Origin of the sequence: Vibrio sp. 10N.239.311.G01 (assembly GCF_041465805.1) — a bacterium.
Lineage (GTDB): Bacteria > Pseudomonadota > Gammaproteobacteria > Enterobacterales > Vibrionaceae > Vibrio > Vibrio crassostreae_C.
Genome location: NZ_JBFSRM010000006.1, coordinates 1 through 230,686 on the forward strand (window position 1 = coordinate 1; position 230,686 = coordinate 230,686).

Annotated in this window: 201 protein-coding genes, 6 tRNA genes and 2 pseudogenes (1 of these 209 cut by a window edge); 91 read left to right on the forward strand and 118 right to left on the reverse strand. The window is 43.5% G+C overall.

What is annotated here, in order from left to right; all coding sequences use genetic code 11:
• Nucleotides 1–105 precede the first annotated feature (105 nt).
• Nucleotides 106–181, reverse strand: a tRNA-Gly gene (locus tag AB6D06_RS06350).
• 180 nt (nucleotides 182–361) lie between these two features.
• Nucleotides 362–907, reverse strand: coding sequence for an oligoribonuclease (gene orn, locus AB6D06_RS06355; RefSeq protein WP_010434065.1), 546 nt, complete (start codon nucleotides 905–907; stop codon nucleotides 362–364).
• A 150-nt stretch (nucleotides 908–1,057) separates the two neighbouring features.
• On the opposite strand from orn, the gene rsgA reads away from it, so the two are divergent.
• The 4 genes from rsgA to AB6D06_RS06375 all read left to right on the forward strand — a co-directional run bounded on the left by rsgA (nucleotide 1,058) and on the right by AB6D06_RS06375 (nucleotide 5,884).
• On the forward strand, nucleotides 1,058–2,113 hold the full coding sequence (rsgA, locus tag AB6D06_RS06360; RefSeq protein ID WP_017061306.1) for a small ribosomal subunit biogenesis GTPase RsgA: 1,056 nt from the start codon (nucleotides 1,058–1,060) through the stop codon (nucleotides 2,111–2,113).
• 125 nt (nucleotides 2,114–2,238) lie between these two features.
• Nucleotides 2,239–3,159 (forward strand): archaetidylserine decarboxylase, encoded by a 921-nt coding sequence (gene asd, locus AB6D06_RS06365; RefSeq protein ID WP_017063172.1) that lies wholly within the window; start codon nucleotides 2,239–2,241, stop codon nucleotides 3,157–3,159.
• Between the two features lie 308 nt (nucleotides 3,160–3,467).
• Nucleotides 3,468–4,883 carry a DASS family sodium-coupled anion symporter gene (locus AB6D06_RS06370; protein WP_017061303.1) on the forward strand — a complete coding sequence of 472 codons (1,416 nt, stop codon included), beginning with the start codon at nucleotides 3,468–3,470 and terminating at the stop codon, nucleotides 4,881–4,883.
• A gap of 113 nt (nucleotides 4,884–4,996) precedes the next feature.
• Nucleotides 4,997–5,884 (forward strand): DMT family transporter, encoded by an 888-nt coding sequence (locus AB6D06_RS06375; protein WP_017071213.1) that lies wholly within the window; start codon nucleotides 4,997–4,999, stop codon nucleotides 5,882–5,884.
• Nucleotides 5,885–5,969: 85 nt separating this feature from the next.
• Here AB6D06_RS06375 and epmA read toward each other — a convergent pair whose 3' ends face one another.
• Nucleotides 5,970–6,941 carry an elongation factor P--(R)-beta-lysine ligase gene (epmA, locus tag AB6D06_RS06380; protein WP_017071212.1) on the reverse strand — a complete coding sequence of 324 codons (972 nt, stop codon included), beginning with the start codon at nucleotides 6,939–6,941 and terminating at the stop codon, nucleotides 5,970–5,972.
• Between the two features lie 450 nt (nucleotides 6,942–7,391).
• Here epmA and frdA point away from each other — a divergent pair, with 450 nt between their 5' ends.
• Genes frdA through frdD form a run of 4 tightly spaced genes read left to right on the forward strand, consistent with a single transcriptional unit; the run spans nucleotide 7,392 to nucleotide 10,781 of the window.
• Nucleotides 7,392–9,215 (forward strand): fumarate reductase (quinol) flavoprotein subunit, encoded by a 1,824-nt coding sequence (gene frdA / locus AB6D06_RS06385; RefSeq protein ID WP_372101459.1) that lies wholly within the window; start codon nucleotides 7,392–7,394, stop codon nucleotides 9,213–9,215.
• Nucleotides 9,215–9,979, forward strand: coding sequence for a succinate dehydrogenase/fumarate reductase iron-sulfur subunit (locus AB6D06_RS06390; protein ID WP_009847917.1), 765 nt, complete (start codon nucleotides 9,215–9,217; stop codon nucleotides 9,977–9,979). Before frdA ends, AB6D06_RS06390 begins: the two co-directional genes overlap by 1 nt.
• Before the next feature lies 1 nt (nucleotide 9,980).
• Nucleotides 9,981–10,364 (forward strand): fumarate reductase subunit FrdC, encoded by a 384-nt coding sequence (gene frdC / locus AB6D06_RS06395; RefSeq protein ID WP_136977161.1) that lies wholly within the window; start codon nucleotides 9,981–9,983, stop codon nucleotides 10,362–10,364.
• Between the two features lie 12 nt (nucleotides 10,365–10,376).
• The gene (gene frdD / locus AB6D06_RS06400) at nucleotides 10,377–10,781 is read left to right on the forward strand and encodes a fumarate reductase subunit FrdD (RefSeq protein ID WP_372101461.1); all 405 of its coding nucleotides are present in this window, start codon (nucleotides 10,377–10,379) and stop codon (nucleotides 10,779–10,781) included.
• A 281-nt stretch (nucleotides 10,782–11,062) separates the two neighbouring features.
• Here the strand turns inward: frdD and efp are convergent, their stop codons facing one another.
• Complete coding sequence (efp, locus tag AB6D06_RS06405) at nucleotides 11,063–11,629, reverse strand: elongation factor P (protein ID WP_017067165.1); 567 nt, start codon at nucleotides 11,627–11,629, stop codon at nucleotides 11,063–11,065.
• Nucleotides 11,630–11,662: 33 nt separating this feature from the next.
• Between efp and epmB the strand changes: the two genes are divergently transcribed.
• The gene (epmB, locus tag AB6D06_RS06410; RefSeq protein ID WP_372101463.1) at nucleotides 11,663–12,685 is read left to right on the forward strand and encodes an EF-P beta-lysylation protein EpmB; all 1,023 of its coding nucleotides are present in this window, start codon (nucleotides 11,663–11,665) and stop codon (nucleotides 12,683–12,685) included.
• A gap of 203 nt (nucleotides 12,686–12,888) precedes the next feature.
• The gene (locus AB6D06_RS06415; protein WP_004733333.1) at nucleotides 12,889–13,377 is read left to right on the forward strand and encodes an MgtC/SapB family protein; all 489 of its coding nucleotides are present in this window, start codon (nucleotides 12,889–12,891) and stop codon (nucleotides 13,375–13,377) included.
• An 86-nt stretch (nucleotides 13,378–13,463) separates the two neighbouring features.
• On the opposite strand, the gene AB6D06_RS06420 is transcribed toward AB6D06_RS06415, so the two are convergent.
• Together AB6D06_RS06420 and AB6D06_RS06425 are read right to left on the reverse strand one after the other, a co-directional pair.
• The gene (locus AB6D06_RS06420; protein WP_017071094.1) at nucleotides 13,464–14,942 is read right to left on the reverse strand and encodes a diguanylate cyclase; all 1,479 of its coding nucleotides are present in this window, start codon (nucleotides 14,940–14,942) and stop codon (nucleotides 13,464–13,466) included.
• Between the two features lie 192 nt (nucleotides 14,943–15,134).
• Nucleotides 15,135–15,692, reverse strand: a complete 558-nt coding sequence (locus AB6D06_RS06425) for a VC2662 family protein (protein ID WP_017061293.1) — start codon at nucleotides 15,690–15,692, stop codon at nucleotides 15,135–15,137.
• Between the two features lie 441 nt (nucleotides 15,693–16,133).
• On the opposite strand from AB6D06_RS06425, the gene AB6D06_RS06430 reads away from it, so the two are divergent.
• A complete protein-coding gene (locus tag AB6D06_RS06430; protein ID WP_372110041.1) occupies nucleotides 16,134–18,554 on the forward strand; it encodes an ATP-binding protein in 2,421 nt (806 codons plus the stop codon).
• 152 nt (nucleotides 18,555–18,706) lie between these two features.
• On the opposite strand, the gene groL is transcribed toward AB6D06_RS06430, so the two are convergent.
• Nucleotides 18,707–20,353, reverse strand: coding sequence for a chaperonin GroEL (gene groL, locus AB6D06_RS06435; protein WP_017061290.1), 1,647 nt, complete (start codon nucleotides 20,351–20,353; stop codon nucleotides 18,707–18,709).
• A gap of 206 nt (nucleotides 20,354–20,559) precedes the next feature.
• On the reverse strand, nucleotides 20,560–20,850 hold the full coding sequence (locus tag AB6D06_RS06440; RefSeq protein WP_010433998.1) for a co-chaperone GroES: 291 nt from the start codon (nucleotides 20,848–20,850) through the stop codon (nucleotides 20,560–20,562).
• Nucleotides 20,851–21,068: 218 nt separating this feature from the next.
• Between AB6D06_RS06440 and AB6D06_RS06445 the strand changes: the two genes are divergently transcribed.
• From AB6D06_RS06445 to AB6D06_RS06455, 3 genes are all read left to right on the forward strand, one after another.
• Nucleotides 21,069–22,418 (forward strand): MATE family efflux transporter, encoded by a 1,350-nt coding sequence (locus AB6D06_RS06445; RefSeq protein WP_065584506.1) that lies wholly within the window; start codon nucleotides 21,069–21,071, stop codon nucleotides 22,416–22,418.
• Nucleotides 22,419–22,559: 141 nt separating this feature from the next.
• Complete coding sequence (locus AB6D06_RS06450) at nucleotides 22,560–23,045, forward strand: methylated-DNA--[protein]-cysteine S-methyltransferase (protein WP_017063159.1); 486 nt, start codon at nucleotides 22,560–22,562, stop codon at nucleotides 23,043–23,045.
• Between the two features lie 171 nt (nucleotides 23,046–23,216).
• On the forward strand, nucleotides 23,217–23,342 hold the full coding sequence (locus AB6D06_RS06455) for a hypothetical protein (protein WP_260302023.1): 126 nt from the start codon (nucleotides 23,217–23,219) through the stop codon (nucleotides 23,340–23,342).
• Between the two features lie 15 nt (nucleotides 23,343–23,357).
• On the opposite strand, the gene AB6D06_RS06460 is transcribed toward AB6D06_RS06455, so the two are convergent.
• The 3 genes from AB6D06_RS06460 to gpmM form a co-directional block, all read right to left on the reverse strand.
• On the reverse strand, nucleotides 23,358–23,681 hold the full coding sequence (locus tag AB6D06_RS06460; RefSeq protein ID WP_017067158.1) for a nucleotidyltransferase family protein: 324 nt from the start codon (nucleotides 23,679–23,681) through the stop codon (nucleotides 23,358–23,360).
• Nucleotides 23,671–24,117 carry an HI0074 family nucleotidyltransferase substrate-binding subunit gene (locus tag AB6D06_RS06465; RefSeq protein ID WP_017093683.1) on the reverse strand — a complete coding sequence of 149 codons (447 nt, stop codon included), beginning with the start codon at nucleotides 24,115–24,117 and terminating at the stop codon, nucleotides 23,671–23,673. The genes AB6D06_RS06460 and AB6D06_RS06465 overlap by 11 nt, the downstream gene beginning before the upstream one ends.
• A 343-nt stretch (nucleotides 24,118–24,460) precedes the next feature.
• The gene (gene gpmM, locus AB6D06_RS06470) at nucleotides 24,461–25,993 is read right to left on the reverse strand and encodes a 2,3-bisphosphoglycerate-independent phosphoglycerate mutase (protein WP_017063155.1); all 1,533 of its coding nucleotides are present in this window, start codon (nucleotides 25,991–25,993) and stop codon (nucleotides 24,461–24,463) included.
• An 882-nt stretch (nucleotides 25,994–26,875) separates the two neighbouring features.
• On the opposite strand from gpmM, the gene AB6D06_RS06475 reads away from it, so the two are divergent.
• From AB6D06_RS06475 to AB6D06_RS06485, 3 genes are read left to right on the forward strand one after another with little or no spacing between them, the layout of a single operon-like run.
• Nucleotides 26,876–27,976 carry a sugar transferase gene (locus tag AB6D06_RS06475; protein WP_157939980.1) on the forward strand — a complete coding sequence of 367 codons (1,101 nt, stop codon included), beginning with the start codon at nucleotides 26,876–26,878 and terminating at the stop codon, nucleotides 27,974–27,976.
• Entirely contained in the window at nucleotides 27,976–29,082 is a 1,107-nt protein-coding gene (locus AB6D06_RS06480; protein ID WP_102428025.1) for a hypothetical protein, read from the forward strand. The genes AB6D06_RS06475 and AB6D06_RS06480 overlap by 1 nt, the downstream gene beginning before the upstream one ends.
• A 15-nt stretch (nucleotides 29,083–29,097) precedes the next feature.
• Entirely contained in the window at nucleotides 29,098–29,811 is a 714-nt protein-coding gene (locus AB6D06_RS06485) for a class I SAM-dependent methyltransferase (RefSeq protein WP_372110042.1), read from the forward strand.
• Here AB6D06_RS06485 and AB6D06_RS06490 read toward each other — a convergent pair.
• The 3 genes from AB6D06_RS06490 to AB6D06_RS06500 form a co-directional block, all read right to left on the reverse strand.
• Nucleotides 29,808–31,043: a hypothetical protein gene (locus tag AB6D06_RS06490; protein ID WP_372101299.1), complete on the reverse strand. Its 1,236-nt coding sequence runs from the start codon at nucleotides 31,041–31,043 to the stop codon at nucleotides 29,808–29,810. The genes AB6D06_RS06485 and AB6D06_RS06490 overlap by 4 nt on opposite strands.
• Entirely contained in the window at nucleotides 31,043–31,591 is a 549-nt protein-coding gene (locus AB6D06_RS06495; RefSeq protein ID WP_029235868.1) for a sugar transferase, read from the reverse strand. Before AB6D06_RS06495 ends, AB6D06_RS06490 begins: the two co-directional genes overlap by 1 nt.
• Nucleotides 31,592–31,705: 114 nt before the next feature.
• Nucleotides 31,706–32,650 carry a UDP-glucose 4-epimerase family protein gene (locus tag AB6D06_RS06500; RefSeq protein WP_372101298.1) on the reverse strand — a complete coding sequence of 315 codons (945 nt, stop codon included), beginning with the start codon at nucleotides 32,648–32,650 and terminating at the stop codon, nucleotides 31,706–31,708.
• Nucleotides 32,651–32,831: 181 nt separating this feature from the next.
• On the opposite strand from AB6D06_RS06500, the gene AB6D06_RS06505 reads away from it, so the two are divergent.
• Nucleotides 32,832–34,694: a nucleoside-diphosphate sugar epimerase/dehydratase gene (locus tag AB6D06_RS06505; RefSeq protein WP_102428026.1), complete on the forward strand. Its 1,863-nt coding sequence runs from the start codon at nucleotides 32,832–32,834 to the stop codon at nucleotides 34,692–34,694.
• Nucleotides 34,695–34,704: 10 nt separating this feature from the next.
• Nucleotides 34,705–35,448, forward strand: a complete 744-nt coding sequence (locus AB6D06_RS06510; protein ID WP_017067664.1) for a glycosyltransferase family 2 protein — start codon at nucleotides 34,705–34,707, stop codon at nucleotides 35,446–35,448.
• 43 nt (nucleotides 35,449–35,491) lie between these two features.
• On the opposite strand, the gene AB6D06_RS06515 is transcribed toward AB6D06_RS06510, so the two are convergent.
• From AB6D06_RS06515 to rfbB, 13 genes are read right to left on the reverse strand one after another with little or no spacing between them, the layout of a single operon-like run.
• Nucleotides 35,492–36,376: a glycosyltransferase gene (locus tag AB6D06_RS06515; RefSeq protein WP_372101297.1), complete on the reverse strand. Its 885-nt coding sequence runs from the start codon at nucleotides 36,374–36,376 to the stop codon at nucleotides 35,492–35,494.
• A complete protein-coding gene (locus tag AB6D06_RS06520) occupies nucleotides 36,376–37,917 on the reverse strand; it encodes an N-acetylneuraminate synthase family protein (RefSeq protein ID WP_017067578.1) in 1,542 nt (513 codons plus the stop codon). Before AB6D06_RS06520 ends, AB6D06_RS06515 begins: the two co-directional genes overlap by 1 nt.
• 2 nt (nucleotides 37,918–37,919) lie before the next feature.
• The gene (locus AB6D06_RS06525; protein WP_017067579.1) at nucleotides 37,920–38,603 is read right to left on the reverse strand and encodes an inositol monophosphatase family protein; all 684 of its coding nucleotides are present in this window, start codon (nucleotides 38,601–38,603) and stop codon (nucleotides 37,920–37,922) included.
• Between the two features lie 8 nt (nucleotides 38,604–38,611).
• Nucleotides 38,612–39,259, reverse strand: coding sequence for a cytidylyltransferase domain-containing protein (locus AB6D06_RS06530; protein ID WP_017067580.1), 648 nt, complete (start codon nucleotides 39,257–39,259; stop codon nucleotides 38,612–38,614).
• Nucleotides 39,256–40,872: a polysialyltransferase family glycosyltransferase gene (locus tag AB6D06_RS06535; protein ID WP_372101294.1), complete on the reverse strand. Its 1,617-nt coding sequence runs from the start codon at nucleotides 40,870–40,872 to the stop codon at nucleotides 39,256–39,258. The genes AB6D06_RS06530 and AB6D06_RS06535 overlap by 4 nt, the downstream gene beginning before the upstream one ends.
• A 7-nt stretch (nucleotides 40,873–40,879) precedes the next feature.
• Entirely contained in the window at nucleotides 40,880–42,949 is a 2,070-nt protein-coding gene (locus AB6D06_RS06540; RefSeq protein ID WP_102428029.1) for a hypothetical protein, read from the reverse strand.
• Nucleotides 42,939–44,897: an HAD family hydrolase gene (locus AB6D06_RS06545; protein WP_372110043.1), complete on the reverse strand. Its 1,959-nt coding sequence runs from the start codon at nucleotides 44,895–44,897 to the stop codon at nucleotides 42,939–42,941. Before AB6D06_RS06545 ends, AB6D06_RS06540 begins: the two co-directional genes overlap by 11 nt.
• Nucleotides 44,887–45,936, reverse strand: a complete 1,050-nt coding sequence (locus AB6D06_RS06550; RefSeq protein WP_017065819.1) for an ABC transporter ATP-binding protein — start codon at nucleotides 45,934–45,936, stop codon at nucleotides 44,887–44,889. The genes AB6D06_RS06545 and AB6D06_RS06550 overlap by 11 nt, the downstream gene beginning before the upstream one ends.
• Nucleotides 45,933–46,709: an ABC transporter permease gene (locus AB6D06_RS06555; protein ID WP_372100186.1), complete on the reverse strand. Its 777-nt coding sequence runs from the start codon at nucleotides 46,707–46,709 to the stop codon at nucleotides 45,933–45,935. Before AB6D06_RS06555 ends, AB6D06_RS06550 begins: the two co-directional genes overlap by 4 nt.
• A gap of 13 nt (nucleotides 46,710–46,722) precedes the next feature.
• Complete coding sequence (rfbC, locus tag AB6D06_RS06560) at nucleotides 46,723–47,280, reverse strand: dTDP-4-dehydrorhamnose 3,5-epimerase (protein WP_102428030.1); 558 nt, start codon at nucleotides 47,278–47,280, stop codon at nucleotides 46,723–46,725.
• A 5-nt stretch (nucleotides 47,281–47,285) separates the two neighbouring features.
• Nucleotides 47,286–48,167, reverse strand: coding sequence for a dTDP-4-dehydrorhamnose reductase (gene rfbD, locus AB6D06_RS06565; protein ID WP_102428031.1), 882 nt, complete (start codon nucleotides 48,165–48,167; stop codon nucleotides 47,286–47,288).
• Entirely contained in the window at nucleotides 48,167–49,051 is an 885-nt protein-coding gene (gene rfbA / locus AB6D06_RS06570) for a glucose-1-phosphate thymidylyltransferase RfbA (protein ID WP_017066279.1), read from the reverse strand. The genes rfbD and rfbA overlap by 1 nt, the downstream gene beginning before the upstream one ends.
• Nucleotides 49,051–50,139: a dTDP-glucose 4,6-dehydratase gene (gene rfbB, locus AB6D06_RS06575; protein ID WP_102428041.1), complete on the reverse strand. Its 1,089-nt coding sequence runs from the start codon at nucleotides 50,137–50,139 to the stop codon at nucleotides 49,051–49,053. The genes rfbA and rfbB overlap by 1 nt, the downstream gene beginning before the upstream one ends.
• A 286-nt stretch (nucleotides 50,140–50,425) precedes the next feature.
• On the opposite strand from rfbB, the gene AB6D06_RS06580 reads away from it, so the two are divergent.
• From AB6D06_RS06580 to AB6D06_RS06600, 5 genes are all read left to right on the forward strand, one after another.
• Entirely contained in the window at nucleotides 50,426–50,860 is a 435-nt protein-coding gene (locus AB6D06_RS06580; protein ID WP_017061445.1) for a rhodanese-like domain-containing protein, read from the forward strand.
• A gap of 106 nt (nucleotides 50,861–50,966) precedes the next feature.
• Nucleotides 50,967–51,434 carry a protein-export chaperone SecB gene (gene secB, locus AB6D06_RS06585; protein WP_009847959.1) on the forward strand — a complete coding sequence of 156 codons (468 nt, stop codon included), beginning with the start codon at nucleotides 50,967–50,969 and terminating at the stop codon, nucleotides 51,432–51,434.
• A gap of 178 nt (nucleotides 51,435–51,612) precedes the next feature.
• Entirely contained in the window at nucleotides 51,613–52,677 is a 1,065-nt protein-coding gene (gene gpsA / locus AB6D06_RS06590) for an NAD(P)H-dependent glycerol-3-phosphate dehydrogenase (RefSeq protein ID WP_372110044.1), read from the forward strand.
• Between the two features lie 47 nt (nucleotides 52,678–52,724).
• Nucleotides 52,725–53,546 (forward strand): serine O-acetyltransferase, encoded by an 822-nt coding sequence (gene cysE / locus AB6D06_RS06595; protein ID WP_009847961.1) that lies wholly within the window; start codon nucleotides 52,725–52,727, stop codon nucleotides 53,544–53,546.
• Nucleotides 53,547–53,624: 78 nt separating this feature from the next.
• Nucleotides 53,625–54,776, forward strand: a complete 1,152-nt coding sequence (locus AB6D06_RS06600) for a murein hydrolase activator EnvC (protein WP_229648002.1) — start codon at nucleotides 53,625–53,627, stop codon at nucleotides 54,774–54,776.
• Between the two features lie 307 nt (nucleotides 54,777–55,083).
• On the opposite strand, the gene AB6D06_RS06605 is transcribed toward AB6D06_RS06600, so the two are convergent.
• Both AB6D06_RS06605 and AB6D06_RS06610 read right to left on the reverse strand, forming a co-directional pair.
• Complete coding sequence (locus AB6D06_RS06605; protein WP_372100177.1) at nucleotides 55,084–55,722, reverse strand: TetR/AcrR family transcriptional regulator; 639 nt, start codon at nucleotides 55,720–55,722, stop codon at nucleotides 55,084–55,086.
• A 125-nt stretch (nucleotides 55,723–55,847) separates the two neighbouring features.
• Nucleotides 55,848–57,003: pseudogene (locus tag AB6D06_RS06610) on the reverse strand (nucleotide sugar dehydrogenase).
• Between the two features lie 152 nt (nucleotides 57,004–57,155).
• On the opposite strand from AB6D06_RS06610, the gene rfaD reads away from it, so the two are divergent.
• A complete protein-coding gene (rfaD, locus tag AB6D06_RS06615; protein ID WP_102428034.1) occupies nucleotides 57,156–58,097 on the forward strand; it encodes an ADP-glyceromanno-heptose 6-epimerase in 942 nt (313 codons plus the stop codon).
• Between the two features lie 82 nt (nucleotides 58,098–58,179).
• Here the strand turns inward: rfaD and AB6D06_RS06620 are convergent, their stop codons facing one another.
• Together AB6D06_RS06620 and AB6D06_RS06625 are read right to left on the reverse strand one after the other, a co-directional pair.
• Nucleotides 58,180–58,887, reverse strand: a complete 708-nt coding sequence (locus AB6D06_RS06620; RefSeq protein ID WP_017066285.1) for a 3-deoxy-D-manno-octulosonic acid kinase — start codon at nucleotides 58,885–58,887, stop codon at nucleotides 58,180–58,182.
• Between the two features lie 12 nt (nucleotides 58,888–58,899).
• On the reverse strand, nucleotides 58,900–59,277 hold the full coding sequence (locus AB6D06_RS06625; protein ID WP_372100174.1) for a diacylglycerol kinase: 378 nt from the start codon (nucleotides 59,275–59,277) through the stop codon (nucleotides 58,900–58,902).
• 162 nt (nucleotides 59,278–59,439) lie between these two features.
• Here AB6D06_RS06625 and coaD point away from each other — a divergent pair, with 162 nt between their 5' ends.
• The 6 genes from coaD (at nucleotide 59,440) to AB6D06_RS06655 (ending at nucleotide 65,898) form a co-directional block, all read left to right on the forward strand.
• Nucleotides 59,440–59,922, forward strand: coding sequence for a pantetheine-phosphate adenylyltransferase (gene coaD / locus AB6D06_RS06630; protein ID WP_017066287.1), 483 nt, complete (start codon nucleotides 59,440–59,442; stop codon nucleotides 59,920–59,922).
• A gap of 367 nt (nucleotides 59,923–60,289) precedes the next feature.
• The gene (gene lpxM / locus AB6D06_RS06635) at nucleotides 60,290–61,270 is read left to right on the forward strand and encodes a lauroyl-Kdo(2)-lipid IV(A) myristoyltransferase (RefSeq protein WP_372100172.1); all 981 of its coding nucleotides are present in this window, start codon (nucleotides 60,290–60,292) and stop codon (nucleotides 61,268–61,270) included.
• Nucleotides 61,254–62,576 carry an O-antigen ligase family protein gene (locus tag AB6D06_RS06640; RefSeq protein WP_372100171.1) on the forward strand — a complete coding sequence of 441 codons (1,323 nt, stop codon included), beginning with the start codon at nucleotides 61,254–61,256 and terminating at the stop codon, nucleotides 62,574–62,576. The genes lpxM and AB6D06_RS06640 overlap by 17 nt, the downstream gene beginning before the upstream one ends.
• A gap of 4 nt (nucleotides 62,577–62,580) precedes the next feature.
• Complete coding sequence (gene waaF / locus AB6D06_RS06645; protein WP_017066290.1) at nucleotides 62,581–63,630, forward strand: lipopolysaccharide heptosyltransferase II; 1,050 nt, start codon at nucleotides 62,581–62,583, stop codon at nucleotides 63,628–63,630.
• A gap of 3 nt (nucleotides 63,631–63,633) precedes the next feature.
• Nucleotides 63,634–64,902: a lipid IV(A) 3-deoxy-D-manno-octulosonic acid transferase gene (gene waaA / locus AB6D06_RS06650; protein ID WP_017066291.1), complete on the forward strand. Its 1,269-nt coding sequence runs from the start codon at nucleotides 63,634–63,636 to the stop codon at nucleotides 64,900–64,902.
• Nucleotides 64,903–65,898: a glycosyltransferase 52 family protein gene (locus tag AB6D06_RS06655; RefSeq protein WP_372100169.1), complete on the forward strand. Its 996-nt coding sequence runs from the start codon at nucleotides 64,903–64,905 to the stop codon at nucleotides 65,896–65,898.
• Nucleotides 65,899–65,904: 6 nt separating this feature from the next.
• Here the strand turns inward: AB6D06_RS06655 and AB6D06_RS06660 are convergent, their stop codons facing one another.
• The 7 genes from AB6D06_RS06660 to AB6D06_RS06690 are packed head-to-tail and all read right to left on the reverse strand — an operon-like array spanning nucleotide 65,905 to nucleotide 72,996.
• Nucleotides 65,905–66,597 (reverse strand): cytidylyltransferase domain-containing protein, encoded by a 693-nt coding sequence (locus AB6D06_RS06660; protein WP_017066293.1) that lies wholly within the window; start codon nucleotides 66,595–66,597, stop codon nucleotides 65,905–65,907.
• Nucleotides 66,597–67,658, reverse strand: a complete 1,062-nt coding sequence (locus tag AB6D06_RS06665) for a nucleotidyltransferase family protein (RefSeq protein WP_017066294.1) — start codon at nucleotides 67,656–67,658, stop codon at nucleotides 66,597–66,599. Before AB6D06_RS06665 ends, AB6D06_RS06660 begins: the two co-directional genes overlap by 1 nt.
• A gap of 47 nt (nucleotides 67,659–67,705) precedes the next feature.
• Nucleotides 67,706–68,359 (reverse strand): acetyltransferase, encoded by a 654-nt coding sequence (locus AB6D06_RS06670; RefSeq protein ID WP_017066295.1) that lies wholly within the window; start codon nucleotides 68,357–68,359, stop codon nucleotides 67,706–67,708.
• A complete protein-coding gene (gene neuB / locus AB6D06_RS06675; RefSeq protein ID WP_372100167.1) occupies nucleotides 68,352–69,425 on the reverse strand; it encodes an N-acetylneuraminate synthase in 1,074 nt (357 codons plus the stop codon). Before neuB ends, AB6D06_RS06670 begins: the two co-directional genes overlap by 8 nt.
• Before the next feature lie 48 nt (nucleotides 69,426–69,473).
• Nucleotides 69,474–70,640, reverse strand: coding sequence for a UDP-N-acetylglucosamine 2-epimerase (gene neuC / locus AB6D06_RS06680; RefSeq protein ID WP_069597296.1), 1,167 nt, complete (start codon nucleotides 70,638–70,640; stop codon nucleotides 69,474–69,476).
• Nucleotides 70,640–71,797, reverse strand: coding sequence for a LegC family aminotransferase (locus AB6D06_RS06685; protein ID WP_102428039.1), 1,158 nt, complete (start codon nucleotides 71,795–71,797; stop codon nucleotides 70,640–70,642). Before AB6D06_RS06685 ends, neuC begins: the two co-directional genes overlap by 1 nt.
• Before the next feature lie 8 nt (nucleotides 71,798–71,805).
• Entirely contained in the window at nucleotides 71,806–72,996 is a 1,191-nt protein-coding gene (locus AB6D06_RS06690; RefSeq protein ID WP_102428040.1) for a UDP-N-acetylglucosamine 4,6-dehydratase, read from the reverse strand.
• Between the two features lie 389 nt (nucleotides 72,997–73,385).
• Between AB6D06_RS06690 and AB6D06_RS06695 the strand changes: the two genes are divergently transcribed.
• On the forward strand, nucleotides 73,386–74,444 hold the full coding sequence (locus AB6D06_RS06695; protein ID WP_017066300.1) for a glycosyltransferase family 9 protein: 1,059 nt from the start codon (nucleotides 73,386–73,388) through the stop codon (nucleotides 74,442–74,444).
• 19 nt (nucleotides 74,445–74,463) lie between these two features.
• Nucleotides 74,464–75,258 carry a glycosyltransferase family 2 protein gene (locus AB6D06_RS06700; protein ID WP_372110045.1) on the forward strand — a complete coding sequence of 265 codons (795 nt, stop codon included), beginning with the start codon at nucleotides 74,464–74,466 and terminating at the stop codon, nucleotides 75,256–75,258.
• Here the strand turns inward: AB6D06_RS06700 and AB6D06_RS06705 are convergent, their stop codons facing one another.
• From AB6D06_RS06705 to radC, 9 genes are all read right to left on the reverse strand, one after another.
• Nucleotides 75,259–76,308 (reverse strand): glycosyltransferase family 9 protein, encoded by a 1,050-nt coding sequence (locus AB6D06_RS06705; RefSeq protein WP_017066302.1) that lies wholly within the window; start codon nucleotides 76,306–76,308, stop codon nucleotides 75,259–75,261.
• A 20-nt stretch (nucleotides 76,309–76,328) separates the two neighbouring features.
• Nucleotides 76,329–76,889, reverse strand: a complete 561-nt coding sequence (locus tag AB6D06_RS06710) for a YrbL family protein (RefSeq protein ID WP_017066303.1) — start codon at nucleotides 76,887–76,889, stop codon at nucleotides 76,329–76,331.
• A gap of 30 nt (nucleotides 76,890–76,919) precedes the next feature.
• Nucleotides 76,920–78,023, reverse strand: coding sequence for a hypothetical protein (locus AB6D06_RS06715; RefSeq protein WP_102463690.1), 1,104 nt, complete (start codon nucleotides 78,021–78,023; stop codon nucleotides 76,920–76,922).
• Between the two features lie 33 nt (nucleotides 78,024–78,056).
• The gene (locus AB6D06_RS06720) at nucleotides 78,057–80,078 is read right to left on the reverse strand and encodes an LTA synthase family protein (RefSeq protein WP_017066305.1); all 2,022 of its coding nucleotides are present in this window, start codon (nucleotides 80,076–80,078) and stop codon (nucleotides 78,057–78,059) included.
• Between the two features lie 46 nt (nucleotides 80,079–80,124).
• Nucleotides 80,125–80,934, reverse strand: coding sequence for a bifunctional DNA-formamidopyrimidine glycosylase/DNA-(apurinic or apyrimidinic site) lyase (gene mutM / locus AB6D06_RS06725; RefSeq protein WP_372110046.1), 810 nt, complete (start codon nucleotides 80,932–80,934; stop codon nucleotides 80,125–80,127).
• A 2-nt stretch (nucleotides 80,935–80,936) separates the two neighbouring features.
• Nucleotides 80,937–81,461 carry a hypothetical protein gene (locus AB6D06_RS06730; RefSeq protein ID WP_372110047.1) on the reverse strand — a complete coding sequence of 175 codons (525 nt, stop codon included), beginning with the start codon at nucleotides 81,459–81,461 and terminating at the stop codon, nucleotides 80,937–80,939.
• A gap of 203 nt (nucleotides 81,462–81,664) precedes the next feature.
• Entirely contained in the window at nucleotides 81,665–81,832 is a 168-nt protein-coding gene (gene rpmG, locus AB6D06_RS06735; protein WP_002535344.1) for a 50S ribosomal protein L33, read from the reverse strand.
• Between the two features lie 13 nt (nucleotides 81,833–81,845).
• Nucleotides 81,846–82,082 carry a 50S ribosomal protein L28 gene (gene rpmB / locus AB6D06_RS06740; protein WP_004728407.1) on the reverse strand — a complete coding sequence of 79 codons (237 nt, stop codon included), beginning with the start codon at nucleotides 82,080–82,082 and terminating at the stop codon, nucleotides 81,846–81,848.
• A gap of 291 nt (nucleotides 82,083–82,373) precedes the next feature.
• Nucleotides 82,374–83,048 (reverse strand): DNA repair protein RadC, encoded by a 675-nt coding sequence (gene radC / locus AB6D06_RS06745; protein WP_017071069.1) that lies wholly within the window; start codon nucleotides 83,046–83,048, stop codon nucleotides 82,374–82,376.
• A gap of 223 nt (nucleotides 83,049–83,271) precedes the next feature.
• Between radC and coaBC the strand changes: the two genes are divergently transcribed.
• The 3 genes from coaBC to lpxL all read left to right on the forward strand — a co-directional run bounded on the left by coaBC (nucleotide 83,272) and on the right by lpxL (nucleotide 86,263).
• Nucleotides 83,272–84,513: a bifunctional phosphopantothenoylcysteine decarboxylase/phosphopantothenate--cysteine ligase CoaBC gene (gene coaBC / locus AB6D06_RS06750; RefSeq protein ID WP_065584549.1), complete on the forward strand. Its 1,242-nt coding sequence runs from the start codon at nucleotides 83,272–83,274 to the stop codon at nucleotides 84,511–84,513.
• A gap of 139 nt (nucleotides 84,514–84,652) precedes the next feature.
• The gene (slmA, locus tag AB6D06_RS06755; protein WP_004741428.1) at nucleotides 84,653–85,243 is read left to right on the forward strand and encodes a nucleoid occlusion factor SlmA; all 591 of its coding nucleotides are present in this window, start codon (nucleotides 84,653–84,655) and stop codon (nucleotides 85,241–85,243) included.
• Nucleotides 85,244–85,282: 39 nt separating this feature from the next.
• A complete protein-coding gene (lpxL, locus tag AB6D06_RS06760; RefSeq protein ID WP_017059266.1) occupies nucleotides 85,283–86,263 on the forward strand; it encodes an LpxL/LpxP family Kdo(2)-lipid IV(A) lauroyl/palmitoleoyl acyltransferase in 981 nt (326 codons plus the stop codon).
• A gap of 75 nt (nucleotides 86,264–86,338) precedes the next feature.
• Here lpxL and pyrE read toward each other — a convergent pair whose 3' ends face one another.
• Both pyrE and rph read right to left on the reverse strand, forming a co-directional pair.
• Entirely contained in the window at nucleotides 86,339–86,980 is a 642-nt protein-coding gene (gene pyrE / locus AB6D06_RS06765; protein WP_017059267.1) for an orotate phosphoribosyltransferase, read from the reverse strand.
• Between the two features lie 232 nt (nucleotides 86,981–87,212).
• On the reverse strand, nucleotides 87,213–87,929 hold the full coding sequence (gene rph, locus AB6D06_RS06770) for a ribonuclease PH (protein WP_019826449.1): 717 nt from the start codon (nucleotides 87,927–87,929) through the stop codon (nucleotides 87,213–87,215).
• 248 nt (nucleotides 87,930–88,177) lie between these two features.
• Between rph and AB6D06_RS06775 the strand changes: the two genes are divergently transcribed.
• The 9 genes from AB6D06_RS06775 to AB6D06_RS06815 all read left to right on the forward strand — a co-directional run bounded on the left by AB6D06_RS06775 (nucleotide 88,178) and on the right by AB6D06_RS06815 (nucleotide 95,239).
• A complete protein-coding gene (locus tag AB6D06_RS06775; protein ID WP_017063084.1) occupies nucleotides 88,178–89,044 on the forward strand; it encodes a YicC/YloC family endoribonuclease in 867 nt (288 codons plus the stop codon).
• 193 nt (nucleotides 89,045–89,237) lie between these two features.
• Nucleotides 89,238–90,467, forward strand: coding sequence for a tyrosine-type recombinase/integrase (locus tag AB6D06_RS06780; protein ID WP_372110048.1), 1,230 nt, complete (start codon nucleotides 89,238–89,240; stop codon nucleotides 90,465–90,467).
• A 7-nt stretch (nucleotides 90,468–90,474) separates the two neighbouring features.
• Nucleotides 90,475–91,410 carry a DUF6387 family protein gene (locus tag AB6D06_RS06785; RefSeq protein ID WP_372110049.1) on the forward strand — a complete coding sequence of 312 codons (936 nt, stop codon included), beginning with the start codon at nucleotides 90,475–90,477 and terminating at the stop codon, nucleotides 91,408–91,410.
• A gap of 108 nt (nucleotides 91,411–91,518) precedes the next feature.
• Nucleotides 91,519–91,728 (forward strand): helix-turn-helix transcriptional regulator, encoded by a 210-nt coding sequence (locus AB6D06_RS06790; RefSeq protein ID WP_372110050.1) that lies wholly within the window; start codon nucleotides 91,519–91,521, stop codon nucleotides 91,726–91,728.
• A complete protein-coding gene (locus tag AB6D06_RS06795) occupies nucleotides 91,721–91,945 on the forward strand; it encodes a helix-turn-helix transcriptional regulator (RefSeq protein WP_372110051.1) in 225 nt (74 codons plus the stop codon). Before AB6D06_RS06790 ends, AB6D06_RS06795 begins: the two co-directional genes overlap by 8 nt.
• Before the next feature lie 173 nt (nucleotides 91,946–92,118).
• Nucleotides 92,119–92,718, forward strand: coding sequence for an inovirus-type Gp2 protein (locus AB6D06_RS06800; protein WP_372110052.1), 600 nt, complete (start codon nucleotides 92,119–92,121; stop codon nucleotides 92,716–92,718).
• A gap of 80 nt (nucleotides 92,719–92,798) precedes the next feature.
• On the forward strand, nucleotides 92,799–93,401 hold the full coding sequence (locus AB6D06_RS06805) for an HGGxSTG domain-containing protein (RefSeq protein ID WP_372110053.1): 603 nt from the start codon (nucleotides 92,799–92,801) through the stop codon (nucleotides 93,399–93,401).
• A 210-nt stretch (nucleotides 93,402–93,611) separates the two neighbouring features.
• Nucleotides 93,612–94,706, forward strand: coding sequence for an XRE family transcriptional regulator (locus AB6D06_RS06810; RefSeq protein WP_372110054.1), 1,095 nt, complete (start codon nucleotides 93,612–93,614; stop codon nucleotides 94,704–94,706).
• 11 nt (nucleotides 94,707–94,717) lie between these two features.
• Entirely contained in the window at nucleotides 94,718–95,239 is a 522-nt protein-coding gene (locus AB6D06_RS06815; RefSeq protein WP_372110055.1) for a hypothetical protein, read from the forward strand.
• Nucleotides 95,240–95,468: 229 nt separating this feature from the next.
• On the opposite strand, the gene AB6D06_RS06820 is transcribed toward AB6D06_RS06815, so the two are convergent.
• From AB6D06_RS06820 to AB6D06_RS06840, 5 genes are all read right to left on the reverse strand, one after another.
• Complete coding sequence (locus AB6D06_RS06820; protein WP_372110056.1) at nucleotides 95,469–97,313, reverse strand: UvrD-helicase domain-containing protein; 1,845 nt, start codon at nucleotides 97,311–97,313, stop codon at nucleotides 95,469–95,471.
• Nucleotides 97,314–99,380, reverse strand: a complete 2,067-nt coding sequence (locus AB6D06_RS06825) for an ATP-dependent endonuclease (RefSeq protein ID WP_372110057.1) — start codon at nucleotides 99,378–99,380, stop codon at nucleotides 97,314–97,316. It lies immediately after the preceding gene.
• Nucleotides 99,381–100,088: 708 nt separating this feature from the next.
• Entirely contained in the window at nucleotides 100,089–100,301 is a 213-nt protein-coding gene (locus AB6D06_RS06830) for a cold-shock protein (protein WP_004735656.1), read from the reverse strand.
• A gap of 310 nt (nucleotides 100,302–100,611) precedes the next feature.
• Nucleotides 100,612–101,037 (reverse strand): phosphate-starvation-inducible protein PsiE, encoded by a 426-nt coding sequence (locus AB6D06_RS06835; protein WP_017062464.1) that lies wholly within the window; start codon nucleotides 101,035–101,037, stop codon nucleotides 100,612–100,614.
• A 221-nt stretch (nucleotides 101,038–101,258) separates the two neighbouring features.
• Nucleotides 101,259–102,629: an NCS2 family permease gene (locus AB6D06_RS06840; protein ID WP_017062465.1), complete on the reverse strand. Its 1,371-nt coding sequence runs from the start codon at nucleotides 102,627–102,629 to the stop codon at nucleotides 101,259–101,261.
• Between the two features lie 766 nt (nucleotides 102,630–103,395).
• On the opposite strand from AB6D06_RS06840, the gene gmk reads away from it, so the two are divergent.
• The 4 genes from gmk to recG all read left to right on the forward strand — a co-directional run bounded on the left by gmk (nucleotide 103,396) and on the right by recG (nucleotide 108,833).
• Nucleotides 103,396–104,019 carry a guanylate kinase gene (gene gmk / locus AB6D06_RS06845; protein WP_017062466.1) on the forward strand — a complete coding sequence of 208 codons (624 nt, stop codon included), beginning with the start codon at nucleotides 103,396–103,398 and terminating at the stop codon, nucleotides 104,017–104,019.
• 119 nt (nucleotides 104,020–104,138) lie between these two features.
• The gene (rpoZ, locus tag AB6D06_RS06850) at nucleotides 104,139–104,411 is read left to right on the forward strand and encodes a DNA-directed RNA polymerase subunit omega (RefSeq protein WP_009848003.1); all 273 of its coding nucleotides are present in this window, start codon (nucleotides 104,139–104,141) and stop codon (nucleotides 104,409–104,411) included.
• Nucleotides 104,412–104,450: 39 nt separating this feature from the next.
• Entirely contained in the window at nucleotides 104,451–106,577 is a 2,127-nt protein-coding gene (spoT, locus tag AB6D06_RS06855; protein ID WP_019826453.1) for a bifunctional GTP diphosphokinase/guanosine-3',5'-bis pyrophosphate 3'-pyrophosphohydrolase, read from the forward strand.
• 177 nt (nucleotides 106,578–106,754) lie between these two features.
• The gene (gene recG, locus AB6D06_RS06860; protein ID WP_017066313.1) at nucleotides 106,755–108,833 is read left to right on the forward strand and encodes an ATP-dependent DNA helicase RecG; all 2,079 of its coding nucleotides are present in this window, start codon (nucleotides 106,755–106,757) and stop codon (nucleotides 108,831–108,833) included.
• 276 nt (nucleotides 108,834–109,109) lie between these two features.
• Here the strand turns inward: recG and envZ are convergent, their stop codons facing one another.
• Together envZ and ompR are read right to left on the reverse strand one after the other, a co-directional pair.
• The gene (gene envZ, locus AB6D06_RS06865) at nucleotides 109,110–110,405 is read right to left on the reverse strand and encodes a two-component system sensor histidine kinase EnvZ (RefSeq protein WP_102428472.1); all 1,296 of its coding nucleotides are present in this window, start codon (nucleotides 110,403–110,405) and stop codon (nucleotides 109,110–109,112) included.
• 153 nt (nucleotides 110,406–110,558) lie between these two features.
• A complete protein-coding gene (gene ompR, locus AB6D06_RS06870) occupies nucleotides 110,559–111,278 on the reverse strand; it encodes a two-component system response regulator OmpR (protein ID WP_008218409.1) in 720 nt (239 codons plus the stop codon).
• Between the two features lie 178 nt (nucleotides 111,279–111,456).
• On the opposite strand from ompR, the gene greB reads away from it, so the two are divergent.
• Nucleotides 111,457–111,939, forward strand: coding sequence for a transcription elongation factor GreB (greB, locus tag AB6D06_RS06875; RefSeq protein ID WP_017062470.1), 483 nt, complete (start codon nucleotides 111,457–111,459; stop codon nucleotides 111,937–111,939).
• 663 nt (nucleotides 111,940–112,602) lie between these two features.
• Nucleotides 112,603–114,933: a Tex family protein gene (locus AB6D06_RS06880; RefSeq protein ID WP_372110058.1), complete on the forward strand. Its 2,331-nt coding sequence runs from the start codon at nucleotides 112,603–112,605 to the stop codon at nucleotides 114,931–114,933.
• Between the two features lie 126 nt (nucleotides 114,934–115,059).
• On the opposite strand, the gene AB6D06_RS06885 is transcribed toward AB6D06_RS06880, so the two are convergent.
• Nucleotides 115,060–115,533, reverse strand: coding sequence for a hypothetical protein (locus tag AB6D06_RS06885; protein ID WP_017063078.1), 474 nt, complete (start codon nucleotides 115,531–115,533; stop codon nucleotides 115,060–115,062).
• 353 nt (nucleotides 115,534–115,886) lie between these two features.
• A complete protein-coding gene (bioH, locus tag AB6D06_RS06890) occupies nucleotides 115,887–116,663 on the reverse strand; it encodes a pimeloyl-ACP methyl ester esterase BioH (RefSeq protein WP_017063077.1) in 777 nt (258 codons plus the stop codon).
• A gap of 93 nt (nucleotides 116,664–116,756) precedes the next feature.
• Here bioH and AB6D06_RS06895 point away from each other — a divergent pair, with 93 nt between their 5' ends.
• The 4 genes from AB6D06_RS06895 (at nucleotide 116,757) to cysQ (ending at nucleotide 119,869) form a co-directional block, all read left to right on the forward strand.
• A complete protein-coding gene (locus AB6D06_RS06895) occupies nucleotides 116,757–117,470 on the forward strand; it encodes a ComF family protein (RefSeq protein ID WP_372110059.1) in 714 nt (237 codons plus the stop codon).
• Nucleotides 117,471–117,579: 109 nt separating this feature from the next.
• Nucleotides 117,580–118,164, forward strand: a complete 585-nt coding sequence (gene nfuA, locus AB6D06_RS06900; RefSeq protein WP_029235103.1) for a Fe-S biogenesis protein NfuA — start codon at nucleotides 117,580–117,582, stop codon at nucleotides 118,162–118,164.
• 289 nt (nucleotides 118,165–118,453) lie between these two features.
• A complete protein-coding gene (nudE, locus tag AB6D06_RS06905; RefSeq protein ID WP_017062476.1) occupies nucleotides 118,454–119,005 on the forward strand; it encodes an ADP compounds hydrolase NudE in 552 nt (183 codons plus the stop codon).
• 36 nt (nucleotides 119,006–119,041) lie between these two features.
• On the forward strand, nucleotides 119,042–119,869 hold the full coding sequence (gene cysQ / locus AB6D06_RS06910; protein ID WP_017062477.1) for a 3'(2'),5'-bisphosphate nucleotidase CysQ: 828 nt from the start codon (nucleotides 119,042–119,044) through the stop codon (nucleotides 119,867–119,869).
• Between the two features lie 118 nt (nucleotides 119,870–119,987).
• Here cysQ and AB6D06_RS06915 read toward each other — a convergent pair whose 3' ends face one another.
• The 12 genes from AB6D06_RS06915 to gspC form a co-directional block, all read right to left on the reverse strand.
• A complete protein-coding gene (locus AB6D06_RS06915; protein ID WP_372110060.1) occupies nucleotides 119,988–120,767 on the reverse strand; it encodes a type II secretion system protein N in 780 nt (259 codons plus the stop codon).
• Nucleotide 120,768: 1 nt separating this feature from the next.
• Nucleotides 120,769–121,257 (reverse strand): type II secretion system protein M, encoded by a 489-nt coding sequence (locus tag AB6D06_RS06920; protein WP_171732293.1) that lies wholly within the window; start codon nucleotides 121,255–121,257, stop codon nucleotides 120,769–120,771.
• Nucleotides 121,258–121,277: 20 nt separating this feature from the next.
• Nucleotides 121,278–122,507 carry a type II secretion system protein GspL gene (gene gspL / locus AB6D06_RS06925; RefSeq protein WP_372110061.1) on the reverse strand — a complete coding sequence of 410 codons (1,230 nt, stop codon included), beginning with the start codon at nucleotides 122,505–122,507 and terminating at the stop codon, nucleotides 121,278–121,280.
• Complete coding sequence (gene gspK, locus AB6D06_RS06930) at nucleotides 122,476–123,525, reverse strand: type II secretion system minor pseudopilin GspK (protein ID WP_372110062.1); 1,050 nt, start codon at nucleotides 123,523–123,525, stop codon at nucleotides 122,476–122,478. The genes gspL and gspK overlap by 32 nt, the downstream gene beginning before the upstream one ends.
• Complete coding sequence (gene gspJ, locus AB6D06_RS06935) at nucleotides 123,509–124,288, reverse strand: type II secretion system minor pseudopilin GspJ (RefSeq protein WP_372110063.1); 780 nt, start codon at nucleotides 124,286–124,288, stop codon at nucleotides 123,509–123,511. The genes gspK and gspJ overlap by 17 nt, the downstream gene beginning before the upstream one ends.
• On the reverse strand, nucleotides 124,275–124,670 hold the full coding sequence (gene gspI, locus AB6D06_RS06940; protein ID WP_010433567.1) for a type II secretion system minor pseudopilin GspI: 396 nt from the start codon (nucleotides 124,668–124,670) through the stop codon (nucleotides 124,275–124,277). The genes gspJ and gspI overlap by 14 nt, the downstream gene beginning before the upstream one ends.
• Entirely contained in the window at nucleotides 124,657–125,250 is a 594-nt protein-coding gene (gspH, locus tag AB6D06_RS06945; protein WP_017062484.1) for a type II secretion system minor pseudopilin GspH, read from the reverse strand. The genes gspI and gspH overlap by 14 nt, the downstream gene beginning before the upstream one ends.
• A gap of 78 nt (nucleotides 125,251–125,328) precedes the next feature.
• Complete coding sequence (gspG, locus tag AB6D06_RS06950; protein ID WP_017062485.1) at nucleotides 125,329–125,772, reverse strand: type II secretion system major pseudopilin GspG; 444 nt, start codon at nucleotides 125,770–125,772, stop codon at nucleotides 125,329–125,331.
• Nucleotides 125,773–125,860: 88 nt separating this feature from the next.
• A complete protein-coding gene (gene gspF, locus AB6D06_RS06955; RefSeq protein ID WP_048661299.1) occupies nucleotides 125,861–127,081 on the reverse strand; it encodes a type II secretion system inner membrane protein GspF in 1,221 nt (406 codons plus the stop codon).
• A 1-nt stretch (nucleotide 127,082) separates the two neighbouring features.
• Entirely contained in the window at nucleotides 127,083–128,585 is a 1,503-nt protein-coding gene (gspE, locus tag AB6D06_RS06960) for a type II secretion system ATPase GspE (RefSeq protein WP_372110064.1), read from the reverse strand.
• Nucleotides 128,585–130,609 carry a type II secretion system secretin GspD gene (gene gspD, locus AB6D06_RS06965; RefSeq protein ID WP_372110065.1) on the reverse strand — a complete coding sequence of 675 codons (2,025 nt, stop codon included), beginning with the start codon at nucleotides 130,607–130,609 and terminating at the stop codon, nucleotides 128,585–128,587. Before gspD ends, gspE begins: the two co-directional genes overlap by 1 nt.
• Before the next feature lie 41 nt (nucleotides 130,610–130,650).
• Entirely contained in the window at nucleotides 130,651–131,532 is an 882-nt protein-coding gene (gene gspC / locus AB6D06_RS06970; RefSeq protein ID WP_372110066.1) for a type II secretion system protein GspC, read from the reverse strand.
• 331 nt (nucleotides 131,533–131,863) lie between these two features.
• Here gspC and hslR point away from each other — a divergent pair, with 331 nt between their 5' ends.
• From hslR to AB6D06_RS06990, 4 genes and pseudogenes are all read left to right on the forward strand, one after another.
• Nucleotides 131,864–132,250 (forward strand): ribosome-associated heat shock protein Hsp15, encoded by a 387-nt coding sequence (hslR, locus tag AB6D06_RS06975; protein WP_017062490.1) that lies wholly within the window; start codon nucleotides 131,864–131,866, stop codon nucleotides 132,248–132,250.
• An 18-nt stretch (nucleotides 132,251–132,268) separates the two neighbouring features.
• Nucleotides 132,269–133,162: an Hsp33 family molecular chaperone HslO gene (gene hslO, locus AB6D06_RS06980; protein ID WP_017063067.1), complete on the forward strand. Its 894-nt coding sequence runs from the start codon at nucleotides 132,269–132,271 to the stop codon at nucleotides 133,160–133,162.
• Nucleotides 133,163–133,499: 337 nt separating this feature from the next.
• Nucleotides 133,500–135,125 (forward strand): phosphoenolpyruvate carboxykinase (ATP), encoded by a 1,626-nt coding sequence (pckA, locus tag AB6D06_RS06985; protein WP_372110067.1) that lies wholly within the window; start codon nucleotides 133,500–133,502, stop codon nucleotides 135,123–135,125.
• Between the two features lie 154 nt (nucleotides 135,126–135,279).
• Nucleotides 135,280–137,249 (forward strand): annotated as a pseudogene (locus AB6D06_RS06990) (AsmA family protein).
• A gap of 44 nt (nucleotides 137,250–137,293) precedes the next feature.
• Here AB6D06_RS06990 and AB6D06_RS06995 read toward each other — a convergent pair.
• The 3 genes from AB6D06_RS06995 to AB6D06_RS07005 are packed head-to-tail and all read right to left on the reverse strand — an operon-like array spanning nucleotide 137,294 to nucleotide 139,593.
• A complete protein-coding gene (locus AB6D06_RS06995) occupies nucleotides 137,294–138,229 on the reverse strand; it encodes a bifunctional GNAT family N-acetyltransferase/hotdog fold thioesterase (RefSeq protein WP_102332597.1) in 936 nt (311 codons plus the stop codon).
• A gap of 16 nt (nucleotides 138,230–138,245) precedes the next feature.
• On the reverse strand, nucleotides 138,246–138,680 hold the full coding sequence (gene dtd, locus AB6D06_RS07000; protein ID WP_004735590.1) for a D-aminoacyl-tRNA deacylase: 435 nt from the start codon (nucleotides 138,678–138,680) through the stop codon (nucleotides 138,246–138,248).
• A complete protein-coding gene (locus tag AB6D06_RS07005) occupies nucleotides 138,652–139,593 on the reverse strand; it encodes a virulence factor BrkB family protein (protein WP_032546762.1) in 942 nt (313 codons plus the stop codon). The genes dtd and AB6D06_RS07005 overlap by 29 nt, the downstream gene beginning before the upstream one ends.
• Before the next feature lie 204 nt (nucleotides 139,594–139,797).
• On the opposite strand from AB6D06_RS07005, the gene AB6D06_RS07010 reads away from it, so the two are divergent.
• Nucleotides 139,798–140,439: a DUF2959 domain-containing protein gene (locus AB6D06_RS07010; RefSeq protein WP_029235101.1), complete on the forward strand. Its 642-nt coding sequence runs from the start codon at nucleotides 139,798–139,800 to the stop codon at nucleotides 140,437–140,439.
• Between the two features lie 31 nt (nucleotides 140,440–140,470).
• Nucleotides 140,471–141,001, forward strand: a complete 531-nt coding sequence (locus AB6D06_RS07015; RefSeq protein WP_372110068.1) for an AAA family ATPase — start codon at nucleotides 140,471–140,473, stop codon at nucleotides 140,999–141,001.
• A 162-nt stretch (nucleotides 141,002–141,163) separates the two neighbouring features.
• Here the strand turns inward: AB6D06_RS07015 and typA are convergent, their stop codons facing one another.
• Nucleotides 141,164–142,999, reverse strand: coding sequence for a translational GTPase TypA (gene typA / locus AB6D06_RS07020; protein ID WP_017059220.1), 1,836 nt, complete (start codon nucleotides 142,997–142,999; stop codon nucleotides 141,164–141,166).
• A gap of 562 nt (nucleotides 143,000–143,561) precedes the next feature.
• Between typA and glnA the strand changes: the two genes are divergently transcribed.
• The 5 genes from glnA to AB6D06_RS07045 all read left to right on the forward strand — a co-directional run bounded on the left by glnA (nucleotide 143,562) and on the right by AB6D06_RS07045 (nucleotide 151,198).
• Nucleotides 143,562–144,971, forward strand: a complete 1,410-nt coding sequence (glnA, locus tag AB6D06_RS07025; RefSeq protein ID WP_017059221.1) for a glutamate--ammonia ligase — start codon at nucleotides 143,562–143,564, stop codon at nucleotides 144,969–144,971.
• Between the two features lie 214 nt (nucleotides 144,972–145,185).
• Entirely contained in the window at nucleotides 145,186–145,755 is a 570-nt protein-coding gene (locus tag AB6D06_RS07030; RefSeq protein WP_137002243.1) for a DUF4124 domain-containing protein, read from the forward strand.
• 168 nt (nucleotides 145,756–145,923) lie between these two features.
• Nucleotides 145,924–147,000, forward strand: a complete 1,077-nt coding sequence (glnL, locus tag AB6D06_RS07035; protein WP_019826501.1) for a nitrogen regulation protein NR(II) — start codon at nucleotides 145,924–145,926, stop codon at nucleotides 146,998–147,000.
• A gap of 122 nt (nucleotides 147,001–147,122) precedes the next feature.
• Nucleotides 147,123–148,526: a nitrogen regulation protein NR(I) gene (glnG, locus tag AB6D06_RS07040; RefSeq protein ID WP_004735581.1), complete on the forward strand. Its 1,404-nt coding sequence runs from the start codon at nucleotides 147,123–147,125 to the stop codon at nucleotides 148,524–148,526.
• Between the two features lie 107 nt (nucleotides 148,527–148,633).
• Nucleotides 148,634–151,198, forward strand: coding sequence for an EAL domain-containing protein (locus tag AB6D06_RS07045; protein WP_372110069.1), 2,565 nt, complete (start codon nucleotides 148,634–148,636; stop codon nucleotides 151,196–151,198).
• A gap of 91 nt (nucleotides 151,199–151,289) precedes the next feature.
• Here the strand turns inward: AB6D06_RS07045 and hemN are convergent, their stop codons facing one another.
• The 5 genes from hemN to AB6D06_RS07070 all read right to left on the reverse strand — a co-directional run bounded on the left by hemN (nucleotide 151,290) and on the right by AB6D06_RS07070 (nucleotide 155,831).
• Nucleotides 151,290–152,681: an oxygen-independent coproporphyrinogen III oxidase gene (gene hemN / locus AB6D06_RS07050; protein ID WP_017060165.1), complete on the reverse strand. Its 1,392-nt coding sequence runs from the start codon at nucleotides 152,679–152,681 to the stop codon at nucleotides 151,290–151,292.
• Between the two features lie 284 nt (nucleotides 152,682–152,965).
• Nucleotides 152,966–153,454, reverse strand: coding sequence for a DUF2489 domain-containing protein (locus AB6D06_RS07055; RefSeq protein ID WP_017060164.1), 489 nt, complete (start codon nucleotides 153,452–153,454; stop codon nucleotides 152,966–152,968).
• Between the two features lie 6 nt (nucleotides 153,455–153,460).
• Complete coding sequence (gene yihI / locus AB6D06_RS07060; protein ID WP_017060163.1) at nucleotides 153,461–154,018, reverse strand: Der GTPase-activating protein YihI; 558 nt, start codon at nucleotides 154,016–154,018, stop codon at nucleotides 153,461–153,463.
• Entirely contained in the window at nucleotides 154,018–154,656 is a 639-nt protein-coding gene (locus AB6D06_RS07065) for a class I SAM-dependent methyltransferase (RefSeq protein ID WP_010433503.1), read from the reverse strand. The genes yihI and AB6D06_RS07065 overlap by 1 nt, the downstream gene beginning before the upstream one ends.
• A gap of 557 nt (nucleotides 154,657–155,213) precedes the next feature.
• Nucleotides 155,214–155,831: a cytochrome c gene (locus AB6D06_RS07070; RefSeq protein WP_012602993.1), complete on the reverse strand. Its 618-nt coding sequence runs from the start codon at nucleotides 155,829–155,831 to the stop codon at nucleotides 155,214–155,216.
• A 148-nt stretch (nucleotides 155,832–155,979) separates the two neighbouring features.
• Between AB6D06_RS07070 and yihA the strand changes: the two genes are divergently transcribed.
• Both yihA and AB6D06_RS07080 read left to right on the forward strand, forming a co-directional pair.
• Nucleotides 155,980–156,639 (forward strand): ribosome biogenesis GTP-binding protein YihA/YsxC, encoded by a 660-nt coding sequence (gene yihA / locus AB6D06_RS07075; protein WP_017060162.1) that lies wholly within the window; start codon nucleotides 155,980–155,982, stop codon nucleotides 156,637–156,639.
• A gap of 218 nt (nucleotides 156,640–156,857) precedes the next feature.
• Nucleotides 156,858–157,457, forward strand: coding sequence for a GTP-binding protein (locus tag AB6D06_RS07080; protein WP_017060161.1), 600 nt, complete (start codon nucleotides 156,858–156,860; stop codon nucleotides 157,455–157,457).
• A 506-nt stretch (nucleotides 157,458–157,963) separates the two neighbouring features.
• On the opposite strand, the gene polA is transcribed toward AB6D06_RS07080, so the two are convergent.
• The 3 genes from polA to hemB form a co-directional block, all read right to left on the reverse strand.
• The gene (polA, locus tag AB6D06_RS07085; protein ID WP_017063055.1) at nucleotides 157,964–160,762 is read right to left on the reverse strand and encodes a DNA polymerase I; all 2,799 of its coding nucleotides are present in this window, start codon (nucleotides 160,760–160,762) and stop codon (nucleotides 157,964–157,966) included.
• A gap of 678 nt (nucleotides 160,763–161,440) precedes the next feature.
• Nucleotides 161,441–161,875 (reverse strand): GNAT family N-acetyltransferase, encoded by a 435-nt coding sequence (locus AB6D06_RS07090; RefSeq protein ID WP_372058872.1) that lies wholly within the window; start codon nucleotides 161,873–161,875, stop codon nucleotides 161,441–161,443.
• A gap of 76 nt (nucleotides 161,876–161,951) precedes the next feature.
• Nucleotides 161,952–162,995, reverse strand: coding sequence for a porphobilinogen synthase (gene hemB, locus AB6D06_RS07095; protein ID WP_017060158.1), 1,044 nt, complete (start codon nucleotides 162,993–162,995; stop codon nucleotides 161,952–161,954).
• 208 nt (nucleotides 162,996–163,203) lie between these two features.
• Here hemB and AB6D06_RS07100 point away from each other — a divergent pair, with 208 nt between their 5' ends.
• On the forward strand, nucleotides 163,204–163,965 hold the full coding sequence (locus AB6D06_RS07100) for a TatD family hydrolase (protein WP_372058874.1): 762 nt from the start codon (nucleotides 163,204–163,206) through the stop codon (nucleotides 163,963–163,965).
• 288 nt (nucleotides 163,966–164,253) lie between these two features.
• Here AB6D06_RS07100 and tatC read toward each other — a convergent pair whose 3' ends face one another.
• The 7 genes from tatC to rmuC form a co-directional block, all read right to left on the reverse strand.
• Nucleotides 164,254–165,009: a twin-arginine translocase subunit TatC gene (gene tatC / locus AB6D06_RS07105; RefSeq protein ID WP_017060156.1), complete on the reverse strand. Its 756-nt coding sequence runs from the start codon at nucleotides 165,007–165,009 to the stop codon at nucleotides 164,254–164,256.
• Nucleotides 165,010–165,157: 148 nt separating this feature from the next.
• Complete coding sequence (gene tatB, locus AB6D06_RS07110) at nucleotides 165,158–165,565, reverse strand: Sec-independent protein translocase protein TatB (protein WP_048612432.1); 408 nt, start codon at nucleotides 165,563–165,565, stop codon at nucleotides 165,158–165,160.
• A gap of 3 nt (nucleotides 165,566–165,568) precedes the next feature.
• Entirely contained in the window at nucleotides 165,569–165,823 is a 255-nt protein-coding gene (tatA, locus tag AB6D06_RS07115; RefSeq protein ID WP_017060154.1) for a Sec-independent protein translocase subunit TatA, read from the reverse strand.
• Between the two features lie 53 nt (nucleotides 165,824–165,876).
• Complete coding sequence (gene ubiB, locus AB6D06_RS07120) at nucleotides 165,877–167,511, reverse strand: ubiquinone biosynthesis regulatory protein kinase UbiB (RefSeq protein WP_017065813.1); 1,635 nt, start codon at nucleotides 167,509–167,511, stop codon at nucleotides 165,877–165,879.
• Nucleotides 167,508–168,113, reverse strand: a complete 606-nt coding sequence (locus AB6D06_RS07125; RefSeq protein ID WP_017063051.1) for an SCP2 domain-containing protein — start codon at nucleotides 168,111–168,113, stop codon at nucleotides 167,508–167,510. Before AB6D06_RS07125 ends, ubiB begins: the two co-directional genes overlap by 4 nt.
• Nucleotides 168,114–168,211: 98 nt before the next feature.
• Entirely contained in the window at nucleotides 168,212–168,991 is a 780-nt protein-coding gene (gene ubiE / locus AB6D06_RS07130; RefSeq protein WP_026012235.1) for a bifunctional demethylmenaquinone methyltransferase/2-methoxy-6-polyprenyl-1,4-benzoquinol methylase UbiE, read from the reverse strand.
• 65 nt (nucleotides 168,992–169,056) lie between these two features.
• Complete coding sequence (gene rmuC / locus AB6D06_RS07135; RefSeq protein ID WP_017063049.1) at nucleotides 169,057–170,589, reverse strand: DNA recombination protein RmuC; 1,533 nt, start codon at nucleotides 170,587–170,589, stop codon at nucleotides 169,057–169,059.
• 138 nt (nucleotides 170,590–170,727) lie between these two features.
• Here rmuC and AB6D06_RS07140 point away from each other — a divergent pair, with 138 nt between their 5' ends.
• The 3 genes from AB6D06_RS07140 to AB6D06_RS07150 all read left to right on the forward strand — a co-directional run bounded on the left by AB6D06_RS07140 (nucleotide 170,728) and on the right by AB6D06_RS07150 (nucleotide 174,726).
• Nucleotides 170,728–171,636 (forward strand): DMT family transporter, encoded by a 909-nt coding sequence (locus tag AB6D06_RS07140; RefSeq protein ID WP_372110070.1) that lies wholly within the window; start codon nucleotides 170,728–170,730, stop codon nucleotides 171,634–171,636.
• 328 nt (nucleotides 171,637–171,964) lie between these two features.
• Nucleotides 171,965–173,137 (forward strand): amidohydrolase, encoded by a 1,173-nt coding sequence (locus AB6D06_RS07145; RefSeq protein WP_017079350.1) that lies wholly within the window; start codon nucleotides 171,965–171,967, stop codon nucleotides 173,135–173,137.
• Between the two features lie 56 nt (nucleotides 173,138–173,193).
• Nucleotides 173,194–174,726, forward strand: a complete 1,533-nt coding sequence (locus tag AB6D06_RS07150) for an AbgT family transporter (RefSeq protein ID WP_102332585.1) — start codon at nucleotides 173,194–173,196, stop codon at nucleotides 174,724–174,726.
• A 10-nt stretch (nucleotides 174,727–174,736) separates the two neighbouring features.
• On the opposite strand, the gene AB6D06_RS07155 is transcribed toward AB6D06_RS07150, so the two are convergent.
• The 4 genes from AB6D06_RS07155 to ftnA form a co-directional block, all read right to left on the reverse strand.
• A complete protein-coding gene (locus AB6D06_RS07155) occupies nucleotides 174,737–175,627 on the reverse strand; it encodes a LysR family transcriptional regulator (protein WP_017079352.1) in 891 nt (296 codons plus the stop codon).
• A 526-nt stretch (nucleotides 175,628–176,153) separates the two neighbouring features.
• Nucleotides 176,154–177,347, reverse strand: a complete 1,194-nt coding sequence (locus tag AB6D06_RS07160) for an NAD(P)/FAD-dependent oxidoreductase (protein ID WP_372110071.1) — start codon at nucleotides 177,345–177,347, stop codon at nucleotides 176,154–176,156.
• A 250-nt stretch (nucleotides 177,348–177,597) separates the two neighbouring features.
• On the reverse strand, nucleotides 177,598–177,921 hold the full coding sequence (gene uspB / locus AB6D06_RS07165; protein ID WP_004735557.1) for a universal stress protein UspB: 324 nt from the start codon (nucleotides 177,919–177,921) through the stop codon (nucleotides 177,598–177,600).
• A 68-nt stretch (nucleotides 177,922–177,989) separates the two neighbouring features.
• Nucleotides 177,990–178,517, reverse strand: coding sequence for a non-heme ferritin (gene ftnA / locus AB6D06_RS07170; protein WP_004735556.1), 528 nt, complete (start codon nucleotides 178,515–178,517; stop codon nucleotides 177,990–177,992).
• A 189-nt stretch (nucleotides 178,518–178,706) separates the two neighbouring features.
• Between ftnA and uspA the strand changes: the two genes are divergently transcribed.
• Together uspA and AB6D06_RS07180 are read left to right on the forward strand one after the other, a co-directional pair.
• Nucleotides 178,707–179,141 carry a universal stress protein UspA gene (gene uspA / locus AB6D06_RS07175; RefSeq protein ID WP_004735555.1) on the forward strand — a complete coding sequence of 145 codons (435 nt, stop codon included), beginning with the start codon at nucleotides 178,707–178,709 and terminating at the stop codon, nucleotides 179,139–179,141.
• Nucleotides 179,142–179,193: 52 nt separating this feature from the next.
• Nucleotides 179,194–180,072 (forward strand): carboxylate/amino acid/amine transporter, encoded by an 879-nt coding sequence (locus tag AB6D06_RS07180; RefSeq protein WP_017060148.1) that lies wholly within the window; start codon nucleotides 179,194–179,196, stop codon nucleotides 180,070–180,072.
• Between the two features lie 112 nt (nucleotides 180,073–180,184).
• Here the strand turns inward: AB6D06_RS07180 and AB6D06_RS07185 are convergent, their stop codons facing one another.
• From AB6D06_RS07185 to AB6D06_RS07195, 3 genes are all read right to left on the reverse strand, one after another.
• Complete coding sequence (locus AB6D06_RS07185) at nucleotides 180,185–180,775, reverse strand: hypothetical protein (RefSeq protein ID WP_372110072.1); 591 nt, start codon at nucleotides 180,773–180,775, stop codon at nucleotides 180,185–180,187.
• A gap of 141 nt (nucleotides 180,776–180,916) precedes the next feature.
• Nucleotides 180,917–181,696 (reverse strand): class I SAM-dependent methyltransferase, encoded by a 780-nt coding sequence (locus AB6D06_RS07190; RefSeq protein ID WP_017060146.1) that lies wholly within the window; start codon nucleotides 181,694–181,696, stop codon nucleotides 180,917–180,919.
• 112 nt (nucleotides 181,697–181,808) lie between these two features.
• Entirely contained in the window at nucleotides 181,809–184,931 is a 3,123-nt protein-coding gene (locus AB6D06_RS07195) for an EAL domain-containing protein (RefSeq protein WP_372051201.1), read from the reverse strand.
• A 126-nt stretch (nucleotides 184,932–185,057) separates the two neighbouring features.
• Between AB6D06_RS07195 and asnC the strand changes: the two genes are divergently transcribed.
• On the forward strand, nucleotides 185,058–185,522 hold the full coding sequence (gene asnC / locus AB6D06_RS07200; protein WP_008218581.1) for a transcriptional regulator AsnC: 465 nt from the start codon (nucleotides 185,058–185,060) through the stop codon (nucleotides 185,520–185,522).
• A 103-nt stretch (nucleotides 185,523–185,625) separates the two neighbouring features.
• On the opposite strand, the gene prlC is transcribed toward asnC, so the two are convergent.
• Nucleotides 185,626–187,668, reverse strand: a complete 2,043-nt coding sequence (gene prlC / locus AB6D06_RS07205; protein ID WP_016789461.1) for an oligopeptidase A — start codon at nucleotides 187,666–187,668, stop codon at nucleotides 185,626–185,628.
• Between the two features lie 279 nt (nucleotides 187,669–187,947).
• Between prlC and AB6D06_RS07210 the strand changes: the two genes are divergently transcribed.
• From AB6D06_RS07210 to AB6D06_RS07235, 6 genes are all read left to right on the forward strand, one after another.
• Entirely contained in the window at nucleotides 187,948–188,787 is an 840-nt protein-coding gene (locus tag AB6D06_RS07210) for a 23S rRNA (adenine(2030)-N(6))-methyltransferase RlmJ (RefSeq protein ID WP_010433428.1), read from the forward strand.
• Between the two features lie 188 nt (nucleotides 188,788–188,975).
• Nucleotides 188,976–190,334 (forward strand): glutathione-disulfide reductase, encoded by a 1,359-nt coding sequence (gorA, locus tag AB6D06_RS07215; RefSeq protein ID WP_372110073.1) that lies wholly within the window; start codon nucleotides 188,976–188,978, stop codon nucleotides 190,332–190,334.
• A gap of 95 nt (nucleotides 190,335–190,429) precedes the next feature.
• Nucleotides 190,430–191,749, forward strand: coding sequence for a tyrosine-type recombinase/integrase (locus AB6D06_RS07220; RefSeq protein ID WP_372110074.1), 1,320 nt, complete (start codon nucleotides 190,430–190,432; stop codon nucleotides 191,747–191,749).
• Nucleotides 191,742–193,481 carry a hypothetical protein gene (locus AB6D06_RS07225; RefSeq protein WP_372110075.1) on the forward strand — a complete coding sequence of 580 codons (1,740 nt, stop codon included), beginning with the start codon at nucleotides 191,742–191,744 and terminating at the stop codon, nucleotides 193,479–193,481. Before AB6D06_RS07220 ends, AB6D06_RS07225 begins: the two co-directional genes overlap by 8 nt.
• Before the next feature lie 2 nt (nucleotides 193,482–193,483).
• Entirely contained in the window at nucleotides 193,484–195,532 is a 2,049-nt protein-coding gene (locus tag AB6D06_RS07230) for a hypothetical protein (protein ID WP_372110076.1), read from the forward strand.
• Entirely contained in the window at nucleotides 195,529–195,987 is a 459-nt protein-coding gene (locus AB6D06_RS07235; RefSeq protein WP_372110077.1) for a hypothetical protein, read from the forward strand. Before AB6D06_RS07230 ends, AB6D06_RS07235 begins: the two co-directional genes overlap by 4 nt.
• A gap of 20 nt (nucleotides 195,988–196,007) precedes the next feature.
• Here the strand turns inward: AB6D06_RS07235 and AB6D06_RS07240 are convergent, their stop codons facing one another.
• From AB6D06_RS07240 to AB6D06_RS07275, 8 genes are all read right to left on the reverse strand, one after another.
• On the reverse strand, nucleotides 196,008–196,139 hold the full coding sequence (locus AB6D06_RS07240) for a transcriptional regulator (protein WP_372110078.1): 132 nt from the start codon (nucleotides 196,137–196,139) through the stop codon (nucleotides 196,008–196,010).
• Nucleotides 196,140–196,190: 51 nt separating this feature from the next.
• Nucleotides 196,191–197,582 carry a cell envelope integrity protein TolA gene (locus AB6D06_RS07245; protein WP_372110079.1) on the reverse strand — a complete coding sequence of 464 codons (1,392 nt, stop codon included), beginning with the start codon at nucleotides 197,580–197,582 and terminating at the stop codon, nucleotides 196,191–196,193.
• A 2-nt stretch (nucleotides 197,583–197,584) separates the two neighbouring features.
• On the reverse strand, nucleotides 197,585–200,473 hold the full coding sequence (locus tag AB6D06_RS07250; protein ID WP_372110080.1) for a type I restriction endonuclease subunit R: 2,889 nt from the start codon (nucleotides 200,471–200,473) through the stop codon (nucleotides 197,585–197,587).
• A 64-nt stretch (nucleotides 200,474–200,537) separates the two neighbouring features.
• Nucleotides 200,538–201,755 (reverse strand): restriction endonuclease subunit S, encoded by a 1,218-nt coding sequence (locus tag AB6D06_RS07255; RefSeq protein ID WP_372110081.1) that lies wholly within the window; start codon nucleotides 201,753–201,755, stop codon nucleotides 200,538–200,540.
• Entirely contained in the window at nucleotides 201,752–203,323 is a 1,572-nt protein-coding gene (locus tag AB6D06_RS07260) for a type I restriction-modification system subunit M (protein ID WP_372110082.1), read from the reverse strand. The genes AB6D06_RS07255 and AB6D06_RS07260 overlap by 4 nt, the downstream gene beginning before the upstream one ends.
• A gap of 13 nt (nucleotides 203,324–203,336) precedes the next feature.
• Entirely contained in the window at nucleotides 203,337–205,442 is a 2,106-nt protein-coding gene (locus AB6D06_RS07265; RefSeq protein ID WP_372110083.1) for a type I restriction-modification system subunit M, read from the reverse strand.
• Between the two features lie 82 nt (nucleotides 205,443–205,524).
• Nucleotides 205,525–206,907, reverse strand: coding sequence for a DEAD/DEAH box helicase (locus AB6D06_RS07270; protein ID WP_372110084.1), 1,383 nt, complete (start codon nucleotides 206,905–206,907; stop codon nucleotides 205,525–205,527).
• Nucleotides 206,901–207,431 carry a hypothetical protein gene (locus AB6D06_RS07275; protein WP_372110085.1) on the reverse strand — a complete coding sequence of 177 codons (531 nt, stop codon included), beginning with the start codon at nucleotides 207,429–207,431 and terminating at the stop codon, nucleotides 206,901–206,903. Before AB6D06_RS07275 ends, AB6D06_RS07270 begins: the two co-directional genes overlap by 7 nt.
• Nucleotides 207,432–207,534: 103 nt before the next feature.
• Between AB6D06_RS07275 and AB6D06_RS07280 the strand changes: the two genes are divergently transcribed.
• From AB6D06_RS07280 to AB6D06_RS07295, 4 genes are all read left to right on the forward strand, one after another.
• The gene (locus AB6D06_RS07280; RefSeq protein ID WP_372110086.1) at nucleotides 207,535–207,864 is read left to right on the forward strand and encodes a helix-turn-helix domain-containing protein; all 330 of its coding nucleotides are present in this window, start codon (nucleotides 207,535–207,537) and stop codon (nucleotides 207,862–207,864) included.
• A gap of 6 nt (nucleotides 207,865–207,870) precedes the next feature.
• Nucleotides 207,871–208,068 carry a hypothetical protein gene (locus tag AB6D06_RS07285; protein ID WP_216605595.1) on the forward strand — a complete coding sequence of 66 codons (198 nt, stop codon included), beginning with the start codon at nucleotides 207,871–207,873 and terminating at the stop codon, nucleotides 208,066–208,068.
• A gap of 433 nt (nucleotides 208,069–208,501) precedes the next feature.
• Entirely contained in the window at nucleotides 208,502–210,229 is a 1,728-nt protein-coding gene (locus AB6D06_RS07290) for a hypothetical protein (protein WP_372101182.1), read from the forward strand.
• Nucleotides 210,230–210,270: 41 nt separating this feature from the next.
• On the forward strand, nucleotides 210,271–210,624 hold the full coding sequence (locus tag AB6D06_RS07295) for a DUF6482 family protein (RefSeq protein WP_372101180.1): 354 nt from the start codon (nucleotides 210,271–210,273) through the stop codon (nucleotides 210,622–210,624).
• A gap of 92 nt (nucleotides 210,625–210,716) precedes the next feature.
• Here the strand turns inward: AB6D06_RS07295 and AB6D06_RS07300 are convergent, their stop codons facing one another.
• The 11 genes from AB6D06_RS07300 to AB6D06_RS07350 form a co-directional block, all read right to left on the reverse strand.
• Entirely contained in the window at nucleotides 210,717–211,958 is a 1,242-nt protein-coding gene (locus AB6D06_RS07300) for an NADH:ubiquinone reductase (Na(+)-transporting) subunit B (RefSeq protein WP_372101179.1), read from the reverse strand.
• A gap of 207 nt (nucleotides 211,959–212,165) precedes the next feature.
• Nucleotides 212,166–213,122: an SPOR domain-containing protein gene (locus AB6D06_RS07305; RefSeq protein WP_102573478.1), complete on the reverse strand. Its 957-nt coding sequence runs from the start codon at nucleotides 213,120–213,122 to the stop codon at nucleotides 212,166–212,168.
• Between the two features lie 187 nt (nucleotides 213,123–213,309).
• On the reverse strand, nucleotides 213,310–214,248 hold the full coding sequence (locus AB6D06_RS07310) for an ABC transporter permease (RefSeq protein ID WP_017060135.1): 939 nt from the start codon (nucleotides 214,246–214,248) through the stop codon (nucleotides 213,310–213,312).
• Nucleotides 214,249–214,250: 2 nt separating this feature from the next.
• Nucleotides 214,251–215,228, reverse strand: coding sequence for an ABC transporter permease (locus AB6D06_RS07315; protein WP_017060134.1), 978 nt, complete (start codon nucleotides 215,226–215,228; stop codon nucleotides 214,251–214,253).
• 178 nt (nucleotides 215,229–215,406) lie between these two features.
• Nucleotides 215,407–216,960 carry an ABC transporter substrate-binding protein gene (locus AB6D06_RS07320; RefSeq protein WP_017060133.1) on the reverse strand — a complete coding sequence of 518 codons (1,554 nt, stop codon included), beginning with the start codon at nucleotides 216,958–216,960 and terminating at the stop codon, nucleotides 215,407–215,409.
• Between the two features lie 94 nt (nucleotides 216,961–217,054).
• Nucleotides 217,055–218,782 carry an ABC transporter ATP-binding protein gene (locus AB6D06_RS07325; protein ID WP_017060132.1) on the reverse strand — a complete coding sequence of 576 codons (1,728 nt, stop codon included), beginning with the start codon at nucleotides 218,780–218,782 and terminating at the stop codon, nucleotides 217,055–217,057.
• An 890-nt stretch (nucleotides 218,783–219,672) separates the two neighbouring features.
• Nucleotides 219,673–219,749 (reverse strand) — tRNA-Pro (locus AB6D06_RS07330).
• 55 nt (nucleotides 219,750–219,804) lie between these two features.
• A tRNA-His gene (locus tag AB6D06_RS07335) sits at nucleotides 219,805–219,880 on the reverse strand.
• Between the two features lie 44 nt (nucleotides 219,881–219,924).
• A tRNA-Pro gene (locus tag AB6D06_RS07340) sits at nucleotides 219,925–220,001 on the reverse strand.
• 77 nt (nucleotides 220,002–220,078) lie between these two features.
• Nucleotides 220,079–220,154, reverse strand: a tRNA-His gene (locus tag AB6D06_RS07345).
• Nucleotides 220,155–220,202: 48 nt separating this feature from the next.
• A tRNA-Arg gene (locus AB6D06_RS07350) sits at nucleotides 220,203–220,279 on the reverse strand.
• 298 nt (nucleotides 220,280–220,577) lie between these two features.
• Here AB6D06_RS07350 and AB6D06_RS07355 point away from each other — a divergent pair.
• Entirely contained in the window at nucleotides 220,578–220,991 is a 414-nt protein-coding gene (locus AB6D06_RS07355; protein WP_017063036.1) for a cytochrome c5 family protein, read from the forward strand.
• Nucleotides 220,992–221,072: 81 nt separating this feature from the next.
• On the opposite strand, the gene rep is transcribed toward AB6D06_RS07355, so the two are convergent.
• A complete protein-coding gene (rep, locus tag AB6D06_RS07360) occupies nucleotides 221,073–223,091 on the reverse strand; it encodes a DNA helicase Rep (protein WP_372101177.1) in 2,019 nt (672 codons plus the stop codon).
• A 180-nt stretch (nucleotides 223,092–223,271) separates the two neighbouring features.
• On the opposite strand from rep, the gene AB6D06_RS07365 reads away from it, so the two are divergent.
• The 4 genes from AB6D06_RS07365 to ubiK all read left to right on the forward strand — a co-directional run bounded on the left by AB6D06_RS07365 (nucleotide 223,272) and on the right by ubiK (nucleotide 228,489).
• Entirely contained in the window at nucleotides 223,272–223,853 is a 582-nt protein-coding gene (locus AB6D06_RS07365) for a TetR/AcrR family transcriptional regulator (protein ID WP_198137852.1), read from the forward strand.
• 18 nt (nucleotides 223,854–223,871) lie between these two features.
• A complete protein-coding gene (locus AB6D06_RS07370) occupies nucleotides 223,872–224,978 on the forward strand; it encodes an efflux RND transporter periplasmic adaptor subunit (RefSeq protein ID WP_102428492.1) in 1,107 nt (368 codons plus the stop codon).
• Between the two features lie 11 nt (nucleotides 224,979–224,989).
• Complete coding sequence (locus AB6D06_RS07375) at nucleotides 224,990–228,118, forward strand: multidrug efflux RND transporter permease subunit (protein ID WP_017061963.1); 3,129 nt, start codon at nucleotides 224,990–224,992, stop codon at nucleotides 228,116–228,118.
• A 119-nt stretch (nucleotides 228,119–228,237) separates the two neighbouring features.
• On the forward strand, nucleotides 228,238–228,489 hold the full coding sequence (ubiK, locus tag AB6D06_RS07380; protein ID WP_017061964.1) for a ubiquinone biosynthesis accessory factor UbiK: 252 nt from the start codon (nucleotides 228,238–228,240) through the stop codon (nucleotides 228,487–228,489).
• A gap of 162 nt (nucleotides 228,490–228,651) precedes the next feature.
• On the opposite strand, the gene ilvC is transcribed toward ubiK, so the two are convergent.
• On the reverse strand, nucleotides 228,652–230,136 hold the full coding sequence (gene ilvC, locus AB6D06_RS07385) for a ketol-acid reductoisomerase (RefSeq protein ID WP_017061965.1): 1,485 nt from the start codon (nucleotides 230,134–230,136) through the stop codon (nucleotides 228,652–228,654).
• A gap of 146 nt (nucleotides 230,137–230,282) precedes the next feature.
• Between ilvC and ilvY the strand changes: the two genes are divergently transcribed.
• Nucleotides 230,283–230,686: the beginning of an HTH-type transcriptional activator IlvY gene (ilvY, locus tag AB6D06_RS07390; protein WP_372101176.1), read on the forward strand. 487 nt of this gene lie beyond the right edge of the window; only the first 404 of its 891 coding nucleotides appear in the window; the start codon lies at nucleotides 230,283–230,285; its stop codon lies beyond the right edge, outside the window.

Below are 230,686 nucleotides of genomic sequence, written 5' to 3' on the forward strand. Positions count from 1 at the left end.
CGATGACCTCAACCTTGGCAAGGTTGCGCTCTACCAACTGAGCTAGTATCGCATTATAAAAGGTCTTTCACCTTTCGATTACCGCTTTCGCCGTAACCTACAAATTGGAGCGATACATCGGGTTCGAACCGATGACCTCAACCTTGGCAAGGTTGCGCTCTACCAACTGAGCTAGTATCGCAATCTGAAAACGTCTTTCTCCGTTCAGGGCTGCGAATTATAAGAGCATTTTTTTGTGATGCAAGTCCTTAATGCAAAATTACGAAACTTTTTACTCAACTGCTGTAAAAGCACACAGATTTACAAAAAAAACGGCTCTTATGTCCCTGAAAAGTTAGATAAACGTGATCATTTTATTCGACTAGATGTTAATAATCGTTTTTCGGTAGTACTGCAGCTCGGCGATCGACTCTCGAATATCGTCTAACGCAAGGTGACTTCCCGACTTAGAAAAACCATCTAACACTTCAGGTTTCCAACGACGAGTCAGCTCTTTCAGAGTGCTTACGTCAACATAGCGGTAGTGGAAGTACTCTTCTAACTCTGGCATGTGCTTGTATAGGAAACGACGGTCTTGACCAATGCTGTTGCCACAAATTGGTGACTTACCTTTTGGTACCCATTTTTCAAGAAACTCAATGGTTTGTTGGATGGCATCTTGCTCTGAAACCGTGCTTTCTTGAATTCGCTTCACGAGGCCGCTGCCAGTGTGAGTCGTTGTACACCACTCGTCCATCTTGTCCAATTCACTCTGAGGTTGGTGAATAGCCAAAACAGGTCCTTCAGCCAGGATGTTAAGCTCACTATCAGTAACGATAGTAGCAATTTCAATGATTTTATGAGTTTCAGGATCAAGTCCTGTCATCTCTAGATCAACCCAAATAAGGTTCTGATCGCTAAAGGACATAAGGCGTCGCCTATTTGTTTATGTGTAAAAGAGGTACTATACCCAAATAACTATACTCAAACTAGCTTTAGGACCATCGAAATCACGTGGTACCAGCAACATCCTGTTTGAGTCCCCAATCATCAAGTTAGATGTGTTAAGTGAAAAATTGTGGCTAAAAAAAAGAAGTTAACCAAAGGTCAAGTACGTCGTGTACGTAGCAACCAGAACAAGCGACTCAAGAAAGAAGATTCTATCCAATGGGATGAGAACATGCTTGGCGGAACCAAAAGCGGACTCGTGATTACGCGCTTTGGCCAACATGCTGATATCGAAGATCTTGAAACTAACGAAGTTCATCGTTGTAACTTACGCCGTAGTATCGAGACTTTAGTTTCTGGTGACCGAGTGACTTGGCGCGCAGGCTTAGAATCAATGGCCGGTATTTCTGGCGTTGTGGAAGCGGTTGAGCCGAGAACTTCAATGCTGACTCGCCCTGATTACTACGATGGCCTAAAGCCAGTAGCTGCGAACGTCGACCAAATGGTTATCGTATCGGCTGTGCTACCAGAGCTATCACTTAATATTATCGACCGTTACCTAATTGCTTCAGAAACGGTAAACATCGCGCCGCTTGTTGTACTGAACAAGGTCGATCTACTGACTGATGAGCAGATTGCTGAATACCGTGAAACACTTAAAGAGTACGAGAAGATCGGCTATAAAGTGATGTTCGTGAGTAAAGAGTCTGGCTACGGCATCAAAGAGCTGGAAGCTGAGCTCAAAGACCGTATCAACATCTTTGTTGGTCAATCGGGTGTGGGTAAATCAAGCCTAGTGAATGCATTAATGCCTACGCTAGACATTGAAGAAGGCGAAGTCTCTGAGAACTCAGGTCTTGGTCAGCACACAACCACGGCAGCTCGTTTATACCACTTCCCTTCTGGTGGTGATCTGATTGATTCACCAGGAGTGCGTGAATTCGGCCTATGGCACCTAGAGGCCGACGAAATCACTGAAGCCTTTATCGAGTTCAAGCCTTACCTTGGCGGTTGTAAGTTCCGTGACTGTAAACACATTGATGACCCAGGCTGCATCCTGCGCGAAGCGGTAGAAAACGGAAAGATCAGTCGATTACGTTTCGACAACTACCACCGCATCATTGAAAGCATGGCGAGTAACAAAGATAACCGTCAGTATTCACGCAACAAAAAAGCCGATCTCTAATCGCGTTTTTGTGAACAAATGTGTGCATTTACTGACAATTGGCGCGAATTTAAGTAACATCTCGCGCCCTAAACCGTCATCGACAGATTTAATTGAAAAACAATTAGCATTGGAAAATTAATACAATGGATAAGATTAAAGTTGGATTGCAGTACTGGATTCCACAACATGGATTAACTCGCCTAGTCGGCAAACTTGCGTCTGCTAAAGCGGGCGGCTTAACGACAGCGATCATCAACTGGTTCATCAAGCAATACAAAGTGAACATGGATGAAGCTCTGCATAGCGATCCAAAACACTTTAAAACATTCAATGAATTCTTCGTGCGTGAATTGAAAGAAGGCATGCGTCCTATCGCTGAAGGTGAGTCTGTTATTGTTCACCCTGCAGATGCACGTGTGAGCCAATTTGGCCCAATTACTGACGGTCAACTGATTCAAGCGAAAGGCCATAACTACTCAGCTCGCGAGCTATTGGGTGGTGATGCTGCGCTAGCGGATGAATTTAAAGACGGTGAATTCGCAACGCTTTACCTGTCTCCAAGTGATTACCACCGCGTGCACATGCCATGCGACGGCACACTGCGCCAGATGATCTACGTTCCAGGTGACCTTTTCTCAGTTAACCCGTTAACGGCAGAAAACGTTCCAAACCTATTCGCACGTAATGAGCGTGTCGTTTGTATCTTCGATACGGAATTTGGCCCAATGGCACAAGTGCTGGTTGGCGCAACGATCGTAGGTAGCATCGAGCAAGTATGGGCAGGTACCATCACCCCACCTCGTGGTAACTCGGTTTACAAATGGGATTACCCTGCACAAGGTGACAAAGCGATCATCTTGAAGAAAGGCGAAGAGATGGGCCGCTTTAAGCTTGGTTCAACCGTTATCAACCTGTTCGCTAAAGATGCGATCAAGTTTGACGACACTATGCAAAATGGCGAGAAAACGGTTCTTGGTACACCTTTCGCGCACATTGCTGGCAAAGAAGCGCAAGCAAATGACGATGTTGTTACCGATTCTGCTGAGAACACTGACCAAGCTTAACAATTTGAGTTAACTCATTTAAGCTTTCAAGGCGCGTTACTTTTTCTATTTCAGAGAAGAACGCGCCTTTTTCTTAACTCTACCGATTCATTTGCTACTCAAGCTCTAACAACTCAATCTTTCAAACCCTGCCCAGCCACCTGCTGCTTCTCACTCTTGTCTCTAATTGCCCAGATAAAAGATTGACCAAAAACAAAACAACTGTCGAAACCTTAAACAACTTTTTGATTTTCCAACCCGTCTCCAAGTACCAGAAATCCAGATAACTTACTCTATTTGAAGATATTTTATTTATAGGGTCTTTGTACATGCCTAAACTCAATGTTGGCGTTCTGGTCAAGCTGTTGATTTGTTTTGCGATTCCCTTAGGCGTGTTATTCATGCCGATAGATTCAATACCAATCGATGATCTCACGCTGATTCAACACCGCCTGTTGGCGATATTCTTATTAGCAGCCCTGCTGTGGGTGCTTGAACCTGTACCGGTATTCGCCACTTCCATTTTGATCATTGCGCTTGAACTGGTGATGATATCTGACAAAGGTTTACACCTATTTAGAAATCCACCAGCGGGGCACGATCTCGGTGAGTTAATCAAATATACCGACATCTTCGGTGCATTTTCGTCACCGATCATCATCCTTTTCATGGGTGGTTTTGCTCTTGCGATATCCGCATCCAAGTATGAACTCGATAACAACCTAGCTCGAGTGCTTCTCAAACCATTTGGTACAGAGCCGCGCTTCATTATGCTCGGCTTAATGCTGATCACCGCCGTGTTCTCAATGTTCATGTCAAATACCGCAACGACGGTAATGATGCTTGCGCTGCTCGGCCCTATCGTGGCATCTGCACCAAAAGGCGATATGGGTATCAAAGCGCTCGTGTTGTGTATTCCAATTGCTGCCAATACTGGCGGTATCGCAACCCCAATCGGTACACCGCCCAATGCCATCGCGCTGCAATACCTAACGGGTGAAAATACCATCGACTTCCTCAGCTGGATGATGATGGGCTTACCCTTTGTGATCATCCAACTCACCATCGCTTGGTTTCTTCTACAAAAACTCTTCCCTTCTAAAGAAAGAAACATGGTGCTCAAGCTTGATGGACAATTTAGAAAGAGCTGGCGAGCGATTGTGGTTTACATCACCTTCGCTGCGACAATCTTATTGTGGATGACCACCAAACTGCACGGCATGAACACCTATGTCGTGTCTATCATTCCACTGGCTGTGTTTACGCTCACTGGCATCATGGGCAAAGAAGAACTCAAGCTGATTAACTGGGATGTGTTGTGGCTGGTCGCAGGTGGTATTGCGATTGGTATTGGCTTAGATAAAACAGGCTTAGCCGCTGCACTCGCACACGCAATTGACTATGAATCGCTGTCACCTGCAGCTGTGGTACTGACATTGTCTATCGTGTGTTGGTTAATGGCGAACTTCATGTCAAACACTGCGACGGCCAACTTGCTGATGCCGATAGCCGCTGCAATTGGTGCTTCCATGGAAAGCCTAGTTGCGATTGGTGGTCTGCAAGGCTTGCTGGTTGTGGTCGCCTTCTCTGCGTCACTTGGCATGATTCTGCCCGTATCGACACCACCAAACTCACTGGCCTACTCGACCGGGCTTATCGAAAGCAAAGACATGGCGAAGATGGGCATCATCTTAGGTATTGTGGGCTTGCTGATGGTTTACCTCGCCCTGTTTATCATCACCTAGCACGTTAATCCCTACTAATGCCCTTCCAGATAGTAATCACGTCTTTGCTATCTGGAAGGTTTAGTGCATATTGAATCCCCCACTTCTACATTTTGACACGGACGTACACTTCAATGGGATTCGAATGGTTGGCTCTTGCTGCCGCTTTTCTTTGGGCTATCGCGAGCCTGATGTCAGTAAAGCCTGCTCAACACTTAGGTTCTTTCGCCTATAGCCGTTGGCGCATGGGTTGCACTGCTATCATCTTATCGAGCATGGCTTGGTTTACTGGTGGCTGGTCAACGGTCGAAGCAGACCTCGTCACGCCGATGATGCTGTCTGGGCTAATTGGCATCTTCATTGGTGATACCGCCCTATTTGCTTGTTTGAACAGAATGGGACCGCGCCAAGCAGGTTTGCTGTTCTCTTGTCACGCCGTGTTCTCGGCAATTCTTGGTTACTTCCTATTTAGCGAAAGCATGACTTCGGTGGAGCTGATTGGCTCGGCTTTGGTGTTTAGCGGCGTTTTAACCGCGATATTCTTTGGTCGTCGAGGACAAGCCAACAACCAACTCGAAACCATCAAGGGCACCGTGTGGATTGGTGTAGCTCTCGGAATCACTGCCGCTATTTGCCAAGCCTTGGGCGGTATTATTGCAAAACCCGTGATGCAAACCAGCATAGACCCTGTTGCCGCTTCAGCGATTCGTATGATTACCGCTTTTGTTGCTCACTCCGCATTTCGTCTAACTGGCGCTAAGCTCTCACGCGCAATCAACCCGATGAATGGTCAAATATTTGCGATTACCGCAGTGAACGGATTTTTAGCGATGGCGGTGGGAATGACGCTGATCTTGTATGCACTGCAAGAAGGAAATGTCGGCATGGTTGCTCTGTTGTCTTCAACCACACCTATCATGTTGTTACCAATACTTTGGCTGTACACCAAACAGAGACCAAATGCCTACGCTTGGATCGGTGCCATTGTTGCCGTAGTAGGTACTGGTATTCTAGTCAGCTAGCTAGTGAAGTTAATTGGCAGCTGATTGGAAACTGAGAGTGAATAGCTAATGACTATTCACTCTCAGTAAAAACAAAAGCAAAAAGTTAAGAACGTGGGAAAGGAAAAGCCGTCACGTCATCGATGTGGTCATAACCTAACGCCAGCATGATCAGACGATCAATACCTAAAGCAACACCCGCACAGTCTGGTAAGCCCGCTTTTAATGCCTCAATCAAGTGATGGTCAATCGGTTGAGGCGATAAGCCCATCTCAATACGTTTGGCATTGTCATCTTCAAAGCGCTTGAGCTGCTCTTGTGGCTTATCTAATTCATGGAAGCCGTTTGCTAACTCGATGCCTTTGAAATACACCTCAAAGCGATCCGCCACTCGCGAATCCTCAGGATTAATCTTAGCCAATGCCGCTTGTGAAGCCGGAAAGTCATAAACAAACGCAGGGACTTGTTGGCCTATTTTGGCTTCAACCCCAATACTAAACAGCAACTGCAGCAAGGTATCACGATCTTCTTCAGGGTCAGCTATATCGCTGAGCCCAAGTTTTGCTGCGGCTTGCTTTAGCGTAGCCATCGAATCTTCCAGGGGACACACACCTAACACGTCAATAAAGGCTTGTTGGTAAGTCATTCGCTCTGCTGAGCCCGATTTAAGTACCTGCTGTAACAGCAAATCCATTTCATCCATCAGGTCATGGTGATCAAAGCCAACGCGATACCACTCCAACATGGTGAACTCAGGGTTGTGGTAACGGCCATTTTCTTCATTCCGGAAAGACTTACAAATTTGATAAATACAGCCACTGCCGGCCGCTAATAGACGTTTCATATGAAACTCAGGGCTAGTCATAAAGAATAGAGGCTGACCGTGCGCATAACCCGGCCCTACGAATTCAGTTTTGAAAGTATGCAAATGCACGTCCGTCACCGTGGCGTGGCTCATCGCAGGCGTATCCACTTCCATCACGTTTCGCTCAGCAAAGAACTGACGGATTTGATTAAGGATATCAGCACGTTGCTTTAACTGCTTAATGGTTGCGGCTGGTTGCCATGTTGAGTGCATTATTAAGTTCCATATTACTGAATTCTAGGCGACGGAAATTACCACCTTTCGCCTCTTTTGTAAGCTTCTATCTTTCTATAGATGGAAGCAAAATGTTGCTTTAATGAAGCCAGAAAATTACGTTCTACAATACAATTATCAATACAGCTTTCACATCCACATTGATAACAAAAATCATACTCAACAAGCCGTTAACACAAGTCTTGTGGGTTAATCGTTATCAACAATTCATTGCCGTGATTGCAGTCACATAACCTATAATTTCTATGCCTCCATATGCACTACCGACCTAAAAACCCAAATGCATCAACTTTTCGAATACCTTCCTCTCTTACACTGAACCTACCACTTAAGGCTTAGGGGTGATAAACGGTTGATGCCGTTTAAGTACTCTCTAAATGCTTTTTATAATAACAAGCGGAATACTCCGCATCACACTGGAGAATAACTGTGAAGACAATTACCACAGATATCGCAGTCATCGGCGCAGGCGGCGCTGGTCTTCGTACAGCTATTGCTGCGGCTGAAGCTAATCCTGAACTGGAAGTAGCACTGATTTCTAAAGTTTACCCAATGCGTTCGCACACGGTAGCGGCAGAAGGCGGTTCAGCAGCGGTAATTAAAGACGAAGATAGCCTAGATAACCACTTCAACGATACTGTTGGCGGTGGCGACTGGCTATGTGAACAGGATGTTGTTGAATACTTTGTTGAAAACTCGACTCGCGAAATGATCCAAATGGAACAATGGGGCTGCCCATGGAGTCGTAAAGAAAACGGTGAAGTAAACGTACGCCGATTCGGCGGTATGAAGGTAGAGAGAACGTGGTTCGCAGCGGATAAAACCGGCTTCCACATGCTTCATACTCTGTTCCAGACTTCGATGAAGTACGACACAATCAAACGATTTGATGAGTACTTTGTGGTGGATTTGCTCGTTGAAGATGGCGAAGTACAAGGCCTAATCGCGATTCACATGTCTGAAGGTGAGCTTGTTACCATCAAAGCAAAATCTGTTGTTCTAGCAACCGGCGGCGCAGGTCGTGTTTACCACTGTAATACCAACGGCGGCATCGTAACTGGCGACGGTATGGCAATGGCTTATCGCCACGGTGTACCACTGCGTGATATGGAGTTCGTTCAATACCACCCAACAGGCCTACCGGGCACTGGCATCTTGATGACCGAAGGTTGTCGTGGTGAAGGCGGTATCATCGTCAACAAGAACGGCTACCGTTACCTGCAAGATTACGGCATGGGCCCTGAAACTCCAGTGGGCGAGCCGAAAAACAAATACATGGAACTGGGTCCACGTGACAAAGTTTCTCAAGCATTCTGGCACGAGCAGCAGAAAGGCAACACCATCAAGCACCCACTTGGTGATGTCGTGCACCTTGACCTTCGCCACCTTGGTGAAGAGTACCTGCAAGAGCGTCTACCGTTCATCTGTGAGCTAGCAAAAGCGTACGTAAACGTAGACCCAGCAAAAGAGCCAATCCCAATTCGTCCAACCGTTCACTACACCATGGGTGGTATTGAGACTAACGGTACCTGTGAAACTCGTATTAAAGGCCTATTCGCCGTTGGTGAATGTGCTTCAGTTGGCCTACACGGTGCAAACCGCCTAGGTTCTAACTCACTGGCTGAGTTCGTAGTATTTGGCCGCGTTGCTGGTGAAGAAGCAGTGAAACGCGCTGCTGAATTCAAAGGCTGGAACGAAGAGTCTATCGCTAAGCAAGTGAAAGCGGTTGAAGAGCGCATCGCAGGCATCTTGGCTCAAGAAGGCGACGAGAACTGGGCTGATATCCGTACTGAAATGGGTCACACCATGGAAGCGGGTTGTGGTATCTACCGTCAAGAAGACTTGATGCAAAAGACCATCGACAAACTCACTGAACTGAAAGCTCGCTACAAGAAGATCAGCATTAAAGACAAAGGCAAAGTATTCAACACTGACCTACTTTACGCTATCGAAGTGGGTTACGGTCTTGAAGTTGCAGAAGCGATGGTTCACTCAGCGATCCTTCGTAAAGAGTCTCGCGGTGCACACCAACGTCTAGACGACAACTGCACAGAACGTGATGACGTAAACTTCCTGAAACACTCTCTATCTTTCTACAACGAAGATGCAGCACCAACCATCGACTACAGCGGCGTTAAGATTACTAAATCTCAACCTAAAGCTCGTCTGTACGGTGAAGCTGCAGAGAAAGCCGCTGCCGCTGAAAAAGCAGCAGAAGAGAATGCGAAGAAGAGCGAAGAGGAGCAAGCATAATGTCAGCGAATCGAATCCAAAAAATTGAAATCCTGCGTTATGACCCTGAGCACGATGCAGAACCTCACTTTCAAACCTTTGAAGTTCCGTTTGATGAAACCATGTCAGTACTTGATGCGATCGGTTACATCAAAGACAACCTAGATAAAGACCTGTCTTACCGTTGGTCTTGTCGTATGGCGATTTGTGGTTCTTGCGGCATCATGGTTGATGGCGTGCCAAAACTGGCGTGTAAGAGCTTCTTACGTGATTATCCAAACGGCTTCAAAATTGAGCCTTTGGCTAACTTCCCAATCGAAAAAGATTTGATTGTCGACATGACGCCGTTCATCGAGCGCCTTGAAGCAATCAAGCCTTACATCATTGGTAACGACCGTAAGCCAGAAGACGGCACGAACATCCAAACTCCAGAGCAAATGGCGAAATACAAGCAGTTCGCTGGCTGCATCAACTGTGGTTTGTGTTACGCAGCATGTCCTCAGTTTGGTCTAAACCCTGAGTTCATCGGCCCTGCGGCACTTGCTCTTGCTCACCGCTACAACCTAGATAGCCGTGACAATGGTAAAGCTGAACGTATGAAGCTTATCAATGGCGACAATGGCGCTTGGGGCTGTACGTTTGTAGGTTACTGTTCTGACGTATGTCCGAAGAAAGTAGACCCAGCGGCTGCAGTAAACCAAGGTAAAGTTGAGTCTTCAATGGACTTCGTTATCTCGATGTTCAAGCCAGACGGATCGCAAGTAAAAACAGCAGAGGAGGCATAATATGAGCAATCGTAAGCCTTATGTTCGTGAGATGAAGAGAACGTGGTGGAGCAACCATCCGTTCTACCGCTTCTACATGCTACGTGAAGCGACTGTACTGCCTTTGATTCTATTCACTCTGTTCCTAACCTTCGGTTTGGGTGCACTAGTGAAAGGCCCTGAAGCGTGGGTGGGTTGGTTGAGTTTTATGGCGAACCCTATCGTCGTTGGTATCAACATCGTGGCACTGCTAGGCAGCTTGCTGCACGCTCAAACCTTCTTCAGCATGATGCCTCAAGTAATGCCAATCCGTCTTAAAGGCAAATTGGTTGATAAAAAAATCATCGTACTGACCCAGTGGGCAGCGGTGGCTTTTATTTCTTTAATCGTTCTTGTTGTGGTGTAAGGAGCTTTCGTTATGAACACAAATTACAAAGTAAAACCTGTTAACCACCTTAAGTCTGTTAACCAAAGCCCTAAACGCTCTGATGAACCAATCTGGTGGGGCCTATTCGGCGCTGGCGGTACTTGGTTCGCGATGATCACACCAATCACGATTTTAGTGCTGGGTATCTTAGTGCCAATGGGCATTATCGATGCGGATGCAATGAGCTACGAGCGTGTTTCTGAATTCGCCACCAGCATTATCGGTGCGCTATTCATCATCGGTACGCTAGCACTGCCAATGTGGCACGCAATGCACCGTCTTCACCACGGCATGCACGACCTTAAGTTCCACGTCGGCGTTGCAGGTAAAGTGGGCTGCTACTTCGTTGCAGGCCTAATCAGCGCACTGTCTGTTATTTTCATCTTTATGATCTAAAAGCAGATACGGGATTCGAGTAATCGAGTATCGAAGAGCTTAAGAGCAGAAAAACGAAAGCAGAGCTAGGTTATCCAGCTCTGCTTTTTTGTTATTTGTTGAATATCTTATCTCTCTGACTCGGCTCTGATCTTCCTGCTTTTCGTATCTCGCATCTCGTTCACACATATCTGCTCTTCCAGCTCTTCGTATCTCGCATCCCGCATCTCGTTTACGCGAATCTGATCTTGGGATACAAAAAAAGGCCGCCTAAGCGACCTTTTTCAGATACTTGAAGTCAATTACTTCACACGACCAACGTATTCGCCAGTACGAGTATCAACTTTAACAACTTCACCGATTGCGATGAATAGAGGTACGCGAACTACCGCGCCAGTTGCTAGAGTTGCAGGCTTACCGCCAGTACCTTGTGTGTCGCCTTTAAGGCCAGGATCGGTTTCTGTTACTGCGATCTCAACAAAGTTTGGTGGAGTTACTGTGATAGGGTTATCATTCCACAACGTTAGAGTACATACGTCGTTTTCAACTAACCATTTAGAAGTCTCGCCTACTGCTTTTGCATCAGCAGCGATTTGCTCGAATGTTTCGTTGTTCATGAAGTGGTAGAATTCGCCATCGCTGTATAGGTAGCCTAGTTCAACGTCTACAACGTCCGCTAGTTCTACTGTATCGCCTGACTTAAATGTTTTCTCTAACACTTTGCCTGACAGCAGTTTACGAAGTTTAACACGGTTAAACGCTTGGCCTTTACCTGGCTTAACGTATTCATTTTCGATAATTGAGCAAGGCTCGTTATCCATCATGAATTTTAAACCGCCTTTGAATTCATTGGTGCTTACTGACGCCATGATTTTCTCTTCCACATCTTTGAGTTAATTTCAATGCCGCATATCATAACCCGAAAAGTCGAATCTGTTGAGCAAAACTGGCTCAAACAACTATCGAATGCGATCTCTGACCCGACAAAACTGCTTGAGGCATTGGAAATAGACCCAACACCGTGGCAAGCAGGCTTCGCTGCTCGTGAGTTATTTGCACTTCGGGTACCTCTTAGCTTTGTCGAACGAATGGAAAAAGGCAACCCACACGATCCATTGCTACGACAAATTTTACCGCTAAGCGAAGAGTTTGAGGTACACCAAGGCTATTCCGCTGATCCACTGGAAGAGCAAGACAACGCCATTCCTGGGCTACTGCACAAATACAAGAACCGTGCACTGATGATTGTGAAAGGCGGTTGTGCGATTAACTGCCGCTACTGCTTCCGTCGTCACTTCCCTTACCAAGATAACAAGGGCTCGAAGTCGGTTTGGCAAACCAGTCTCGACTATGTGGCTGCTCACCCAGAGATCAACGAAGTTATCTTGTCGGGTGGCGATCCACTGATGGCAAAAGACAGCGAACTAGAGTGGCTAATTCATGCTATCGCACAAATTCCACATGTGAAAACAGTTCGAATTCATAGCCGATTACCGGTTGTGATTCCCGCTCGAGTAACGGATGAACTGTGCCAATTGTTAGCTCAAACTCGCCTCAATGTGGTGATGGTGAGCCATATTAATCATGCCAACGAGATTAACTTAGAACTCAAGCAAGCCTTTCATAAGCTAAAGCAAACTGGGGCTACTCTGCTCAATCAAGGCGTGATGCTAAAAGGTGTAAATAACAACGCTAACTCATTGAAAGAATTAAGCGAAAAGCTATTCGACGCCGGTGTTTTACCTTACTATATGCATGTACTTGATAAGGTTCAGGGCGCCGCTCATTTCTATATTTCAGATGAAGAAGCCAAGCGTCACTTTAAGGGATTAATCTCTGAGGTTTCTGGCTACCTCGTACCTAAGTTAACTCGTGAAATTGGCGGCCGCACTAGTAAGACACTACTCGACCTACATATTGAATAACTCTATCTAGAGCAATGGTCGCTTCTTATCGTATTGAGTACCAAGAAGCGACAGAGACCACGACACCAGCCTTCACCTTAACAACAAGCGGCTGCTAGGTTTTAAGTAATCTTTATCAATCGTTAAGACAAAAAGTTTTTGTTCGATCGTCCGGTCTATTATTAGCATACTCGGCTCTATTCTAAATTTTTAGGAGGGGTGATATGTCACAATTTATAGAACAAACTCTCAACCTTGCCCCCTTTAGCTGGGCAGGCCTCGCTGCATGCATGCTGTGTGGTTCTTTAATCGGAATCGAAAGGCAAACACGCGGTAAACCCGTCGGAATCCGAACGTCGATTCTGATCATCAGTGGTACCTATTTCTTCCTTACGATGGCGATTAGCCTTTCCCCTAACACACTCGATCAAGCTCGTGTGCTTGGTCAGATAATTACGGGTGTTGGATTTCTTGGGGCTGGTGTAATGATGACACTGGATGGCAAGATTCATGGCGTGACTTCAGCCGCAATTATCTGGGTACTCGCAGCATTAGGTATGATGATCGCACTAGGGCATCTTTCCCAATCGGTCATTATCACGCTAATGGCGCTAGTGATTCTGCTTGGTGTCGATAAAGTGGAAAACAGCTTCCAAAGCTTACGTCGTGGCGTTCACCAAAAGTGGATGCGAAAAGGTCGCGTGAAGAAATAGCGCAGCACTTGATAGCCTTAGTGGTAATGCCAATGATACAAAGAAGCCTAGTCAAACGACTAGGCTTCGCATTATTTTGGGAGAACTTAATACACCTGAATACACACCTGATTCTTACCCGCAGCCTTTGCCTTATAGAGCTGCTCATCAGACGAACGAATACTCTGGTTTTCCCACAAGTGCCCTACGCTGTCGAACTTATACAAAGAGTAAAGCGTCGCGCCACCAGACACTGAGATACTAATCTTGTCACCCGTAGGGCATCGATAACTCTGTAGGCTAATGTCGTTTTGAATTCGCTCAAAGATCGATGAAAGCAACTCAGACGATTCACCCGTAATCGCGACAACAAACTCTTCGCCACCAAATCGAGCCACGATATCTTGCTGTCTAACGCTGTTCAGCATCAACCGAGCAACATGGCAAATCACCTCGTCCCCCACTTTATGGCCATGCTGATCATTAACGACTTTGAAATCATCGATATCAAACACGCCAACACCAATAATCGGCTCTTCATCTTGCGCCAGTAATCGAGCCTCAAAACCACGTCGATTCAGCAAGCCCGTTAATGGGTCGCGCATTGCTAGCTCATTTAAACGCTGGTGCTCTTGTCTTGTATAGAAGCGCCATAGCCATAAAACCGAGAGCAGATACAAAACCAACAGTATCGAAAGCTGAATCTTCTCCATCTCCAATACATGCAGAAAGTGCTCGCTCTTATCTTCTTCAATACTCAGATATAGCTGGGTGTTAATGTCATCAACATACAGAGGCTTGGAATACGTAAAATCCATAAACCCGTATTTGTTTGCGCCTCGAGTACTGGTGACTTTATAGCCATGGGTAGGGTTCGATACTAGGTTCGAGACATAACCATCGACACCCAACACCCCTTTAAACTCACCATTAACGTAGATTCCTTTGGTTAAGGTCACCACTTTCTGACCTGTCAGGTAGTCATCATATTGGCCGGTATACACCACTTGGTCTTGCCCTTGAGCTAAGCCAAAGCGAATCGTGTTCACCCAATAAGGCCTGCTATTCACAACCGAATCAAAGGTGTCGCCCTTAATGTAACTGGCAAAATCAGAAGGCGAAGAGATAATGAATTTCTCTTTTGAAATGAAATAAATCGCAGAGATGGTATCAATGGTATTGGCAAAATAAGCCATGGTCGGCGCGATGAACAGGCGCTTGCCCGCTTCGGTATAAAGGTCCGATTCCGGGTTGCACATCTCGCGAGGGCCAGAGAACATAAAATCAAAACGAGGGGCATGTTGCTCCTCACTGGTGAAGTAACACGTCCCACCCTCGATCTTTTTGTCATGCGAGAATACGTAGGTATCCCCATGCAGTGGATAAAGCGCAGTGATGTTGTACTCAAGCGCATTTATGATCTGTGTGAGCTCCGCTAAAGAGCGTGTTACGCCTTGGTTTTCCATTCCATACTGTTTATCTGATTCTTCCGCTGAATCAACGAGCAACAAGCTCAAAACTACTAAAAAACTGGCGGTCAGGCCTAAGAAAGCCTTTTTAAAATCGACGGTATGGTGGTTAATCAAAGCATATAAATCATCATTAGGAATTTATCGCACATTGTACTCATAAGTAAAAATACTGCAATAGAAAATATAAAACAATATGCTTATCTATTTTGGAGGGGCGTTTGGATATCTATAAGAAAATGTTGAGTTGCAATAACGCCTAAGTCAGATGCACTTAGGCGTTATGAATCACTATAGTAACACTAAGCCTTACTTAGCAAAGTTTACAATCGGGAAGCACGGGAAGAAACCGTTGTCAGCACAGTTGATCAGACCAACTTGTACGCCTTCGATTTTGTTGGTTTTGTTGAAGATACCAACCTGAACCGTAGACACTTCTGAAAGGTTCGCAGCGCCAACATCAACCATAGTGTTACCTTCTGAGTAGTTGACGAAACTCACGTTCGCGCCTTTCACATCATTAGTAATGTTCACAGCACCAAGGTTAACACCCGTTGTTTTACCCGTGTTCCAGTTGAAGAAACCTAGAGATGCACCGGTCATTTCTTGGTTCACTTTTGATGCACCCAAAATACCCAGGTTCACACCTGTGGTCGTTTGCGTCTCAGACATACCAACAACAGCAAGATCAAGACCTTTAAGGTCGTTCACTTGTCCGTGAAGTAAAGCCAAGCGCACACCGCCAACAGCATCTGAGTCAGGTGCGTTGAAGCCATTGATCGTTGAAAACATAACAGGCGAAGAAGCAAATGCCGCCGGTGCCATTACTGCTGCAGACACAGCAAGTACTGAAAGTAGTTTTTTCATTGGGGAGTCTCCACTGACTTATTGTTCACTTGATTAATCCATTTTTAATCAAGCATTTATTGTCCTTTATTCAACAGCTACCCATGTTAAATCAATGTAATAACTGTACTGTTGAATATAAGCCGCTAAATCATAAAGAGCAATGGTTAAGAGCAGATGCGGGATTCGAGTGAACGAGATGCGAAAAGCAAAAAAAACAGAGACCGAAACCTCCGCTCTAACGCTTATTATTCCAAACAAAAATCTAGGCGAGAAAATCAACATGTTTCACAAGCTTATAGCCCACACACTTATTGCCGCATCTAAAGCGATGTCATCCTAAAAAATTTATTGATAAAAGCTCAACAGACCTCAGGTATTCAAAAACTAATGTTCGTAAAATTCTGAAAATAAACTAAATTCTAATATAGGAACAGAACGATATGAAACAGTGGGAATATCATGGTTAAGGAACCTACGAATAAACAGACCATTAAAGCGATTATTTCGCGTGGTTTTTTGGCTATCGTGTTATTTTTAGGCCTCTATATCTATGTTAGCCATGCTCTGAAGAACAAAGAGCAGGACATGATTAATCTCCAGCTCAGTCTTTCTGAAGCTTATAGCGTTATGCTCTCTGTCAGACGACAAGAGCAGCAGTTTGTTTCCACAAGGCAACCAGAGATTCAAGAACAACTCAATATAAAGCGAAGTCAGCTGATCGAAAAGCTGGCTGAGATCGATGGGAAAATCGTACGAAGCGACCTCAATATTTCTTTTAATTATGCCAAAGTTGTCGAGTATCTCGACGAGTACCACACCGCCTTTACATTATTAGCCCTTGAGTTAGTCAGCATACATGGCAAGAGGGACCAAATTGGGCTCATTGAGAAACTAAAAAATGCAGCGTTGACACTTGAGCGCTTCGTACATGAATCCAATAATGTGCAGCTTGAAGAATTGACTTTAGAAACACAAGATCTCATGTATCAGTTCTTTACCGATTTTGATCAGACAACATTAGATAAGATTGTCGATTCATTGTTCAAAATCCAAGATGAAATAGGACAGAATTCCCGAACGATCAGTGCATTAGCTTCGTTTAATAATTTTAAACGCCACTTTTGGCGATTGCAGCGAGGGTTAAAGAGTGTCGGGTACAGCTCTGATAGCGGCCTCAAAGGAGAACTCACCAGCAGTATTTATCATGTTGAAGATGAGCTCAACTTACTTTTCACCGAAACACCCAAGCAGATCGCAGAAAGCCTGACGCAGATAAAGTCGTACAGCTACTTATCGACAGCCGCATTAGGAGGGGTGACGTTACTGGTGCTGCTTTATGTTGTGTGGCGTGCCAGTCAACTTGAAACTCAATTGATTGTTTCACAAGAGAAAGCACGACAAGCAAACCGCGCAAAAAGTGCCTTTCTTGCCAATATGTCTCATGAGATACGGACACCGCTTAATGGCGTGATTGGTATGTCAGAAATACTGGCAGAAACCAAACTATCCGCAGAACAGAAAGACTGCCTTGGGACTATCTATACCTCTTCTCAAACCTTACTTATGTTGATCAACGATGTTCTCGATCTGTCCAAAATTGAATCGGGTAAACTGGAAATTAATCCACATACGACAGACTTAAGAGAGCTGCTGTTTGATAGCGTGACTCTGATTTCTTCTAAAGCTTATCAAAAGCAGATTAAGTTGGAAGTTGAAATTGATGGCGAGCTCCCAGAGTACATTCATGTTGATGGGAATAAAATTCGCCAAGTGTTGATGAATTTAGCCTCAAATGCGATCAAATTTACAGAACAAGGCTCTATCGTATTCACCGCTAAACGGCTTCCATCATTGGAAACAGAGTGTGTGGTCGAGTTTTCTGTTCGAGATACGGGTATTGGTATCGCAGCAGACCAACAAGAGCACATTTTCAAAGCGTTTTGCCAAGAAGATACCAACATCACCTCCAATATTGCGGGGACCGGATTAGGGCTTAGTATTTCGTCACGTATGGTGGAAATGATGGGAGGATCGATAAACGTTGAGTCAGAGAAAGACGTGGGCAGTTGCTTTCATTTCCAATTAACCGTAGTGCCATCAGATCATTCTGAACATAAAAATCGTAAACAAACCGTTGTCTATTATTCAGATGCGCCATCGAAACTTTTACTCGATGACTTGTTCCGCCTTGGTTACTCACCACAACTAAAATCAATCGAAACAAACTTGGCGGCAACTGACCTCCCAGAGATCGCTTTGATGGAAGATATTAACCAAGCCAAAACACTGCATCGCTTAGCACCAGAGGTGAAAATCATCATAGTGAAAGATAATCTTAGTGATCCTATGAGTGAGTGTCATTTTATCTCAGGCTATGTGACTCTTCCTATGCTCGGTTCCCGCTTAAGTAGCATGTTGAACTCCGTGCTTGAAAGGTCACAGCCACAACCCCCTCAACATCAACCTGAGCCGATAGAAGCGACTGTACGTCAAAAAGTCCTCGTAGTTGAAGATAACCGCGTAAATCAGAAGGTGGTATGTATCAATTTAGATAAGTTAGGGATTGAATATTGGGTTGCCAATGATGGACAAGAAGCGATTGATTTATATAAAGAGCATCATCAAGACATCGGCCTTATCTTGATGGACTGCATGATGCCGAATGTAGATGGCTTTGAGGCAACAGAGCGAATCAGGCGCTATGAAGAAAACCTGCAACTTCAGGCAACACATATCCTCGCTTTAACGGCATCCGTGCTCGATGATGATATTAAACGTTGCTTCGAGTGTGGAATGAACGATTATCTTCCAAAACCATTTAAGCGTGACATGATGCTGCAAAAAATTGATGAACAACAGTTTACGCACAAGGCAGGCTGACCAAGGAGCTTTGGAAAAAAGGGTGATGGTGAAGCTGAAATACAGATACGGGATGCGAATAAATAAGGCTTAAGAGCAAAAAAACGGAGACCGAAGTCTCCGTTTTCTAAAGCTTATGTGTGACTTTCTCTGCTATAGAGAAAGGAGGATGATTACATCATGCCGCCCATGCCACCCATACCGCCCATGCCACCCATATCAGGCATTGCAGGGCCAGAATCTTGTGGCTTATCAGTGATCATCGCTTCTGTTGTGATCATAAGACCAGCAACTGACGCTGCGAACTGAAGTGCAGAGCGAGTTACCTTAGTTGGATCTAGGATACCCATTGCAATCATGTCGCCGTATTCGCCAGTCGCCGCGTTGTAACCGTAGTTACCTTCGCCAGCACGAACGTTGTTAGCAACCACTGATTCTTCATCACCAGCGTTCTTCGTGATTTGACGGATAGGCGCTTCCATTGCACGTAGTGCAACACGGATACCGACGTTTTGCTCTTCGTTGTCGCCTTCAAGGCCAGCAACTTTAGATGCAGCGCGGATAAGTGCAACACCACCACCAGCAACCACACCCTCTTCAACGGCAGCGCGAGTTGCGTGAAGTGCATCTTCAACGCGGTCTTTCTTCTCTTTCATCTCAACTTCAGTTGCAGCGCCTACTTTGATTACTGCAACACCGCCAGCTAGCTTAGCTACGCGCTCTTGAAGTTTCTCTTTGTCGTAGTCAGACGTTGCATCTTCGATTTGTTGACGGATTTGAGAAACACGACCTTGGATCATTGTTTCTTCGCCCGCGCCATCGATGATGGTTGAGTTTTCTTTAGTGATAGTTACACGCTTAGCTTGACCTAGGTCTTCTAGCGTTACTTTCTCTAGGTCTAGGCCGATCTCTTCAGAGATAACCGTACCGCCCGTTAGGATAGCGATGTCTTGCAGCATAGACTTACGACGGTCACCGAAACCAGGCGCTTTAACAGCAGCCACTTTAACGATGCCACGCATGTTGTTCACAACTAGAGTTGCAAGCGCTTCGCCTTCTACATCTTCAGCGATGATAAGAAGTGGACGAGATGCCTTAGCAACCGCTTCTAGAGTCGGAAGAAGTTCACGGATGTTCGAAACTTTCTTGTCGATAAGAAGAATGAATGGGCTTTCTAGATCAACAGAACCCGCTTCTTGGTTGTTGATGAAGTAAGGAGATAGGTAACCACGGTCGAACTGCATACCTTCAACTACGTCTAGCTCGTCTTGTAGAGCCTGACCTTCTTCAACCGTGATTACGCCATCACGACCTACTTTTTCCATCGCTTCAGCAATGATGTTACCTACTGTCGAATCAGAGTTCGCAGAGATAGTACCTACTTGCGCGATAGCTTTTGTATCTGCACATGGAACAGAAAGGCCTTTTAGCTCTTCAACTGCAGCGATAACTGCTTTGTCGATACCGCGCTTAAGATCCATTGGATTCATGCCAGCAGCAACGGCTTTTAAGCCTTCAGTGATGATTGCTTGAGCAAGAACTGTTGCTGTAGTCGTACCGTCGCCCGCCGCGTCATTCGCTTGCGAAGCCACTTCTTTAACCATTTGCGCGCCCATGTTTTGGAACTTGTCTTCAAGTTCGATTTCACGTGCAACTGAAACACCATCTTTAGTGATCGTTGGTGCGCCAAATGATTTGTCTAGAACAACGTTACGGCCTTTAGGACCTAGCGTTACTTTTACTGCGTCAGCCAGAACGTTTACACCTTCTAGCATTTTAATACGTGCGTCATTACCAAATTTAACGTCTTTAGCAGCCATCTTAATTTCCTTTCAAATTCTTTGTTTCGGGGCGTCTCAGCGTTATCGCGTCATTCTGAACAGTGAGGGACGAACGTGATTCAGAATCTACTCAAATCGCACTCTGTTTAGATTCCAGATAATTCGTTCCTCATTTCTGGAATGACGATATGAATCATCCAATACTGGCTCTGATAACTTTTACTGAGAGTTAAATGAAAAATAGATTACTCGACGATCGCCATGATGTCGTTTTCAGACATAATCAGAACTTCTTTGCCGTCGATTTTTTCAGTTTTCGTGCCGTAACCTTCAGCAAAGATAACGGTATCGCCAACTTTTACGTCCAACGGTTGCACTGAACCGTTTTCTAGAATGCGGCCTTTGCCGACAGCTAGAATGATACCGCGAGTCGATTTTTCTGCGGCAGAACCAGTTAGAACGATGCCACCAGCAGATTTAGATTCAACTTCTTGGCGCTCAACGATAACTCGGTCATGTAGAGGACGGATATTCATCGGTCTTATCTCCTGATAATTTCCATTTAAATTTTGATAGTTGCCACGATTAGCGTGGGTCAAACAATATGTTGGGGGCGATGTGAAAGATCCCAAGGGGGGAACGAAAAAATTGTGAGCTAAAGTGCAGATTCTCACCCCTCATCTTTCCCTGCTTTTCGTTTACTCGTATCCCGCATCTGTTTATCCTACGCTTTTGGTTTCTATCGGCGTTTTGCATGCAAGATAAGCACGGGCTATTAACTGCCCCTATTGAGAGTACATTGCGTACCATGACCATACCGACCATATTCGGTATGGTGGCGATCTTGATGTTTAACCTCGTCGATACTTTCTTCATCTCATTGCTTGGCACCCAAGCCTTAGCCGCGGTGAGTTTTACCTTTCCAGTCACCTTTGCCATCAACTGCATCACCATGGGGATTGGTATTGGCTTATCGACATGTATCGGTCGATTGCTTGGCCAAGGCAGTGCACAAAATGCAGCACGCTTTACCTGTCATGGCTTATTGCTGGCTCTGCTTCTGGTCGGCTGCGCGTCTACATTAGGTATTATCGCCTTAGAACCTATGTTTACCCTGCTAGGAGCAAAGCAAGAGTTGTTGCCGCTGATATCGGAATACATGTCGGTGTGGTATCTCGCGATCCCATTTTTGGTCATCCCCATGGCAGGCAACAGCGCCATTCGTGCCAGCGGCGATACTAAAACACCCGCCAAGATTATGCTACTGGCTGGCCTTATCAATGGCGTTTTAGATCCGCTACTTATCTTCGGGTATGGGCCTTTTCCTGAACTGGGGATTCAAGGCGCTGCGATTGCCAGTGGTTTCAGTTGGTTTGGTGCTTTGTGTGGCTCACTCTACGTATTGATGGTGCGAGAAAAACTGCTTGCGCCGCCTAAGCTGACAAACATCGTCAGTGACTGGCGACAGATCTTAAAAATAGGCACCCCAGCGGCTTTGTCTAACGCTCTGAACCCACTTGCCGGCGCTATCATCATGATGATGCTGGCCAAACAAGGGACTGAAGCCGTGGCGGCGTATGGCGCAGCGCAACGTATCGAGTCCATTCTTATCATTGTGTTGATGTCTCTTACTTCGGCGCTTACGCCTTTCATGGCGCAGAACTTTGGCGCAAACAACCCACAACGCAGTTTTAAGGCACTGTTTCTGAGTATGCGTTTTGCTGTGATGTTCCAAGGTTTGATTTTCTTAATGATGGTGCCGTTGAGCATTCCTTTGGCTGCCCTGTTCTCTCAAGAAGAATCCGTCCGAGGCATATTGTGGCATTACCTGTTAGTCGTGCCCTTTAGCTATGGATTCCAAGGCATTGTGATGATGCTGATCAGTGGGATGAATGCCATGCATCAACCACTCAAAGCCTTTCAATGGAGCTTCATGCGTTTGTTTGTCTTTACCTTGCCATTCGCTTGGATAGGCAGCCAAATTGATGGTGTCGAAGGGCTGTTTATAGGCTTAGCCTTGGGGAACATTGTCGGCGGTATTTCAGGGTACTTGTTTGCGCTTCGTGTAAGGGGTAAAGCAGATGCGGGATACGAAAAGATATAAGAGCAGATACGGGATGCGAAAAGATATAAGAGCAGATACGAGATGCGAGTAACCGGGATGCGAAAAGATTTAAGAGCTTAAGAGCAGTTACGAGATTCGAAGAGCTTGAGAGCAGAAAAAGACTAAAAAAAGGAAGATGACATGGAAGACACCACTTACAAAATGTTCTATGACGCACCAATTGGCAAGATGATCATTGTTAGCAATGGTGTGTCGCTTATTGAAATTGACCATGTAAATCACGAAGAGCTAATGATTAGCAATCCAGATGACCTTTGCCAACTGGCAGCGAAACAGTTAGATGAGTACTTCGCAGGTCATCGAATAGAATTCGATTTGCCATTAAGAGCGATAAAAGGCACTGACTTTCAAAAAGTAGCTTGGCAAGCTTTAACAACCATTCCTTATGGCGAAACCATCAGTTACGGTGAGCAAGCGAAAATAATGGATAACCCAAAAGCCGTAAGAGCAGTGGGTGGTGCGAACGGCAAGAACCCATTTAGTATTGTTGTGCCTTGCCATAGAGTCATCGGCGCGAATGGAACATTAACCGGCTACACCGGCGGTATGAATCGCAAAGAGTGGTTGTTAGATTTTGAGCGTTCGATCTTAAATAAAAAGAAGTAAACCTTATCTCACTAGATCAATAATATAAAATTTCGCCATCAAGAAGCGCCATTATCACCAGACAACATATAGTCTATATTTAAAATTTCATACAAAGAGGTGATGGTAATGTCCACTGATACGATTGAATCTTATGAAGATCGAAAGCGTAGAGATGGAGCTATAGCGCCAATGAAACTATTATCGTTTTCTATTGATGATAAAAAACATGACCGAGTCAATTCAGGTACTCAGATTCGAGATAAACTGGCAAAACGTAAACAATCGGTTCAAGAATCAACATCACCGTTACGCTGATAATAATACGTTCGGTTACTTTAGTTTAATCCCATAAGTGTCAATATGGGCAAGTAGCTCATTCGATGTAATTCTATGTTTAACGAGCAAGTCAACCTTGAACGGAAGTGACGATTGTTCTAAACGATCTTGCAAGCCTGCGACGACACTTAACGAAATCCCATGCCCCTCGATAACAATATCGATGTCGGAGTTATCTTTATAAGTTCCAAGGGCTCTAGAACCGAATACCCAGGCATGAATGACTGCGGCATGACTCAAAACAATATCCTCAATCAACTGATACTGATGAGGCTTAAGGCCGACCGAGTCTGGTTTAACCAAATAACTATCGATCACATTTAACCTCTTGTTCGCATTGACCCTCTTGATCACATTTAAGCTTTAAATAGAGTGTGACTTGCCCTATCACTGGTGAAAATGACTCTAAGATCAGTGACTGAGCTTCAAGGACATTTTCCTCATCATAGGTGTGGGACAATAAATTTCGTTTTATGAGTGCTTCAAGCATAATCTCACACTGCTCCGAAGACAGGTGCTTAGCCTCTAAGGCCGTACGAAAAACGCTCCTCGGCGAAGCCACATCAAACCCTTCAAACTCAAGTAAGTCTTTAAGGGTCTTCCATGTCAGTTCGAAAGAAAATTCAAAAGTTTGTACTAACCCAGCGAGCTCTAACTCATTGTAGCTATCTTGTGAGCACGCTCTCTCAAGCCTTTGCTGCGCTTTCATTAAGTTTTGCAGTCGTTGCTTCCAACGGTCTGGGTTTGAGTTCATATAAACAGCCTAAATATAAGGTAAAAGACAAGTATAGTATGAGCCTTAAGCTACCTAATCATTCAAGAAATGTCACTCTTTCGATATTCATCAAGACTGTTCTTTTCGTCTTTTGTTTAAGGTCGTGCCCTTATGTTCTCCCCTGCATGTTTTTCTTACCCAATACCTGTCCTTAAGCTCTTCGCTACTCGTTTACCCGTATCTCACATCACGCATCCGTTCTTAAGCTCTTCTCATCTCGCTTACTCGTATCTCACATCTATAAAAAAGCCCGCACTTTTAAGTGCGGGCTTTCAAAATCGTTAAAGCTCAACGTGAACCGCTGAGCCAAACAACTATTTAATTACTTAACGATCACATCACCTGACATTTCTGCCGGGATTGCGATACCAGATAAAGAAAGCATCGTTGGTGCTAAGTCAGACAGTTTACCGCCCTCTTTGAACTCAACGTCTTTGTTACCTACGTAGATAAGCGGCACTGGTAAGTTAGTATGTGCAGTGTGGATGCCACCCGTTTCTGGGTTAACCATCATTTCTGCGTTACCGTGGTCTGCGGTGATAAGCAGTTGGCCGTCAGCTTCTTTGATTGCTTCAACCACTTTACCAAGACATTCGTCTAGCGACTCTACGGCTTTAACTGCTGCATCGTAAACGCCAGTGTGGCCAACCATGTCACAGTTAGGGAAGTTACAAACGATCGCGTCGTATTTGCCGCCTTTGATTGCTGCAACTAGCTTTTCAGTTAGCTCTGGTGCGCTCATTTCTGGCTGTAGGTCGTACGTTGCTACTTTTGGAGAAGCAACAAGCTGGCGCTCTTCGCCTTCAAACTCGTCTTCTTTACCACCGTTGAAGAAGAACGTCACGTGCGCGTATTTCTCTGTTTCAGAGATACGTAGCTGTGTTTTACCTTCCTTCGATAGCCATTCACCGTAAGTGTTCTCTAGAGAAGCCGGTGGGAATGCACATAGAAGTGGAATGTCTGCCGCGTATTGAGTCAGCATTACGAAATCGATCGCTGGGAATACGTTACGAGCAAAACCGTCGAAATCAGGAACGAATGCACGTGTAATTTCACGAGCACGGTCAGCACGGTAGTTCATGAAGATTACCGCATCGCCATCAACGATAGCGGCAGACTCTTCGCCTTCTGCTTTGATTTCCGTCGCTTTAACGAACTCATCGTTTTCGTCACGAGCGTAAGCCGCTTCTAGGCCAGCTACTGCAGTGTCGAATGTGAACTCTGCTTTTGCTTGAGTCAGCAGGTCGTAAGATTCTTGAACGCGATCCCAGTTGTTATCACGGTCCATTGCGTAGTAACGACCAATAAGCGAAGCCACACGGCCTTTACCTAGCTTAGCGAACAGTTCTTGGAAGCGTGCTAGTGTGTTTTCTGCGCTGCGTGGCGGCGTATCACGGCCGTCTAGGAATGCATGCAGGTAGATTTTCTCTGCGCCACGCTCTGCTGCCATTTCAACAGCTGCGTAGATGTGATCTTCATGAGAGTGAACGCCACCTGGAGACATAAGGCCCATGATGTGAACCGCTTTCTCAGCTTTCACCGCTTTATCGATAGCGTTCACTAGCGTTTCAGTTTGGCCGAATTCGCCGTCTGAAATTGACTTAGTGATACGAGTAAGATCTTGGTATACCACGCGACCCGCACCAATGTTGGTGTGACCCACTTCAGAGTTACCCATTTGGCCATCAGGTAGGCCTACATCTAAGCCAGAAGCCGAGATTAGCGTGTTAGGTTGGTTAGCAATAAGACCGTCTAAAACTGGAGTCTTAGCGTTCGCGATAGCGTTGTCTTGGTTGTCTTCACGGTAACCGTAACCGTCAAGGATCACTAGAGCCATTGGCTTCTTAGCTGACATAGGACTGACCTCGTTCAATTCAAAATAAATCGGTATAAAAACAAATTAGCGTAATTTTACTACAGTTTACAGTCAAAACTGTAGCGGAAGATCAAGAAAGGGCGCAGGTAGGATGATCGAATATGAAAAAAAGCGTCATTTGATGGTGACCAATGCTTTATTTCCAAATTAAAGTTTTTATAAATAATTCCGCAGAGGCTAAGTATTCGGTGATCGCTAATCCATCAGGCCAGCTTGCTTAAAGCTTTGTTTATCGGATAAGTCTAACAAACTTGAGTGTTGTTGCTTCTTAAATTCACGCATCAGCACGTAAGGTTCTAACTCTTCATACAACGCTATCTAAAAGAGAATACTTATGATCGAAGCACCCTTTTTACCAATGCTAGTTTGAAGCATATAAATTCTGACAACTAACACCTAGCTCCCGATGATAACCAATTCCCAGAATGCTGGCCTCCATTATCGGAACTAGTAACAATGCACGCTTGGTTAATGAGCTAGTTCGCATGAGTCAAACTAGATCCGCAATGGTTGTGTTGTTGTCATTGTTAGCATGCTCCTTCACCAATCCAAACGTCAGTGACCCAGGATTTACTAAGTTTGGTCATTAATCTAGATCTTGGAATGAAAGCTGAGTAAAACAGGTCGAAAATTGAGATTAAGCTCCCTAAATTTAGGAAAAACCTGCACCTTATAACCTCGCTGCTAACCTAAAATTTTGATACACTCCACCACAGGAAATACAATATACGAATTACTATGAAGCTTTATACGATCCAACATTCATTGGCACTTCTTAGCATTCAATTAATCATAACAAGTTGGTGTCTATTCACATACTCTCATTTACCAAACACTGTTCTTAATTCTATGGTTTTGGTTATGTTTGTATTTTTATTAACTACTTATACTCTTCCATCAAAAAATAGACTATTTTCAAATAAACAGCATGAGTTCATTATTACACTGATAAGTAGTTATGGCGTTTCAGCTCTATTTATTACACTCATCCGAATAGATTACTCTCGTCCTGCTTTGCTTATAGGGGCTGCCTTAACCTTTATTTGGATTCTCATCTATTATCGTTTACATAAAAAACAAAAAATTACACTATATTCTCTTGCTGGGTCAGTAGATAATGTTGACTCACGTTATAAAAACATTACCGTATATCAGTATCAAAAAGACATATCACTACATCAAATCAAAAAAAACTCCGATGGACTGGTTACTAATCTCCATGAAATACACTCAAGAGATACAGCTCAATTCCTTGCAGATTGTGCTCTTGCTCAAATACCCGTTTATCATTCAGAAGTGATTACTGAGCGATTAAATAAACAAGTATCAACTACTCATTTATCCGAAACCACCTTACAATCTCTCATCCCAAACTCTAGATACTTAAAAATAAAGTCGGTACTAGAAGCAACTCTTATCTTACTATTTTTGCCTATAACTCTTATTTTATGCTCTATTATTTCAGCTCTACTTTATATACAAGATCCAGGAAAAGTAATATACACCCAAACTCGAGTTGGCAAAAATGGCACAACATTTACTCTGTATAAATTCAGAACCATGTACAATTTAGCATCAATCAAAAGTACACAATTTGCTACTCAAGAAAAACATCGAATTCATTTTATTGGTGCTTGGTTAAGAAAATTTAGATTGGATGAAATACCGCAGTTTTATAATGTATTAAAGGGAGATATGTCCCTAATTGGCCCTCGACCTGAGCAACCTGAATTTGTTAAGTCCTACAAACAGAAAATCCCATTTTACAACTATCGCCACACGGTAAAGCCAGGAGTCACCGGCTGGGCACAGATAAATCAAGGATATACCGACAATTCAGAATCAACGCAGACAAAGCTAGGTTATGATCTCTATTATATTAAGCACTACAGCTTCGAGTTAGATTTAACTATCGCAATAAAAACGGTTAGGACCTTACTAACAACTGATGGGTCTGCGTAATGAAGCAAAAAAAAGTAGTACATATACTCATTGACAATGCCACTCGACTTGAATTTTTCCAACGAGTCCTTAAGAATGAAAATACTACACCCTCTTATGTACTTCATTCGAACATCTATACCTATACGCTAGCAAAAACAAAAAAGTATCCTGGCAGCCATATTTTACTTAGACAAAGTAAAGTTAAGAAAAACACAGTGCAGTCAAGCATTGAAGAGATTAAGGGACAAAGAGAATATCAATATGGTATTAACCGAAGTAACTTTAAAAAATTAGTAGAACCAAATGATGAACTATGGGTATTCTCAGGGTTTCAATACGTCGCTTTAGAAATAAAGACTACACATCATAATATTCGTTACTTTGAAATAGCTAATTTCCCGAATAAATACCAGTCAAGTTATACAGGGGTAAATGCGGATGCAGATCATCATCATAAAATAGAAGAATTACGAAGAACTCGTACTGTGATGCCTAGAGAAATAGAACTGCTAAAAAAACGATTACTAACTTTTCGTCCACCACACGTTGACTCATCAATATTAAGCAAAGCTCTAGAACAGTTTGTGAACCTGATAGGCTTTTATTGCCTAAAAACAACAGCACCTCATTCATCGCCCTTGCAGCAATTAAAAACAGCAATAGAGATCTATCGAGTTAGAAAGGTAATTCATAGCCATAAGAGCTTACAACGCCCAAGTAACTTCAATTTATTCATAGGTCAAGTAGCACAAGATTCACAAACTCTATTTCAATCTAATACAAATGCCATTGACTCAATTAAAAAAGCACGCCAAGACTCAGAATCAAAAGGACTCCCCCTTATCGTTCGGCTTCACCCTGGAGAAAAACAACTTTGCGTAATACAGGAACAAATCCATTTTTGTAAACAAGAAGGCATCCTCATTTGCAACCAAGGAGCTTTACTTGAAAGCGTTCTTCAAAGTGAGCATATATATACAATAAACTCCACTGGAGGGTTACATTCTTTACTCCTTGAAAAACCAGTAACCCTTTATGGAAACTGTTTTTATCAAGACTGGAAAGCCAGTGATGTTGTCCTTTATCACCAACATTTACTTCAAGAATTACAACCTCCTAACTAATAAAAGGAAACAATAGTGAACATAATAACTACATCCACTAAAGTTGGGGATAATGCTCAACTTTCATTTAAAAAAGTGGCGGTACTAGATATCCGACGACACTCAATCCCGGAACTATGTGAAGATAAGCGAGTTTTAGTGGTTGGCTGTGTAGATATGATTGATATGCTCTCTATGCAAAAGTACATAGAACAAGGAGAACATCAATTCCACAATATTTCCCAGAAAGCCAGCTATACGGCAGGACTTGATATCAATGAAAAGGGCGTTAAATTACTGCAAGAAAAAGGATACCATGTTGATCATTGCGACATATTCAACGGTCGAAGTAAGTATCTAGAGGAAGAGTATGATTATGTCGTTTTGTCTCATGTTTTAGAGCATATGATTGATTTAACGGGCTTCATAAACAAAGTAATGAACACTGTAAAAACCAAACAAGTTATTTTTGCGGTACCAAATGCATACAATATAAAACATGCGCTCCCCGCTCTATTACTACAAAGAGAAAAAGTCAGTAATGACCACTATTACACTTTTACACCAATCACCTTTGTAAAGCTTATCAAAGGATTGAACTTTGAAGTAAAAGCACTATATTTTGATCAAGATAGAAGAATAAAATCAGGTAAAAAACACCGAGTATTGGGAACCTTATGGTCAATAGTAAAGTCAAAACTATTCACACACAGCGGTGATATTGTTTTAATTGCTCAATATAAGAATTAACTTTTCTGTACGCTCCTTTGAAAATTACATGAAAAGTAAGCCGTGAATAAAGTATAAATAGTTTTTCCTCCAATCGAGGTTAACACAGCCCCCCATACTCCATAGTTAATAGTTAACACAGCGAGTAAAACAAAAACGACTAGTGCTGACATAATTGTTGAAATAGTAATATAGCCTAATTTATTTTGGGCTATTAAAAAGCTTTCAGTCCACCCCAAAAAAGCTGCAGGAATCAGCAATAGTGAGCTATAAATCAATAATTCATGAAAAGATACATACTCCTCCCCAAACATCCTCATAATATCTTCACTGGAAACAAATATAATCATTACACCAAACAGCATGGTAACGACAGGAAAGAATGCCCCCACATAACCCAACTTCAATACTGCTTTTGAATCTTTAAGACTCACCGCTTGAGTAAAACGAGGTAAAAGTAATATTCTTGCTCCAACAACTACAAAGAACAAAACATTCATTAAACGAGCAGTAACTCCCATCACTGCAATACTCTTATCATCTAACCAAAATGAAGATAAAGGCAGCACCAGATGTGTAACCGCAAGACCAAGAACCATAATCGACAGGTATGGCAATGTGCTTTTGAATGTCTTATTTAACTCAGCAACTGATATTCGACTAAACCCTATATCACCCATTTTAATCAAATAACCTAGCGCAATAACTAGCGTCAAAAAGACACTAAAAGAATACAATTTAATAAGAGAATATTTAGGTACACTCAGAACTAAAACAACAAATATAAAAGGTTGTAAAACAAATTGAAAAAACGCCCCCAAAGGAGCTTTATTATGACCTTGAAATATAGTCATCGTTAAAAAAAACAATGACATTGCGTATATTTCAAATAAACCTAGTTCAACAGTTAAGTCAAGCAACCTAACTAACACCCCAAAATACAATCCAAAACAGATCAATGCACCCAATAAGGAAAGCAAAAAAGCAGCAGAAATAGCGCAGTATTTTTCTTTTAGGTCATAACTGGCGGCAATATTCTTTACGAGTAATCGCCCCCCTCCCAATGTAGCCAATTGTGATACAAAAACAAGAATACCGAGAGAAATAAAATATTGCCCAATAATCTCTGGTTGATATAAGCGAACCAGTAATAAGTTAACTAGTAAAGCCCCGATTGCCCCTGTAACCTTAAGAGAACCAAGTTGAACCCCCTGCTTAATTAATCCGCTCGACTTACCTAGGCTATTCCTCACTACACCCTATCTCCAGAACCCTTGCCTGAAACTGTCTGTATAATATAAAGAAAATAGAGTTTTACTGATAACTTTTGAATCATCTTTTTATCCCACTCCGCCAGCAACTTAGGTGTCGACATATCGATATCATTAATTTGAGCTAAACCCGTTACACCAGGCCTAACAGAGAGAACCCCTCTTGACTCCCTCTCATCGATCAGTTCTTTTTGGTTGAACAAACATGGCCTTGGACCGACTAAGCTCATTTCACCTTTAAGTACGTTGTACAGCTGAGGCAGCTCATCAAGCTTGGTCTTACGCAGGAATCCACCGAGCTTAGTCACAGAACTCGCTCCAACTAGATGAGTCGCAACAGATTTTGTTTCCACTGGCATGGTGCGAAATTTTACTAAAGTGAATGGTTTTTTGTTGCGCCCTACTCGTGTTTGAAAAAAGACAGGCGACCCCGTATCAAAGTAACCAAGGATACAAATCACGAGAAATACTGGCCATAGAAACAACAGGCCAAAGAAAGCAAAAGTAAAATCTAACAAACGAATCAAAATATGTGTCCTATCAAATTCGGATTGAAAACGTGGGGGCACTATAAGCACCACTAATCAATAAAGGATACCTGAAGAATTTATGGATAAGAAAGCCATAAACTACCTAAAAACGCATCAATGCGACTTCAAGTAAGCTTCTACGGTTCTTTTGATCCCTTGCTCAAAACTTACAGGGGGTTTCCATCCCAAGGTCTCTTTCGTCAAACCTATCTCAACCTGGAGGTTGCCACAGATCCTTTGAGCTATGTGCTTCTTTTTTAAAGCTGACGATCCAGCTTGTATCCAAGACATTGGGATTGGAATTAATCGCGGTGATTTCCCCATAGTATGAGCGATGGTTTGCATCAATTGAGTTGTCGATACATCCTGATCATCAGAAGCTAAGAAGGTATAGCCCGGAGCTGAAGGGTGCTCGCAACAAGTTAGTATCAAATCGGACAAATTATCCAAATAAACCAAGCTTCTCTGGTTCTTTATAGCACCAAACGGTAACGGAATGCCTTTATCAATCAAACGCATCATAGATAAGAAATTTGCTTTGACGCCAGGCCCATAAACTAATGGAGGCCTGATGATAACCACTTCTAGCCCTGTATCTTTTGAAAGCTTAGCCAGCTCAACTTCAGCTTCATACTTGCTCAAGCCATAAGGGTCTTGCGGAGTATTCTTTAAATTCGGCTCAAAGGGTAAATTTGGCTCACTAAATTCACCGTTAACTTTAATAGAGCTGACAAATACAAACCTTTTAACGCCCGCTTCAGCGGCTTGCTTCGCTAGGTTCAAAGTGCCAAGGGTGTTGATATCTCGATAGGCAGTTAAAGCACCTTGCGCACTCTCATTCATTTGATGCACTCGAGCAGCACAATGAACAACACAATCCACACCTTCAAATGCACTAGACCAATCGGTAGAAGCATCAATGGAAGGGATAACCAAGCTATTAGTTAGTGGCTCTATTTGCTTACGCACAACCGGAATGACTGCCCAGTCACGCTCTCTAGCTAACTCAACAATTCTAGAACCTACAAAACCAGTGCTACCTGTGACTAGGATATTCATAACAAAGCGACCTCAACCGAACAAATGACGAGCAAATAACGAGCAAGCATAGCAATAAAACAATAGAGTACCGCATAACCATCAATTTAAACTAGCGTACCGCACTTAAGAGCATTAAAATACCTTCTAAAAAACTATAAATATTAAATTTGATATACTCAGTCGCATACTAAGGGACGCAATGATCAGGCCACTACAGCAACTATTAAATGCCAAGCGCAAAAATAAGCGTTTTATCAGTATTGGCTATGATATTTTCGCTATCATTATCTCCCTCTATCTAGCTATCGCCTTAAGGCTTGGAAATGCCTTTTTTGAAGTCGAAATTGAAGAACTAATTACACTATTTGCGACGGTATCAATCACAATTTATAGTTTTGTTAAATTAGGAATGTACCGAGCGGTCTTGCGTTATATGATGCTACCAGCCGTGGGCAACATTTTCTTTGGCGTTATAATTTCAACCCTCGCTTTAATAATGAGTGGCTTTTTTTTCCACTCATTCATACCTAGAAGTGTTCCGTTTATATATGCTGGTTTAGCAACCCTGACGTTAGGTGGCCCCAGAATACTCATCCGTTCAATTTATTATCACTGGTTTAAACGCCAGAAACCCAATGTCTTTATTTATGGCGCAGGAGCGACTGGTCGTGACTTAACGTATGCTCTGATTCAGGGAGACGAATACAATCCAGTCGTATTACTTGATGATGATCCAACAAAATCAGGTCAAATATTATTTGGACTTAAAGTCCATCACCCAAGTGAATTTGAACACCTCCAATCACTTTATCAACCCGTAAAACTACTTTTAGCAATTAATGGGATTAATAAAGGGGAGCGTTTGAGATTGGTTGAAAAATTGTCACATTGGCCAATCGCAGTGCAATCCGTTCCATCAGTAGAAGATATTGCGGCAGGAAAAGCTACAGCAACTGACGTAAAAGACTTAGACGTTGCAGATCTACTCGGAAGAGCTGCAGTGGACCCTGACAAGGCACTTCTAGCACAAAACATTTTTAATAAGAATGTGATGGTTACTGGCGCCGGAGGATCTATCGGCTCTGAGTTATGTCGCCAAATCATGTCACAAAAACCCAAAACACTCGTTTTGTTTGAGCTAAATGAATACAACCTTTACAAAATCGATCAAGAACTAAATTCGACTAAAATCAACTTAAAAAGCGAGACTCGAATAGTCGCAGCTCTAGGCTCCGTTCAGAGACAAAACCGCTTAGAAAAACTGATGATAGCTCACGGAATTGAAACGGTTTACCATGCTGCAGCTTATAAACATGTCCCTTTAGTTGAAGATAATATTGTTGAAGGTGTTCGCAACAATGTGTTTGGGACACTTGCTTGCGCTGAAGCTGCAATCCAAACAGGTGTAAAGAACTTTACTCTCATCTCAACAGATAAAGCAGTAAGACCAACTAACGTAATGGGCGCGACCAAGCGTATGGCTGAGTTGGTTCTTCAAGCGTTGGCAGATAAGCAAGACACCACCAATTTCACAATGGTACGCTTTGGCAATGTTTTAGGATCTTCAGGATCCGTTGTTCCACTGTTTAAAAAGCAAATTAAGTGTGGTGGTCCGGTAACCGTAACTCACCCAGATATCATTCGCTACTTTATGCTAATTCCTGAAGCCGCTCAGCTTGTTATCCAAGCTGGTGCAATGGGCCACAACGGACAAGTCTTTGTTCTTGATATGGGCGAACCGGTTAAGATTCTAGACTTGGCAAAACGTATGATTCATTTGATGGGCATGCAAGAAAACATTGAAGGAGCCTCCCAAGAAGGTGACATTAGTATAAAGTTCACTGGATTACGTCCTGGAGAAAAACTCTATGAAGAGTTGCTGATAGGGGACAACGTTGAAGGGAGTGGGCATAAAAAGATTATGACAGCAAAAGAACAAATGTTAAATTGGAACGAAATGCACCCTCTCCTAAGCCGACTAGATGCATGCTGCCATAACTTCGATGAAGAATGTATAATGAAAATTTTGCTCGACTCACCAACCGGGTATAAACCAAAATAGAGGCTTTTAAATGGCATTATATATATCAGTTGTAAATCATATGCACGATAACATGATCTGTTCAAGCTCAACTCTTAAAAGCTTTGCTAAAGAACATACAGTCATTATCAAATCAAACACTACTGCAACTGAGGTTTTAAAAGAATACTGCCTTGACTCAAATATTATTTTAATACAAGGAGTTGATACAAAAGGGTTTGCTGAAAATAACAATGAAACATTTCATTATGCAGAGCAAGAGCTAGGGATGAAAGAAAATGACCATTTTTTAGTACTTAACCCAGATGTGGAAATCATAAGCACCGTTATCAATGAACTTCTTAATCAAGTCACTAAAAATGCAGTCCCTATTTCAACGATAAACTTATTTAAAAATAGACAAATGACTGAATTCGATAACTCAATTCGGAAATTTCCATCACTAGCAAATCCTATTAAAAGTATTTTAGGAATAAAACGGACAGATTATTATGACAAAAGTGAAATTACATCACCAATAAAAATAGACTGGGCGGCCGGTTCCTTTCTATTATTCCAGTACAAAACTTTCAAGCAGTTACAAGGCTTTGATGAGAAATACTTTATGTACTTTGAAGATGTTGACATTTGCAGAAGAGCAAAAGAAGCTAATATAAATATAATTTACTACCCTCAATTTAAAGGGTTGCATTTAGCACGACATTCAAACCGAAATTTATTTTCGAAAACATTTTTATACTACATCAAGAGTACTATAACTTATTTTTTTCAATAAAAAGTTAACTTCATACATCAGTCACATATTTTACATTATCAATTCAACCTAACCGTGAATTTAAATAAGAAAAGAATGAAACTGTTTTGATTATTATAATTTTAACAAAGCTAACACCTCTGATTTTCAACCTTCTAAGGTGAACTTTATCGCTACTTGAGTAATATATTTCATTCACTTTATATGTTTGATATAAAACTTTATATAAAACAATTAAGTAATCCAACCTAAATCTATCTTTAAGTGTTCGTCTATTAGCCCCAACCAAGTTATTCTCATGTTGTCTATATAGTAATGTAGGCTCATTGATATAAGTATATTCGCCAAAAAACCTTGCTAAAACCGCTATCCACCAATCATGCATCGGAATATTTTTATTATCAACATATGAGCTAGATTCCAAAACAATATCGGCCAAAGTTGAATTAATCGCCATACTTGCGCCTTGGACGCAATTTTTAACTAATATTGTATCATCTTCAATAACAAGGTGAGGTAAATCTAGATACTGAATAAAACTATCAGATAAATTTGTTAAGTCTTCACTCACTACCTTAGCATCAGAGAATACTAACTTTGCTTCTTTGGTATGTTCAAACTCTTTAGCAAATAGCTCAACTTTATTAGGTAACCATGTATCATCTTGATCACTGAAAAATATTACATCTTCTTTCACATAATTGAGTGCCGAAAGAAAGTTCTCAATAACTCCCTTTCGAGGCCCTTGATGGGCCTCGAAAGATGGTGCCTGAGGATCAGTGAACAACTCAGATATAAATTTACAATTTGACTCAAATGCTTCTTCTGGCGAATCATCGAAAAAATAAATAGTATCAACTTTTTTACGCTGATTGCTTATACTTCGCACTTGCTCCTCGAGCATAGAATAATGAGGCTTGTAAATACATATAATTACACCAATTTTCATTATTTGGATATCTTATACTTGTGGTGTTCACTTTCAAGAACTGACTTTTTATTAGAGCCCGTACATACCTCAGCTAACCTAATGTCACTGACAAAACTCTTAAAATTATCAGTTAGCATATCAATAGCCACATTGTCAAAGTGAGCCCATGGGGTATTGCCATACTTAACATGCTTTTCAACCATTACGGCACCTGCAGCTACAGCTAATTGGCAGCAGAGTGAGCCAATATCATGACTTGAGTAGCCAGGAAGAACATTGGTATAGGTAGAAGCAAGTTCACTATAATGCCTAACAACACCAACATTTGCATCTTCATTAGCAGTAGGGTAAGAAGAGACGCATTGTAATAAGTACAATTCCTTACAATTAGAAAACTGATTCAGAATATACTCTTCGTATGCAGTATCTGTCATTCCAGTAGAAATAACGACAGCTCCTTTGTACTCTTTAGCAACCAGTTCTAATAAATCTTTGTGCTCAGAAATTGTTGAAGGAAGTTTCAACATGTAAGGGTTGAATTGCTTCATGAAATGATATGACTCAATATCTAAGACAGATACAAACCATTTTATACCGTATTCTTTACACCATTGATCAACTTTCATAAAAGCATCAGCGTCGAGTTCTAAGCCCCTTCTGTAATCCCCAAACGTGTCTCCAAATGGGGATGAATAAGGCTTAGCAAGTTCTTCTGGTGAATAAAATGTAGATACATTACGTTTTTGCAATTTTATACAATCAGCACCAGATTCCGACGCAGAAATAATCATTTTCTTTAATAAGTCTAAATCGCCGAAATGGTTTGTAGTAATCTCTGCAATCACTTGAACATTAAATTCTCTATCTGGTACTTTATATTCTGAGGTATCGCGAACATTTAACATACCTTTAGAGAAGTTTTTCTTGTTAAACAATTCTGGGGTTGAAGAACTAAAAGAACAGTAGCCAATGTGTACTATTTCTATGGATAGATGCTTCTTCGCCTCTAAAATAAGTTCTAGATAAGCCTTCTGATTATTTAACAAACTTTCTATAAAGTTATCTTCACCAAAAGCTATACGACCTTCTGTATATTTAGAATATCCGGAAGTCAGAGTGAAATCAAACCCAAGCAAATAAACAGGGATTTTGGTTCTGGTATAATCTGAAATTAGATTACACAATTTCAGAGCAGAAATAATAGTAGCATCTTCTAAGTAAAAGTCCGCATCAAAAAACCGCTCTTGTATTGGAGCAAGATGTTCAGGGCCTTCATATAGGTGCTCAACTTTTAGACTATTAGTATTATCAGCAGGTAAAGAAGTCACATATAGTGGACACTTCCCCCCTTGTTCTGATAAAAATTCCTCAACCCATTTATAATGGTAGATACCAATATCTCCAGGGTAGATAGTTTCTGAGTCGTTAATATTTATAACAAAGAATTCAGCTAGTTTATCTAACTCGATAGAGTCTAAAGATGAACCTTTTCCTATAACTGCAATTTTAGTCTTGCCAGATTTTTCAAAACTACTAAATACGGGGTCAAGTAATAACATAATTAATCACTCTCTATCACTATCTTATACTTTTGCGTCGGAAACAGTAGTTGACCTTGGTATGGTTTCCCGTCGACAAGTACTTTTTTGTTATTCTCTAATGCTAGGTTCAAGCCAGGTAAAATATCCCAGCAGTTAACGCCTTTTACATTTTCAAAACGTTTGTAAGCCCCTCGGACAGCGTTAAGAGTATTGTACATAGAACACCCTATGATCCTATACTCAAAGCCCTCTTCCAAGTTAACGAGGTCAGACTTAGTCAGCGAGGAAGACAAACCAACAATTCTTGATTCATATTGAATTTGCTTTTCACCCGACAAAGCATAGTCGTCAAGCTCTGGAAGATAGATCAAAGATTCAACATGTTCGCCATCAGTAAAGACTGAAATACCCACGCCCCATTCTTTTAAACCACTGACAAAGTTTTCAGTCCCATCAATTGGGTCTAAAACAACATAAGAACCATTCTCATTCCATTCAAATTCTTCGTAAGCTCCAGAGCAATGCATTTCTTCAGATATTAGAGTATGTCCTGGATAGTGTTCAGTCACAAAGTCATTAACCAAACTTTCAACAAGCAAATCACCCTTAGATACGAAGCTCCCATCGTCTTTCATTTCCTTGAGTTGTCTCAAACTCAAAATTGTGCCCAAGTTATCTTTAATAATATTAATCAATAATTTCATAGTAAGCCTTAGAGAACTTTTGATATTGCGTTTGCGATTATGAAATCTATTTCCTCATTTATATCTATAGATTCAATCTTATCGACTGGAATCAAAGTCGGTCGGTCACCAATTCTTCGTTCCGCTTGTACAACTTCTTTTTTATATACATACAATCCAGTTGTTTCAATATAAAACGCTTCTAGATCTTGAGTTCTAGGGATTGTTTTTTTGTCATAATTTGAAGGTCCTCTGTTATCCAACCAAAGAAACTCATTTTTTTCTTCTACAGTTAAAGCAGAGTCAAACTCTCCAGTAGCAACTGCGTTAACAGCTTTTTCAATAGATTCACGCTTTATAAACGGAGCCGTAGCATGCGCAAGTACATAAATATCAGAGTCAACGTCTCTCGAAAAAGAGCTCATAACGTCATTAATTAACGTTGTATCTTGATCAAGAGATTCCGATCTTTTTAGAAAATGAACTCCTTCAGGTAAATACTCTATAATCTCTTCACTACTACAATAAACATAAATTTCATCTAAGCAGGCTGACTTTGTTAAAGTTTCTAAAATATAGCTAATTAATGGCTTACCGTTATCTAGCTTTTTTATGTTTTTCCCTTGGAAACGTTGATTATTTAACTTGACTGGTACAAATGCAACGACCTTGCTCATATGATTTCCTTATTTTTTAACTTAGAAATTAGTTTTTCCTGTTCTAATATTCTGGCCTCTAGTGAGCGGACTAACGCTCGATTAAATCTCTTAGAAAGATATTGATCATCAATATTATACGAAACTCTTATTTGCTCGTTACTATTAGAAAAATATTTCTCTAGCTCGAACTTGAGAAGTTCTTCATTTGATTTTTTATTACGAGACATTACAAAAACATCCTCTTCTGAAATAGTTATTGAACCATCATTTTTTTGCTTAGCAGCTTGTATAACCTGATGATATAAGTAGAAGTCAGTACTGTCTACATTCGGTAAAAATGTCATATCACTCTTTTCAGAATTAAGTATGAATATGTTGTCCACATACTTAAGTCTTTCTATTTGTGTGAAATATTCTGATGCATCTTCAACAGATTCCAAAACTAGACTACCACGATAAGAGGCGTCCACTGAATCGATGCTTTCACAAATGTCGATATCAAGACCGAAATATTGATTAAAGTTAAGGATTTGCTTACATTTGTTATTAACAAAAACAACTTTATCAGCTGAAATAAACTTAAGCATGGATAAAGTAACAAACAACCTATGCATTCCGGTATATGCTATATGAATGTCATCATCAAAAACTAAACTCTTTCCTATTATGTTTGATAAAGCATGAATACCTGTTGAGGAAGCAGTTAACCCTTGGTCAAAATTCTTCGGAATTATAAACCTAAGCAATTCCGACGGTACTTTCTTATCGATGACTATTGCATTATCGAACCAATCATCATAATTGGGGTGAAAGTCGAATGGATGAGGTTTTATATATAGTTGGTTCCCATCAGAAAAATAGTCCACTAGTAAGGTAAATAAATTTTTCTGTTCTTCCATTGACAATAAATTCAGATTGACAAAGTTCTGGGTTAGGAACAAGGTTGATGTTTCCCCTTCATCCACCTCTTGCTTATGAGCACCGAAGACGGAGAGAATAAGTTCAACATCAACAAGAGACAGTTCATCAAGTACTTTCTCCAAATTAAAGTCAACAAGATTCTTGTACTCATCTTCATTATTTTTATTATTCGGCTGCGAGTTCGTATCCAAATAAATATTCTCAACCAAAGGGTTTCGCCCTATTAACCCTAACTTTATTGTCAATCTATATATATAATCATCCGTGGACTTGAGCATATCAAGCGCTCTATCGTACCTAAAAAACATTCCAGCGCCATCTTCAAGAAAACTATATGGAATATCATTAAGCTTGAGTAAAATACCAAGAGGCCAATGATCAAGGTAAGTATAATATTTATGTCCAGTAGCGAATTCGATTGGATAAATACTCGGAGCATTAGTCCGAAAACTTGATAAGCTAGATTTTAGATTATCATAATCTGCTTCATCAGGTGTAATAGTTCTATTCAAATAAGACTTAGCTAAATTATCATCTACAGCATGAACCTCTTTAAAGATGCCCGTTTTTTCTAAGTTATAGCATATAGAATCATGATAATAGTTAACTTTCGAAACCAAAATAACAGCTTGATCATCATAATGATATTTTAGTTTATGAGAAATACAACCCAAAACCTGATAAGAGCTTAGTGCATAGTAATATATCATATTAAATTCAACCTAAAATATCGCCAAGGCGCTTCATGTTTTCTTGCTTCATATTTCCGACCAAACGATTATATTTATAGTCACTAAAATACTTTTTAATATATGTGTTGTTCTTTATAATATGGTAGATAGGTCCGTAAGCATCTCTTCCCGGAATGTTTTTCATATAAGGGTATTCCTTAAATTTTGAATCATAGTCAGAACAAAAATCAAGCATCCCCGCTTGAACGTCCTTAATTATTGGATAGTTCTCAACTTCAGGAATATCGAACTCAAACTCTAACTCATCATCTTTATCTACCGTTATCGCGCGTACACTTGGATGATTCGCAGTAAGAAACAACTCCATCATTACATTAGACAATCGCACTTTTGAATGCCTAATCATTAACTCTCGATTATCTATTGGTGAAAATAAATAAGTATTGACCTTACCTGACATTAACATTGGAGTTAAATAGTCTCTATTTTTATTCGCAGTAGCTGCTAGCATCCCTGTAACTTTACAGTCTATTGAATAGATATCTTCAATTATTGTTTTAAGGCTTATAGGACTGGAACCATGCCATCCGATATCAACAACCAATATATGTTTCGAGTCGCCGATAACTTGTCTTAGGTACTTTTCAGTTCCTGATTTATATTTTTCATAAGAAGATAAAATATCTTCCCAATGATCAATAATGAAGTTTTCAAATTGTAGCGCATTATCTAAATTGAGGATAGATTTGGAGTTGAACGAATAGTCGTCTAACTTCTCGGCAAAGTCTGAAAGCTGCATACTTTCCAATACATCTGCAAGAGTAAACCCTTCGTGAACTTTATCATGAATATATTGCTTCAAATAATCAGAGCGATTCTGGAAAGATGCTATTATCCTTGATGGGTTTCTTGACCAAAGACAGTACTCCGAAGGTATAGAACCAAAATATTTTTGGTATGCTTTTATCAATACATCACCATCTCTCGATAAAAATAATATCTTATCGATCCCATTATCCTTAGAAAACTTATCAATATGGTTGCAGTATCCATATAAAAATAGTCCGCCGTAGATATAACCGAACTCATAATGGGGTGAAAACACCTCGTGTGTTGTATGCAACTTTTGGTCAACAATACCAGCATAAGCTGTAGATATCATGTTTGACATAAAATTAGCACGATGTTTTTTACCATATGAATGGATGTTTCGATAGTGGTATGAGTCCCAACCAAAGTCTTTTGCATGAGTAAAGTCGGTCAAGTAGTGATCACCAATATGAGCAGTTTTTCTTCCTTGGACAAAATCAGCATCTGCAACTTCATATAGCCCCATGTCTCGTTTACTTTTTTCATACTCACATGAGATATAAACTCGGTCGAAATAATCTAATAAACCGTTTTTTGACAAGATTTTTTCGATATATTCCTTTGGAAAAAACATATCTGATATCGCAATACAAGGCTTATTATTTGCTTTCAATATTTCTAAAACCTCCAACATATATTGGTTCGTAGAACAAAACTCCAACTCAAATTTTAGCTCTAACTCCATACCATATGTTGCATCGATACCTACTTTATTGCTTAGTTCATTATAAATTTCAATTAATTTTATTTCTCTACTTGCCCCACCAGAATTTTCATATTTTATTGAACGTAGGCTTTGTTCAACTTCTACTCTTTTCTTGCTGAAACCTTGTATATTTAGTTCATTTTCCATAAAAATAAACATATCACTTGGTTCACTAATCGGGCGAGTAACTAAAGTGTCAAATATATCGAATGAGACAACATCGTAGTCCAACAGTTTTTTTGCGAAGTGTTGTGATTTTGAACGACGACTCAGGTTAGATTCAGGCCCTCTAAGACAAGCAACATTCAATCTGGGTGTGTTTAACCCCAACAAGTAGGAAAGGTTGTTTTTCTTTCGAAGTAAGCGATACTTGACATTTAATACAAGCACAAAAAAAACAACTTGTAGAGTCAATCTATTTTTAGTATCTCCAACAGCAGAAAGAAAATCGTTCTCGATATATTTATTTTTTGAAACTAGCTCTTTATACAGCCGTTGTTTAATATTTTTAAGATTCATTTATTTTCTTCATTATTCTAATTAACTTTGGCTTGACGCCATTGTGGTTTTTTAACATATAGGTATAGACTCTTGCCTTTAGGTTTTTCCTACCTTTTCCTTCATCAATTAATATAGCCCCCTTCCATAAATTGCGCATTGAATTTTTAATCAATGATTTATAGTTTTCATTAAATTCTTCCTGATTGTAACATGATACAAACGGACTCCCTTGTTCAGAAAATGACACACCGAGCGATTCATTTACTTTAGAAAAAGCAATAAGATCCCCAACTTCCTGATTATCAATAAAGTTTAAATATTCTTTAGTCGACTCTTTAATTGAGCAACTTTTAATATAGTTGTGATACTTAACTAGCTCATTAGCAATATCAATAACACCGTTCCGTATTTCTTTTTTGACCTTTAGATTATCACTTTGTTGGCACGACTCTTCTAAGATAGGGGTGATTGCACCTTCATTATTCGCATCTTTTTTAAACCCTACCAAGCTCCCATGAGGAGCAGAGAAGATGAACTCGAACATCATAATGTTGCGATTGATCTCTTCATAAGTGCTGCCTGGCAAACCTAAATTAAAGGCATAACCAAATGTGCGACTTTTAATCTCAGAATACACTTGTGGAATCGTTCCAAAATAAAAGCCATCCATTTCTACAGCTTTTATTTTCTCGATCGATTTGTGTATCGAACCTCGCCAACCAACATCAACCAAACAGTCTATATTTGTACCATTAGCAACGCCAGACTGTTTGAGATACTCCCTCAATTCTGAGTCATTTCTTGAGTTGGTCGCTTTAATCTGATCAAAAAGTTCAACTACTGCCTTTTTTAAAAGCAATTGCCTTTGCTTTGTCTGTATCTCTTCATCAATATCTAAGCCCAACCCTAAACACACCGACAAGACCTTGTCCATGTCCAAATTATATCTAGAGAATACTTGTCTAGGTGTAATGTAGTAGCCTAATGCAGGATTAATTGCTGTCATAAAATCGACACAATCATCTTTATTATATTGGAGTAATTCACTGTACTGAAAAACACTTCTAGAAGCATAAAGATAGTTAGGCTTAGGTAGTTCGTTATAACAGCTTTGAATTATTTCATATATCTCAAAAGGTATATAGCCATCTCTAGATAGGAAGTGAATATTCTTGTAATTATTATCCTTCACATTATCAACAATCCAAGATGTAAATAAATACATCATATGACTAACATTAAGTACTGAGAATTTATTCCAATAGCTTATCTGCTGATTGTTTTCTAAGTAATTTATCTGAATTGCTCTTATTATTGATTTCTCAACTGAAGATACTGTAGATATCAGGTTTTTATATTTTTCTCTAACTGCTACATAATGAAGAGTAAGTAACCCCTTGCTTTTTGCATTGCTAATGTCAGATATCAGGTTATCACCTATATGAAGCCATTTTTGGGGAGAAAGCTGATTAATAGACCTGACATAATCATACAGACTACCTGTAGCTTTACTTTTCTTTAAAACACCCGATATATGTAGCTGATCATATGTTGTATAACCGCATTTATGCAGCATGTTACTTATGGTTTCTTCGTCAAGATACATATCTGAAATAAAGAATATTTTTTTCCCTTTTTTAAGGGCATATTTATACACTTCGAAGATTACACTGTTCTGGGAACAAAAATCCAATTCGGTTCTTTTTTCCAGATCAGATTCATAAGGAAGAAAACGATATATTTCTTCTATTGAGACATCTTCTTCAGAACTGCTTTTTCTTGCATTTTTTTCTGCCAATATGCGTCTATTATAGAACCCATCTAACCCTTTGAACTGTTCGATAATTTTAAATATATCTACTGGATTAATTACGTCCCGAAAGATAGCAGTATCAAATATATCAAAAGAAACAATGTCAACTTTATCAACTAGGTTCTTATAACATTCTAAGTTATTATCTTTCATAATATTCCAACGTAATTGTTAACACTTTTCTTTTTTCCTCTCCAGTAAAGACATAAATGTTATTAGGCTCACCTATATTGAATTTCCCACCGCAGAAACGACATTTTTGAGCTTGCTTGAATTGAGGAAATTTATTGCCGTAGCTCACAGTTTCAGTCGGCCCATTCAGCCTTGTTGAACCTAGTGTATCAACAACTAGTGCATCCCTATTATAGGATCTTTTATCAATGAAAGCACAATCAAAAAACACAATACCATTTTCAAGACGCAAGTTTTCAAATATAAATATATAATCTTCATCCAGCACAAAATTAGATATTTTTAGGTTCAACTTATCAAATAAAAAACTCATGTTATAGAGAGGAAACACCTCTTTAGGTAGACCTTGTTCCCTTACCACACCGTTTTCTATCCAGATGACCCTATCGGCTAATTTTGACACTTGTACTTGCGAATGACTAACCAAGACGACTGTAATATTTGAATCTAATTTATCTTTAAGTGCAGACTCTGCTTTATTCCTAAAGTCTACATCACCAACAGCTAATACCTCATCAATCAGAAGTACATCTGGCGAAGTATACATAGCAATGGAAAAACCTAGTCTAGCCCGCATACCGGAAGAATAAGTTTTAACTGGTTTATCAAAAAAAGAGTCTAACTCAGAGAATATTTTAATATCTTCAAGTTTCATCAATATTTCTTTTTTTCGGTAGCCAAGCAACATTCCAGATATAATTGCGTTTTGTCGACCCGAAAGGTTATTATCAAAACCAGCGGACAAGGCCATTAAAGATACACTTTCAACATTATGTACCACCTCTCCAGCATCTGGTTTGATAATACCTGTCAAAAGTCTCAACAATGTTGATTTCCCTGCGCCATTTCGACCTATGACACCAAGTTTCTCACCTTTAAAGATATCGAATGAGACATCTTTCAAAGCCGAGTGGCTATCTATTCTTTTTAACCCCTTTCTTTCTTGATAAGTAACATTTACATTCTTCAAGGAAATAGCTAAATCTTTAGAATCAATCATTCCAACACCACCCTTGGGACTCTATACTCTAGTTTCTTATATAGGAAAAGTGCAACAAGTAGCATTGAGATTGCTAAAACACTAACGTATAAAACATTCGAAAAGTTTGGTATATCACCTCTAATTAATACGTCTCGATAGCAATCAATTATTACAGCCAACGGATTTAAGAAAAATATACTTTTCGTTTGTTCAGACATATTATTCGTTTCAAAAAAAATACCAGAAGCAAACATCAAGAATTGCAAAAATGTAGGAATGATAATAGAAAAATCACGAATAAATGGCACTAAAATGGCAGAAATCATACCAGCGGCAAATGTGAAAACAGCCTGAATTATTACTATAACTAAAAAATACCACCAGAGAGTACTAGGTTCATATCCATATAGAATAAGAAAAACTAGTAGGATAAAAAATACTATAATTTGCTTTATAAAGTCTTGTATCAAACATGTCAGCGGAAAGAAAACCTTAGGTATATAGAGCTGATTCATAAGATTCCGCCCTTGAACTATGCTATTCATCGCGTGAGATATGCTTTTAGAAAACCAAAGCCAAGGAATTAAACCACTGAGTAAGAATGGAACATAATCGTCTGTACCATGATTTAAAAAAAATGAAAATACTAAATAATATACTAGCATGTGAAGTAGTGGCTCCACTAACCACCAGACATAGCTAAGGTAGTTTACAGACGCTTCTGACCTGAGGTTCAATGTAGCCTTCGTCCATATCAATTCAGTTATTCTCAATATTTTATACTGATTCATATAACAGTCTCTTTTAACCATATGTATTATTGATAAAATCTTCGAAAGATAAAGCAAGGTTGTCTTTTTCTGAAACAATCAATTTTTTTTCACGTAAAGGCCAATTAATATCAATTATATTATCATCCCATTTAATCGAAACTTCAGCTTTTGGGTTATAATAATCTGTACACTTATAAACAAATTCAGCACCGTCGCTCGTCACATAAAAACCATGTGCAAAGCCTTCTGGAATCCACAATTGACGCTTATTCTCTGCAGACAAATACTCACCAACCCATTGACCAAACGTCGGCGAACCTTGACGAATATCAACGGCAACATCAAACACTTCACCAGACACCACTCGAACCAACTTACCTTGTGTATTTTCAGTTTGGTAGTGTAAACCTCGCAAAATCCCTTTCTTCGACTTTGAGTGATTATCTTGTACAAATTTGGTTGGTTTACCTGTCACTAACTCTTCAAATTGCTTTTGATTCCAGGTCTCCATAAAGAAACCACGCTCATCACCAAACACACTTGGTTCTATAATTTTCACATCTGGAATGCGTGTATCGATTACTTTCATTTTTATTATCCAGTATACGCTTGAATATTGTTTAAAGCCGCCTGCCAATCACTCGCTTCGATAGAGAAATTTGCCCTAATTTTCTGGTTACTTAAGCGGGAGTTATTTGGACGCTTTGCCGGTGTTGGGTATTGGTCAGTGTTAATACTTGTTAGAGTCGGCTTCCTCTCTAGAAGCTTTTGTTGAACAGCAACATCAAAAATCGCTTCAGCGAAATCAAACCAGCTCACATGAGGCAAACCCGAGTAGTGGTAAACGCCATATTCAATCTTACTTCCTTGGGTAATGCGTTTCGCGATTTGAATCAATGTACTTGCAATATCACCTGCATAAGTTGGCCCACCAAACTGGTCACCGACAATACTCAACGCGTCTCTAGTCTGGCCTAAACGGAGCATAGTTTTTACAAAATTGTTACCACTCTCACCAAAAACCCATGCGGTACGAAGAATGATGTGCTTATCACATGACTGTGCAACCGCAACTTCCCCCGCCAGTTTACTTTCACCGTAAACACCTTGAGGGTTTGTCGTATCTGTCTCTATATAGTCCCCGGTTTTATTACCTTCAAAGACATAGTCTGTGGAAATATGCATAATTGCCGCACCAATGTTTTGTGCGGCTTGTGCTAGATTCTTGGGACCATCACGATTTATCGCATAAGAGAGCTCAACTTCCTCTTCAGCTTTATCAACTGCAGTATGTGCAGCTGCGTTAATGATGATGGTCGGCTGAAACTCAGAAATAATAGCAATAACTTCATCTTGATTCGTGATATCGAGGTGCTCTCTATCCAAAGCTAATACTGTCGTATTTTCATTGTGGTTTAGCTGTTCGGTTAAACAGGTACCTACTTGGCCTTGACAGCCTGTAATTAATACGCGCATTAAGTCATTGCCCTCTTCTTGTAATGTACTAAACGAGTCAGATATTCTCCGTACTCATTTTTCATCATTGGCTTAGCCAAAGTCAGAACTTGCTCATCACTCAACCACCCATTACGCCATGCTATTTCTTCTAAACAAGCCACTTTTAAACCTTGAACATGTTCAATTGTTTGTACAAAGGAAGAAGCTTCATGAAGACTCTCATGTGTACCTGTATCTAACCAAGCAAAACCACGACCAAGTAATTCTACGCTCAGTGAGCCATCATTAAGGTACATCTCATTAAGCGTTGTAATTTCTAATTCTCCACGATGAGATGGCTTAACTTGCTTGGCCATTTCCACTACACGATTATCGTAAAAATATAAACCTGTTACTGCATAATTAGATTTTGGTTTTTCTGGCTTCTCTTCGATAGATACCGCTTTCATATCTTCATCAAATTCAACGACACCAAAGCGCTCTGGATCCTTAACTTGATAGCCAAAGACTGTAGCACCTGACTCTCTTGAAGCTGCATTTTTTAAGGTTTGTGAAAATGACTGACCGTAGAATATGTTATCACCTAGGACCAAACACACACTGTCATCACCAATAAACTCTTCACCAACAATGAAAGCTTGAGCTAAACCATCAGGACTTGGTTGGATTGCATACTCGAGGTTAATACCAAAATCAGAGCCATCACCAAGTAAACGCTGAAAGCCAGCATTGTCTTCTGGTGTCGTGATGATCAAAATATCTTTAATACCAGCAAGCATTAATGTAGAAATCGGGTAAAACACCATAGGCTTGTCATAAATTGGCAAGAGTTGTTTCGACACGCCACGTGTCAGAGGGTACAGACGAGTACCAGAGCCACCAGCTAATACGATACCTTTCATTACTCCATATCCCCTGTTACTACGCCTAGACGCTCACGTTGGTAACTGCCATCTTGCACATTTTGACACCACTTTGGGTTGTCTAGGTACCATTGTACAGTCTTACGAAGACCTGTTTCGAAAGTCTCCTCCGGTGTCCAACCCAATTCACGTTGCATTTTAGATGAGTCAATGGCGTAGCGACGGTCATGACCAGGGCGGTCTTGAACGTAGGTGATTTGCTCTGAGTATTTGGTCTCTTTTGGTACTAACGCATCAAGGATGTCACAAATCGTATTCACAACGTCGATGTTTTTCTTCTCGTTATGACCACCAATGTTGTAAGTCTCACCAACCTTACCTTCGGTTACTACTTTGTATAGAGCGCGCGCGTGATCTTCCACAAACAGCCAATCGCGGATTTGATCGCCTTTGCCGTAAATGGGTAAGTCTTTACCTTCAATAGCATTAAGGATAACCAGAGGTATTAGTTTTTCAGGGAAGTGATATGGGCCATAGTTATTTGAGCAATTAGTGACAATAGTTGGCAGACCATAAGTACGAAGCCATGCACGCACCAAATGGTCACTTGATGCTTTTGAAGCAGAGTAAGGGCTAGATGGTTCATAAGATGTCGTCTCTAAGAACATTGGGAGCTCAGTTCCCTCTGGGACTTCATCTGGGTGAGGAAGGTCACCATAAACTTCGTCTGTAGAGATGTGATGGAAGCGAAACTCTGCTATTGCTTGTTCCTCAAGTTTATTCCAGTACTCGCGCGTCGCTTCCAATAACGCATATGTTCCAACTACGTTCGTTTCGATGAATGCAGCTGGGCCAGTGATTGAGCGATCAACATGTGACTCAGCGGCTAGGTGCATTACTGCATCCGGTTTATGCTCTGCAAAAACACGGTCGAGCTCTGCACGGTTACAGATGTCAACCTTTTCAAAGGTATACCTTTCGCTCGAATCAACATCAATAAGGGATTCTAAGTTACCTGCATAAGTGAGTTTATCAACGTTGACCACGCTGTCAGATGTACTATTTATTATATGACGTATAACTGCTGAGCCGATAAAACCAGCACCACCGGTGACCAATACCTTCACAGAACCCCCCTGCATAAATGTTAAAAATCATAAACTTAACTCGGAGTAGCAACCCCACTAGGTACGCTACCGCCCTTTGGTAACAAAGCGGCAACCACACTACGCGTTTAAATTCAAAAATGTAAATGCGACTATTATCTATGTATCAGAAATTATAATCAAAAAAATCGTAGTTTTTACTCATGGGTTTGTTCAAAGTTCGAGAACTCTATATACACTAAACTCCAAATCTCGCTATACTCCTGACCTATAATTTTTCGCCCAATAACGAATAAGAGTTCAAGATATGCAAGAGTTAGTTCCATTTGTTCAAGAGAATATGATTTTAGCCATCGTATGGATCGGCTTAGTTGTTGCCATCATTGCGAACGTTATCAAGACATCAAACGCAGCCTACAAAGAGATCACGGCAGCGCAAACTACACACATGATTAACCGTGAAAACGGTGTTGTGGTTGATATTCGTACTAAGGATGAGTTCAAAAAGGGCCATATTACGGACGCAGTTCACATTTTACCGTCAGATATCAAAGCAAATAGCTTTGGTAGCCTTGAAAGCCACAAAGCAGACCCAATCATCGTAGTATGCAAGACAGGTCAAACTGCTCAAGAAAGCGCTAACCTAATGGTTAAAGCAGGTTTCGAAAACGTAAGCGTACTGAAAAGTGGCTTAGTGGCTTGGAGCGAAGCGAATCTACCTTTAGTTAAAGGTAAAAAATAGGTTAAAGGCAAGAAGTAAGCTGACCTGATTCAACGAATATGACTTTAAGGTTTTGTCCGGCAGATATGACGAACAAAACCTAATTTAAATTTTTAAGGACAAGAAAATGGCTGAAGCAGCACAACAAGACGCACAACAAAACTTCGCAATCCAACGTATCTTCCTAAAAGACGTATCTTTCGAAGCGCCAAACTCTCCAGACATGTTTCAAAAAGAGTGGAACCCAGATGTAAAACTGGATCTAGACACTCAAAGCCGTGAACTTGGCGAAGGCGTGTACGAAGTAATTCTACGTCTAACGGTTACAGTTAAGAACGCAGAAGACACAGCATTCCTTTGTGAAGTTCAGCAAGGCGGTATCTTCTCTGCAAGCGAAATGGAAGCTGGCCAACTGGCACATTGCCTAGGCGCATTCTGCCCGAACATCCTGTTCCCATACGCTCGTGAAACGATTTCTAGCCTAGTGGTTAAAGGTACGTTCCCACAACTGAACCTAGCTCCAGTAAACTTCGATGCTTTGTTCATGAACTACCTACAGAACCAAGCTCAACAAGCTGAAGGCGAACAGGCTTAAGTCTCACAGTAGAACTTAACTCTAACGTTTCAAGCGCTAGTTCGCTTTTAAATGCACATCGTAACTTCTGCGATGTGCATTTTTTCTTTACACTGTACTAAGATTGAAAGCTCTTCTTATTTTAGTGGATAGCTTTTTCAAAACTCTTCGATTTCCCTCATTATTTTTAGGTGGAAGCATGACAGAAACAACTCGCCCGACTAATACGGCAGACGCTTACGGTAAAGACAGCGCTTACGGCAAAGAGATCGCCATGACTGTCATTGGTGCAGGTTCTTACGGAACCTCTTTAGCTATCTCTCTAGCGCGTAACGGTGCAAACGTTGTTCTTTGGGGGCATGACCCTGCTCATATGGCTCGCCTTGAATCTGAGCGCGCTAATAATGAGTTCCTGCCAAATATCGACTTTCCAGAAAGCCTAATCATCGAATCCGATCTTGAGAAAGCAGTAACAGCAAGTCGTGACCTTCTCGTTGTTGTACCTAGCCACGTGTTTGGTATTGTTCTAAACAGCCTGAAACCTTACTTAGCCTCAGACTCTCGCATCTGTTGGGCGACCAAAGGCTTAGAGCCAGAGACCGGCCGCCTGCTTAAAGATGTCGCGCATGATGTGCTGGGTGATGGTTACTCGTTAGCGGTTCTATCAGGACCGACCTTCGCCAAAGAGTTAGCGATGGGCATGCCAACGGCTATCTCTGTCGCTTCACCAGATGAAGTATTCTTAGAAGAGCTGCAAGAGAAGATCCACTGCGGTAAAACATTCCGCGTATACGCAAACTCTGATTTCATCGGTATGCAACTTGGCGGCGCGGTGAAAAATGTTATCGCAATTGGCGCAGGCATGTCGGATGGCATTGGTTTTGGTGCCAATGCTCGTACTGCACTGATCACGCGTGGCTTAGCTGAAATGAGTCGCTTAGGTGCTGCACTGGGTGCACAACCCGAAACCTTTATGGGTATGGCAGGGCTGGGCGATCTAGTACTAACCTGTACTGATAACCAATCACGTAACCGTCGTTTTGGATTGGCTTTAGGTTCAGGTAAAGACGTCGATACTGCACAAGAAGAGATCGGCCAAGTGGTCGAAGGCTATCGCAACACTAAAGAAGTTTGGTTACTATCCGAACGTATGGGCGTTGAGATGCCAATTGTTGAACAAATCTATCAAGTGCTGTATCAAGGGAAAGATGCCCACTTAGCGGCACAAGATCTGCTTGCTCGAGACAAGAAGTCAGAGCGATAACATCGCTTATTAAGTCGTGGAATGAAATAGATAAAATGGATGGAAAAATGAAACACTGTGAACAGCAAAAGGTTTGGCAATGCATTGTGAAGGAAGCTCGACAGCAGTCAGAGCAAGAACCTATGCTTGCGAGTTTTTACCATGCCACCATTATCAACCACGAAAGCTTAGGCGCTGCATTAAGTTATATCCTAGCCAATAAGCTAAAGACGGCTTCAATGCCCGCAATGGCGGTGCGTGAGGTGGTTGAACAAGCATTCAAGCAAGATCAATCGATTATTGATGCGGCTGCTTGTGATATCTGTGCGACGGTAAACCGAGATCCTGCGGTTGAGATGTACTCGATGCCTCTGCTTTATCTAAAAGGCTACCACGCTCTTCAAGGTTACCGAGTGGCTAACTGGTTGTGGAAGCAAGGTCGTATTGCGCTTGCCACTTACCTACAGAACCAAATTTCAGTTGCTTGCCAAGTGGATATTCACCCTGCAGCGCGTATCGGCAAAGCCATCATGCTCGACCACGCGACGGGTATTGTTATCGGTGAAACGGCGGTGGTCGAAAACGACGTATCCATCCTTCAAGATGTTACTCTCGGCGGTACCGGTAAAGAAGGCGGTGATCGTCACCCTAAAATCCGTGAAGGCGTGATGATTGGTGCCGGCGCTAAAATCCTTGGCAATATTGAAGTGGGTGAAGGCGCTAAGATTGGCTCTTGCTCTGTAGTTCTGCAGGCTGTACCACCTCATACTACCGTGGCGGGCGTGCCAGCAAAGATCGTAGGTAAACCTAAAACTGACAAACCATCTTTAGACATGGATCAGGGATTCAACGGTCGTTCACAGAACTTTATTCATGGTGATGGGATTTAACCAGCAGTAGCGGAAAACGAGCATCAATGAGATTCGCATAAAACATAAACAACCTACAAGTAGATGAATAACAACTAAATGACGATAATGATGAAACAAATTCGAGCCATTAGTTCAACTCTCCTGATATCAGCGAGCCTCTGTGTTGCTCTTTTATCTACATCGTCATTTGCTGCATCTCAAGGTGAACTGAAAGGTGTATCTAGCGAGATATCTCGCCAACAAAAGAATCTATCCTCACAACAGAAAAAACTCGATAGCCTACAAGCGAGCCTCAAAAAACAAGAGCTCTCCATTGCTTCGCTTGAAAAAGCTATCCTAGACAGTAAAAAGCAGCTGAATACCGCTAATGCTAATATTGCGAACTTAGACACCAAGATAAAAGCGCTCACAGCGCAGAAAAAAGTCCATACCGATAAGCTAGAGCAACTAATTCAAACTTACTACATGACAAGCCGCGCTAAAGCCTCATCGCACATCCTCAATACAGGTGTCGAAGAAGATCGCATCAGCCATTATTACCAACATCTTGCCAAAGCCCGCTCTGCAACAATCAAAACGATTGAACAAACTCAACTTGATCTAGAAGAAAGCCATAAGCAGCGCCAACTTGAACAAGAGCAAATCGCGACCCTGTTAAAACAACAAACCACCAAGCGCGATACTTTAGCCAAAACCCAAACACAACGTAAGAAAACCGTTGGTAGCATCAAGAAGAACATTTCGGGTGACAAAAACTATTTGGCAGAACTTCAGCGCAATGAAACGCGCCTTAAAGCTGAAATAGCGAAAGCAGAGAAGGCAGCTCGAGAAAGACGTAATGCTGTACCTATGGACGGTTTAGCTAAGCGTAAAGGCAAACTGCCTTGGCCGATAAAAGATAAAGTTTTACACAGCTACGGTTCGCGCCAAACAGGCCAAGTCAACTGGAAAGGCATGGTGATTAACGCTAAATATGGTCAACAAGTGAAATCTGTTTACTCAGGAACAGTTGTATTCGCCGAATACCTACGTGGTTATGGCTTAGTGGTACTGCTTGACCATGGTAAAGGCGATATGACGCTCTATGGCTTTAATCAAGCGCTTTTAAAGAAAGAAGGTGACAAGGTTAAAGCTGGCGAAGCTATTGCTCTAGCCGGTGACACTGGTGGCCAAACTCGCCCATCACTGTACTTTGAGATTCGTAGAAATAGCCAAGCTCAAAACCCGAAGAGTTGGTTGGTTAGGTAAAAGCAGATACTGGATTCGAGTAACCGAGATACGAAGAGCTTAAGACCGAATGCGAGACACACGTAATGCGGATATTAAGAGCAAACCAAGTCGTTCAAAATATCTACATTTACATTGACCAGATCCGTCACTCCAGAATTGAAGAACGACATAACTGGAATCTCGCTATAATATTTCTAGCCTCGAGGATAAAGAAAGATTCCCTATCACGCTCGTTCCTCGCTGTAGGGAATGACGTAGCTATACACATACCACGACTCTAATCTTCTCTTCCCTAATCTTTGAATCTCGCTGAACTCGTATCTTTCTACTTAGAGTTCAACGCTCTCACACCATCTTCCAATAATGTTAGCTGCTCAAAGCCTTGTGCAGTCGCAATCGGTTTAACTGTAGCAATCATCTGCAACATTCCTTTGTGAACTACTTGCTCAGTTATTTGCGCTTTTGGAGACATCGCAGACTGATAGGCTAACCAACCCGATGCGATCAAGTGAAGAGAAGTGACCATCGACTTCATTTCCGTATCTGTTGCTTTTAGCAAGTTCAACTCAACAAAGGCTCTCATGATATCAACAAGGTTCGTTTGCAATCTTTCTTGCACAGCCATGTAATCAAGGTGGAGTTGTTCATCACGTGACAATATTTCAGGTAGGTTCGCGTAGAAGAATCGGTACTTCCACATCAGTGTAAAGATAGAATCTAAGTAGGTCTTTAGCAGCGTTAGGCTTTCTTGTTGCCCTTGAATCGGTGTGAACCGTTCGAGCAGCTCTGTTGAATAGAGAGTGAAAATATCACGTACAATTTCTTGCTTGTTGCGGAAGTGGTAGTAAAGGTTACCAGGGCTAATCTCGATATGCTCAGCAATATGATTGGTCGTAATACTACGCTCGCCGTGCTCATTAAAAAGCTCTAGAGCAGCGTAAACAATCTTGTCACGTGTTTTCATTAGTTATTAGTATCCCTATCCGTTTAGAGGTTCAGTATATCGCCACTAAACGGATAGATCGAGCTGTTAACATCTGGTCGAATTAGCAAGCGCTAAAACTCACCGTTAATCAGTCACAGCTGGAATTAATCGCTACCAAAAAGGTCTCGCGTGTACACCTTATCTGCAACGTCTGATATTTCATCGACCATTCTGTTAGAAACAATCACATCGGATATCGCTTTAAACTCTGCAAGATCAGAATAAACCTTCGAGTTAAAGAAGTGTTCTTCTTCTAATACAGGCTCATACACGACCACTTCAATACCTTTGGCTTTTAAACGCTTCATGATCCCTTGAATAGAAGATGCGCGGAAATTGTCAGACCCCGCCTTCATGATCAAGCGATAGATACCTACAATTTTAGGCGAGCGCTTAATAATGGACTCCGCAATAAAATCTTTACGGGTGCGGTTAGCGTCAACAATAGCGCCCACAATGTTGTTTGGTACATCTTGATAGTTAGCTAATAACTGCTTGGTGTCTTTCGGTAAGCAGTAAGCACCGTAACCAAATGAAGGATTGTTGTAATGATTGCCAATTCGAGGGTCTAAACCCACACCTTCGATGATCTGACGAGAATCCAAGCCATGCGCTTCGGCGTAAGAGTCGAGCTCATTGAAATAAGAAACACGCATCGCCAAGTAGGTATTCGAGAAGAGCTTTACTGCTTCCGCTTCTGTGGAGTGAGTAAACAGTACGTCGATATTCTCTTTTTCTGCGCCTTCCACCAGAAGATTAGCAAATACTTTAGCGCGTTCCGAACACTCACCAACAATAATGCGTGATGGGTGTAGGTTGTCGTACAGGGCTTTGCCTTCACGTAAAAATTCTGGCGAGAACATAATGTTTTCACAGTTTAAATCTTGCTTAACACGCTCAGTATAACCAACAGGTACCGTTGATTTGATCACCATGACGGCATTCGGGTTAACCATCATTACGTCACGAATCACCGACTCTACAGAACTGGTATTAAAGTAGTTCTGTAGAGTCGGTTGGCGTAGCGATAATAACGAAATCTGCATCTTGATACGCTTGCTTATCGGTTGTGGCTTGAAAACTCAAAGCACGATTAGCCAAAAACTCTTCAATCTCTACATCCATGATTGGCGATTGCTTGTTGTTCAACATCGATACCTTTTCTTCGACGATATCAACTGCAACAACATCATGATTCTGCGCCAACAACATCGCATTGGATAAACCTACATAACCGGTACCCGCAACTGCAATTTTCATGATAATACCTATAATTTCGAGTGCTTACTGCGCACTTACCTAAGACTAATCTGCTCATATCATACTCTGCTTAAGGAATTATTCCACTAGCCCGTCTTTGTCATTCCTTGCTATACTCGCGGTAGTTTTATATTCAAAAGAGTAGGAAAAATATGATTATCGTAACTGGTGGTGCTGGCATGATCGGCAGCAATATTGTGAAAGCACTCAATGACGCAGGCCACAACGATATTCTAGTTGTCGACAACCTCAAGAACGGTAAAAAGTTCAAGAACCTTGTAGACCTAGACATCACTGACTACATGGATCGCGACGACTTCCTAACTCAAGTTATGGCTGGCGATGATTTCGGCCCTATTGAAGCTATTTTCCATGAAGGTGCTTGTTCGGCAACGACCGAGTGGGATGGTAAATACATGATGCTCAACAACTATGAGTACTCAAAAGAGTTACTGCATTACTGTGTTGAGCGTGAAATCCCCTTCCTATATGCCTCTTCAGCTGCAACTTACGGTGAGACAGAGACGTTCATCGAAGAGAAAGAGTATGAAGGCGCATTAAATGTCTACGGTTACTCTAAACAACAATTTGATAACTACGTTCGTCGCCTAACCGCGGATGCTGTAGCGCATAATGAGACGTTACCTCAAATTACTGGTTTCCGTTATTTCAATGTTTACGGCCCCCGTGAAGATCACAAAGGCAGCATGGCCTCTGTTGCTTTCCACCTAAACAACCAAATGAATGCTGGTGAGAACCCTAAACTGTTCGCAGGTAGCGAAACATTCCAGCGTGATTTTGTTTATGTCGGTGATGTTGCAGCAGTAAACCTGTGGTTCTTAAAAAATGGTGTTTCTGGCATCTTTAACCTAGGTACAGGCAACGCAGAGTCTTTTGAAGAAGTCGCAAAAGCAGTAATCACGCACCATGGTAAAGGCGAGATTGAAACGATTCCTTTCCCTGAGCATTTGAAAGGCGCTTACCAAGAGTTTACTCAAGCTGACCTTACGAAGCTTCGAGCAGCAGGCTGTGATGTGGTATTTAAAACCGTAGCGCAAGGCGTTGCAGAATATATGGATGTAATTAATAGGTAACAGGGCGTAGAACTAATAGATAGTTCGCCCTGAAGGTCTATGGGTAAGAAAAAATGATACGATAAGCTCATGGATATGGGCTTTATATTACCGAGTGATAACCAGCCAGCAGCGATTTAAAGTCAGATTCTTGCCAATGGATATGTCGCTTATCCAGCTCTTTCCTGAATGATCGGAGTAGCCTATCTAAATTTGATTCCTTCCAACTGTCGCCTAATTGCTTATAGCATTTGTCAAAATCGATGATCCAAGCATTGCCTTGGTCATCAAGCAAAATATTATGAATATTCAGGTCTGTGTGATTCACACCCACCCTATGCATCTTCTGAATTTCTTGGCCAATTTGATGATACTGCTCTTGAGCCAGCGCTCGATCTAAAAGCAAATCGACTAAATCTTTTGCATTGTGTATTTTATCAGTCAGTAAATCCGCTTGATAAGTTAAACCGTTCTTCTGGGCACGTGCCGCAATTGGCTTAGGTACGTTAACACCAGCAGAGCTTAACTCACTCAATAGTTGATATTCAGCATAACTGCGAGTATTTTCTAAGGTTGTAAACCAGTAACTGTCTTTAATTAGTTTTCCGAACAAGCCACCACGACGATAATGGCGAAATGCTGCCGGAATACCTTTTAAATCGACGAACCATGTTGTACCTCGCCCTTCTGCACTGCCGATAATTGCATTATTCTTTTGCCAATAAGTGATATCAAATAGCAATGACGGGGTAATATTAACTCGGGACTCATCGAACCAAATATGCACATCATTACTTTCAAAGTATTTCATAGTATACCTGACCTAGAAGAAAAGAATGTAACACCACGTGAACATGGCAAACATCAATGCGACCATAACAGCCGCCGAACCTATGTCTTTTGCTCTACCACTCAACTCATGTAATTCAATACCTATACGATCTACGACAGCCTCTATTGCAGAATTAATCAGCTCCACAATCAACACGAGAACCAAGGTTCCGATCAGAGCAACTCGCTCTATCATTGAGACATCAAGGAACGTCACAAGCACTATAGCAATAACGAGTAAAGCTATCTCTTGTCGAATCGCAGCTTCATGTTTGAAGGCAGCTTTCAAGCCTTGTATGGAATAACCTGTCGCTTTAATGATACGTATCAATCCTGTGTTACCCGGTTTACCGTGGTTATTATGTGTCATATCTATGCCAGTCGTTAAGTGAGTTCTCAGCGTTAAGTTGCTATTTTACATCCATCCGATCTCTCTGCATCATTTCAGCATATTTTTTGAGTCTTTATTTTGTAACTCACCCACAATGCATTATATTTGAGGCCTATTTCAAGCATAGTGAAAAAAGAAACCATGAAGAAAGCTATTTACCCCGGTACTTTTGATCCTGTGACTAATGGTCATATCGATATCATAGAGCGTGCTTCTCAATTGTTTGATCATGTAGTAATAGGCGTAGCAGCTAGTCCTAGCAAGAACACACTATTTAGCTTGGATGAACGTGTCTCACTTCTTAAAGAAGTCTGCCAACCCTACTCTAATGTATCCGTTGAGGGGTTTAGTGGGTTGCTGGTTGATTTTGCTCAGCAACAAAAGGCAAATGTACTCGTTCGCGGCCTTAGAACTACCATGGATTTTGAGTATGAGTTTGGGTTGACCACCATGTATCGCAGGTTAAAACCCGATTTGGAAAGTATCTTCTTAACACCAGCTGAAGAATATGCGTTCTTATCTTCAACTTTGGTTCGAGAGGTGGCTATTCATGGTGGTGATATAACCCAATTTGTACCTAAGGCCATCAATGCCAAAATCAATCAAAAACTAAGTAATAAATAGCGACCACGGTAAATGTAGACCTATTTATGAGTAGTGAAACGGTACTGACTCCGTTGTTGTTTACCTGATATAATCCACCTAACATTTTGCATCAAGGAAGTTTTATGATCACCATAATTTGCGATGCTGGCATGGTTGGCGTTGAAAAACACTTAGCACATACAAGTATGTAGGCCTAAGACAACAGTTGGAATTCTCCAATTTTTCGCGATGACAACATTGGTTCGCTCAGTACTTTTTACTAAGATTAATATGAATCAACGCTGCTCAAACAAAGGTGAGGTATCTAAACCTCCTATTGTATTTAGCCTCTTTCAAAGCAGGGCAAATAATGCCAAACAGCTCAATTTTCTAAAATAAAGACCTTATGATTAACAGAAACGATTATGACCCAAAAGCTTATGACCCTACTTTTCAGTGGGCTTTTTTGGCACCTAAATACTGGGGAACATGGTTTATTGTATTGTTGATGCTTCCTGTTTCATTGCTTCCTATTTCATTTCACCATGCATTGGCGAACTTTTTTGCAAGACGATTATCTAAGTCGCAAAAGGGGCCAGCACACAGAGCTCGAGTAAACTTTCATCTGGCTTTTCCAGAGAAAAGCTTTGCTGAGCGTGAGCAATTGGTTTATCAAACTCTCTATACTGCAGGTGTATTCATACTGAGATTCGGACTTTTAACTGTGCGATCGAAAGAATGGCTTCAAACTCAATGTCGCTTTGAAGGTGAAGAGCACCTAACTAAACATCTGGATAACGGTGACAATGTCATTTTGCTGGTGCCACATAGCTGGGCAATTGACATACCGGCAGTGTTTCTAGCGTCAAAAGGCTTGCCTGTCTCAGCCATGGCTAAAAGACAGAAGAATGAAGTCAGCGATTGGTTAATGCACAGACAGCGCGTGCAATATGGGGGGCGAGTTTACGAGCGTAGCGGAGGCATCAAACCATTCATAAAATCAATCAAAAGTGGTTATCTCGGATACTATTTGCCAGATCAAGATCATGGCCCTGAATTAAGTGAATTTGTAGATTTTTTTGCCACAAAAAAGGCAACTCTACCCGGAATAACCAAATTATCTAAGCTATCTAAAGCTAAGGTTATTCCTTTGTTTGCCTCAATCGATCAAAAAACAGGCCAATATGTTCTCGAACTGCAATCGGTACTAGAATGGCAAGATACCGAGAGCGAGGACGCAAGGCAAATGAACCGAGTTATTGAGACCTTCGTTAAATCAAAGCCAGAACAGTATATGTGGATTTTACGGTTATTTAATTCGCAACAAGATGGCCGCCGAGTTTATCGAGATGCTATCAAAAAATATGATAATGATTGGAAAGTATAACCAAGTGATTACTAAATTGGATAAAAAAACATTGATAGCTGCAGCAACAACCTCTTTGTGTATGGCTTTTTTCATAATTATGAACATTCAAGGCGAGTCTTACAGACTAGCACCGTTTGGCCTGCTAACTCTATCTTTAGCATTAATTCTATTGAATAGACTCAGTTTCAGCAGCCTAAAACCTTTCACATGGTTAGTAACCGGACTCTTCGTTTACTTTTTAGCTTATGTCATTTCGTTTATATATCACAATGAAACAGCAAGCATACTCGATATGCCGAGCCGAGCTGTATTTGCAGTATTGGTTTTGATGGCATTAATTAAATACCCACCCAATTTGCAAGCTGTCTTATGGGCTATTCCTATTGGGGGAATAGTAACTGGACTGGTAGCTCTGTACTTTCAGGTGGCTTTTGAGACTAGAGCATTCTATGGCCATGGTTTTATGGTCATCCAGTCATCAGGGATGGCTGCATGGGTTTCTTGCTTATCTTGCGTTGTGGCAGGCTTTGCTTTAGAGCAACTAAAGTATCAAGACTCTGTTCTCACCAGTTCAACCAAAACGCTAAAATATTTGTTAGCAGTAGCGTGCTTGGGTGGTGTTATGGCGCTAACAGCAAGCCTACTCTCTGGAGGCCGAGGAGCTTGGCTAGCGACCCCATTTATACTTTTAGGTATCGCATTTCTTTATCGCTCGATTTTTACCAAAAAAGTTACTTTAGGAGTGATTATTGCGTTCTCGATCATCGGTACTTTAGGTTACCCACAAATTCAACCTCGTATACAAACGATGGCGAAGGAGCTGCAACTCTACAATACAGGCCATATCGAAATCGATAACTCAAGTGGAGCGAGGCTAACACTTTGGCAAGGCGCTTACTTCTCTTTTTTAGAACACCCTATATTAGGGGTTGGTCGTTCGGGTCGCCAAGCTGACAAAGAAAGACAAGTAGAAGCTAAGCTGAGCAATCCAGCTATCTTGAGACATATTGGTGCTCATAACCAATACCTCGAAATGCTTCAGACAAAAGGACTAGTTGGCCTCACGGCTATCATATTCATGTTTTCGACTAGCAGTTGGTTTTTCATAACCAAATTGAGAGAAACTGTTTCAACTAAGAAGCCACAGGTTAAACTCGTCGCCATACTTGGCTTAGTGCATGTCGCTTCAGTAATGGGTTATTGCTTGACTCAAAATTATCTTAATCATCATTCCGGCATGCTACTGTATGTGGTTGGGTTAGTTATTATATCTTCACTATTCACCGTAATAAATAATGAAAACCGCATACAAGAGGTAGATTAAACTCATGAAAATACTCGTAATTGGGCCGTCATGGATTGGTGATATGGTAATGAGTCAATCCTTGTATATCACCCTAAAAAAACGTTTTCCTGAATGCGTCATTGATGTAATGGCTCCAAAATGGTGTATGCCTATCTTAGATAGAATGCCTGAAGTAAACTCAGCAATTGACATGCCGCTAGGACACGGACAATTTGAATTTTGGAAGCGACGTGCGCTGGGAAAACAGTTAAAAAATGCGGGCTATACGCATGCTTACGTTTTGCCTAAATCGGCGAAGTCTGCACTCATACCTTGGTTTGCTGCTATCCCTAATCGTATTGGGTGGAGAGGTGAGTTCCGCTACGGGTTACTCACTGATTTAAGATCGAACATGAAATCGTTCCAATATATGACAGAACGATATTACGCACTGGCTTACCCAAAAAAGGATATGACGGGTTCAGAGGTTTTTGGCGGAATAGAAAAATCACCTTACCCCAAATTACACATTGATAAACAAATACAGTTAGACACACTCAAAAAATATGACTTAGATACAAGTTCAAAAATAATCGGGCTGTGCCCAGGGGCTGCATTTGGCTCTGCAAAAAAGTGGCCAGAACATTATTATGCTCAAGTCGCCGAGAAAATGTGTAGAAAGGGTTATCAAGTTTGGATATTTGGTTCTCAAGGTGATCTTGATGCATGTCAAACCTTATATGATCTTGTTCCAAATGAGCTACATCCACAGTTGTCTATCTTGGCTGGTAAAACCTCTCTAATAGAAGCCGTCGATCTTCTTGCTGCATGTGAAAGTATAGTCGGCAATGACTCTGGTTTACTGCATGTCGCTTCGGCATTAGGCTGCCATGTTGTAGGAATATACGGCCCAACAACACCGAAATATGCACCACCGTTAACTGATAACAAAGATATTGTGTACACAGAGATTGAATGCTCACCTTGCGCAAAACGAGAGTGTCCATTAGGCCACAATAAATGTATGAATGAATTACACCCTGATAGAGTTCTAGCACGCCTTGAAACTTACCAGGCAAAGTTGAGAAATTAACCAGTGATCATCCGCTTTATATACACGGCCCTACTGACACTAGCTGCACCTTTTCTGCTTTACAGCCTGTATCGAAGTCACTCGAGCAAGCCAGCATACGGTAAGCGATGGGCGGAACATTTCGGTATCACACCGAAATTGACAACCAATCTTCGCCCTATCTGGATTCATGCTGTCTCTGTTGGCGAGAGTATTGCTGCAATACCACTTATCAAAGAATTAAAAAAAAGACACCCTAAGCAAACTATTCTGGTGACTACAACGACGAGCACTGGTGCTGAACAAATCGGAAAACTAGGTGATCTCGTTGAACATCGTTACATGCCGATCGATTTTGGCTTTGCTGTTAAGGGCTTTCTAAAAGCGGTGAGCCCAACACAAATGTTGATTATCGAAACCGAGCTTTGGCCGAATACACTTCATCAAGTATCTAAGTTTGGTGTGCCAATAACGGTCGTGAACGCAAGGCTATCTGAGAAATCTCGAAATAATTACTCAAAGTTTCAACCCGTCTTCAACATCATCGAACCTTGTCTGACCAACATACTTTGCCAAACTAAATCTGACGCTGCACGTTTCGAACGTTTAGGTGTAGATAAAAACAAGCTGGCTATTACTGGTTCAATTAAGTTTGATATACAGATATCAGATGAAGTCAGAGAAAAAGGCAAAACACTAAGGAAGGAACTCGGCGAAAGTCGCCCAGTTTGGATAGCTGCTAGCACTCATAAGGGTGAGGATGAGCAAGTGCTAAAGGCTCATGAAAAAGTTTTAGAATCACACCCTAACGCGTTACTCATTCTTGTCCCTCGTCACCCAGAGCGATTTGATAGCGTCTTTGAACTTAGTAACAATGCTAATTTTAACAGTGTAAGACGAACTTCTAACCAAACCATCACCGCAGAAACTCAAGTCTACCTTGGTGATACTATGGGTGAGATGCTAACACTGATGCGCGCAGCCGATGTGTGCTTTATGGGTGGAAGTTTACTAGGAGATAAAGTTGGAGGGCATAATGTATTGGAACCTATAGCACTTGAAGTCCCTGTCATTATAGGACCAAGCTACTTCAATTTTAAATCTATTGTCGATGAGTTAATTCAGGTTCAAGGGATTACAATCATTCGATATAAAGATGAGATAGCTAAATCAGTCAGTGACTACTTTAGAAAACATGAAGATATTCAAGAGTGCATTAACAACTCTCTATCCGTTGTTTCTCATAATATCGGAGCATTACAAAAAACCATTTCTATTTTGGACAATAAATAAATGAATTTATTCCTAGTCACATCACCTTTTCAATATATATGCGCACTTGAGGCGAAGGAGTATTTTCATTGTAAAAAAAATATTCTTCTTTTAGTCAACCAAGATACCGAAATTGGTAAACTACATCAAAGGCAATTATTTTCAGAAACAGATTGGACTCATGTTGTAGAAGTTAGCAGAAAGAACCGTAGCATCAATATCCCAAATGCGATAAAAAAAATAAAAAAAATAACCTATGGGGGGAGGGTTAATTACTTCTTTTACTCGGAATACACTAGCTGGAGAAAGAATCTAATTATAAAAAACCTAGAAATAGAAAAAGAAATATACTTTGACGATGGTACTCTTACATTAGCTGAATATCCTAAATACATTCAAAAAAAGTCCGCTTTTTACCGCCCTAGATTAATTCAAGATTTAGTCATAAGGTTAAATGGTTGTAAGCCAATTGGACACTTGCAACAATCAGAGAATCTTGAGCTATTTACAATATTTAGCTTTAATTTCCAAGGTCACACTGTTCATAAAAATACGCTTGGGAGATTGAAGTCTGAATATGGAAACCCTAGTCTTTTTAATCCAGATGCTCCAATTGGGTATATAGGACAAGGAGCTATAGGAGATAAGCATCAAAAGTCTGTCGCTGACTACATAGAAAGTCTAGATAGCCTTGCGATGTCTAGTAGCAGGAAAATAATATACTTCCCTCATAGAACAGAGCGAGATGAAGTAAGGAGAACTTTAGAAAACAAAGAATATATAATATATCACCGAAGTGAATATCCTCTGGAAATAGAATTAATCGACAAAAACATTGAACTATCAGGATTCATAGGTACTTATTCAACAGTAATGTTTACTTGTAGACTACTTTATCCAGACATGCCTATTTATACGATATCCGATGACTACCCTGACAAAGTATTGCGAGAAGAATTAAAGAGGCAATTTAAATCTATTAATATAAAAAAAATAAATAACTTTAAAGACCTATAATTAGAATCAGAGCCTTTTATTGATAAAAAACTCTGCCAAATCAAAATCTAATTGCTGGTCGATATCGAATGAGTCTTTATTTTCCATAACATAAGCAAAAGATTCATTCGTATAACATATATCTCGACATTTAAGAAATTTACGAACATCAAATATATAAATCGCCCCATTAAATCGGTAAAATCCCTCCAAATCCTGAGAGCGTTTCAAGGCTTCAGGGCGAACAAACTCTCCCAACGAACCATCATCAGGTAAAGTGTTCGACCAAGTAGGTGGATGCTCGCATGGAGTAACAGAAACAACAGAAGAAGCTTGCTTTTTCACAAATAATTCCAAAGCTTGGTCAATATGTACCGCGGTACGTAACGGAGATGTTGGTTGAAGTAAAACTACGATATCAACATTATTCCCAAATTTTTCCAGTGTGTACGTCAAAACGTCAGCTGTAGAAGCGGTATCCGACGCCAAGTGACTTGGCCTCAATTCTGGCACATCTATTCCAAAGCTCTGTGCCACCTCTGCAATCTCTTGATCATCTGTACTAATAAATATTTGGTTTATATATTTGCTATCTTTGGCTGCTTCAATTGACCATCCTATTAATGGTTTTCCCGCTAAAGGAAGTATATTTTTTCTTGGCAGCCTCTTACTACCGCCGCGAGCAGGGATAAATGCCAATATTTTTTTAGTGTTAATCATCAAAACATCTCTAGGTTATGAATATCGGCTTGTGCACGATTAAAATCATCCATACGACCAATATCCAGCCAGTATTCATGAATTGGAAACATTAAAATATTGTCACGTAGATTCATATGCTCTTCGAGCAATGTTGGCATATCAATTCGATAGTTTTCAGGTACAGAAGCGATCACTTCAGGTGACACTACATAAATACCAGCATTCACAAAAAAACGTTGAATTGGCTTTTCAACCATACTGGTGATTTTATTGCCTTCACCATTGATTACCCCATAAGGAATCTGATAATCATACTCACGAACACACATTGTCGCGTCAGCTTGGTTCTCAGTGTGAAATTCTAATAATCGTTGAAAATCCACTTTCGTCAAGACATCACCATTCATCATAATCAACGGAAGGTCTTTAGGAAGACTATCTGGTAACAAACCAAGTGCACCGCCTGTACCTAGAGGAGATTCCTCATGCACATAAGTAATATTAATCCCTAACTCTGAGCCATCACCAAAATGTTGTTGGATTAGCTCTGGCATGTAGTGAGTCGAAATGTAGAAGTTAACAAAACCTGCCTTGATAAAACTGCGGATCACGGTTTCCAAAATTGGCTTATTGCCAATATGCAGCATAGGTTTTGGACACACATCAGTAAGCGGTTTAAGTCGCGTACCAAACCCACCAGCCATAATAAACACTGGGTTCTGATGTTTAGGCTGGTGAAGTGCACCATGAAGAGTTTCAAGACCAACAACTTTATCACTTGCATCGAGTAACGGAACCGACAATATTCCGCGATTGTCCATTAGACCAATCAACTCTTCTCGAGAAGAGCCTTCTAGTGCTGTCGTTGGATTAGTGTTCATCACCTTTGATACGGATTCAGTCAACGGCAAGTTATTTAGTAAACCACGTCGAATATCGCCGTCTGTCACAACACCAAGTAACGCTTGTTCTTGATCAACAACCAACACCACTCTTAACGCTTCATTATTAATGATTTCTAACGCGTCTCGAATTGTGCTATCAGGTTTTATTAGCACATTATTCCAACAATGACTCATGGCACACCTAATTTTAATTTCTTGAATGCTTGGTAGCTTACAGTAAGCTAATATGGCTCGATTATACATCTAAAAGGATAACATATGCTTTGCGCTGGTAGGGGTTTCGTTAAAATAGCACCCGCTCCAACAATTGAGAGCGCACCTAAAGTGATACCTTGTATCACAGTCGCATTCGCTCCTATATAACAACCATACTGGGTTTCTACTTGACCACACAAAGTCGCTTTCGGAGCAAGATGGTTGTAGGTGCCAATCTGGCAGTCGTGCTCTACAAGTACACTCGTATTGATAATGCTATGTTGCCCTATGGACGCACCTGTTTGTATAACAGCTCCTTCCATAATTTGAACACCATTTTCTATAGTTGCATATTCAGAGACAAATGCAGTTTCAGCAATGACATTTTCAAATCGATAGCCTAATCCAATGAAGTAACTCGCTATCTTTTCCCGCAAGTTAGATTTAGGCATCGCACCAATACCCAACACCAGTCTAACGTCATTGGGAGAAAACTGTTCTACGTCACTATCTTTGAGAAACTGCTTAATCCCCGAGAAAATCCGACGCTGGGAGACATCATCAGGGCAAATCACCGCGACTATCTCACGCCCTTGGCGAAGCAATATGTCTGCAAGCACGCTCGCATGACCTCCCCCTCCGATTAGCACAATAGGCAACATAGAAGCAGCATTATTCAAAGATCAGCTCTCCAGCTTGATAAGCTTTAGAAGAAGAGCGTTCAAGCATATCCCAATAGCGATAAGGTGACATGCCATGACCCGGTCTCTTAATGGTGATATTTTCTGACGAAAACGCCTCACCTTCGGTAATATCACACGCAGCAACCAGACTTTTCCTTGCGACCGCTTTATTTTTCACTTCTGATACCGTCGGTGTTTTTACGCTACTCCCTAATGCCAACTCGACCTGTCGAATTGCGCTGACCATGGCCGTTAAGTCTTGAGGTTCAAGAGAAGCTTTGTGATCCGGTCCTTCCATGTTGTTATCTAGCGTAAAGTGCTTTTCAATCAACACCGCACCGCGAGCAACAGCTGCAATAGGAATCGTAATACCTTGACTGTGGTCTGAATAACCTGCAGGCAGGTCAAACGCACGACCTAAAGTGTTCATTGCTTTAAGGTTAATCTCTTCCATTGGTGCTGGGTATTCAGTCGTGCAGTGCAAGATTGTGACCTTACTCTTAAGCGCTTGTTGACCTTTATCAGAGGCATAAGCTTCCTGGAAGGCCTGCACAGAAGGTATGGCGTTGTCATCAGCAGTGTAACCAAATGCAATCACACCTAGCGCGATTTCAATTTCCGATAGTGTCGCCATACCAGTGGAGACAATCAAATCACACCCAGTTCGAGCATGTTCTAGTACGAGAGGGGCATTAGTAAGTTCACCAGAAGGCAACTTCAAGCGAGTTAACCCTAGATCGTTTACTAAAAAATCTAGGCTTTCTGAATCAAAAGCGGTTGATAAAAACTCAATACCGAGTTGCTCACAATGCTTAACCAATTGATGGTGAGCATCATAAGAGAGCTCTAAGCGACTAAGCATAGCTAATTGCGACTCTTGTTTCTGCGTGTTGGCAACCTGATATTCCGCCTGTTTCGCGTCTTCAGTTACAAGGTTTTTTGCCTTAAACGTCTGAAACTTTACAATATCAGCACCCGCTTGATAGGCTGCATCAACAAGCTCAAATGCCAGTTTTTCATCACCATTATGGTTTACGCCTGCTTCGGCAATAATCAGAGTCATACCGCTCTCTCTTTCGTTATTTGTTACTAAAAGCTAAATGTATAGCTCTCAGTTCGGTAAATCGTGGAAGGTTTTGCATGGATTGAAATCCAGAGTTTTGATCATCTCGATCACTTTTTCACTGGTGTTTCCTTGTCCGTACGGATTCTCTATCTCTTCCGCAGTATCCTTATACTCACGTTCATTCGCAGATCTGATAGCTCGCTCAATATCAGCTCTGTTCGACTCACAATGCAGCACGCTTTTTGCTGCCAAGCGACCTTTCTGGCGAGATCCAATATTAACAGTGGGGACATCAAATGCCGGTACTTCAATAATACCGCTAGAAGAGTTGCCAATCACAGCCGCTGCATATTTAACTGCACTGAGGTAACGCACTTGCCCAAGCGAAGGAATTGCTAATACGCGATCAGGTTGGCTCGCGGCGTAAGCTTCTAGCATTGGGATAATGCGGCGACCACCATCATCAGCATTTGGGTAAGTGAGGATAACTTGATGCTCTGGGAAACAGTTTAAAGCATCCAATAAAGCTTGGAATGCCTCTTCAGGTGCTTCATTGCCGAGTGTCACCGGATGATAAGTCACCAAGAAAAACGGTTTAGTCAAAGAAAAGTTGAGAGATTCCCCCAACTCGCCCAATGACATGAAGTCAGCACGTTTAAGGTGGTCAAGGCCTATTGCACCGACATTTCTTACTCGCTCAGGTGCCTCACCCAATTGAATCACGCGCTGACGATATTCGTCTGTCGACGTACCATGCAGGTAGCTCAGTTTGGTAATTGCATGACGAATCGCATCATCGTATGCGCCTTCTGTAATTTCACCACCATGCAAGTGAACAATAGGAATACGCAAAATCATCGCCGTTTGAGCAGCGGCTAATGCCTCAAAGCGATCGCCAAGTATAACCAATACATCAGGCTGTAGACGTGCTAAAGAGTCCGAAAATCCAAGGACACCAAGGCCCATACTTTTAGCTGTACCTACGGCAGAATCAGACGAAAGCAGGATTTCAATTTTTTCATCAATCTTAAATCCATCTTTTTCTATCTGCTGATAGGTCTCCCCAAACTCCGGCGAAAGGTGCATCCCCGAAACGAGAAGCTGCAGTGTTAAATCGGGATCACTTTGAATATCTTTCAAAAGCCAAAAGAGCAGACCATACTCTGCTCTTGTTCCAGTAAAAACCGCTACTTTCTGAATCTTGTTTTCCATTAAGCGCCTTTAGACAGTTGAATGGGTGTGCTCGGAATGTTGATCAAATGCGCTTCAATAAACTCAGACTGCGTCAAGTCACCACGCAATGCGTTCTCGAACATAGGAAGACGATGCATCAACTGCCAAATAGGACGCGTCATGACACCCGCAGAGTTGGTTTCTTCCAAAATTTGTGCTCGTGATGCTGTGTCTGGGCAAATAATCGCATTCAGCCAATAATTCGATGTCGCGTATTCTGGCTCTGTCACGAATGTAAATTCTGAACCGGAGAAAAAATGTTGGTATTGTTCAGCCAATTGGCGCTTCTGAGCTAGGTATGATTCGAGCACTTCCATTTGTGCACAACCCAATGCGGCATTCAAATTTGGCATTCGATAATTGAAGCCAGGCTCATCATGATAAAACTCAAAAGGGTGTGGGACCTTAGCTGTCGTGGTCACGTGCTTAGTACGAGCACCCTGCTCTTGAGTTTTACACAGAATCATACCACCGCCACCGGTTGTAATAACTTTATTGCCATTAAAGCTGATCGCAGCATAATCACCGAATGTACCTGTATGTTGGCCTTTATAGAAAGAGCCCAAACTTTCTGCTGCATCTTCCACTAAGACCAGTTGCCACTTTAAACATACGGCGACTAACTCATCGAGTTCGACAGGGTGGCCGAAAGTATGCATCGGAACCACAGCGCGGATGCGTTGTCTTGTTTGTCTATGGATACAACCTTTTTCAGTCAACTCAGCGTGTTGTGTTAGATAGTGGTCAACCGCTTTAGGGCACAAGCCTAAGCTTACCGGAGATATATCAACAAAAATTGGCTCTGCACCCATGTGATACAGGGCATTGCAAGTCGCAACGAAGGTCAAAGCTTGTGTAACAACCAAATCACCGCGTTGTACGCCCGCCATATAGAGTGCTGCATGTAGAGCTGCGGTGCCATTGACAGCAGCTACCGCCTTAGCACTTCCGGTGTAAGCTTCAATCTTCGATTCAAACTCATCCACAAATTTACCAACACTTGAGACAAACGTACTCTCAATGGTTTCTGTGACGTAAGCTTTCTCGTTGCCATTGAATGTTGGCGCATGCAAAGGAACAAACTCATTGGTTTGGTAAGTATCACGAACAAATTCAACTAATGATGCAGGTTTCATGTTCTCTCCTACATTTTACTGTCTAGATATTTGCCTGTTTCTTTGTGTCCAAAGTCAGGAATCATAGTAAAGAATAGCTCGACGATTTGCTCTTTGCTCCACTCTCGATCTGATTTCATTTGACCAATTGTACTTTCAAATAAATTCAGTAACTCTTGCTGATACAAAGGGTCGTTTTTAATAATGCCTAGGTTTGCAAAACGCTCCATATCGAGTGTTTCTTTATCGGTAAAAAACTCTTCAAAGTCTTTCTCACCAGTAGTGTCACTAGACGTAAACAAACAAGGCCACTTGCCTTGTGATGGAAGTGTTTTCGCCAACTCACGGGCTTCATCTTCGCTTTCACAAAGATGAGGTTCGTAACCGCGTTGCTCAAGGTACTTCACAGCAATATCTGCAAATGAGATTAAGTGAAGTGCTTCACTAAGTTTAGGGAAGAAGATGTCTCTGTTTTCACCAAAAATACACGACATTAAGCATAACTCACCAGACTCTTGAGGCGTGACGAAGTAGCGTTTAATGTCATTTGGCGCCACGATAGGTTGGTTTTTCAATAGGCGTTGGTTAAAGCCGTGTAATAGGGAACCATCAGAGAATGCCACGTTAGCAAAACGTGCTGTCGAGATAGCCATCTCTTCACTTTTACGCATTAGGAACATCTCCATAATACGCTTTGATGCTCCCATCATATTGACTGGATTTGCCGCTTTATCTGTCGAGACACAGAAATATTTCTTCGCCCCAGCATCAATCGATTGTTGAATAGTTTTATCAGTATTAAACACATTCACATCGATCATTCGCATTAGCGTGTACGGATCTTTTTCACTACGGACATGCTTAAGTGCCGATAAGTTCAATACGTAATCGTATTGGCCATCTGCCTTAATGAACGCATCATACTCAATCGAACCGATATCAAGAGCAAAAGTTTGAAAGTCACCATCGATGTAACCAAAAGAGCTACGAATATCTCGAACCACCTCCACCATGTTATTTTCACTGATATCAACAACATGCAATTTATTAGGGTTGCGTTTAAAGATCTCTTTAGTAACCGCTTGGCCAATGGAGCCTGCGCCACCAAGTACAAGGAAGCGGGATTCAGAAACAATACGAGATAGCTCAGCTTCATGCTGACCGATGTCTTGAGTAAACAAAGCATCGGTACGACCGATGAGGGGTAAAATAGAATTCATTGGATGAGTTTCTCTGTTTTCTTTATTTTTGAAATTCAAATGAGGTGGACTTTTGCTATCCACTGTCTGTCAAGCACTTTAGCTCTTGGTGAAACAATCGAGACTAGACGCCTTTCCTAATTCTAGTAAACGCAAGTAACACCATACTGCAAGAAAAAAGTATCGTGTTAATTCTCAGTTCTAGTCGCAAACTATCTGAGGCGGAGGCAGTGCAGAATCTAGTACAGATCATTATAACGAAACCACATTGTTTGTCCTATGTGTTTGTATATCTGAGAGCAAAACCTACTTTTAACCCAATAAAAGACTGGGTCATGTTGCTATTGAATTTTACATTTTTACTATAACTCTGCATAATTCATACTTCCTCGCTAACTGAAAACTAATACATGACTTTGTTTCGCCAACCACCTAATTCGCTCTGTATTTTAAGACTTTCCGCTATCGGTGATGTTTGCAATACGGTCGCTGCCGTCAAGGCAATTCAAAGACAATGGCCATCGACTGAAATCGTCTGGGTAACAGGTCATCTAGAGAGCAAGTTAATCTCCGAGCTAGAAGGCATAAAAGTTGTTACGTTTGATAAGAGTGGAGGCTGGAAAGCGTATATAAACCTTTGGAAAGCTCTCAGGAATTATCACTTCGACGCCTTACTGCATATGCAATATGCTTTGCGCGCTAGTTTAGCAACCTTAGGCATCAAATCCCGTTATAAACTTGGGTTTGATAGCAGTAGGAGCCAAGACTTTCAAACCTTGTTTACTAACATCAAAGTGCCATCACCAAATACTATGCACGTGCTCGATGGCTTACTAGCCTTTGGCAAAACTTTAGGTATAACGAACATGCAACCGGTATGGGGCCTTCACTACTCCTCAACAGACCTAGAGTGGGCATCAAAGCACATTTCTAATGAAAAGCCGAATTTGGTCGTAGTACCTGCTGCTAGCAAGTCATATAAAAACTGGAATGCCAGTGGCTATCAAGATGTAATTAATCACGCTTTAGGTCATGGTTGGAACGTTCTTCTCGCAGGCAGTCCCGCTAAAGTAGAACTTGAACTAGCACAAGAGGTGCAAGGTGGTCTAAACGAGAGTGTTACTGACCTTGTTGGAAAAAGCTCATTAAAAGAGATGCTTGCTCTCATTGATAAGGCTGATTTAATCATCGCTCCTGACACAGGTCCTACTCACATGGCAAATACAATGGCAACGCCGGTTATCGGTTTGTATGCTCATCACAACCCCAATCGAACCGGGCCATTCCGTTACCTAGACTATGTAGTTTCAGCCTATGAGGAAGCCATTTTAGAGGAGACAGGCAAAGATTTGACCCAATTAAGCTGGCGAGCACGTGCAAAAGATAAAAATGCGATGAATAGAATCTCTTCTGATTCGGTCATTAAAATGTTTGATAAAGTCACCCAAGAATTAAACCTATTGCGATAAGATTAGCTCAGGAACTCAAATGGCAAGTAAACCAACAATTGCGGTAGCTCTTATCGTAAAAAATGAAGCACAACACCTAAAAGCATGCCTAGATACAGTCAGTGATTGGGTTGACGAAATAGTGATTCTAGACTCAGGGAGCACCGACGGTACTGAGCAAATAGCTAGGAGTTTTACGGACAAGTTTTTTGTTAATTTTGATTGGCCTGGATTTGGGATGCAAAGGCAACTTGCACAACAGCATGTCGAATCGGATTACGTCCTTTGGCTTGATGCAGATGAGCGAGTTACCCCTGAACTAAAACTGAGTATTTTAGAGGCGGTCAATTCTGACAATTCAAACACTGTATATGGATTGACTCGATTAAGCTGGGGTTTTGGTCGATACATACGCCATTGTGGTTGGTATCCAGATAAAGTTTTGCGCTTATATCGCACCCGTTTAACAGGCTATAATGACGCTCTAGTACACGAAAAGGTTTACGTTACAAAAGATGTGCAAGTGAAGATATTACAAGGAGACCTTGTGCATTATACCTATAATGATATGAATCATTACCTTTTAAAATCAGCTGGCTATGCGAAAGCTTGGGCAGATCAACGAGAAAAACAAGGTAAGACAGCAAGTTTAACTCAAGGTCTCTTTCACTCTGTTGGATGTTTTATAAAGATGTATTTCCTTAGAGCTGGCTTTTTAGATGGTAAGCAAGGCTTACTCATTTCTTTATTATCGGCACATTCCACCTTTGTAAAATATGCCGATTTATGGGAGAGAACCCATACACGATCTCAGTCTGATCAAGATAAAATCTAGTTACATTCCTTTAACTGAGGACTTTAGATTGCTTATCCATGGCTCTATTGTTTCAAGCACGTATGAAATATCTATGCGAGTCAAATCATCTTGTTCACCTCTACTGCTTGCATTTTGAGGACAAAAGGCGATATGCGTGTCAACTGAGTTTAATGGACGCCAACGTAAAGGTGTTGCTGACCTTTTACTCGGAAAGAACCCAATTGTAGGTACGTCAAGAGCAGCAGCAATGTGTAATGGGCCTGTTGACCCTGCAGTAAATAAATCAGCACATGCTAGCGAGCGAGAAAAGTCTACCAAACCGTCATTTTTGTCATAAACACGAGCTTCAACGTCTATTTTAGCTAACAAATTTTTCAGTTCTTGTGCCTTACCTTCTTCTCCAGGGCCAGCTGTAAGTACTATTTCGAACTTTGCCGCCAAGCCAGCAATAAGATCCCTGTATTGGTTAAGTGATAAATTGTTAGCTGATCCACCAGTTCCAGCATGTACAAACAACCATGACCTATTTTTATCAAGCTCTAGTATTTCAGCAAGCTTGTTCTTTTGAGTAATTAGTTCACTCTCAGAAAAAGTTAAATACGGGGTACTAGGTTCTACGATCGGTTTATTAATATCATCTAGAAAAGAACGAACTAAGTCTAAGTTGTACTCATATTCTGATTTTAATGATTTAGAACGACGCTGAACAATTCGTTTGTTGTATAGGATTTGGGTAAACTTGGTTGCAGGTGCCAAACGATAAGGTATTTTAGCTTTCCACACTAACTTGGCGTTATATGCTGTTGAAAAGAAGTTAATTGAAACATCAAACTTTTCAGTCTTTATTTTTTCTAACAGTTTTTTTTGTTCTTCTTTACTCGAGTTCTCTGTTGGATCGAGCAATACTGAGTCTATCCATGGGCAAAGTTCCGCAAGCGCGACAGTATATTTAGGAACCAATGCAGTAATATGAGTATTAGGTAAGGACACCTTTAACATTGCAAAGCTTGGCCATGCGAGCATGAAATCACCAATTTTGTCATTACGTACTACAAGAATTTTTTGCATAATTACGCCCTTTACTAAAACTAATTGAAACCAAATCTCTTTTTAAGCAAAGCAACTCTGCGCTGAGTTTGCCTTTGAGTGATGGCAGGTGATATGTGGTAGAGGAGTTTAAGAAAGTCATTAGTAAAACCAAAACCGTCAATCATCACAACCTGCTCTCTTCCTTGGTAATAGGCAATAACTAAATTACCTGATACAAGATCTATGACAGATATTTTTTTTGATATAAGCTTTCGGCAGAATTCATCGACTAGTAACTCAAGCTTAGGATGAGTTCGATCTTTCGCTAAGTTCTTAGCTATCTTTCCATCTTCGCCTTTTATTAATGGACACACCAAGCCACAGCCTAAGTTAGTGTCCACCCATTCTATAGGTAAAGCAAAGGGTAAATCTGAAATATCCATTCTTTTCTTTAGTGATTGCATATAAGAGAACTCACGTTCACTTTCGTTTCTTGACCGTTTAGTTTGGTATCGAATTTTTATGCACAAACTTGGGTTTTCTGGATGAACATAAACCACGCGTTCAGAACCTCGTGCAATTTCTAGAGCATCAGATAATTTTAATTCCGCAATATTCATAACAAAAATCTTAACTTAAAAATAGACTTATCAAGAGTAAACCTTTCTTAAACGTTCAAAACTCTTATTAAAGAAATTGACTACAAGTAGACTGTTTTCCTTGATATTTATCTTACTATTTACAATATTTGAAGCCAATTCTGAAAAGTTTTGATAACTTTCAACTTGTACACCAATAGTTTCAGTAAGCTCTCTATAATTTCGTGATTTATCTCGCACATGCACTATACCCCGCTCCATTCTTATATACTCCTTTATTGTTGTCATACTACCTCTGTCTTGCAATATTATATGGTTGCAAGACATAACTAGGGCGTTGTACGTAACACCATTCGTTACTGTTGGGAAACTAATATCAATATTTTTCCTTTTGAAAAATCTTAAGTAGGCACAGTAAACATCCAGAAGAATTCTATATTTCCGCCTTTTATTGTAAGTAAATATCATGTACTTGTAATCTAGCAAAGCACCTTTTTTATCAAGATCATTTAAAATACTAATAGTTTCAGAAAGTGTAAACACCCCACGTTTAGCTCCTATTAATATTTTTTCCTCGGGATTTATCGCCTGTGATTTTAATTTATACAACTCTTGAAATTTTTCTAATTCTTTAGTCGGCATAACAGAGAATGCATCTCGCGCATCCGTAATGTTAAAATCACTCCTTTCTAAAACGTATTGTAAATCTTGATTAAATGCTTTTTCTGCTGCTATGAAATTTCTTATTTTTTTCAAGACTGTTATACAATCATCAGACATATAATTACGAGGCGTTACTTTCAAAAAACCATTTTTACTCTTAGTTTTAACCCAACGAGTTAATTCATCTTCGGTTAAATGTACGTATATTTTTTCGATAGAAGTCTCATTGAAAGAACAAATATCATTGAATAAAAAACTATTATTTTTATTCAATGATATGAATGTAATGCTTTTAGCCGAGGATATCTCTTCTAGAGAGAATTCTTTATAATATTTGCTTTCAATGATTGAATTTTTTATAACATTATTGTCCAATGTCAAAAAATATAAATTCTTTTTATGAATGGCACACTTATTAATCAACATGTCTATATACAAATTTACAAAGATATGACTGCTGTATCCAACAATCAAATGTTTTTCTTGTAGCATAAAGTGAACCCTCTATTTTTATTTCTCGCTTAATCACTTAACAACTAAGCTTCTCAAATACATATCTAAAAGAACTTTATATCCAATAATATTAGAGTCCGTATTTTCTTTTCCACTTAGTTCATTCTGGGCTCCATCTCGCCAAGGGTACACTAGAGTGGGGTCATCATTAAAAAACACACCATTTGGAGTAATAGTTCGAGATTGATTGTAACCAAATTCATTTATATCTAAGCTGTTCAGCATATTATTACCAGCCAAAGACACATACTCTCTACCGGACAAGCTGTAATGGTATAGTGTTGGAAACACATCTTTGTGCGAACCTACTCTTTGGGGATCGTAGTTATATTCAACTTGGTCTAAAATTTTCGGTGGGACATACATATAAAAGGGAACGCCTTCCGATACAGCAATTTCATCCTTCCGTGTTGTCGCAATCGAACGAGCGCGGTGATCACCAGTTGCTGCTATCAAAGTTTTTTGGCCTAATGAAGAGTGCTTAATACTGCTAATAAATCGACCTAGCGAATCGTTAGCATATTGGTAAGTCTTCAACATGGCGTCAGCATCTTTTGCTAAAGGCCCCATAAGCTCATCTAACCTATCGCTAACCGTTATTGAGCTAGCCTTGTAGCCAGAAGGCGCTTTATACGGAGGGTGATTTGTCACAGTTAAGATATACAGCATGGTTGGCTGAGTGGCATTCTTTAGCAACTCTTCTGCATATTGAAAAGTATACTCATCAGGAACTCCCCATGTTGATGCTTGACTAGCAGCATCTGGAATGGCCTTTTTGATATCATTTTCATCTAGCACCTTATCGAACCCCTGCACCGGAAGGTAATTCGACAGGTTTCGCCACATCCCATTTCCCCCAGTCAAAAAAATCACTTCATAGCCAGCTTCTTTATATGGCAAAACGGCAGAGCTTTCTAAAGCCACTTTTTGATAATTGTTATGAGCAATTGTTGGGATCGGGCTATAAAACAACATCATCATGATGCTTTCAAGTGTGCCACTACCACCAGATACAAACCTTTCAAATACAAAATCATTTTCAAAATGAGGACGAAGCGCTCCTAGCATATCGTTTCTGCCTTGGTCATCTTCTAACAGAACATTGGTGCCCATACTTTCCATCAATGCCATTACAACATGTGGTTGGTTTTTCTCTAAATAGTGATTGATAGGCAGCGGGTAATGTGGTGTTGTTTGGCCAAGCACTTGTAGCATCTGTTGTTCTAGCTCGCTCTTATCAACAGGCTCAATTTTTGATTGGCCCTTGTAATCTGATCGAGCCCAATCAATAGCCATAAATGCATTGGGCGTCACAATATTAAGGGCTTTATATTGGGAAACATTTGCATGGTACCGTTTGAGAGGTAATGAGCCAATCGAACCTCTAGCTGCCACAAAGTAGACAGCAACAACCGAGATAACAACTACTGTCGTTTGCCAGACTTTAGGTTTTCTTGAAGAAGAACCACTAATTAGCTTATGGTCAAGCTTTCTATGAACCCACATAAAAAAACAAGCAATTGCTATAGAGCCTAAGAAAGACCAGACAATAGGATAACTCCTCCAAGCATCTCCCAAAATAGCTGAGGTATCATCATCGAAAATCCCGAATGCAAAAAGGTCTATGTAATTTCCGTACGTCACATAATAGTAGTAATTGCCGATCGAGAATGCGGTTATTAAAAAGAAAATAACTAATGAGTAATATGGTGCCCACTTTCTCCAAACACCAAAAACGTTTTGAAATTGCGCGGTAATCAAACCAGTTAAAAAGATGGGAGCAAAACCTATTGCTGTCACTTTTAAATCATATCTTGCTCCAACAAAGAACGCTTGGAAAATATCGTCACTGTGTTGCTTGAGCAATACATCATCTGCAATCAAGTGTAAAAACATGCCACGTGAAATAGAAAGCAAGCATGTTGCCATCACAACTAGTGAGGCAATTAGTTTAAGAAGGTGATAATAGTTTGTCTGGCGATTTATCATAGCAAATATGTCTGAAGCGGTTAAATACTGCAAAAAGTATATCATTGAGCCGCTTTTGTGCACAGCAATCAAGATTTTTATTCAGTTTTGTTTACTTTTGGCACTCTTCACAAAAAAACGTGTTCCTCTGCCCTATTTTCAACTCTTGAATAAGAGCTTCACAAGTAGGGCACTTTTCGCCCGCTTTACCATACACTTGCAGCTCTTGTGCGAAGTAGCCTGGTTTACCATCAGCCTGAGAAAAATCTTTCAGCGTAGTACCACCTTGCTTGATAGCCGTTGCGAGTACTTGTTTAATCTCATCGGTTAACAAGATCCATTCGGCTTTGGTCACTTTGTTTGCCGATCGTAACGGGTGGATTTTTGCAGAGAACAAGGCTTCGTTAGCGTAGATATTCCCGACACCGACCACTACTTTGTTGTCCATAATGAACTGTTTGACGGCAACTTTACGCTTTTCTGCTTTCTCAGCAATGTAATCTGCGTTGAAGTCGTCAGTTAGTGGCTCAGGACCAGAACCCAGTAATACTGTATGTATTTCATCAGGCGCCGACCATAACCACGCACCAAAGCGGCGCGGATCGTTGTAACGCAATACCTTGCCATTGGTGAGCTTAAGATCCACGTGATCGTGTTTTGCGGGAGGGAAATCGGCATCTAAAACACGTAATGAACCAGACATACCAAGGTGAACAATGGCTGTGCCCATATCGGTTTCAATCAATAGGTACTTTGCGCGACGCGAGATTGATCGAATCAACTGCCCTTCTAATTTCTTAAGTTCTTGAGGAATATCCCAGCGCAGCTTAGGCGTGCGAAAAGTAAGGGTTTTAATGGTCTCACCGACTAAATGAGGCGAGATCCCCATACGGCTTACTTCAACTTCGGGTAATTCAGGCATAGTTAGTCGTCCGATTTAGAGGAGTGGTTAGCGTTAAAGCTTGGAAACAGGTAGCTCTCTTCAATAGACACCGCCAACCACTGATCATTCCAGTTTTTTAACAACCAGAACTTAGGCAATTGATAATAGGTAATACGCTGGGGCTCTTCTTGGTCTTGATACCATACTTCGATGGTGTGTGGTGTATTTAACCGAGGCGTAAGGTCTGTGTAGGTCTGTGAGTCGACTTCCGTGCCCACAAGCTCTTTCCAACGTTGTGACAGCTCTTGTGCATTGGTGGCTTGAGGAAAGTCAGTATCTTCGAACTGGTAAACCCATTGATTATCTTGTTGAATGACAGACCACTTAGCAAAGTGTAACGCTTGAAGCTTTGCTGTTGGGTTCAGGAGATAAGGATAAGGGCTATCAACCTGCGGTTCAGGCTCGATAAGGTACGCTTTGATCAATGTTGGAAGGTTTAACACGCCAATAAAAGCGATCACACTGAACATGAGTATGTTGTTCCACCGGCGTCCACGATATCTCATCTGATTCTGCTCATCTAACCTATTGAACATTCAGTATATCGTGAAAGTGGCAATACTTTCTATGTTGCGCGGTTTTCTATCTATCAGGTGCTATGTCAGCAAGAGCAATTGAGTTGCTCAAATTTTAGATATAAAAAAACCCAGCGATTAAACTGGGTTTTTCAATTCTTTCTTCTACTGAAGAAGAGCAAAAAAAGCATCAATTACTTGATTTTAGCTTCTTTGTACATAACGTGTTGGCGAACTACTGGATCAAACTTTTTGATCTCAAATTTGCCTGGCATGTTACGCTTGTTCTTATCAGTTGTGTAGAAGTGACCAGTACCTGCAGAAGATACTAGACGAATTTTCTCACGAATGCCTTTAGCCATTGCTTAATTCCTCTTAAACGTTTTCGCCACGTGCACGGATATCAACAAGAACAGCATCGATGCCTTTCTTATCAATGATACGCATGCCTTTAGCAGTTAGACGTAGTTTAACAAAACGTTTTTCGCTCTCTACCCAGAAACGATGAGTTTGTAGGTTCGGCAGAAAACGGCGCTTAGTAGCATTGCGTGCGTGTGAACGGTTGTTACCCGTTACTGGACGCTTACCAGTTACTTGGCATACTCGGGACATGAATGTCTTCTCCAATCGTTTCAGCTCGATATCAACCTTGGTGGCCGAACCTCTCTATCAATTAAAATAGAAGGTAAAAACCGTTATGGAAAATCCATACAAGGCTATCAAAGGTCGCGCATTATACTAACTTGACACGCATTGCTCAAGACCCGAACAGATCCTTTTTACGGATTTCGTGATCTTTTTTTGTGCAGCGCAGCTTGCTTGAGTAATCAGAGCTGATTTTAGGTCTAAAAATGTGGGCGGAATAATAGCAGATTTAACGCAACTAACAACCTAAAATGTGATTCAAATCCATCCACGCTCTGCAAAAGAGACAACTTCACCATCTCCAACGACAAAATGGTCGAGAACTCGGATGTCCACCAGCGCTAATGCGTCGGTTAATCGGCGTGTAATCCGCCTATCCGCTTGGCTGGGCTCAGCAACACCTGAAGGATGGTTATGAGCTAAGATTAATGCCGCCGCATTATGATGAAGTGCCCGTTTAACCACTTCCCGCGGGTAAACCGATGCGGCATCGATGGTTCCTTCAAACATCACCTCGTCCTTTATTACCCTATTTTGGTTATCGAGGAACAATATATAGAAGGCTTCTCGCTGGCGATCACGCAACATGCTCGAAAGATAAAGCTTAGTATGGCTAGGGCTAGTGAGTGCATCTCCGCGAGATAACGTCTCTGCTAGATAGCGCTGTGTCATCTCTAACACAGCCTGTAATTGAACATACTTGGCCTGCCCCATCCCTTTATGGGCACAAAATTCTTCCTGCGTTGCTGAAAAAAGATGACGGAGCGAGCCAAAGTCTTTGATCAACTTGTCAGCAAGTTCCAACACGTTCATTCCTTGTGTCCCTGTTCGCAGAAATATCGCGAGCAGTTCAGCATCACTCAAAGAATCAGGCCCTCTATTTAACAACTTTTCTCTCGGCATCGATTCGGCAGGTATTTTATCTATTGGCATATAAAGACAATCATTGGTCATGAACACAACCCATCACCTTAATGAGATCGTAATCGGAGATCCTTCGGTAGAGATCAAAGGAAACGAGACACTAACAAAATCGTGTAATTGATAAGTTTGATAACACCAACTTGATGAGCGTCAACTCTGTTCGAGTTCTGCTTCTAGGCACTTATCCTTTGTTCTGATATCGTAAGTCGCAGAGAAATTAAGGAACAGAATCATGCAAACATTGGTTAATCAACTGGATAACGCTGACCTACAAGGCCTAGCTGGGAAAAAAATCCTACTTGGCATTAGTGGTGGTATCGCTGCGTATAAATGTGCCGAACTGACTCGACGCTTAATTGAGCGTGGGGCGCAAGTACAAGTCGTGATGACAAATGCAGCCAAGGAGTTCATCACTCCTCTCACCATGCAAGCCGTCTCTGGAAGGCCGGTGTCTGATAGTTTGCTTGATCCTGCTGCTGAGGCTTCCATGGGGCACATCGAGCTCGCAAAGTGGGCTGACTTGGTATTACTAGCGCCAGCAACCGCAGACCTGATTGCTCGTATGACAGCGGGCATGGGTAACGACCTACTGACCACTTTGGTTTTAGCAACCGATGCGCCAGTTGCGGTATCTCCGGCAATGAACCAACAAATGTACAGCCACCCTGCGACTCAAGAGAACATTGCGACACTAAAACGTCGTGGTTGTGAAGTTTGGGGGCCAGCGGCTGGCGAGCAAGCGTGTGGTGATGTCGGTATGGGTCGTATGTTAGAGCCAATGCAGCTCGTGCATCGCTGTGAAGACTTCTTCCAACCTAAGCCACTTGCTGGCCGTTCTGTGCTTATTACTGCAGGCCCGACTCGTGAAGCGATTGACCCGGTGCGTTACATTACCAACCACAGCTCGGGCAAGATGGGCTATGCACTGGCTGAAGCAGCCGCGAAACAAGGCGCAACAGTGACTCTAATCAGCGGCCCTGTTTCATTAGCAACGCCAAATAAAGTTAATCGTATTGATGTCGACAGCGCACAACAGATGTTTGATGCCGTTACTGCTAACGCTTCTCAACACGATATTTTCATCAGCTGCGCCGCAGTTGCCGATTACCGCCCTGAGACCATTGCAGACCAAAAGCTTAAAAAGGTCGACGGTAAAGACGACATGACCATTCAAATGGTTAAAAACCCAGATATTGTCGCTTCTGTCGCTTCAATGACCGAAGGTCGCCCATTTACTGTCGGCTTCGCAGCAGAAACTCAAGATGTTGAGAAGTACGCACGCGGTAAACTGGAAAGAAAGAACCTCGATATGATCTGCGCCAACGACGTCTCAGTTGAAGGCCAAGGCTTCAATAGCAGTAGCAATGAGCTGCACCTTTATTGGAAAGGCGGCGATAAATCTCTGCCACTGGAAAGCAAAGACACACTTGGTTTCCAGATCCTCGATCAGATCCAACAGCTTATTAATGTATAAACGCACAAATTTGCTCTGATAATCTGCTGACACCTCTCGATTCTGTTGACCTAGGGCTTACAAAACTAGGAAACAGAATTGAATGGTGTTTATAATCCTTCTTCACTCAATCCTCATCTTTAGGAAAGGAAGTAAATAGATGGCTGGTACTCGAAAATCAAACCGTCGTGAAGAAATCCTACAAGCTCTCGCACAAATGTTGGAATCGACCGAAGGTGCTTCTCGTATCACAACGGTAAAGTTGGCCAAGCAAGTGGGTGTTTCTGAAGCTGCGTTATACCGCCACTTCCCAAGCAAAGCCCGCATGTTTGAAGGCCTGATCGAGTTCATTGAAGAAGCGTTGATGTCTCGAATCAACCGCATTCTGGATGAAGAGAAAGACACGCTAGAGCGCATACGCCTAGTGCTACAACTTATCTTAGTTTTCTCAGAACGTAACCCAGGCCTGACTCGAATTTTATCTGGTCATGCTCTAATGTTTGAAAATGAACGCCTGCGTGATCGCATCAACCAACTTTTCGAACGCATTGAGACGCAACTTCGCCAGATCCTGCGTGAAAGAAAGCTTCGTGAAGGGAAATCATTCCCGGTTGATGAGAAAATCTTAGCCGCTCAACTGCTCGGTCAAGTTGAAGGCAGCTTGAATCGATTTGTTCGCTCAGACTTCAAATATCAACCAACAGAAAACTTTGATGCTTATTGGGCACTGCTAAGCGCTCAGATTAAGTAGCAATCAAATTAAGTAGCAATCAAATCTTAAGTGATGGTTATGACGACGAAAACTTCTCCGACAAACAGCACTGCACAACACGTTATTACTAAGCCACCTTTTACTCTGGCGTTACTCCACCCTAAATACTGGGGAGTATGGTTCGGTTTTGGGTTATTGGCGCTTATCGTTAACGTTCTCCCTTATCGCCTCTTACTGCTGTTAGGCCGATCGTTAGGCTCTTTGGGTGCTCGCTATGGTAAAAAGCGTGTCGCGGTAGCAACACGTAACTTGGAGCTCGCCTTCCCAGACAAGCCCGCAGATGAAGTCGCGGCAATGGTCAGTGAGAACTTCAAGAATACAGGTATGGCTCTTATCGAAACCGGGATTACTTGGTTTTGGCCTACGTGGCGCTTCAAGCGCATCCTAGTAGATAAAGACACCCAAACACTGCGTACGCACAAAGCTAACGGTAAAGGTGTTCTTCTATGCTGTGTGCATGCCTTAAACCTAGAGATCACTGCGCGAGCAATGGCTGTTCTCGGTATTTCAGGTTTAGGTGTTTATCGCCCGCACAACAATCCGGCTTATGAATTCATTCAATACCGTGGTCGTACTCAAAACGGCAACCGCCTGATTCACCGTAAAGACGTGAAGCGTATGATTCGAATCCTGCGTCAGGGTGAGATCCTTTTCTACCTACCGGATCATGATTACGGTCGTAACAAGTCTGTGTTTGTGCCTTTCTTCGCTGTAGAAGATGCATGTACTACAACAGGCACTAGTATTCTGGCTTATACGAGCCGATGCGCACTTGTTCCGGGTTCTGGTTTTAGAAATGCCGATGGCAAGTATGAGATCATGGCCGATGAATCGATCGAAGATGACTATCCACAGAAAGATGAGAAAGCGGCTGCCGCCTACATGAACCGCTACCTTGAGAAGATTATCTTAAGAGCACCAGAACAGTGGATGTGGCTGCACAAGCGCTTTAAGACCATGGAAGACCCAGAAGTGGAGCGCGGCATTCGTTATAAATAATGAATACTGAACCAAAAGAAAAGGGGCTGATGATTCATCAGCCCCCTGTGCATTCTATAGCTATAACAAATTGTATTAGATGCCGTATTGAGCACGGTACGCTTTTACTGACTCTAGATGCGCTGCGTCGGTGCCTTTCTCTTCAAGGAAAGTCACCAAGTCAGTCAGGCTAACGATTGAGATAATCGCACAACCGAAGTCACGCTCAACTTCTTGAATCGCAGACAGTTCGCCTTTGCCCTTCTCTTGACGGTCGATAGCAACAAGCACACCCGCTAAATCAGCGCCATTTGCTTGGATGATTTCCATCGACTCACGAATCGCAGTACCTGCAGTGATCACGTCGTCCACTAACATGATGCGACCTTCAAGCGCGCTACCGACAAGGTTGCCACCTTCACCGTGGTTTTTCGCTTCTTTACGGTTAAAACAGTAAGGCGTATCTACATCGTGGTGATCTGCCAGTGCAACCGCTGTCGTCGTTGCAATTGGGATACCCTTGTATGCAGGGCCAAATAGTACATCGAACTCAATGCCAGAATCAGCCAATGCTGCTGCGTAGAAGCGACCTAAACGCGCTAGGTCACGACCTGTATTAAACAATCCAGCATTGAAGAAGTAAGGGCTCTTACGGCCAGACTTTAAAGTAAACTCACCAAACTTAAGTACTTCTTTCTCTAGTGCAAATTCAATAAATTCACGTTGATATGCTTTCATGCTCATCCTCTAAATTAATTTACTTTCCAGTTCCTAACTTCCAATCGCTCAGGAAGCTAACAATGATGTATTTTCTAAATAGATAGCTCTACAACAAGGCAGCAAGGTTTTTCAGCCCTATGAGCATAGGGGACCTATGTGATTAGGGTGAAAAATTGCAGCTAACGCTGGTGTAGAGTTATATATGACGAAAATAAAAAAATAGCCCCTTAAAAAAGGAGCTATCTAAAAACTATTCTGCTAACGCCGACTTCTGCGCTTCAACAATATCAGCAATGCCCTTATTCGCCAGGGCTAAAAGCTGCATCAACTCTTCGTGGCTGAACGGTTCGCCTTCTGCGGTACCTTGAATCTCAATCATCTTACCGTCTTCCGTCATTACAACGTTCATGTCGGTATCGGCTGCTGAGTCTTCAACGTACTCAAGGTCACACAGTGCTTGTGCACCAACGATGCCCACTGAAACTGCCGCTACGTGGCCTTTCATTGGGTTCTTTTTCAGTTTGCCGCTTGCTAGTAGGCTGTTGATAGCATCAGCCATTGCAACGCTTGCACCTGAGATAGAAGCAGTACGAGTACCGCCGTCTGCTTGGATAACATCACAATCGACAGTGATCATAATTTCACCCATTACTTTCAGGTCAACAACAGCACGTAGGCTACGAGCGATCAGACGTTGGATTTCCATCGTACGACCACCTTGCTTGCCGCTCGCCGCTTCACGACGGTTACGAGTGTGCGTTGCACGTGGCAGCATGCCGTATTCAGCCGTTACCCAACCCTTTCCTTGGCCTTTTAACCAACGCGGTACGTTTTCTTCTACCGTCGCATTACATAGAACTTTAGTGTTGCCGAACTCAACTAATACAGAACCTTCAGCATAAGCTGTGTAGTTACGAGTAATTTTAATTGGACGAATTTGATCTACAGCGCGGTCATTTGGACGCATTGGTATCTACCTTATTAACAGTCTGAAGTGATTTACTATCGAAAGAGTGCATCACCTAAGAAAGGGGTGAGACAGTTTTGATTGGGGCAAGATTATATAGCAGTTTATCGTGCAAATCTATTTACCGTTCAAAGCTATTTATCACGAAAGGCTATTTACAGTGAAAAGCGACAGGCTTCGAGAGCACACCATATCGTGATACTATGCGTGCGCGTTATTTTCAGAATGATAAAAGACAGGAAAATTCGATGATTTATAGTATGACCGCGTACGCACGCAAAGAAGTAAAAGGCGATTGGGGCAGCGCAGTATGGGAAATCCGTAGTGTAAACCAACGCTACCTAGAAACTTACTTCCGTATGCCTGAACAGTTCCGTGGTTTAGAGCCAATCTTGCGTGAGCGTTTCCGTAAGCGTCTTGCACGCGGTAAGGTTGAATGTAACCTACGCTTTGAAGCAAACCCTGCTGCAAAGGGCGAACTAAGCATTAACGAAGGTTTGGCTCAGCAAGTAATCAATGCTGCGAACCAAGTAATGACGATGACAGGTGAAGAGAGCCGTTTGAACCCATTCCAAGTCATGAATTGGCCTGGTGTGATGGAAACGCCAGAGCAAGACATGGATGCCATCAACAAAGACCTACTTGAAGCATTCAACGATGCTATCGCAGAGTTCATTGATGCTCGTGCTCGTGAAGGTGAGAACATGAAGGCGCTAATCGTACAGCGCTTAGATGCAATCACTGAAGAAGTAGTGAAAGTTCGTGCACGCATGCCTGAGATCCTAGAGTGGCAACGTGAGCGTCTTCTTACCAAATTTGAAGATGCGAAAATCGAACTGGAAGGTTCTCGTGTTGAGCAAGAGCTTATCCTACTTGCGCAGAAGTCAGACGTAGCAGAAGAGCTAGACCGTCTAGATTCTCACGTGAAAGAAGCAAATGCAGTACTGAAGAAAGGTGGCGCTTGTGGCCGTAAGCTAGACTTCATGATGCAAGAGTTCAACCGTGAGTCAAACACGCTAGCGTCTAAGTCTATCAGCACAGACATCACAGCATCAGGCGTAGAGCTTAAGGTTCTTATCGAACAGATGCGTGAGCAGATCCAAAACATAGAATGATGTTTTTGTAGATTTCAATCTGTTCACAATACCACATAAGAGCCCGTTTTTACGGGCTTTTTTATTTACATCCGTAGTAGCTTGTTTCCGGCAGTTAATGATAAAGTGGTGACACAAATGGTGACACAGTACGATGCTCGTTCAAAATTCACCATCAAAAATGGATTTGTGTCACCACTTACGGGGTAGAGTTATGAATAACAAACAATTAGATTCCTTAATTAAGGCTAGGGAAGACATCCGGGTCACTGTCGATACCGGCTTAACCTTTCGTATTGCAAGGGGAAAGCCTTCATGGGTAGTGAGATACTCGCTATTTGGCAAACGAGCGCAAATTGCTCTCCCTCACCCCTACCCTCAATGCTCCATCGCAGAGGCCAAGCGTCTCACCCTAGATATTCTGGCAAAGGTGAGGGATGGTGTAGATCCTAAAACCGAAAGGGCCAAAAAGCAGCAAATCACCATCCGAACAGTCAACGAGCTGTTTGAAGACTGGTTCGAGCATGACATCCAAAAACGACTCAAGCATCCAGAGATACCCAAACGTATCTATACCAAAGAGCTCAAACCCACCCTTGGCCAGTTTGCAATTGCTGACGTAACACCGACAGATATACGCAGCCTTATTGCTAGCGTTAGTGCGTCAGGACGCCCTTCTACGACAAATCAGACGCTGATGTATGCCAAGCAGATGTTTCGCCATGCCGTGAAGCTGAACCTGATTATGTTTAACCCTGCTCAACCCTTTACACAAAGTGATGCTGGTGGCGTTCAGGATTCACGCGATCGCTTCCTGACGGAAAAAGACATTCAAAAGACCTTTGCCACATTCCGGCAGCACAAAGACATTTTTACACGGGAGAACTACCTCGCCTGCTGCCTGCTACTTTGCCTTGGCCCACGCAAAACTGAGCTAACCTCTGCCCAATGGAAAGACTTTGACCTTGAAGGTAGCCTTTGGCATATGCCAGCAGAAAATAAAACCAGTACTGCTATCACTATCCCACTACCAGAAATAGTTCTCACTTGGCTTGAAGAGTTACAAGTTCGAGCATGTGGTTCGGATTACGTTTTTCCTGCCAGAAGGGCTAGTAAGCGCAGAGAGTACATCTCTGATGACACATTGAACCATGCACTGGCTAAGTTATTCGGCAAGAAGGTCGACAGTAACAAAAAACCTTATCCCAACTATCTCGGTATGGCTGGTGTGGAGCACTTCACCGTTCACGACTTACGGCGCACATTCCGTACCCAGCTATCTAGCCTTGGTATTCCGGGGCATATCGCGGAGCGTTGCCTAAACCACAAACTGAAAAACAAACACAGCAGCACTGAAGCCGTGTACGATCGTCACGACTTCCTCGATGAACGTCGTGATGCACTGAACAAGCTAGTAGACAAACTTTCCCCCTATATTGCATAAAACCTATATGAACAAAAAGTATTACACTAAGCACGCAGTACTGGCAGATAAGCTGATTGACGTACCCTGTTCCCAAGCCTTTGAACAAATAAAAAACTGGTTCTTAGAGCGTGACTATTGTTTCATTTCAGAGATAGATGCCTCCAAGTTCATTCGAGAGATTGAGATTAGACTGCATATTTTACAAACACTTACGTTCCACCAGCTTTACATAAGTCCATCCAATGGCTGCGAAATGCAGGTATGGAAACGCTCATGTAAATCAGGCGCAACACAATTAACAGACCTTTTATGGGAAACAGAAAAGCTACAAGGCTCTTTAGTTTCCTTAGAAAAAGCAGTCAACCTCTCCATACGCGGAGAACTAGCCAAGCAATATCAGGAACCACTAATAGAGCTAACAGATACAGCAACACTCGGTGAAATAGAATCTCATGTTATGCAGGAACAGCTAACACTTAGTCGTCATGAGTATCTTTGTCCTGTTGCAGTTGGCGATAAACAGGTGCTTGTGTCCATCGACCTATCTGGTTCAGATAAAGCTATCCTAGACGAGTTGGCTATTCAGCTGCCAAAAATAAGGAAAATTCTTGATTTACCCGAGCCAACCAAATCCAAAGCCATCCGATACAATGCAGCACTAAAGTCATTTTCCCAGCGATATGTAATTCAGTACTTAGATCTGCTCATTTACCGTATTCAGCCAGAAATGTCTGCTTCCCAAGTTAAAGCTGATAGAAAGGGATCCACTTCATTTTTACGACCAAAGTCTAGACACCTTTGGGACTTGACGGATCTACAAATAGCAAACCTGATTGCACCGTTAGATTTGGATGCTGCTGACATCAAAGAGTGGCGCCAAGACACCTATGAAGAGATGTTGTTGAACAGCGAATACATGACTACTTTGCTTCGTGACTTCCAAAGGAAGCACCCCAAGTAAAGTTCACTATTTCACTGGGGGGAATATCGTTCCTCTTTATTTCCTCCGACAGCCTCACCCCTCCAGTGCATCATGACCTCAACAAGCAGAAACAAAGAGAGTCATGTGATGACAAACCATACCCAACGAGATCGATTCATCAAAGAACCTGAACGAGAAGAACTAACAACCATCTCCCGGACACAAGCATGGAAGTTAGAAAAAAGAGGATTATTTCCTAAGCGGATACGCCTGAATGGAAGCAGAAGTGTAGTTTGGAGGCTATCTGACATCACCGCTTGGCTGGAGGCTCAGGAGCAGGTGGCTCACAATGGCTAACAGACGATATGACTATAGCCGTGATATGACCAAGGACGGCGATACACAAATCATCTCCAAAAAGGCGCTGGCAATCAAGCTAGGGCGAAGTGTATCAACGATATCACGCATGATTGATGATGGCCGCCTACCCAAACCAATGCGTACCCCAAGCGGGAACGTTGGCGGGTGGTTTCCCGAAACTATCAAGAGTTGGCAGCATAACCAAACTAACTAGCTGCACCCATTTACCGACAAGGGAGCGCATTGCTCCCTATTTTTTGCAGCTAAATGACGCCTTTTGACTTGTTTTGCAGACGAAAGTCAACTTTATGGTGGCTCAAAATTTAACACCCCTCCAGCGCTTACAGGGGCTGAGGTCTATTTAACGGAGAGGTTACTATATATTGTATGTGCCCGATTATCTTACATCCGTCAAAAAAACACTTAGCCTACTACCAATATCTGGGCAAGTATCAACTTATCTTTTATCGCAAACCAGATGGCGTATTTAATGAGATTCTAGAGAAGGCTTTCGGCCAGTTAGAAGCAATGCGTAGCTACTACAGCAAGGTCACTATGGTCTTACTGCAACTCCACCAAGCAATCCATACGAAATCTAACAATCAGCTAACCATATTACTCTCCAAGCTAAAGGCCAGACTACAGAAGCACTATGGCGGAAAAGTGGGTTACTTCTGGGTTAGAGAACAAAACAAAGCCGAGTCACAGCATTATCATATCGCAATCATGATCAATGGACACAAATGCCAACGCAGTAAGCTGGTGGATATTGCGACACAAACCTACTGGGAAAATCGCCACCCAGATAATTTCAGCTTTCGCATTCGCAACCGCATCTATCGTATCAACACTAGGAAGAACAGCAATGAACTGCGCGCGGCACGTATGCGTTTGAGTTACATGGCTAAGCGCAAAGGAAAGCTTGGCTTCGAGCCTCATACTAATACTCATGGTTGCAGCCGACTGCGCAAAAAAGTGCGCAATTGACCAAGGGATCATTGCGGCAGCCAAACAAACCCCATGAACCGAGCCCAAAACTCCATGTTCAACCGAAAAAGGATCCATTGATGACACGCATAAACCTAGCAGAGCTACCTAAATGCGGAGCCATGACCCGCAAAGGAACGCCTTGCCAGCGTCCCGGCAACAAAACAAATGGTCGTTGTAGACTACACGGGGGAAGCTCGACAGGCCCAACAACAAAAGCAGGCAAAGCCATTTCACGAAACAACGCCTCTAAAGCATTCCCCGACGAACTATTTAATGGCAAGGCCAACGCCCAATACCTAACAGAGGCGCACTCTGCGTATACCTTGCTCCATCACCTTATGTCGCAACAAGAGATTAACTGGCAGGAAGTCCATACAACAGTAGAGCGATATCGTGTTCCGTTGGAATATGCCAAGTATCGGATTACTGAGTTTTCCGAACCCTATGCGCTGGCGATCATTCAAACTGCATTAGATCGCTACTACCAAGATAATGACTCCGCCCACCTCCGATTCCATGCATTTGAAGGCATGTTGATGCTACCAATGTTTTACCGTCAACTGACCAAGTCTCAGCAAGCGAGACTCGACAAATGGTTCAGCAAGCAACACTTACCTTGGGAGGAGCCGCAGTTCTTGAAGAAATTTGAAGCCTACTTGCGATGTGAAGGCGTGCTTTAACACATGATTGGAAATGCAAAGTAACGTAACAATAGACAGCCTCAAAAGGAACGTAGTCAGGCATTCGAAACTATCACCTCCAACATAAATTATTGTTTAAAAAAGATAAGCATTTGTGAACTCGGGCTGGTAAATGTTTTACCTTCAAATAAATCTTGCATATAATTAAATGCAAGAATATAGTACCTCCCGATTAAAGGAGACTACACCATGACTAATGCAGTAATCGAACGGCTAATCCAATTCCGAATTGCAAATGGAATTAAGCAAACAGATCTATCAACAGCCATGGGTTTCAGAGACCGCCAAACCTTGTCTGCCATAGAAAATCAGGAGCGAGAGTTAAAACCTAAAGAACTTCAAGCTGCTCTAAAGCACATGTGTGTATCTATGAAGGAGTTCCTTGATCCGACTTCATTGGTGGGAAAAGCTTCGTTTTCTTGGCGCCAACAAGAGGCTACTGGTAGTACTTTAGAAGCAACTGAAGAAATGGTATCTAAAGTTGTTGGGCTTTATGAGCACATACAAGAGACTGATAGCGCCTCTCCTTTACTTTTCAAGCTACCATTGAACAAACAAAGTACACCTGACCATGCCCGAGCTGCAGCGGAAAAATTAGGAGCTCACATTAAACTGGGTTCTTATCCTGCAAAGAACTTGATGAACAAACTATCAGAGCTAGGTATTCATGCCCTATATTTGGACCTTCCTCAAGATGTGTCTGCTGCAGCGATCAATGTAACTAAAGGAAATTACATTGCACTCAATCGAAATGAGGTTTTTGGGCGATTAAACTTCAACTGTGCACATGAGTTATTTCATAGCCTTACTTGGGATGCGCTACCACCAAGTCACTATGAGAAGCCCTACTCTAAACAAGCTGGAAAGAAACCAATCGAGGAAAAACTGGCTGATGCTTTTGCTGAAGCTCTACTAATGCCAAAAGTAAGCGTCATGCATCATGTAGAGAATCACACAAGTTACATAGATGAAAAGTTCATCAATGAACTGGCGAACAGATTTGAGGTCAGTAGTCCGGCCATGGTACATCGACTGCACACCCTAAAGATTTTAACTCAAGCGGATCGTGCCGCCCTAGATGAAGATTTACTTCGATTCAATGGGGGTAGCCAGAGAAGAGAAAAACCAAAAATCTTTAGCGATAAGTTTGTGAATGACCTTCACAATGCTCTCTACCGGGGCAAAGTCTCTGCCCGTAAGGCGACAATAAATCTCGACATGAGCGTAGAAGACTTAGAAGCTATTTTTGAGAGCTATGACTTGGCATCTCCGCTTGAGCTATAAGGAAGGCATTGATGCTACTAGACGGACCTAAACAAGGCGACATCGTTTTGATTGATGCCAATGTAATTATCAAAGCAGATAAGCTAAAAACTTGGAAGGCTATTGCTGGTTACTACAATTTACACACTGTTGAGACAGTGGTTAGAGAAGCTATTAAGATACCAGCCCAAGGTAGCAGTATAACAATTACAGAAAGCGAACTGAGAAGCTCATTTTCTGTAATCCATACCGTTAATGAAGATGAAAGTGCAGAGTGGATCATAAACTATCCAGAGTTATTAGACAGTGCAATCGATCATGGAGAAAGAGACCTTCTGATCTACTTCCACTGCTGCGGTGATAAAAATGTTTGGTTCCTATGCGGCCCTGATGTCGGTGCTATGAAAGGGTTGCATGGGATGGGTTTGCTGGATCAGCTTGTGTCTTTGGAGCAGTTACAAAAAAATTGCGGCATACAGAAAAAAATACCTGATCACTTTAATCAAAAGTGGCAAGAAACTACTGTTTATCAAATCAAATCTAATTTGCGCTAGACTAGATGGTAGTCTGACGTTGTACGTGTACGAGACCAGTCGTTTCTAATATTCGCTGCCTCTTCCTGAGCCTAGTGCTAATCGAGTTCAGCGCACACTGGCTTCCCCAATAAGCGACGCTAGCGAGACGTGACGTGTCCCTCCTGAAGAGGCTTAGCAGTAGGAGGTGACACGAGCTTCTGAACACTACCACCCGGAATCAGCGGAATACGCACACGCCCGACTGCTCTCAGGCCAATAAAATAACTGAGATATCTTCAGCACAGAACAAACCTTTGCGTAGCAACTCATTTTTCGCTTCATTTGGGTTACTTGTGAAAAACAAGATTCGCAAATTATCTTCTGCTCGAGAAAAGCTCACATAAGCAAGTTTTTCTCCCCTCCGTTGTTGTCCTTCACTAGGTTCTCCAGAAGTATCAGGGGTCAATAATTTAGAGAAATTGTATTGATTCCACGCAGCCTCCACATCATCCAAAACAACAAGTACGTCAGGGTATTCTTCTCCTTTCACGCCATGCTGGGTACTGTAATTAGTATTCTCGCGAATAAATTCAAAATACTGATCAAATTCTGTCGTTTTCATCGCGAAGAACTCATCGCAAAGCCAATCTCCTTTTTCTAGTCCAAATTCAGCTTCACTAAACTCTTCGGTTCTTGGCTGTCGTGCTAAATGTTCCACAACGCGCTCTGGCAGGTCAATCAGTTCAACTTGAAGGCAGTACTCATATATTTGTTTTAAGGTACCAGTTGTCCAGATCTCATCGAGCGCATTTACGACATTCCTCGCATGCTCTACCATTTCTTTTAGCGGCCGACTCCGGTTTTTACCATCAATTTTAAACGCTGGTCCAATACTGCTAAGCAATTCAACCATCCGACGAACATTACCGGAGCGATTGGCTTCAAGTAGCGGCCAAAGAGAACTAATTATAGGCTTAAGTAAAAAGTGATTACCTGATTCATAGCCCTCCTGTGCTGTAGCTGATGCATAGCGACCAGTAAAGAGACGATGTAGATTAACGAACCCAAGCCTTCTGGCGATCATTTGTCTTACCAGAAATAACTTAACTACATCGGTTCGCTCTATCCATCCCCAATCAGTCAAAGCTTGGTCCATCCTCTCCAATGACCGATCGATTTGTGCTTCAGAGTATTTGTTTCTGGGCTCTTCCGGAGATTCTGTTTGAACTAACGTAATTTTTACGCTGCCTAGTTTGTGTTTGTTCTCACCTGCTGCGTACTGTTCAAGATCATTTCTAAACCGATTTAAAAAAGATATTACACTTGTCGAACAGCGAAAATTCTCTGTCTTATTGATAATTACTCCACCATCAGGAGCTCTAAAGTCCCCGGCTCTTTTTTCGTATATTTGTTGCCAAGGATCACCAAAAAAACCTAGGACTGGCAAGCCAGTACCAGATGCCACACTTTGAAAAGATTCCACCACTATTGGAAACGTATCTTGTGCTTCATCAACAAAAAAATATGGATACCGATATCCAAAAGCTTTCCTAAAAGCAGGTTTACTATTCAGCAGGTAACCAGCCAATTCAATAACATCATCATGACTCAGTTTACCTTTTGAGTATTCGCTATATCTTGCATCATCGTACTTGAACTCTACAGTATCACTCAGTAGTTCCAGTTCACTTTCAAGGTACGCCACTTTCTCTCTAGCTTTCAATGCTCTTTGGCTTCTCCCACCGTTGTCTTTTTCTCGTTCCTTTGAGATTAGTTCAGGAATGCGTAACTCAACTAGAGCCTTCCTAATATCATAAGTAAATGTTTTAATCTCACCCCATAAGAAGCTATGTAGGGTTGATACAACAAAGAGATCACTATCGCCTAGTCGACCAGATATAACTTGCACAGCTCGTTTCGTGAATGTGATACAAGCAACTCTCTGACCATTTATTCGCAACTCTGAACCGTACTCTCTACGAATCAGTTCTAAAGCCTCAACCAATGAAGAAGTTTTACCAGCTCCAGCTCCAGCAATCATAGCAAAGCTTCTCTTTTCAGCTAAACAGGTAGCTACTTTAGTATCTGCGTCTGTTTGAATTCGCTCCGCCATTTATGCTTCCTCCTGCATTGCAGTCTGCTCACTTCGTCGTAGGCGCATATCAAGCCAATTAAGCCCCTCTTCAATATACTTAGGCGTTTTCCAATCACTCTCGGAAAATAAAGTTTCCAATGCAAAATCAGTTTTTTTGAAACTAGACGACTTAACCCTTTCATAGATTGCCTCGTACGCATCACATAGACTCGCAGGAATTTCGACACCCAAGCTCAGTTGTTCATTTCGTAACAAAGAGAAGTTGTCATAAGCAAATGCTTCTTCGAGAGTACGTGGTGTCATAACAAAACTATTTTCAGCTTCTTCCACATTTACCCCCATCTGAAAGGCAATGAAGCGATCATTCTCACTGCATATTTTTTGGCTACTTTCGAGTGCCAATAGCTCCTTTACAGTGCTAACACCCAACAAGCTCTTTAAGGAGCTATTTGACGTCAATGCGCCTTCCATGTCACCTCTAACAGCAGGATGTCTCCCTTTAGGGTCGACAGAATCCAAATCTGTAATGACCAAGTATGGAATATTAAGAAAACGGAGGAGACCAGCAAAACGATGCGCATAAGCTCCGCCAACTTCAAGAACAGATAGGTATTTATTACTAAGCTCTGGTGCTGACTTTTCAATCATCTGAGGTAGTAACAATTTCTCAACAGAGCCCTCGATTAAAATAGCGGCGTCTGCAAAAAACAGATCGCAATGAGTCAGGCGCATATACCGCAACAAAAAAGCCTTTGCCTTAACGGGATCAAAACCCTCTTCACCACCAACAGGGGCAGGAATAAAACGTCTAAGACTATGAACTTTAGATGCGTTCAAAGTCTCAATGGAACTGCGATCCTCTCCATCTAGTTCACAACGCTCAAAATAACGGACTTTCTCAAAATCAACACGATCTAATATATGAGAAGAATGCGTAGATACAACCAATTGAGGAACCAAACCATCACCAGAAGCCTTTAATAACATTTCCCAGATGTTACCTATGAATGCCTGCTGGACCTGAGCATGCAGATGAACTTCTGGCTCCTCAATAAAGATCAACTGACATATAGGTCTATTCTGTTCAGTGTTTTTCCACTGAATATGGAAATGGCTAATCTGAATTGCCATATAAATCAAATTCTTAAAACCCAGACCATTATATGATTCGGGTAACTCATGTTTACGCTCGTTGTCTACATAAATTAAATTCGTATTACCCTGAAGAGCCTCTAGAGGACTTAAAGATGAAATAATCTTCAGCTCTCTATCGTTAACTGAAGGTATGCCAAGCCCCTTGATAACCTGCATTAAGCCACCAAAGTGCTGCTCATAGTGCTTAGTAAGTCTCCTGTTGTTTTCGTCCACTACCTGATAAGCACTTTGCTCAGTTTCAGCCTGTTCCAAGTTATTTTTATAGAACGCCGAAAAAGCTGTAGATAGGCGGCTACTTTGGCTGCTTTCCTCATCATTTACGCTACGTTGAGCATCAAGAAAGTCCACACGTAGCAAGTTTTTTAGCAGACCCTTTCCCTCTTTGCTGTCGAGTCGGCTTTCCTTGATATTTTCATCTTGACGCCCATCCAATGAATAATAGGCTAACTCGTAGTAACTGCTTAACTTGGAATCAGTACCTAGGAATTGAGATAGAGAAGCTTCTCTCGTTCCACCTTCTGGCTCTGGGTATGCTTCCCAAAATTCTGCTCGCATCGCGAGTGGATCACGAGGTTGATACTTCAGTCGTATTCCAACCTTGTCTAAGCTTTCCGAAAACTCTGGTAATAAAGTAAATGCCCGACCAAAAGAGATTTTTTCTGGGTCAATCGAAAACCATAAATCTAATTCTATAGTCGGTAACTCTTGCTCATCATCACCACTACCAAATGCATCAATCTCGGGCACCTTAGAGACGGATAAATCATGTATAGAAAAATCTCGTCCCCCAGTGAAGCAGCGAAAAGCACTTGCTGCCGAAGTTTTCCCTGCATTGTTGGGACCAACAAGAACTGTCTCATTGATCTCAAACTCTATCGAAACACACTCTAAACGACGAAAATTTCTAATCGTACTACTAAGTATTTTCATATTGTCCCTATATACGGTGAGTCGCTTAACACTATTAATATGAACACAATGTTATATTTACCCAACCAAGAAAACAGATATGAAGATCAAATAAGTATAATAATTAGTTTCATATCAAATAGTTCGACCAGCTAAATACATGGAGCTTTTTCTGCTAGAAACGGGACCTTTTAGCATGCAACTTAATGAAGTTAACTATGCGCTCTTTTGAGGGCTAAAGGGAATCAATTATAGAAGGCTAAGCTTACAGCCTCACGACAAATGGTGACACAGAAGGTGACACAAAGAATCAAAAGCTCAAAAACACAAACCTATGTTACTGTTTTTATGTTACTTTTAATTATCACTCAACAATCAGATCCAAAACATTGAATAACAGTCTGTAAGCTGTACACGATAAAGAATAATCAGCTTAATCAGTGTTGATTAGATCAAAATGAGCTCCTAATTTTAGGGGCTTTTTTTTATGGATACAGTAATAGTAATCAGGATGAGCAAGTGACTGGTTGTTACGTAGAAGGTTGAGTTAGAGCAAAGAACAGATACAACGATAGTTAGAACGAGATAACGGACGTAAAACAGGATTTTTGAATACTTAGAGAGGGTATTGCTAATGGAGAAGAGTGTTGCGGTAAAACTGAGGGGGGAAACAAATTTGAGAGAGAAAGTGGCGCAAGTTGCTATTGCAACTTGCGCCGACTTAAAATCTTATAGAGCTACAACGTTTGCAGCTTGAAGACCTTTTTGGCCTTGCTCTACTTCGAAAGACACTTGTTGGCCTTCTTTAAGAGTCTTGAAACCTTCAGAAGCGATTGCACGGAAGTGTACGAATACGTCAGCGCCGCCGTTGTCTTGAGTTAGGAAACCGAAACCTTTCTCTTCGTTAAACCATTTTACTACGCCGTTTGTTTTGTTAGACATGATGTGTCCCTTATATAAAAATAAAAAATTAATCGCCAAAAGTGCGATGCGCTGAAAGCTTGAATTATTTAATGTATCTATGAAGCCAAGGGAAACACTGAGAATAACAATGAAGCAATACTAAGGGTTTTACTTTACAACTGATGTTTCATTTAATAACTCTGAAAACAGAGCGAGGCCATTCTTGGTGATCTGGGTCGGGTTGTAAAGCTTTATTTGAAAATAATTGATGTTTTTTTGTTCGGTTGGCTTGAATTCAAGCCCAGCTAGGTCGCCGGGCTTGATTTGTAAGACTTTGATCTCAAAAAATTTACTCGTCCGGCTGCTTAGTTCTGAGATCGACATATGGCCAGTAATGGTGACCGACTCGAATCAACAGAGTTGCTGCTGCTAAGATAAATGCCGCTAAAGATAACCAAACGATCAATACCGCATCGAGTTCTTTCATGCCCAAAGTGATGTAACGAGCAATCGCCATCATCGCGATATAGATTGGGTATCGCACTGGGATCTTACCGTTCATCACAAACTGCTGGACCATCGCCAACACTTCTAAATAGATAAACATCAGCAGAATGTCGGTCAATTGCACTCGGCGTTCAGCGAAGACATGCATGAACTCTTCGACCATCGCAAACAAGGTCGCGAGCGTGATCGCCACCAGCAATACCGCTTCCATAATGTGGAATACTTTTAAAAACGGCTTACTAAAAGATTTAGGTAAGTGAGAAGGCATAGTCACTCTTCAAAAAATAATTAATCCAGTCTCTACAATAGCATGCATCAATATAAGTCGCGTACTGTCAAAGCACCGACTTTAGGCTAACGCCATCAACTCATCGGTAACCAACATTAAGAAGCAACGGTAAAAAGCAACAAATACAAAAATGGCCCCGCATTCACTGCAGAGCCATCTGTTTGTCTTTTACTTAGCGACTTCTTAGTGACTAATTAGCCTTAAAGCAGAATCAGGTAAGTTAAGAACACCACACACAGTCCGTAGATAAGCGGGTGTACTTCTTTGCGCTTACCTGCCACAACCATTGTGAATGCGTAGCTGATGAAGCCCATCGCCATACCGTTCGCTGGAGAGAAGCTTAGCACTGTGAACATGATGGTAAAGAAGGCTGCAATGCGTGACTCTTTCTTTTCCCAGTTGATCTGACCAAGACGACCTACCATGTAGATGCCGACTACTACCATCGCCGGTGCAACCATTGCAGCCGAGAAGATAGAGAAGATTGGGTATAGGAATAGCGAGATTAGGAACAGACCAGCCACCATGACTGCTGCCAAACCCGTTTTTGCACCTTGAGAAGAAGCGATGCCAGACTCAGAGAAAGCAGTGATCGATGTGGTACCAAGAATTGAACCAATCACAGTACCGCCCGCATCTGCTACTAGAGCCGATTTCGCGTTTGGCACCTTGCCGTCTTTATCGATGATACCCGCATCACGGCCAACGCCGACAATGGTGCTCAAGCCATCAAAGAAATCGACAATCAAGAAGATAAGTACGATGAACAGTAGGTCGAACATTTTCTCTGGCGTGAAAGCAGAGAAATCGAAGATAGCGCCGAAGCTGCCAGCCATGCTTGGTGGCATAGCAATGAACTGCTCTGGGATTGGTGCGTTTGAAGTGCCCATGAAGACGTCAGCAAGAATCGTCAACACGATAGCAGAAACGAATGAGATGAACGTTGCTAGCTTGATGTCACGAACCATACAACCCAGTGCGATGAAGATGCTCACGTAAGCGATGATCACTTTTGGATCAGAAATGTCGCCTAAGCCTACCAATACGAATGGGTTAGAAACGATGATGCCCGCATTCTTAAGACCTAAGAAAGCAATGAACAGTCCGAGAGACACGGTAATCGCCAACTTCAAATCTTCAGGAATCGATTCAATCATCGATTTACGAATATTGGTTAACGAGAACGCGAGGTACAGGATACCGGACAGGAAGATGCCAAACAGCGCCTCATTCCAAAGTACTGCGACTGAACCACTTAATAGTAAGCCTTTGAAGAAGCCGTTCATGCTCATGCCCGGCGCAAGCATCACTGGGTAGTTGCCCCAAATGCCCATGATTAGGGTTGCGATTGCCGCAGACAGAGCCGTTGCAGTAAACACGGCACCTTTGTCCATGCCTGGAATATCACCCAAAATTGCTGGGTTAACCGCCAGAATGTAACTCATCGCCAAGAAAGTAATGAAACCCGCGTACAGCTCAGTGCCAATCGTGGTTTTTCTTTCAGTGATTTTAAACATCGAATCAAGCGAGCCAGAGGTGTTCTGGGCTTTCAGGGTGGAATCGGTACTCACAACAAAACCTTTGCAATAAATTAAGAATTTGGTGATTCAAATGCTGTGAGAATAGAGAGGTCTCTACACTAAAAACTGTAGTCACCAAGGTAGGCTCGGTAGTAGAAACATCTAGTTTAGTAGGGTCTGTTGGCCCTTCGAGATGATTTTTGCAGCGAGTTGTTGGGGTTTTCTACAAGGCAGAGACTTTGATGTGTAGCTAGCCTACATAAGAAGTCGATAACGCAGTAGAAATCACCAACAAACGCTGCCCGAAGGGTTCGGCTAAAATCGTTTTATGCTTTGTTAAGGAGTCTTTACTTAGAATGCTAGGTTACAAACTCCTTGCCGCGCCTAAAACGATTTTTTCTCGAACAAAACTCCATCGCGAAAGGTCAACAGACCCTAGATATATACAGCATTTAATCGTTTGCGCGGATTGTAAGGATTGAGATTAAAACTTCAACAAATTTTGTCCAGATCACATAAAAAAGTACCGATGACGAGTCATTACATTTATACAAAGATCTTTGAGAAGATCATTTGCTGATAAATAACGATCAAGCCAGTTGTTCTCAATCATCTAAATATGCTACTCTTCGCCTCCATTTTTCTGACCTAATTTTCACCAGTTGCTTCTATTAGTTTTACTCGTTATCTCTTTATAGACGTAACCAACGGCACAATTAGTAGATGCGCCATCGGAACAAAAATTAGAGTCAGTGCTATCTTTTAAAGTGTAGGTTTATTGCCTTCACTCAATCCAACCAACAGTGGAAATATACAGATGGGCAAAGGTACTCTTTACATCGTATCTGCACCTAGTGGCGCAGGTAAGTCGAGCTTGATCTCAGCAATGCTAGAAACCAATCCAACCTACGCAATGAAGGTATCTGTTTCACACACCACTCGCGGTATGCGCCCTGGTGAAGAAAATGGTGTTCACTACCACTTCGTAGAGAAGCATCATTTTGAAGACCTTATTACTAAAGGTGAATTCCTAGAGTACGCTGAAGTGTTCGGCAACTACTACGGTACTTCACGCGTTTGGATTGAAGAAAACCTAAACCGCGGTATCGATGTATTCCTAGATATCGACTGGCAAGGTGCTCGTCAGATCCGTGAACAAATGCCTCAAGCGAAGAGTGTATTCATTCTTCCACCATCAAATGGTGAACTAGAGCGTCGTTTGAATGTTCGCGGTCAAGACAGCGACGAAGTTATTGCGAAACGCATGAGCGAAGCAAAATCAGAGATTTCTCACTATGCAGAATATGATTATGTGATCGTGAATGACGACTTTGATGCAGCCCTAATGGACTTCAGAGCTATCATTCGTGCGGAACGCTTAAAAGAAGATAAGCAAGCAGCGAAATACAGCGGCATGCTTACTGCTTTATTAGCGGAATAATCTAGATCCCCTAGATTTTCTATTGAGATAAGTATACGGTGATCTAGAAAGTATCTAGTTAAACTTGTATACTTTCTCGTCATCAAAAATTTATTAGTTAATTACTATTTGGAGTCCTCATGGCACGCGTAACTGTTCAAGACGCTGTTGAAAAAGTTGGCAACCGTTTCGACCTAGTTCTTATTGCGGCTCGCCGCGCACGTCAAATGCAAACTGGCGGTAAAGATTCACTAGTGCCTGAAGAAAACGATAAGCCAACGGTTATCGCTCTTCGCGAAATCGAAGAAGGTCTTATCACTAAAGACGTACTAGATGCTCGTGAACGTCAAGAGCAACAAGAGCAAGAAGCGGCTGAACTTGCAGCAGTAAGCAGCATCGCTCACACTCGTTAAGAACGTCATTCGAACTAATTAACCTTCCGGGCCTTTAATTTGTATCTATTCGATAGCCTCAAAGACGTTGCCCAAGAATACCTAACAGAGCCTCAAATTGAGGCTCTGCGTCAATCTTATGTGGTAGCGAGAGACGCCCATGAAGGGCAAACCCGCTCAAGCGGTGAACCATACATTATCCACCCTGTAGCTGTTTCAAGAATCCTGGCAGAAATGCGTCTGGATATCGAAACCCTGCAAGCTGCTCTGCTTCATGATGTCATCGAAGACTGTGATGTCACTAAAGAAGATCTAGAGGAAAAATTTGGCAATACCGTTGCTGAATTGGTTGATGGTGTATCTAAGCTGGATAAGCTTAAATTTCGTGATCGCAAAGAAGCGCAAGCAGAGAACTTCCGCAAGATGGTTCTCGCCATGGTGCAAGACATCCGCGTTATCTTGATCAAATTAGCTGACCGTACTCACAACATGCGCACGCTTGGGGCACTTCGTCCTGACAAAAAGCGTCGTATTGCTCGTGAAACCCTAGAGATTTATTCTCCACTAGCTCACCGTCTTGGTATTCATAACATCAAGACCGAACTAGAAGAGCTGGGCTTTGAAGCCCTCTATCCTAACCGTTATCGCGTACTTAAAAACGTAGTGAAAGCTGCGCGTGGTAACCGTAAGGAAATGATCCAACGTATCCATAGCGAAATTGAAGGCCGCCTTGAAGAGGTCGGTTTGCCTGCTCGCGTACTTGGTCGTGAAAAAAACCTGTTCTCCATCTACAACAAGATGAAAACTAAAGAGCAGCGCTTCCACACCATTATGGACATCTACGCTTTCCGCGTCGTGGTTGATACCCCAGATACTTGTTATCGCGTACTTGGTCAGGCTCACAGCCTGTACAAGCCTCGCCCTGGCCGCATGAAAGATTACATTGCGGTACCAAAAGCCAACGGCTACCAATCTCTGCACACGTCAATGATCGGCCCTCACGGGGTGCCAGTTGAGGTTCAGATCCGTACTGAAGATATGGATCAAATGGCAGACAAAGGTGTCGCAGCGCACTGGTCTTACAAAGGCAACGGCTCACGCAGCAGTAATGGCACGACCGCACAGGTTAAAGCACAACGTTGGATGCAGAGCTTACTTGAGCTGCAACAAAGCGCGGGTAACTCATTCGAATTCATTGAAAACGTTAAGTCTGATCTGTTCCCAGATGAGATCTTCGTGTTCACGCCGAAGGGTCGCATTGTCGAGCTTCCGGCAGGCGCAACAGCGGTCGATTTTGCTTACGCGGTGCATACCGATGTCGGCAACATGTGTGTAGGTGCTCGTGTAGACATGAACCCTTACCCACTCAGCAAATCGCTGAAGAACGGTCAAACTATTGAGATCATCAGTGCTCCGGGCGCACGTCCGAATGCAGCATGGCTCAACTACGTGGTGACATCACGTGCGCGTACTAAGATCCGTCAGGTTCTGAAGACTATGCGCCGCGAAGAGTCGATTACCTTAGGTCGTCGTCTACTGAACCACGCACTTGGCGAACACTCGATTGGTGATATCGGCCAAGAGAACGTTGAACATGTATTGTCTGATCTTCGTCTCGACAGTATTGAAGACTTGCTAGCGTCAATTGGTCTTGGTGAGCTGATGAGTATCGTAATTGCTCGTCGTCTGCTTGGTGATGCTGACGAACTGACTGAAGTAGAAAACAACAGCGACACGCCTAGGAAGAAACTTCCAATCCGTGGTGCTGAAGGTCTACTGCTAACGTTCGCCAACTGTTGTCACCCGATTCCAGATGATCACATCATTGCCCATGTCTCTCCAGGTCGTGGCCTTGTGGTTCACCGTGAAACGTGTCCAAACGTTCGTGGTTACCAAAAAGAACCAGACAAGTACATGGCGGTGGAATGGTCTGACGATTACGACCAAGAGTTCACAGCTGAACTTCAGGTTGATCTGCAGAACCACCAAGGTGCACTGGCTGAGTTAACTAACGTTATCTCGAAAACAGGCTCGAACATTCACGGTATTTCAACTGAAGAACGTGATGGACGCCTGTACACAGTGACTATCTTGCTGACCACCAAAGATCGTGTTCATCTTGCAAGTATTATGAAAAAGCTACGTGTGATGCCACACGCGCTGAAAGTAAGACGTCGTAAGAACTAACGTTTAAACTTGATAATAGTTTTGCCAAGAATTTAAATCCCCTTAATGCTTTATCGCTTAAGGGGATTTTTATAACCGTAATCCTAGTATTTACCGCGCTCCCTCCCATTCCTGCCTGTACAAAAATCCAGTAAAATGCTTGAATAGATCATCTCTCTTACGTTTATGAGCCTTGTTATGTCACAGCTTTTATCTGCTATCCCTCTCAACTCTTTATCTGGAGTCGGCGCTAAAGTCGCAGAGAAACTAGAGAAGGTTGGGCTTAACAATGTACAAGACCTGCTATTTCACCTGCCTTTGCGCTATGAAGATCGAACGCGTATCTATCCAATCGTAAAACTGCATGCTGGTTTATGGGCAGCAGTGCAAGGCAAGGTAATGCACGTCGATACCATTTTCGGTAAACGTAAGATGCTCGCAGTAAAGATCAGTGATGGTAATGGCACTATTACACTGCGTTTTTTCAACTTCACTGCAGGCATGAAGAATAACTTTGCCGAAGGCAAACAAGTGCATGCTTATGGTGAGATCAAGCGCGGTAATATGGGGCTTGAGATCGTCCACCCTGACTACAAATTCTTTGCGCCGAGGCAACAGCCAGACGTTGAAGCCAATCTGACTCCGGTGTACCCAACCACCGAAGGGCTAAGACAAGTCACGCTGCGTAATCTTACCGATCAAGCCTTAGAGCTAATCGACAAGGCCGCAGTTAACGAGCTTCTCCCATCAGGTTTATACGACCACCAAATTACCCTCGCACAAGCACTGCATACCATTCACAGGCCGCCCCCGGGCATTGACCTAGAGCTGTTTGATGAAGGCAAGCACCCTGCGCAACTGCGCCTAATTATGGAAGAGTTACTGGCTCAAAACCTGTCTATGTTGTCTGTTCGTAGCAAAGGGCAGCAAGACAAGGCAATGCCTTTTCCTCCAGTAAACACCCTTAAAGATAAGCTACTGGCTCAGCTGCCGTTTTCACCAACCAATGCCCAAGCACGAGTGACCAAAGAGATCGAAGCTGACTTGGAAAAGCCGCATCCTATGATGCGTTTAGTGCAAGGTGATGTGGGCTCTGGTAAAACCTTAGTCGCTGCACTGGCGGCGGTTCGCGCATTGGAACACGGTCAACAAGTAGCACTTATGGCACCCACTGAACTACTCGCAGAACAACACGCGATTAACTTTGCCAACTGGTTTGAGGCAATGGGTATTCAAGTTGGATGGCTAGCAGGTAAGCTCAAAGGCAAAGCTCGTGAAACTGAACTAACACGTATTGCCAGTGGCGAAGCGCAAATGGTGGTCGGTACTCATGCCCTGTTCCAAGAGCATGTCGAGTTCAAAAACCTTGGTTTAGTGATCATTGATGAGCAACACCGATTTGGTGTCCACCAGCGATTAGAGCTACGTGAGAAAGGCGCAAAGCAAGGCTACTACCCCCATCAGTTGGTCATGACCGCTACCCCAATCCCACGAACGTTAGCAATGACGGCCTATGCCGACCTCGAAACTTCGATTATTGATGAACTGCCACCGGGACGAACCCCAATTCAAACCGTGGCAATTCCTGATACCAAGCGCGATGACATTGTTGAACGTGTGAAAAATGCGTGTCTCAATGAAGGCAAACAAGCCTACTGGGTATGTACGCTGATTGATGAATCGGAAGTACTGGAAGCTCAAGCTGCAGCTGATACAGCAGAAGAGCTACAACGTAAACTACCAGATGTAAAAATTGGCTTGGTGCACGGCCGAATGAAACCCGCCGAGAAACAGGCGGTGATGAGAGAGTTCAAAGAGAACAAGCTGCATCTATTGGTTGCGACAACCGTGATTGAAGTGGGCGTGGATGTTCCGAATTCGAGCTTAATGATCATCGAGAACCCAGAACGTCTTGGCCTAGCGCAACTGCACCAACTGCGTGGCCGTGTCGGCCGAGGTTCGGTCGCAAGTCATTGTGTATTGTTGTATCACTCTCCGCTGTCTAAAACCGCTCAGAAACGCCTAGGTGTGCTACGTGAAAGTAACGATGGCTTTGTGATTGCACAGCGCGACTTAGAAATCCGTGGCCCCGGTGAATTGCTCGGTACCAAACAAACTGGCTTGGCTGATTTCAAGATCGCCGATCTAATTCGTGACCAACGTTTGATACCTGAAGTGCAGCGTATTGCGCGTCATATTCACGATAGCTACCCAGACAATGCTAAGGCGATCATCAACCGTTGGTTGGGTGAACGCGATGTTTACTCTAAGGCGTAGTTAACACTAAGGCATAGTTAACACTGAGACCGTATTCAAACGTAAAAAAGGCTTCCTCAAGGAAGCCTTTTTAGTGTGCGTTACTTTCATCAAGCAAGAGCGAGATTCCCTATTCGCTCGTTCCTCACGATAGGGAATGACGATCAAAGTAAACTTTCATCATCAAAGTCCATGGTTAGCAATTCGTCATCCTCGGAGAGGGAAGAATGACCGAGTCGGGGATCTCTTAACCGTTCCCCGAACCGAACTTATCGTCATCAAACGGACCGATGATAACTAGGGCTTAACCGGGAAACTGATCTGCGCTTTTAAGCCACCTTCACTGCGGTTATTGACCACAACAGCACCTTGATGCTGGCTAACGATACGTTTCACAATTGCTAAGCCCAAGCCCGTTCCTTCGCTACCACGAGCCGTGTCACCACGCGTGAAAGGTTCAAACAGCTTTCCGATCTGGTCTTGTGGAATACCCGGCCCGTTATCTTCTACCGTCACCCAAGCAAGCTTGTTATCCGCCGTCATACCAGTTGATACCTTGACCCAACCATTACCGTAACGCAGCGCATTCACCACCAAGTTGCTCACAGCACGCTTCATTGCGATCGGGTTGCCCAACGCAGGTTTCATGGTTTCTGGAATATCGGTTTCAATCTGGACCTCATAGCCACCTTCAGAGCTAGAGACTTCTCGCGCAATATCATCGACAAACACCGCTTGGAATGAGTCTCTGTCAACAGGCTTTAGGTAATCCATGAACTGACTGATGATCTCGTTACACTCTTCGGTATCACTGATGATGCCTTCCGCCAAATAGCTGTCTTCTGGCGACATCATCTCGGTTGCTAAGCGAATACGCGTTAACGGAGTACGTAAATCATGGCTGATACCCGCCATCAACAAGGCGCGGTCTTCTTCTAGCTCTTGGATGCCTTTCGACATCTGGTTAAAGGCTCGAGTTACCGAGCGAATCTCTTGTGCGCCTTGAACTGGCAATGGCGGTGGAATATCACCTCGCCCGACACCTTGCGCCGCTTTCTCTAGCGCTATCAACGGACGGTTTTGCAATCGGATAAACAGCCAACCACCTGCGACAATCAACAGCGCCATGATCAGACTGTTACGAAACAGTGGTGCAAAATCCTCTTCTTGCAGCTCTGATAACGGAATACGAATTAAAGAGTTGGGTAACTGCGCAATGTCCATCCAAAGCACATAGCTCTCTTTCCCCAAGATCAGCCGCACTTCAGTTTCAGAACCCAGCTCCTTGGTCATCTCCTCACTCATCAAGTCGATTGCGACCGCATGGTAATACTCACCCGCGGCTTCGCTGTTTTTCGCGTGAACGGTTACCCCGAGCTGTTCAAGCACACGCTGACGCAATGGCGCATCGATCTCGATATCACTGCCTTGGTCCAATACCAGGTTTAGCTCGTGAGCCAAAATCTTATTAAACTGCTGCAAACTTGGCATCAACGCATAGTTAAACACCGCGTAATAAGAAAAAATTTGGCTAGCGACCAATAGCGTTAAGAAAAGCACTATCGACTGAGTAAAGGAGCTACGTATACGCATGGGGTACCCGAGATGTAGAAAGATAAAGAAAGTGTTATATGACTATAACTCTAAACCATTGTGCTGAATAGAAAACGGGCCATCGCATATTAATGAGATGACCCGTAAGATTCACAGAATCGATAAAGCTACTGTAGAGCTTATTAAGCTGAATTACACAGCTTTGCCATCTGGAACGAATACATAACCCAAGCCCCACACCGTTTGGATGTAGCGAGGTTTGCTTGGATCTTCTTCAACTAGACGACGCAGACGTGAAATCTGAACATCGATAGAACGTTCCATTGCTGAATACTCACGGCCACGAGCCATGTTCATCAGCTTATCGCGAGACATTGGCTCACGAGCATTCGTTACCAAGGACTTAAGAACCGCAAATTCACCCGAAGTAAGCGGCATTGGCTCTTCACCGCGGAACATTTCGCGAGTACCTAAGTTCAAACGGAATTCACCAAATTCAACCACAGACTCTTCTGTGCTTGGTGCACCCGGTGCTTCAATGACTTGGCGACGCAGTACAGCTTTAATACGAGCAAGCAGTTCACGTGGGTTAAATGGTTTTGGCAGGTAATCATCAGCACCCACTTCCAAGCCCACAATGCGATCCACTTCATCACCCTTTGCAGTAAGCATCAGGATTGGTAGCGAGTTGTTTGCGTTTCGTAGACGACGACAGATCGATAGACCATCTTCGCCCGGCAACATTAAATCCAATACCATCAAGTGAAAATTTTCACGGGTTAACAGGCGGTCCATCTGCTCACTGTTTGCCACGCTACGCACTTGAAAGCCCTGCTCTGACAGATAGCGCTCTAACAGTGCACGTAAACGAGCATCGTCATCGACCACTAAAATTTTGTAGTTTTCTTGCATGTAATGGTTCCACCTATTAAAGCTTAAACCTAAGGTTAAGCATTCTTGGTAAATTGTATATTGGTATAAGACATTAAAAATGTAACATTATTGGAGAAAAAGTCGCCTAAATAATTGTTAACGTATGTTGCCTTTCTATATATTCTATCTTAGATCATCATTTCATTAAGTCAGATTTATGAAAACCAAACTTATTACTCGAGAAGGTTATAACAAGCTCAAAGCAGAACATGACCACTTATGGCACGAGAAACGCCCTGAAATTACTAAGATAGTCACTTGGGCGGCAAGCCTTGGAGATCGCTCAGAAAACGCAGATTACACCTTCAATAAGCGTCTACTTCGTCAGATCGATCGCCGAGTGCGTTTTTTAAGAAAGTTCCTACCTGATGTCACGATCGTTGATTACTCGCCACAACAAGAAGGTAAGGTATTTTTCGGTGCTTGGGTCGAAATTGAGAATGATGATGGGGAAATTAAGAAGTTTCGAATTGTCGGCCCAGAAGAGATCTACGGCGATGCTAAAGGCTATATCTCTATCGACTCACCAATGGCTAGAGCTCTGCTCAAGAAAGAAGTAGATGACGAGTTTACGGTAAAAACACCGGAAGGCGACAAAGAGTGGTTCATTAACTCGATTCGCTACGCAGACAACGAATAACCAAACTTAATAAACACTTAGCGATAAACTGAGTGTGCAGCAAACCCAAACTCCAGATAAAAGAAAACCCCGCAAGGCTTTCGCCTAGCGGGGTTAAGTCTCTATCGCAGCAATCCGGCTACTGTTTATCTCTTCGAGATAAGGTGCTCCCTGCATCTTTCCTTGATAGTGGCTAAATCCTTTAACCAATTTCCTTTTTGTTCATCGCCATCCTAGCGGTGTCCATTCTAGCCTGTCATCCTGACTGGCGAATCTCATCCAGAGATTATCACTTCCTTGCTGACCACTCATCCTAAGTAATCAAATCTTCATCCTGAAGACACCTAGTCCATTAGGCTTTTTCCTGTTCCTGCCAACTCCCTGTCGACAAGTTAAATATTACGGCAAATGGCCGTGTTTCCTAGATAGTCTTAAAAAACATTTCAGGTGAGAAATACGCCCACAAACACACAATCAAATAAAATCAGCAACTTAGTGTAACATCAAGACGATTTCATCGGTCTAAAGCGACTTAGTCTCACATCACTTGTAAGAGATCTCGCACAAAGCGGGTATCAGAAACGGAAATTCGACTTCTGACAGGATAATTACACAGCCAAAGCTAGAAAAAGCGTACGCTCACCCCCATGTATTTGTCATGATATTAAATAAGAGATTCATCGGATGAGCCAAGCTATCTGTCGACTGATCGCTGAAGAACTGAATGTTCGTTCAGAGCAAGTCATCGCCGCAGTCAACCTAATTGACGACGGTAACACCGTTCCCTTTATTGCCCGCTACCGTAAAGAAGTCACGGGTGGCTTAAACGATACCCAATTACGTAACCTTGATAGTCGCCTTTCTTACCTTCGTGAGCTTGATGATCGTCGCCAAACAATTCTTAAGTCGATTCAAGACCAAGGAAAACTCACGCCAGAACTCGAGCGTGATATCACTCAGGCTGACAGCAAGACTCGCTTAGAAGATTTATACCTGCCATACAAACCAAAGCGTCGCACTAAAGGTCAAATTGCTATCGAAGCAGGCTTAGAACCACTTGCCGACACACTGTGGAATGAACCACAGCACGATCCAGAAACGGAAGCGGCGAACTTCATCAGCAACGATAAAGGCATTGCCGATACCAAAGCTGCTCTCGATGGTGCTCGTGCGATCATCATGGAACGCATTGCGGAAGACGCAAACCTACTAGAAAAGATTCGCCAACACCTAACACGCAACTCAGAGCTAGTCGCTCGTGTAGTGACAGGTAAAGAGCAAGAAGGCGAGAAGTTCAAAGACTACTTCGAGCACAACGAAACACTCAGCAAAGTGCCGTCTCACCGTGCACTTGCCATGCTGCGTGGCCGCAATGAAGGCTTCCTAACACTGGCGATGAATGCCGATCCTGAGCAAGAAGAAGGCGCTCGTGGTTCTTACTGTGAGAACATTATCTCTGATCACTACGGCATTACTCTGAGCAGTGCTCCTGCGGATGCTTGGCGTAAGCAAGTGATTAGCTGGGCATGGCGCATCAAGGTTTCTATGCACATGGAAACTGAATTGATGGGCGCAATGAAAGAGCGTGCAGAGATCGAAGCGATTGAAGTATTCGCAACCAACCTAAAAGACCTACTCATGGCAGCGCCAGCTGGCCCTCGAGCAACCTTAGGCTTGGACCCGGGTTTACGTACCGGTTCGAAAATCGCTGTCGTGGATTCAACCGGTAAGGTTCTGGCAACAGAAACGATTTACCCTCACCCACCTCAAAAGCAATACGACAAATCGGCACACGTGGTTGAGCAGATGGTTCGTCAATTCAATGTTGATTTGATTGCGATTGGTAACGGTACGGCTTCACGCGAAACCGACAGCTTTGTGGCTGACGTAATTAAACGCGGCAACCTAAAAGCGCAAAAGATCATTGTTAGCGAAGCGGGCGCATCGGTTTATTCCGCGTCTGAGTTAGCTGCAAAAGAATTCCCGAACATGGATGTATCAATTCGTGGTGCGGTGTCTATTGCTCGTCGTCTACAAGATCCACTGGCAGAGCTAGTGAAGATTGACCCTAAATCGATCGGTGTGGGCCAATACCAACACGATGTGAGCCAAACCATGCTCGCTAAGCGCCTAGATGCGATTGTCGAAGACTGTGTAAACGCAGTTGGTGTTGATGTGAATACCGCATCTGCCGCGCTACTGACTCGTGTTGCTGGTCTGTCTAGCACCATTGCTCAGAACATCGTGGATTTCCGTGACGAGAATGGTCGTTTTGAAGCGCGCACTACGTTGAAGAAAGTGGCTCGTTTAGGTCCAAAAGCCTTTGAACAGTGTGCCGGCTTCCTACGCATTATGGATGGCAAAAACCCACTGGATGCATCATCGGTTCACCCAGAAGCTTACCCAGTAGTGAAAAGCATCGCTGAGAAAAACCACAAAGACATCAAATCTCTGGTGGGTAACACAGACTTCTTACGTGGCTTACACGCCATCGATTACACCAATGAGAACTTCGGTGTACCAACGGTCAGCGACATCATCAAAGAGCTCGATAAACCGGGCCGTGACCCTCGCCCTGAATTTAAGACTGCAACCTTCGCCGATGGCGTAAACAGTGTTTCAGATCTAGAACCGGGCATGATTTTAGAAGGTGTGGTATCGAACGTGGCTAACTTTGGTGCCTTCGTTGATATTGGTGTTCACCAAGATGGCTTAGTGCATATTTCAGCGCTCACCGATCGCTTTGTCTCTGACCCACGTGAAGTGGTTAAAGCGGGCGACATCGTGAAAGTGAAGGTGATGGAAGTGGATGTTCAGCGTAAACGTATTGCACTGAGCATGCGTATGAAGGACGAGCCTGGACAAGACAACCGTGCTCAACGTTCAAGTGCACCTCGTACACAAAACCGCTCGAATCAAAACTCGCAAGGTGGCCAACGCCGTCGTGAAGAGCCGCAACAAAACGCTGCAATGGGTGGAGCATTCGCTGCCGCTTTTGCTAAAGCGAAAAAGTAATCCATTAGCTCATCTAAAAAGCTGATGTGCTTAAAACAGAAAACCTGCATCCCTTAGGGTATGCAGGTTTTTTTATTATGTGTTCAAAAAAGACATCGAAGCTTGGTTGAATCGTAAACTTTTGATTTATAAGACCACCAGCATCTCTGATGGAGCATGAGGCGCAACAGCATGACCATAATGATACTTTATGACCTTACGTCGTTTCTCCATCTGTCCTTCCTGAATCGCCGCATCTAAAACATGCTTTGGCAGGCGGAAACGCATGGTATAACCTTTGCCTTGATCAGCACTGTATGTTTTCAGTGCCAATAAGCTGAACAGCCGATCAAAAGGGTCTTGTGGCTCTTCTTGGCTAACCGAATTGGCCTCTGACTCGTTCTCCATTTCATAACCTGGATGGTCTGAAGGATCCCAAGCCGACTGCTGCCTTCGTTTATCGTCTGATTTTACCTTACGCTCTGCATTGGTTCTCGCCAATGCTACTGCGGGAGCAACAGGCTCTCGGACTCTATTATCACGCGCAACTTGCTCTGTTTGCACATTAACGGACGGGGCGATTAGTGGCACACTCACTGCAGTTGCAGGTGACACAATCATCGCGAACTCTCCTCAAGAATCGCCCATCACTATTGCCATAGCACTGTTATACCGAGAACGCACAACAGGCATAGCCCAACTTACCGCAATCAGCTCTGGAGAGAGTTAGGTCTGAGTATCATGCAACACGTTGGTGTTATACCAATCGTAGTAAATAACTGATCATCCTAGCTTGTTAAAATGCTCGATAACGGCGTTAGATTTTTTGATTGTAGAATAACTACTTATCGAAACTACTTGTCAAAAAAAAGCTGCCTTGTTCTCAAGCCTTTTACCTACGCTATTTTTGAACACTTACTTACTGTGATTGGTATTAGCTTATATATCGACCAAGCCGGATATATATTTAGCAATTATTTTTGTGCGAAGCTGACAAGCTCACTGCAAAAGGCATCCGCTTCGGTCATAAACGGTGCATGCGAAGACTGGGTAAATATGTATTGCTCGGTATGAGGCAAGGCTGTGCCTAAGTCTTTCGCAACCTTGATTGGCACCAATCCATCTAATCGACCATACAAGCGTAGCATTGGTACTGAAATCTCAGGCAGTTGTTCACGCAGATCGACATCCGACAGCATCTTTAATCCTGCCAATAATGAGTCAGGGTTCGGCAACGGGCGAGACAGCACCGCTTGCTTGAGTTGTTTTACATCTTGCCTTGCTGAAGGGCTGCCCATGGCTTGCAATGCCATAAAGCGTTCGATGGTGGTTTGGAAATCTTCAACCAGTTGCTCGGTGAATGCGCTTAATACGTTGGGCTGAATGCCTCGCCATAACACGGGCTCTTTTGCAGCGGCGAATTTGGGAGAACTGGCGACAGTCACCAGCTTGCTCACGTAATCTGAGTGATGGAGAGCCATGTGCGTTGCGACCAAGCCTCCAAGTGACCAACCCACCCAAATCGCTTGCTTTGGTGCTTCGGCCAAAAGCTGCTGAGCAATCTCTTCAAGATCTTGAGCGTGGCAGTGCGCGCTGTGTCCATACCCTGGTAAATCGACAACATGCACTCGAAAATCAGCTTGTAATGCATTAACGGTTTGTTGCCATACCGCACCGTTCATTCCCCAGCCGTGAACCAGTACTAAATCAGGCCCTTGCCCAGAAACATGCCAATATAACGCGTCACTCATTCTCAATATTCCCTACTTTTTCCATCAGCGATAATCCGCGCTTTTCAGTATGGTGAGCAAAAGGAACACCATAACCCAAAAGCATCACGAGCTATGTTATCCGATTGGCTACAAAAACACACACCACGTCTGGTCACACCTCAATGCCACCTGTGCAAACTTGATAAACTGCCCAGTGATACACATCCTCGATGGTGCAATTCTTGTCTCAAACTCTTTCAGCCAGTACCACGCTGCCAACGATGTGGTTTAAAAACACTGCTCACAGTAGAGCAGTGCGGACAGTGCTTATCTCAACCTCCACCTTGGCATCGCCTCTACTGTGTCGGCGATTACACCTTCCCTACAGCAGGTTACATTCAGCAAATGAAGTACGCTGATAAGTTTTGGTTTGCACGTGATCTATCTAAGCTATTGGCATCACGTATCGAATATCCTGCTCCGCTGATCACCAGCGTGCCGCTGCATTGGCGTCGATATACTCATCGCGGCTTTAATCAAAGTAAGCTGCTAGCCGACTACACGGCTCAAGAGCTTGGCGTTGAAAGTGATGTGCTCTTTCGTCGAATTCGCTCAACGGCTTCCCAGCAGGGGCTGACTAAATCCGTACGATTACACAATCTAAAGAGCGCTTTTGCGCTGCGAAAACAAGACGTTCAAGGAGCTATCCCCTCTCACGTCGCGATAATTGATGATGTTGTAACCACCGGCAGTACTGTGTATCAATTATGCCAATTACTACTTGAAGTGGACGTTAAAAGGATTGATATTTACTGCATCTGCCGCACTCCTGAGCCCTCTGGATAAAAGCTGTGAATCACTACTTGTACAGCAATCCAACAAAAAAGGGCTGAATTACAAATCTGACAGGAGTAGAATGGCGCTAATAACCTACAAATCTACTCAGGTATTCGTCGTGTCAAATATTACTATTACAGAAACAGCTCAAACTCATTTTGCCAATCTGCTGTCACAGCAGCCTGAAGGTACAAACATTCGTGTGTTCGTGGTAAACCCGGGTACACAAAACGCAGAGTGTGGTGTTTCTTACTGCCCAACAGATGCTATCGAAGCGTCTGACACAGAGCTTAAATTCGAAGCTTTCTGTGCATACGTAGATGAGCTAAGCCTACCGTTCCTAGATGAAGCTGAAATTGACTTCGTTACTGACAAAATGGGCTCTCAGCTAACGCTTAAAGCACCAAACGCTAAGATGCGTAAAGTCGCAGACGATGCACCACTTCTAGAACGTGTTGAATACGCAATTCAAACACAAGTTAACCCACAACTTGCTGGTCACGGCGGTCACGTTAGCTTGGTAGAAATCACTGAAGACGGCGCAGCTATTGTAGCATTCGGTGGTGGTTGTAACGGTTGTTCTATGGTTGATGTAACGCTAAAAGAAGGCATCGAGAAAGAACTTCTTCAACAGTTTGAAGGTGAACTGACTGCTGTTCGTGATGCAACTGAGCACGATCGTGGTGAGCACTCTTACTACTAATCACTGATTTAGTGTTAGTTGTTATTTGAAAGGTTGATGCGCAAGCATCAACCTTTTTTGTTATGTGGATAAGCAAGTTAGGACTATCGCGTTCTCTCTATACTCTCTTGCTATACAACCATATTTTCACCTCGTTACCATCTTGAGTAAGGTATTCAAGTGATCGTAATCGATTCCTGCTTCAATAATTTTCGGATATGAAAACTCGGATCTAGGAACTCAAGGTCATTTCCCCTATATTAGAATGACTTTATAAGAAAGAATTCCAATGAGCTAAGGAGCGAGCGCAATGACGAAAAGGACCAAGCCAGAGATTTTGGCTAAACAAACTGTCGCTCAATCAAGACTATTCTCTATCGAGTCTCTCGACTTACGCTTTTCAAACGGCGAAGAGCGCACTTACGAACGCATGAAGCCCAGCGGGCGCAACGCAGTGATGATGGTTCCTATTACTGAGCAAGGCGATATTCTATTAGTACGTGAATATGCAGCGGGAACTGAACGCTACGAACTTGGCTTTCCAAAAGGGCTGATTGATCCAGGTGAGCAGCCAAACGAAGCCGCCGTTCGCGAACTCAAAGAAGAGATAGGCTTCGGTGCCAACAAGCTTACTCCGCTGAAGGAAGTGATCCTTGCACCCTCTTACTTCTCTAGCAAAATGACGCTGTTTATTGCAGAAGACCTCTACCCAGAAAAGCTAGAAGGTGATGAGCCAGAGCCTCTCGATATTGTGCGCTGGCCACTTGCTCAAGCCGAAGAACTGTTAACACATCTCGATTTCTGTGAGGCTCGGAGTATTACAGCCCTGCTTTTAAGCCTTCGTGTATTAAACAATAACTAGAACATTCAGGCTCGCTCTAAGAGTAAGAGAACATTTATGCCAATAACAAAAGATTTGTCTCACCTCCTACCCTCTGTCATTGAGATTGCTCGCTCTGCTGGTCAACTCATCTTAGAGATCTACGAGAAAAAGGATTACGAAGAGTTCATTAAGAGTGATGACACTCCAGTAACCAGTGCCGATCTTGCAGCACATAAGCTGATATTAAAAAAACTCAGTGAATTGACGCCTGATATTCCCGTATTATCCGAAGAAGACGCCGACATCAGCCTAGAGCAACGCTCTCAATGGGATCGCTACTGGTTAGTTGACCCACTGGACGGCACCCAGGAGTTCATCGCACGAAGTGGTGATTTCGCGACAATTATCGCCCTAATCGAGCATAACAAGCCAGTGATGGGCGTGGTATACGCACCCGTTTCAGGTGTGAGCTATTACGCTTACAGTGGCAAAGGCGCTTGGAAGATCCCAGACCTTAATGACAGCGTGAAAATCAAAACGCATCGTCACGAGCTGCCAAACCAGTCAATCGCCATGGCGATCAGCCGTCGCCAGGACATCAATCGCATCACTAGCCGTATGAGCTCAGCATGGAATTATGATTTGGTTCCTCTAGGCTCAGCAGCGCTTAAGGCATGTTTAGTAGCAGAAGGTGCTGTGGATTGTTATCTGCGCCTTGGACCAACCGGAGAGTGGGATACCGCCGCAACCCAGTGCATTGTTGAAGAAGCTGGCGGACGTATCTTAAGTACTCAACTAGAACCACTTTCGTACAATGAAAGAGAAACGCTTGAGAATCCAAACTTCATTGTGCTCGGTGATGCCGACTTACCGTGGGTAGAAATTTTGCAAGGCAAAGACTAGGCGAGTTTGCTCCCTTTAACCGTCAGATATCCTCTAGATTCTCAGAACAAACAAAACGGGCACCTCAGTGAGGTGCCCGTTTTTTATATCTCGTAATTTAGTGACCCTAGCTGTTTAGCTAAAAACGACCTTGATAAGTAAACTGGTACTTACCTTGGCTATCAGGGTTGCCCAACCACTTAAGCTGACTCTGCATTGCTGGCGGGAATTCCGCCCCCGGCTTAAACCATGCCGCCGACGTATAGCGTTGGTTGGGTGTTACGCTCGCTGAAAACTCACTGTCTACCTGATCGCTCTTCTGAGTGCCTTTCGCTGCAATTGTGCTGTCTTCACAGGTTATGTCTGCAATCACAGGGCCAAGGTCTAGCGAGCCAACAGGAGAGTCGACTGCGGCACCAGACCAAGCCAGTGTACCTTCGCCAGATTGACACCAAGGCTGAGCGTGAACCGCATGCTTGATCGTCAGTTCAACTTGTCCACCAATAGAAACCGGTACTGGAATAGCTGGAGCGTATTTCATCACGTTCATAGCAGGCATTGATGCGACTAAGTTTTCCGCATACGCGCCGCTCATGCTGTACCCGACACGCCCTTTACCTGATAAGTTCATGTCACTGTTACGACCAAAACGAACCGCCAGTTCTGCTTTGGCTTGAAATAGCTTAGAAAACTGGAAATCCCACTGCACTGAACCGTAATTGATGCGCTGCCACACGATGTTGTTAGCGCTGCCTTGCCAAACCGTTCCTTCAACACCTTCAATATTCAAGCCACGCACAGCCGGTGCATGTTTGAGTACAAAAGAGGCCGGTAGATGCAGCAACAGACTAACCGAGAAAAAGACAATAAAGATGCCGCCAAAAAGTAAACCTAACTTCAAAGATAAACCGCGTTTCACATTAACCTCGTTTAAACTGTAGTCGGTTGACCTCAATAACCCCTGGGTTATCGGAGCGATCAATGTCCATAAACTCAACTTCGACACCCTGCTTCTCTTTCAAGTATGTCAGCCAATCTAAGAACTGATTAAAAGGCACAGGTTTCACCCAGACTTGCAGCATCTCGCCACGCGGCTGAACTCGAATTAATTCAATCTTGAAACGACGCATAGAAGCTGGCACAGATTGGTTTAAAGGCTGGCTAGCAACAATCCCACCACTTCCTCGCAGCTCCACCACTTCGTTGGCTTTATTGGTTACCCAAGTCAGCAGTTGCTTCTCACTTTGAATACGGGTCTGCGCAAGTTCAGCTCGCTGACTGAGTGGCTGGATTAGCCCCCAATAAACGACACCGACCACCAATAAAATTGAGCAACCAATAACTAATCGTTGCTCTCTTTGACTTATTGAAGTCCACCACGCTTGGAGTGGCTCAATCATATTTCTCATCACTGATCTCCTTACGCAGGTTATTGATGGGGTTTAAGAGTAAAGCTGCCAAATACGGCATCGCCATTACGGTTTAATGGACCTTGTTCGACGGTAAACTTCTCTTCGAGCTTCACTCTCGCGGTCTCAAAATGTTGGAAGTCAGAGCTTTTCGCTTCCAATCTCACCTCTGAGCGGTTGCCGTCGTAGCGAATACTATTCACTTCGATGGCTTTCACTTGTCCTAAAGTTTCTGGCAGTAACGCTAGCCATCCAAGTAAGGAATCACCATCACCCGAGCCACCATACTTCTTAGCTTCGTCGTTCATCTGGCGCTTAAGGTAGCTGACCGTCGGAATACGTTGCTTGCCCGGAAGTACGCTTCTAAAAATACGTTCACTCTCCGTTCGGTACGCTTCGGCTTGTGCTTCGTACTGCTGAACCTTTAAGACTTGCTGAGTGACGATCACCGCCACCAGCAAACAAGCTGCGATCGCTACTTTTTGCCATACACGCCAGTACTTACTGAATGAAGATTTGGTTTTAAAGGTGCCAGTCAGTAAGTTTACGCCACTTGTAATGGCTTGTTGGCTCAGTAAAGACATCACCAGTTCCGCAGGCTTTGCTTGCCAATTCGCACCGCTTTGCTGTTGAACGTCATCGCTCGGCATCGCGGTGTAGCTGAAGATAGTCGTCGCTTGCTCTTCGTCATCAGCAACAACCCAATCACTTTGCAAAAACATCGGTAACCATGCTTCGCTGATCGATACAGCTTGATAGTTACCTTGACGTAATAGCCAATGCTGGTCGATCTGTAATGCACTGATGCCTTGCTCTTCAAAAGGCACGGCCAGTGTATCTGGCAACACCTTACGGAAGATAATATTGGCTTCGCGGAACAGGTCTAACGCTTGCTTTAACCATTCACGATCGACACCACACACTGTTGCGTGCGTTGCGTCTTTATCTAAAATAGTCAGGTGTAAGTCTTCGATATCTTGTGCCACTTCGTCTTCTAATAAAAACGGCAGCATAGAGTCGAACTGGCGAGCAGCACCTTTCGGGATCTCAACACGCTTAATTAAGCATTCATTTCCCGGCAATAAAGCGATACAGCTGCGCTTTTCAGCGTAAGGCGTTAACTCATCCAGCTGCTCCCAGCTAGACAGTTCGCCACTTGCTATCACTTCTTGTTGGCTTGTCGACCAAACTAACCACTGCACAGGGCTTTGTGGTTCGCTACTCAGTCGAACGGTCAGAAACTCGCTCACTGATTCCTCCAAAACGACGGCGTACTACCGTCACTGTTTCTCGATTACTACTATAGAAAAGCGTCCGTATACGTACACGTGACTGCTCAACTAATACCTCTGCATCAAGCTCAAAATAGGCGCTATCTACAGTTAAATATGCTTTCGCTTTCTTGCTGACTTCGGCACTCACACCCACAATGGCCGGTTCAGCCATAAACGCATCCACCGTATCCCAGCCATCGAATGGGCGTTTGTCTATCAGCTGTTTGGCATCCGATTCACTTAAGCCGGGGGCAAACATCGCTTCCAATAACGGCGCCTGCTTTTCCGTAAGAGTATTCACATTCAAACGGAAATCGTCGCTCGGCAGAGCACAAACAAAGGGGCGAACCTTATTCATCACCTCACCCGTGACTTGATAAACCGCGCGTAGCTCGGACTCATCGGCCATTAAGCCATTCGCTGCCAAATAAGATGGCTTCATCGCCTCATAAGTACTGTCTTCTACACCAGCTGAAGAGGTGGTTCGGGTATCACTATCAACAAATTCCCAGCTTGAATGTGCAATAACCTCGGCCTGATAAGGCTCAACATCTTGGTTTTCCAACAAGGTTTGCCAAACCGTAATTAAATAAGGTGTTTGGTTACTTGAAGTCGTCGCCACACCAGCCAACGCATTGAGATTAAAACATGCCTGAGCATCAACAATACGGCCTTTAACTTGACCATAATCCAACGGGTATACCTGTTCTTCTAACGCCCATGGTTGACTCAAGTTGACGGTATCACTGTCTTTGTAGCTTTGCCTAATGCCGTCTTGCACCAGCGCTTCGACACCAATGCTGTACCAGTAAGCCTGTTGGTAATTCAGTTGATTTCCCACGCGCTTAAATTGAGTAAACAGGCGTTCCGACATACTGCCTGCGATGGTTGCCATTATCGCCAGTAGCATCAGGATAATGATCAGCGCAACACCTCGCTGCTTGCGCCCCATGGCAGACCTTGTCAGTGCAAACTTATTAGTTCGATGAGTCATTATTCCCCTCATTACTACTTGAAGAGTCACTGTTTGAAGAATCATCGGCCTGATCGAGCGTGCCACCTGGGGTGAGATAAATACGCTCTATCTCACCATAATCTTTCAAGGTTAGCTTTAACCTTACCGCTTTCGGTAGCGATTTGTCGGTTTGCCACTCTTTCCCCCAGCGGCTTCCGTCATAAAACTCGAATTCCAAGCTTTCAACATCATCAAGCAAAGGCGTAATCACACCTTCTTGACCTGCAGGGGTATCGGGGTAGCGCCACCACACACGCTCAAGCGTTTCTTCTTTAATGCGGTAACCCACTTTGGTGACTTCTCCGCGAGGAAACTGCTGCTGCGGGTTATGCCAACCCAAACGAGTAAACATGATGCCAACACTGTCGGAATCCAGTAAATACTCTTTCAATAAGATCAGCTTAGATGATGCTTCTTCACCATCGGTGCGAAATTGTCTCGCTGCCATCTGACGAAAATCATTATCTAAAATGACCAAGCTACGCTGTAATTGATTCAAGCGCGCACTGCGTTCAATTGAGATTTCATTACTTCGTTGAACTTGGTTTACCACTTGATAAGCCGCCATGCTTAACGTGGCAAAGATAGCGATCGAGACCAAAACTTCGATTAAGGTAAAGCCTCTCCCTTTCGAGGATAGTCTTTGTTTGCGTGACAGACACTTAGATGAAACCTTAGCTGATGGCTTGACCCTACTTAACGACATGCTTTTATTTGACGACATGCTCTTATTTGACAACATAGCTGCGCACCGTAACCACTGGAGAGGCCTTCTTACTGGTTGCCGCGCTTACATCAAACGCCTTTAACAAATCACCGCTAGTATCAATTGGCGTCACTTTCCAGAACCACTCTCTTCCTGCTAACTCTTGCGTGCCCTGCGCTTTTTTAAGCTTGTCAGGATGCAGCATGACGAGAGCCATTTGATTGTCTACTACCATAGCTGCGAAGGTTTTTTCTTCTAGATAGCTAAGGGTATTAATGTGCTGAGTGACGGCACGAATAACACTGATCGCTGCCGTTGCGAAAATAGCGAGCGCAACTAATACTTCAAGCAGGGTCATTCCTCGAGAACCAAGAGTCATACCACGAGAACGATAAGGAGAGCCGTTATTCCTCTTCATCTTCTTCTCCTGGCTCAAGCAATCGAATAACGCCATTATCCAACACTCGAATGCGCCAACCATCTTGTATGGTGTCACCTGTATTTGGATAAAACGACAGCACAAATGGTGTCATTTCAGCACTCGACAAGATGTAGATCTGTGGTGGTTTCGGCTTCTTTTCCTCTTCAAGATCAGCAAACATATCTTCATCAAACAAGCTTCCTGGGTTGAACAACCGATCATCGTCTTCCCATGCGCCACCACCTAAGGTCAGTGACAATGCGAGTTCTTCCGGTAGTTCAGTTAAAGAGGGGATTTTTTCAAAATCGACTTCTTGCCAGCCTTCAGACTTAAGCGCCATCAGTACATAGGTCGATTTCTTTTCATCAACTCGAACGCCAAAATCTAAGCCGCTCAAAATAGCCTCTTCATTGAGTAATTGAACTCGCTGATAAAAGCTTTGAGCGTATTTTTTAGCAACATCTTTGCTATTGGTAGGAATGGTCGCGATCACCGCAACCGCCGTTACTGACAGTAGTACCAACACCAAGAGAATCTCAATCAAGGTGAAACCTGGCTGTGTTTGCTTAGTTTTCACCTTTAGACTCCATCTGTTTACGTCCTACCATCAATAACGTATCAAGCATCAATAACGAATCAAACAATAAGCTGAAGCTTATTGGAAATCCTGCATGTTCCAGTTGCCGATATCCGCCGCAATACCTTCACCACCTTCTTGGCCATCAGCACCAAGAGTGAAAATATCAATAGTGCCGTTATCACCAGGGCTTAGGTATTGGTACTCGTTACCCCATGGGTCGTTTGGCAGACGCTTGATGTAGCCACCGTCGCGGTAGTTACGAGGCTCTGGGCTGCTTGGCTTAGAAACCAATGCATCAAGACCTTGATCCGTTGTTGGGTAAACGCTGTTATCCAGTTTGTACATATCTAGCGCGTTCTCTAGCGCCACAATATCAGTGATGGCTTTTTGTTGGTCAGCCTTCTCTTTGTTACCCAATAGGTTAGGTACAACAAAGCTCGCCAATACGCCAAGGATAACCACAACAACCATCACTTCTAATAGGGTAAAGCCTGATTGTTTCTTCATTCTGTTTTTCATTATTTTCTCCAAATTACAGACAGCGAGTTGAAGGTAATAATGTCCTTCTTCTCGTTAATCCAAAAACTAACGTCTTATGAGCAGTTGATTAACCACTCATCAAATTATTCATTTCAAGCATCGGCATCAGAGTCGCCATCACAATGAACAGCACTAAGCCTGCCATCAAAGCGATAAGTGCTGGCGTAAAGATACCTAACGCGATATTCACGGTCGATTCAAAGCTTTGATCCTGGTTATCTGCCGCTCTTGTTAGCATTTGCTCTAACTGACCACTCTGCTCACCACTGGCGATCATATGCAGCATCATTGGAGGGAAGAGTTTGGTTTGATCGAGCGCTTTACGCAGGCTTGCCCCTTCTCTAACACTGTCTGACGCCTGCAGTACTTGTTGCTTCACATGGTGATTCGACATTACATCAACCGCAACCTTCATCCCTTCAAGAATAGGAATCGCACTCGAGGTACAAATAGAGAGTGTTCGAGCAAAACGAGAGGTATTGATCCCTTTCGCTATTTTACCAATCAGCGGGATACTCAATAATTTTCGATCCCAACTCATGCGAACACCCGGCTTTTTCAGAGCGGTCTTAATCAACACAATCACACCGATGATCAACAACAGTAATTGGATGCCCCAATTCTGGATAAATTCACTCGATGCCAATAAAAATTGTGTCGATTGAGGAAGTTCTTGGCCCATTTGGATAATCGGTTCAACGATCTTAGGTACCACGGTTGCCAGCAGGAACGAAACAATCGTCACCGCAAACACCACCAGCACCACAGGGTAGATCATCGCTTGCAGCAACTTAGAGCGCATCTTCTGACGGTTTTCTGCGTAATCAGCCAGTCGCTCCAATACCGCATCTAAGTGACCCGATTTCTCACCAGCCGCGACCATGGCTCTAAACAGTTCATCAAAGATATGTGGGTAATCAGCCAAGCTATCGGCTAGCGAATAACCTTCCGTTACCTTCGAACGAACCGCCAGTAACATGGTTCGAATACGTGGCTTTTCAGATTGCTCCGCCACGGCTTTCAAGCACTCTTCTAGCGGCATGCCTGATTGCACCAAGGTGGAAATTTGGCGAGTAATCAAAGCAAGGTCTGGCGTGCTGATACCACGCTTAAAGCTAGTCGAAGGCTGTGCACCTTTCGCTGTTTTGGCCTTGGCTTCGGTCATCTCAACCGGCATCAAGCCTTGTTCTTTTAAGCGCTGGCGAGCCTGACGAGCGTTATCCGCTTCAATCGAGCCCTTTTTGCTCTTACCCTTGGCATCCAGTGCTTTGTATTCAAATGCCGCCATACTAGACTTCCTTGGTCACGCGCATCACTTCTTCTAAGGACGTTACCCCTTTCAGAACTTTGCTCAAGCCATCATCTCGAATACTTGGTGTTGTGCCACGAATTGCTTTCTCAATCGCCTGTTCGCCAGCCTCACTGTGAATCAGCTCTTGTACCGAATCGTCAATCATCAATAGCTCATGAATACCAGTACGGCCTCGATAGCCTTTGTGACTGCAGCTTTCACACCCGTTGGCATGGTAAAGCGTTAGGCTGTCTTTCTTCTTCAACCCAAACAGTTTTTTCTGTTCTTTGTCGGCTTCATAAGGCTCTTTGCAGTCGTTACACAAAGTACGAACCAAACGCTGAGCCAAAACACCCAGCAGCGAAGAAGAGATTAAGAAAGGTTCAATGCCCATATCACGTAGACGCGTGATCGCACCAATTGCTGTATTGGTGTGAAGAGTCGACATAACTAAGTGACCCGTCAAAGAGGCTTGAACAGCGATCTCAGCGGTCTCTAAGTCACGTATCTCACCAATCATAACCACATCGGGATCTTGACGAAGAATGGCACGTAAACCGCGCGCAAAGGTCATATCAACCTTAGGGTTCACTTGTGTTTGGCCAATACCATCAATATCAAATTCGATTGGGTCTTCAACGGTAAGGATATTTCGCTCATTGCTGTTGAGCTCTTGCAGGCCAGCATACAGGGTTGTTGATTTACCCGAACCCGTAGGGCCGGTCACCAAGATAATGCCATGTGGGCGCTGAATCAGCTTACGGAAGTTTTCATGGTTTTCTGCTGTCATACCTAAACTGTGCAAGTCTAGACGAGTGGCGTTTTTGTCCAACAGACGCATTACCACACGCTCACCGTGTGATGAAGGCATGGTTGATACACGAACGTCGACCGCTCGACCACCAATACGCAGAGAAATACGACCGTCTTGTGGCACGCGTTTTTCTGCAATATCCAACTTCGCCATAACCTTTACACGTGACACGAGCAGCGGCGCCAGTTTACGGCTTGGCGCTAGAACATCACGCAGCACACCATCAACTCGGAAACGGATACAAAGTGACTTTTCAAAGGTTTCGATATGAATATCCGAAGCACCTTCTTTGATCGCCTCACCCAGCATCGCATTGATTAACTTGATTATTGGTGCATCATCCTCTGATTCAAGTAAGTCTTCGTCTTGAGGCAGTTCTTCCGCTAGTGAGAAGAAATCATCACTATCAGCACCAATGTCTTCCATGAGCTGACGAGCTTCTGACGAGTCACGCTGATAAGCATCGGTCAGTTTTTTATCAAACTCATCGAGAGTAATCGCTTGTGGCGTGAAACCATTTTTCACAACACGACTCACTTCAATGATCGCCGCCGATTTCAGTGGCTCAACATAATAAAGTATCGGTGCGCGCTCTGGATGTTGATACTCCAACACCATCTTATAGCGATTCGCAAAGCTAAACGGCAAGCGCTGATAAGTACGTGCCGCCCCTACCAATTCAGCCATTATTCTGTTTCCATCTGATCAATGAAGGCTTGAAGTTCAGCCGGGTAATTCATGCTTTCGCCAAATTTAGGCAGTACTGGAATATTATCGTCATCCATCAGCTTCAGGCCCTGCTCTGACTTATACAACTGCTCAGCACGAATAAAGTTGTATTTACGCTGAGTAATACCATCGGCCGTCATACCATCACGAATAATGGTCGGCTTGATGAATACCATTAGGTTCTTTTTCTCAACCTGAGTACTGGTTGATTTGAACAGGTGTCCTAGAACAGGGATATCGCCCAAGAACGGCACCTTAGATTCACTTTCCAGCGCTCGCTCGTCAATCAAGCCACCCAGCACCAGCATTTGACCGTCTTGAACAATCACTGACGTATTTAGCTGACGCTTAGCAAAACGAACATCTACTGCCCCGTTTGCGCCTAATACGTTCGATACTTCTTGTTCTATTTGCAGCTGAACTGAGTCACCTTCATTGATTTGTGGCACGACTTTTAGCTTGATACCCACTTCTTTACGTTCAACCGTTTGGAATGGGTTATCGTTACTTGAGCCTGCGGTCGAGCCAGTTAAAACAGGCACCTCTTCGCCCACAATGAACGACGCTTCGCCGTTATCCATCACGGTGATACTTGGAGAAGATAGGATATTTGAATTTGAATCGGTCGCTACTGCACTGATCAAGGCAGTCCAGTCACCCATCACTACGCTCATTGCCGCGCCATTAACGCCAGAAAGAGCAGAAGCTAACGTTGAGTAGTCACCGGATTCTGTGGTCGTTTCATTACGCAAAAAGGCGCCATTATCATCATAGACTGCGGTGGTCGTTTCAGTGTCTTTCGCTTCTTCTAAACCAACCATTACGCCACCGATTGACGCACCTGTGTTGCCATACTGAATCACAGCACCAGTATCAAGGTTACCCCATTGCACACCAAGGTTAATGCCATCACCCTCTGCCATCTCGACAATTAGGGCTTCAATCAATACTTGAGCACGACGAATATCCAACTGTGCGATCACATCTTGAAGCGCATTCATGATGTCCGGTTGTGCGGTAATCACCAACGAGTTGGTATCACTGTGAGCGGAGATCATCACTTGGTTACGTTGCGATGAGCTGCCTTTGGTTGAAGATTGCTTTTCTGATTGCAGGTTGTCCGACACGCCTTTCAGCACATCGACTAAATCTTCTGCTTTGGCGTATTTAAGGTAAATTACTTGGTTGTTGCCCTTGGTTGCCATTTCCACATCAAGCTGTTCAATCAACCTTCTTAAACGGCTACGTACCTTAGGGTCACCTGAGATAAGAATCGCATTGGTACGTTCATCGGCAACTAATTTAGGTTGTAGGAAGGCTGGTGTGTTTTGGGCATCTGTGGTTTTGCTTAGTGCATCAACGATACGTACCATTTCTGCCGCAGAAGCATTCTTTAGCTCAACGACTTCAATCTCTTTATCACCCGCTTGGTCAACACGCTTGATGATTTCAGCTAAACGGTTTACTACCGCCGCTCGGCCTGTAATAAGGATGATGTTGGCTGGGTCGTAGTGCACAACGTTACCCGCGCCTGCATTGTCGTTTAGTTGACGAAGCAGAGGAGAAAGTTCACGAACCGATACATTACGAACCGTCACTACACGCGTCACTACGCTATCACCAGTGATTGAATCACGGTCACCAACAACGGGGATCGCCGAAGTTTTAGAGTCTTTGGCTTTGATGATCTTAAGAACACCCGAGTCCATTTCAACGACTGCGTAGCCATACACCTCTAGTACGTTTAAGAAGAAGCTGTAATATTGCTCTTCATTCAATACGTCGTAGCTGCGTACATCGATTTTTCCGCGCACCGATGGATCAACGATGATGGTCTTCTCTAGGTTACGACCAACAATATTAATAAACTCTTGAATATCAGTGCCTTTAAAGCTGGCACTAAAATCACTCGCGATGGCTGCGGGTGTGCAGATCAAGCTTCCTGCCAATAACCATGCACTTTTCTTAAACCAATGCTTCACGTACTTCTCCTACACTTTCGTCCTTCGTTAGACGCAAAGTTTTAAAATTCAATAAACACTTCATGTTGTTGACCATCTCTCTCGACCACCAGATTTAGCTCTGTTAGTTCTGAGATGGAACGGAATATGTTGCCCATAGCAGCAGGGTCTGTCAGGTCTTGTCCATTTAACTGAGTGGCAATATCTCCGTTTTGGAGCCCAACAGAGTTAAAAAGTTCTGAATCTTTGCCAGGGCTCACACGATAACCGATCACTTTATCGTCACGCTTCACCTGAGACAGTCGAACATATTGGAAGATTTGTTGCGGATCTTTCATTATCTTCGCTTTAATTTCATCAAGCTTCTCTTCTGCTGAAGCCGGATTATTACCACGAACCGAAGAAGAGCTACGAGGTGGCGCAGGCGCTGATACAGCCAAACGCTTGTACTCAATACCTTCAAGCATCAAGGTTTCATCTCGTCCTGAGTTATCAATGATAACGCGGTCGATTAATACCGCTTTTAACTTGGCTCGAGTGCCTTCAATCTCTTCATTAATTCCGTAGGTCGCTTGCGTGCCGCGATTGGCGATCACCGCTAAGCTCAGTTTTGGATTCGAGCTCGCGACTGCACCCACTAAAACGAGGTTTAATCGCGTCTTAGGCGCATCTTGGATAACTTGCTGTTCAACCACAGCGGGCGTGCTTGGGTTGTAAGCACCAAACATGTTGCTCTGCAGCAAAGAAGAGATATCAAGGGTCGATTGAGGTGCTGAAGACGATGAAGCCGTTGCTGTCCAAGGCGCGATAGTCTGCTCAGCAGGTTCGATAAACCATGCAAGCTGCCCTAAGATCCATGCGGAAGCTGCAATCAATACACAACAGGTCGCTAAGCTTAGTTTCTGCTGAAGTACAAATCCATTCTCTAATAAGCGGCTCAACATAGGAGAATTCCCTACGCGATTTTTGAGCTCTAAAAAGTTCACTTTCCTAGTCCCTTTTCATGATGACAAACGCTGCAAATCATTAAACTTTCAGCTTTTTTATTCATTCGTTCGATACCAAGCTTATTTAAGCAATAAGATCCTGCACTATATCATAGCAAATCGATAAATCGGCATAACATGGCTATTTTGTATTATGACTTGAAAAAAATGCCAACCGCCTCCACTTTAAGCTTCTACTTAATGTGATAAGCATCATCAAAAACATGTTGCGCACTGTTCGTTACAGTTAAACCGCATTCATTTCTCACTTAATAAGGCACAGCCCTATATGAAAACTGCTAATGAAGCTGTCAGACTCGATAAATGGTTGTGGGCAGCTCGTTTTTACAAAACCCGGTCTATTGCTCGCAACATGGTCGATGGTGGCAAAGTCCACTATAATGGTCAGCGCAGCAAGCCAAGTAAAATTGTCGAACTTGGGGCTGTGATTACACTGCGCCAAGGTAATGAAGAAAAGACGGTAACGATCGAGAAAATCTCAGCCCATCGTGGTGGAGCCCCGATCGCTCAAACCCTCTATGAAGAAACCACCGAAAGCTTGGCAAAAAGAGAAGAGTTTGCACAACAGCGCAAGCTAAATGCTCATAGCCCAGCACCAGAACGTCGCCCAGATAAAAAGCAACGTCGTGACATCATCAAGTTCAAGACTCAATAAGCTAGAAGGAATAGCCAAATGGCAGACCCAATGTCTACAAGTAATGTTTTAAATCGCTACCTATTTGAAGACCTATCAGTACGTGGTGAATTGGTACAGATGGACGAAGCGTACCAACAGATTATTTCTAGCAAGGAATACCCAGCTCCAGTACAAAAGCTGTTGGGTGAGCTACTGGTTTCAACGACGCTACTAACGGCGACCCTAAAGTTTGAAGGTTCTATCACGATGCAGCTGCAAGGTGACGGCCCAGTATCTCTAGCAGTTATCAATGGCGATCACGATCAGAAGATCCGTGGTGTTGCTCGCTTTGAAGGCGATATCGCAGACGACGCAGGTCTACACGCCCTAATGGGTAAAGGTCATCTAGTGATCACTATCGATCCTAAGAAAGGTGAGCGTTACCAAGGTATCGTTGGTCTTGAAGGTGACACGCTTGCACAAGTGCTTGAAGGCTACTTCGCTAACTCTGAACAGCTTAAGACTCGTCTATGGCTGCGCACTGGCGAGCATGAAGGCAAAGCACACGCTGCAGGTATGTTGCTACAAGTAATGCCTGACGGCACCGGTACTCCAGACGACTTCGAGCACCTAGAGCAACTAACAGACACCGTGAAAAACGAAGAGCTATTCACTCTAGAAGCGAACGAACTGCTTTACCGTTTGTACAACCAAGAGAAAGTACAGCTATTCACACCACAACCGGTTGAGTTCTTCTGTGGCTGTTCACGCGATCGAAGTGCAGCAGCAATCATTACTGTTGCTCAAGAAGAGATCTACGACATCCTAAGCACCGAAGGAAGCGTTGGTCTACACTGCGATTACTGTGGCACAAACTACTCGTTCGACAAGAATGATGTTGATGCACTGTACGCAGAAGCAGCAGATAAAGGCAGCAATACGGTTCATTAATTTACGGCGTACCAAAAACACGTAATTTACCCCAAAAAGGTCAGCCCTCAGCTGGCCTTTTTTGTGATCAAAATAGCGCAAACTCCGTAACATCTCGTAATAAAATCACCGCTTAATTTTAATCAATTAATAATGTTCTCGCCCCTAGCGCAAAGGTTTGCGTACAGGATAGACTAGTTGGGCCAATATGTGACGAGACGCTTAAAACCCCATGGCTAATATGGATATTTTTTGAGCTATATCCCTGTTTCCCCCGAGTCTCGTTGCTAGCATGGTGAGCAGATAACAATAAAAAATTAATACAAAATCCCTACAAAATATCCTACAAGGAGCACCTATGACCGTTATGGAACATACAAAGGCTGCACAAATTGATCTAACTAAGCACGGACTGACTGGCGTTACTGAAGTTCTTCGTAATCCTAGCTACGAGCAGTTATTCGTTGAAGAAACACTGCCAGGTTTGGAAGGCTACGAAAAAGGCGTAGTAACGGAACTAGGCTCTGTTGCGGTAGACACTGGTATCTTTACTGGCCGCTCACCAAAAGATAAGTACATTGTTAAAGATGACACGACCCGCGATACCATGTGGTGGTCAGATCAAGGCAAAAATGACAACAAACCGATTACAACTGAAGTATGGAATGAGCTGAAAGAGCTTGTGACAACTCAGCTATCTGGCAAGCGCCTGTTTGTCATCGACGGTTATTGTGGTGCTAACCCTGATACGCGCTTAAGCGTGCGTATTATCACTGAAGTAGCGTGGCAAGCGCACTTCGTTAAGAACATGTTCATTCGTCCAACTGACGAAGAGCTAGCAACGTTCGAACCTGATTTCGTGGTAATGAACGGTGCTAAAACAACTAACCCTAACTGGGAAAAGCAGGGTCTAAACTCTGAAAACTTCGTTGCTTTCAACCTAACAGAGCGCGTTCAAATCATCGGTGGTACTTGGTACGGCGGTGAGATGAAGAAAGGCATGTTCGCAATGATGAACTACCTGCTTCCTCTGCAAGGCATTGCTTCAATGCACTGTAGTGCAAACGTCGGCGAGAAAGGCGATGTAGCCATCTTCTTCGGTCTATCTGGTACAGGTAAAACTACGCTTTCAACCGATCCTAAGCGTGAGCTAATCGGTGATGATGAGCACGGTTGGGATGACGATGGTATCTTCAACTTCGAAGGTGGTTGTTACGCGAAGACGATTCGTCTATCTAAAGAAGCAGAACCTGAAATCTACAATGCAATCCGTCGTGATGCACTACTAGAAAACGTAACAGTTCGTGGTGATGGTTCTATCGATTTTGATGACGGTTCAAAAACTGAGAACACTCGTGTTTCTTACCCGATTCACCACATCGATAACATCGTTAAACCAGTATCAAAAGCCGGTCACGCTCAAAAGGTTATCTTCCTGACTGCTGATGCATTCGGTGTACTGCCACCCGTTTCTAAACTGACTCCAGAGCAAACGAAGTACCACTTCCTATCTGGCTTCACAGCTAAGCTAGCAGGTACAGAGCGCGGTATTACTGAACCAACACCAACGTTCTCTGCTGCATTTGGTGCGGCATTCTTAACTCTCCACCCAACCCAGTACGCTGAAGTGCTTGTGAAGCGTATGGAAGCGGCTGGCGCTGAAGCTTACCTAGTGAACACAGGTTGGAATGGCACAGGCAAACGTATCTCAATCCAAGATACTCGCGGCATCATCGACGCTATCCTAGATGGCTCAATCGACCAAGCTGAAACTAAGGTTATCCCTATGTTTAACCTAGAAGTACCGCTAGCGTTGCACGATGTTGACCCAGCGATCCTTGACCCACGCGATACGTACACTGACCCTCTACAATGGGAAAGCAAAGCGAAAGATCTAGCAGAGCGCTTCATCAACAACTTTGATAAGTACACTGACAACGCTGAAGGTAAATCACTGGTTGCGGCTGGCCCTCAACTGGACTAACCCAATCATCTGCTCGGGCTTAGCCAAAAGCAAACGCCCAATTTAAAGTGATATTTTTGTAGCAAGCCCCTCTTTTGAGGGGCTTTTTTGTTGCTGCTTGCCCCTTTTTGTTCCACTCTGTCTTGAGACTATTGAAATTTAAGGCTTTCAGGGAATGAAAAAGGTATTCATGGTGTTCGGCATTGTGTTGGCTATCGCCGTTGCACTTCTCGCGGCGCTGCTATTAAGCCTGCAGACCCAATACCGTGCGGATGTTGCTAACTTTTTTATCAAACATACGATTGAACAACCTGTACTCATTGAAGATGTTGAGTATCAGGCGCCTTATCACATCACCTTAATGGGCATTACCCAAAGCCAACCTGAAAAACAGGCACCTCTGTATATCGACAAGATCGATCTTTGGTTCAGCCCCAGCTCATTTACAGAAGCAAAACTGGTCTTTGAATCTGTTTTGATCAGCGGCCTTCAGTTAGAAGCAGACGATCTAAAAACGCTGACATCTTTATTTACCCAGCCACACATCAAGCTCCACCAGCTGGCCATCAACAACCTCGACTTTTCGATGCCAGAGTTTAATGCGCGAGGCATCGACCTGCAGATCTCCGACCCAACATGGCACAACGACAACTCGCTGCTACCTTATGGAAAAACCCAACTTTCTGCCTCACAGCTGTATTGGCAAGGTGAAGCATTCGATAACCTGTTGATTGACCTAGACCTCAAGCCGAGTGACAGCACCCTTTATGGTGCTTCGTTTGACTGGCGTGGCGCCAAGATTTCCGGCCAAGCAGAGCAGTATCAACAAGATTGGTCGTTGGTGAATGTGACCGTCGATGGCTTACGACTCAATCAGAAACAGACCCAAAACCTACTAAGTAAAGAGTGGGATGTAGCCGGTATTCAGATCAATCACATCAATAGCTTAGATATTCTGCGCAGCGACGTGGAATGGCAAGATGGTCACCTCGCAGCTTTTGATGCCTCACTAGAAAATATCCAACTGCCTTTTGAAATCTGGAAGCAGCAGAAAGCCATTTTCTCTCTGCAGGCAGAAGGAGTGACCATTGATGATGACATGTTCATCGAGCCAAGTATCAAGCTCAATTTAGATCCGAACCAGATTCTAATTGAAGACTTCTATACTCAATTCTTACAAGGCAGTATTCAACTTAATGGCGAAGTCACCCCTAGCAGCATTCAATTAGCGCAGCTCGACCTGCAAGGCATAAAGTGGATTACGGAAAGCCAAGATAAAGTTCTACCATCCGCTCGCCTATTGCCTTGGCTGACACAGCTTCAGAAAGCCTCTATTGACCGACTTAATATAGAACGTAGCCAACTTATCCAACTAGCACAAACGCCTTACTGGCAGGTCTCTGGATTACATGTCGAGGGGCATCAAGTTCAACTGCTGCAAGATAGAAAACTGGGCTTATGGCAAGGGAAGCTGATGGCGAGCGCCAATGATGCCAGCTACCAAAATATTCTCAGCGCACAGCCTGTGGTTGAGATGAATAGCGAACAAGGAAAATGGACGCTGACTCGTCTGTTTGCACCACTCAGGAATGGCTACATTGAAGCCAATGCAACGCTCGATTTTAACCAAATCAGCAAGCCATGGAGCTTAGATATTTCTGCCGATGGGTTACCCATTGCGCCTATGCTGCAGCGACTTGAATTACCACTCGATGCAACCGGCTATGGCGAGTTTGAACTTCAAGCCGCAGGTTTATATGGCGACTCACTGATGCTCGGTTACTCAACCACAGGGCAACTCACTGGCAGCGTTCGCCAGGGTGTGATGACCTTTAATGACAAGCTTTCTGAAACATCGACTGATAACGTGTTTGAAATTCCAGAGCTTAATGCGCATTTTGACCGTGGGCGCTTCACTCTCGAACCGATGCATATTATTGGTGCATCATCAGCAGAGCAAGGCGAACAAAGGGTTCAAACGCTCAATGGCGAGGCTTCTGGAGAACTCGACTTGCTTAAAGCTGAGCAACACACCCTCTCGATTACCCTATCGGACCCATGCCATCAAATCTCAGGAAAGCTCACCCAAGCTGAGTATTCGGAGATTAACGACTGCCAACAAAAAACGCCACTCCTCAGGAGTAGCGCTTTCAGTCAATAATTCTATCTATCATCAAGCGAGCGTGAAGTTATTCACTCGCCTTGCTATCCGTCGATAGTATTTTCTTATAATCAGGGATCAGCATATAGGTTCCCGTAAACTCTACCGCTTCCACATCGCCGCTATGAATGGTCACGTGAATGATGATACGTGCCTTTCTTCCTGACGCAAGGCGGTCCAAGTCACCACTGATCCCATCCAATGAAGTAGAGGCAACAGGGTTTTGCTCAACCGGGTGACGATAACGAATATTACTGTCTGCCAGCACGATATCACCGGTCAGCCCGCGTTCTTTCATCAATAACCAAGTCATCCCCCAACCAGTTAAGGTCGCTAAGGTAAAGGCAGAGCCTGCAAACATGGTATTATGCGGGTTCAAGTTGGGATTCAGCTGAGCACTACACTCAAATTGGTAACCCGTGTATTGGTTGATCTTGATGCCCATCTTGTCACTGATCGGGATCTGATGTTCCCAGCGCTGCTGAAGCTCATTACACCACTCAGGCTTACGCAGAACGTCTGCCATTGGGTCAAGATGCTTAACCATCTGTTGGTGACGCACAGGGCCACGTTGATCGTTAATCTCACCGCGACGTTCAAATTCATTCTTCTCATAGAATGAGATCGCATCTTCACGTGCATTACACACCAAGCGCTTAGCACCCTCTTGGCGAGCCAATGACTCAAGTGCGACTAGAATCAACGAACCCATGCCTTTACTTTGGCGAGATTTCTTCACCGCCATATAGCGGATCTGACCTTCCAGATCTGGGGTGATATACAGACGACCAATCGCCATCGGGCGACCACGACCATCAACAATCATGCGATGGTGACTCATTGGGTCATATTCATCGCGCTCAGAACCTACCGGCATTCGCCAAGGTTCACGGAGCATCTGCCAACGAAAATGGTAATACTTGTTTAGCTGATTTTCGGTGGTTGGTGTTATGAGTTTAAACATGCTTATTCCTTTAAGCCTAAACCTGCAGCCAGAATGTCACTGGGCCATCATTAACCAAAGACACTTTCATGTCGGCTGCGAATCGGCCACGTTCCGTTGGTAACACTGATTCACACTGGTCAGAGAAATAGTTATAAAGACGCTCAGCATCTTCTGGGTGAGCACCACGAGAGAACCCTGCTCGAGTCCCTTTCTTGGTATCGGCCGGCAGAGTGAATTGAGACACCACTAATACCTTACCTTCTACTTGCTTCACGTTGAGGTTCATTTTATCGTCTTCGTCTCCAAAGACACGATAAGTGGTCACTCGTTCCATCAAACGTTTGGCTTTGGCTTCGTCGTCACCTTTTTCTACGCCTAACAAAACTAATAAGCCTTGTTCAATCTCACCAACTACTTCGCCATCAACACGGACGGCAGCTTCACTTACTCTCTGGATCAGTGCTATCACTGTTGTTTCCTTGCTCTGTGATTTTGTCTTTATCCGACGAGTGTACCATTTCTTTCGAGTCACTCCACTGTTCCTGCTCACCCAATGCAGCGGTCACCTCAGCACCCACCAGCACAATCAACCAGCACAAATAAACCCAGACAAAAAGAATTGGTATTGCCGCCAATGCGCCATAAATCAACTGGTAAGAAGGGAATTGAGTAATGTAGGCCGCGAAGCCTTTCTTACTGAGTTCGAACAACAGAGCCGCCACTAGAGAACCTGCAGCCGCATGAGAAAAGTGTATCTTTTTGTTGGGAACCAACAGGTACAGACCGAAAAACGCAAAGAAAGAGAGAATCAAAGGCAGTTTGCGAATTACGGTATTAAAGGCGCCAGATACGACTTCATTTTGTAGCAGACTGAGCGATGTCACATACGAAGTGGCAGCAATACTCGCCCCAACCAAGATCGGCCCAAGTGTTAGCACCATCCAGTACATTGAGAACGACAATACCGCACGTCGCTTCTCATTAACACGCCAGATGTAGTTTAGGTTCTTATCGATATTCGAGATCAACATCAGTGCCGCAATGAACAAGAACACACTACCGACCGCCGTCATCTTACCCGTGTTGGCAACAAACTCGAGCAAGGCACCGTGCACCGCATCTCCTGACGCTGGAACAAAGTTGATAATAACGAAGTTTTGAATCACGATACCAACATCAGCAAAGATGGAAAATGATGACAAGATAGAGAGCAGAACCGTCAACATCGGTACGATCGAGAGCAAAGTAATGTACGCCAAGTAGCCCGCATTCACGTTGACTCTATCGTGCGTCATTCGCGCCAAAAGATAGCGAGAAAACTGAATACTGAGTGTGGCGACCTTTTTTATCTTCAACTTGTAACTCCCTTGTAACTCGTTCATAGTCCTAATTAATATTCCGACATATTAATCACAGTAAGTAAATGTTCAAAAATAGCGCAGGAAAAAGGCTTGAGAACAAGGCAGATTTTTTGATAAGTAGTTATTCTACAATCAAAAATTCTAACGCCGTTATCGAGCATTTTAACAAGCTAGGTTGGGCAGTTATTTACTACGATTGATATTATTTAACTATAGGAAACTAGGATGCCTTATTTAATAGTTATAGTCCTCTCTATTTTTACTCTTACTGGATGCCAGTCAGCTTATTACTCCGCAATGGAGCAAGTGGGCTATCACAAGCGTGACATTATGGTTGATAGAGTGGAAGACGCTAAAGAGTCACAGCAGGATGCTCAGGAAGAGTTTACCAGCGCACTTGAAGCACTCAGCAGCCTGACTAACTTCAGTGGCGGCGACCTTGAAGACATGTACAACCAAATCAATGATAAATACCAAGACAGCGAGAAAGCCGCGCAAAATGTCAGTGACCGCATTGCTGCGATTGAAGATGTGTCGGATGCGCTGTTTGAAGAGTGGCAGAGTGAGTTAGATCTCTACACCAGTGATTCACTGCGCCGCTCGAGCGAGCAAAAGCTTCGTGAAACTAAATTGTCTTACCAAACGATGCTGTCAGCAATGAAGCGCGCCGAGAAGAAAATGGACCCAGTGCTCAATACCCTTCGCGACAACACGCTTTACTTGAAGCACAACCTCAATGCGAGCGCTGTCGGCTCGCTGCAAGGTGAGTTTATGAGCTTAGAAAAAGACATCGCCTACGCAATAGAACAGATGAATGCTGCGATCGCCGAATCGGATAAGTTCCTTGCTCAACTAAACCAGAAATAACGCCCGTAGGCACAAATAAAGATAAGCCCGTATGAACCCAATCATTATAACTGGCGGCCCAGGGGCTGGTAAAACCACACTAATTAATGCCTTGGGTGACATGGGTTACCCGATATTCGCTGAGTCCTCTCGCCAGTTAATCGAACAGCAGAGTCAACTTGAGAACGGTATCTTACCTTGGTTAGACCTTCCAGGCTTTGCTCGCCTATGTTTAACCGTCATGAGCGAACACAAAGACCAAGCCAGTCAGCATCCTGTTGCCTTTCTCGATCGCGCTATTCCAGACATTTGTGGCTATTTGGCTCAGGCTAACCTAGAGATAGATGCGGCCTACCGAGAAGCGAGCCAAGGTTATCACCCCCAAGTGTTGTTCTGTCGCCCTGAGGCTTCAATTTATGTACAAGATGATGTGAGACCTTATCCGTTTGAGGAGGCGTTAGAGATTCACCACGCGTTAGAAAGAGTCTACCAAGAACTTGGTTATGAGGTGGTTGAAGTGCCGTTTATGCCAGTCGAAGAACGGCTTCAATTCGTTGAGCGTTACTTAGGTATCAAAAGCTAGATCCCCAACTCGGTAGTTCCTCCCTCTTGAGGATGACGAAATCTCGTTTAACCGTATCTAAACAAACTAAAAAACAAAAGCCCCGAGCAGCTAGGCTACTCGGGGCTTTCTTACTTATTCTAAAACGTATTGCTTGTTAGCTAGAAGCTAGTCAGCTGGCAATTAAGCCTTAGCTGGACGTGCTGCACGCTTACGTTCGTTTTCAGTAAGAAGCTTCTTACGGATACGAATGCTTACTGGCGTTACTTCTACTAGTTCGTCTTCGTCGATGAACTCAAGAGCTTGCTCTAGAGTGTGACGGATAGGTGGCGAAAGAACCTGTGCTTCATCAGTACCAGATGCACGAACGTTCGTTAGCTGCTTACCTTTCAGACAGTTTACTGTTAGGTCGTTTGAACGGTTGTGAATACCGATGATTTGACCTTCGTATACTTCATCCGCGTGCTCAGCAAATAGACGACCACGTTCTTGTAGGTTGAATAGTGCGTAAGTCAGAGCTTTACCAGTTGCGTTCGAGATTAGAACACCGTTGTTACGTTGACCGATTACGCCGCCTTTGTGAGGACCGTAGTGATCAAATGAGTGGTAAAGAAGACCAGAACCAGACGTTAGAGTTAGGAACTCAGTTTGGAAACCGATAAGACCACGAGAAGGCATCATGAAGTCCATGCGAACACGGCCTTTGCCATCTGGAGACATATCAGTTAGCTCACCTTTACGTAGACCGATGTTTTCCATGATGCCACCTTGGTGCTCTTCAAGCACGTCGATAGTCACAGTTTCAAACGGTTCAGTTAGGTTGCCATCTTCGTCTTTCTTGATGATAACTTCTGGACGAGATACAGCTAGCTCGAAACCTTCACGACGCATGTTTTCGATCAGGATAGATAGGTGAAGTTCACCACGACCTGAAACACGGAAACGATCTGGGTTATCAGTTTCTTCAACACGTAGTGCAACGTTGTGTACTAGTTCTTTCTCTAGACGCTCAAGGATGTTACGTGAAGTAACGAACTTACCTTCTTTACCCGCGAACGGAGAAGTGTTTACTTGGAACGTCATTGTTACTGTTGGTTCATCAACAGAAAGCGGAGTCATTGCTTCAACATTGTTTACGTCACAGATAGTGTCTGAAATTTTCAGCTCACCAAGACCAGTGATTGCAATGATGTCGCCAGCGTTAGCTTGCTCAACTTCGTGACGGTCAAGACCTAGGTAACCAAGAACTGTACCTACTTTACCGTTACGTTTTTTGCCTTCTGCATTTACGATAGTTACTTGTTGGTTTGGTTTAACAGAACCACGAGTAACACGAGCAACACCGATAACACCTACGTAAGAGCTGTAATCAAGTTGCGAAATTTGCATTTGTAGTGGACCGTCAAGGTCAACTGCAGGCGCGTCTACTGTATCAACAACAGCTTGGAACAATGGTTCCATGTTCTCGCCAGTTTCGCCTTCAGTCATTGTTGCCCAACCGTTCAGAGCTGAAGCGTAAACAACTGTGAAGTCTAGTTGCTCATCAGTAGCACCTAGGTTGTCGAAAAGGTCGAATACTTGATCCATAACCCAATCAGGACGAGCGCCTGGGCGGTCAATCTTGTTGATTACAACGATTGGCTTAAGACCGTGTGCGAATGCTTTTTGCGTTACGAAACGAGTTTGAGGCATTGGGCCATCAACTGCGTCAACGATAAGCAGAACAGAGTCAACCATAGACATGATACGCTCAACTTCACCACCGAAGTCCGCGTGTCCCGGAGTATCTACGATGTTGATGCGGTAATCATTCCAGTTGATTGCTGTGTTCTTAGCAAGAATGGTAATGCCACGCTCTTTTTCGATGTCATTCGAATCCATGACACGCTCTTCAGCTTCACCACGAGACTCAAGAGTGCCTGACTGTTGTAGCAGTTTATCAACCAAAGTCGTTTTACCGTGGTCAACGTGCGCGATGATCGCGATATTTCTTAACTTATCAATCTGTGGAGTAGACATGGATTCTCGATTCACTCATAAAAGTAGCCGTCACTTATCTCAAAAGTTTGGATAATAACCGCTAGCTTGATTTAAAAAACGGTCAATAATATACCAGATTCTAGACAAAAACCCAGAAATATGTGATCTGAACCGGGGCTTTTTTCTTTATTAGCGATTCATATCCGCTTAACTTTGATTCAGTACAGTGTTGAACAGCCCAATTCGTAGGACTCTAAAAAAGTATCACCTGCGAGTGGCGAACCAAATCTCCCGCAAAATAACAAAAGTGGATTGACAACTTAGGCAATTCATTGCTGAATGGTGCTCGCTTATGTCTCATATTGGTGCACAGACAAACAATTGCACCAATAAGGTGCGCCCGGAGATCATTTTGGTGCAAAAACCAAATTAAGCAAAACCGAAAAACAAGTAAATCATTGAAATTAATGGAATAATTTTTTTGGCACGTTTTTGGCTATAGATAAATCAGCATCGATTAATGCACTTATAGACATTAATCAATGCTAGTTTCAACCGAATCGAGCTAATACCGAATTAATAACACTGGAGGTTATCCAAGATGTCAGTAGAAAATGTACTATCCCTGATCCAAGAGAACGAAGTTAAATTTATCGACTTACGTTTTACTGATACAAAAGGTAAAGAGCAGCATATCTCTATTCCTTCTCACCAAGTTGATGCAGACTTCTTCGAAGAAGGCAAAATGTTTGACGGCTCTTCAGTAGCTGGTTGGAAAGGCATTAACGAATCTGACATGGTAATGATGCCAGACGCAGCATCTGCTGTACTGGACCCATTCACAGAAGACGCAACACTAAACATCCGTTGTGACATCCTTGAGCCTGCAACAATGCAAGGCTACGACCGTGACCCACGCTCTATCGCTAAACGTTCTGAAGAGTACCTACGTTCTACAGGTATCGCAGACACAGTTCTAGTTGGTCCAGAGCCAGAATTCTTCCTATTTGACGACGTTAAGTTCTCAAACGACATGTCTGGTTCTTTCTTCAAGATCGATGACGTAGAAGCAGCTTGGAACACAGGTTCTGACTTCGAAGGCGGTAACAAAGGTCACCGTCCTGGCGTTAAAGGCGGTTACTTCCCAGTAGCTCCAGTAGATTCATCTCAAGACATCCGTTCAGCAATGTGTCTAGTAATGGAAGAGATGGGCCTAGTTGTTGAAGCTCACCACCATGAAGTAGCAACTGCGGGTCAAAACGAAATCGCTACTCGCTTCAACACGCTAACAGCGAAAGCTGATGAAACTCAAATCTACAAGTACGTTGTACACAACGTTGCTCACGCATTTGGTAAAACAGCGACATTCATGCCTAAGCCACTAGTTGGTGACAACGGTTCTGGTATGCACGTTCACCAATCTCTAGCAAAAGACGGCGTTAACCTGTTTGCTGGTGATAAGTACGGCGGCCTATCTGAAATGGCTCTTTACTACATCGGTGGTGTAATCAAGCACGCTCGTGCAATCAACGCGTTTGCTAACCCATCAACTAACTCGTACAAGCGTCTTGTACCTGGTTTCGAAGCACCTGTAATGCTTGCTTACTCAGCACGTAACCGTTCTGCTTCTATCCGTATCCCAGTAGTACCAAGCCCTAAAGCACGTCGTATCGAGCTACGTTTTGGTGACCCAGCAGCTAACCCATACCTATGCTACTCAGCAATGCTTATGGCTGGCCTTGACGGCATCAAGAACAAGATTCACCCAGGCGAAGCTATGGATAAAGATCTATACGACCTTCCTGCAGAAGAAGCAGCTGAAATCCCAACAGTTGCAGAATCTCTACAAGAAGCTCTAGCAGCGCTTAGCGAAGACCGTGAGTTCCTAACAGCTGGCGGCGTATTCTCTGACGATTTCATCGATTCTTACATCACTCTGAAATCTGACGACGTACAACGCGTGAACATGGCTACACACCCACTTGAGTTTGAACTGTACTACTCAGTTTAATCTCCTGTAGAGATAAGCCATTTCTTACTGCAACCTTGTAAGAATCGCTGACTAAATATTAGGCTCGCCTCGCAGGCGGGCCTTTTTTATATTCTCCCTCCCCCCGCTTCCTCGTACCATACCTTAGACAAAAGCCCTCAGAGGCTGTCGCGCTAAATACAATAAAACCAACGCCAAACGTGAAATCACCTAGCGGTGAAAAGAGGCTAAAGATATGAAAAACATACTGTTCCTAATCGGGTTAACAGTCGCGCTCTCGTGCTCTGCTCAAACGGTGTATACCTGGATAGATGAAGATGGCGTGCTCCACTTTAGTGATAACCCTAGCGCTCAAGATGCCGAGGCTCTTCGCCTGCCAGATGTGCAAGCTTCAGCACCCGCCCCTAAATTTGAGGCCTCAACTCCGGTTGACGCTGCTGCTTCCTCTACAACTAAAACGGCAACGCCAGCCAAAACCCAGGCAGAAACCGAAACCACAGAGCGCGAGGTTCCCACTCAATTAACCCTCACCATGCTGACTCCAGTTCATGATCAAACCATTCGCAACAACCGCGGCTTAATCCCGATTCAGATAGAGCTCAACCGAAAACTTGGTATTGGGGAGCAATTACAATTGATGCTTGATGGCCGTCGATATGGCGCCCCACAGACCCAGCCTATTTGGGAATTAAAAGGTATCGATCGAGGTACTCACACCATTGCAATTCAAGCACATAGAAGCGGCAAGCTTATTGCATCTACTAGTCCAGTCACCGTGTATTTACATCGAGCGACGCTCAAGTAGGCCAATGTGTTAAAAGAGGCCAAATAACCTCTACTTTTCACCTAATCGAAGCAGCTTTCAGCGACTCTAATGAATTATCTTTAGCTTCTGGTTGATATGCGCCATACTTGAACTTAGCCACGCACCAATTTGGTGCAGTGAGAAAAACACCAGTTCAAGGACGAAATAGTGAATCGATCAGCCAAAAGCGACAGCATAGATACACACCATCTTTCCAGCGCCATTCTCGACAATATGGTGACTTCGACATTAATGCTCGATGAGCAATTGTATGTCCGATACGCAAATCCGGCGGCTGAGCAGCTCTTTTCACAGAGCGCACGACGCATCGTTGATCATCCACTGAGCCAACTTATCCAACACGCTTCACTTGATTTGGCGCTTCTGACGCAACCGCTACAAAGTGGCCAGAGCATTACCGACAGTGACGTTACCTTCGTTGTTGATAACCGCCCACTGATGCTTGAAGTCACGGTTAGCCCAATATCTTGGCAGCGAGAGACGCTGTTATTGGTTGAGATGCGCAAGATAGACCAGCAAAGACGCCTTAGCCAAGAGCTCAACCAACATGCACAACAACAAGCGGCTAAGTTGCTGGTACGCGGGTTAGCACATGAGATCAAAAATCCACTCGGTGGCTTAAGAGGTGCGGCGCAGTTACTTGGGAAAATGCTTCCTGATCAGTCTCTTAATGAATATACGCAGATCATTATTGAGCAAGCCGACCGCTTAAGAGCATTAGTCGACCGTCTGCTTGGCCCACAGAAGCCGGGGACTAAATCAGAAGAGAACCTTCACCAGATACTTGAGAAAGTCAGGCAGCTCGTAGAGCTCGAATCGGGTTCAACGCTCGCCATCGAAAGGGATTACGACCCGAGCCTACCGGACATCTTGATGGATTCGGCACAGGTTGAACAAGCGATGCTCAATATCGTGAGCAATGCAGCGCAGATTCTAAAGACTCAAGATTCTGGCAAAATCACCATTCGCACCAGAACGGTGCATCAAGCAAATATTCACGGGCAGCGACACAAACTCGCAGCTCGTATTGAGATCAGCGATAACGGTCCGGGCATCCCCGATGATTTAAAAGACACGCTGTTTTACCCAATGGTCAGCGGACGAGAAGGTGGAACAGGGCTGGGGCTATCGATTTCTCAAAACCTGATCGATCAACACAATGGGAAAATTGATGTTGAAAGCTGGCCAGGCAACACCACATTCACGATTTACCTACCCATTTAGGTCAACAGAACCTCGCGATTCGACAGCGAGACGAAAGGCTTAACTCGGTAACACAAAAATTAAAGACATCATAAAAACAACAATGATTATCACAATAGATTTGGCTGCAAAGGAATTGAATTATGAGTAAGGGATACGTTTGGGTCGTCGATGACGACAGTTCTATACGCTGGGTCGTAGAGAAAACACTGTCATCTGCGGATATAAAGTGTGAAACATTTGCTGATGCTGAGAGCGTATTGCTTGCTCTTGAGCGCGAGACACCAGACGTTTTGGTGTCCGACATTCGCATGCCTGGCATTGACGGGATTGAGCTGTTACACCAAGTTCACCAGCGCTCTCCCGACCTGCCAGTGATCATTATGACCGCGCACTCAGACCTCGATGCAGCGGTGAACGCTTATCAAAAAGGGGCTTTTGAGTATCTGCCTAAGCCGTTTGATATTGATGAGACACTGACTCTAGTAGAGCGAGCCATCGCACATAGCCAAGAGCAAAAACGAGAACAAGCCAGCGAAGTAGCCGAAGACACCAACGCACCAGAAATCATCGGTGAAGCACCGGCAATGCAGGAAGTTTTCCGAGCTATTGGCCGTTTGTCTCGTTCATCCATTTCGGTTCTTATTAATGGTGAATCGGGGACTGGTAAAGAATTAGTCGCGCACGCGCTGCATCGTCACAGCCCAAGAGCTAAAAAGCCCTTCATTGCGTTAAACATGGCGGCAATCCCTAAAGACTTGATCGAATCAGAGCTGTTTGGCCACGAGAAAGGCGCCTTTACTGGCGCTAACAGTGTTCGCCAAGGACGATTCGAACAAGCCAACGGCGGTACTCTGTTTCTTGATGAAATAGGCGATATGCCACTCGATATTCAGACTCGACTACTGCGCGTGCTTTCTGATGGCCAATTTTATCGCGTCGGTGGACATTCTGCGGTTAAGGTTGATGTTCGTATCGTTGCAGCAACCCACCAAGATCTTGAGCGCTTGGTGCATGACGGTGGTTTCCGTGAAGACCTTTTCCATCGACTGAACGTTATCCGAATCCATATTCCGGCACTGCGCGAACGTAAACAGGACATTGAAAAGCTGACTCACCACTTCCTAGCATCCGCCGCTGAAGAGCTTGGTGTAGAAGTGAAGACACTGCACTCAGAGACCATCATGAAGCTCAATCAGCTAAATTGGCCGGGTAACGTACGTCAGCTTGAGAACATCTGTCGTTGGCTCACAGTCATGGCGAGCGGCAGTGAAATACTCCCTTCAGACTTACCTCCAGAACTGTTGGAAGAAAAAGTGGTGACGACCTCAGGGACAGGAGACAACTGGCAACAACTGCTGGCTAATTGGGCAAAATGTGCGCTTGATTCAGGAGAAAAAGAGCTGCTAACTTATGCGCTGCCAGAGTTTGAACGTATACTGCTAGAGGCTGCACTCAACCATACCAATGGTCATAAACAGGATGCAGCCAAGGTTTTAGGTTGGGGAAGAAACACTCTAACTCGTAAACTAAAAGAACTGTACTGACCTGATATGACTCTCGATGCAGCTACTTTTTTAACCAAAAAAGGGTCGCTTGGTTTGAATAGTGTCGGTACAATTAAGGTATGCCATTCACTAAGTTGTAGCTAAAGATGTCTTTGAAAACACAAATTACCTTGAGAACTGCTGTGGTTCTGCCATTCGTGATGATTTTTCTGTTCACTATGAGCGTAATGGTTTTCACTCAAAAGCAAAGCTACAAAGAGATGGTGAGTGATGTTAGTGCACGCCAACTAACATCACTTACAGACCATGTTCATCAAAGCCTGTCCAACTTTTTAGAAAAGCCATTTCACGCGAACCTCTCGCTCAGCCATAACATCGGCTACCACCACCTTTACCAAGCGGGAAATCTTAGCAAGGTCCAAGACTACATTCTTTATACGTTTTCAGACCATTTCACTGCTATACCTCAACTCGATGTGATCGGCTTTGGTTCTGAAGATGGTAACTATGTCGGTTTTCGTAAAGAAGCTAACAACGGCTATACCTTGATGGTACAAGACGAGCGTACTAACGATCAGCTGGTCATTTACCGTGGCAGCAAGATCAGCGAAGACATTCGATCTGTGATTTCAGGTTACGACCCGAGAGTCCGCCCTTGGTACACACCCGTTGCGACGCAAAAAAAGGCTGTATGGTCGCCAATTTATGCCAATGCAGATGAACGCCAAGAGATCACCTTATCTGCCCTCGCCCCTATCTATGATGACAACGAATTCAAAGCCGTCGTCGTTAGCGACATTAAGATCAATACCTTCAATGCATTTCTCAAAGAACTCAAAGATAAAACGGATGCCTCTGTTTATATCATTGATAAACAGCAACGCTTGGTCGCTCACTCGGGCGGAGGCAGCGTGGTCTCTTGGGGAACAGGGAAAACCAATAAGGGCCAACGCTTACTGGCATCAGAGAGTGCTAACCCGGTAATACGTGAAAGTGCTAGCTACGTAGACCAATTTCACCTAATCGATAATTTGGGCGTGCAGCGCTTTAGCTTTCGCCTAGACAACGAACGATACTTCAACCAGATCACCCCTTATGAAGATGAGCACGGGCTCACGTGGTTTATTGGGGTGTCGATCCCTGAAAGCAATCTGCTCGGTGAATTGCCAGAAAATCAAAGAAACAGTTGGTTGCTTGGGCTAGCACTGAGCTGCATTGGGGTCATTGCAGGATTAATTGCCTTTAATCGCGCAACCCAACCCATCACCTCGACAGCGGATGCGGCAAAACGCCTTGCTAAGGGCGATTGGGACGCGAGCATGCCAAAAACAGGGCATATATATGAAACCAGCATGTTGGTCGAGTCATTCAATGAAATGACCAACAACTTAAAGGCTTCGTTTCATGCATTACAGTCTCAACTTACCTATGACTCATTAACCAAGCTATACAGCCGTGAAGGCTTTATTGACGCTGCCAAGAAACACCCCGACAACGAAAAAGGCACACTGTATTTGATTGGTATTGATCGCTTCCGAGACATCAATGACAGCCTAGGTCATTACAATGGCGACCAGCTACTTATCATTGCGGCCGCTCGTTTAAGAGGCACACTGCCATCCGAGTACCTATTAGCTCGCACTGGCGGTGATGAATTCGCCATTTACGCCCCGAACGTCATCCAAAGCGAGGAAGCTCAACTACTGACGAATCGCCTGCTTCAAACCTTTGCTTCCCCATTTTCAATGGAATCAGAAAGTGTCGTTATTAAGGTATCGATGGGCGTCGTCGGTGTATCTAACGTCCACGACATTGCGCTATTGCTGCGTAGTAGTAGCATTGCTTTGAGCAACGCAAAACAAGACAAAGCTAGTGTCAGCATTTACAGCCCTGAGATGGGTAAAGCATCAAGACATCGCACTAAGATGCTGGCGCGGATGAACCGAGCGATTGAACTTCAACAGTTCGAACCGTTTTATCAACCTATTATTGATCTGGAATCTGGCTCGACCATTGGGGCTGAAGCTCTAGCACGCTGGATAGCCGATGAAGGCGTAATTTCACCACTTGAATTCATTCCTCTCGCTGAAGAGAGCGGGCTGATTTACGATATCGGCAAGCAAATTCTACATAAGTCGTGTCGAGATACTGCCATCGCGATTGAGTCAGGAAAATGGAGCAAGGACTTCTCTATTCACGTCAACCTGTCGGTCGATCAACTGAGTGAAAGTGGCTTTGTTGAACAAGTAAAAGGCACGCTACGTGACACCAAGCTACCAGCAAGCAACCTAACACTTGAGATCACTGAGTCACGCATCGTCGACAATGACCCAGCCATCATCGATAACATGCTGACGCTAAAAGCATTAGGCATCTCGATTGCAATTGATGACTTTGGTACCGGCTATTCGTCACTGGCTTATTTACACAAACTGCCATTTGATTGCCTGAAGATCGATCGCAGCTTCGTCAGCAAGCTCGAAAAAGAGAACCTAGACAGCTCGATCGTCGCGGCCATCGTTAACATCACCAAAGGTTTCAAAGTGAGCTTAGTGGCAGAAGGCGTTGAAACACAGCAACAGGCAGAACTCCTCAAGCAACTAAAATGCCCACTGGCTCAAGGGTTCTTATACAGTCGTCCAGTTCCGTTTGATCAGTGGCCAACCGACCTGACTAACACCAAACAAAGCACCAAAAAGGGTGTCACCTAGTCAGGTAGAAAGTCTTCCGTTAGCAAGACACAGATACAAAAATGCCAGCATGATGCTGGCATTTTTTATTGTTCTATTCTCTATCGAGCGATTAGATAACGCGAGAGAATTGCTGCTGGCGAGCCTTTGCACGTAAGTATTTATCAAAACACATACAGATGTTACGGATCAGCAAACGGCCACGCAAAGTCACGCGGATTTCTTTGTCATCCACTTCAACCAACTCATCATTGATGAAGGTTTGCAGTAGCCCTAAGTCTTCTTTGAAGTAACCATTAAAGTCTACAGAAAACTCAGACTCGATCATGGTTTTATCAAGCTTAAAGTTACAGATAAGCTGTTTAATGACCTCACGACGCACTAGGTCATCACTGTCTAATACCACACCTTTCCAAAGTGCATGACGCAGGTCATTCACCTGAGCGTAGTACTTCTTCAGCTCTTTCTGATTTTGTGCGTAAGCATCACCAACCATAGAAATCGCAGAAACACCGAAACCAATTAAGTCAGCTTCACCTTGGGTGGTGTAGCCTTGGAAGTTACGATGCAGAATACCTTCACGCTGTGCTACGGCTAGCTCATCTTCAGGTAGTGCGAAGTGATCCATACCAATGAACTGGTAACCCGCTCCCGTTAGCGTCTCGATGGTATCTTGCAAGATAGCCATTTTCTCTTTCGCTTCAGGTAGATCTTCGTCTTTAATCTTACGCTGCGCCGCAAACAGCTGAGGCATGTGTGCGTAGTTAAATACCGATAAACGGCCCGGCTTCATTTCTAACACTTGCTTCAATGTTTCAGCGAACAAAGCTTGAGTCTGCTTTGGTAGGCCGTAGATCAAATCCAGGTTAGTTGAACGGAAGCCTAGCTCTTTCGCTCGTTTAACCATCGCAATGATGAACTCTTCATCTTGCTCACGGTTAACCAGTTTCTGCACTTCTTTATTGAAGTCTTGCACGCCAATGCTCAGGCGGTTGAAGCCTTCGTTACGCAGGTGGTCAAGTACGTCTAGCTCAATCTCACGCGGGTCAACTTCAATACTGATTTCAGCGTCAGCGGTGAAGTTAAACTCTTCACGCAAAATACTCATCAAACGAGTGATTTGTGTTTTGGTCAAGAACGTTGGCGTACCACCACCGAAGTGCAATTGCGTCACTTCACGGCCATTCAATAAAGAGGCGCGTTGGCGGATTTCATGTTCAATCACATCAAGGTACTCATCCGCTTTATGCGAGTGACGAGTAATGACTTTATTACAACCACAGTAGTAACAAAGCTTGTGGCAGAACGGGATATGCACGTAAAGAGAGAGTGGACGCTCAGGATATTGAGTACACGCCATGTCGTAATCAGCGACGGTAAACGCTTCATGAAACTCCAACGCAGTTGGGTATGAGGTGTAACGAGGTCCCGAATAGTTGTACTTGTTTAAGATCTCTTGATCCCAAACGATTTGCTGATTCGTTGTTACTGGCTTGCTCGACATAGCGGTATTTCCAATTTAGATCCGCGAGAACCTAAGGTCTCTCAAATCATTTTACATACATTAAAATATAGACGGGTTATTTTGCCACACGACCTGTAAGGTCGTTCCAAGACAAAATCAATTTTTTAGACAAAAACTCAGAACTGCTAGCTTGATCACTAACAAAGCGTCGGGATTAACGAGACGCAAAAGGTAAGAAGGCTCATTTAACACTATCTATAAAGATAAGGTGTCTCAAGAACACCCTGTATTAAACAAGCCTCTATTTTAAATAGTCTTAGCGACTAGATCATCTGAATGTTGATTTGGTTGTTGAGAGGTTTAACCTTCTCTTGCAACCTTTTCAGATCTTCAATGACCGCATCATTCAAGCGAGTCTCTGCCTTATGGCGCGTGAGATTCTGCTGCATGCGCTCTTTCTTCGTCAGTTCCTGTCTTGCCTCTCCGCGAGCCATATCTTTTACGATATGGTACAGCTCAGAAAGAGCAGGATACTCAGAATCAAAATCGACACGCTCATCACCCTGAACATTATCCATAATGATACACACTCGGATACTGATCTCAGGTAAGTCACATTGCCCTTGAATGCCCGCTAAGCACAAAGTATTTACGTTTTCGTAAATCGTCGCGTTGCGTTTTTCAATGGCTAGTGCTTGATGCTGCTTTTGCAACTCCGTCTGCTTCTTCACTTGAAGTAGAAGGTAACCTGCGTAAGAGCCCAAGCCGAGAATGATAATTCCACCAGCAATTGCTAATAAGGTTACGTTCACTGGCTATTAACCTTTAAAGCTGTCTAAATCGAAATCTTCGAATTGAGATAGCAAGTCTTCGTCAGAGCTCGCTTTCTTCTTAGAGGCAACCGGTGCTTCTTCGAAGATCTCTTCTTCATCGTCTTCTGGCTCTAGTAGACCTAAGCGTCCCATTAGGTGTTCGATACGATCAAGTTTCTCATCAACAAACTTCTGTAGACCAGCACCTAGGTTTTCACCATTTTCGATACGATCTAGGAGTGTGTTCAGTTGAGCGTCATTCTCAAGCATCTCTAACTCTTGTTCGTTAGATAGCTTGCGCTCTTGTTTAGTCGGCTTCTTCGCTGGTTCAACGATCAGCGGAATTTTTTTCTTGCTGCCTAAACGTGGATCACGAGCTTGTGCAGCTTTACGCTGTTTTGCTTCGCTACCATCTGAGTGACGGCTGCCAGACTTAAGGCCTTTACGCTTTTTAACACGCTTACGTTCACGACCTTCAACATCAGATTCACTACGGTTACGAGTAACCATAGGCTCCGGAGCGCCAAGTGCTCCCGGCTTTCTTGATTTCTTACTACGACCCATTACTGCACTTTCCTCAGTAAAATTACATCATTTCCAAAAAATTCTAGTTCGAGCTTATCCCGCTCTGCCAAAAACTGGAATGTTTGACGACTAAAGAAGACGACATGTGTCGGGTCATTCTTGTAGTGCCAACCAGCAAACGCGTCTACGTCTATTACTAGTTTAGTCATAAGACCAATCCAGCCCTTGGGTTTAACTAAATTCAACCATTGCTGCCACACTTTGTCTGGGTGATAAAGATGCTCTATCACCTCCGTGGCAGTCATAAAGTCATACGTTTTTTCCAACACAGAGGGTTCTGGGTGGTAATAGATATCGTACAACTCCATGGTGTGTCCGGCTTCTTCTAACATAATAGATAGCGTAGGGCCTGGGCCACAACCAAAATCCAACCCGTGTGAGTTAGATGAAATTTTGTCTGTTAGTGGATCCGCGATGCGAGATAAAAAGCGGCGATAGCCTGCATCACTAGGATCGTTCTCATGGAGATCATAGTGTGCTTTTTCTTCTTTTGCTTCTAACCTTTGTTCAGGTTTAACAAATACCAGTTCACATTGCTGACACTGCAGATAGGCTCTGCGTTTGTCTTCAAAATAGTGATTCACGCCTTGGTGATGGCATAAGGGACAAGTATACATAGCACATCCTTAAACAGGGATGCGAAACATACCAGAAACTGAGTTTATAGTGGAGAGGTATTGGGTGTTTTTTCATCAAATCAATAAAAAAAGCGATAGGAAAACCTATCGCTCTCTAAATCTGCCTATATCGGCCAAAATTTGCATACTCAACTTGGTACACAAATCTCCATTTGTTATTGGTGCTTTCCATGCCAAATTTGTTTGTTGTTCATCGTCCTGATGAGTTTTGGCTATCCTTTTCTAACACCTTGTTGCTGGGCTGTCCTAGCCTGATCCATTTCTGTCTATACCGTTAGACTAGATGATCATCCATATCTAAGTCAGCTCCTAGCTGATGGCGGTTACTTTACCGTGTTACAAAAAGACTACAAGAGTGCGACTTCACACTTTTGTACACAAATCGATCACACATTGATAAATCAGACATAAACACAAAACGCATTAATAAAACCAATACAAAAGAAAACGCCCCGACCATTACTGATCGGGGCGTCTCTTCAATCTCGCTCGAACGTACATTCCTTTACTCTGGCTAAGAGCAAGAAACCGACAAATTAGTGTAAACCACCAACGTACTTCGATAAGGTATCAATATCAGCGTCTGTTAACTTTTTAGCTACATCACGCATCATCGCATTCATGTCGTTATTACGGTCACCATCGCGGAATTTTTCAAGTTGAGCCTTGATGTAATCTGCGTGCTGACCTGAAATCTTAGGGAAACCAGAAAGTTCGGTACCATTACCACGAGGGCCATGACAAGCAATACACGCCGTTACGCCGCGTTCTGCGTTACCCGCTGTGTAAAGAACCTTACCTTCATCTACTACATTTTCAGGAGTAGAGTTACTAGAGATAGGTAGAGAGGCGTAGTATGCCGCTAGGTCAGCCATATCTTCTTCAGATAAAGGCATCGCCATTGCACCCATTACAGGTTCGTAACGACCTTGCTTACCACCACTTGTCATACCTAGCTTAAGCTCTTTTAACTGCTTCTCTAGATACTTCTCATGTTGACCAGCCAGCTTAGGGTACTGAGTGATCAGGCTGTTGCCGTCAGCACCGTGGCAGGCAACACATGTTTGTGATTTGGCTTTACCAGCTTCAATACTACCTTGAGCCCATACTGAGCAGCTGGCTAAAAGACTCAAAATTAGCGCTAATTTCTTCATGACATTCCATTATAATTATCAAGCTTCCAGTACCACTCTATGTTGCCACTCATGGTACAATAGGCGACCTTATGCCGAGCACGGTTATTTTACACAAATTCACAAAAAAGTAATCAATCGACTACACAAAGTCGAGATGGAGTTAACAGTGAGCGTAAAAATTCATTATCAAAACACGCATTTCATTACCAGTGCACCTGATATTCGTCATTTACCAGAAGACGAAGGGATCGAAATTGCGTTTGCAGGACGCTCCAATGCTGGTAAATCTAGCGCGCTAAATCGCGTTACAAACCAAAAAAGCTTGGCGAAAACCAGTAAAACACCCGGTCGAACTCAGCTAATCAACCTATTTAAGGTAACGGACGGTTGTCATATCGTCGATTTACCTGGATATGGCTTTGCTCAAGTACCACTTGAGATGAAGAAAAAATGGCAGAAGTCGCTAGGTGAATACCTACAACGACGTGAAAGCCTGAAAGGTTTAGTGGTATTGATGGATATCCGTCACCCAATGAAAGACCTTGACCAACAAATGATCTACTGGGCTATCGATAGCCGCATCCCAGTACAGGTTTTGTTAACAAAAGCAGACAAACTGAAAAGTGGTGCGCGTAAAGCACAGCTACTGAAAATCCGTAACGATGCAAAATCTTTCGGTGGTGATGTTGCGGTTGATGTCTTCTCTTCAATGAAGGGCATCGGCGTTGACCAACTGCGTGCCAAGATGGATGAGTGGTTTGCGCCTGCGCTTGCTGATCAAATCATTGATGAGTTAGCAGACGAAGAGCACAACGACTCAGAGTAGTTCCTCTACTTATCGCTATAGGTTAGAGCACTTACAACACGTGATTTAGCCTTATCAATGCCCCTCCTTATATAGGTGGGGTATTTTTTTGCCCAAAAATGAGTGAGTTAAGCATAAGTTTTTAGTGTTAAAAATCGGATTTAGCCACTAAAACCAATAGAAGTGAACCATACTAAAAGACACATCTAAATAATCAGAACAATGAGAAAGGAATACTCATGTGGAAAACACCATTGGCCATCATTGCACTTATGTTGGTCTCACTGACAGGGTTTGCCTCTGAAGCAGAACAAGAACAAGCCCCACTGATCAATGTCGATATGACCTTAGACCTAGATGGCATGGAAAAGTACGCCCAAGATGCGAGTGAGTCTCTTGAGGTGATATCGCAATCTTTGCAGGCGATAGTCAACAACCCCAACCTAAGCGACGACCAGCAACAAGCCCTCAATCAAACCGTTGAAAGTATCAATAAGCTTGCGAGCTCCACCAAGACATCACTCAATCAACTGCCACAAGCCTTAGACCAATCTCGACTCGCCTTTAAACAAACCAGTCAAATGCTGTTGGATGACATTCAGACCAAGATCATCATTGCGCTGGCGGCCGTTATCGCTGTCATTATTATAGCTTTGACCGCTATCTATCTGCTTATCCTGAAACCAATGCAGCAAACCTTGGTAAAAGCGACCAACAATATCTCTTCAATGGCGCAATCCATCCAGATCACCGCCGAAGCTCTGAAATATAGCACCGAGAAACAACAGAAAATCATGGATTACATTGAGCATTCACCGACTCAATACACTGATAAATAAGGCGTGATCCATCAATCCTTTATCGATAACTTGTAAAATAAAAGTTATTTCAAGTGATAAAACAATCGACTTAGAGACGGATTTAAATTACCAAAAGCTGATCGAATTTCAGATCTAAGGCAAATCAGGGGTTTATCACTGTGCTTGAGAAAGTGTAATAAAAGGCACTAAAAATGAGAGGTTTACGGGGGAATGATAGGTTGGAAATATTTTTCTTTCGCACAAGAAAAAACGCCCCAGTCAAATACTGACTGGGGCGGCTGAATCAGCCTAATCCAATAACGTGAAACAAAAGGTCTGAAAGATAGAACATCTTACCTCTGTACCCTACGAGATTTAATGTACAACAATTGCTCAGAAATGAAAACAACTTTTGTAGTTTTTTTTCATGAATGTTTTATTAAAACACCTAAATTCTTATTACGACTTAACTTTATTTGAGACAAAAAAAAGCCAGTGTTTGTGCACTGGCTCATACTAATTTGCTTATTAAGGTCAAAAACTGATTAGTGGGCTTGATCCCAGTTGTCACCGTGGCCAGCTTCCGCGACAAGCGGCACTTCTAGCTCTGCAGCGGATTCCATCAATTCTTGTACTTTACTTTCAATTTCGGCTAAAGATGACTCTTCCACTTCAAACACCAATTCATCGTGTACCTGCATAAGCAGTTTTACACGACCATCGCCTTCCGCTTGAATCCACTCATCCACCAACAACATCGCTTTCTTAATGATGTCCGCTGCTGTGCCTTGCATTGGCGCATTGATCGCCGCGCGTTCAGCAGCTTTACGACGCATGCCATTACGAGATTGAATCTCAGGAAGGTGCAGTCGACGACCGTAAATGGTTTCAACGAAGCCTTGCTCTGAAGCAGCACTGCGCGTGTCTTCCATATACTGCATTACGCCAGGGTAACGCTCGAAGTAAGTGTCCATGTAGTGCTGTGCTTCGCCACGAGGAATACCCAGTTGCTTAGCCAAGCCAAAGGCACTCATACCGTAGATAAGACCGAAGTTAACGGCTTTAGCACGACGACGTTGTTCAGTGGTCACACTCTCAATATCAACACCAATGATCTCAGCAGCCGTTGCCGCGTGGATATCTTTGCCTTGTTGGAATGCTTCCAGAAGCGCTTTATCACCCGAAAGGTGCGCCATGATACGCAATTCAATTTGAGAGTAATCGACCGCTAGAATCTTCCAGCCATGTTGTGCAACGAATGCTTGGCGGATACGACGACCTTCTTCATTACGAATTGGGATGTTCTGTAGGTTTGGATCTGTTGAAGACAAACGACCCGTTGCTGTCACCGCTTGGTGATAAGACGTATGAACGCGACCCGTTTCAGCGTTGATCATCTTCGGCAGTTTATCTGTGTAGGTAGACTTGAGTTTCGCAAGGCCACGATACTCAATGATCAGCTTAGGTAGCGGGTAATCAAGAGCCAGCTCTTGCAGCACTTCTTCGTTGGTTGAAGGTGCACCTGATGGCGTTTTCTTGATAACAGGCAAGCCCATTTTTTCAAAAAGGATCGCTTGCAGCTGTTTTGGTGAGTTCATGTTGAACTCTTGCTCTGCAATCTCGTAAGCTTTCTGCTCTAGCTCATCAAGACGAACCGCAATCTCTTGCGATTGAGCGCCTAGCAACATGTCGTCGATGAATACACCTGTGCGTTCAATACGAGACATCACTGGAATCAGTGGTACTTCGATCTCTTCATAAATCGCTTTTAGCTTTTCGTCTTGCTCGATGTTTTCCATTAAACGGTTATGAAGACGTAGCGTGACGTCCGCATCTTCTGCAGCGTATGGAGACGCCTCACCCAGCTCAATCTGGTTGAAAGTAAGCTGCTTCTTACCTTTACCTGCGATTTGCTCAAATGAGATGCAGCTGTGCTGAAGGAAACGCAGCGCTAGGCTATCCATATCATGCTTGCCGCCAACGCTATTAAAAACATAAGACGCTAGCATGGTGTCGTGCTTGATGCCTTTCATCTCGATACCGTAGCGCGCTAAAACGCTCATATCGTACTTCAGGTTTTGACCGACTTTAGCCTGTGCGTCATCTTCAAGAATCGGCTTAAGCTGTTCAAGTACCCAATCACGATCCAGTTGTTGAGGTGCATCTAGGTAATCATGGGCAACCGGTACGTAAGCGGCAACGCCTTCTTCGGTTGCGAATGATAGACCAACAAGGTTAGCCACCATGTAGTCCAAGCTATCTGTTTCAGTATCAAAGGCAAACACCTCTGACGCTTTCAGTTTCTCTAGCCACGCATTAAAAGAGGCTTCATCTAAGATGGTTTCGTAGTTGCTGCGATCAATCGTCACTGCAGAGGTGTTCATTTCTACGGTAGAAGTGGTTGATGCCGTGCTGCTGCGCACTGCACCCGACTTCTCATCCGCCTCAACCACACCGCTGCCGCCTTCAAGTAGCTCGTTCAACCAAGATTTGAAGACCAGTTGACCGTATAGCTTAATCAGCTCATCCGTATTTGGTTGTGCTTTTACAAGCGACTCAGGTGTCTCTTCTAACTCGACGTCCAGTTTGATCGTTGCAAGCTCGTAAGACATCTCAGCGTTGTCTTTATTATCAATCAGCTTCTTAGCCATGGTTTTTGAACCACGGAAGCCAAGAGCGGCAATATCATCCAGGTTTTGATACAGCTTTTCGATGCTACCAATGCCTTGTAGTAGAGCAGTTGCTGTTTTGTCACCAACACCTGGAACGCCAGGAATGTTATCCACTTTATCGCCCATCAGTGCAAGGTAGTCGATAATCAGCTCAGGTGGGATGCCAAACTTCTCTATCACGCCTTCGCGATCCATAACCACGTTGGTCATGGTGTTGATCAAAGTAACGTTGTCATCAACCAGCTGCGCCATATCTTTATCGCCAGTACTGATCAAAACCGGCATGCCCGCTTTAGATGCTTGAGAAGCTAGCGTACCAATCACATCATCCGCTTCAACGCCTGGGATCGAGATAAGTGGTAGACCCATTGCGCGAATCACGTTGTGCAAAGGTTCGATCTGACAACGTAGATCATCCGGCATAGGTGGACGATTAGCCTTGTACTCTGGGTACATGTCATCACGGAACGTCTTTCCTTTTGCATCAAAAATAACCGCAATACGATCAGAAGCAAATTGACGCATCATGCTGCGCAGCATGTTAACTACACCGTAAACCGCGTTAGTCGGGATATCACCATTGCTCATGGTGCCAGGGTAAGCATGAAACGCGCGATATAGGTAAGAAGAGCCATCGATCAGAATCAATGGATTATCAGGAATACGAGCCATAATGTTTGTGTATCCAGTAAGTACAGAAATTATCTGTTAAGAATGCCACGTCTGTTGGTTGGATTCCACGTTGTCGATCTGTATCCGTTCACTCGGTTGTGTTCGATATAATCGATTTGTTGTTATTTTTTGTTCTTAGACGCAAGCGTTCTGTGGATAACTCTGTTTATATTATTTATCCACCTTGTTGAAAACTAAGCACAACAAGCAACAAAACAACAATAAGCACATGAAAATAAAGAATAAAATTACAGATCGAACATATGATCAACGATCTTTTTACGATCTTGCGTTGTGGAAAAGAATACTGATGCCGTTTTATTCATAAAAATATGTGCCACTAAATATGCATCTTGTTGAAATGAAGGTATAAAAAAAGCGACACCCGAAGATGTCGCCTAGCAAAAACCGGTAAAGCCATTCAAATTGAATACCACAGCTTTACCTAAAAGCTATAAATTACACTGGAAGCAATGTGAGCAATGTCGTGTCAAAAAGAACTTAGTACAAGTTCGCGAGAATTCTGTTGGGTAACCAAGTAGATACTTGAGTACTTAACATCCTTGTGAACATTTCCTCATTCCCTAAGACAAAGTTAATAATAATGATTCTCATTTAATAGTCAACACTTAAATGATAATAAATCTCATTTAATTTATAAACCGTTAACAGCAGTGCTCAAATTTGCTTCAAAAAATGGATTCTATGGGCATTAATGTCTTCTTTTTCTTCAAATCTTTCGATTAGGTAACCGTTTCTCAATAACAGGCGCAACATTGCAGGGAACTGGTTACGAGACTTAACCTTTAACTGTCTGTAGCCCTGCTCTTTCGCCCACTGTTCCTGAACGTCTAATTGCGCCTGTGCAACGCCTTTGTTCCTCGCGAGCGGTGACACGCCACCAAACCAGCTGTAAAAAGTATCTTGATCCAATTCATAGCCGATCTTAAAGCCAAGCAACACGCCAGCTTCTTCAGCCACTAAGATAAGGCTCTTTTTCCCTGCCAGCCGCTCTGACAGAGAAGCGACACTCTCTTTTTTAGCGAACTCAGAGATCTGCTCGACCACAGACACCACTTCTTCTAAAGAACCTTCACGTACGACAACTGACATCTTATTCATCCTTATAAACGAAAGGGCTGGCACAATGGCCAACCCTTTACTGATCACTTAAGTGAGATCTACACGGTTACTTTTCTTTTAAATGCTCAGCAGCTTGTGCGTTATCTTCAGCAAGCCACTCTGCGACATCTTTAGCGAAGTAAGTAAGAATGCCATCAGCGCCAGCACGCTTAAAGCACAACAGTGATTCCATGACGGTTTCGCGCTCTTTCAGCCAGCCGTTTTGAATCGCCGCTTTGTGCATCGCGTATTCACCAGATACTTGGTAAGCAAACGTAGGCGCTTGCAGTTCGTGCTTAACACGACGAACAATATCAAGGTAAGGCATGCCTGGTTTCACCATCACCATGTCCGCACCTTCATTAAGATCCATCGCGACTTCATGAATCGCTTCATCGCTGTTGGCTGGATCCATCTGGTAGTTCTTCTTGTTACCACCTTTCAGGTTCGAAGCACTGCCAACTGCATCACGGAATGGGCCGTAGTAGCACGATGCATATTTTGCAGAGTACGCCATAATCTGAGTATGAATATGGCCCGCTTCTTCTAACGCTTCACGGATCTTACCAATGCGACCATCCATCATATCCGATGGGGCAACTACGTCAGCACCCGCTTCAGCGTGTGATAATGCTTGCTTGATCAAGACTTCAGTCGTCTCGTCATTCATCACGTAACCATCTTCATCGATGATGCCGTCTTGGCCGTGAGTGGTGAACGGGTCTAGTGCTACGTCAGTAATAACGCCAATGTTTGGCACATGCTCTTTTAGTAAACGTACAGCGCGCTGCACCAAACCTTCTGAGTTATGAGCTTCAGCTGCGCATAAACTTTTAGCATCTTGGTTCACGACTGGAAATAGAGCAATCGCAGGAACACCCAGCTTTGACAGGTAATCTGCTTCCTCAAGCATGTAGTCGATCGACAAGCGTTCAACACCTGGCATTGACTCGACAGGCTCGCGGCGGTCTTTACCCATCAGGATAAACATTGGGTAGATTAGATCATCCACAGACAATTGATTTTCTGCCATTAGGCGACGGCTAAAGTCGTGCTTACGCATACGGCGCATACGGCGACCTGGGAATTGACCTTGAATTGAAACAGACACTAGATTCTCCTTGCCTAGTCTAAGCACCGAAATACTTAGATATGAAAAGTGCTAAATACAGGCAAAAGCATATCACTGATGGCTCAGGACGCTAGCAGTAAAATATGAAACCCACTCAAAAATAGGGATAAATGGCAAAAAATGACCTTCTCCTCACACTGCCGTATACTCATGACAACTCAGTAAAGACCGCTTTCAGGACAAAACAATGATCGACACCCATGCTCATATTTACGCTAGCGAATTCGATGAAGACCGCGAACAAGTTGTGCAGCGCGCACTGGCTCAAGGGATTGATACCATTCTATTGCCGAACATCGATTTAGAATCTATCGAACCAATGTTAGCAACGGAAGCGCAGTTTCCTGATGTGTGCCATTCAATGATGGGCTTACACCCTTGTTATGTGGATGCGAATATCGAGCAAACCCTCAAAACCATTCGAGCTTGGTTTGATAAGCATGACTTTATCGCCGTGGGTGAGATTGGTATCGACTTGTACTGGGATAAAACCTTCAAGGCTGAACAAGAGATGGCGTTTGTGACTCAACTGCAGTGGGCAAAAGAGCTTGATCTACCTGTGGTGATCCACACTCGTGATTCCATTGAAGAGACACTTGCCCTACTTCGTAAAGAACAAGATGGCAGCTTACGCGGGGTATTCCACTGCTTTGGTAGCAGCTTAGAGGAAGCTCAAGCGATCAACGAGCTAGGCTTTCATTTAGGTTTAGGCGGCGTTTCGACCTTTAAGAACTCTGGGATGGACAAGGTGATCCCACATCTCGATATGGATTACGTCATTCTAGAGACAGATTGCCCATACTTGGCACCAACACCGAATCGCGGTAAACGCAATGAACCAGCCTACACAGAATTAGTAGCAAAACGCATCGCCGAATTACGCGGAATTACCCTTGAAGAAGTCGAAAACATAACCACCAAAAATGCTAAGGCATTGTTTAATTTATGACAAATCTATTAATAAGTAATTATTACGGATTTTTCCTGAATTTATTTGAGAAAGCTAAGTGACATGTATAGTATCAACCACCTGCATATGGAGGTAGTTGATTATGTGTGACCATTCACAACACTTACAACGTCAACATCGAACCCTATGGCATAAAATTTTGGGCATCAAAGAGCTCTATATATGTCAGAACTGTGGCTATCAGTTAAAGATTCGATAAACAGACATAATAAAAAAGCGGCCCTAGGCCGCTTTTTTATTATGTGATTTTTACTGAAGCATTCCGAATCAAGATTCAGCTTCTTCCTCTTCATCCGCATCTGGCTTACGCGTATAAAAGCGTGCGAAAAACAGACCAATCTCAAACAGAATACACATTGGAATCGCCAACAGTGTTTGCGAGATCATATCTGGTGGTGTCAGCATCATACCGATGATGAAAGCACCCACCACAATGTAAGGACGCTTTTCAGACAGAGATTGAGGCGTTGTTGCCCCCGTCCAACACAACAAGATAATCGCAACAGGCACTTCAAAGGCAATACCAAAAGCAAAGAACAGCGCGAGTACAAAATCAAGATAGCTTGAGATGTCGGTTGCGAACTCTACTCCCCCTAATGATATGGCCGTAAAAAAGCCAAATACCAACGGGAATACAATAAAGTAAGCGAACGCCACACCACAGTAAAACAGCAATGAACTTGAAGCCAATAGCGGCATGATCAAGCGTTTTTCATGCTTGTATAAACCCGGAGCAACAAAAGCCCACACCTGATACAAAATAAACGGAACCGCGAGGAATATAGACGCGATCAAGGTTAATTTCAGCGGTGTGAAAAATGGCGATGCAACATCGGTTGCGATCATCGTCGCCCCTTCAGGTAGACGATCTACCAAAGGTGCTGATACGAATTCATAAATATCATTAGCAAAATAAATTAGCCCGACAAATATCACTAGCACCGCGACAATCGCACGTAGTAGGCGATTACGTAGTTCTAGAAGGTGGCTAATTAAAGGCTGTGTCTGCTCAGTCGAAGACATGTCAAACCTCTTAAACAGGAAGATCGAAAAGGAGCCGCGCGTGTATCTATCCAGTTGAATTGGTATCCACTTGAATAGTTATTTACTTGAATAGCTATCTATTTAAACATCTAGCGACTCAAGTATCCGGCGACTCCTCCTTGCGAGACTATTCGGCTTTCTTATCTGACGGTGCTGAAGCTTCGCTGTTGACCTGAATGGTTTCAGATTCCACAGTTTCCGTGACACTAGGTTTAGTCTCACTTGGCTTATCAGACTCAGGCTTAGCATACGGACGTTGAACCTCAGCAGCGGCCTGCTTGAGTTCATCGACTGACGCTTTAAGGTCTGGAGATAAATCTTCCATACCCATTTTTTCCGCCTTGCGTAGGTTTTCTTGCAGCTCTTGCACCTTAAGCTCATGAGAAAGTTCATCTTTCACACTATTTGCCATGCTTTTCGCTTGTCCAACAAACTTGGAAATACTGCGAATCGCCACGGGCAAACGCTCAGGTCCTAAAACCACTAACCCAACGACAGATATTAATACCAGTTCCCAAAAACCGATATCAAACACGATTTACGCCTGCTCTTTGTCTTTCTTTGTTTCAGCAGTTGTTTCAGCGTGAGCTTCTGTCTTCTGCTGTTCAATATTCTTTGGTTCGAAGTCTGCATCTTTCTTATCTGCAGGCTTGTCTTCATCGCTCATCGCTTTTTTGAAGCCTTTAACCGCTGAACCTAAGTCACCACCCATACCGCGCAGTTTCTTTGTTCCGAATAGCAAAATTACAATTACAGCAATGATTAGAAGTTGCCAAATACTGATACCACCCATTGTCATTGTCCTCGGGTCTGTCTACACATAAAAATATTAAGAGAGTCTACTGTCTAACGACGGTAAGCTCGCCAACTAAGCAACCAAAATGTGACACCTGCGATGCCACAGCCCATAGATAGCTGCTCATAAGGGCTTGAAACTAATATTGCGGAGCATACGACTAAAGTGGCTCCAACGCCAAACAAAAACTTTCCAGTTGCTTGCTGACGCTTACTATCTCGGTAACCTTGATAAAGCTGATCCATTCTGTGGTTCATCGCTTTACCTTGGCGCAAGCTGTCATAAAGTAGCTCTGGCAGCTCTGGCAGTTTTTCTGCCCAGAATGGCGCACGCTCTTTTACTGCGTTGATCACAGCTTGCGGCCCCACCTGATTCATCATCCAGGTTTCAAGGAAAGGCTTCGCCGTTGCCCACAAATCAAGTTGCGGATACAGCTGACGGCCTAGGCCTTCGACATACAACAAGGTCTTTTGCAGAAGCACCAACTGAGGTTGAACCTCCATGTTGAAACGTCTTGCTGTATTAAATAAGTTTAGCAACACATGGCCAAATGAGATCTCGCCAAGTGGTTTTGCAAAGATTGGCTCACACACCATACGGATCGCGAACTCAAAATCATTGACGTTAGTGTCGTGTGGCACCCACCCCGAATCAACGTGTAGCTCAGCAACTTTACGGTAATCTCGATTGAAGAAAGCCAACAAGTTCTCTGCTAAATAGCGCTTATCTTCGCTATTGAGCGTACCAACAATGCCACAATCCAAACCAATCCACTGAGGGTTATCTGGATTCTCTGGGTTAACAAATACGTTGCCCGGGTGCATGTCTGCATGGAAAAAGCTATCTCGGAATACTTGGGTGAAGAATACCGTCACACCGCGTTCCGCGAGCAATTTCATGTTGGTGCCGTTGGCTTCTAGCGTCTCAATATCGGAGACTTGAATACCATAGATTCGCTCTGACACCATCAGGGTTTCGCTGCTTAGATCAGGGATAACCTCTGGAACATACAGCTCTTCACTGCCTTCAAAATTACGTCGCAGTTGAATGGCATTGGCCGCCTCACGGCGCAGGTCGAGTTCATCAAGTAACGTTTTCTCGTACTCGTGAACCACTTCAACCGGTTTCAAACGACGTGCTTCAGGAAGCGACTTAGCGACTATACGCGCCATTCGGTGCATCAGTTTTAGATCTGCGTCAATCACCGGGCGAATATCAGGTCGAATGACCTTCAGAACAATCTCACGACCGCTCTCTTTAAGCTTTGCGGTATGCACCTGAGCGATAGAAGCAGAAGCCAGTGGCTCGATATCAAAGTCGGTAAACCAGTTGTCTAAACTGCCACCCAACGCCTTTTCCATATCTTGCTTCGCCAGTTGACCATCAAACGGCGCAACTTGGTCTTGCAACAACGCCAACTGATCGGCGATATGAGGAGGGAACAGATCACGACGTGTCGACATCATCTGTCCAAACTTGATCCACACTGGACCAAGTTCTTGCAGCGCAAGGCGCAAGCGATGACCCAACTCTTTATCTTGATGCTTGTTCTTAAGCCAAAACAGTGACTTTCGCGCCAACAAAGGAGCTTTAGTCAGTTGGTGTTCCGGCATCAACTCATCAAGGCCGTATTCCAACTGTACCTTGATAATATGATAAAGACGTTTCAGTTCTGCTGGGGTCATGCTTTCTCCAACAGAGCGTTCAACTTAGCTTCAAGACGAGCAGCGGAGCTTTTTACGTCATCAACTTGGTCGCAAAAGTGCGCAACTTCTAACGGTGCAGGTGCGATCTTCCACTCTTCAGTCAGAACTTGAGCAACATGGTTTTGATGCTTAGTCGCCTGTTTTGCTACAAAGCCACCGACGTTTTTAACGCCTTGCACCAAGGTATGCGCAACCACATCACCCGTCACACGCGATAACCACTCTTCCAAATCAGGCTTGCAGTCTGTCATCAGTTGAGCAAATTTCTGAGCCAGTTGAATATCACCCTCTAAGATCAACTTATCTTGCTTGATCAGCTTGGTGATGTTCGATTGCTCACGCAGTTCAGGCAGTACCGATAGGTTCAAAGATAGGTAGCAATCAGGCTGCCCTTCGTATTCCGACAACACATCGATCTGTTGGCTGAAAACGAAAGTGAGTGTTTTATTCAACTCTTTCAAATTGACTTGAATGATCTGCCCCTTTAAACGAGACAAACGACGAACCAGTGCTGGATCATCGTTCACGAAAGTATTTAAAGAGGTTTCAATAACCGCGGTTACCAATGGATCAAATGGCATGACTGTCCTTACCTTTGAAAACGGATAAGCCTTAACCTATCCGTTCTATCTTTATTCTTATTGTTTAGCACGCTCAGCGAGCCTGCTACCAAGCTCGACTAGAACTTGTAACCGCGGTGCAGCGCAACAATGCCGCCCGTTAGGTTGAAGTATTTTGTATTTTCAAAGCCCGCTTCTTGCATCATGCCTTCCAAAGTCTCTTGATTTGGGTGCATACGAATAGATTCTGCAAGGTAACGGTAGCTGTCTGCATCGTTAGCAATCAACTCACCCATTTTTGGCAACAGGTGGAAAGAGTATGCGTCGTAAACCTTTGATAGTGGCTCAAGCACTGGCTTAGAAAACTCAAGAACCAACAGACGGCCACCCGGCTTAAGTACGCGGTACATAGAACGCAGCGCTTGGTCTTTATCGGTTACGTTACGCAGACAGAAGCTGATGGTAATGCAATCGAAGTAGTTATCTGGGAATGGCAACTCTTCAGCGTTCGCTTGTACGTAGTGTACGTTGCCAACAATGCCGCTATCACGCAGCTTATCACGGCCAACATTCAGCATTGAGTTGTTGATATCAGCAAGAACCACGTGGCCTTTTTCACCAACGATACGCGAGAATTTCGCAGTAAGGTCGCCAGTACCACCACCAAGATCTAGGATACGCTGACCAGGGCGAACGCCACTGCAATCAATCGTGAATCGCTTCCACAAGCGGTGAACACCACCCGACATTAAGTCATTCATGATGTCGTATTTAGCGGCTACAGAGTGAAATACCTCTGCTACTTTCGCGACTTTTTCGTCTTTCGCGACTGTTTCGAAACCAAAGTGTGTGGTTTCTGACTCTACTGCTGAATTTGTCTGCACGCTTGTGTCCATAATGCTGTTATCTACCATGGTAAGTTCTCATCGACAGCACGCTCCGTGTTTAGAGGCGCTGCGGCCGATTAGTTTACTTTATCCTCAGCGGGTTGTCTTTCTACTAAGGAGGCATTTTCTGAAAAAGCCTCATTTTGCGCCATTTCGGCCAAACCAATCGAGATCGGTTTCTTCACTTCAACACCCAATTGCTTGAAGCTTTCGGCCTGACGAATCACGTTGCCTCGCCCTGTGACTAGCTTATTCATCGCCCCTTGATAACTTTGGTTTGCTCTATCAAGTGAGCTGCCAAGGCCTTCCATATCATCAACAAACAGGCGCAGCTTGTCGTAAAGCTTGCTCGCACGTTCTGCGATAACCTGTGCGTTCTGGTTCTGTCTGTCGTTACGCCACAGGTTATCAATGGTACGCAGTGCCACCAGCAAAGTGGTTGGGCTGACCAAGATGATATTTTGCTCCATCGCGTCTTTCACCAAGCTAGGATCCGCCTGAATCGCCACTTGGAATGCTGGTTCAACCGGGATAAACATCAACACGTAATCCAGACTCTGTATGCCTTTGAGCTGATGATAATCTTTCTGGCTCAAGCCTTTGATGTGCGCTCGCAGTGACACCAAGTGATCGCGCAATGCAGCATCGCGTTGCTGATCGGTTTCGGCATTGAAATAGCGTTCAAATGCCACCAGCGCCATTTTTGAATCGACCACCACTTGCTTGTCTTGTGGCAGATGCACAATCACATCCGGTTGATAACGCTTGCCCGCATCGTTTTGCAGGTTCACTTGCGTTTGGTATTCGTGGCCTTCGCGCAGTCCTGATTCAGCAAGCACGCGAGCCAGCACCACCTCGCCCCAGTTACCTTGTTGTTTGTTGTCACCCTTTAGCGCTTGAGTCAGGTTCACCGCTTCACGCGTCATACTCTCATTAAGACGCTGCAGGTTTTTAAGCTCATGCACCAAAGTATGACGCTCTTTGGCTTCTTGGCTGAAGCTGTCGTTCACTTGTTTCTTAAAGCCTTCCAACTGCTCTCTTAGTGGAGACAACAAACCTTCTAGGCTCTGCTTATTCTGCTGATCGACCTTGGCGGTTTTGGTTTCAAACAGTTGGTTCGCTAACAATTCAAACTGCTGCTTAAGTCGTGATTCAGCTTGCTCTAGCAACTGCAGCTTTTCGCTATTGGCGAGGTTTTCTTGGTCATGCCTTGCTTCTTGCTCGCGCAGCTCGGCTTCTAATTCAGACTTATGATCTTTAAGCACATTGATCTCATCAGCGTACTGCTGGCGCTCTTGCTTTACCGCCTCAAAGTAGCGCAGTTTTTCCATTGCAGCCATCACCTTACCGTGCGCCTGCTTGAGCTCGAATGCCGCTTTGTCTCGGTCATCATCTAACTCATCGAGCTCTTGTTGCGCCTCTGCGAGTGATGCTTTGAGCTGAGCTTGCTGAGATTCATGCAACAAACGATCGGACTCTAGCTGCTGCTCGAGCAATCGCTGCTGAAAAGAGAGCTTCTGTTTAATCCACCAACCCACGACACCGCCGCTGACGAGCGCGCCAGAAATTGCAGCAATAAGCGTTGCCTGATGTTCGATAATCCATTGCATGATAATGATTTAGCCTAATTTGAAATAACTCATTAAATGGTATTTTGATACTGGATAAATGTCCAGTTTGCCGTATTAAAATTCGACAGATAGACTAGGCGCTCCGTATTCTGTCCCATCAAATTAGAATGAGTTGCCATGAACGAACGTCGTGCCTTGGGCTTTGGCCTTTCCGCAGTACTGCTGTGGTCAACGGTCGCTACTGCTTTTAAGCTGACCCTTGCTGAGTTTTCACCGATTCAAATGCTGACCATTGCCAGCATAGTGTCATCGATGGCACTGATCGCCATCTGCGCCTTTCAAGGCAAGCTTTCTCAGCTGAGTACTACGTTCCTTTCAAACCCTTGGTATTACCTACTGCTCGGCTTGGTCAATCCACTGGCCTACTACCTGATTCTATTCAAAGCATACGACCTATTGCCAGCATCTCAAGCGCAGGCCATCAACTACAGTTGGGCAATTACGCTAACCTTGATGGCGGCGGTTTTTCTCGGACAAAAGATTCGTAAGCAAGATTGGATTGCTTGTACCTTCAGTTATGCGGGTGTGGTGGTCATTGCCACCAAAGGCGATGTGCTAGGAATGCAGTTCGATAGTCCACTTGGTGTGGCACTGGCGCTGCTTTCTACTCTGCTTTGGGCAGGATATTGGATTCTCAACACCAAAAACAAGGCTGACCCAGTGGTTGGCGTACTGCTTGGTTTCTTAGTGGCATTACCTTTCGCGATCGGTTTAACCCTTTTTGAAGGCGAGAGCTTTAGGCAAATCACAGCGAAAGGTTGGATGGCCGTAACTTATGTTGGCCTGTTCGAGATGGGCATTACCTTTGTCTTGTGGCTCTCGGCATTAAAACTGACCAACAACACGGCACGTATCAGCAACCTAATTTTTGCCTCGCCGTTTATCTCGTTGATGCTACTTTCCACTATTATCGGCGAAGAGATTCACCCAGCGACCCTGTTTGGCTTGGTACTGATCATTGCCGGCCTTGTTATCCAGCAGATCAAATGGGGAAAGAAGAAAAACAACCTCAGCCCTGAAAGTTAATGCCCAGAAAGATTAGGATTATCGCACTACGCGACTTCCCGAATTATCAACGATAACAAGCTTTGAATACAAAAATGGCGAGTCCTATGACTCGCCATTTTTATTTTAATTATTAAGCATCTACCTCTAGAGTCATGTTAGTTCCCTAATATTTCACTGAAGTCATTTTCAGCGAATAACCCCAACACCTCCGATATTCAAAAACACCACATCAAAAAGTTCGATATAGATTGCTATAAGTTTTACTAATAAGACTATTACGCATCCAACTAGGTAATACGACACCGTCATGATTATATGTTATGAAAATGTTACCTAAGGAAATGACGTGTCCCTATTACAAGAACTAGAAGAGTGGCTACCAGAAATGGTAGAAATTAGACGAAATATTCATCAACACCCAGAACTGGGTTTTGAAGAGCACAACACACAAAGTATGGTAATCGCCAAGCTCAAGGAATATGGCGTTGAACAAATAGACTCTCGCTTTGGAGGAACAGGCGTTGTTGCGGTTATCCAAGGGGAACTCGGTGACGGAAAAACTTTAGGTTTAAGAGCCGATCTGGACGCATTGCCGATCCACGAAGAAAACAACTTTTCTCACCGTTCTTGTCAGGCCGGAAAAATGCACGCATGTGGGCATGATGGACATACCACAATGCTGCTATATGCAGCAAAATACCTCGCAAAAAACCGTCAATTTAATGGTAAAGCCGTACTCATTTTTCAACCCGCTGAAGAAGGCGTTGGTGGCGCGCAAAAAATGCTTCAGGATGGCTTACTTGAGTGCTATCCATTAGATGCATGTTACGCACTTCATAACATGCCAGGAATACCAGAAGGGCATTTCGCATTCAAAGAAGGACCGATCATGGCAAGTTCCGATCGTCTCTTTATTCAGATTAATGGCAAAAGTGGGCATGCGGGCCTACCACAAAACACTCAAGATCCTTTATTAGTTGCGACCCATATCTATCAAGGTATACAAGGCTTAGTTAGTCGAACTTATAGCCCGTTTGAACCGCTTGTCGTTTCAGTCACACAGTTACATTGCGGTGAGACAACTAACGCTATCGCTGATACCGCTCAAATGAGTGGCACCTTCAGAACTCTCTCCCAAAATGTGCGAGACCGCTTGGTCTCTCAACTTGATACTTTGGTTTCTCACACTGCCATGGCTTTCGACATGACCGCACAATTCTCCCTAGGTCCAATATCTCACCCACCCACCGTCAACAGCTTCCCCGAAGTCGAGACAGCAGTGAAAGCCGCCTCTTCAGTCGTTGGTAATGATCAGGTTAACGCAACATGTGAGGCTTTATTAGCCAGCGAAGACTTTTCTTTTTTTCTAGACCAAGTACCGGGATGTTATGGGTTCATCGGCAACGGATTAACCATCAATGGAGAAACGATAGGCTTGCACCACAAGAACTACGATTTCAATGATCGAGTGTTACCGACCGGAGCCGCATACTTCATCTCTCTACTTCAACAAAACTAGCTCATAAAAATTAGCACAGGGGTCACGGTGACCCTCAATAATCACAGGAGTGTGAAATGTCAGGTTTACTAGATCAAAAACAACTCCCTCAGAAAGTCAGCATAATTGATCGTATTGAGAAGTTTGGTGACCGAATACCCCATCCATTCTATATGTTTATTACCTTATGCTTAGCGGTCATATTCTTGTCTTGGATAGTGTCGACTTTTGGTGGGAATATAGCGCACCCTTTGAGCGGAGATGAAATCAAAGTAAAGAACCTGCTCAGTGGCGAAGGGTTTGTGTACATTCTAAATTCAGCTGTATCAAATTTTATCGCGTTTAAACCTCTTGGTTTGGTACTTTGCATGATGCTCGCGGTAGGGCTTGTTCAAGAAGTAGGATTAGCAGACTCAGCAATTAAACAATCGCTTTTAAACGCACCCAAAAATTTCGTAACTGCCTCTATATTTCTAACCGGGATCATCGGTAACTTAGCATCTGATGCGGCGTTTATCTTAGTGCCTCCTTTAGCTGGCATCATTTTCTCTGCGACCAATCGAAACCCTGTCGTAGGAATTGCTGCTGGCTTTGTTGCTGTGGCCGCAGGCTTTACTGCCAACGTATTTATCGCAGGAACGGATGTTTTACTCTCCGGTATTTCAACAGAAGCTGCCCGCATTGTTGAACCTGTAGAAGTTAGCCCCGCGGCTAACTGGTACTTCATGCTTCTTTCGGTACCTCTCTTGGTCATACTTGGAACACTTATAACAGACAAATACATAGAACCGCGATTTGATAAGCAAACAAAACGCTCTGCCGAAGAGTCTCCACTGAGCACTGAAAACCCTGAGAAATATAGTGTCACCGACATTCAAAAACGAGCTTTAAAATGGTCTGGGTACGCATCAATTGTTTTTATCCTAGGAATGGTGGCGCTACTACTTCCAAGTGATTCGCCATTGAAAAACGCCGATGGCGGCTTAGTTCCATCTCCCTTCCTTACTGGCATAATCCCAATAATTATGGCGTTTTTCATTATGAATGCCGTGGTTTACGGTGTAAAAGCCGGAGAGATAAAGAAAGCGAGTGATGTGCCCGATCTGATGGCGAAGTCATTGCATGGTATTGGGGGTTACATCGTCTTAGTTTTTGTTATTGCCCAATTTATTGCTTGGTTTAATTGGTCTAACTTGGCTATATTTTTCGCTGTGAATGGCGCTGAAATGCTCGCTCAGGTTGAAGTGCCAAAGCTATTAATGTTAGCCATGTTTATGATACTTGCAGGGTTCATGAACCTGATTGTTTTCAGTGGTTCGGCTCAATGGGCAATCATGGCCCCAGTCTTTATTCCACTATTCATGCTACTGGATATATCACCTGAATATACTCAGATGGCTTACCGAATCGCAGACTCAACAACCAATATTATATCTCCAACAAACCCTTACGTGCCGATGGTATTAGCGTTGATAGCCAAATATAACCCCAACGTAAAATTCGGTACATTTCTAGCTATGATGGTCCCATATGCATTCTTTCTATTTACAATCTGGGGAGCTGTATTCTTGACCTACACTATGCTAGGTCTACCTGTTGGACCTATGTAGACCGCGTAAACTACAGTTTGAGACTGACTTGCTTTCTGAGCATTAGATTAAACTCATCGATGATCTGTCGGTGAGTTTCTTTTCTTGTAATTAGCCCAATTGAACGATATTGAATTGGTTTTACTATTGGGATAAATCTCAAGTTCTCATGAGCATGTAATGAAGCGATGGTTGAGGATAAAATAGCAGAACCTAAACCGCTATCGATCATACCAAGCAATGTTGAAGTGTGTGACGCACTAATTTCAGGATCATAGGTAAGACCTGCTCGCATAAATGCCTGGTCAGCAAGTGTTCTTAAACTATTTCCTGGACTGATACCAATAGAAGCATACTGATGAGCCTGCTTCCAGTTAACCTCACTCTCTGCACTCAAGTGATGAGCCTTATTACAGGTAAAGCATAAGTGATCACGAAACAGCAGTTCAAAATTTAGTTCCGAGTTATTAGGGGGAGTACCAATACCTATATCCGCACGTCCTTCTAGAACTGAATTATGGATATCATTAACTCGCTCCTCAATTAACCGAAACGAAAAAGATGGGTGCGTTCTTTTCAGCTCACTGATGGTTTTCGGAACCAATGAAGAACACATTGAATACAAAGACGAGATAACCAGCGTTCGATGGTAGCCTTGCTGACGAGCTTTATTTTCCAACTCCCACTTATCCAAACGGTTAACAATGAACAAAGCTTCTTGATAGAACGTACGACCAGTTTCAGTTAGCAGTATTTTTCGGCCTCTTTTCTCAATAAGTTCTGAGGCAGTTTGTACCGCAAGTTTTTGCATCATTTGGCTCAATGCAGATTGCGTAATGTGTATTTGTTCAGCCGCGGCTGTAAAACTTTTAGTTTCAGCAAGAGTAATAAACGCTTTAAGTTGTCGATAACTCACATCCATAAGACTGACACCACCTTAAGTATTTTCTTTGCACAAAGTTATCGATTACGAAACATCAATAAGAAGACTCACAATATAAGATTCACACAAAGCGATAGAGTCAGTTCAGCGTCATGGGTTGCTACAATGTGTGTGGCTTCTCATTAAAAATCATATCAAGCAGAAAGTTTTACAACCGTTCTGTGCCCTTCCAATTTAGAGTGCGAAGTGACTAAGGAGTTGGACTTTACTGATGCTTATGGTTGTTCAGTGTTCCATGAGATGTGAGGTGCGTTAACAGTTTAGCGTTAGATAGGAAATTATTGCGGGTTTAGATTTGAAAGTTAAATTAACCGTGAAGCATATATGTTATCCAAACTAGGCTCTAACAACTCAGAGCCCAATAAAGACGATTACAAATTGAGTTTTGGTTTGAAAGTTGAAATTTAGTCACCAAAGAAACTAAATGTAAGAATGCAAAATAGCTACTCTCGAGGGATAATTAGTGGCTGTCACTATTAAGAGACAAACCTGTTGTCTGTCACTCTTAAACCCACTGGCCTGCTGCAAAGCCAGAACTCCAACACCATTGGAAGTTATAACCACCAAGCCAGCCCGTTACATCCATCACTTCACCAACGAAATAGAGGCCAGAAACCGTCTTACATTCCATGGTTTTTGAAGATAGATGATTGGTGTCCACACCGCCTAGAGTCACTTCCGCTGTTCGGTAACCTTCCGTGCCGTTTGGCGCAATTTTCCAGTTCTCTAAATGCTCTACAATGTCATTCAGCTGTTTTTCATTGAACTGCTTGAGCGGCTTGTCTTCAAGCTCTTTGCGGTCAATCAGTACTTCTACAAAACGCTTTGGTAATGCTTTCGCTAAGGTGTTTTTCAGGCTCTGATTTGGGTGTTTCTCTCGAGAGTTTTCAAGTAGTTCAGCAACGTCCACTTCTGGTACTAGATTAATCGAAACCGATTGACCCGCTTTCCAGAACGAAGAAATTTGCAATACCGAAGGACCAGATAAGCCGCGGTGGGTAAACAGCAACGCTTCTTTGAATAAGGTGCCGTCTTGCGCGGTGATCTCGGCAGGAATCGCGATTCCTGAAAGCTCAGCAAAGGCTTCTTTGTCTTCTTTATGCAGAGTAAATGGCACCAAACCCGCAGTAGTCGGCATCACAGACAAACCAAACTGCTCGGCAATCTTATAGCCAAATGGCGTCGCGCCTAGTTTCGGCATCGATAAACCGCCCGTCGCCACAACCAGTGAGTCACACTCAACTTCGTCGGTATTAAGGTGCATCTTAAAGCCAGCGTCTGTTTTTTCGATGGAGTGAACATCACAACGGTAGCGCTGTTCAACTTTCGCTTGCTTACACTCTTCAAGCAACATGCTCACGATGTCTTTTGCAGTGTGGTCATTCACACAGAACAATTGGCCGTGGTCTCGCTCTTCGAACTCAATACCGTACTTGCTCACCATCGAGATAAAATCCCAGTTGGTGTATTGAGATAAGGCTGACTTCACGAAGTGAGGGTTGTTACATAGGAAGTTGTTGGCTGAAACATCATAGTTAGTGAAGTTACAACGGCCGCCACCTGAGATTAAAATTTTTCTGCCTGGTTTCTTTGCATGATCAACCACCAGCACTCGTCGGCCACGTTTACCCGCTTCCGCAGCACACATTAAGCCCGCGGCGCCCGCACCAATTACGATTACATCAAACTTTTCACTCATTGGGGTTCTGCTTTCTTCACTTTTGCACCTCGAGTACGCCCTGTTCTCGAAATGCCATCAATAAAAAAGGATGTGCATAAACAGCACATCCTTACTAATTGCTCGCTATTCTAGCGGCAATTTTAAACTTTGCAATTGATGTTCAATTGTACAATTTGCAGACAGCAGCAAAACCACTACTTGGCTTAGCGAACCAACAACCGAAGCTTTACACCAAAACCTAAACTCTACTTCACACGTACTAAATAACTTAGACGATGAAAGAAGACAGCAACGTTACACCCAGCAGAGCGGAAGAAAGTATAAACAACTGTCTTACGCGATCACACTTCGACATAAACACTTCGTCGTGATGATGGTGGTACTCTTTGCTTTTGATGTAACTAAACAAGCGAACCTGCTTGGTCATATTGCCATGAGTTGTGAAGAATCCACCTCCGTCTACTTGTTGATAAAGTAGAGGATGTGCTTCTCGCATTATATAAATGAGTGTTCTTAGCGCAGTAAAATATCGCGCCCAGTTCACGCAAGTCACAACCATTAGTGCAAATAGAATAGTGTCGCCGCTGATCATCCTTTCCTCCCTACATCTTCATAAGAAAACTCAAAAGAAAAAGATAATCAGTGTCTTTCCCGTACTACCTAAACGGCAGGAGCTTCCATAATTGAAGATGAACCATCTTTTGCCAATTGCGCTAGGTCTTTATCAATAAAGAACAGTGCTTTACCGTCTTCACCAACAAGCTCTAGCTTATCCAATACACCTTTAAACAACTTCTCTTCTTCGTGTTGCTCTGCAACGTACCATTGCAGGAAGTTAAAGGTTGAGTAATCTTGTGTGCTGAAAGCAACGTGAGCCAGTTTGTTGATCTTTTGAGTAATCATTTGCTCATGTTCATAAGTTTCACGGAACACAGCACCAAGGCTATCAAATTCATGTTTTGGCGCTTCAATCGCACCTAGAATTGGCATTGCACCTGTTTCACTTACGTAAGTGAAAAGACGCTGCATATGTTCCATTTCTTCTACTGCATGAACACGCAGAAACTCTGCTGCACCTTCAAATCCTTTGTCTTCACACCAAGCACTCATTTGTAAGTATAGATTGGATGAGAAAAATTCTAGGTTAATTTGATCATTCAGTTGCTCAACCATAGTTTTTGACAGCATTTAAGACTCCTAATTACATCCTCAATTTTCTCTACTATATCACTATTTAATGAATATCTCGCAGGCCATTAGTTAACCAATATTTCGAGCTGTCATTACGCAAGACAGTGGATATGAGATCACTTCAGCAAAAAAAGCCATCGCATAGTGCTAATCTTAAATCAGACAATGAATAAAGGAGGTAGCGATATGAGTTACAAACATATTTTGGTCGCGGTCGATTTATCAGAAGACAGCAAATTAATTGTGGATAAAGCGGTAGCATTGGCTAAGCCATTGGAAGCCAAAGTCTCTTTTATCCATATCGATATTAACTACGCGGAGCTGTATACCGGCCTGATTGATATCAACATGGCAGAAACCCAACATAACGCGATGGAAGCATCTCGAGTTCAGCTGCAAAATTTTGCTGAGCATGCTCAATACCCAATCACCCATACCTTAGTGGGCAGTGGCGATTTGAGTCATGAGCTGTGTGACACCATCAACGAGTTTAATGTTGATCTCGTGGTTTGTGGTCACCATCAAGATTTCTGGAGCAAGCTACTTTCTTCAACACGACAACTGATCAACGCCTCTCCGGTTGATATGCTGGTCGTGCCTCTAAGAGATTCAGAAGACTAATGATTTAAGGTTAGGTAACATACAGCCCATATCTTATTAACGAAGTTTTACTATGAGCTATTTAGCTGGTGTTACCCTCCTATGGGCCTTCTCCTTTAGCCTGATCGGCGTTTACCTTGCGGGTCAGGTTGATTCTTGGTTCTCTGTTTTAATGCGTGTTGCCCTTGCTGGCGTCGTATTTCTTCCTTTCCTAAAGTTTCGCGGCGTATCGCGTAAGCTGATCGCTAAATTGATGGCAATTGGTGGTATCCAGCTTGGCCTGATGTACTGCTTCTACTATCAGTCTTTCTTACTGCTATCCGTTCCTGAAGTCCTTTTGTTTACTGTCTTTACCCCAATTTACGTCACGCTTATTTATGACTTTCTCAAAGGGCAATTCTCTCCGTGGTACCTAGTGACAGCGGCAATTGCGGTATTGGGCGCGGTATTCATTAAGTTCGCAGGTATTAACGAAAACTTTTTAGTCGGCTTCCTCGTCGTGCAAGGCGCGAACCTGTGCTTTGCTATTGGTCAGGTGGGCTACAAGGTGGTGATGGAGAAGGAATCGACCGAGTTGCCTCAGCGAACCGTATTTGGTTACTTCTACTTAGGGGCGCTATGTGTCGCGTCAGTGGCTTTCATGCTACTAGGCAACCCAGAGAAACTGCCCACCACCACACTTCAATGGGGAATCCTGATCTACCTTGGCTTGATTGCGTCGGGGCTGGGTTACTTTATGTGGAATAAAGGCGCGTGCATGGTGAATGCTGGCGCGCTGGCAGTGATGAACAATGCCTTGGTTCCTGCTGGTCTGGTGGTGAATATCCTGATTTGGAACAGAGATGTCGATTTGGTTCGCTTGTCTATTGGTGGCGCCGTTATCTTATTCTCTTTATTCGTCAATGAGACGTGGGTGAAGAAGCGCGTAGCAAGATCCGCAAGCAACGCTTAGCTGATTTGAACGAGCTACATGAGTCAGCTCGGATAACCCCAAAAAGCAAAAGAGCGACCTAAGGTCGCTCTTTTTAAATCATCGCTGTAGCAATAAACCATTCAAATCAACTTCAGTGGATTTGATTGTGGCTCACTACCTGAGTCTTGGTTTCAGTGAAGGCAACATCATCAAGTTGTAGGTTGATTCGTTCCAATTCACTTTCCAGCTTCTGACTTTTCTTAAACAGCTTTTGCTGCTTCTTAATCATCTTCGCCAGTTTCTTATTGTACTTCTCTTGTTTCTTAGCCGCTTTCTTCGCTTGTTTGAGTTCAGCTTTCTCATCACCGCTCGCCTTCGCCATCAGTTTTTTCAGCTTGGCTTTTTTCTGTGCGGCTTCTTTTTTGGCAAGCTCAGGGGCCATATCAGCGGCGGCTGGATCGAACATTTGTACGCTCGGTTCAATTGCCTCGTTGATTTCCGCAAGCGACAGTTCTGGTGCAGGTAATGTTTCCGCTAGCAGGCCGCATGCGACTTTCTCTTCAACGGGTATGTTTTGACAACCAAGAGGTGGAATTGCGGTGGGTTTGCATAGATTCGCTTGATCCGCCGAAGAACGCGCGCAAGAACGACACACGAACTTAGGTTCAGTCACTAAGCTGTGGATCTCGCCCAAGTGTTCGGTAATATCTCGACGGTTTAACTTACAAAAGCGTTTAGCCATGCTTCAACTCCAGCTAAGAATAATAATGATTCTTAGTTAGATATACATCCGTAACGCGACTATCGCAAGTGTTAAATGGCAATTTATCGTATTTATGACGGGAAATTTTCTTAGCGTGTATCTAAGTTATTGATGCTTCAATTAAGTCATTGATGCTTTCACATAGACGTCAAAACGGTTCTTTTTGGTTTCGATCGCCATGCTCGGTTTTTGTTCGTCTAACCAAGCAGCGTAATCCGGTCTTTTAACCACAACTCGCTTCGATGCCAATTTCATCGCCGGCTCAAATAGACCATCAGCATCCAGATCGGCACCCACCAAAGATTGGAATACGCGCATCTCTTTTTTAACCAAAGCCGATTTCTTTTTGTTCTCTGGGTGTGGGTACATTGGGTCGAGGTACACCACGTCTGGCTGTTCGAAGTCAGGATCGTTGCTGAGCTTATCCAACGCATCGTGACTGGATGCGTGAATCAGCTTCATACGCTCACTTACCCAACCACCGATGTCTGGGTCTTGTTGCGCTCGCTGCAAGCCATCATCAAGCAGTGCAGCCACAACTGGATGACGCTCGACCATTTGCACCTTACAACCTAGAGAAGCCAACACAAACGCATCGCGCCCTAAGCCTGCAGTACCATCAAGAATAGTTGGCGTTGCGCCTTTGTTTAAACCAGCTGCTTTGGCAATCGCCTGACCTTTACCACCGCCAAACTTACGTCGGTGACCAACAGCGCCTCCCACTAAATCAACAAAGATAGCGCCAAGCTTAGGCTCATCGACTTTACGTAGCTCAAGTCGCTCACTAGTCAGTACCAAAGCAAAATCACTGCTTTCATCATGAGATAAGTTCCAGCGGGTCGCTAAGTCATTCAAATGATCGATTTGGGTAGCATCTTCGCAAATCAGTTGTAGTTGCAAGGTCGTCTCCAACAGACAGTAGTATTCAAAACAAAAGAGGCAACCAGTTTACCTGATTGCCTCAACAATACATATTAGCGGTGAAAAGTATTCCCAGCTAAAGTCGGCTTACCTAAACCAATGGCTCTGTCTCTCGCTCTTGTCTTAACTCTTCAACAAGCTCTGCGAGTGGCTTAGGTCGCCCTATGATGTAGCCCTGCGCGTAGTTCACACCCAGTTCGATAAGCTTGTCGATAATCTGGGTATTTTCAACGAACTCAGCCACGGTGTGCTTGCCCATCTGCTTGGCAAGATCATTGATCGAGCGAACCATCACATGGTCCATCTCATTCACATCAATATCACGTACAAACAAGCCATCGATCTTCACAATATCGACAGGCAGCTTTTTCAGATAGCCAAATGACGATAGCCCTGAGCCAAAATCATCCAATGCAATCATGCAGCCAAGCTCTTTGATTCGAGTGAAGAACTTGATCGCCTGCTTCATGTTACTCATGGCCGCTGTTTCGGTGATCTCTAAACAAATCTTATGACACGGTATCGATGAATCGCTCAGGCTATCTATCAAAAATTCGACAAACTCACGGTTACCCATCGAGTGACCGGAAAGATTGATTGAACACATCCCCAGTTCCTCAATAACCTCAGGGCGTTGCTCCAACCAACCCAAGGTTTGACTGACGACTTGGCGGTCAATCAAATGCGCGATGTTATAACGCTCTGAGGCTGGCATGAAGATCCCCGGGGAGATGTATTCCCCTTGGATGTTCTTGATGCGGACCAAGATTTCAAAGTGCATTTTATCGCTGTCTTCATCTAGGCCAAGAATTCGCTGCGCAAACAACTCTAAGCGATCGTTAGCCAAGGCCTCATGCACTAGGTTAACGCACTCCATCTCAAGATGGCGACGACGCAGGTCTTCATCATCTTGATGGTAAAGATGATAGCGATTGCGACCTTCTTCTTTAGCGGCATGACAAGCTGCATCCGCCTGAGCGTGCACCATCTGTGGTGAAGCTGCTGTATGGTCGATCAATCGAATACCGATAGAGCACGTCAGGTTGAGTCGAATATCATCCCACAAGAATGGATTCTCACTCATCATCGAGATAATACTGCGACACACATTCACCGCATCTCGTTCAGTACAGTCTTTCATCAGCACAGCAAACTCATCACCACCCATTCGCGCTAACACCGCATTGTAAGGCAGTACGTCTTCTAGCAGTTTGGCGCTAAACAAGATCGCAGCATCACCCGCTTCATGTCCTGCGGTATCGTTCAGCACTTTCAGCTGATCCAAATCTAGGAACAACATTGCGTGAGTTCGCATGTGGCTCTCAACCTCTTTCAGCGCCTTTTGCAGCTCTTGCTCAAAGTGGTTGCGGTTAAAGGTGTCAGTCAGTAGGTCATAGCGAGCCTGATACTCTAGCTTTTCAGAAAGCTCGTGCGTTTCGGTGATGTCTTCACCCACAATCAACAGCTGATCAGACTCCACCAACGGGCGGATATTTTCACGAATCCAGCTCTTGCTGCCGTCGGCATGGCGATATTCGATATCACGACGCCACACACCACGAATCTTATGCTGAGGTTGCAGCAAGATATGACGAGGAATCATCGCGTTCTCATCAACATAGAATTCTCTAGGGCGATGGCCCAACAACTGATCGAGAGGGTATCCCAAAAGCTCTTCGGCAAACTGGTTCACTTGTTGAATGCGATTATTGCCATCGAGCGTAATCATCATCACCGGCTGTTTGTCGTAATACAGCTTCAAGTTTGCTTCACGTTGGAACAGCTTATTCTCAGCAAGCTTACGTGAGGTCACGTCGCGCGCCTCAAAGAGAAACTGAATGTCTTCGTCTTCACTGCCCGGCATCGGCTTCAATGAAATATCCAACACCATCGCACCGCGATCTCGACACCACACCTCGGCTTCAAATCGTAAGGCTGGGTGCTCACTTTTTGCGATGAAATATTCGGCTAGCACTTCTCGCGCAGAACTTTCCCAATGTTGGTGTTGTTGCAGCGGCGTTCCCAGTTTATAGCCTTGATTATAAAGCAGCTCATGTAACTTGCTGTTACTCGACAGCAGCACGCCACCCTTATCAATGATGCCCATAAATTGCAGGCTCTGATCAAATATCGACTCCAACAGTCGTTGGCTTTGGCGACTTGCACGTTCGCTCTTCTTCAGACGGTTAAGGTAATACACCAACACCGCGATAACACACGACATGCTCAAGAACATTAAACCGATGGTGCGAATTTCATCGCGATAGCGCATTAAGAATGACTTCGGCTTATTGAGGAAGGTTACTGAGGCTTCATTCTCTGCACCCAAATCCCAACGTGAGATCTGTTGGTAATCGAGTTTGATTTCTGGCGCGCCAGCAACCACCAATGGCAATGGAGCCTTAGGATTGTTCAGCACGCTCAACAGCACGCGCCCCGTGTCTCGACCTTGCGTTTCTCCACTGTGGATCACGCCACCAATCGCACCAAACCCAAGTCCTAAATCATGCACAATATACAATGGCATCTGAGTTTTTTTGTTGAGCTGACGCCAGTCTTCTTTGCTGCTGACCCGACCATTGATGTCGCGGTAGTAGGCCCAGAACAACAAGCTTTTAGTTAGATCAGCGCGTTGCGCGAACGTCATCAGTTCTTGATAAGAATCAGGCGTATATTGCTCCACCATCCCAGAAAACTCAGGGCGTTTTTGTAGAAATAAATCCACTTGAGCGCGAATAGCTTCACCCGTTACCGAGTGATCGGTAACCACGTAAACTTTTTTAACCGTCGATTGAAGTCGATTGATCAGCTCAATATTGCTCGCCATATCAATATCTTCAGTGATACCGGTTGCGTGCAAGCCTTCAATCATTTGCGGAGAAAAATTGTTGATGCCACCAAAAATAACGGGCGTGCCATTGAGTTCGGGCGCTAAGCGTTTCATCAGATTGAGGGCGTTATTATCACTGACGACTACAGCGGCAAACTCTTCATGCGACAGCTTAGTGCGGTATAGCTGATAAATTCGCTCTAAGTATTCAGCGTTTTGAGTTCGCTTGGTATCGAGATAAACAACCCGGTAAGATAACCCATCGCGATCGAGCTCATCAGATAGTCCTTTATGGAAATCATCTGTCCAGAAAAAGCCTTGATGATAAGAGTGAATAACCAACACATCTTTTGCCTGAGCTGAAGCAAAAACACTCCAACACATCACAATAAAAAATAACGAAAATCGCACTGAATTCACCCTAACCCTATAGTTACTGCTAATATTATCACCCTTGGCTATGATGTGTACTCAAGCCGGTATGTTTTTCATTCAACCTAAGGATTATGCATGTCCACAACCACAGCTCGTCTAGATGATCTAGACCGTGCCATTCTCAAAACCTTGATGGAAGATGCACGAACTCCTTACGCTGAAATGGCAAAGCAGTTCGATGTCAGCCCTGCGACGATTCACGTTCGCATCGAAAAGATGAGATCGGCAGACATTATCGAGCGAACGGAAGTTGTGGTAAACACCAAAAAACTGGGTTACGACGTGTGTTGCTTTATTGGCATCAACCTTAATGCTGCCAAAGATTACCACTCGGCGATCGCTAAGCTGAATGCCTTAGACGAAGTGGTTGAGGCGTACTACACCACTGGTGCTTACAATATCTTTGTAAAGCTGATGTGTAAGTCGATAGAAGAGCTGCAGTTTGTATTGATCGATAAGCTGCAAGCGATCGATGAAGTTCAGTCGACAGAGACACTGATTTCATTGCAGAACCCTATCAACCGCAATGTGAATCCATAATATTCGTTCGCCTTGTTTGGCCCCTGAAGCACAGACAAAAAAGAGCCTCTAACTAGAGGCTCTTTTCGCTATTAACTCTTAATAAACTAGATAGTTACCGTGATTATGCGTTGATTCCCGCATGACGCAGCATTGCATCAATTTGTGGCTCACGACCACGGAAGCGTTTGAACAGCTCCATTGGCTCTTCACTGCCACCCATTTCAAGGATGTTGTTCAGGAAGCGATTACCAGTTTCTGTGTTGAAGATACCCTCTTCTTCAAATGCTGAGAACGCATCTGCCGATAGCACTTCTGCCCAAAGGTAGCTGTAGTAACCCGCACTGTAGCCACCAGCAAAGATGTGACCAAAGCTATGTGAGAAACGGTTCCAATCTAGGCTTGGCAGAACCGACACCTTAGACTTAACATCCGCCAACGTTTCGAGTACACGAGCACCCACTTCAGGGTCGTACTCTGTGTGTAACGTGAAATCGAACAAGCCAAGCTCTAGCTGGCGCAGGATAAACATCGCTGATTGGAAGTTCTTCGCCGCTAGCATTTTCTCTAACATCTCTTTTGGTAAGGCTTCACCGGTTTCGAAGTGACCAGAAATGAACGACAGCGCTTCTTCTTCCCAACACCAGTTTTCGAGGAACTGACTTGGTAACTCAACCGCATCCCAAGGCACGCCATTGATACCAGAAACAGCACCCGCATCAACTTGCGTTAGCATATGGTGGATGCCGTGACCGAATTCGTGGAACAGAGTCACCACTTCATCGTGAGTAAATAACGCAGGCTTGTCACCAACTGGCTTGTTGAAGTTACACGTTAGGTAAGCCACTGGCGTTTGCAGCTCGCCAGATTCAGTAATGCGACGACCACGACAGTCATCCATCCAAGCGCCACCACGCTTGTGTTCACGTGCGTATAGATCAAGGTAGAAGCTACCACGCAGTGTTCCTGTCGCATCAAAGATATCAAAGAAGCGAACGGACTCATGCCAAGTGTCTACGCCTTCACGCTCTGTTACCGACATACCAAACACACGGTTTAGTACTTCGAACAAACCAGAAACTACGTTCGACTCAGGGAAGTATGGACGAAGCTCTTCATCAGAGATCTCGAACAGGTTCTGTTTTTGTTTCTCGCTGTAGTAAGCGATGTCCCACAGATTTAGCTCAGAGACACCAAACTCTTTCTCAGCAAACTGACGTAGCTCTTCTACTTCGCGCTCACCTTGTGGTTTCGCTTTTACTGCTAGGTCGTTAAGGAAACCAAGTACTTGGTCTGGCGTTTCTGCCATTTTAGTCGACAGTGACTTTTCGCTGTAGGTGCTAAAGCCAAGCATGCGTGCGATCTCGTGACGCAGCTTAAGTTGCTCCGTGATGATCTCAGTGTTGTCCCACTTACCAGCATTTGGACCGCGATCTGAAGCGCGAGTTACGTAAGCTTCGTACAGCTCTTTACGTAGCGCTTGGTTGTCACAGTACGTCATCACCGGTAGGTATGAAGGGATATCCAGAGTCAGTAGGTAACCTTCCAGCTCTTTAGCTTGGGCCGCGGCTTGTGCTGCCGCCAGTGCCGATTCAGGCATACCGGCCAGTTCAGCCACGTCTGTTACTTGCTTGCTCCAACCCATGGTGGCATCAAGTACGTTGTTTGAGAATTGAGAACCCAGCTCAGACTGGCGCTTGCTGATCTCACCATAGCGGTGCTGCTCGTCCGCGGGTAAGCCAATACCTGACAATTCAAAGTCACGCAGTGCGTCAGTAATGGTTTTTTGTTGAGCTCGATTTAATGCCGAGAATGCTTCGCTTGCCTTGATCGCTTTATACGCTTCGAACAAACCTTTATGTTGACCAACCCAAGTGCCGTACTCAGACAGTACTGGTAGGCAGCTCTCATACGCTTCACGCAGTTCGTCGCTGTTCACAACAGAGTTCATGTGGCTTACTGGTGACCAAATACGGCCTAAACGATCATCCACTTCTTCAATCGGAGCAACTAGGTTGTCCCAGCTTGGTGAAGTATTACCTTCAAGTACTTGTTCTATCTTGTTGCGACACGCTTCAATCACTTGCTCAACCGCTGGCTTAACGTGCTCAGGTTTGATTTGTGAAAACGGAGGTAAGTCCGTGAAGGTTAATAGCGGATTAGACATATAAACATTCCTTTGGCTTTAGAGACTTTCGTCTTTTTTGTAATGAGGTCGTCTTACAGTCATCAGGCTAAGGGTCGCCCTAAAAAATCACTTGCGAATAGTTATTAAATAGTGCCCATGAAGGCAAATTTCAATAGCAGAACCAATAACTAACTGCATATTGCGAACGACTGTTCCTGAATTGATCGAGAATTTATGGTCCATTGAGGGTTATAATAGTCTGATTAACCCCACCTACACTAACCACACTCTAATTCGAGAGTGTTACGAGAGTTTAATTTGTTAAGTTATCGCCACAGCTTCCACGCAGGCAACCATGCCGACGTAGTAAAGCATATCGTACAGAGCCTTATTCTTAATTCTTTGAAACAGAAGGATAAGCCTTTTGTTTATCATGATACTCACTCTGGTGTAGGTCGTTACGACTTAACGCATGAATGGTCTGAAAAAACGGGCGAATACAAACAAGGTATTGCACGCGTCTGGGAACAAACAGAACTTCCTGAAGACATTCAAAGCTACCTTGAGTCTATCTCAGCACTCAACAATGGCGAAAAACTGCGTTTCTACCCGGGCTCTCCACGTGTTGCCCGCGCGCACCTGCGCGATCAAGACCGCATGGTACTGACCGAGCTTCACCCAGCCGATCACCCTCTGCTTGAGCAAGAGTTCCACCGCGATCGTCAGGTATCTATCTACAAAGAAGATGGCTTCCAACGCTTAAAAGGCAGCCTGCCACCAAAAGAGCGTCGTGGTTTGGTACTTATCGACCCACCTTACGAGCTGGCAAAAGAGTATCGCGATGTGGTGACGGCGATTGCTCAAAGCCATAAGCGCTGGGCAACCGGTATCTACGCAATTTGGTACCCGGTAGTAAACCGCTGTGATATCGAAGACATGATCGAAGGACTTGAAGGCTTAGGTATCAACAAGATTCTACAAATCGAACTTGGCGTATCACCAGATACCAACGAGCGTGGCATGACAGCATCAGGCATGATTGTTATCAACCCGCCTTGGAAGCTAGAAAGCCAAATGAACGAAATTCTTCCATTCTTGAAGGAAGCAATTGCGCCGGCAACCGGTCACTTCAAAGTAGAGTGGATCGTACCCGAATAATCTCGAACTTAACGTCATGATCTGACGAATATTCAGTAGATTGTGACATACACGAATAAATTTTAAACAGGGAGATTGAGTTCAACCGATCTGCCCTCAATATAATAATTAGACAATTTAAGAATCTATAGGACGTAGGTGTTCAGTGCGATCACTGTACCCACAGCCTTCAATAAATGGAGAAAGTAATGGCGACTCATTTTGATTACATCTGTATCGGTGGCGGTTCAGGCGGCATCGCATCAGCAAACCGCGCAGCAATGCACGGTGCAAAGGTTGCACTTATCGAAGCTCAAGACCTTGGTGGTACTTGTGTAAACGTTGGTTGTGTTCCTAAAAAGGTAATGTGGCATGGCGCTCAAGTTGCTGAAGCGATCAACCTGTACTCTGAAGATTACGGCTTCGACGTTGAAGTAAAAGGCTTCAACTGGAGCAAGTTAGTTGAAAACCGCCAAGCATATATTGGTCGTATCCACGAGTCTTACGATCGCGTTTTGGGTAACAACAAAATAAACGTAATCAAAGGCTTTGCTAAGTTTGTTGACGAGAAAACCGTTGAAGTAAACGGTGAACACTACACTGCGGATCACATCCTGATCGCGGTAGGTGGCCGTCCAACAATTCCAAACATCCCAGGCGCAGAATACGGCATCGACTCAAACGGTTTCTTCGATCTGATGGAGCAACCTAAGCGTGTTGCTGTAATCGGCGCAGGCTACATCGCAGTAGAAATCGCAGGCGTACTAAGTGCACTTGGCACAGAAACACATCTGTTCTGCCGTAAAGAATCTCCACTACGTAGCTTTGATCCAATGATCATCGAAACGCTAGTAGAAGTAATGGAAGCAGAAGGCCCAACACTTCATACACACTCTGTTCCAAAAGAAGTAGTGAAAGAAGCAGACGGCACACTGACTCTACACCTAGAGAACGGCAACACTCAAAACGTTGACCACCTAATCTGGGCGATCGGTCGCCACCCAGCAACTGACGCTATCAACCTAGCATCAACTGGCGTTGAGACGAACGATCGTGGCTACATCAAGGTAGACGAGTTCCAAGCGACTAACGTTCCTGGCATCTACTGTGTTGGCGACATCATGGAAGGCGGTATCGAGCTAACTCCTGTAGCGGTTAAAGCAGGTCGTCAGCTTTCTGAGCGTCTATTCAACGGTCAAACTAACGCGAAAATGGACTACAACCTAGTTCCTACTGTTGTATTCAGCCACCCACCTATCGGCACGATTGGTCTAACGACTCAAGAAGCTGAAGAGAAGTACGGCAAAGACAACATCAAGGTTTACACATCTGGCTTCACTGCGATGTACACAGCAGTAACCAAGCACCGTCAACCTTGTAAGATGAAGCTAGTATGTGCTGGCGAAGAAGAGACTGTCGTTGGCCTACACGGCATCGGCTTCACGGTTGATGAAATGATTCAAGGCTTCGGCGTTGCAATGAAGATGGGCGCAACCAAAGCAGACTTCGACTCTGTTGTGGCGATTCACCCAACGGGCAGCGAAGAGTTTGTTACCATGACAGGTTAGTGTAGAAAAAGTATCTTACACACATAAGTAAATCTGGAAAATAACCCATCACTGACTATGCTGTATGTATAGTCAGTGATCTTCTAGGTAAATTTATGTACCTCATACAATCAGGCAATGTCTATAAACAGACAGAATTATCAGTCAGTAATGAGATCTGCGAATGCACTCCATTCAGGGGAAATATTGGCTCACTACCTACACTGTTCAATCAAGATGGTTCATTCAACCACGAGGCAAACAGCTACCTCTTCTATCAGAAAGCGATCAAAGCAGCTAAAGATCTTTCACCCTGCGCTCAAGCATTACAGGCTTACTACCAGTTCCTTGAAGGTAAAGGATTGGTATGGAATACATTCCCTCCCATTAAAAGGCTCAAGCCAACTTATCTTTTTCGCTCTCACCTGTTAAAACAAATCAAGAACGGGGAATTAGCACACAGCACAGCAAGCGTACGAATGAATCAGATTGTTAACTACTACAAGTGGTTAATGCATGATGGTTACTTAAAAATCAAGAACGAGAAAGAAGCGCCATTTAAAATGGAGTTTGTATCTGTTCAAAGCACTGGGATGCTAGCGCACATATCGCCAACGTTTACCGTTGAAACGAGTGACTTGCGAATAAAAGTACCAAAGGATGCAAGCAGTAAGAACATTCGACCTTTATCTCCACTCGCTCAAGAGTCACTGAGTATTCTGACACAGCACCTTCCTAACGCATCCGAAGAATTACGCTTGCAGGTGTTAATCTCCATAGATACAGGAATGCGAATTCAAGAGGTGGCAACGCTCTCCCTGAATGCACTTGATACCGCAACACCCTTGATTGAAAGTAAGCATCGTTACGAGATCGTTTTATCCCCTCAATCGACAGGTGTTCAAACTAAATACTCAAAGCAAAGACGTGTAGAAATCTCATCAGAGCTGCTAACCACACTGAATGAATACCGTACCTCTGAGCGCAGAATCAAACGAGTAAACAAACTCAATGCTCAATTAGAATCATTGCCCAAAGATAAGTCTTCACTCAAGCAGGAAACTATCGAAAGGCTTGAGCTGTGTGAGCGTCATGAACCTCTTTTTGTAAGTGAGCAAGGCAATCCTGTTACCGCTAAATCCATTGAAGCTAGGTGGACGGAACTTAGAACCTCCATCAAGAAAATCTCCCCTTCCTTTATTCATCGCTTCCATGACCTACGCTCAACCTACGGTACATATAGACTAAATGACTTGCTTGAGGCTGGACTAACTCCAATGGAGTGTATGGCGCTTCTAATGGGTTGGATGGGGCATAGAAACGAATCCACGACTTGGAAGTATCTACGTTATTTGCAACGCAAAGAAGCGTTCAAAGTGAAGTTTGGCATTTTAGATAGCATCATGCATGAAGCATTAGGTGATAATAATGAATAGTATCATCCGTATGGGCAACTGGAGCCCTGAACTATGCATTTTACTAAACATTGGAGATAACAGGCTTGCCGACTTTAATCGGTTTTTAGCAAAGGGCTTTCCATCGACGAAGCGAATGAAGCAAGGTAAGCAATTTGAAGTTATAAATAGAGAAGGATTGATTTATAGATTAAAAACAAGATTTGAAGAAGAAATTGCACAAGGTGGAAGCCACGCATCTCTTTACACTCTTTATATAAAAGCTGCTCAATACGTTCGATGGTGCGATGAAAATAAAATACCCGCTTTTACGAAGCCCTCAACTGAAGGCTATATGGAACATCTGCAAAACCGAGTCATGTTGGGTTCACTAAAAAGCGCCACCTATAAAAAAAGACTATCTGAAATGGTCACTTTATTTACTAAATACGTTGATTTACCGCACCATTATTTTGATAACGTAGTAATTATGGATGACAATGATAGAAGATCCTTTGAAAGCTACACTCGTGATAATTTAAACCAATTGCTCCCTTTTCTTCGACGCTTATTTAACCAAACTTACCAGCAATTCATTGACGACCCAGGTAAGCACATGCACGCCTATAAATGTAAGCCTACTATGGTTTTTACTTGGCAAGACAAAAAATACCAACTTTGTTCTGGCATCACAAAAATGATGAGTGCTGCAACCTATTTATTAGCCTATTACACTTACGCAAACACAAGTGACTTATTTGGCCTAAAACAACCTGACAACGCCTCAATAACATTAGGAGAAACATGGTACACAATGTCGGCTTTTAAGCGTCGCGCCTTTAAAACAATTCAAATTGAGATAGGAGAGCATGAACTAGAAGTCCCTAAGTACGCCATGAGTTTTTTTGATAAGTTACTCAATGCTTCCCGCACAATAAACTCAAATAAAAACGCCACTCTGCTTCAAACAATTCCTTATAAAAAGGCACACCCCCTAAAGACAACAACTCTGCAAGACTTTTTAAAACGCTGGGTAGAAAAACACTTTACCTTTACCGATCAGCAAGGAAATAGATTGCGCCCTGTTATCAGTCGCTTTCGTGAGACAGGCGCTCAGCTAACCACCTATTATCAGGGTGATATGGTAAATGACATCATGCTGAATAATACGCCAAATACCCGAAAGAGAAGCTACAGCAATGGTAATCGCTTTTCAAATAACGGCATGATACAAGATGCCATGTCGATAAGGGAAGAACAGGTAAGAAGTGGTATTAATACCAGACAGGCACAGAACAATTTGGGTCTCGATTTTCTGGTCATCGAGGAAGAATACAAGATAAACCTTCCCAATTTAAGCAGGGTCTCCAATGGTAGTAGTTGTGCTTCTCCATTTGGTGAAAAGTCTAAAAAATACACTCGGAAGGCCATTCAACATAAGCTAGCAAGCAAGGGCGAGAAACTAGCATGTGCTGACTTGTTAGCTTGTTTTGGTTGTCCTAATCAGGTCATTGTACAATCTCTCGCAGATATATGGTGCCTACTCAGCTTTAAGGCGTGTATTGAGGAGTCACTCTACCTACATCTTGATACAAGCCATTACCGTAAAAACTTTGAAAATATCGTAATATTCATAGATGAAAAAATACTACCCAACATCAATAATCACCTATTAAGGCAAGCAGAAAAAAAGCTCGATGATGGTTTTCACCCCCTTTGGAGTGAAGCTGAATCTGTACTTGAATTGATTTCTCAGCGCTCTAACGAGGTGTAGCCATGAATACAACACAACTCTATAAAAGAGATTTCCCCGAAGAACATAAAGTGCAACTTATAGATATCATCACTTTGTACCATGAAGAACGATTTGATGAACTAGACACCGTAATCATCTGCAAAGATGAGGATGGTAATGTAACGGCTACTTTCGGTCAGAGCGACTGGAATTGCTTTCCTTTTTCTCGAAAAAAGGAACGCAACAGTCTTTCGTTTAAAGAGTTCAGTGCCAACATGGAAATACAGAGAGAGCTCAAGTTAATTACCTTGGGCTGGTTGCTCCATAACAGTCCAAAGATGCGAAAAGCACTAAATTTTTCAGGTATCCACTCTCGATTGAGGGCCTTTAAAAGAGTCTATCGTTTCTTAGCTGAGAACAGGAAAACCTCATTGAAAGCCCTATCCTTGCCTGATATATGGGATAACTTTGAGATTTATCTACAACAACATAAATATTCACAAAGCACCCTCATGCATACATTTTCTGCGATAAATGCAGCTATCGATTACGCATCATGGCACAGGCTAAATCTAGAATTAAAGCCTATCAAGTCGAGTAGTGTTGCAAAGCGATTAAATAATCTAGAGAAACAACAAATTCTCGTTATCCCAGAGCGTTTATGCAACTCTATTTACTCCAAGGCCATAGAGCTGATTGACTATGCATATCCTCACATTCAGTTAATTTCTAACACTGAAAATGCTCTACAGTCAAATTACCTTCAAGGTAAAAGAATTATTGACGCTAAAGTGAAAAATGGGAGAAAAAAATACTATTTCATAAATGAAGACGGCAGTATTAATAATCACAAATACTCAGAAGCCGTGCAGGGCAACCAACCTCTAACAGCTAAGGAAATTATTGAGCCATTAGCTCAAACACTACCGGATATTCCACTAGAAAATGGGAATGACTTTAAACGCTATCTTGGTCAACTTACTAATGCGGCATATATTATCTGTGGTGGGTTCAGCGGCATGCGAGACTCTGAATTAGATAAGTTAACCCCTAATAGTTACTACCACGACACGTTTGAAGGGCGCGATTATCATATGTTGCAATCCCACACCTTTAAGTTAGGAGAAAAACGAGAGACGTGGGTGACTGCGCCTTCTTCAAAAAAAGCCATAGGTTTAATGGATACATTAACGGAGCGGTGGCGCAAAGAAATAGAATACCCCGATGATAAATACAATAACACCCTGTGGGTTAGTCAAACATATCGTTCTAGGCCCCCAATATTAATCCTAGATTGGAATGAACGACTAAAACGATTTTGCAAACAATTTGGTTTCATTGTTACTAGCGAGGATTATCAAGAGTGTATAACTTCTAATCCAAATTCAATTGAGCGAGTTAAGAAGTATGTGAAAGTTGGTCAACCATGGTACATAACCACTCACCAATTTAGACGTACTTTAGCATTTTATTGTATTAAAAATCGCTTGAGTACCGTAGTCGCTCTCAAGCAGCAATTTAAGCATATCCACCTTGCCATGACAGAATGGTATACCAACGGTGGTAAGCTGGCGGGTCTGCGAGATCTAAAGGTAGATACTAAAATACAGCAAGCGCTCGAAGAGATTAATGCCGAAACCACTGCCAATAAAATCTTCAAACAATGGCATTCTGATGAAACACTGTCCGGTGCTCACGGTAAAGCAATCATGAAAATGCGAGGGGATGTACCGACCATTTATAGTTCATGGGATGTTATCTATAAAGCCGTAAAGGATGGTAAGTTGACACTACATGGTTCAATGCACAGCTATTGCAAGTCCGGTTATGACTGCGATATGGATGGAGTAGTCGCCCCGCAGTTCTGCGTAGATTGCGGCTCTGGTAGTAGTATCATTGATGAACAGCAGGCTAAGTGGTGGCAGAAAAAACACCGTAGTTTAGTTGCTTACATGGAATCTGGCGAAGATATTTCAGTAAGTGAACATAGTCACTATGTCACTCAAGTAAGAGCCGCAGAGAAAGTCATGGCTGACTTTGATATGTCTTTTACCCCATTTGAACCTGACTTAAAGGTAGCCAACATATGAGTAAGAGCGAAAATACACGACTAGCATTAGAGGCTGCATTAGAACGTATAAAAGAAGGCAAGCCCAAGTGCATCCCTACTCATCGAAAGCTCAGTGTGAGAGCTATTGAGGAAGAAGCTAACCTAGGCAATGGTAGCGGCTATTACTACCCTGAATTTGTTGAGAAAGTTAAACAGACCAAAGCTGAAATTGCTGCAGGCACCGGTGAAATAGTCCAACCAGAGATCCAGACAGTGCGTACCAAGCTCAAAGAACAAAGGCGTATCAAGGAAAACTTTAAGGTCAAGTATGAGGCTGAGAGAAAGAAACTAGCCCTGTTCGCAGCTTCACAGCACCACCTTAACGACAAGCTGGTTCAAGCGTTGGCTCATATAGAAGATTTGGAGTTTAAAAACTCCCAATTACGTGAAGAGTTAGCTCAACTAAAGCGAAGCAAGGTTGTTTCGATTAAGTAATCGTTGAGGAATACTAAAGCTTACTCAATACCTTCAAGCTTTTTCTTAATGTGGTCGATAAGGTTTTTCTTGTCGGCCTCATTCAACTTATCGATCAAGCAGACAAGCTCTGCAGAATCAACATCCTCACAAGAAAAGTAGCTCAATGGCACTCTGAATCCAACCCGAAAACTAAGAAGCAGCACTACACATTTAATAACTCGCTAAAACTCAGCACTGGCTTCAGCAGGTTTATTGCCTAACTTAAGATGCTCCCAATCACTTTCATCGGAATAATCTTTCCCCCGAGCTTTAACATCATACATTTCATACCCTCCAAGTCCCGACTCACCAATCACAAGCGGGTGCTTAACTTCAAAATCCACGTAGATTGTATCCCCATAAAACATTTTATCTGGGTCATTTGAGCCTGAAAGAGTACAAGAGTACTTAATGTAGAGTCCATCTCCGGATACCCACCGGTGCGAGACTTTATGTAGATCATCAACGTCGTCAAAATGAGCATTGGTTATCGCCATCTCAGAATTAACCGTATCAGCCTCTAACATTTCTGAATATACAGAATCCCAAAGCTCCTCAATCGCTTCTTCAGCCACACTGTCTAAATCTCGGAGCTGCAATGAATACTGATCTAACGTCATTTGGATATGTTCGAACAACCAGCTTGAGTCATAATCTTCTTCATTTTCTGATTCGATTATATTATTCAAACAATCAAATAAAGTTTCAGAGTCGTACGAGAGATACTTTATCTTTTTTATGTTCTTGGCTGTGAATGATTCGTCTTTGATCAATTGTTCAAAACTTTGGTAGCCGAAGGTTGCAGCGATGATTTCTGACAAATGGAATAACGAGTACCGCTTTTCATCATCATTCAAGCTATCCGAAAGAGTATTAATATATTGGTAAGCTAGAGGGAGTTGCAGAGTAAGAAGTTCATTTTCATGCTCAGCTTTCGATTTATCGAAAGCGAATGTCGCCTTCTCTGCATCTTGAAGCTTTTTAGCTTCTTTTCGAGCCAACGCCTCATTGGCTAACTTCAGTTCCTTAACTTTTTCTTGTGCCTCAAGGTACTTCTCTTCAATTAGTTTTTTTCTAGCTTCAGAGGCAGCGGCTTCTTCTTGCAACTTTTTAGTTTTGGCAACTGAATTTTCAATCTCAGCTCGAACCTCATCTTCTGCAACCTTATCTTGTAAATTAGCCTTTGCTGTCGCTTTTACTAATCGACCACGATCTAATTCTTTATCAACATCTTGATCTACTTTATGACCGTATCTCAGCTTGTCACTATGCTTTTGGATTTGTTGAATAACTAGATGTAAGTAAGGAGAAATCAACAGATAAGAACACGATAAAATTAACGGCCACCATAACGTATCCCAAACATTACTATGATCTACAGAAAGCCATTCAACTGACTTTTTAAAAAAGGACACGCGATTATCAACACTTTGACGACCAAAAAATAATAGAGCTATTTTATCCCAGTTTACAATTCCCCATGTAACAATGAACGCACCGAAAAATGGGCTTGTTAATCGACTGTTTATGTTACTGGTAAAGGATTCCCAAAGTTCTTTTACGGTTTCACTCATATTTAAAACCCACCAATAAACGTATCGACAAACCCTTTGAACTTCTCAGTCAACCGACCAACAATCTTCTTACGTTGCAGTATCGTAGGTTTGGTTTGCAATGTTCCGGCGAAGTCATCTCGTAGCGGCATCTCTTCACTAAGCTCATAACGGTTCACCAAGATCTCTAGCTTGTCAGTATCTAGGTTTTCTTCAGTTGCCATGCTCTCTAAAGCTTCACGCTTCTCTTTTTCCCAGAAGAATTCAAACTCTTCTTCAACATCAGCGTGAGCAGGAATTCCATCAAGATGGTCATTCATGAACTTCTCGATTAGAGTTTTCTTACTGAGTAACGTAGGGTCAGAGGCAATCAAGTTTGCGATTACCTGACGCTTACGCTCTTTCTCGTCCGTGCTCTCTTCTTCGTGCAGTTCACGTAGTAAGTGAAGAATGTAGCCAACATTGACTTCATCACGGTGCATCAACTCAAGTTCAAAATCGACGTCATCAAGTATTGATACTTTCTCTTTGGTTGAGTTCTCACGTAACTGGCGATTTAAGTCGGCATATTTGCTGGTGAAGTCCTGAAACTCTTGATCGCTCATTGCGGTCGAGTCCATATCGAAATCAGCGAAATTACCCAGCATATTTTTAAGACGCATCAACTCTCGGAACTGCCTAACAAACAGAGCCTGAGCCTCTTCATCAGGAAGGTCATCAACTGAATCAACTGTTGGCGTAATTGTCATTAACGCTTCATAAGCTTTATCAAAGTCTGCTAAAAGATCTTCAAATGGCGGTATAACAATAGATTCATTCGGCTGCTTGTTAGAGAACAACGTAAATGCATCATCTGCTGCTTTCTTCAGGTTGCGGAAACAGACCACATTACCGTGAGATTTAGTTTCATCTAACAAGCGGTTAGTTCGCGAGAATGCTTGAATGAGTCCGTGATTCTTTAGGTTCTTATCGACATATAACGTATTAAGTTTTGGCGCGTCAAAACCCGTTAAGAACATGTTTACTACAAGAAGAATATCGATCTCTTTCGCTTTCACTCGTTTAGAGATGTTCTTGTAGTAGTTATAGAAAGACTCGCTATCTTTGGTTGTGTAGCTTGTGCCGAACATCTTATTGTAGTCGCCGATGAAAGACTCAAGCTTATCTCGGCTGTGCAGTTTTACAGCGTCTCCATCATTAAGATACTTCGCTGCGGCTTCTTGAACCTCGACTGCATCAACATTACCTAGCTCGTACTCTTCCTCTTCATTGGTTTCATAGCTAAAGATGGTCGCTACTTTAAGGTTGTGCTTGCCTTCCGCTTTCTTCTTAGCAAGCAGTTCATAGTACTGAACCAACTCAGGCACACCAGATACACAGAACATCGCGTTGTAATCGCGACTGTGCGTCTTTCTTCGGTGATGAGCAATAATGTAGTCGGTAATCTTATCAAGACGCGCAGGAGAGCTTAGAAGCTCTTTAGTGTCGATATCTTCTACTTCAATATCAAGGTTGTTGTTCGAACCATCTTTGTACTGATAACGTCCCACATACTCGATGGCAAACTTCAGAACGTTATTGTCACGAATCGCATCAACAATCACATAGGGGTGTAAGCATTCGCCAAAAAGGTCTTTAGTGGTTTTCTTTATGGATTTCTTAGCGACTGCGTTTTCAGCAAAGATTGGCGTCCCCGTAAAGCCAAACAATTGAGCCCCCTTGAAGAACTCTGTGATGTTATGGTGCGTATCACCAAATTGGCTGCGGTGACACTCATCGAAGATAAAAACAATATGTTTATCTTGTAGCGCTTCCATCTCATTTAAGTAGCGCTTTTTAGTCACCACGTTATTGAGCTTTTGCAGTGTCGTAACGACAAGTTTGCTGTTGCGGTTTTCGTTAATCTTTTTTCCTTTAATTGGCTTATCGATTAACTGATGAAACAGCATATTGGTATTGTCTGTACTATCTACACAACCTTTGGCAAAGGCATTAAATTCTAACGCTGTTTGGTAATCGAGGTCTTTACGGTCAACCACAAAAACGACTTTATCGACTTCACTTAATGAAGTCATAATCTGCGCAGCTTTAAAAGACGTCAGCGTTTTACCTGAACCCGTTGTGTGCCATATGTAACCGTTCAAGTCTGTGGTTTTGACTTGCTTAATGATCTCTTCTACCGCATAGAACTGATACGGGCGCAGCACCATTAAGAACTTACCTGTCTCGTTCAAAACTATGTACTTCGTCAACATCGCTGTTAGGTGCGACGTTGTTAGGAAAGCACTAGCAAAGCTCGGAAGTTGGCCAATTCTCTTGTTATCAAAATCCGTCCAGTCAAACGTCTGTTTCGCTGACATGTCGCTATTGTTAGAGAAATACTGGGTGTTCACCCCATTAGAGATGACAAACAACTGAATATAATTAAACAGGCCGTGGTTGGCATGATACGAGTGCTTTTGGTAGCGCTTAACTTGATTGAACGCTTCTTTTAACTCGATACCACGGCGTTTAAGCTCAATTTGAATAAGAGGAAAACCATTCACCAATACCGTCACGTCATAACGGTTGGTATAGATACCCTTCACTGTAATTTGCTGGGCAACCTGAAACTTGTTTTTACTGGCATCATCAAACAACAACGTAAGGTGCCGGCTATCACCATCATCCAAAGTAACATCTAGTTGGTCGCGTAATGTCTTCGCCTTGGTGAAGATATTGCCTTTCTCTAGCTTACCCAGCACCTGACGAAACTCTGTGTCTGAAAGCGTACATTCATTCACTTTCTCAAGTTGAGTTTTTAGGTTCGCTTCAAGCCCAGCATTGTCTTTAAGCGCAAGAACCTCAAAACCTTGAGTGCAAAGCTGAGCAATTAAATTGTCTTCTAATTGTTGTTCTGATTGATAAGCCATTTGACGATTCAATTTCCTTAACTGCTGTTATGCAGAGCCCTTCATAGCGCTCTGCATTGAGGAGTTACACAAACATTTGCTGGAGTAAGCCTTTCTTGAACTGTTTGGTTTGTTCTATTTGTTTTGCGATAGCTTGTATTTTGGTATCAAAAGACCGTAAGAAAAGAACTATTTTCTGTTGCTCTTCAGTGCAAGGCATTGGAAGTTTCACCTCTCCTAGTGCTTTAAATGAAAGTACTACTTGAGATGTTCCTACAGCATATTTCCCAAATACATTTGAATGGAACCTTGTTAGCTCAACGAAGAAGTCATTCTGTCCATTCATCATAGAGAATACCGGATAGTAATGACTTATTATTCCAGTAGATCCTGTATCATTAACGTTGAAGAAAAATAGACGGTCATCACTACGAGAGCGATAAGTAAGAAAACCTTCAGGAATTATATGGAACCCAATATTAGATCGCTCTGTTATCCTTCCTTCACCATAATAATCTGACTGTTTCATCAAACCATTCCGAGATGACGTCAGTACTTCATGCTCATTTTCTATGGTAGTTTTACCTTTTCGCTCTTTAAGTACATCAGATAGTCTAGCTTCTCTCCATTCAGGAAACTCATTCCCATTTTCATCTTTAAAGCGAATTTGCTGGCTAAAAATCTGCTGCATTACACCTTTTTTGTACTCTTTGAGTAGTCGATGCTTTTCTGTAAGTTGGCCAATTTTTGTATCAACGGAAGTAAGAAAGTCAGCGATTTTTCGCTGTTCATCATCAACATCAGAAACAATGATGTTTACAGAAGATAATGTTTCTTGCCCCACGTTATAGCGAGTACTACCACCACTTTTAGTTACTATCTCTTTACGGGCTTTAGATGACTTTAATAAGTAGTTCATATAAATAGGGTTAACCTGCTGCACAGGAGCTCCGCGTATAACAAAACCACCAAATGTTACAGTTCTATCACCTAAATATACGTTAGATGTTCCAACGTCCTCTCGCGTTTCAGAACTACGCTGAAACAACAGGTTACCATTAACTACTGCATTCTTTTTAAGAGTCTTTTCATCAACTTCGACCTTGCCTTGTATTGAATCACTTGTAATTGGATAAGGCTGAAGCACGTCAAGCACATTTATGAACTTAGTTCCTTTTCCATACTGTTCTTTATCTGCATTAACACCGTTCTTAAATGTATAATAGTCGCCTAATTTATCTAATTTCCAAGGGGCGTTGAACTCACTAAAACGCAGAGTCGGAACTAAGTTAACTTGACTCATTTTTCCACCTCAAAAGGCGTATCAATTCCAAGCTCTTTACAAAAGTTAGCAATTTCCTTATCAGCATCTAGCATGACTTTATCATTACTTATCAATAACTTAACTAATTTTGATAAGTCAACAGCTTCCTCTTCTTCAAAAGTATCAACGTAACGCGGAATATTGAGGTTGTAGTCGTTTTCTTTTAAATCTTTGGGGGTTGCTGAAAAGGCAAACTTATCAATGGATTGACGGTTAGTAACAGCATTAAGGATACGTTGTATGTCTCCCTCACGCATTACGTTGTTGTTGGTACCTTTTTCAAAGTGACTACTCGCATCAATGAAAAAAACGTCATCGTCCGCTTTACGGTTTTTCTTCAGAACCAGAACACAAGTTGGAATAGAGGTACCAAAGAAGATATTGGCAGGTAAACCAATCACCATATCCAGATAGTTTTTCTCTTTGATAAGGTGTTGACGAATATGACCTTCTGCAGCACCACGAAATAACACACCATGAGGCAACACCACCGCCATGGTTCCACTATCATCAAGTTGATGAACCATGTGCTGAACAAAAGCAAAATCCGCTTTTGATTTAGGTGCAAGCTTACCGTAATCAGAAAAACGCTCATTGTTCAGGTGTAGAGGATTTGCAGACCAATCAGCAGAGAATGGAGGGTTGGCTACCACTGCGCTGAAGCGTTGCTCAATATGTGCTGGAGCTTCTAACGTATCGTCATTTTGAATATCGAAACGGTTGTAGTGAACGTCGTGCATGATCATGTTCATACGAGCTAAGTTATAAGTGCTTGGGTTTTGTTCTTGCCCGTAGAACTTTAAGTCTGGGTTGTTGGCTTCTTTGGCAACACGCAACAGCAATGAGCCAGATCCACATGTTGGGTCATAAACAGACTTTAGATTTGGGTTATCAAGTGTCACAAGCTTAGCTAGCAGCTTAGATACCATTTGTGGTGTATAAAATTCACCGGCTTTTTTACCGGCACCACTGGCGAACATGCCAATTAGATACTCATAAGCATCACCAAGAATATCAATTTCACTGTTTTCTAAGTGGAAATCGATGTTATCTAGGTGCTCAAGCACTTTAGCAATTAGCTTATTACGGGCATCTGGCGTTTTACCTAGCTTGTTTGATGTTAGATCGAGCTCATCAAACAGGCCGTTAAAGTCATCCGCGCTGTCTGCGCCCATAGTGCTTTGTTCGATGTCATTAAGAACATCGCGCACATCATCAAGAATGAATTCACCATTTGCACCAGCTTTAGCAACAACATGAAACAGCTCTGACGGCTTGAAGAAGTAACCTAGTTTATCTAACGCTTCTTCTTGAACCGCTTCTAGGTACTCTTTACCTTCTTCGCTCTTTTCATCGATTTGAGCGAACTGAATACCATCTTCTGAAAGCAATTCATCAGCATAGCGGTTCAGCTTATCTGATAGGTATTTGTAGAAGATTAGGCCAAGGATGTAATCACGAAAATCATCGGCAGACATGTTGCCACGAAGGGTGTTGGCGATGTTCCAAAGCTGTTTCTTTAGTTCTTGTTGGTGTTGTTCGACCATGAGGTGTCCGTAATTAATGTAAGTTTTTAGATTCAAGCCACTTGAGATGATTGCTTAGACCATCGAGTCCAGGGTAAATTGAAAATCTATTGATACCGTAGATAGATAATTGTTTTTTCAAATCACTTCTGAGTGCATTTGGAATGATGAATTTTATCATCTGTTTTGATTTATAGGCAGCCATCAGGTTCGTATGAGCGGTAAAAAGACCGTTCTGTGCGATTATTCTTGGAGTTAGGTTATCAGGAATATATCTCCGAACATCATTATGCGGCTCAAGGTCTAGAGGTGACTCAGGTTTTTCTATATCAACAGGGTCTTTTCGGTCAATCAATACATAGATTGCTGAATCTGAATTTGTTTCTTCTTCAATAGCAAAATATAGTGCTATCAGTGGATTCTTCGACCAATCTAGAAGCCTTGTTGGTAAACCATGATGTTGTGCTAAAGCCAGCCACTCCCAGTCATTTTTTGGGGTGTATTCTAGGTGTGGCAACGCCTGTTGCTTAAATGCTTTGAAAAGCCTTTTCTCAGCTTTAATCAACTCATTTTCATCACTATAACCTAACCGCATAATCGACGGCTCAAGCTTGAAGTCACAATCCTTAATTCCGCGATATACCGTATGTTCTGCATTCAGCTTTTGTACCTCAGAGTGGTAGTGCTCGAAGCCCTTCAAGGTAACGTGCTTTACCACATCAACATAGTGGGGAATGTTTAAATTATATTCATGAGCAGCTATGTCCTCTTTAGTTATCAAAGCTGAAAACTCTTCTACTTCAAGACGATTCTCTGCTGACTTAAGAATACTGTCTAAACCATCTTCAGATAATGTTGGTATTCGCTTAGACCTATCAACCTTCTGGCTAGCATCTATAAATAAAATAGGGGCATCAGCGTTGCGGTTTTTTCTAAAAACCAAAACACAGGTCGGAATAGAGGTATAGGATAGTAAGTTCTCAGGAAGGCCGATAACCATATCGAGAAGTCCCTCATCAACCAAATACTTACGTATTTCACCTTCGGCACCTCCTCTAGATAAGGAGCCTAATGTGGTAACGACTGCCATAGACCCAGTCTCATTTAACTGATAGATCATGTGTTGAATGAAAGCAAAATCAGCAGCCTTCTTGGGAGCAAGCAAACCAGATTCAGAAAATCTGACGTCGTTCTGAAAACTTTCTTTTGCCGACCAACGCATACTAAATGGAGGATTAGCTACTACGGCATCAAATCGTTGATTGAGGTGATATGGTGATTCTAAAGTATCGCCATTTTTGATATCGAACCGGTTACATGGAATACCATGTATAAGCATATTCATGCGAGCTAAGTTATAAGTATTTAAGTTCTTCTCTTGCCCATTAAACTTTAAGTTTGGGTTGTTTGTTTCTTTCGCTACACGCAGTAGCAAAGAGCCGGAACCGCAAGTTGGATCATATACTGACTCTATATCTGGATTATCAAGGGTTACTAATTTAGCCAGTAATTTAGAGACCATTTGTGGTGTATAGAACTCACCAGCTTTTTTGCCAGTACCACTGGCAAGCATACCGATTAGGTATTCGTAGGCATCCCCAAGAATATCAGTTTCATTGTTGTCCAAATGGAAATCGATACCATCTAATCTCTCAAGTACTTGGGCAATCAGCTTGTTACGAGCGTCTACCGTTTTGCCTAGCTTGTTAGAGGTAAAGTCTAGTTCTTCGAAGAGACCCTTAAAATCATCAGCACAACCTGTCCCCATGGTACTTTGTTCGATGTCATAAAGAACATCATGCACAACATCAAGAATGAACTCATCGTTAGATCCCGCTTTAGCAAGTACATGAAACAGCTCCGACGGCTTAAAGAAATAACCTAGCGTGTTTAAAGCACTTTCTTTAATCGCTTCTAAATGCTTTTGACCCTCTTCACTCATCTCATTAATTTGAGCGAATTGGATACCATCCTCCAAAAGCAATTCATTAGCGTAACGATTTAGCTTATCTGATAGATATTTGTAGAATATTAGACCGCGGAGATAGTCGAGAAAATCATCTGCTAACATATTGCCACGAAGGGTGTTGGCTATATTCCAAAGCTGTTTATTTAATTCTTGCTGACGAGGTTCAACCATGAGAGTTCAGTTACATATAGTTTAGTTAGCGGCATTGTAACTGAAATAAGCATTGAACTAGAGTGCCTAGATCGTTTTTAAACTACGAAGCGGCTAGAAAGGCTGAAATTACGCGCTGCTTAAAAGCTCCCAATCTAAGTCCATCGAATGCACTAAGAGATCCGGTTGAGTTAAGTTCGGTACTGATAGCGCCACTCCAAACCAACTTTGATTTTACTTCTTCTCGCTCTTCTAAGAGACCATGACCAGTTAAGCAAGTACGTTGAGATTCTGACTCAAACTCTATCAAGCTCTCTATTTTCGCAAACATGCAAGAGTCAGGAATATCTTGTTCAATCCGCTCTGAAAACTCTATGAGGCTTTGCTCTGCAAAAGTAAATAGCCACGCTTGTTGGTTTGCGGCCTCATTGACTCTAAGGATGCGTCCAAGGACCTGTCGAAAATACAGCTCAGTTTTAACAGAGCTCATATGACAACAAACTTGAAGCCGAGGGATATCAGTTCCTTCGCTGATCATCCCTACACTGACAATCCATTGAACATCACTTTGACGATAACGTTCTATCTCAGCTAACGGATCTTCATGGCGATAAGTAACGATTGATGCAGATTGAGAGTACTTTTGAGAGAGTATCTTTTGGATTGTTTGAGCGTGCTGAACAGAAGAGGCTACGACTAACCCTCCAGCATTGGGGGATTGAGTTCGAATTTCCGCAAGCTTCTTACAGCCGAGCCCAAGTAAATACTCCATCGCATCCTGATTATGTATAACACTTTGATATGAGGTTTTGGTCTGCTTGAGCATTTCTAAGATTGAAAAAAACGATTCAACTTTCTCATCACTGGTCACTGAAAGATGTTCGTTATCAACCAACACCAACTTTGGAGATCGGCAAACCTTATCGACAATTGCTTGCTGTAAGGTGTATTGATAATCAACGAGGATTTGACCGTCAGGGTCACTATATTCAGACATAACTATTGGTAGAGAGTCTGAACGCCATGGAGTACCAGACATAGCAAGTGTGTAAGTCGCGAGCCCTTGAACCTTCGTAAGTACTTGTTGACCCCAAACGTTCGCATTTTCAAGTTCAGACCCAGAGCAATGGTGGATCTCATCAAATACAACAAATACTCGATGGTTACGTAACGTCTTCCAAAAATCATCATTAAGGAATTGAATAGATTGGTATGTTAACGACTGCCCAATAGAGCCTAATCCGCCATTAAAAGTACAATTCAGAATCTGAGAAAAGGTTCTTTTGATTCCATCAGAAACCGTTAAAGATGGAGAAAAGCACAATACAAGATCCACCAGACCTTCGTTAAGCAACCTTGATGCAACTGTTGCAGCGAGCACCGTTTTACCGGCGCCAGGAGTTGCTTGGCAGAAAAAGTGCTGTTGATTTGTCTTAAATTTCTGTAACGCTTTTTCAGAACATTCTACCTGCCACTGTCTTAACACGGTTGGTCGCCCTCTGAGAGAGTTTTCAGGACATTCTCCAATCCATTTACCTTTCCAAGCAACTGCGCTGAACGTTCTCTTGCTCGCTGTAACAGTGGAACTAGCCGGCTCTCAAGTTCAGGGAAGCGACATTTTAATGAATGGTATTCATCTATTTCACCAAGCACGATCTCCAATTCACCTTTGTATTCGTTGCTCTCTCGGAATAGCACAGAGTAATCCGATGTAGATTGCATTACCGAAACTTCACGTTCAGAATTTCTTCGAGGAAGCACTTCAAGTTCCAGAAATTGCTCGGTTTGAAAATACCTTTTGTTTCTTCCTTCACCTTCGCTTCGAAGCCAACCTCTTTGTTGATATTGCCATATTTGGCGATAAACCTTCTTCCGAGCTTCATCAAGATTCGGTGTACGACACCCACCATTAAATAAGACATCTCTTGCTTCTATAACAGAAAAACCATCCATTCTTTTTTCAATCAACAACTTGTGCATTACTGCACTGATTTTTATAGAACGTTTCATGTACCAGTTATACCAATCAAAATACTAAGGATTGCTTAGTATACAGAAATCAGTAAAACTAAGAAAATCTTAGTCACATAGAGCCAATTAGTATGAATCATAAATGTCGATCGACAACCCTATTCCAATGCGGCTCAAGGAAGTACGCAAAAAAGCAAAGATCTCCCAAAAAGAATTGGGGGTGCGTATTGGTATCGATGAAAGTTCGGCTAGTGCGCGAATGAATCAGTACGAGAAAGGAAAGCATACGCCAGATATCAGTACATTGAAGAAAATGGCTGACGAGCTGGGTGTGCCTCTAAATTACTTTTTTTGTGAGGATGAAAGTTCAGCTGAACTAGCTTGCTTGATTGCGAAAATGAGTGAAGAACAAAGAAACAAGCTAACGGCACAGATAAAAGCAACTAACCTTAAAAACCAAAAAGAAAATTAGAAGTATATGAGTGATATTTTGAACGCTGTACATCATACTATCCGTAACCTATATGAGCTCAAGGCAGTCGATGGAAAAACTTTACGTGAGTTTGAAGCTATTTGTTTATCAGATTCATATGACGTTACTAGCTTTGAAGATCAAGATACTAAAGCTCAAACAATAAGTTCCAGCACATTACCGATTAGTCGTGATAAGAAATAAACAAAAGCCATAACTTTTGAACACAACTAGCAAACTTTGAAATCCCCCCTCCCCCAAGCAGGTAATACAGTCGATATTTTTCTGGAAACTGATATTATCTAAACTCAATTTTTAGGAAAAATAGCGAAAGATAGCTATTTTTCTGGAAAAGGCTATCAAGCCTTATCATTTAATCCTTTCCAGATTTATTTCAGAAACCACCTGTGTTGGTAGATTATTACCATGCGTTAAACCTTTGTAAGTCAAAGAAATATTATGAAAAAGCCGACATCTGTCGGCTTTTTGTGTTTTTTACCGTATGTTTGAATGTTTATTAACCGAACAGCATTTAACACACTTAACTTGGAAGAAAGATCACGCTACAATCGCGCGCTATAAAATTACACGCATAAAAATAACAAATAGCTCTATTACAGAATAGGATATACGAGTAATGAAAAAAGTGAGTATTCTCGCAGCGGCGATTGCAGTGGCTTTAACAGGTTGTGGTAGCGACAGTTCTAATTCAGGTGTCACAACACCGACAGAACCATCAACAACAACCAACAAATTTATCGATGCCGCTGTTGAAGGTATCTACTACAACACCAGTTCTGGCTTAAACGGTGTTACAAATAGCGAAGGCGAATTTACCGCTAAAACTAACGACACTGTGACCTTCTTCATTGGTGGTGAAAACGGCTTAAAAGTAGGCGCAGCATCAAACCGTGATGTACTGACTCCATTTGAAGCGGCGGGTAAATACGCTCGTGCACTTAACCTAGCAATTTTACTTCAGTCTCTGGATAACCAGTTTGGTAGCACTTCAGATGAAATTCTGACAATTCCAGATGTGTTGCGTGAGCCTGATGCTGCTACGTTAGCGAAGATGAAAGATCTGAGTCTTGATGACCGCGCTAGCGTGATTGACTTCCTAGATACGATGGATGTAGATGCGGCTAATATTGCCTCTGAAGAACAAGCATTAACTCATATGGAAAATGCATTTGGATCAATGGAACGCGGTGATGACTCTGCAAATCCATTTATCACTGCTGGCAAATTCGTTCGTTACATTGATGTCACCCAGAACTCTAACGAATTCATATACGTCCACGCTGACAAGCTAATGGAAGAAGAAATGTTCGAGCGTACTCGCGGCATGACCGAGATGACGTTCAAAGTGAATTCTGCAGAATCAGTCACTATGTTCGCAGGATCTAACGACTATTCATTATCAGAAAGCTTTGCTGAGCAATACCTAACATGTGTATCTAACTCTGCTCATCAATGGATAGATGAAGACAGCTCGAAACTACAAGGTTGTGATACAAACAAGGATGGTACTGTAGACCAAACAAATGGCTCAGTAACACCTGATAGCAAATTTGTATTGAATGACGCGTTTGCCTACAAACTTCGAGACTTGGCACAATCAGAAACCGCTGATGAAGAATTCACAGCCGAAGACATCGAGGGATGGAAGCCATTCGATGTACAAAAAGCATCTGACTTGAATCACTACACCGCAAACAATGTCTGGGATGACAAAGATAAAGACAGCGACCCATCAAACTGGATTCGTGATACGACTTCTGGCTCTTTCGATCCTGTAACTGGCATTTATTCTGAGATTGTTAAGAAAGAAACACTGGGGAGCGACGCAAATAATCCTCAACCTCGCGTAACAGAGCGTGTTGCTTACTACTACGAAATTCCAACAAAAGATTCTGAACGTTATGTAGATTTCACTGGTACATGGGAAACGAAAGAGTACTGTGACAATGGCGAAGTTGCAGTGAGTACTATGGTGTTCGGCACAACAAAAGTAACTACATCAGGTTTTGAGTGTGACAGCGAAAATGGCGGCCAATCTTCACCAGAAGATATGGGGCAGTTTGATGCAACCTACGCGGAGTTAGGCGCTATCGATTACTGGTGGTTTGGTCAAACAGACCGAGCTTCAAAAGCGACACTGACAGAACTGAACACAGTAGTTCGTTTCTGCGACCAAGACAATTACGTTGCAGGCGCTGCTTGTACCTCAAATGATGAATACTTCGTTAAGTGGGAATACCAACCTGCGGGTACCAATTGGGATGAAGGCCTACTGATCCGTCGTAAGATGGATAACACAGGTAACACCGATGGTCGTGTTAGCATCATGCAGAAAATCAACTAATCACTGAGTTATTTTGATGACTTAATCAAAAACCAGAAGCCGTGCTTCTGGTTTTTTTCATTTTGACCCCACATGAACCTTCAAACAACTATCAACGTAGATACCAAAACAAAGACCTATCTAGAACAGCAATGGAGTTTGTTATGAATCTACTAATTGAATCATTTGAAGGCGGGATCTACTTGGCTTACCAAGTTATTGGCGAGCAAAAGCAATTAATTAAAGATGACCACCAGCACCCAATGAAGTTTTTGAGTGTTAACCAAGCACGCGACCACTTTAGCGACCAAGGCGTAGCGTCGGCAATGCTGGTTCACAACAGTGCCTACGACGAAATGTGTGGTGAGCATTGTGGCCACACCCAACCGTTCGAGATTGATTTGAAATGGAGTTAAATCAACTTCAAATCAATCGCGATAAAAATTGAAAGGCTTACATCAATGTAAGCCTTTCTTATGGGAATAGCTTTCCCTCTTATTCATTTAAATCAACGCAATGTCCTCTTCTGTCTGCGTTTGATGTTTTGCTCTTTCACAATAAAATCGAACAGTGGAGCGAAGAGGTTGGCGAATAAGATAGCCAGCATGATGCCCTCTGGATAAGCAGGGTTGAGCACGCGAATACCAACCGTCATCACACCGATAAGCATCCCGTAAGCCCATTTACTCTGATTGGTAAACGCGGCAGAAACTGGGTCGGTCGCCATAAAGAAAGTACCAAAGGCAACGCCACCCAACACAAAGTGCCAGTAAAACGGCATCGAAAACATCGAGTTAGTATCCGACCCTATCCAGTTCAGTAAACTCGAGGTCGCCACAAGCCCAACAATCACACCGGCGACAATGCGCCAAGACGCTATCTTCATCACAATCAAAATCAACCCCGTCAGCATGATAAGCAGTGACGACACCTCACCCATCGAACCTGGAATATTACCGATAAAGGCATCCATCCAGGTGATCGCCTCGCCAGTCATGTTATTGATGAGTGACGTGCTGCCGCCTTCATACCATTGACTCAGCGGTGTCGCGCCTGAATAGCCGTCAGCGGCAACCCACACAAGCCCACCCGACATGTTGGCTGGATAGGCGAAATAGAGAAACGCGCGGCCTGCAAGGGCTGGGTTCAAGAAGTTTCGTCCTGTACCACCGAACAGCTCTTTGGCGACAACGATACCAAAGGTGATACCTAAAGCGGCTTGCCAAAGCGGGATGGTTGGCGGAAGAATGAGTGCGAATAGTACCGAGCTAACAAAGAAACCTTCATTCACCTCATGTTTTCGTACAACGGCAAATAAAACCTCCCAGACGCCACCTACTACAAACACCGTGGCATAAACGGGTAGGAAATAGAGTGCACCAAGCAACATCTGACTTGCCCAGCCACTTGCCATCAATGACTGCGCATCACCAAATGCCCACGACAGACGCCAGCTACTCTCGATAACCGAGGCAAGTTCATTTAATTGATAACTGGATGTGAGTGCGAGAACGCTTTGGTGTCCGACGTTATACATCCCCCAGAACATTGCCGGGAAAGTCGCCAGCCATACCAGAATCATGATGCGCTTTAGGTCAATGCTGTCACGAACATGGGTTATACCGCGGTTTACGTTTCCGGGTGTATAGAATATTGTCGCGAAAGCTTCATACACTGGGTAGAGCTTTTCGTACTTCCCTCCAGCTTCGAAGCGTGGAGCCACGTCTTCTAATCGTTTTTTTAAACTCATAATCTCAATCACCTTATTGCTCGAGTTATGGTTTTCTACGCATCAACTACTCTATTTGAACAATTTATAGCGATTTTTAGTCAAATTCGTATGAAGAAAGGGTGTCCAGAAGTCGAACCGATGTTGAAAAAAGAAGGTGTAGAAGGTGTATAAACAACAAAGCCCCAGCAATGGCTGAGGCTTATTTGGTATTACAACGGGTCTTCGCTACTTCACGCACATCACATTAAGCAGTGAAGAACCTTTCAATTGGTTTACGTTTCCGTTGGTAAACAGACCTTTCTTATCTGCGCCCCAATAAGGGAGATGCATTGGCCAGTTCTGTTTTTCCATAACCTTTGAGCTCAAGATGCTCTGCCATTGCTTTTCAGTCATCAGCTTCATGTTGACCTGATTACACACCAATTCAGCGCTATCGTAATCTAGACGGCTCCAAGGCTTGCCTTGTTCCATATAGAACTGCTGCTGATGGTCTAGAAGGTAAGGAATCGCATATTGGCTACCCGCAACATTGGCTGTCACACGGATTTCGATTTCCAAATCGTTGTCTGAATTCGCGTTACCGCTTGGTAGCGTCTGAATAGCTGCAGCACTCGTTACCGCTGCCGCTTGCTTCGCAGCCACAGGTTTCGGAGCAGGTTTTGGTTTTACAGGGGCCTTAGGCTTAACCATTTTTGGCTCTGCCGGTTTTGCAACGATAGGCTGTGATGAGGTTTTCGACTTATCGACCATGCGAATAAAGGCTTCACCATAACCGGGAACCTTGCGCACCTGAGCTAAGTCTTTTCTCGCATCAGAGAAGGTAGAATAAGGTCCGATTAAGCAACGATAGTCTCCGCCTTCAGGCTTCATCCAAACGTTGGTCGAGATCTTCTCATATAGGGGCTTTGCTCGGTTCAGTGACAAAGGCTTATTCAGCAGACCACATTGAACCCAAAACAGCTCGTTATCTGAATGACGTTTAGGCGCCTTACTCCCCCAAACACCCTTGCCGATCGGACATGATTGCTCTAGCTGTGGTAATTGGTTAGTGCTTGCCTGAGTTGCATCACATAGAACCGACTCTGCACTCACTTGGCTCGATACCAAAAGAGATGCAGCGATAAGTCCCATACGATAATTTCTCGTCACAGCACGACATACAGCATTCATTGTCAATTTCATAACCACCACTTAAACCCTTGCGGGCTAATTATTACCGAATCTATGTCGATAAAACATGAATTCCATTTTAACTATTATTGACACTGTCAATAATACTAAGTTCCAGATCCATTAAGCAAAAAAAGAGCCGTAATTGCTTACGGCTCTTAATTTAGTGACTTTTTTTACTAAAAATCAAACCGGGCTATCACCCTTTATAAATTTTCGGGTTAAACACGTCACGTAACCAGTCGCCTAATAGGTTAATAACGAGAACCAATGTTACCAAAAGCACACCTGGGAATGCTGTGATCCACCATGCTCCTGAGAAAATGTAGTTAAAACCAGTACTGATCAGGGCACCGAGTGATGGTTGGTCTACCGGAAGACCTAAACCTAGGAAAGAAAGTGCCGCTTCTGACATGATGGCATTTGCCACCTGTACCGTAGAGATAACCAAAATCGGTGATAAACAGTTAGGCAGAATATGGCGGAACATGATGCGAGGCGCTCTAAAGCCCATCACACGTGCCGCTTCTACGTACTCTTTCTTCTTCTCTGCCAATACCGATGCACGAATCGTACGAGCATACTGCGGCCATTCAGCAATACCGATGATCACCACCAGCATAACAACCGCATATTGCGCGTAGAAGTCACTACCGAAACTCGCCTTAAAGATGGCCGAGACAATGATCGCAACCATCATGGTTGAGAACGAAAGCTGAACATCGGCAAAACGCATCAGGAAGCTATCAATACGACCACCGAAGTAACCTGCAGACAAGCCAATGATGATACCGAGAGTCAGCTGAAGACCTACCGCTAGGAAACCGATCGTCAATGACAGACGCGAGCCGTAAAGCATCGTAGATAAGATGTCACGACCCTGCTCATCAGTACCCAGTAGGAAGCGTTCTTCGCCGTCTTCCATCCAAGATGGTGGCAACTCAGAATCCATGATGTCGATAGACGTCACGTCATACGGGTCTGTTGGCGCTAGAATAGGTGCCGCTAATGCCATAACAAGGAAAGCTGCAAAGATAGCGAAGCTCACCATTGCCACTTTGTCACGTAAGAAGTAGTACAGAATGTCTGACTGCTTGAATCGCTCCCAACGAGATGGAGCTGTTGTTGTTTGTTCCATGATTATGCTCCTTTCCCTGTGATGTTCACTGTTGGGTTAATGATGCCGTATAGCAGGTCAACAATGGTGTTAGTTACTACGAAGATCAGGCCAACGAAGATAACGTATGCGGTAATCAGTGGTGTATCCACTCGGTTAATCGCTTCAAGGAATAGGAAGCCGGTACCCGGCCACTGGAATACAGTTTCAGTAAGAATGGTGTAAGCCACCATAGTACCGATTTGAACACCGCCTACCGTTAGTACTGGCAGCATTGTGTTTTTCAAAGCGTGTTGGTAGTAAATCTTGTTCAGCGCTAGGCCTTTTGCTTTACCAAACTTGATATATTCAGAGCTAAGAACCTCTAGCATTTCAGAGCGTACTAGACGAATGAACAGAGGCAGCATGATAGATGCTAGAGCAATACTCGGCAGCACTAAGTGTGCAAGGCCATCGAGCGTTAAGAAACCAGACTCCCAGCCAAACCAGTTTGCGGTCTCACCACGTCCAAACGACGGCAGCCAACCTAACTCAATAGAGAATACATACATCAACATGATTGCGGTTAAGAAAACAGGCACAGAAATGCCGATACTACTGCCCGCCATCACCAGTTTAGTGAAGAAGCTTTTTGGGTGTATTGCAGAATAAACGCCAAGTGGAATCGACAGACAAACAATGATCAGAGAAGCGCCGAACACAAGCTCAAGCGTTGCGACTAGTTTATCTAAGATTACGTCCACAGCTGGGCGTTTAAAGAAATATGAAGTACCAAGATCACCTTGTAGAGCTGCGCCCACAAAGCGAGTGTATTTTGTAATGAAGGGATCATTTAAGCCGAGTTCATCACGCAGCGCTTGACGCTCCGATTCTGAAACAGATTGACCGACTAACTCACGCAACGGGTCGCCCAGGTTATCCTGAATGGCAAACGCCACCAAACTGATCACAAACATCACTATCAGTGCCTGAAACAGGCGCTTGACCAGAAACGTAACCATTCCTTGCCCCTTATCTATCCATGACTATCTAGTCGAAATCCGCGACTAGATAACAAAATTCAGTCTTAAAAAAGGTATTTAGCCAGACTGAAGGAAGACCAAATACCGAAACTTAAATCTATATCTTAATAATTTGAGAGCCTGAAAAGCTTCAGGCTCTCGATTCTAGCAAGCTAGATTATTTTACAACTAGGTCGCCGAAGTAAGGCATAACCATTGGGTTTACTACGTCTGCTGCACCTACGTTAGACTTCGCGCCCCACGCTTCACTTTGCCAGTGTAGCGGTACGAATGCTGCGTCGTTGTAAAGTGTTGCTTCAACGCCTTTCAGCATTTCAGCACGCTTAACTGGGTCAGTTTCAGTGTTAGAAGCTTCTACGATCGCATCCATTTCTGGGTTTGAGTAGCCAGAACAGTTGTATTGACCACGGCCAGTCTCTTCGTTACGAGTCATAGTTAGGAACTCGTTGAAGTTAGCTGAATCTTCTGTATCTGAGTGCCAGCCGATCATCATCATGTCTGCTGAACATAGGTCAAACTCAGGCCAGTACTGTGCTTTAGGCATAGTTTTAAGATCAACTTTGATACCAATCTTAGACAGCATTGCCGCAGACGCTTGCGCTACTTTCGCATCGTTCACGTAACGGTTGTTTGGAGCCATCATAGTTAGCGTAAAGCCATCTTCGTAGCCCGCTTCTTTCATCAGCTCTTTCGCTTTTTTCAGATCGTAACGAGGAACTAGGTCTTCGTTGTGACCCGCGTAGCCTGTTGGGCTTTGCTGACCAGCTGCTGTTGCGAAGCCTTTCATGATCTTCTTAACGATACCTTCGTTGTTGATTGCGTGAACAATCGCCTGACGAACGCGAACATCTTTAAGTGCTTCGTTGCTGTTTTGGTTCATTTGGAACGTGATGATACGAGTACCAGGTAGCGTCACTAGATCGATGTTCTTAGCGTTTTTAACACGCTTGTGATCGTTTGGTGCTACTGGGTGAATCATATCAACGTCGCCAGAAAGAAGTGCTGCAACACGTGTCGCGTCTTCTTTGATTGGCACAAGTGTTAGCTTGTCTACGTTGCCTTCAGTTTCTGTGTCCCAGTAATCGTTGAAACGCTCGAACGTTACTTTAACGCCTTGCTCACGCTGCGTTACGATAAATGGACCAGTACCTGAAACGTTAGTCGAAGCAAACGAGTTACCGTGCTTAACTAGCTCAGACTTGTCTTTACCTTCCGCTGTTTGGCCAGAGTAGAACTTGCTGTCCATTGGGAAGATGTAAGTTGCTGTTTGTAGTACTAGTGGGTAAGCCGCTTTTGATACTAGCTCAACTGTGTAGTCATCCACTTTTACCATTTTTTCGTATGGCGTGAAGATAGACTTAAAGTCTGGAGAAGCTTGTAGACGTTCAAAAGTCCACACAACATCATCAGCAGTCAGTTCGTTACCAGAGTGGAATTTCACACCTTTACGTAGGTTGAAGCGGAAAGTCGTTTCATCAACACGCTCCCAGCTAGATGCTAGGCGGCCTTCAAAATCCATCTCTTGAGTGAAACGTACTAGAGGGTCAAACACCATGTGAGACATTTGCAGTGTGCCACCAGACAGCTGCTCGTGCGGGTCAAGTGATACTGGGTCAGCTGCGTAGCCAACGGTAATATCTGCTGCTGCTGCACTAAAGCTTAGGCCAGCTGCCATTAAAGCTACTGCTAATTTGCTTTTCATGGTTTTCATTGCATAACTCCTTCATGCGGGAATCCAGATCCCTAGTTGTTGTATTTGCGTCTGTTTATTGTTGTTAGCAAGCTAAACTCCAGCCTGCTGATTTTTATACCGCGGCTTGTGCCACTGCTTTTTCTTCTCTTAAGCCTGTAAATTCAGGCATTAAAGAAATCAGTTGTTTGCTGTATTCATGCTGAGGTGATTGGAACAGCTGCTCCGTTGGCGCAACCTCCAATAATGTCCCCATCTGCATCACACCAACACGGTCACACATTTGGCGAATAACCGGTAGATCGTGACTGATGAACAGCATGGTTAGGTTTAGCTCGTCTTGTAAGTCTTTTAGTAGGTTAAGAATCTGAGCCTGTACCGACACGTCCAGTGCCGATGTTGGTTCATCACAAATCAAAAGACGTGGGCGAGTCGCCAAAGCGCGAGCGATAGAAATACGCTGACGTTGACCACCTGAGAATTCGTGTGGGTACTTCACCCCAGCCATTTTGCCTAAACCCACGTGCTCTAGCAGGTCGTTCACGATCTGACGAGTTTCATTTTCGTTGCGAGTAAGCTTATGGAATCGGATAGGTTCAGCAATGATGTCGAATATCTTCATTCGAGGGTTCATTGATGTGTAAGGGTTTTGGAAAACCATCTGCATTTGACGACGCATAGGGCGACGTTCTTTTTCAGATTTCAGACCAGTAAGATCAACGCCTTCAAACGTTACCTTGCCTGAGTTTGGTGCGTACAAGCCAGCAATCACACGAGCAATCGTTGATTTACCTGAACCTGATTCACCTACTAAACCAAACGTCTCACCTTCATGCACTTCAAAGCTCACGTTGTTTGATGCTTGAACGTACTCACGACGGCTCTCAAAGAAAGAATCTTTGGTAGTAAAGCGTAAGTTTACGTTCTCAACGTTCAACAGAGGGCCAGTGTAATCACGGTGATCTTGGCTTTGACCTAACCAGTGGTTCTTCACATCCAATGGTTCCATCTCTTGTGCTTCTTCGATGTAGCTAACAAGAGGGAAACGATCGAGTTTGCGATCCGAACGAGGAACCGCAGAGATAAGACTGTGTGTATATGGGTGCTCAGGAGTACCCAGAACTTTCGCTGTTGGGCCAAACTCAACTAAGTCACCACGATACATAACGGCTACGCGGTCGGTAACGTTAGATACCACGCCCATGTCGTGCGTGACCAACATGCAACCTACGTTCTTCTTAATACATAGGTCGCGAATCAAACCCAAGATCTGGTCTTGGATAGAAACATCCAGTGCTGTTGTTGGTTCATCTGCGATGATTAGGTCAGGTTCACCTGCCAATGCGATCGCGATAACCACACGCTGACGCATACCGCCAGAGAATTGGTGAGGGTACTGCTTTAAACGGTTTTCTGGTTGTGGGATACCCACTTGGTTCATCAAGTCTAATGAGCGCTGGTAGGCTTCTTGATCCGAAACCTTCATGTTGGCATGAATCGTCTCTTTTAACTGCTGTTCTACTGTGAATAGAGGGTTAAGAGAAGTCATTGGGTCTTGGAAGATAAAACCAATCTTTGAGCCGCGAACAGAACGCATCTGTTCAGGAGATAAACCAGAGACTTTTTCGCCATCCAGAAATACCTCGCCGCTAGCAATGCGGCCAGGAGGGCTCAGCAAATCGATCACAGCATTACCTACTGTTGATTTACCTGCACCAGACTCGCCTACAACACCAACAATCTCACCACGTTCAATGTTGAACGAAAGTGATTTAACTGCGGCGTGAACTCCATGACGAGATGGGTATTCGATACGAAGATTTTTTACTTCTAAAAGTGACATTACCAGACCTCTACTGCTTTGGCAGCTTTCTGCCCTGTCTGCAAAATTGAATCCATTCTTACCAGAATATTGTTCTGATATTTTATACGGTTGACAATTTGGCAAATAATTCACAGAAAAGCAACAAAAATAGGATAAAAAGTCGACATTAAACGCTTAGCAAGCAAAAGTGCCACATAACTATTCACCAAAAGAGCATATAGTAAGAAAAATCAACATTATATTATCGGCAAGAAATACTCACAAACTCCTTACCACTACTTACTTGTAGAGTTAAAGCCGTGCTTCAAAGCAGATCTCACTACCAGTCACTAAAAACAAATAATTATTCCAAAAAACAATTAACACTATAGAAACAAGCGCTAATTTTGTTAATTTGAACAAATAAAACAACCAGATAAACGTTAATTAGCCATACATTTAACCATCTGTATTATTTTGGTAAATACAAAACAGACAAACGAAAGGCCTAATAAATCAGAGGAGTTTTTGAACGACCAAATGCGTACAAAGCTGTCAAATTCAGGCCTTAGTGAGCAAATTTAGGGTCAGGTTTCACTTTTCATAAAAGTCTTTAGACCAAACCCATTAATATATCGAATTATTGAGCACTCCATTTATATAAAATTAGATATAGAACTGTACATTTGATAAAGAAAGCAACTCTGTAGCAGCACCATTATCAAGCAGATCGTTAGGAATCTGTCTTATATAAGAAGGGGAGATAGATGTAAGAAGCCCCGTCATTTCTGACGCGGACGGCTAGTTGAGGCTTCTTAAGTGATCAGTGAAGAGACATTCTTTGAACATCAGGCGAACCCCACTCTGTTCAAGTTATCTAAGTTTCAGATGTAAAAAAGCCCTAGTCTTTCGACTAGGGCTTCTTAAGGTGGTCGGTGAAGAGGGATTCGAACCCCCGACCCTCTGGTCCCAAACCAGATGCGCTACCAAGCTGCGCTATTCACCGAGACGTTTCGTTTGATTTCTCAAACTGGGAACTTCAAAGAAGCTACCAAAATTAATGGGGTGGCTAACGAGATTCGAACTCGCGACCACCGGAATCACAATCCAGGGCTCTACCAACTGAGCTATAGCCACCACTAATTTTTTATATAACCGCTTAAAAGCGATTATTGAAATAGTGGTCGGTGAAGAGGGATTCGAACCCCCGACCCTCTGGTCCCAAACCAGATGCGCTACCAAGCTGCGCTATTCACCGACTAGTTTTGTATCGACTCTTGGGAATAATGAATCAACACTGGAAGCCGAAGCTACCGATATTTTGTAAAGAAAGAATGGGGTGGCTAACGAGATTCGAACTCGCGACCACCGGAATCACAATCCAGGGCTCTACCAACTGAGCTATAGCCACCATTATTTCTTTTTGCCAATTTCTCACTTACCGAAGTAAGAGACCGGATGGCGCGCCTGAAAGGATTCGAACCTTCGGCCTTTGGCTCCGGAGGCCAACGCTCTATCCAGCTGAGCTACAGGCGCATGCCCTGTCGGCGGAGTGGAATAATACGTATATCACCCAATGCCGTCTAGTACTTTTTTAACTTTTTTTTCTGTTTGGTCTCTTTTTCGACAGTTAATATGTGATAAACCCCTTATTTGAGTACTACAACCCGCCACAGCTTATAAGTTGTTGTTTATTGCAACAACTTATCGGGATATAATCACCCATTATTTACATTGGTTTAACAGTTGCTCTTTGCTGGTTAAAGCCAAAACACCCTTCCAACACTATAAATTGGTAAGCATGTACTTACCTTGGGAATGTAAAGTGAGTTTAATGGATATGTCTCGTCGAATTTTAAGCGTTGTCATCGCAGTTTTAACCTTTTCAACTGGCGCAATGGCTGCAGGCCTAAGCGAAGCGGAGCACGATGCAATTGCTGAACGCATCAAACCAGTTGGCCAAGTTTACCTAGTCGGCAGCGAGCCAGTAGCCGCAGAACCAACAGGCCCTCGTGATGGCGCAGCAGTTTACGGTACCTTTTGTATCGCTTGTCACGCATCTGGCGTAAGTGGCGCACCTAAAACAGGTGATGCTGGTGACTGGGGTCCTCGCATTGCTCAAGGTCGCGACATTCTAGCTGACCACGCAATCAACGGCTTCAATGCGATGCCAGCGAAAGGTTCATGTATGGATTGTTCAGACGACGAAATCAAAGATGCTATCGAGCACATGATTGCCGGTCTGTAATTAAAAATGCCAGATTCAGAAAAGGTGACCTCATGGTCACCTTTTTTATTGGCTTCTATATAGTGCGATTAAAGTAGGGCATTACTTCTTGTTGAACATCGCTCGAATATTCGCAATGTGCGCCTGCCCTTTTTCCATTCTTTCTTCAGCGGATTGAGGCTTCTTAACGCTTTCCCACTCCACATCATCGTGCGGCAGCTCATCGAGGAAGCGGCTTTGTGTTGGCTTTATTAATTCACCATATTGACGACGTTCACGACACTTAGTAAAAGTCAGCTCTTTCTGCGCTCGAGTAATCCCCACATACATAAGACGACGTTCTTCTTCTACGTTGCCTTCATCGACACTGGTTTGGTGCGGCAAGATGCCCTCTTCTGCACCCATCAGGAATACATATGGGAACTCTAGACCTTTCGATGCATGCAATGTCATTAATTGGACTTGATCTGCATCGTCATCATCCTCACCACGCTCCATCATATCGCGCAGCGTTAAACGTTGAACCACCTCGCGCAGGGTTTTCTCTTCTTTATCGTAGTTGTCACCCTCAAGATCGGCCACAATCCAGCTATACAGATCAGAGACGTTCTTCATTCGCATTTCAGCGGCTTTCGGGCTTGGAGAGGTTTCGTAGAGCCAATCTTCGTAATTAATGTCACGAACCAAAGAGCGAACCGCCTCAACTGTATTACCACGCTCTGCATTATCCGAGATACGAACAATCCAATCGCTGAAACGACGCAGGTTTTCCAAACCACGGCCCGTCAGCGTTTGCTCTAAGCCCATTTCGAAGCTGGCTTCAAACAGGCTTTTACCGCGCATGTTGGCGTAGCTGCCTAATTTTTCAAGCGTAACTGGGCCGATCTCACGACGTGGTGTGTTTACAATACGCAGGAAGGCGTTGTCATCATCAGGGTTCACCAACACACGTAGGTAAGCCATGATGTCTTTAATTTCTGCTCTGGCGAAAAAGGATGTACCGCCTGAGATTTTGTAAGGCACACGGTTCTGCATCAAGGCTTTTTCAATCAAGCGAGATTGGTGGTTACCGCGGTAAAGCACTGCGTAATCTTTGTATTCTGTGCGATTCAAAAACTTGTGGGCGATGATCTCACCGGTAATACGCTCTGCTTCATGCTCTTCATTCTTAGCATTTAATACCTTGAGCTTTTCACCATCTGGGATCTCAGAGAACAGTGACTTCTCATAGACGTGCGGATTGTTGGCGATCAAGATGTTCGCTGCTCGCAAAATTCGACTGGTCGAGCGGTAGTTTTGCTCTAGTTTGATCAAGCGTAGGTTCGGGTAATCCTCACCTAACAAAACCAAGTTTTGTGGTTTTGCGCCACGCCATGAGTAAATAGATTGGTCATCATCACCTACGACCGTCAAACGACCACGTTCACCCACCAGTAAACGAACCAACTCATATTGGCTAGTGTTGGTATCTTGATATTCATCGACCAGCAAATAACGAATACGAGACTGCCAGCGTTCACGCACTTCTTGATTGGTTTTCAGTAGCAATACTGGCATCGCAATCAGATCATCAAAATCGAGTGCGTTATAGGCCTTCATCTGCTTCTGATACATCTCAAAACAGAATGCAAACAACTGCTCTTGTTCACCTTGAGCTCTTGCTTTCGCCTGATCTGGCGTCAGCATGTCATTCTTCCAATTTGAGATGGTACTCATCAAAGAACGCAGCAGATCCTTATCACCATCGATCTGTGTTTCGGTTAGTTCTTTAAGTAGAGCTAACTGGTCTTGGTCATCAAACAGCGAGAAGCCTGCTTTCAGACCCAGCGCTTTGTATTCTCGGCGAATGATGGTTAAACCCATGGTATGGAACGTTGAAACGATCAGACCTTTAGATTCACCTTTACCTAGAGTTTGACCCACACGCTCTTTCATCTCGCGTGCCGCTTTATTGGTAAAGGTTACCGCTGCAATATTACGAGCCTTGTAGCCACACTCTTGAACCAAGTAAGCAATCTTGTTGGTGATAACACGTGTTTTACCCGATCCAGCGCCCGCTAATACTAAGCAGGGACCAGAAACATACTTCACGGCTTCATCTTGTCTTGGGTTCAGTCTCATTTGATTCTCAATTTGGTCTAGAGGAGCGAATTCAATTGCGCGCCTATAATAATGCTGCAACACCACGAATGCTACGTTCTCTTATACAAGATTTTTACGCTACTTGTGTAAAACTTTGTTGCACATGTGTATGGTTCTTGGGCTATAATGAATGAACGTTCATTCACTGGTGATGGAATAATGACAACTCATGCACCTCAGGATAAACGCCAACAAATACTTTCTGCCGCTGAAAAGCTCATTGCGGAGGTCGGCTTTCAAGGCCTTTCAATGCAAAAATTAGCCAAAGAGGCGGGAGTTGCTGCAGGCACTATCTACCGCTACTTCGACGATAAAGACCACTTGATAGATGATGTTCGAGTGCTCGTGACTCAACGAGTAGCAGATGCTGTTCAAGAAGGGGTTGATGATTCGGATCCAATTAAGCAACGCTACCGTACTATGTGGTTGAACATATGGAACTTAGCGGGAACGAACTTAGCCGCGATAAAAAATCGGGTTCAATATGACTCACTGCCCATCACAAATAGCCTAAACTTCAGGGAACTAGAACGTAAAATGTTTGCCCAAGTTGAGCTGCTATTTAATGAGGGTAAAGAGCAAGGACTGTTTAAACCACTTGATAATGAAGTATTAAGCGGCTTGAGCTTAGCGGCTAGTGTATCTCTAGCGCGAAAGCATTCTTTAGGATTTTACCAACTCGACGAGGCAGAACTAGAATCTGCAATAGAAGCCAGTTGGGATGCAATAATTAAACACTAGATCGGAGTTTTGACCATAATGAAAAAGTGGACTTTCTTCATGTTACTCATCGCTGTACTTCTTTTCGGCAGCGTTATTGGGTTCAACATGTTCAAACAACAAAAAATTGCTGAGTATATGGCCAACCGCCCTGAACCAGAGTTTCCAGTAACGGTTACTGAAGTTCAGCCGATCGACTGGGTTCCAGTAATTGAAGCTATCGGCTTCATAGAACCTAACCAAGGTGTCACGCTAGCGAACGAAACCAGCGGTGTTATTGACCAAATCTCTTTTGGTTCTGGTACTGATGTTAAAAATGACCAGCTTCTTGTTCGTCTTGATTCTGGCGTAGAAAAGGCAAATCTAAAGAGTTCTGAAGCTCGCCTGCCTGCGGCAAAAGCAAAATACAAACGCTACCAAGGCCTGTATAAGAAAGGTTCTATTTCAAAAGAAGCATACGATGAAGCAGAAGCAAACTACTACTCTCTATCTGCTGATATTGAAAGCCTAAAAGCATCGATTGCCCGTCGCGAGATCCGCGCTCCGTTTGACGGCACTGTCGGTATTCGTAATGTGTATCTAGGCCAATACCTACAATCTGGCACTGACATCGTTCGCCTAGAAGACACCAGTGTTATGCGCCTACGCTTCACTATTTCTCAAAATGACATCTCTCGTATTGAGGTTGGTCAGGCGATCGACATCTTCGTTGATGCATACCCAGAAAAACCGTTTAAAGGTTCTATTAGTGCCATTGAGCCTGCGGTTAGCATCCAAAGTGGTCTTATCCAAGTACAAGCCGATATCCCAAACAACGATGGTAAGTTACGTAGCGGTATGTTTGCGCGCGCTAACATCATTCTACCTAAACTAGCAAACCAAGTGACACTGCCTCAGACGGCCATCACTTTCACACTTTACGGTGACAATGTTTATATTTTACGTGAAGAAGATGGTGTGCAGCGTGTGAAACAACAAGTGGTGAAAGTAGGTGAACGTACAGAAAGTATTGCTCACATACTGGAAGGCGTAGAGCCTGGCGATGTTGTCGTGACAACGGGTCAAGTTCGTTTAAGTAACAATGCTAAAGTTCGAGTTGTAGAAAGTGATGCAACGACGCCGCCAGCTGAAACACCAATGCTGTAATTGGAGGAATCATGCGCTTTACTGATGTTTTTATTAAACGTCCAGTTCTGGCTATTTCAATCAGCTTTTTGATCGCATTGCTTGGCTTCCAAGCAATCTTCAAAATGCAGGTTCGTGAATACCCAGACATGACAAATACGATCGTGACGGTCACGACGAGCTATTACGGTGCCAGTGCCGATCTGATCCAAGGCTTTATAACTCAGCCATTAGAACAAGCGATCGCTCAAGCCGATAATATTGATTATATGACGTCGCAGTCCGTACTCGGTAGCTCGACTATTACGGTCAATATGAAGCTCAATACCGACCCGAATGCCGCGCTGTCTGACATACTGGCCAAGACTAACTCGGTACGTTCTCAGCTTCCTAAAGAAGCCGAAGATCCAACCGTAACTATGTCTACCGGTTCAACAACGGCGGTACTCTACATTGGTTTTACGAGTGATGAACTCTCTGCAAGCCAAATTACCGACTACCTTGAGCGAGTGGTTAACCCACAACTGTTTACCGTTAACGGCGTATCAAAGGTCGACTTGTACGGCGGGATCAAATACGCATTACGTGTATGGCTTGATCCTTCCAAAATGGCAGCATTAAACCTGACAGCCACTGACGTGATGACGGTGCTTAATGCAAACAACTACCAATCAGCAACTGGCCAAGCAATTGGTGAGTTTATGCTGTACAACGGCAGTGCCAATACCCAAGTAACCAATACCGATGAATTAGAAAGGTTGGTGGTCAAAACCAGTCAAAATGGCGGTTCTATTGTTCGCTTAGGTGATATTGCTAAGGTTTCACTAGAAAAAAGCCACGATGTGGTTCGCGCAAGTGCTAATGGCAAACAAACGGTTGTAACCGCCATCAATGCAGCGCCAAGTGCTAACCCGATCAACATTGCTGCTGATGTTATGCAGCTGTATCCTGAGTTGGAGCGAAACCTACCAAGCAATATCAGCATGAATATCATGTATGACTCAACCATTGCGATTAATGAATCCATTCAAGAGGTTATACACACGATTGTTGAAGCCGCGCTGATTGTATTAGTGGTTATCACGCTATTCTTAGGCTCATTGCGTGCGGTTATCATTCCTATCGTAACCATCCCTTTATCGCTGGTTGGTGTTGCGATGGTGATGCAAGTCATGGGTTTCTCATGGAACTTAATGACGCTACTGGCGATGGTATTAGCAATCGGTCTAGTGGTTGATGATGCAATCGTAGTACTGGAAAACGTCGATCGACACGTCAAATTGGGGGAATCTCCTTTCAGGGCTGCCATCATTGGTACCCGTGAAATTGCAGTACCGGTTATTGCAATGACACTGACATTGGGCGCGGTTTATGCCCCTATCGCAATGATGGGTGGTATCACAGGCTCGCTGTTTAAAGAGTTCGCATTAACCCTCGCTGGCGCGGTATTTGTTTCTGGAATCATCGCTTTAACACTGTCTCCAATGATGTGTTCAAAGCTGCTAAAAGAAAATGCACAGCCGAGTAAGTTTGAACTGAAGGTACACAGCGTACTTGATCGTATGACAGGCCGTTACTCTAAGATGCTGCATGCGATCATGGATCATCGTCCGGTTATCATTGGCTTTGCGGTCATTGTATTTTTAAGCTTGCCGATGCTGTTTAAATTCATCCCAAGTGAACTTGCCCCTGCAGAAGATAAAGGGGTGGTGATGATGATTGGTACTGGTCAATCAACGGCTAACCTAGACTACCTAAGTAACACGATGGATGACGTGAGCGGTATCTTGGTGACCCAGCCTGAAATCCAATACGCTCAATCCTTCACTGGTGTACCAAACTCAAACCAAGCATTTGGTATTGCCTCAATGGTGCCATGGAGTGAGCGCACGGCTAGCCAATCTGAGGTAACGAACCGTATCAGTGGATTGCTACAAGATATCCCAGGCATGGCAGTAACCGCGTTCCAAATGCCAGAGTTGCCGGGTGCCGGTTCTGGTCTACCACTCCAGTTTGTGATTACCACACCAAGCAGCTTTGAGAGCTTATTCGCTATCGCAACCGATATTTTAACGGATGTGAAAGATAGCCCTCTCTTTGTCTACTCTGACCTTGATTTGAACTACGATTCAGCAACGATGAAGATTCAAATTGATAAAGATATGGCGGGCGCTTATGGGGTAACGATGCAAGATATCGGTGTCACCCTAAGCACCATGATGTCGGATGGTTACGTTAACCGTATTGACCTCAACGGTCGTTCTTATGAAGTGATCCCTCAGGTTGAGCGTAAGTTCCGCTTAAACCCAGAGTCAATGAATCATTACTACGTTCGAGCCAGCAATGGTGATGCTGTTCCTCTCGGTAGCTTGGTAACAATTGATGTGGTGGCAGAGCCTCGCTCTCTTCCTCACTTCAACCAGTTGAACTCAGCGACGGTCGGTGCGGTTCCTATGCCGGGCGCGGCGATGGGTGATGCGGTAAACTGGTTTGAAAACATTGCCCAAACCAAATTACCTGCAGGCTATAACCATGACTACATGGGTGAGTCGCGTCAGTTTGTAACAGAAGGCAGCGCACTGTATGTGACGTTCGGTTTAGCACTGGCGATCATCTTCTTGGTTCTGGCGATTCAATTTGAGTCGTTAAAAGATCCATTGGTTATCATGGTGTCGGTGCCACTCGCAATATGTGGTGCATTGATTGCGCTCGCTTGGGGCGCAGCGACGATGAACATCTACTCGCAAGTGGGGCTGATTACCTTGGTTGGTCTGATTACCAAGCACGGTATCTTGATCTGTGAGGTAGCAAAAGAAGAGCAGCTGCATAATAAATTATCACGCAAAGAGGCGGTTATGGAGGCGGCAAGGGTACGTCTACGTCCAATCCTAATGACAACAGCGGCGATGATTGCAGGCCTGATCCCACTGATGTACGCCACGGGTGCAGGTGCAGCTCAGCGCTTTAGTATCGGTATTGTTATCGTTGCTGGTCTGGCGATTGGTACGCTGTTTACGCTGTTTGTTCTGCCGGTTATTTATAGCTACTTAGCCGAAAAACATAAACCAATTCCAGTTTTCCTCGAAGATAAAGATCTCGAGAAGCTGGCCCGTGTTGATGAAGCAAAAGCGGCGCACAGAGAATTAGCTAACAATAAGTAATTTCCCTGTCGTATTAACAATAAAAAGGCTACTTCGGTGGCTTTTTTTTGTACGCCATAGGCGACATCTTTGATGTGATTAAATAGAATAGTGATAAATATTCAGGAGTTTTAATTGATATGTTTGATCCAAAAAAACTAGAGCAAATTGCTAAGCAGATCCACGATTCTATGCCTCAACCAGTAAAAGAGCTTGGTTCAGACGTAGACCAAAAAGTTCGCCAAGTTATCCAAGGCCAACTCAACAAGCTAGACGTTGTGAGCCGTGAAGAGTTTGATGTTCAAACACAAGTACTGCTTCGCACTCGCCAGAAGCTCACTGAAATGGAACAAAAACTGGCTGAACTAGAAGCAAAGCTTTCAGACAAATAGTCATTTTTTTCAATCAGTTCAAGTTCGAATAAAGGCTTACCTTCGGGTAAGCCTTTATTTTTTCCTCAATCTATCAAGCCTTCACCGGTAAAATAGTTGCAAGCATAAAAAAGCCCCGAACAAATGTTCAGGGCTATTTTTATTCAGTGATGAACTGGAAGATTAACCGCCAACAGCGATACGCTTCATGTCGCTCATGTAGCTACGTAGCTCTTCACCAATGTATTCTACAGGGTGGTTACGGATAGCTTCGTTTACTTCAATTAGCTTAGCGTTATCAACTTGGTTAGATGTCTCACCTAGACCACGGCCGATGACGTCCGTTGCTACTGAAGGCATGAACTTCTCACGTAGTAGCGGTGTTGCTACGTTAGCGAATAGGTAGTTACCGTACTCAGCAGTATCAGAGATTACAACGTTCATTTCGTAAAGACGCTTACGAGCAACTGTGTTTGCGATTAGTGGAAGCTCATGTAGAGATTCGTAGTAAGCAGACTCATCAATGATGCCTGATGCCGTCATAGCTTCGAATGCTAGCTCAACACCGGCACGAACCATAGCAACCATTAGGATACCGTTGTCGAAGTACTCTTGCTCTGAGATTTCTACGTCAGAAGCTGGGTAGTTTTCGAATGCAGTTTCGCCTGTCTCTTCACGCCAGCCTAGTAGGTTCACGTCATCGTTCGCCCAGTCAGCCATCATTGTGCTAGAGAAGTGACCAGAGATGATGTCATCCATGTGCTTGTTGTAAAGCGGACGCATTAGGTCTTTAAGCTCTTCAGAAAGCTCAAACGCTTTAACTTTAGCCGGGTTAGATAGGCGATCCATCATGTGAGTTACGCCACCAAACTTAAGTGCTTCAGTAATCGTTTCCCAACCGTATTGTAGAAGCTTGCCTGCGTAGCCAGGTTCGATGCCATCAGCAATCATCTTCTCGTAAGATACGATAGAACCCGCTTGTAGCATGCCACAAAGGATAGTTTGCTCACCCATCAGGTCAGATTTAACTTCTGCTACGAAAGAAGACTCTAGGCAACCTGCACGGTGACCACCAGTACCTGCAGCCCAAGCTTTAGCGATATCCCAACCTTCGCCTTTAGGGTCGTTTTCTGGGTGAACAGCGATAAGTGTTGGTACACCGAAGCCACGTTTGTACTCTTCGCGAACTTCAGAGCCAGGACACTTAGGTGCAACCATTACTACAGTAAGGTCAGCACGTAATTGCATGCCTTCTTCCACAACGTTGAAGCCGTGAGAGTAACCAAGAGCAGCGCCTTGCTTCATTAGAGGCATTACTGTTTCAACAACGTTTGTGTGTTGCTTATCAGGAGTAAGGTTGATTACTAGGTCTGCTTGAGGGATTAGCGTTTCGTAGCTACCCACAACAAAGCCGTTTTCATCAGCATTTTTGAATGATTGACGCTTTTCATCAATTGCCGCTTGGCGTAGAGCGTAAGATACGTCTAGACCAGAATCACGCATATTTAGACCTTGGTTTAGGCCTTGAGCACCACAACCAACAATTACGATTTTCTTACCTTCAAGGTATTCAGCTTCTGTCGCGAATTCTTCACGATCCATAAAGCGGCAACGACCTAATTGGTCTAGTTGTTCACGAAGGTTTAATGTATTGAAATAGTTAGCCATTCTAGGGCACTCCTTTAAAAATAAGTCCGTAAGGTCGATATCTCTCTATCGAATGACTTCATACTAAAACAGACACTCCGTTGCTGAAAGTGATATATTCACAATTAGTTATTGCAATAAATGCAACATGGAAACGATCGCAGAACATGAACATAAAATCTCTACAATTATTTATACATTTATGCGACAGCAAGAGTTTCAGCAAAACCGCTGCTGCTATGCACGTCAGTCCTTCAGCGCTGAGCCGTCAGATACAAAAGCTTGAAGAGGAAACAGGACAAGAACTGCTAATCAGAGACAACCGCAGTGTTGATCTTACCCCAGCAGGAAAACACCTATTGCCTGTAGCATTGAGCATCGTGGGAGAGTGGCAGCAATATAACCTTCACCTGAAGGGCGGAGAGCAAGAACTTAAAGGTGAGATCCGTATATTTTGTTCAGTAACGGCTAGCTACAGTCACCTACCTGAGCTCATAACCGAATTCAGAGCTATTCATCCGTACATTGAATTTAAGCTCTCTACAGGCGATCCAGCTCAATCCATCGACAA

Coding starts and splice junctions, on each gene's coding strand:
- orn (WP_010434065.1), bottom strand. CDS start 907: ATGTCCTTTAGCGATCAGAACCTTATTTGGGTTGATCTAGAGATGACA.
- asd (WP_017063172.1), top strand. CDS start 2,239: ATGGATAAGATTAAAGTTGGATTGCAGTACTGGATTCCACAACATGGA.
- AB6D06_RS06370 (WP_017061303.1), top strand. CDS start 3,468: ATGCCTAAACTCAATGTTGGCGTTCTGGTCAAGCTGTTGATTTGTTTT.
- AB6D06_RS06375 (WP_017071213.1), top strand. CDS start 4,997: ATGGGATTCGAATGGTTGGCTCTTGCTGCCGCTTTTCTTTGGGCTATC.
- epmA (WP_017071212.1), bottom strand. CDS start 6,941: ATGCACTCAACATGGCAACCAGCCGCAACCATTAAGCAGTTAAAGCAA.
- AB6D06_RS06390 (WP_009847917.1), top strand. CDS start 9,215: ATGTCAGCGAATCGAATCCAAAAAATTGAAATCCTGCGTTATGACCCT.
- frdC (WP_136977161.1), top strand. CDS start 9,981: ATGAGCAATCGTAAGCCTTATGTTCGTGAGATGAAGAGAACGTGGTGG.
- frdD (WP_372101461.1), top strand. CDS start 10,377: ATGAACACAAATTACAAAGTAAAACCTGTTAACCACCTTAAGTCTGTT.
- efp (WP_017067165.1), bottom strand. CDS start 11,629: ATGGCGTCAGTAAGCACCAATGAATTCAAAGGCGGTTTAAAATTCATG.
- epmB (WP_372101463.1), top strand. CDS start 11,663: ATGCCGCATATCATAACCCGAAAAGTCGAATCTGTTGAGCAAAACTGG.
- AB6D06_RS06415 (WP_004733333.1), top strand. CDS start 12,889: ATGTCACAATTTATAGAACAAACTCTCAACCTTGCCCCCTTTAGCTGG.
- AB6D06_RS06425 (WP_017061293.1), bottom strand. CDS start 15,692: ATGAAAAAACTACTTTCAGTACTTGCTGTGTCTGCAGCAGTAATGGCA.
- AB6D06_RS06430 (WP_372110041.1), top strand. CDS start 16,134: ATGGTTAAGGAACCTACGAATAAACAGACCATTAAAGCGATTATTTCG.
- groL (WP_017061290.1), bottom strand. CDS start 20,353: ATGGCTGCTAAAGACGTTAAATTTGGTAATGACGCACGTATTAAAATG.
- AB6D06_RS06440 (WP_010433998.1), bottom strand. CDS start 20,850: ATGAATATCCGTCCTCTACATGACCGAGTTATCGTTGAGCGCCAAGAA.
- AB6D06_RS06445 (WP_065584506.1), top strand. CDS start 21,069: ATGCAAGATAAGCACGGGCTATTAACTGCCCCTATTGAGAGTACATTG.
- AB6D06_RS06450 (WP_017063159.1), top strand. CDS start 22,560: ATGGAAGACACCACTTACAAAATGTTCTATGACGCACCAATTGGCAAG.
- AB6D06_RS06455 (WP_260302023.1), top strand. CDS start 23,217: ATGAAACTATTATCGTTTTCTATTGATGATAAAAAACATGACCGAGTC.
- AB6D06_RS06465 (WP_017093683.1), bottom strand. CDS start 24,117: ATGAACTCAAACCCAGACCGTTGGAAGCAACGACTGCAAAACTTAATG.
- gpmM (WP_017063155.1), bottom strand. CDS start 25,993: ATGTCAGCTAAGAAGCCAATGGCTCTAGTGATCCTTGACGGTTACGGT.
- AB6D06_RS06475 (WP_157939980.1), top strand. CDS start 26,876: ATGTTTGTATTTTTATTAACTACTTATACTCTTCCATCAAAAAATAGA.
- AB6D06_RS06480 (WP_102428025.1), top strand. CDS start 27,976: ATGAAGCAAAAAAAAGTAGTACATATACTCATTGACAATGCCACTCGA.
- AB6D06_RS06500 (WP_372101298.1), bottom strand. CDS start 32,650: ATGAATATCCTAGTCACAGGTAGCACTGGTTTTGTAGGTTCTAGAATT.
- AB6D06_RS06505 (WP_102428026.1), top strand. CDS start 32,832: ATGATCAGGCCACTACAGCAACTATTAAATGCCAAGCGCAAAAATAAG.
- AB6D06_RS06510 (WP_017067664.1), top strand. CDS start 34,705: ATGGCATTATATATATCAGTTGTAAATCATATGCACGATAACATGATC.
- AB6D06_RS06515 (WP_372101297.1), bottom strand. CDS start 36,376: ATGAAAATTGGTGTAATTATATGTATTTACAAGCCTCATTATTCTATG.
- AB6D06_RS06520 (WP_017067578.1), bottom strand. CDS start 37,917: ATGTTATTACTTGACCCCGTATTTAGTAGTTTTGAAAAATCTGGCAAG.
- AB6D06_RS06525 (WP_017067579.1), bottom strand. CDS start 38,603: ATGAAATTATTGATTAATATTATTAAAGATAACTTGGGCACAATTTTG.
- AB6D06_RS06530 (WP_017067580.1), bottom strand. CDS start 39,259: ATGAGCAAGGTCGTTGCATTTGTACCAGTCAAGTTAAATAATCAACGT.
- AB6D06_RS06535 (WP_372101294.1), bottom strand. CDS start 40,872: ATGATATATTACTATGCACTAAGCTCTTATCAGGTTTTGGGTTGTATT.
- AB6D06_RS06540 (WP_102428029.1), bottom strand. CDS start 42,949: ATGAATCTTAAAAATATTAAACAACGGCTGTATAAAGAGCTAGTTTCA.
- AB6D06_RS06545 (WP_372110043.1), bottom strand. CDS start 44,897: ATGAAAGATAATAACTTAGAATGTTATAAGAACCTAGTTGATAAAGTT.
- AB6D06_RS06550 (WP_017065819.1), bottom strand. CDS start 45,936: ATGATTGATTCTAAAGATTTAGCTATTTCCTTGAAGAATGTAAATGTT.
- AB6D06_RS06555 (WP_372100186.1), bottom strand. CDS start 46,709: ATGAATCAGTATAAAATATTGAGAATAACTGAATTGATATGGACGAAG.
- rfbC (WP_102428030.1), bottom strand. CDS start 47,280: ATGAAAGTAATCGATACACGCATTCCAGATGTGAAAATTATAGAACCA.
- rfbD (WP_102428031.1), bottom strand. CDS start 48,167: ATGCGCGTATTAATTACAGGCTGTCAAGGCCAAGTAGGTACCTGTTTA.
- rfbA (WP_017066279.1), bottom strand. CDS start 49,051: ATGAAAGGTATCGTATTAGCTGGTGGCTCTGGTACTCGTCTGTACCCT.
- AB6D06_RS06580 (WP_017061445.1), top strand. CDS start 50,426: ATGCAAGAGTTAGTTCCATTTGTTCAAGAGAATATGATTTTAGCCATC.
- secB (WP_009847959.1), top strand. CDS start 50,967: ATGGCTGAAGCAGCACAACAAGACGCACAACAAAACTTCGCAATCCAA.
- gpsA (WP_372110044.1), top strand. CDS start 51,613: ATGACAGAAACAACTCGCCCGACTAATACGGCAGACGCTTACGGTAAA.
- cysE (WP_009847961.1), top strand. CDS start 52,725: ATGAAACACTGTGAACAGCAAAAGGTTTGGCAATGCATTGTGAAGGAA.
- AB6D06_RS06600 (WP_229648002.1), top strand. CDS start 53,625: ATGACGATAATGATGAAACAAATTCGAGCCATTAGTTCAACTCTCCTG.
- AB6D06_RS06605 (WP_372100177.1), bottom strand. CDS start 55,722: ATGAAAACACGTGACAAGATTGTTTACGCTGCTCTAGAGCTTTTTAAT.
- rfaD (WP_102428034.1), top strand. CDS start 57,156: ATGATTATCGTAACTGGTGGTGCTGGCATGATCGGCAGCAATATTGTG.
- AB6D06_RS06620 (WP_017066285.1), bottom strand. CDS start 58,887: ATGAAATACTTTGAAAGTAATGATGTGCATATTTGGTTCGATGAGTCC.
- AB6D06_RS06625 (WP_372100174.1), bottom strand. CDS start 59,277: ATGACACATAATAACCACGGTAAACCGGGTAACACAGGATTGATACGT.
- coaD (WP_017066287.1), top strand. CDS start 59,440: ATGAAGAAAGCTATTTACCCCGGTACTTTTGATCCTGTGACTAATGGT.
- lpxM (WP_372100172.1), top strand. CDS start 60,290: ATGATTAACAGAAACGATTATGACCCAAAAGCTTATGACCCTACTTTT.
- AB6D06_RS06640 (WP_372100171.1), top strand. CDS start 61,254: ATGATTGGAAAGTATAACCAAGTGATTACTAAATTGGATAAAAAAACA.
- waaF (WP_017066290.1), top strand. CDS start 62,581: ATGAAAATACTCGTAATTGGGCCGTCATGGATTGGTGATATGGTAATG.
- AB6D06_RS06655 (WP_372100169.1), top strand. CDS start 64,903: ATGAATTTATTCCTAGTCACATCACCTTTTCAATATATATGCGCACTT.
- AB6D06_RS06660 (WP_017066293.1), bottom strand. CDS start 66,597: ATGATTAACACTAAAAAAATATTGGCATTTATCCCTGCTCGCGGCGGT.
- AB6D06_RS06665 (WP_017066294.1), bottom strand. CDS start 67,658: ATGAGTCATTGTTGGAATAATGTGCTAATAAAACCTGATAGCACAATT.
- neuB (WP_372100167.1), bottom strand. CDS start 69,425: ATGACTCTGATTATTGCCGAAGCAGGCGTAAACCATAATGGTGATGAA.
- neuC (WP_069597296.1), bottom strand. CDS start 70,640: ATGGAAAACAAGATTCAGAAAGTAGCGGTTTTTACTGGAACAAGAGCA.
- AB6D06_RS06685 (WP_102428039.1), bottom strand. CDS start 71,797: ATGAAACCTGCATCATTAGTTGAATTTGTTCGTGATACTTACCAAACC.
- AB6D06_RS06690 (WP_102428040.1), bottom strand. CDS start 72,996: ATGAATTCTATTTTACCCCTCATCGGTCGTACCGATGCTTTGTTTACT.
- AB6D06_RS06695 (WP_017066300.1), top strand. CDS start 73,386: ATGACTTTGTTTCGCCAACCACCTAATTCGCTCTGTATTTTAAGACTT.
- AB6D06_RS06700 (WP_372110045.1), top strand. CDS start 74,464: ATGGCAAGTAAACCAACAATTGCGGTAGCTCTTATCGTAAAAAATGAA.
- AB6D06_RS06705 (WP_017066302.1), bottom strand. CDS start 76,308: ATGCAAAAAATTCTTGTAGTACGTAATGACAAAATTGGTGATTTCATG.
- AB6D06_RS06710 (WP_017066303.1), bottom strand. CDS start 76,889: ATGAATATTGCGGAATTAAAATTATCTGATGCTCTAGAAATTGCACGA.
- AB6D06_RS06715 (WP_102463690.1), bottom strand. CDS start 78,023: ATGCTACAAGAAAAACATTTGATTGTTGGATACAGCAGTCATATCTTT.
- AB6D06_RS06720 (WP_017066305.1), bottom strand. CDS start 80,078: ATGATATACTTTTTGCAGTATTTAACCGCTTCAGACATATTTGCTATG.
- mutM (WP_372110046.1), bottom strand. CDS start 80,934: ATGCCTGAATTACCCGAAGTTGAAGTAAGCCGTATGGGGATCTCGCCT.
- AB6D06_RS06730 (WP_372110047.1), bottom strand. CDS start 81,461: ATGAGATATCGTGGACGCCGGTGGAACAACATACTCATGTTCAGTGTG.
- rpmG (WP_002535344.1), bottom strand. CDS start 81,832: ATGGCTAAAGGCATTCGTGAGAAAATTCGTCTAGTATCTTCTGCAGGT.
- rpmB (WP_004728407.1), bottom strand. CDS start 82,082: ATGTCCCGAGTATGCCAAGTAACTGGTAAGCGTCCAGTAACGGGTAAC.
- radC (WP_017071069.1), bottom strand. CDS start 83,048: ATGCCAATAGATAAAATACCTGCCGAATCGATGCCGAGAGAAAAGTTG.
- coaBC (WP_065584549.1), top strand. CDS start 83,272: ATGCAAACATTGGTTAATCAACTGGATAACGCTGACCTACAAGGCCTA.
- slmA (WP_004741428.1), top strand. CDS start 84,653: ATGGCTGGTACTCGAAAATCAAACCGTCGTGAAGAAATCCTACAAGCT.
- lpxL (WP_017059266.1), top strand. CDS start 85,283: ATGACGACGAAAACTTCTCCGACAAACAGCACTGCACAACACGTTATT.
- pyrE (WP_017059267.1), bottom strand. CDS start 86,980: ATGAAAGCATATCAACGTGAATTTATTGAATTTGCACTAGAGAAAGAA.
- rph (WP_019826449.1), bottom strand. CDS start 87,929: ATGCGTCCAAATGACCGCGCTGTAGATCAAATTCGTCCAATTAAAATT.
- AB6D06_RS06775 (WP_017063084.1), top strand. CDS start 88,178: ATGATTTATAGTATGACCGCGTACGCACGCAAAGAAGTAAAAGGCGAT.
- AB6D06_RS06780 (WP_372110048.1), top strand. CDS start 89,238: ATGAATAACAAACAATTAGATTCCTTAATTAAGGCTAGGGAAGACATC.
- AB6D06_RS06785 (WP_372110049.1), top strand. CDS start 90,475: ATGAACAAAAAGTATTACACTAAGCACGCAGTACTGGCAGATAAGCTG.
- AB6D06_RS06790 (WP_372110050.1), top strand. CDS start 91,519: ATGACAAACCATACCCAACGAGATCGATTCATCAAAGAACCTGAACGA.
- AB6D06_RS06795 (WP_372110051.1), top strand. CDS start 91,721: ATGGCTAACAGACGATATGACTATAGCCGTGATATGACCAAGGACGGC.
- AB6D06_RS06800 (WP_372110052.1), top strand. CDS start 92,119: ATGTGCCCGATTATCTTACATCCGTCAAAAAAACACTTAGCCTACTAC.
- AB6D06_RS06805 (WP_372110053.1), top strand. CDS start 92,799: ATGACACGCATAAACCTAGCAGAGCTACCTAAATGCGGAGCCATGACC.
- AB6D06_RS06810 (WP_372110054.1), top strand. CDS start 93,612: ATGACTAATGCAGTAATCGAACGGCTAATCCAATTCCGAATTGCAAAT.
- AB6D06_RS06815 (WP_372110055.1), top strand. CDS start 94,718: ATGCTACTAGACGGACCTAAACAAGGCGACATCGTTTTGATTGATGCC.
- AB6D06_RS06820 (WP_372110056.1), bottom strand. CDS start 97,313: ATGGCGGAGCGAATTCAAACAGACGCAGATACTAAAGTAGCTACCTGT.
- AB6D06_RS06825 (WP_372110057.1), bottom strand. CDS start 99,380: ATGAAAATACTTAGTAGTACGATTAGAAATTTTCGTCGTTTAGAGTGT.
- AB6D06_RS06830 (WP_004735656.1), bottom strand. CDS start 100,301: ATGTCTAACAAAACAAACGGCGTAGTAAAATGGTTTAACGAAGAGAAA.
- AB6D06_RS06835 (WP_017062464.1), bottom strand. CDS start 101,037: ATGCCTTCTCACTTACCTAAATCTTTTAGTAAGCCGTTTTTAAAAGTA.
- gmk (WP_017062466.1), top strand. CDS start 103,396: ATGGGCAAAGGTACTCTTTACATCGTATCTGCACCTAGTGGCGCAGGT.
- rpoZ (WP_009848003.1), top strand. CDS start 104,139: ATGGCACGCGTAACTGTTCAAGACGCTGTTGAAAAAGTTGGCAACCGT.
- recG (WP_017066313.1), top strand. CDS start 106,755: ATGTCACAGCTTTTATCTGCTATCCCTCTCAACTCTTTATCTGGAGTC.
- envZ (WP_102428472.1), bottom strand. CDS start 110,405: ATGCGTATACGTAGCTCCTTTACTCAGTCGATAGTGCTTTTCTTAACG.
- ompR (WP_008218409.1), bottom strand. CDS start 111,278: ATGCAAGAAAACTACAAAATTTTAGTGGTCGATGACGATGCTCGTTTA.
- greB (WP_017062470.1), top strand. CDS start 111,457: ATGAAAACCAAACTTATTACTCGAGAAGGTTATAACAAGCTCAAAGCA.
- AB6D06_RS06880 (WP_372110058.1), top strand. CDS start 112,603: ATGAGCCAAGCTATCTGTCGACTGATCGCTGAAGAACTGAATGTTCGT.
- AB6D06_RS06885 (WP_017063078.1), bottom strand. CDS start 115,533: ATGATTGTGTCACCTGCAACTGCAGTGAGTGTGCCACTAATCGCCCCG.
- bioH (WP_017063077.1), bottom strand. CDS start 116,663: ATGAGTGACGCGTTATATTGGCATGTTTCTGGGCAAGGGCCTGATTTA.
- AB6D06_RS06895 (WP_372110059.1), top strand. CDS start 116,757: ATGTTATCCGATTGGCTACAAAAACACACACCACGTCTGGTCACACCT.
- nudE (WP_017062476.1), top strand. CDS start 118,454: ATGACGAAAAGGACCAAGCCAGAGATTTTGGCTAAACAAACTGTCGCT.
- cysQ (WP_017062477.1), top strand. CDS start 119,042: ATGCCAATAACAAAAGATTTGTCTCACCTCCTACCCTCTGTCATTGAG.
- AB6D06_RS06920 (WP_171732293.1), bottom strand. CDS start 121,257: ATGAGAAATATGATTGAGCCACTCCAAGCGTGGTGGACTTCAATAAGT.
- gspK (WP_372110062.1), bottom strand. CDS start 123,525: ATGACTCATCGAACTAATAAGTTTGCACTGACAAGGTCTGCCATGGGG.
- gspJ (WP_372110063.1), bottom strand. CDS start 124,288: ATGTTGTCAAATAAGAGCATGTCGTCAAATAAAAGCATGTCGTTAAGT.
- gspI (WP_010433567.1), bottom strand. CDS start 124,670: ATGAAGAGGAATAACGGCTCTCCTTATCGTTCTCGTGGTATGACTCTT.
- gspG (WP_017062485.1), bottom strand. CDS start 125,772: ATGAAAAACAGAATGAAGAAACAATCAGGCTTTACCCTATTAGAAGTG.
- gspF (WP_048661299.1), bottom strand. CDS start 127,081: ATGGCGGCATTTGAATACAAAGCACTGGATGCCAAGGGTAAGAGCAAA.
- gspE (WP_372110064.1), bottom strand. CDS start 128,585: ATGGCTGAATTGGTAGGGGCGGCACGTACTTATCAGCGCTTGCCGTTT.
- gspC (WP_372110066.1), bottom strand. CDS start 131,532: ATGTTGAGCCGCTTATTAGAGAATGGATTTGTACTTCAGCAGAAACTA.
- hslR (WP_017062490.1), top strand. CDS start 131,864: ATGAAAACTGCTAATGAAGCTGTCAGACTCGATAAATGGTTGTGGGCA.
- hslO (WP_017063067.1), top strand. CDS start 132,269: ATGGCAGACCCAATGTCTACAAGTAATGTTTTAAATCGCTACCTATTT.
- pckA (WP_372110067.1), top strand. CDS start 133,500: ATGACCGTTATGGAACATACAAAGGCTGCACAAATTGATCTAACTAAG.
- AB6D06_RS06995 (WP_102332597.1), bottom strand. CDS start 138,229: ATGTTTAAACTCATAACACCAACCACCGAAAATCAGCTAAACAAGTAT.
- AB6D06_RS07005 (WP_032546762.1), bottom strand. CDS start 139,593: ATGAACGAGTTACAAGGGAGTTACAAGTTGAAGATAAAAAAGGTCGCC.
- AB6D06_RS07010 (WP_029235101.1), top strand. CDS start 139,798: ATGCCTTATTTAATAGTTATAGTCCTCTCTATTTTTACTCTTACTGGA.
- AB6D06_RS07015 (WP_372110068.1), top strand. CDS start 140,471: ATGAACCCAATCATTATAACTGGCGGCCCAGGGGCTGGTAAAACCACA.
- typA (WP_017059220.1), bottom strand. CDS start 142,999: ATGTCTACTCCACAGATTGATAAGTTAAGAAATATCGCGATCATCGCG.
- glnA (WP_017059221.1), top strand. CDS start 143,562: ATGTCAGTAGAAAATGTACTATCCCTGATCCAAGAGAACGAAGTTAAA.
- AB6D06_RS07030 (WP_137002243.1), top strand. CDS start 145,186: ATGAAAAACATACTGTTCCTAATCGGGTTAACAGTCGCGCTCTCGTGC.
- glnG (WP_004735581.1), top strand. CDS start 147,123: ATGAGTAAGGGATACGTTTGGGTCGTCGATGACGACAGTTCTATACGC.
- AB6D06_RS07045 (WP_372110069.1), top strand. CDS start 148,634: ATGTCTTTGAAAACACAAATTACCTTGAGAACTGCTGTGGTTCTGCCA.
- hemN (WP_017060165.1), bottom strand. CDS start 152,681: ATGTCGAGCAAGCCAGTAACAACGAATCAGCAAATCGTTTGGGATCAA.
- yihI (WP_017060163.1), bottom strand. CDS start 154,018: ATGGGTCGTAGTAAGAAATCAAGAAAGCCGGGAGCACTTGGCGCTCCG.
- AB6D06_RS07065 (WP_010433503.1), bottom strand. CDS start 154,656: ATGTATACTTGTCCCTTATGCCATCACCAAGGCGTGAATCACTATTTT.
- AB6D06_RS07070 (WP_012602993.1), bottom strand. CDS start 155,831: ATGAAGAAATTAGCGCTAATTTTGAGTCTTTTAGCCAGCTGCTCAGTA.
- AB6D06_RS07080 (WP_017060161.1), top strand. CDS start 156,858: ATGTGGAAAACACCATTGGCCATCATTGCACTTATGTTGGTCTCACTG.
- polA (WP_017063055.1), bottom strand. CDS start 160,762: ATGGCTCGTATTCCTGATAATCCATTGATTCTGATCGATGGCTCTTCT.
- AB6D06_RS07090 (WP_372058872.1), bottom strand. CDS start 161,875: ATGTCAGTTGTCGTACGTGAAGGTTCTTTAGAAGAAGTGGTGTCTGTG.
- AB6D06_RS07100 (WP_372058874.1), top strand. CDS start 163,204: ATGATCGACACCCATGCTCATATTTACGCTAGCGAATTCGATGAAGAC.
- tatC (WP_017060156.1), bottom strand. CDS start 165,009: ATGTCTTCGACTGAGCAGACACAGCCTTTAATTAGCCACCTTCTAGAA.
- tatA (WP_017060154.1), bottom strand. CDS start 165,823: ATGGGTGGTATCAGTATTTGGCAACTTCTAATCATTGCTGTAATTGTA.
- ubiB (WP_017065813.1), bottom strand. CDS start 167,511: ATGACCCCAGCAGAACTGAAACGTCTTTATCATATTATCAAGGTACAG.
- AB6D06_RS07125 (WP_017063051.1), bottom strand. CDS start 168,113: ATGCCATTTGATCCATTGGTAACCGCGGTTATTGAAACCTCTTTAAAT.
- rmuC (WP_017063049.1), bottom strand. CDS start 170,589: ATGCAATGGATTATCGAACATCAGGCAACGCTTATTGCTGCAATTTCT.
- AB6D06_RS07140 (WP_372110070.1), top strand. CDS start 170,728: ATGAACGAACGTCGTGCCTTGGGCTTTGGCCTTTCCGCAGTACTGCTG.
- AB6D06_RS07150 (WP_102332585.1), top strand. CDS start 173,194: ATGTCAGGTTTACTAGATCAAAAACAACTCCCTCAGAAAGTCAGCATA.
- AB6D06_RS07155 (WP_017079352.1), bottom strand. CDS start 175,627: ATGGATGTGAGTTATCGACAACTTAAAGCGTTTATTACTCTTGCTGAA.
- AB6D06_RS07160 (WP_372110071.1), bottom strand. CDS start 177,347: ATGAGTGAAAAGTTTGATGTAATCGTAATTGGTGCGGGCGCCGCGGGC.
- uspB (WP_004735557.1), bottom strand. CDS start 177,921: ATGATCAGCGGCGACACTATTCTATTTGCACTAATGGTTGTGACTTGC.
- ftnA (WP_004735556.1), bottom strand. CDS start 178,517: ATGCTGTCAAAAACTATGGTTGAGCAACTGAATGATCAAATTAACCTA.
- uspA (WP_004735555.1), top strand. CDS start 178,707: ATGAGTTACAAACATATTTTGGTCGCGGTCGATTTATCAGAAGACAGC.
- AB6D06_RS07180 (WP_017060148.1), top strand. CDS start 179,194: ATGAGCTATTTAGCTGGTGTTACCCTCCTATGGGCCTTCTCCTTTAGC.
- AB6D06_RS07185 (WP_372110072.1), bottom strand. CDS start 180,775: ATGGCTAAACGCTTTTGTAAGTTAAACCGTCGAGATATTACCGAACAC.
- AB6D06_RS07195 (WP_372051201.1), bottom strand. CDS start 184,931: ATGTGTTGGAGTGTTTTTGCTTCAGCTCAGGCAAAAGATGTGTTGGTT.
- asnC (WP_008218581.1), top strand. CDS start 185,058: ATGTCCACAACCACAGCTCGTCTAGATGATCTAGACCGTGCCATTCTC.
- prlC (WP_016789461.1), bottom strand. CDS start 187,668: ATGTCTAATCCGCTATTAACCTTCACGGACTTACCTCCGTTTTCACAA.
- gorA (WP_372110073.1), top strand. CDS start 188,976: ATGGCGACTCATTTTGATTACATCTGTATCGGTGGCGGTTCAGGCGGC.
- AB6D06_RS07220 (WP_372110074.1), top strand. CDS start 190,430: ATGTACCTCATACAATCAGGCAATGTCTATAAACAGACAGAATTATCA.
- AB6D06_RS07225 (WP_372110075.1), top strand. CDS start 191,742: ATGAATAGTATCATCCGTATGGGCAACTGGAGCCCTGAACTATGCATT.
- AB6D06_RS07230 (WP_372110076.1), top strand. CDS start 193,484: ATGAATACAACACAACTCTATAAAAGAGATTTCCCCGAAGAACATAAA.
- AB6D06_RS07235 (WP_372110077.1), top strand. CDS start 195,529: ATGAGTAAGAGCGAAAATACACGACTAGCATTAGAGGCTGCATTAGAA.
- AB6D06_RS07245 (WP_372110079.1), bottom strand. CDS start 197,582: ATGAGTGAAACCGTAAAAGAACTTTGGGAATCCTTTACCAGTAACATA.
- AB6D06_RS07250 (WP_372110080.1), bottom strand. CDS start 200,473: ATGGCTTATCAATCAGAACAACAATTAGAAGACAATTTAATTGCTCAG.
- AB6D06_RS07255 (WP_372110081.1), bottom strand. CDS start 201,755: ATGAGTCAAGTTAACTTAGTTCCGACTCTGCGTTTTAGTGAGTTCAAC.
- AB6D06_RS07260 (WP_372110082.1), bottom strand. CDS start 203,323: ATGGTCGAACAACACCAACAAGAACTAAAGAAACAGCTTTGGAACATC.
- AB6D06_RS07265 (WP_372110083.1), bottom strand. CDS start 205,442: ATGGTTGAACCTCGTCAGCAAGAATTAAATAAACAGCTTTGGAATATA.
- AB6D06_RS07275 (WP_372110085.1), bottom strand. CDS start 207,431: ATGAAACGTTCTATAAAAATCAGTGCAGTAATGCACAAGTTGTTGATT.
- AB6D06_RS07280 (WP_372110086.1), top strand. CDS start 207,535: ATGTCGATCGACAACCCTATTCCAATGCGGCTCAAGGAAGTACGCAAA.
- AB6D06_RS07285 (WP_216605595.1), top strand. CDS start 207,871: ATGAGTGATATTTTGAACGCTGTACATCATACTATCCGTAACCTATAT.
- AB6D06_RS07290 (WP_372101182.1), top strand. CDS start 208,502: ATGAAAAAAGTGAGTATTCTCGCAGCGGCGATTGCAGTGGCTTTAACA.
- AB6D06_RS07300 (WP_372101179.1), bottom strand. CDS start 211,958: ATGAGTTTAAAAAAACGATTAGAAGACGTGGCTCCACGCTTCGAAGCT.
- AB6D06_RS07305 (WP_102573478.1), bottom strand. CDS start 213,122: ATGAAATTGACAATGAATGCTGTATGTCGTGCTGTGACGAGAAATTAT.
- AB6D06_RS07310 (WP_017060135.1), bottom strand. CDS start 214,248: ATGGAACAAACAACAACAGCTCCATCTCGTTGGGAGCGATTCAAGCAG.
- AB6D06_RS07315 (WP_017060134.1), bottom strand. CDS start 215,228: ATGGTTACGTTTCTGGTCAAGCGCCTGTTTCAGGCACTGATAGTGATG.
- AB6D06_RS07320 (WP_017060133.1), bottom strand. CDS start 216,960: ATGAAAACCATGAAAAGCAAATTAGCAGTAGCTTTAATGGCAGCTGGC.
- AB6D06_RS07325 (WP_017060132.1), bottom strand. CDS start 218,782: ATGTCACTTTTAGAAGTAAAAAATCTTCGTATCGAATACCCATCTCGT.
- AB6D06_RS07355 (WP_017063036.1), top strand. CDS start 220,578: ATGGATATGTCTCGTCGAATTTTAAGCGTTGTCATCGCAGTTTTAACC.
- rep (WP_372101177.1), bottom strand. CDS start 223,091: ATGAGACTGAACCCAAGACAAGATGAAGCCGTGAAGTATGTTTCTGGT.
- AB6D06_RS07365 (WP_198137852.1), top strand. CDS start 223,272: ATGACAACTCATGCACCTCAGGATAAACGCCAACAAATACTTTCTGCC.
- AB6D06_RS07370 (WP_102428492.1), top strand. CDS start 223,872: ATGAAAAAGTGGACTTTCTTCATGTTACTCATCGCTGTACTTCTTTTC.
- AB6D06_RS07375 (WP_017061963.1), top strand. CDS start 224,990: ATGCGCTTTACTGATGTTTTTATTAAACGTCCAGTTCTGGCTATTTCA.
- ubiK (WP_017061964.1), top strand. CDS start 228,238: ATGTTTGATCCAAAAAAACTAGAGCAAATTGCTAAGCAGATCCACGAT.
- ilvC (WP_017061965.1), bottom strand. CDS start 230,136: ATGGCTAACTATTTCAATACATTAAACCTTCGTGAACAACTAGACCAA.